The sequence below is a fragment of the Acinetobacter sp. GW821-FHT01C12 genome, from assembly GCF_059422625.1.
The window spans coordinates 423,425-654,110 of record NZ_JBWKXD010000002.1 but is presented as its reverse complement, the minus strand read 5'-3'; the positions used below and the strand labels follow the sequence as shown (position 1 = coordinate 654,110).

At 39.7% G+C, this 230,686-nt stretch carries 196 protein-coding genes and 2 pseudogenes (2 of these 198 cut by a window edge); 129 read left to right on the top strand and 69 right to left on the bottom strand.

Going from position 1 to position 230,686, the window contains the following annotated elements; translation table 11 throughout:
- Both pobA and AC07WY_RS08540 read left to right on the top strand, forming a co-directional pair.
- Positions 1-671, top strand: the 3' portion of a protein-coding gene (pobA, locus tag AC07WY_RS08545; RefSeq protein ID WP_494736152.1) for a 4-hydroxybenzoate 3-monooxygenase. Its footprint begins 562 nt before the window's first position; the window shows 671 of its 1,233 coding nt (coding positions 563-1,233); the start codon falls outside the window, past its left edge; the stop codon is at positions 669-671.
- Between the two features lie 208 nt (positions 672-879).
- On the top strand, positions 880-1,560 hold the full coding sequence (locus tag AC07WY_RS08540; RefSeq protein ID WP_494736151.1) for a GntR family transcriptional regulator: 681 nt from the start codon (positions 880-882) through the stop codon (positions 1,558-1,560).
- Between the two features lie 65 nt (positions 1,561-1,625).
- On the opposite strand, the gene AC07WY_RS08535 is transcribed toward AC07WY_RS08540, so the two are convergent.
- Positions 1,626-2,570: a PDR/VanB family oxidoreductase gene (locus AC07WY_RS08535; protein ID WP_494736150.1), complete on the bottom strand. Its 945-nt coding sequence runs from the start codon at positions 2,568-2,570 to the stop codon at positions 1,626-1,628.
- 12 nt (positions 2,571-2,582) lie between these two features.
- Positions 2,583-3,659, bottom strand: coding sequence for an aromatic ring-hydroxylating dioxygenase subunit alpha (locus AC07WY_RS08530; RefSeq protein WP_262086752.1), 1,077 nt, complete (start codon positions 3,657-3,659; stop codon positions 2,583-2,585).
- A gap of 628 nt (positions 3,660-4,287) precedes the next feature.
- On the opposite strand from AC07WY_RS08530, the gene AC07WY_RS08525 reads away from it, so the two are divergent.
- Positions 4,288-5,634 carry an MFS transporter gene (locus AC07WY_RS08525; protein WP_270385000.1) on the top strand — a complete coding sequence of 449 codons (1,347 nt, stop codon included), beginning with the start codon at positions 4,288-4,290 and terminating at the stop codon, positions 5,632-5,634.
- Positions 5,635-5,665: 31 nt separating this feature from the next.
- Entirely contained in the window at positions 5,666-6,949 is a 1,284-nt protein-coding gene (locus tag AC07WY_RS08520) for an OprD family outer membrane porin (RefSeq protein WP_494736149.1), read from the top strand.
- Positions 6,950-7,083: 134 nt separating this feature from the next.
- Here the strand turns inward: AC07WY_RS08520 and AC07WY_RS08515 are convergent, their stop codons facing one another.
- Together AC07WY_RS08515 and AC07WY_RS08510 are read right to left on the bottom strand one after the other, a co-directional pair.
- Positions 7,084-7,383, bottom strand: coding sequence for a DUF1330 domain-containing protein (locus AC07WY_RS08515; protein ID WP_262086749.1), 300 nt, complete (start codon positions 7,381-7,383; stop codon positions 7,084-7,086).
- 28 nt (positions 7,384-7,411) lie between these two features.
- Positions 7,412-8,074, bottom strand: coding sequence for a GntR family transcriptional regulator (locus tag AC07WY_RS08510; protein WP_494736148.1), 663 nt, complete (start codon positions 8,072-8,074; stop codon positions 7,412-7,414).
- A 153-nt stretch (positions 8,075-8,227) separates the two neighbouring features.
- Here AC07WY_RS08510 and AC07WY_RS08505 point away from each other — a divergent pair, with 153 nt between their 5' ends.
- From AC07WY_RS08505 to AC07WY_RS08465, 9 genes are all read left to right on the top strand, one after another.
- Complete coding sequence (locus AC07WY_RS08505; protein ID WP_096734954.1) at positions 8,228-8,830, top strand: amino acid synthesis family protein; 603 nt, start codon at positions 8,228-8,230, stop codon at positions 8,828-8,830.
- On the top strand, positions 8,799-9,590 hold the full coding sequence (locus AC07WY_RS08500) for an alpha/beta fold hydrolase (protein ID WP_419329140.1): 792 nt from the start codon (positions 8,799-8,801) through the stop codon (positions 9,588-9,590). Before AC07WY_RS08505 ends, AC07WY_RS08500 begins: the two co-directional genes overlap by 32 nt.
- Positions 9,591-9,614: 24 nt before the next feature.
- Positions 9,615-10,547, top strand: coding sequence for a flavin-dependent trigonelline monooxygenase reductase component (tgnA, locus tag AC07WY_RS08495; RefSeq protein WP_419329138.1), 933 nt, complete (start codon positions 9,615-9,617; stop codon positions 10,545-10,547).
- A gap of 2 nt (positions 10,548-10,549) precedes the next feature.
- The gene (gene tgnB, locus AC07WY_RS08490; RefSeq protein ID WP_419285300.1) at positions 10,550-11,587 is read left to right on the top strand and encodes a flavin-dependent trigonelline monooxygenase oxygenase component; all 1,038 of its coding nucleotides are present in this window, start codon (positions 10,550-10,552) and stop codon (positions 11,585-11,587) included.
- A gap of 11 nt (positions 11,588-11,598) precedes the next feature.
- Complete coding sequence (tgnC, locus tag AC07WY_RS08485; protein ID WP_494736147.1) at positions 11,599-13,068, top strand: (Z)-2-((N-methylformamido)methylene)-5-hydroxybutyrolactone dehydrogenase; 1,470 nt, start codon at positions 11,599-11,601, stop codon at positions 13,066-13,068.
- Positions 13,069-13,376: 308 nt separating this feature from the next.
- Positions 13,377-14,777: a purine-cytosine permease family protein gene (locus AC07WY_RS08480; protein ID WP_419285306.1), complete on the top strand. Its 1,401-nt coding sequence runs from the start codon at positions 13,377-13,379 to the stop codon at positions 14,775-14,777.
- A complete protein-coding gene (locus tag AC07WY_RS08475) occupies positions 14,764-15,936 on the top strand; it encodes a hypothetical protein (RefSeq protein ID WP_494736146.1) in 1,173 nt (390 codons plus the stop codon). Before AC07WY_RS08480 ends, AC07WY_RS08475 begins: the two co-directional genes overlap by 14 nt.
- 145 nt (positions 15,937-16,081) lie before the next feature.
- Positions 16,082-17,539 (top strand): NAD-dependent succinate-semialdehyde dehydrogenase, encoded by a 1,458-nt coding sequence (locus AC07WY_RS08470; protein WP_494736145.1) that lies wholly within the window; start codon positions 16,082-16,084, stop codon positions 17,537-17,539.
- Positions 17,536-17,922: a carboxymuconolactone decarboxylase family protein gene (locus tag AC07WY_RS08465; protein WP_419285314.1), complete on the top strand. Its 387-nt coding sequence runs from the start codon at positions 17,536-17,538 to the stop codon at positions 17,920-17,922. Before AC07WY_RS08470 ends, AC07WY_RS08465 begins: the two co-directional genes overlap by 4 nt.
- Positions 17,923-18,054: 132 nt before the next feature.
- Here AC07WY_RS08465 and AC07WY_RS08460 read toward each other — a convergent pair whose 3' ends face one another.
- Together AC07WY_RS08460 and AC07WY_RS08455 are read right to left on the bottom strand one after the other, a co-directional pair.
- On the bottom strand, positions 18,055-18,462 hold the full coding sequence (locus AC07WY_RS08460) for a hypothetical protein (RefSeq protein ID WP_494736144.1): 408 nt from the start codon (positions 18,460-18,462) through the stop codon (positions 18,055-18,057).
- On the bottom strand, positions 18,455-19,795 hold the full coding sequence (locus AC07WY_RS08455) for an MFS transporter (protein WP_494736143.1): 1,341 nt from the start codon (positions 19,793-19,795) through the stop codon (positions 18,455-18,457). Before AC07WY_RS08455 ends, AC07WY_RS08460 begins: the two co-directional genes overlap by 8 nt.
- A gap of 100 nt (positions 19,796-19,895) precedes the next feature.
- On the opposite strand from AC07WY_RS08455, the gene AC07WY_RS08450 reads away from it, so the two are divergent.
- From AC07WY_RS08450 to AC07WY_RS08430, 5 genes are all read left to right on the top strand, one after another.
- Positions 19,896-20,789 carry a LysR family transcriptional regulator gene (locus tag AC07WY_RS08450; protein WP_494736142.1) on the top strand — a complete coding sequence of 298 codons (894 nt, stop codon included), beginning with the start codon at positions 19,896-19,898 and terminating at the stop codon, positions 20,787-20,789.
- A gap of 241 nt (positions 20,790-21,030) precedes the next feature.
- The gene (locus AC07WY_RS08445; RefSeq protein ID WP_494736238.1) at positions 21,031-21,672 is read left to right on the top strand and encodes a paraquat-inducible protein A; all 642 of its coding nucleotides are present in this window, start codon (positions 21,031-21,033) and stop codon (positions 21,670-21,672) included.
- Complete coding sequence (locus tag AC07WY_RS08440) at positions 21,669-22,475, top strand: paraquat-inducible protein A (protein ID WP_494736141.1); 807 nt, start codon at positions 21,669-21,671, stop codon at positions 22,473-22,475. Before AC07WY_RS08445 ends, AC07WY_RS08440 begins: the two co-directional genes overlap by 4 nt.
- A gap of 11 nt (positions 22,476-22,486) precedes the next feature.
- Positions 22,487-24,154 (top strand): PqiB family protein, encoded by a 1,668-nt coding sequence (locus AC07WY_RS08435; RefSeq protein ID WP_167468956.1) that lies wholly within the window; start codon positions 22,487-22,489, stop codon positions 24,152-24,154.
- The gene (locus AC07WY_RS08430) at positions 24,144-24,887 is read left to right on the top strand and encodes a PqiC family protein (protein WP_494736140.1); all 744 of its coding nucleotides are present in this window, start codon (positions 24,144-24,146) and stop codon (positions 24,885-24,887) included. Before AC07WY_RS08435 ends, AC07WY_RS08430 begins: the two co-directional genes overlap by 11 nt.
- Positions 24,888-24,994: 107 nt before the next feature.
- Here AC07WY_RS08430 and AC07WY_RS08425 read toward each other — a convergent pair whose 3' ends face one another.
- Positions 24,995-27,223, bottom strand: a complete 2,229-nt coding sequence (locus AC07WY_RS08425) for a phosphocholine-specific phospholipase C (RefSeq protein WP_494736139.1) — start codon at positions 27,221-27,223, stop codon at positions 24,995-24,997.
- Between the two features lie 26 nt (positions 27,224-27,249).
- The gene (locus AC07WY_RS08420) at positions 27,250-27,396 is read right to left on the bottom strand and encodes a hypothetical protein (protein ID WP_262086732.1); all 147 of its coding nucleotides are present in this window, start codon (positions 27,394-27,396) and stop codon (positions 27,250-27,252) included.
- 495 nt (positions 27,397-27,891) lie between these two features.
- Between AC07WY_RS08420 and AC07WY_RS08415 the strand changes: the two genes are divergently transcribed.
- The 5 genes from AC07WY_RS08415 to AC07WY_RS08395 all read left to right on the top strand — a co-directional run bounded on the left by AC07WY_RS08415 (position 27,892) and on the right by AC07WY_RS08395 (position 31,510).
- Positions 27,892-28,758 carry a metal-dependent hydrolase gene (locus AC07WY_RS08415; RefSeq protein ID WP_262086731.1) on the top strand — a complete coding sequence of 289 codons (867 nt, stop codon included), beginning with the start codon at positions 27,892-27,894 and terminating at the stop codon, positions 28,756-28,758.
- 30 nt (positions 28,759-28,788) lie between these two features.
- Complete coding sequence (locus AC07WY_RS08410; RefSeq protein ID WP_004717695.1) at positions 28,789-29,226, top strand: PaaI family thioesterase; 438 nt, start codon at positions 28,789-28,791, stop codon at positions 29,224-29,226.
- 142 nt (positions 29,227-29,368) lie between these two features.
- Positions 29,369-30,049: a glutathione S-transferase family protein gene (locus AC07WY_RS08405; protein WP_262086729.1), complete on the top strand. Its 681-nt coding sequence runs from the start codon at positions 29,369-29,371 to the stop codon at positions 30,047-30,049.
- Positions 30,046-30,819 carry an SDR family NAD(P)-dependent oxidoreductase gene (locus AC07WY_RS08400; RefSeq protein WP_494736138.1) on the top strand — a complete coding sequence of 258 codons (774 nt, stop codon included), beginning with the start codon at positions 30,046-30,048 and terminating at the stop codon, positions 30,817-30,819. Before AC07WY_RS08405 ends, AC07WY_RS08400 begins: the two co-directional genes overlap by 4 nt.
- Before the next feature lies 1 nt (position 30,820).
- On the top strand, positions 30,821-31,510 hold the full coding sequence (locus tag AC07WY_RS08395; protein WP_262086727.1) for a Rossmann-fold NAD(P)-binding domain-containing protein: 690 nt from the start codon (positions 30,821-30,823) through the stop codon (positions 31,508-31,510).
- Positions 31,511-31,576: 66 nt separating this feature from the next.
- Here the strand turns inward: AC07WY_RS08395 and AC07WY_RS08390 are convergent, their stop codons facing one another.
- The gene (locus tag AC07WY_RS08390) at positions 31,577-32,473 is read right to left on the bottom strand and encodes a LysR family transcriptional regulator (protein ID WP_494736137.1); all 897 of its coding nucleotides are present in this window, start codon (positions 32,471-32,473) and stop codon (positions 31,577-31,579) included.
- Between the two features lie 123 nt (positions 32,474-32,596).
- On the opposite strand from AC07WY_RS08390, the gene AC07WY_RS08385 reads away from it, so the two are divergent.
- Complete coding sequence (locus tag AC07WY_RS08385; protein WP_419336372.1) at positions 32,597-33,349, top strand: SDR family oxidoreductase; 753 nt, start codon at positions 32,597-32,599, stop codon at positions 33,347-33,349.
- Between the two features lie 123 nt (positions 33,350-33,472).
- Here AC07WY_RS08385 and dsdA read toward each other — a convergent pair whose 3' ends face one another.
- A complete protein-coding gene (gene dsdA / locus AC07WY_RS08380) occupies positions 33,473-34,813 on the bottom strand; it encodes a D-serine ammonia-lyase (RefSeq protein WP_494736136.1) in 1,341 nt (446 codons plus the stop codon).
- A 17-nt stretch (positions 34,814-34,830) separates the two neighbouring features.
- On the bottom strand, positions 34,831-36,168 hold the full coding sequence (dsdX, locus tag AC07WY_RS08375; protein WP_419336376.1) for a D-serine transporter DsdX: 1,338 nt from the start codon (positions 36,166-36,168) through the stop codon (positions 34,831-34,833).
- 220 nt (positions 36,169-36,388) lie between these two features.
- On the opposite strand from dsdX, the gene dsdC reads away from it, so the two are divergent.
- The 7 genes from dsdC (at position 36,389) to AC07WY_RS08340 (ending at position 44,550) form a co-directional block, all read left to right on the top strand.
- Positions 36,389-37,321, top strand: a complete 933-nt coding sequence (gene dsdC, locus AC07WY_RS08370; RefSeq protein ID WP_494736135.1) for a DNA-binding transcriptional regulator DsdC — start codon at positions 36,389-36,391, stop codon at positions 37,319-37,321.
- A gap of 779 nt (positions 37,322-38,100) precedes the next feature.
- A complete protein-coding gene (locus tag AC07WY_RS08365; protein WP_494736134.1) occupies positions 38,101-38,907 on the top strand; it encodes a hypothetical protein in 807 nt (268 codons plus the stop codon).
- Positions 38,908-39,176: 269 nt separating this feature from the next.
- A complete protein-coding gene (locus AC07WY_RS08360; protein WP_494736133.1) occupies positions 39,177-39,662 on the top strand; it encodes a sigma-70 family RNA polymerase sigma factor in 486 nt (161 codons plus the stop codon).
- Between the two features lie 7 nt (positions 39,663-39,669).
- A complete protein-coding gene (locus AC07WY_RS08355) occupies positions 39,670-40,650 on the top strand; it encodes a FecR domain-containing protein (protein ID WP_494736132.1) in 981 nt (326 codons plus the stop codon).
- A 67-nt stretch (positions 40,651-40,717) separates the two neighbouring features.
- Positions 40,718-41,302, top strand: coding sequence for a biliverdin-producing heme oxygenase (locus AC07WY_RS08350; RefSeq protein ID WP_494736131.1), 585 nt, complete (start codon positions 40,718-40,720; stop codon positions 41,300-41,302).
- Positions 41,299-41,763, top strand: a complete 465-nt coding sequence (locus tag AC07WY_RS08345) for a YbaN family protein (RefSeq protein WP_494736130.1) — start codon at positions 41,299-41,301, stop codon at positions 41,761-41,763. Before AC07WY_RS08350 ends, AC07WY_RS08345 begins: the two co-directional genes overlap by 4 nt.
- A gap of 78 nt (positions 41,764-41,841) precedes the next feature.
- A complete protein-coding gene (locus AC07WY_RS08340) occupies positions 41,842-44,550 on the top strand; it encodes a TonB-dependent receptor (protein WP_494736129.1) in 2,709 nt (902 codons plus the stop codon).
- 220 nt (positions 44,551-44,770) lie between these two features.
- Here AC07WY_RS08340 and AC07WY_RS08335 read toward each other — a convergent pair whose 3' ends face one another.
- Genes AC07WY_RS08335 through AC07WY_RS08325 form a run of 3 tightly spaced genes read right to left on the bottom strand, consistent with a single transcriptional unit; the run spans position 44,771 to position 49,401 of the window.
- Positions 44,771-47,860 (bottom strand): MexW/MexI family multidrug efflux RND transporter permease subunit, encoded by a 3,090-nt coding sequence (locus tag AC07WY_RS08335; RefSeq protein ID WP_494736128.1) that lies wholly within the window; start codon positions 47,858-47,860, stop codon positions 44,771-44,773.
- A 12-nt stretch (positions 47,861-47,872) separates the two neighbouring features.
- Positions 47,873-48,976, bottom strand: coding sequence for an efflux RND transporter periplasmic adaptor subunit (locus tag AC07WY_RS08330; RefSeq protein ID WP_494736127.1), 1,104 nt, complete (start codon positions 48,974-48,976; stop codon positions 47,873-47,875).
- Positions 48,973-49,401, bottom strand: a complete 429-nt coding sequence (locus AC07WY_RS08325) for a DoxX family protein (RefSeq protein ID WP_419336387.1) — start codon at positions 49,399-49,401, stop codon at positions 48,973-48,975. The genes AC07WY_RS08330 and AC07WY_RS08325 overlap by 4 nt, the downstream gene beginning before the upstream one ends.
- Before the next feature lie 290 nt (positions 49,402-49,691).
- Between AC07WY_RS08325 and soxR the strand changes: the two genes are divergently transcribed.
- The 9 genes and pseudogenes from soxR to AC07WY_RS08280 all read left to right on the top strand — a co-directional run.
- On the top strand, positions 49,692-50,153 hold the full coding sequence (soxR, locus tag AC07WY_RS08320; protein ID WP_154130881.1) for a redox-sensitive transcriptional activator SoxR: 462 nt from the start codon (positions 49,692-49,694) through the stop codon (positions 50,151-50,153).
- Positions 50,154-50,381: 228 nt separating this feature from the next.
- Positions 50,382-53,540, top strand: a complete 3,159-nt coding sequence (locus tag AC07WY_RS08315) for a type VI secretion system Vgr family protein (RefSeq protein ID WP_494736126.1) — start codon at positions 50,382-50,384, stop codon at positions 53,538-53,540.
- A gap of 12 nt (positions 53,541-53,552) precedes the next feature.
- A complete protein-coding gene (locus tag AC07WY_RS08310) occupies positions 53,553-58,496 on the top strand; it encodes an RHS repeat-associated core domain-containing protein (protein WP_494736125.1) in 4,944 nt (1,647 codons plus the stop codon).
- An 8-nt stretch (positions 58,497-58,504) separates the two neighbouring features.
- The gene (locus AC07WY_RS08305) at positions 58,505-58,852 is read left to right on the top strand and encodes a hypothetical protein (protein WP_227549130.1); all 348 of its coding nucleotides are present in this window, start codon (positions 58,505-58,507) and stop codon (positions 58,850-58,852) included.
- A gap of 40 nt (positions 58,853-58,892) precedes the next feature.
- Positions 58,893-59,201, top strand: a complete 309-nt coding sequence (locus tag AC07WY_RS08300; protein ID WP_494736124.1) for a hypothetical protein — start codon at positions 58,893-58,895, stop codon at positions 59,199-59,201.
- 315 nt (positions 59,202-59,516) lie between these two features.
- Positions 59,517-60,316: pseudogene (locus AC07WY_RS08295) on the top strand (RHS repeat domain-containing protein); the annotation flags it as partial.
- A 2-nt stretch (positions 60,317-60,318) separates the two neighbouring features.
- Positions 60,319-60,591 carry a hypothetical protein gene (locus tag AC07WY_RS08290; protein WP_494736123.1) on the top strand — a complete coding sequence of 91 codons (273 nt, stop codon included), beginning with the start codon at positions 60,319-60,321 and terminating at the stop codon, positions 60,589-60,591.
- Between the two features lie 410 nt (positions 60,592-61,001).
- The gene (locus AC07WY_RS08285) at positions 61,002-61,193 is read left to right on the top strand and encodes a hypothetical protein (RefSeq protein ID WP_494736122.1); all 192 of its coding nucleotides are present in this window, start codon (positions 61,002-61,004) and stop codon (positions 61,191-61,193) included.
- Between the two features lie 21 nt (positions 61,194-61,214).
- Positions 61,215-61,677: pseudogene (locus AC07WY_RS08280) on the top strand (RHS repeat domain-containing protein); the annotation flags it as partial.
- A gap of 105 nt (positions 61,678-61,782) precedes the next feature.
- Here the strand turns inward: AC07WY_RS08280 and AC07WY_RS08275 are convergent.
- Positions 61,783-62,124 carry a winged helix-turn-helix transcriptional regulator gene (locus AC07WY_RS08275; RefSeq protein ID WP_105713494.1) on the bottom strand — a complete coding sequence of 114 codons (342 nt, stop codon included), beginning with the start codon at positions 62,122-62,124 and terminating at the stop codon, positions 61,783-61,785.
- A gap of 142 nt (positions 62,125-62,266) precedes the next feature.
- Between AC07WY_RS08275 and AC07WY_RS08270 the strand changes: the two genes are divergently transcribed.
- The 4 genes from AC07WY_RS08270 (at position 62,267) to AC07WY_RS08255 (ending at position 66,015) form a co-directional block, all read left to right on the top strand.
- Positions 62,267-62,923: a DsbA family protein gene (locus AC07WY_RS08270; protein WP_494736121.1), complete on the top strand. Its 657-nt coding sequence runs from the start codon at positions 62,267-62,269 to the stop codon at positions 62,921-62,923.
- 25 nt (positions 62,924-62,948) lie between these two features.
- A complete protein-coding gene (locus tag AC07WY_RS08265; protein WP_244013736.1) occupies positions 62,949-63,809 on the top strand; it encodes a Vmh family MBL fold metallo-hydrolase in 861 nt (286 codons plus the stop codon).
- Positions 63,810-64,278: 469 nt separating this feature from the next.
- Entirely contained in the window at positions 64,279-65,148 is an 870-nt protein-coding gene (gene hchA, locus AC07WY_RS08260; RefSeq protein WP_494736120.1) for a glyoxalase III HchA, read from the top strand.
- Between the two features lie 129 nt (positions 65,149-65,277).
- Complete coding sequence (locus tag AC07WY_RS08255) at positions 65,278-66,015, top strand: PA1136 family autoinducer-binding transcriptional regulator (protein WP_494736119.1); 738 nt, start codon at positions 65,278-65,280, stop codon at positions 66,013-66,015.
- Positions 66,016-66,247: 232 nt separating this feature from the next.
- Here the strand turns inward: AC07WY_RS08255 and AC07WY_RS08250 are convergent, their stop codons facing one another.
- Positions 66,248-67,063, bottom strand: a complete 816-nt coding sequence (locus tag AC07WY_RS08250) for an IclR family transcriptional regulator (RefSeq protein ID WP_315074445.1) — start codon at positions 67,061-67,063, stop codon at positions 66,248-66,250.
- Positions 67,064-67,321: 258 nt separating this feature from the next.
- Here AC07WY_RS08250 and AC07WY_RS08245 point away from each other — a divergent pair, with 258 nt between their 5' ends.
- The 14 genes from AC07WY_RS08245 to AC07WY_RS08180 all read left to right on the top strand — a co-directional run bounded on the left by AC07WY_RS08245 (position 67,322) and on the right by AC07WY_RS08180 (position 80,752).
- A complete protein-coding gene (locus tag AC07WY_RS08245) occupies positions 67,322-67,627 on the top strand; it encodes a non-heme iron oxygenase ferredoxin subunit (protein ID WP_419335182.1) in 306 nt (101 codons plus the stop codon).
- A 25-nt stretch (positions 67,628-67,652) separates the two neighbouring features.
- Positions 67,653-67,952: a recombinase-like helix-turn-helix domain-containing protein gene (locus AC07WY_RS08240; RefSeq protein ID WP_004823462.1), complete on the top strand. Its 300-nt coding sequence runs from the start codon at positions 67,653-67,655 to the stop codon at positions 67,950-67,952.
- Between the two features lie 17 nt (positions 67,953-67,969).
- Entirely contained in the window at positions 67,970-69,037 is a 1,068-nt protein-coding gene (locus tag AC07WY_RS08235; RefSeq protein WP_419335184.1) for a Rieske 2Fe-2S domain-containing protein, read from the top strand.
- A complete protein-coding gene (locus AC07WY_RS08230; RefSeq protein ID WP_494736118.1) occupies positions 69,030-69,794 on the top strand; it encodes an SDR family oxidoreductase in 765 nt (254 codons plus the stop codon). Before AC07WY_RS08235 ends, AC07WY_RS08230 begins: the two co-directional genes overlap by 8 nt.
- Positions 69,795-69,805: 11 nt before the next feature.
- On the top strand, positions 69,806-70,738 hold the full coding sequence (locus AC07WY_RS08225) for a VOC family protein (protein WP_419335187.1): 933 nt from the start codon (positions 69,806-69,808) through the stop codon (positions 70,736-70,738).
- Between the two features lie 25 nt (positions 70,739-70,763).
- Entirely contained in the window at positions 70,764-71,975 is a 1,212-nt protein-coding gene (locus AC07WY_RS08220; RefSeq protein ID WP_494736117.1) for an NAD(P)/FAD-dependent oxidoreductase, read from the top strand.
- Between the two features lie 40 nt (positions 71,976-72,015).
- On the top strand, positions 72,016-73,239 hold the full coding sequence (locus tag AC07WY_RS08215) for an MFS transporter (protein ID WP_004717622.1): 1,224 nt from the start codon (positions 72,016-72,018) through the stop codon (positions 73,237-73,239).
- Positions 73,240-73,263: 24 nt separating this feature from the next.
- The gene (locus tag AC07WY_RS08210; protein WP_004717620.1) at positions 73,264-73,785 is read left to right on the top strand and encodes a cupin domain-containing protein; all 522 of its coding nucleotides are present in this window, start codon (positions 73,264-73,266) and stop codon (positions 73,783-73,785) included.
- A gap of 42 nt (positions 73,786-73,827) precedes the next feature.
- Positions 73,828-74,640, top strand: a complete 813-nt coding sequence (locus AC07WY_RS08205) for an alpha/beta fold hydrolase (protein WP_494736116.1) — start codon at positions 73,828-73,830, stop codon at positions 74,638-74,640.
- Positions 74,641-74,660: 20 nt separating this feature from the next.
- Positions 74,661-75,455, top strand: coding sequence for an SDR family oxidoreductase (locus tag AC07WY_RS08200; protein ID WP_494736115.1), 795 nt, complete (start codon positions 74,661-74,663; stop codon positions 75,453-75,455).
- Positions 75,456-75,464: 9 nt separating this feature from the next.
- Positions 75,465-76,256, top strand: a complete 792-nt coding sequence (locus tag AC07WY_RS08195; RefSeq protein ID WP_004717614.1) for an aspartate dehydrogenase — start codon at positions 75,465-75,467, stop codon at positions 76,254-76,256.
- A 12-nt stretch (positions 76,257-76,268) separates the two neighbouring features.
- Positions 76,269-77,735 carry an aldehyde dehydrogenase gene (locus tag AC07WY_RS08190; RefSeq protein WP_419335194.1) on the top strand — a complete coding sequence of 489 codons (1,467 nt, stop codon included), beginning with the start codon at positions 76,269-76,271 and terminating at the stop codon, positions 77,733-77,735.
- A 38-nt stretch (positions 77,736-77,773) separates the two neighbouring features.
- The gene (locus AC07WY_RS08185; protein WP_419335195.1) at positions 77,774-79,414 is read left to right on the top strand and encodes a thiamine pyrophosphate-binding protein; all 1,641 of its coding nucleotides are present in this window, start codon (positions 77,774-77,776) and stop codon (positions 79,412-79,414) included.
- Positions 79,415-79,558: 144 nt separating this feature from the next.
- Positions 79,559-80,752 carry a hypothetical protein gene (locus AC07WY_RS08180; RefSeq protein ID WP_419335196.1) on the top strand — a complete coding sequence of 398 codons (1,194 nt, stop codon included), beginning with the start codon at positions 79,559-79,561 and terminating at the stop codon, positions 80,750-80,752.
- Between the two features lie 202 nt (positions 80,753-80,954).
- Here the strand turns inward: AC07WY_RS08180 and AC07WY_RS08175 are convergent, their stop codons facing one another.
- Together AC07WY_RS08175 and AC07WY_RS08170 are read right to left on the bottom strand one after the other, a co-directional pair.
- Positions 80,955-81,839: a dihydrodipicolinate synthase family protein gene (locus AC07WY_RS08175; protein ID WP_034615826.1), complete on the bottom strand. Its 885-nt coding sequence runs from the start codon at positions 81,837-81,839 to the stop codon at positions 80,955-80,957.
- A 5-nt stretch (positions 81,840-81,844) separates the two neighbouring features.
- Entirely contained in the window at positions 81,845-82,627 is a 783-nt protein-coding gene (locus tag AC07WY_RS08170) for an aldolase (RefSeq protein ID WP_004717605.1), read from the bottom strand.
- Positions 82,628-82,736: 109 nt separating this feature from the next.
- Between AC07WY_RS08170 and pdxR (AC07WY_RS08165) the strand changes: the two genes are divergently transcribed.
- Positions 82,737-84,167: a MocR-like pyridoxine biosynthesis transcription factor PdxR gene (gene pdxR / locus AC07WY_RS08165; RefSeq protein ID WP_494736114.1), complete on the top strand. Its 1,431-nt coding sequence runs from the start codon at positions 82,737-82,739 to the stop codon at positions 84,165-84,167.
- A gap of 101 nt (positions 84,168-84,268) precedes the next feature.
- Here the strand turns inward: pdxR (AC07WY_RS08165) and AC07WY_RS08160 are convergent, their stop codons facing one another.
- Entirely contained in the window at positions 84,269-84,724 is a 456-nt protein-coding gene (locus AC07WY_RS08160) for a GNAT family N-acetyltransferase (RefSeq protein ID WP_004717600.1), read from the bottom strand.
- A gap of 108 nt (positions 84,725-84,832) precedes the next feature.
- Between AC07WY_RS08160 and pdxR (AC07WY_RS08155) the strand changes: the two genes are divergently transcribed.
- A complete protein-coding gene (pdxR, locus tag AC07WY_RS08155) occupies positions 84,833-86,311 on the top strand; it encodes a MocR-like pyridoxine biosynthesis transcription factor PdxR (RefSeq protein WP_151956915.1) in 1,479 nt (492 codons plus the stop codon).
- Positions 86,312-86,457: 146 nt separating this feature from the next.
- The gene (locus AC07WY_RS08150) at positions 86,458-88,785 is read left to right on the top strand and encodes a TonB-dependent receptor domain-containing protein (protein ID WP_494736113.1); all 2,328 of its coding nucleotides are present in this window, start codon (positions 86,458-86,460) and stop codon (positions 88,783-88,785) included.
- 239 nt (positions 88,786-89,024) lie between these two features.
- Here AC07WY_RS08150 and AC07WY_RS08145 read toward each other — a convergent pair whose 3' ends face one another.
- The gene (locus AC07WY_RS08145) at positions 89,025-89,399 is read right to left on the bottom strand and encodes a hypothetical protein (protein WP_167321156.1); all 375 of its coding nucleotides are present in this window, start codon (positions 89,397-89,399) and stop codon (positions 89,025-89,027) included.
- 199 nt (positions 89,400-89,598) lie between these two features.
- Here AC07WY_RS08145 and AC07WY_RS08140 point away from each other — a divergent pair, with 199 nt between their 5' ends.
- The 4 genes from AC07WY_RS08140 (at position 89,599) to AC07WY_RS08125 (ending at position 93,835) form a co-directional block, all read left to right on the top strand.
- A complete protein-coding gene (locus AC07WY_RS08140; RefSeq protein WP_262086690.1) occupies positions 89,599-90,747 on the top strand; it encodes an acetyltransferase domain-containing protein in 1,149 nt (382 codons plus the stop codon).
- Positions 90,748-91,108: 361 nt separating this feature from the next.
- Positions 91,109-91,975 (top strand): metal-dependent hydrolase, encoded by an 867-nt coding sequence (locus tag AC07WY_RS08135; protein ID WP_262086689.1) that lies wholly within the window; start codon positions 91,109-91,111, stop codon positions 91,973-91,975.
- Between the two features lie 16 nt (positions 91,976-91,991).
- Entirely contained in the window at positions 91,992-92,927 is a 936-nt protein-coding gene (locus tag AC07WY_RS08130; protein WP_419300909.1) for a metal-dependent hydrolase, read from the top strand.
- A complete protein-coding gene (locus AC07WY_RS08125) occupies positions 92,924-93,835 on the top strand; it encodes an alpha/beta fold hydrolase (protein ID WP_494736112.1) in 912 nt (303 codons plus the stop codon). The genes AC07WY_RS08130 and AC07WY_RS08125 overlap by 4 nt, the downstream gene beginning before the upstream one ends.
- Before the next feature lie 98 nt (positions 93,836-93,933).
- On the opposite strand, the gene AC07WY_RS08120 is transcribed toward AC07WY_RS08125, so the two are convergent.
- The 6 genes from AC07WY_RS08120 to betI all read right to left on the bottom strand — a co-directional run bounded on the left by AC07WY_RS08120 (position 93,934) and on the right by betI (position 101,287).
- Positions 93,934-95,142, bottom strand: coding sequence for an MFS transporter (locus AC07WY_RS08120; protein WP_494736111.1), 1,209 nt, complete (start codon positions 95,140-95,142; stop codon positions 93,934-93,936).
- 193 nt (positions 95,143-95,335) lie between these two features.
- Positions 95,336-95,923 (bottom strand): TetR/AcrR family transcriptional regulator, encoded by a 588-nt coding sequence (locus AC07WY_RS08115; RefSeq protein ID WP_004823436.1) that lies wholly within the window; start codon positions 95,921-95,923, stop codon positions 95,336-95,338.
- Positions 95,924-96,551: 628 nt separating this feature from the next.
- Positions 96,552-97,346 (bottom strand): TorF family putative porin, encoded by a 795-nt coding sequence (locus AC07WY_RS08110; RefSeq protein WP_419300905.1) that lies wholly within the window; start codon positions 97,344-97,346, stop codon positions 96,552-96,554.
- A 67-nt stretch (positions 97,347-97,413) separates the two neighbouring features.
- On the bottom strand, positions 97,414-99,108 hold the full coding sequence (betA, locus tag AC07WY_RS08105; RefSeq protein WP_004717579.1) for a choline dehydrogenase: 1,695 nt from the start codon (positions 99,106-99,108) through the stop codon (positions 97,414-97,416).
- A 90-nt stretch (positions 99,109-99,198) separates the two neighbouring features.
- Positions 99,199-100,671, bottom strand: coding sequence for a betaine-aldehyde dehydrogenase (betB, locus tag AC07WY_RS08100; RefSeq protein ID WP_446083023.1), 1,473 nt, complete (start codon positions 100,669-100,671; stop codon positions 99,199-99,201).
- Complete coding sequence (gene betI, locus AC07WY_RS08095; RefSeq protein WP_004717575.1) at positions 100,664-101,287, bottom strand: transcriptional regulator BetI; 624 nt, start codon at positions 101,285-101,287, stop codon at positions 100,664-100,666. The genes betB and betI overlap by 8 nt, the downstream gene beginning before the upstream one ends.
- A gap of 263 nt (positions 101,288-101,550) precedes the next feature.
- Between betI and AC07WY_RS08090 the strand changes: the two genes are divergently transcribed.
- Positions 101,551-103,143 (top strand): BCCT family transporter, encoded by a 1,593-nt coding sequence (locus AC07WY_RS08090; RefSeq protein WP_262086684.1) that lies wholly within the window; start codon positions 101,551-101,553, stop codon positions 103,141-103,143.
- Between the two features lie 322 nt (positions 103,144-103,465).
- Here the strand turns inward: AC07WY_RS08090 and AC07WY_RS08085 are convergent, their stop codons facing one another.
- From AC07WY_RS08085 to lipA, 4 genes are all read right to left on the bottom strand, one after another.
- Positions 103,466-105,634, bottom strand: a complete 2,169-nt coding sequence (locus tag AC07WY_RS08085) for a TonB-dependent siderophore receptor (protein WP_419335212.1) — start codon at positions 105,632-105,634, stop codon at positions 103,466-103,468.
- Between the two features lie 517 nt (positions 105,635-106,151).
- Positions 106,152-107,069 (bottom strand): siderophore-interacting protein, encoded by a 918-nt coding sequence (locus AC07WY_RS08080; protein WP_494736110.1) that lies wholly within the window; start codon positions 107,067-107,069, stop codon positions 106,152-106,154.
- Positions 107,070-107,903: 834 nt separating this feature from the next.
- A complete protein-coding gene (locus AC07WY_RS08075; RefSeq protein WP_004823428.1) occupies positions 107,904-109,001 on the bottom strand; it encodes a helix-turn-helix domain-containing protein in 1,098 nt (365 codons plus the stop codon).
- Positions 109,002-109,231: 230 nt separating this feature from the next.
- Positions 109,232-110,224: a lipoyl synthase gene (lipA, locus tag AC07WY_RS08070; protein ID WP_494736109.1), complete on the bottom strand. Its 993-nt coding sequence runs from the start codon at positions 110,222-110,224 to the stop codon at positions 109,232-109,234.
- A gap of 362 nt (positions 110,225-110,586) precedes the next feature.
- Here lipA and AC07WY_RS08065 point away from each other — a divergent pair, with 362 nt between their 5' ends.
- Genes AC07WY_RS08065 through AC07WY_RS08040 form a run of 6 tightly spaced genes read left to right on the top strand, consistent with a single transcriptional unit; the run spans position 110,587 to position 117,410 of the window.
- Positions 110,587-111,549, top strand: a complete 963-nt coding sequence (locus tag AC07WY_RS08065; RefSeq protein WP_494736108.1) for a thiamine pyrophosphate-dependent dehydrogenase E1 component subunit alpha — start codon at positions 110,587-110,589, stop codon at positions 111,547-111,549.
- A 15-nt stretch (positions 111,550-111,564) separates the two neighbouring features.
- On the top strand, positions 111,565-112,584 hold the full coding sequence (locus AC07WY_RS08060; RefSeq protein ID WP_419335217.1) for an alpha-ketoacid dehydrogenase subunit beta: 1,020 nt from the start codon (positions 111,565-111,567) through the stop codon (positions 112,582-112,584).
- A gap of 1 nt (position 112,585) precedes the next feature.
- A complete protein-coding gene (locus AC07WY_RS08055; protein ID WP_262086682.1) occupies positions 112,586-114,121 on the top strand; it encodes a dihydrolipoamide acetyltransferase family protein in 1,536 nt (511 codons plus the stop codon).
- A gap of 10 nt (positions 114,122-114,131) precedes the next feature.
- Positions 114,132-115,532 carry a dihydrolipoyl dehydrogenase gene (lpdA, locus tag AC07WY_RS08050; protein ID WP_262086681.1) on the top strand — a complete coding sequence of 467 codons (1,401 nt, stop codon included), beginning with the start codon at positions 114,132-114,134 and terminating at the stop codon, positions 115,530-115,532.
- Positions 115,533-115,543: 11 nt separating this feature from the next.
- Complete coding sequence (locus AC07WY_RS08045; protein WP_494736107.1) at positions 115,544-116,329, top strand: acetoin reductase; 786 nt, start codon at positions 115,544-115,546, stop codon at positions 116,327-116,329.
- 22 nt (positions 116,330-116,351) lie between these two features.
- A complete protein-coding gene (locus tag AC07WY_RS08040; protein ID WP_494736106.1) occupies positions 116,352-117,410 on the top strand; it encodes a 2,3-butanediol dehydrogenase in 1,059 nt (352 codons plus the stop codon).
- A 120-nt stretch (positions 117,411-117,530) separates the two neighbouring features.
- On the opposite strand, the gene AC07WY_RS08035 is transcribed toward AC07WY_RS08040, so the two are convergent.
- Together AC07WY_RS08035 and pdxR (AC07WY_RS08030) are read right to left on the bottom strand one after the other, a co-directional pair.
- Positions 117,531-118,988: an amino acid permease gene (locus tag AC07WY_RS08035; protein WP_494736105.1), complete on the bottom strand. Its 1,458-nt coding sequence runs from the start codon at positions 118,986-118,988 to the stop codon at positions 117,531-117,533.
- Between the two features lie 416 nt (positions 118,989-119,404).
- Complete coding sequence (gene pdxR, locus AC07WY_RS08030; protein ID WP_419335226.1) at positions 119,405-120,910, bottom strand: MocR-like pyridoxine biosynthesis transcription factor PdxR; 1,506 nt, start codon at positions 120,908-120,910, stop codon at positions 119,405-119,407.
- A 302-nt stretch (positions 120,911-121,212) separates the two neighbouring features.
- Here pdxR (AC07WY_RS08030) and AC07WY_RS08025 point away from each other — a divergent pair, with 302 nt between their 5' ends.
- From AC07WY_RS08025 to AC07WY_RS08015, 3 genes are all read left to right on the top strand, one after another.
- The gene (locus tag AC07WY_RS08025) at positions 121,213-122,538 is read left to right on the top strand and encodes a hypothetical protein (protein ID WP_494736104.1); all 1,326 of its coding nucleotides are present in this window, start codon (positions 121,213-121,215) and stop codon (positions 122,536-122,538) included.
- A 279-nt stretch (positions 122,539-122,817) separates the two neighbouring features.
- Positions 122,818-124,080, top strand: a complete 1,263-nt coding sequence (gene gabT, locus AC07WY_RS08020) for a 4-aminobutyrate--2-oxoglutarate transaminase (protein WP_239045123.1) — start codon at positions 122,818-122,820, stop codon at positions 124,078-124,080.
- Between the two features lie 31 nt (positions 124,081-124,111).
- Positions 124,112-125,560: an NAD-dependent succinate-semialdehyde dehydrogenase gene (locus tag AC07WY_RS08015; RefSeq protein ID WP_239045124.1), complete on the top strand. Its 1,449-nt coding sequence runs from the start codon at positions 124,112-124,114 to the stop codon at positions 125,558-125,560.
- Positions 125,561-126,007: 447 nt separating this feature from the next.
- Here the strand turns inward: AC07WY_RS08015 and AC07WY_RS08010 are convergent, their stop codons facing one another.
- Entirely contained in the window at positions 126,008-126,628 is a 621-nt protein-coding gene (locus AC07WY_RS08010) for a TetR/AcrR family transcriptional regulator (protein ID WP_209827401.1), read from the bottom strand.
- A 213-nt stretch (positions 126,629-126,841) separates the two neighbouring features.
- Here AC07WY_RS08010 and AC07WY_RS08005 point away from each other — a divergent pair, with 213 nt between their 5' ends.
- The 15 genes from AC07WY_RS08005 to AC07WY_RS07935 all read left to right on the top strand — a co-directional run bounded on the left by AC07WY_RS08005 (position 126,842) and on the right by AC07WY_RS07935 (position 146,428).
- A complete protein-coding gene (locus AC07WY_RS08005) occupies positions 126,842-128,647 on the top strand; it encodes an ABC transporter ATP-binding protein (RefSeq protein ID WP_494736103.1) in 1,806 nt (601 codons plus the stop codon).
- Complete coding sequence (locus AC07WY_RS08000; RefSeq protein ID WP_494736102.1) at positions 128,641-130,410, top strand: ABC transporter ATP-binding protein; 1,770 nt, start codon at positions 128,641-128,643, stop codon at positions 130,408-130,410. Before AC07WY_RS08005 ends, AC07WY_RS08000 begins: the two co-directional genes overlap by 7 nt.
- Positions 130,410-131,354 carry an ABC transporter permease gene (locus AC07WY_RS07995; RefSeq protein WP_004717542.1) on the top strand — a complete coding sequence of 315 codons (945 nt, stop codon included), beginning with the start codon at positions 130,410-130,412 and terminating at the stop codon, positions 131,352-131,354. Before AC07WY_RS08000 ends, AC07WY_RS07995 begins: the two co-directional genes overlap by 1 nt.
- Positions 131,355-131,371: 17 nt before the next feature.
- Positions 131,372-132,298 carry an iron chelate uptake ABC transporter family permease subunit gene (locus AC07WY_RS07990; protein ID WP_419335455.1) on the top strand — a complete coding sequence of 309 codons (927 nt, stop codon included), beginning with the start codon at positions 131,372-131,374 and terminating at the stop codon, positions 132,296-132,298.
- Complete coding sequence (locus tag AC07WY_RS07985; protein WP_056513049.1) at positions 132,295-133,065, top strand: iron ABC transporter ATP-binding protein; 771 nt, start codon at positions 132,295-132,297, stop codon at positions 133,063-133,065. The genes AC07WY_RS07990 and AC07WY_RS07985 overlap by 4 nt, the downstream gene beginning before the upstream one ends.
- Before the next feature lie 6 nt (positions 133,066-133,071).
- Positions 133,072-134,046 carry a siderophore ABC transporter substrate-binding protein gene (locus tag AC07WY_RS07980; RefSeq protein WP_494736101.1) on the top strand — a complete coding sequence of 325 codons (975 nt, stop codon included), beginning with the start codon at positions 133,072-133,074 and terminating at the stop codon, positions 134,044-134,046.
- A gap of 143 nt (positions 134,047-134,189) precedes the next feature.
- Positions 134,190-136,418, top strand: coding sequence for a TonB-dependent receptor (locus AC07WY_RS07975; RefSeq protein ID WP_494736100.1), 2,229 nt, complete (start codon positions 134,190-134,192; stop codon positions 136,416-136,418).
- A 294-nt stretch (positions 136,419-136,712) separates the two neighbouring features.
- Positions 136,713-137,771 carry an ABC transporter substrate-binding protein gene (locus AC07WY_RS07970; protein ID WP_154130563.1) on the top strand — a complete coding sequence of 353 codons (1,059 nt, stop codon included), beginning with the start codon at positions 136,713-136,715 and terminating at the stop codon, positions 137,769-137,771.
- Between the two features lie 15 nt (positions 137,772-137,786).
- Complete coding sequence (locus AC07WY_RS07965; protein WP_262086670.1) at positions 137,787-138,497, top strand: class II aldolase/adducin family protein; 711 nt, start codon at positions 137,787-137,789, stop codon at positions 138,495-138,497.
- Positions 138,498-138,530: 33 nt separating this feature from the next.
- Positions 138,531-139,724, top strand: coding sequence for an LLM class flavin-dependent oxidoreductase (locus tag AC07WY_RS07960; protein ID WP_494736099.1), 1,194 nt, complete (start codon positions 138,531-138,533; stop codon positions 139,722-139,724).
- A gap of 12 nt (positions 139,725-139,736) precedes the next feature.
- A complete protein-coding gene (locus AC07WY_RS07955) occupies positions 139,737-141,314 on the top strand; it encodes an ABC transporter substrate-binding protein (protein WP_262086669.1) in 1,578 nt (525 codons plus the stop codon).
- A 2-nt stretch (positions 141,315-141,316) separates the two neighbouring features.
- Positions 141,317-142,468, top strand: a complete 1,152-nt coding sequence (locus tag AC07WY_RS07950) for an ABC transporter permease (RefSeq protein ID WP_262087513.1) — start codon at positions 141,317-141,319, stop codon at positions 142,466-142,468.
- The gene (locus AC07WY_RS07945; protein ID WP_494736098.1) at positions 142,465-143,313 is read left to right on the top strand and encodes an ABC transporter permease; all 849 of its coding nucleotides are present in this window, start codon (positions 142,465-142,467) and stop codon (positions 143,311-143,313) included. Before AC07WY_RS07950 ends, AC07WY_RS07945 begins: the two co-directional genes overlap by 4 nt.
- A gap of 2 nt (positions 143,314-143,315) precedes the next feature.
- Positions 143,316-145,133, top strand: coding sequence for a dipeptide ABC transporter ATP-binding protein (locus tag AC07WY_RS07940; protein ID WP_494736097.1), 1,818 nt, complete (start codon positions 143,316-143,318; stop codon positions 145,131-145,133).
- A 26-nt stretch (positions 145,134-145,159) separates the two neighbouring features.
- Positions 145,160-146,428, top strand: coding sequence for an acyl-CoA dehydrogenase family protein (locus AC07WY_RS07935; RefSeq protein ID WP_004823398.1), 1,269 nt, complete (start codon positions 145,160-145,162; stop codon positions 146,426-146,428).
- A 201-nt stretch (positions 146,429-146,629) separates the two neighbouring features.
- On the opposite strand, the gene AC07WY_RS07930 is transcribed toward AC07WY_RS07935, so the two are convergent.
- Positions 146,630-147,685 (bottom strand): ABC transporter substrate-binding protein, encoded by a 1,056-nt coding sequence (locus AC07WY_RS07930; RefSeq protein WP_262086665.1) that lies wholly within the window; start codon positions 147,683-147,685, stop codon positions 146,630-146,632.
- Positions 147,686-147,971: 286 nt separating this feature from the next.
- Between AC07WY_RS07930 and AC07WY_RS07925 the strand changes: the two genes are divergently transcribed.
- The 4 genes from AC07WY_RS07925 to AC07WY_RS07910 all read left to right on the top strand — a co-directional run bounded on the left by AC07WY_RS07925 (position 147,972) and on the right by AC07WY_RS07910 (position 155,598).
- Positions 147,972-149,795 (top strand): ABC transporter ATP-binding protein, encoded by a 1,824-nt coding sequence (locus AC07WY_RS07925; RefSeq protein ID WP_494736096.1) that lies wholly within the window; start codon positions 147,972-147,974, stop codon positions 149,793-149,795.
- Complete coding sequence (locus AC07WY_RS07920) at positions 149,792-151,624, top strand: ABC transporter ATP-binding protein (protein WP_262086663.1); 1,833 nt, start codon at positions 149,792-149,794, stop codon at positions 151,622-151,624. Before AC07WY_RS07925 ends, AC07WY_RS07920 begins: the two co-directional genes overlap by 4 nt.
- Before the next feature lie 165 nt (positions 151,625-151,789).
- On the top strand, positions 151,790-154,282 hold the full coding sequence (locus tag AC07WY_RS07915) for a TonB-dependent receptor plug domain-containing protein (protein WP_262086662.1): 2,493 nt from the start codon (positions 151,790-151,792) through the stop codon (positions 154,280-154,282).
- 53 nt (positions 154,283-154,335) lie between these two features.
- A complete protein-coding gene (locus AC07WY_RS07910) occupies positions 154,336-155,598 on the top strand; it encodes a lipase family protein (RefSeq protein WP_419327115.1) in 1,263 nt (420 codons plus the stop codon).
- 127 nt (positions 155,599-155,725) lie between these two features.
- Here the strand turns inward: AC07WY_RS07910 and AC07WY_RS07905 are convergent, their stop codons facing one another.
- Positions 155,726-156,817: an LLM class flavin-dependent oxidoreductase gene (locus tag AC07WY_RS07905; RefSeq protein ID WP_004717504.1), complete on the bottom strand. Its 1,092-nt coding sequence runs from the start codon at positions 156,815-156,817 to the stop codon at positions 155,726-155,728.
- Between the two features lie 317 nt (positions 156,818-157,134).
- On the opposite strand from AC07WY_RS07905, the gene AC07WY_RS07900 reads away from it, so the two are divergent.
- A complete protein-coding gene (locus AC07WY_RS07900) occupies positions 157,135-158,205 on the top strand; it encodes a sigma-54 interaction domain-containing protein (RefSeq protein ID WP_004717502.1) in 1,071 nt (356 codons plus the stop codon).
- 42 nt (positions 158,206-158,247) lie between these two features.
- On the opposite strand, the gene tatC is transcribed toward AC07WY_RS07900, so the two are convergent.
- From tatC to AC07WY_RS07865, 7 genes are all read right to left on the bottom strand, one after another.
- Positions 158,248-158,985 carry a twin-arginine translocase subunit TatC gene (gene tatC, locus AC07WY_RS07895; protein ID WP_494736095.1) on the bottom strand — a complete coding sequence of 246 codons (738 nt, stop codon included), beginning with the start codon at positions 158,983-158,985 and terminating at the stop codon, positions 158,248-158,250.
- Positions 158,982-159,398, bottom strand: a complete 417-nt coding sequence (gene tatB, locus AC07WY_RS07890; protein WP_262086660.1) for a Sec-independent protein translocase protein TatB — start codon at positions 159,396-159,398, stop codon at positions 158,982-158,984. Before tatB ends, tatC begins: the two co-directional genes overlap by 4 nt.
- 13 nt (positions 159,399-159,411) lie before the next feature.
- The gene (locus AC07WY_RS07885) at positions 159,412-159,627 is read right to left on the bottom strand and encodes a Sec-independent protein translocase subunit TatA (RefSeq protein WP_004823388.1); all 216 of its coding nucleotides are present in this window, start codon (positions 159,625-159,627) and stop codon (positions 159,412-159,414) included.
- Positions 159,628-159,723: 96 nt separating this feature from the next.
- On the bottom strand, positions 159,724-160,479 hold the full coding sequence (locus AC07WY_RS07880) for an ABC transporter ATP-binding protein (protein WP_034610681.1): 756 nt from the start codon (positions 160,477-160,479) through the stop codon (positions 159,724-159,726).
- 30 nt (positions 160,480-160,509) lie between these two features.
- The gene (locus tag AC07WY_RS07875) at positions 160,510-161,298 is read right to left on the bottom strand and encodes an ABC transporter permease (RefSeq protein WP_004717492.1); all 789 of its coding nucleotides are present in this window, start codon (positions 161,296-161,298) and stop codon (positions 160,510-160,512) included.
- Positions 161,298-162,137 carry an ABC transporter permease gene (locus AC07WY_RS07870; protein ID WP_004717490.1) on the bottom strand — a complete coding sequence of 280 codons (840 nt, stop codon included), beginning with the start codon at positions 162,135-162,137 and terminating at the stop codon, positions 161,298-161,300. Before AC07WY_RS07870 ends, AC07WY_RS07875 begins: the two co-directional genes overlap by 1 nt.
- A gap of 3 nt (positions 162,138-162,140) precedes the next feature.
- Positions 162,141-163,214 carry an ABC transporter substrate-binding protein gene (locus tag AC07WY_RS07865; protein WP_056518007.1) on the bottom strand — a complete coding sequence of 358 codons (1,074 nt, stop codon included), beginning with the start codon at positions 163,212-163,214 and terminating at the stop codon, positions 162,141-162,143.
- A gap of 315 nt (positions 163,215-163,529) precedes the next feature.
- Between AC07WY_RS07865 and AC07WY_RS07860 the strand changes: the two genes are divergently transcribed.
- The 4 genes from AC07WY_RS07860 (at position 163,530) to AC07WY_RS07845 (ending at position 166,854) form a co-directional block, all read left to right on the top strand.
- Positions 163,530-164,663 (top strand): LLM class flavin-dependent oxidoreductase, encoded by a 1,134-nt coding sequence (locus tag AC07WY_RS07860; protein WP_151956368.1) that lies wholly within the window; start codon positions 163,530-163,532, stop codon positions 164,661-164,663.
- A 191-nt stretch (positions 164,664-164,854) separates the two neighbouring features.
- A complete protein-coding gene (locus AC07WY_RS07855; protein WP_262086657.1) occupies positions 164,855-165,682 on the top strand; it encodes an energy transducer TonB in 828 nt (275 codons plus the stop codon).
- A gap of 27 nt (positions 165,683-165,709) precedes the next feature.
- A complete protein-coding gene (locus AC07WY_RS07850; RefSeq protein WP_244013656.1) occupies positions 165,710-166,450 on the top strand; it encodes a MotA/TolQ/ExbB proton channel family protein in 741 nt (246 codons plus the stop codon).
- Positions 166,450-166,854, top strand: coding sequence for an ExbD/TolR family protein (locus AC07WY_RS07845; protein ID WP_004717481.1), 405 nt, complete (start codon positions 166,450-166,452; stop codon positions 166,852-166,854). The genes AC07WY_RS07850 and AC07WY_RS07845 overlap by 1 nt, the downstream gene beginning before the upstream one ends.
- A 309-nt stretch (positions 166,855-167,163) precedes the next feature.
- Here the strand turns inward: AC07WY_RS07845 and AC07WY_RS07840 are convergent, their stop codons facing one another.
- Complete coding sequence (locus AC07WY_RS07840) at positions 167,164-168,753, bottom strand: ABC transporter substrate-binding protein (RefSeq protein ID WP_151956366.1); 1,590 nt, start codon at positions 168,751-168,753, stop codon at positions 167,164-167,166.
- Positions 168,754-169,036: 283 nt separating this feature from the next.
- Between AC07WY_RS07840 and AC07WY_RS07835 the strand changes: the two genes are divergently transcribed.
- From AC07WY_RS07835 to AC07WY_RS07815, 5 genes are all read left to right on the top strand, one after another.
- Positions 169,037-171,649, top strand: a complete 2,613-nt coding sequence (locus tag AC07WY_RS07835; protein ID WP_494736094.1) for a TonB-dependent receptor — start codon at positions 169,037-169,039, stop codon at positions 171,647-171,649.
- Positions 171,650-171,911: 262 nt separating this feature from the next.
- Positions 171,912-174,239, top strand: coding sequence for a TonB-dependent receptor (locus AC07WY_RS07830; RefSeq protein WP_494736093.1), 2,328 nt, complete (start codon positions 171,912-171,914; stop codon positions 174,237-174,239).
- A 17-nt stretch (positions 174,240-174,256) separates the two neighbouring features.
- Positions 174,257-175,450 (top strand): LLM class flavin-dependent oxidoreductase, encoded by a 1,194-nt coding sequence (locus AC07WY_RS07825; RefSeq protein ID WP_494736092.1) that lies wholly within the window; start codon positions 174,257-174,259, stop codon positions 175,448-175,450.
- A gap of 399 nt (positions 175,451-175,849) precedes the next feature.
- Positions 175,850-176,680 (top strand): alpha/beta fold hydrolase, encoded by an 831-nt coding sequence (locus tag AC07WY_RS07820; protein WP_004717468.1) that lies wholly within the window; start codon positions 175,850-175,852, stop codon positions 176,678-176,680.
- A 211-nt stretch (positions 176,681-176,891) separates the two neighbouring features.
- Complete coding sequence (locus AC07WY_RS07815; RefSeq protein WP_262086654.1) at positions 176,892-178,130, top strand: NADH:flavin oxidoreductase/NADH oxidase family protein; 1,239 nt, start codon at positions 176,892-176,894, stop codon at positions 178,128-178,130.
- A gap of 248 nt (positions 178,131-178,378) precedes the next feature.
- Here AC07WY_RS07815 and AC07WY_RS07810 read toward each other — a convergent pair whose 3' ends face one another.
- The 4 genes from AC07WY_RS07810 to folE2 form a co-directional block, all read right to left on the bottom strand.
- Entirely contained in the window at positions 178,379-178,792 is a 414-nt protein-coding gene (locus AC07WY_RS07810; RefSeq protein ID WP_244013640.1) for a MerR family transcriptional regulator, read from the bottom strand.
- Between the two features lie 261 nt (positions 178,793-179,053).
- Complete coding sequence (locus AC07WY_RS07805) at positions 179,054-180,409, bottom strand: dihydroorotase (protein WP_004823367.1); 1,356 nt, start codon at positions 180,407-180,409, stop codon at positions 179,054-179,056.
- On the bottom strand, positions 180,399-180,959 hold the full coding sequence (locus tag AC07WY_RS07800; RefSeq protein WP_096734853.1) for a gamma carbonic anhydrase family protein: 561 nt from the start codon (positions 180,957-180,959) through the stop codon (positions 180,399-180,401). The genes AC07WY_RS07805 and AC07WY_RS07800 overlap by 11 nt, the downstream gene beginning before the upstream one ends.
- 51 nt (positions 180,960-181,010) lie before the next feature.
- Positions 181,011-181,913: a GTP cyclohydrolase FolE2 gene (folE2, locus tag AC07WY_RS07795; RefSeq protein WP_494736091.1), complete on the bottom strand. Its 903-nt coding sequence runs from the start codon at positions 181,911-181,913 to the stop codon at positions 181,011-181,013.
- Positions 181,914-182,023: 110 nt separating this feature from the next.
- Here folE2 and AC07WY_RS07790 point away from each other — a divergent pair, with 110 nt between their 5' ends.
- Both AC07WY_RS07790 and zigA read left to right on the top strand, forming a co-directional pair.
- On the top strand, positions 182,024-182,782 hold the full coding sequence (locus AC07WY_RS07790; protein ID WP_494736090.1) for a D-Ala-D-Ala carboxypeptidase family metallohydrolase: 759 nt from the start codon (positions 182,024-182,026) through the stop codon (positions 182,780-182,782).
- A 305-nt stretch (positions 182,783-183,087) separates the two neighbouring features.
- Positions 183,088-184,314, top strand: coding sequence for a zinc metallochaperone GTPase ZigA (gene zigA, locus AC07WY_RS07785; protein ID WP_327857526.1), 1,227 nt, complete (start codon positions 183,088-183,090; stop codon positions 184,312-184,314).
- Between the two features lie 97 nt (positions 184,315-184,411).
- On the opposite strand, the gene AC07WY_RS07780 is transcribed toward zigA, so the two are convergent.
- The 3 genes from AC07WY_RS07780 to AC07WY_RS07770 all read right to left on the bottom strand — a co-directional run bounded on the left by AC07WY_RS07780 (position 184,412) and on the right by AC07WY_RS07770 (position 187,904).
- Positions 184,412-186,646, bottom strand: coding sequence for a TonB-dependent siderophore receptor (locus tag AC07WY_RS07780; RefSeq protein ID WP_494736237.1), 2,235 nt, complete (start codon positions 186,644-186,646; stop codon positions 184,412-184,414).
- Positions 186,647-186,940: 294 nt separating this feature from the next.
- Positions 186,941-187,129, bottom strand: a complete 189-nt coding sequence (locus AC07WY_RS07775) for a hypothetical protein (protein WP_494736089.1) — start codon at positions 187,127-187,129, stop codon at positions 186,941-186,943.
- Positions 187,130-187,325: 196 nt separating this feature from the next.
- Positions 187,326-187,904: a DJ-1/PfpI family protein gene (locus AC07WY_RS07770; RefSeq protein WP_004717451.1), complete on the bottom strand. Its 579-nt coding sequence runs from the start codon at positions 187,902-187,904 to the stop codon at positions 187,326-187,328.
- A 149-nt stretch (positions 187,905-188,053) separates the two neighbouring features.
- Between AC07WY_RS07770 and AC07WY_RS07765 the strand changes: the two genes are divergently transcribed.
- Positions 188,054-188,527 carry a hypothetical protein gene (locus tag AC07WY_RS07765; protein WP_004823358.1) on the top strand — a complete coding sequence of 158 codons (474 nt, stop codon included), beginning with the start codon at positions 188,054-188,056 and terminating at the stop codon, positions 188,525-188,527.
- Between the two features lie 159 nt (positions 188,528-188,686).
- On the opposite strand, the gene AC07WY_RS07760 is transcribed toward AC07WY_RS07765, so the two are convergent.
- Together AC07WY_RS07760 and AC07WY_RS07755 are read right to left on the bottom strand one after the other, a co-directional pair.
- Complete coding sequence (locus AC07WY_RS07760; RefSeq protein WP_004717447.1) at positions 188,687-189,205, bottom strand: chromate transporter; 519 nt, start codon at positions 189,203-189,205, stop codon at positions 188,687-188,689.
- Positions 189,206-189,211: 6 nt separating this feature from the next.
- Positions 189,212-189,793: a chromate transporter gene (locus AC07WY_RS07755; RefSeq protein ID WP_004823356.1), complete on the bottom strand. Its 582-nt coding sequence runs from the start codon at positions 189,791-189,793 to the stop codon at positions 189,212-189,214.
- Positions 189,794-189,957: 164 nt separating this feature from the next.
- Here AC07WY_RS07755 and AC07WY_RS07750 point away from each other — a divergent pair, with 164 nt between their 5' ends.
- The 3 genes from AC07WY_RS07750 to AC07WY_RS07740 all read left to right on the top strand — a co-directional run bounded on the left by AC07WY_RS07750 (position 189,958) and on the right by AC07WY_RS07740 (position 194,463).
- Positions 189,958-190,842 carry a LysR family transcriptional regulator gene (locus tag AC07WY_RS07750; protein WP_096734847.1) on the top strand — a complete coding sequence of 295 codons (885 nt, stop codon included), beginning with the start codon at positions 189,958-189,960 and terminating at the stop codon, positions 190,840-190,842.
- A gap of 248 nt (positions 190,843-191,090) precedes the next feature.
- Positions 191,091-193,163: a M13 family metallopeptidase gene (locus AC07WY_RS07745; RefSeq protein WP_262086648.1), complete on the top strand. Its 2,073-nt coding sequence runs from the start codon at positions 191,091-191,093 to the stop codon at positions 193,161-193,163.
- A gap of 268 nt (positions 193,164-193,431) precedes the next feature.
- The gene (locus AC07WY_RS07740; protein ID WP_494736088.1) at positions 193,432-194,463 is read left to right on the top strand and encodes a hypothetical protein; all 1,032 of its coding nucleotides are present in this window, start codon (positions 193,432-193,434) and stop codon (positions 194,461-194,463) included.
- A gap of 54 nt (positions 194,464-194,517) precedes the next feature.
- Here the strand turns inward: AC07WY_RS07740 and AC07WY_RS07735 are convergent, their stop codons facing one another.
- On the bottom strand, positions 194,518-195,504 hold the full coding sequence (locus AC07WY_RS07735; RefSeq protein ID WP_262087507.1) for a putative solute-binding protein: 987 nt from the start codon (positions 195,502-195,504) through the stop codon (positions 194,518-194,520).
- Between the two features lie 382 nt (positions 195,505-195,886).
- On the opposite strand from AC07WY_RS07735, the gene AC07WY_RS07730 reads away from it, so the two are divergent.
- From AC07WY_RS07730 to AC07WY_RS07720, 3 genes are all read left to right on the top strand, one after another.
- Positions 195,887-196,408, top strand: a complete 522-nt coding sequence (locus AC07WY_RS07730; protein WP_494736087.1) for a hypothetical protein — start codon at positions 195,887-195,889, stop codon at positions 196,406-196,408.
- A gap of 291 nt (positions 196,409-196,699) precedes the next feature.
- Complete coding sequence (locus tag AC07WY_RS07725) at positions 196,700-197,218, top strand: DinB family protein (protein ID WP_494736086.1); 519 nt, start codon at positions 196,700-196,702, stop codon at positions 197,216-197,218.
- 81 nt (positions 197,219-197,299) lie between these two features.
- The gene (locus tag AC07WY_RS07720; RefSeq protein WP_494736085.1) at positions 197,300-198,205 is read left to right on the top strand and encodes a hypothetical protein; all 906 of its coding nucleotides are present in this window, start codon (positions 197,300-197,302) and stop codon (positions 198,203-198,205) included.
- A gap of 106 nt (positions 198,206-198,311) precedes the next feature.
- Here AC07WY_RS07720 and AC07WY_RS07715 read toward each other — a convergent pair whose 3' ends face one another.
- The gene (locus tag AC07WY_RS07715) at positions 198,312-198,782 is read right to left on the bottom strand and encodes a hypothetical protein (RefSeq protein WP_494736084.1); all 471 of its coding nucleotides are present in this window, start codon (positions 198,780-198,782) and stop codon (positions 198,312-198,314) included.
- A gap of 242 nt (positions 198,783-199,024) precedes the next feature.
- Here AC07WY_RS07715 and AC07WY_RS07710 point away from each other — a divergent pair, with 242 nt between their 5' ends.
- Entirely contained in the window at positions 199,025-200,101 is a 1,077-nt protein-coding gene (locus tag AC07WY_RS07710) for a Shedu immune nuclease family protein (protein WP_494736083.1), read from the top strand.
- 53 nt (positions 200,102-200,154) lie between these two features.
- Here the strand turns inward: AC07WY_RS07710 and gatB are convergent, their stop codons facing one another.
- Genes gatB through gatC form a run of 3 tightly spaced genes read right to left on the bottom strand, consistent with a single transcriptional unit; the run spans position 200,155 to position 203,481 of the window.
- Positions 200,155-201,636, bottom strand: a complete 1,482-nt coding sequence (gene gatB / locus AC07WY_RS07705) for an Asp-tRNA(Asn)/Glu-tRNA(Gln) amidotransferase subunit GatB (protein WP_004717427.1) — start codon at positions 201,634-201,636, stop codon at positions 200,155-200,157.
- Positions 201,636-203,114, bottom strand: a complete 1,479-nt coding sequence (gatA, locus tag AC07WY_RS07700; RefSeq protein WP_004717425.1) for an Asp-tRNA(Asn)/Glu-tRNA(Gln) amidotransferase subunit GatA — start codon at positions 203,112-203,114, stop codon at positions 201,636-201,638. Before gatA ends, gatB begins: the two co-directional genes overlap by 1 nt.
- A 52-nt stretch (positions 203,115-203,166) precedes the next feature.
- Positions 203,167-203,481 (bottom strand): Asp-tRNA(Asn)/Glu-tRNA(Gln) amidotransferase subunit GatC, encoded by a 315-nt coding sequence (gene gatC / locus AC07WY_RS07695; protein WP_004717422.1) that lies wholly within the window; start codon positions 203,479-203,481, stop codon positions 203,167-203,169.
- Between the two features lie 134 nt (positions 203,482-203,615).
- Here gatC and AC07WY_RS07690 point away from each other — a divergent pair, with 134 nt between their 5' ends.
- The 6 genes from AC07WY_RS07690 to AC07WY_RS07665 all read left to right on the top strand — a co-directional run bounded on the left by AC07WY_RS07690 (position 203,616) and on the right by AC07WY_RS07665 (position 208,395).
- Positions 203,616-204,656, top strand: a complete 1,041-nt coding sequence (locus AC07WY_RS07690; RefSeq protein ID WP_004717418.1) for a rod shape-determining protein — start codon at positions 203,616-203,618, stop codon at positions 204,654-204,656.
- A 31-nt stretch (positions 204,657-204,687) separates the two neighbouring features.
- Positions 204,688-205,545, top strand: a complete 858-nt coding sequence (mreC, locus tag AC07WY_RS07685) for a rod shape-determining protein MreC (protein WP_004717416.1) — start codon at positions 204,688-204,690, stop codon at positions 205,543-205,545.
- Positions 205,532-206,029 (top strand): rod shape-determining protein MreD, encoded by a 498-nt coding sequence (gene mreD, locus AC07WY_RS07680; protein ID WP_004717415.1) that lies wholly within the window; start codon positions 205,532-205,534, stop codon positions 206,027-206,029. Before mreC ends, mreD begins: the two co-directional genes overlap by 14 nt.
- Positions 206,017-206,583 carry a Maf family nucleotide pyrophosphatase gene (locus AC07WY_RS07675; protein ID WP_494736082.1) on the top strand — a complete coding sequence of 189 codons (567 nt, stop codon included), beginning with the start codon at positions 206,017-206,019 and terminating at the stop codon, positions 206,581-206,583. The genes mreD and AC07WY_RS07675 overlap by 13 nt, the downstream gene beginning before the upstream one ends.
- A gap of 51 nt (positions 206,584-206,634) precedes the next feature.
- Entirely contained in the window at positions 206,635-208,089 is a 1,455-nt protein-coding gene (gene rng / locus AC07WY_RS07670) for a ribonuclease G (RefSeq protein WP_262086638.1), read from the top strand.
- A 132-nt stretch (positions 208,090-208,221) separates the two neighbouring features.
- A complete protein-coding gene (locus AC07WY_RS07665; protein ID WP_004717412.1) occupies positions 208,222-208,395 on the top strand; it encodes a PA1571 family protein in 174 nt (57 codons plus the stop codon).
- An 85-nt stretch (positions 208,396-208,480) separates the two neighbouring features.
- Here the strand turns inward: AC07WY_RS07665 and AC07WY_RS07660 are convergent, their stop codons facing one another.
- A complete protein-coding gene (locus tag AC07WY_RS07660; RefSeq protein ID WP_419335292.1) occupies positions 208,481-209,938 on the bottom strand; it encodes a WS/DGAT/MGAT family O-acyltransferase in 1,458 nt (485 codons plus the stop codon).
- 407 nt (positions 209,939-210,345) lie between these two features.
- The gene (locus tag AC07WY_RS07655) at positions 210,346-211,080 is read right to left on the bottom strand and encodes a phosphoadenylyl-sulfate reductase (protein WP_004717410.1); all 735 of its coding nucleotides are present in this window, start codon (positions 211,078-211,080) and stop codon (positions 210,346-210,348) included.
- 320 nt (positions 211,081-211,400) lie between these two features.
- Here AC07WY_RS07655 and thrH point away from each other — a divergent pair, with 320 nt between their 5' ends.
- Positions 211,401-212,018 carry a bifunctional phosphoserine phosphatase/homoserine phosphotransferase ThrH gene (gene thrH, locus AC07WY_RS07650; protein ID WP_004717409.1) on the top strand — a complete coding sequence of 206 codons (618 nt, stop codon included), beginning with the start codon at positions 211,401-211,403 and terminating at the stop codon, positions 212,016-212,018.
- 58 nt (positions 212,019-212,076) lie between these two features.
- Here the strand turns inward: thrH and AC07WY_RS07645 are convergent, their stop codons facing one another.
- Positions 212,077-213,282 carry an MFS transporter gene (locus tag AC07WY_RS07645; protein WP_494736081.1) on the bottom strand — a complete coding sequence of 402 codons (1,206 nt, stop codon included), beginning with the start codon at positions 213,280-213,282 and terminating at the stop codon, positions 212,077-212,079.
- 152 nt (positions 213,283-213,434) lie between these two features.
- Here AC07WY_RS07645 and AC07WY_RS07640 point away from each other — a divergent pair, with 152 nt between their 5' ends.
- Positions 213,435-214,031, top strand: coding sequence for a TetR/AcrR family transcriptional regulator (locus tag AC07WY_RS07640; protein ID WP_494736080.1), 597 nt, complete (start codon positions 213,435-213,437; stop codon positions 214,029-214,031).
- 33 nt (positions 214,032-214,064) lie between these two features.
- Here AC07WY_RS07640 and AC07WY_RS07635 read toward each other — a convergent pair whose 3' ends face one another.
- Positions 214,065-214,679, bottom strand: a complete 615-nt coding sequence (locus tag AC07WY_RS07635; protein WP_151027073.1) for an arylesterase — start codon at positions 214,677-214,679, stop codon at positions 214,065-214,067.
- 45 nt (positions 214,680-214,724) lie between these two features.
- Between AC07WY_RS07635 and AC07WY_RS07630 the strand changes: the two genes are divergently transcribed.
- Together AC07WY_RS07630 and AC07WY_RS07625 are read left to right on the top strand one after the other, a co-directional pair.
- The gene (locus AC07WY_RS07630) at positions 214,725-215,474 is read left to right on the top strand and encodes an ABC transporter ATP-binding protein (RefSeq protein ID WP_034610789.1); all 750 of its coding nucleotides are present in this window, start codon (positions 214,725-214,727) and stop codon (positions 215,472-215,474) included.
- On the top strand, positions 215,474-218,083 hold the full coding sequence (locus AC07WY_RS07625) for an ABC transporter permease (protein ID WP_494736079.1): 2,610 nt from the start codon (positions 215,474-215,476) through the stop codon (positions 218,081-218,083). Before AC07WY_RS07630 ends, AC07WY_RS07625 begins: the two co-directional genes overlap by 1 nt.
- A gap of 177 nt (positions 218,084-218,260) precedes the next feature.
- Here the strand turns inward: AC07WY_RS07625 and AC07WY_RS07620 are convergent, their stop codons facing one another.
- Complete coding sequence (locus tag AC07WY_RS07620) at positions 218,261-219,070, bottom strand: rhomboid family intramembrane serine protease (protein WP_494736078.1); 810 nt, start codon at positions 219,068-219,070, stop codon at positions 218,261-218,263.
- A gap of 73 nt (positions 219,071-219,143) precedes the next feature.
- On the opposite strand from AC07WY_RS07620, the gene mtgA reads away from it, so the two are divergent.
- Positions 219,144-219,818 carry a monofunctional biosynthetic peptidoglycan transglycosylase gene (mtgA, locus tag AC07WY_RS07615; RefSeq protein WP_004717400.1) on the top strand — a complete coding sequence of 225 codons (675 nt, stop codon included), beginning with the start codon at positions 219,144-219,146 and terminating at the stop codon, positions 219,816-219,818.
- A 130-nt stretch (positions 219,819-219,948) separates the two neighbouring features.
- Entirely contained in the window at positions 219,949-222,033 is a 2,085-nt protein-coding gene (gene ppk1 / locus AC07WY_RS07610) for a polyphosphate kinase 1 (RefSeq protein WP_056518076.1), read from the top strand.
- A 161-nt stretch (positions 222,034-222,194) separates the two neighbouring features.
- On the opposite strand, the gene AC07WY_RS07605 is transcribed toward ppk1, so the two are convergent.
- From AC07WY_RS07605 to rubA, 5 genes are all read right to left on the bottom strand, one after another.
- Positions 222,195-223,409, bottom strand: a complete 1,215-nt coding sequence (locus AC07WY_RS07605; protein ID WP_494736077.1) for a TCR/Tet family MFS transporter — start codon at positions 223,407-223,409, stop codon at positions 222,195-222,197.
- 347 nt (positions 223,410-223,756) lie between these two features.
- Positions 223,757-224,662, bottom strand: coding sequence for a LysR family transcriptional regulator OxyR (gene oxyR, locus AC07WY_RS07600; protein ID WP_004717396.1), 906 nt, complete (start codon positions 224,660-224,662; stop codon positions 223,757-223,759).
- A gap of 13 nt (positions 224,663-224,675) precedes the next feature.
- On the bottom strand, positions 224,676-225,614 hold the full coding sequence (gene estB / locus AC07WY_RS07595; protein WP_004823254.1) for an esterase EstB: 939 nt from the start codon (positions 225,612-225,614) through the stop codon (positions 224,676-224,678).
- Between the two features lie 58 nt (positions 225,615-225,672).
- Positions 225,673-226,863 carry an NAD(P)/FAD-dependent oxidoreductase gene (locus AC07WY_RS07590; RefSeq protein ID WP_494736076.1) on the bottom strand — a complete coding sequence of 397 codons (1,191 nt, stop codon included), beginning with the start codon at positions 226,861-226,863 and terminating at the stop codon, positions 225,673-225,675.
- A gap of 104 nt (positions 226,864-226,967) precedes the next feature.
- On the bottom strand, positions 226,968-227,132 hold the full coding sequence (gene rubA, locus AC07WY_RS07585) for a rubredoxin RubA (protein ID WP_004678010.1): 165 nt from the start codon (positions 227,130-227,132) through the stop codon (positions 226,968-226,970).
- A gap of 496 nt (positions 227,133-227,628) precedes the next feature.
- On the opposite strand from rubA, the gene AC07WY_RS07580 reads away from it, so the two are divergent.
- Complete coding sequence (locus tag AC07WY_RS07580) at positions 227,629-228,174, top strand: adenine phosphoribosyltransferase (RefSeq protein ID WP_494736075.1); 546 nt, start codon at positions 227,629-227,631, stop codon at positions 228,172-228,174.
- Positions 228,175-228,322: 148 nt separating this feature from the next.
- On the opposite strand, the gene AC07WY_RS07575 is transcribed toward AC07WY_RS07580, so the two are convergent.
- Positions 228,323-228,826, bottom strand: coding sequence for a YqiA/YcfP family alpha/beta fold hydrolase (locus AC07WY_RS07575; protein WP_494736236.1), 504 nt, complete (start codon positions 228,824-228,826; stop codon positions 228,323-228,325).
- A 321-nt stretch (positions 228,827-229,147) separates the two neighbouring features.
- Here AC07WY_RS07575 and AC07WY_RS07570 point away from each other — a divergent pair, with 321 nt between their 5' ends.
- Positions 229,148-229,591 (top strand): SRPBCC family protein, encoded by a 444-nt coding sequence (locus tag AC07WY_RS07570; protein ID WP_154129222.1) that lies wholly within the window; start codon positions 229,148-229,150, stop codon positions 229,589-229,591.
- A gap of 24 nt (positions 229,592-229,615) precedes the next feature.
- Here the strand turns inward: AC07WY_RS07570 and AC07WY_RS07565 are convergent, their stop codons facing one another.
- Positions 229,616-230,332: a hypothetical protein gene (locus tag AC07WY_RS07565; protein ID WP_004717380.1), complete on the bottom strand. Its 717-nt coding sequence runs from the start codon at positions 230,330-230,332 to the stop codon at positions 229,616-229,618.
- A 103-nt stretch (positions 230,333-230,435) separates the two neighbouring features.
- On the opposite strand from AC07WY_RS07565, the gene lysS reads away from it, so the two are divergent.
- Positions 230,436-230,686 carry the start of a lysine--tRNA ligase gene (gene lysS, locus AC07WY_RS07560; RefSeq protein ID WP_004717379.1) on the top strand. 1,276 nt of this gene lie beyond the right edge of the window, so only the first 251 of its 1,527 coding nucleotides appear in the window; its start codon is at positions 230,436-230,438; its stop codon lies off the right edge, out of view.

Genomic DNA, 230,686 nt, shown 5'->3' with positions numbered 1-230,686 from the left:
TAGGTGTACTTGCAGATGTTCCACCTGTTTCAGATGAATTAATCTATGTGCAGTCAGAACGTGGTTTTGCTTTATGTAGTATGCGTTCAAAAACCCGTAGCCGATATTATTTGCAAGTTCCTGTGACGGATCATGTCGATGAATGGTCTGACCAACGATTTTGGGATGAGTTAAAAAATCGCCTTGATGACGAAAGTCGTGAAAATTTGGTTACAGGCACTTCTATTGAAAAAAGTATTGCACCTTTACGCAGTTTTGTGACTGAACCAATGCGATTTGGGAAACTATTTTTAGCAGGAGATGCGGCACATATCGTTCCACCGACTGGGGCAAAAGGTTTAAATTTAGCTGCATCTGATATCGCTTATTTGTCAAATGCCTTAATTGAATTTTATCTCAATGGTTCAGAACAAGGCATCGAGGAATATTCTGAAAAATGCTTAAAACGTGTGTGGAAAGCAGAACGTTTTTCATGGTGGATGACGCATTTACTGCATCGTTTTGAAACGGAAAGTGAGTTTGATCATAAAATTAAGCAGGCTGAATTGAGTTATATTTTAGATTCACATGCGGGTTTAACCACATTGGCTGAAAACTATGTGGGTTTACCTTATGAAATTAAAACATTTAATGAGGTTCAGGGGAGTCGTTCTGACTTGCTTAGTCATTAATTTTTGAAAAATAGAAAGTTACCTATTTTGAGCAAGGTTTTAAATCTTAATTAAATATAGGTGGCTTTCTTTTTCTTTTTTATACAACAAAGCTGTTCAGGCTTTTTTTGAAACTTGAAACCAAATAGATTCAAATCGAAAATTTGTTTTCATTTTATAGATGAACTTGTTAGCATCAAAGGGTATTTTTGATAGCGTGTGACAGTGAATGTCTTCAGGTCAACAAGTTTTAATTAAACTTAGAAAAATGATTATTGCTGGAGAGCTAGAAGGCGGTACCAGAGTGGCAGAGATCCCAACGGCTGAGCTGCTTGGGGTGTCCAGACAGCCTGTGCGTATGGCATTTCGTTTGCTTGAGCAAGAAGGCTTGCTGATTAAAAATCCGACTCGAGGTTATACGGTTCGAGAAATTTCAGAAAAACTGATCAATGATGCACTTGAAGTGCGTGGCATCCTTGAAGGACTGGCTGCTAAAACCATTGCAGAACAAGGTTTGACGGAAGAACAGAAAAAAATACTACAAAATTGCATTGTCGAAACTGAAAAACTTTTTGATGGAAAAACTGAGTTTGGTGATCATGACCTGGAACGTTACCATCACTTTAATGTGATTTTTCACGATACCATTATTCAAGGCGCGCAAAATGTTGCATTGATCCAAGCCTTAGCCAAAAACAATCAATTGCCTATGGCCTCGGCCCAAGCCATTACCTATGACCAAACTCAAGCACTTTCAGAATATCGTCGCTTACATTATGCCCATCTACAACACTGTTCAATTTACGATGCTTTAATGCATAGACAAGCTGGGCGTGCTGAAACATTGATGCGGGAACATAGTAGTGTTGTGGTTTTGGGTGAGACCTTAAGAAATGTATTGTCTCAATAAAACCGAAAAGAAATATCAACAGACCCTAAGCAGCTCTTTTAATCGAATCAAAGGGCTGTTTTTCATTAGAATTCAATCAGCAAACTTGTAGATTTTGCTCGGGAACAGCAGGGGGTAAACTGGTTATTTAATGCATGTTCTTCATCAGTCATAAATACATCACGGTGATCTGGAATTCCTGCAAGCACACGCGTGATACAGGTTCCGCAAATACCTTGTTCACAAGAAACAGGGACATCAAAACCGTTCTCAATTAAGGCTTGGGTTGCTGTTTGATGAGGCTGTACTTCGATTCGACGGTCACTGCCTTTGATTTCGATGGTAAAAGCAGCATTGTTAGATACCTCTGACTTTTGTGCGACAAAGTGTTCTTGATGTAGCTGCTCTGTCTGCCAGCCCATGTGTTGAGCTGACTCCATCACAAATGCCATAAAACCTGCTGGTCCACAAACATATAAATATCTATCGGATGTGGTCTGCTCCAAGACAGACGACATATCACATTGAGTTTCAGGTTGATTTTGAATATGAAAATGAATCTGACCTGTAAAGTGTTCGGTTAAATTTCCATAGAAAGCAATCATTTCATGACTACGTACAAAATAATGCAGCTCAAATGGGATCCGCTGGGATTTAAGTCGATATGCCATTGAAAGAATCGGGGTAATACCGATACCACCAGCAAATAAGATTGCCTTTTGGGTATGAGGATGAATTTCAAATAAGTTACGTGGTACGCCAATACGTAATTGATCACCTTCACGGTACTCGGTATGCATGCAACGAGAACCACCTCTAGAATGCTCATCATGCAAAACACCAATCACATAACGGTGTTTTTCACTACAACAGTTTGAAAGTGAGTATTGGCGCGTTAAGCCATTTTTGAGATGTACATCAATATGCGCGCCTGCCTCAAAGCTTGGAAGGGCAGAACCATTGCTTGAAATCAATTCAAAGGCTCGAATTGATGGAGTAAGTTGATGAATTTTATTAATAACAACGTCCATGTTTATTCTCCTTTAAATCACCCGAATATTTGGAAACTTATGTTTTGTTGTTTCAGGTGTGAGCGTACTTTCTTGTGCCAGTAATCTATCAATCACTTTACGTGACTGTACGCCACCAGCATCAATATTCAGCATCAGTAACTGGCGATGGGGATTTCGTAAAATATTTTGTTGCTGTTGTTCCAGCATTTCTAAATCTTCGGTAAAGATTTTGCCTTGACCTTCGCGAATGAGATCAGTGAGGGTCGGGTTATCTTGTTGGAAATTACGTGCCATTCCCCAAAAATACCAATGCGAGGTTTCTGTTTCAGGGCTAATAAAATCAACCACGATCGATGACACTTTTTTATCTTTAGGGGCATGATATCCGCCATGACCAGCATGAGCGACACCCACTTCAATATGTACATTACTTGGAGCAACGAAGTGACAGCGTTGCCAACGATCTACAGCAACATCATCTGCTAAGTTATTACAACGAAGTGCCATTTGCCAAAATGGAGGAGCGATGACATTTTCCATATAACGTTCAGTAATGACATGATCACCATCGACCTTGGTGACAGGAAGTGCTTCATCAATTTCTTTTTGCCCAATACTGCTCGAATGGACATAGGTTTCATGGGTCAAATCCATAAGGTTGTCGACCATCAAACGATAATCACAATCAATATGGAATAAACCACCGCCATAGCTCCACTCAGGATGATCTGCCCATTCTAGTGTAGGGAGTTTGGACTCATCAGCCAAAGCTTGATCACCAGGCCAAACCCAAATAAAACCAAACTTTTCTATGGCTGCATAGGCTTTATTACAGGGGAAACCGTTTACACGTTGAGCTGGCATAGAAATGGTTTTTCCTTCGCATCCCATGACTAAACCATGATAACCACAAACTAAATTGCCATCTTCAACATAGCCTAATGATAATGGGGCGCCACGATGTGGACAAAAATCTTCAACAGCAGCAACTTGATTTTCTTTGCCGCGATAGAAAACAATTTTTTCACCACAGATGGTGCGACCAAGCGGCTTGTCTTGGATATCTTCAGGATAGCAAGCAACATACCATGCATTTTTTATAAACATTTGTGATGACTCCTTATCACTTATTGGATCCAATTTATATCAACGAAAATAAACAGTCAATCCATAAAATGATCATTAAATCCTTTTATTTAGGCTTTTTTATTTTGTTTTTATCAATATTTTGCTGTTTTCATTTAAAAAATATCTCTGCGATATTTATGTGGTTGATTGTGCTTTTATTTATTTTTGGATCCAATTGGTGTTTTTGTTGAATACCTCTCGCATTGCGAAAACTAAAATATTTAAGAATAAGGGGGCTTTTTTAATATCTCAATAAGGTCACTTACTTAGTAGAGGCTAATTGAATTTAATGGATCCATTTTCATGTAATTTTTAAATTTATACATCTGTTCTTTATTTATTTTTTTATAAATATTTAAATAAATCAATTGATTTTGCTTTTTATTTTTATTTTGTAAATATTTTTTAATAATACTATTGATTTTTTGGATCCAATTAATCAAGATGAAATAGAGCAGGACGCTCCAAAAAAATATTCTTGTTCAAAGATGAGTTTAAAAATTAAATTATTCCTCTAGGTAATTATGGATACGGATATGCATAACCACCCAACGACGCAGCTCAATAATGTCGTGTGTATATCCTATCCAGATTGGGAGATAAACAAATGGAAAGAGATGTGCTTGGAGAGATAAGTCAAAATAAGATGAGCCGCTATCAATGGTTTGTGATTTTGATTTGTGTTTTCCTCAATATTATTGATGGTTTTGATGTCATGGTTATGGCATTTACTGCACCTTCGGTTTCAGCGGATTGGTCGCTTTCTGGTGCTCAAATCGGTTTGTTATTAAGTGCTGGTCTATTTGGTATGGCTGCTGGTTCGATTTTTCTGGCACCACTTGCCGATAAAATTGGTCGCCGTTTACTGATCTTAATTTGTTTGGTGATTGCTGGAATCAGCATGCTGGCATGTGCTTTTGTCAATAGTCATAGTATGTTGGCCATGCTTCGTTTTGTCACAGGGATTGGGGTTGGCGGTATTCTTGCCAGTAGTAATGTTTTGGCCAGTGAATATGCCAATACACGCTGGAGAAGTTTTGCGGTAAGTTTGATGTCTACAGGATATGGGATTGGTGCCACACTTGGTGGGATATTGTCACTGACACTGATTGAACATTTAGGCTGGCGCTCGATTTTTCTTGCAGGTGGGATCACAACCATTGCAATGCTGTTGGTGAGTATATGGTTATTGCCTGAGTCCTTAGATTATTTGTTGGCAAAAAGACCGCAACAAGCGTTAGGGCGAATGAACTCAGTGTTACAGCGTATGGGCTTAACTCATCTAGATGCCTTACCTGATTATGCAAAAAGTGATGCAAAGGGTGGCGGAGATTTTGCTAAATTATTTGGTGGGCAACAGGGCTTTCAAACATTGTGTCTATGGGGGGCTTTCTTTCTCGTAATGTTTGGCTTTTATTTTGTGATGAGTTGGACACCGAAAATTTTAATTTCAATGGGAATGTCGCCTGAACAAGGGGTTACCACAGGTATTTTAATTAGTATTGGTGGGATCTTTGGTGCAGCAATTATTGGTTTGCTGGCATCCCGTATCAAAATCTTCTATGCCTTAAGTCTATTTCTAGGACTAACTGCCGCATGTGTGTTTTTATTCGTGGCTGTCTCGGCCCAAGTGAGTGTGGCATTGATTGTTGGCCTATTACTTGGAACGCTGATTAATGGTTGTATTGCAGGTTTATATTCTATTTCACCTACAATTTACGACGCCGATATTCGTAGCCGTGGCGTAGGCTATGCCATTGGTTTTGGACGTATTGGTGCTATTTTATCACCAACAATTGCAGGCGTTTTTTTAGATAAAGGTTTAGCGCCAGCCACACTTTATGCATATTACGGGGTGGTATTTATTTTGGCAATTGTGCTTATTTTAATGTTGGGTAATGCATTTTATCGACATAAAAATGAAGCAGCCTATACGCTTAAAACAACAACTTAATCCTCTAAAAATTAAATAGTTGAGATAAAAAATGAAAAAAACATCCTTGTGGGTGTGGGTATACTTTTGCCCATTATTTAGTGCTCTGGCGCATGCCGATTTAGTGACGGACAGTAGTGCAGAGCTAACGCTTAGAAATTTTTACTTTGACCGAGACTATAAACAAGATCCATATCCTTATACTGCTGCGCGCGATTGGGCACAAGGTATCATCTTTAATGGTCAATCGGGCTATACCGATGGAACAGTTGGTTTTGGTGTTGATGTATTGGCAATGGCTGGATTTAACTTAATTGGAGATCGAGCTGATGACTATGCACGGAGTAACTTATTACCTGTAAATGCAGATAATTCACGAGATGATTATTATGGGAAAATCGGGCTGACTGCCAAAGCAAAATTTAAAAAAAATGAGCTTTTTGTGGGAGATTTGGTTCCACGATTGCCCACGATTTTTTCTTCACCTGCGCGTTTGTTCCCTCAAACTTATCGAGGTGCTCGGTTTGTTTCCAATGAAATTCCAAAGTTGCAATTGGAAGGTTTTTACGTAGACCAAGTGCGACAGCGTGATTCAATTCATTATAGTGATGTTGGTACGGACAATATCAATCGCCGTTTTGATCAATCAGCAACAACAGATTACTTCTATAGTTTTGGTGGCGCTTATCAACTCAATGATGCATATCGAATCCGTGCTTATCAGGCTGAACTGCACGATATCTACCAACAGCAATTTTTAGGTTTTAATGGTAAACAGCCTTTAAATGAACAGTTAACTTTTTTAAGCGATGTACGATTTTTCAATAGTCAGGAGGCAGGTAAACAAAAAATCGGTCATGTAGATAATCAGCATTTAAGTGGATTATTTGGCTTAAATTATCAAAACCATACCCTGTCTTTGGGTTATATGCAGGCATTTGGTTCGACAGGGTTACCATTTTTATCGGGCACAGAAAGTCCAGTGGTGCTTGATTTTATGAGCTCGGATTATTCCAATAAAGACGAGAAAGTCTATTCACTGCGTTATGAATATGATTTTAAAAATGTAAAATTTGCTGATATCTCTCTCAATGGACTGCGTTTTATGACCCGCTATGCCAAAGGGCAAGATATTGATTTACTTAGTTATGGTGATAAGCGATTTAAAGAAGAATCAATGGAGCTGGATTTAGCTTATAAAATCCCAGAAGGGAAGTTAAAAGGCTTAGGCATGCGAGCACGTTTTTCTCATTACCGAAACGATATGCCAACCAATATGGTCTTTCACTCAGCCAATGAAACTCGTTTAAATATAGATTATAGCTTTAAGTTCTAAGGGCTCTGTATTACGAAACGGTTCTTTGATTTAAAGAACCGTTTTTAAAATTTAGTCTAATGGTGAAGAGTGTGGGTTTAAGTAAATTGTGATGAAAAGTATTTTATTAGTTCTAATACATTCATTTTTGGGCTTTATAAATCCAGCGATTTTAAGCTTTCCACAATACTAATCATGACATCGGCACAATCTTGACGAGCAAGCCTTGCTTTAGCGTATTCTTCTGAATGATAACAAGCTTGTGCTGTTTCTAAATCAGCAAATTCAATAATGACATGGCGTTCATAAGATTTTCCTTCCATGCAAATAGAATTTCCACCTCTCGCAAGAAATTTTGCATTATATTTTTCAAACGCTAAGGGGGCTAAAGCCATGTATTGTTTATATTGTTCTAAATTATGAATGGTAACGTGCGCAATCCAGTATGCAGCCATGGCTTTAATCCTTTAATTTCTTAAACCTTTATGTATTTAAAATATTTTTTGCAATTGAAGCAGCTTCAGCAATATGTGCAGCAACAGCTTGTTTGGCTTTTTCAGCATCTTGATCTAAATAGATCGCTTCACATATGTTTTTGATCCGTTGAAAACCTGAAACTTCACGTTTAGTTGAATTCATTGTCATTGCGCGAAGTCGACTAATACGACCATTTAAGCGTTGTACCACTTCCAAGGCGATATGATGTTTTGCTGTGGTAAAAATCGTTTCATAGAGTTTTGATGAGACTGAAATAATCAAATTAATGTCGTCTATAGCAAAAGCGTGTTCAAGCTCTATCACAAAAGCTTTTAAAGTTTCGGTGGTTTGATGGGTGAGATTCCGAGTGCAATCAGCAACCGCACTTTGTTCAAGCAATAGTCGAATTTCATAAATCTGTGATGCAATTTCCCAGTTCAGCAAAGAAACAATTGGCCCTTTATTTGGCAAAATCTCAACCAAGCCTTCAGCTTCTAAATAACGAATGACCTCCCGTACAACAGAGCGACTTACGCCCAGTTCTTCACATAAGCTTCTTTCAACCAGTCTTTTTCCAGAAGGAAAATAGCCAGTAATAATGGCATTGCGAACTTTGTCTAAACATAGCTCACGCAAGGTCACGGGTGGATTTTCAATTTTAAGATTCATAGAGGTTTAATCAGTCCTGATTTTGCGAATACACAATTTTGTTACAAGTTCCTTGCTTAAAAATAGCATAGCAAACTATTGCATTTTTTGCATTATGTATTATGGTATACCATAATACAGACAACAAAATTAATTAACCAGCAAGGAAGAACAATGAATCTGATACGTAAAACGGTGCTTCATGTCGAAACCACATATATCGATGGTGCTAAGGATGCACCTATACCCTTAAAAATGGTTGCAGCAGCAGCTGTGATTCAAAACCCGTGGGCAGGGCAAGGTTATGTTGAAAATCTTTCCCCAGAAATTCGCCGTATTGCACCAGTACTGAGTGAGCATTTAACCAAGCTTATTTTGGATGAAGTCGGTTCTGGTGAAGCAGTACAAGCATTTGGTAAGAGTGCAGTGGTGGGTTTAAACGGTGAGCTTGAACATGCATCAGCCCTAATTCATACCCTACATTTTGGAAATACTTACCGTAGTGCGGTCGGGGCAAAATCATATCTTGCATTTAACAACACCCGTGGCCCTGCAAATGCACCGATTTTAATTCCAATGATGGATAAAAATGATGAAGGGCGCCGTTCTCATTATTTAACCTTACAGTTTGCTATTCCAGATGCGCCAGCTGCTGATGAGTTAGTCATTGTGATTGGTGCTGCAACAGGTGGTCGTCCACATCATCGTATTGGAGATCGTTATCAAGATTTGGAAGAGTTAGGTCATGATCTCAAAAACCCTGCAGCTGTCAAATAATCGCCTTGCTCACTATTTTGAGCAGGGTCAAGGAGAACCTTTAGTTCTGATTCATGGTGTTGGAATGCAAGCCGAGGCATGGTATCCGCAAATTGAGTTCTTCTCAAAAGCTTATCGCGTGATCTCAGTGGATATGCCCGGGCATGGGAAAAGTACAAAGTTAGCCCATGATGCATCGTTACAAGCCTTTGTGGATTGGATGATTGAGTTTCTGACAAAACTGGATATTGGTGCTGTCAATTTGGCTGGGCATTCAATGGGTTCACTGATTACAACAGGTGTAAGTGCAACTTGTCCAAATCTGGTGAAACGTATGGCGGTATTGAATGGTGTTTATAAACGTTCAGAAAAAGCCAAGAATGCAGTGCTTTACCGCGCTGAAGCGATAAAAGCAGGTCAGCTTGATATAGAAACACCACTACAACGTTGGTTTGGTGACAGTGAGGCAGAGCGCCAAGCTGCATTAAAAGTGAAATCGTGGTTACAGCAAGTAGATCTGTCAGGCTATGCAACTGCTTATTCCGCCTTTGCTCGAGGTGATTCAATTTATGCCAATGACTGGTCAAAAATCACCTGTCCAGCTTTGATTCTCACGGGGACTGGTGATCCTAACTCTACAGCAGAAATGGCAATACAGATGGCCAGCCAAGCTCAAAATGCCAAGGCTATTGTGATTGAAAATGAAAGACATATGGTGAATTTAACTGCACCAGATAAAGTGAATAATGCAATGCAAGCATGGTTGGAAACCAGCGTCTAAATTGCTTGATAAAGGAATATAGCAATGAGTGAAATGGATACAATAAATAAAATACGGGAACTACGTGATGCTTTTGGGTCATTTATGACAGGCGTGACCATAGTGACCACCTGTAAGGACGATGGAACACCATTAGGTTTTACAGCGAACTCTTTTGCTTCGGTGTCTTTGGACCCAGCTTTGCTTTTGGTTAGCATTGCAAAGACATCAAGCAATTACGATTACTTTGCACAGGCAACACATTTTGCCATCAATATTTTGGCAGAAGAGCAAAAGGATATTTCCAATACCTTTGCTCGTCCAAGTGATGATCGTTTTGCAAATTTGGACTGGCGCAAAAGTGATTGCCAAAATCCGATTATTGACCAAGTGAGTGCATGGTTTGACTGTACCACTTACCAAGTTGTTGATGCAGGAGATCATGCTGTATTGATCGGTAAGGTAGAAGGTTTTACTTCAACAGGTTTTGCCGGACTGGGGTATTACCGTGGTGCTTATTTTACCCCCGCTAAATCTTCAACGGATGTGATCTCTGGCATGAAGGTTATGATGATGGCATTAATCGGTCATGAAAACCAAATCTTGCTTGAGCAAACCTCGCAGCAAAAATGGACATTGCCACATTTGCTTGTAGATAAAGACGGTGCAGAAAAAACGCTGGAGAAAATCTTTGCGGTTTACCAGCCTGAAGCTTCGCCAAGCTTTATTTATTCTGTCTACGACGATATCACCACACAACAACAATATATTGCTTTTTTATGTAATACCCCCATTCCTGAAGCCCACAAAGGTCAATTTGTGGATTTAAATGACCTTGAGCAACTCACTTTTGTCGATAGTGCTTTGGAAAGTATGTTAATGCGCTATCGCAAAGAAAATCATCTTAAAACTTATGGTGTTTATTACGGGAATCAAACCACTGGAACGGTTCGTCAAATTGTTAAAGAGGAAGTTTAACTATGCGTTTTTCATTATTTGTACACATGGAACGTGTTTCTGATCAAGAAACACATAAGCAACTTTATGATGAAATGATAGAGCTTTGCCAAATTGCTGATCGGGGCGGAATGCATGCGATTTGGATGGGTGAACATCATGCAATGAATTTTACCATTGCACCCAATCCATTTATTAATTTGGTTGATCTTGCCAACAAGACTCAAAATGTTCGCTTAGGCACAGGTACCGTAGTTGCGCCGTTTTGGCATCCGATAAAGTTGGCTGGTGAAGCTGCCATGGCAGACATCATTTGCAATGGTCGTTTAGATATTGGCATAGCGCGAGGCGCATATTCATTTGAATATGAGCGTATGGTACCGGGGATGGATGCATGGAGTGCAGGTCAGCGGTTACGCGAAATGATTCCTGCAATTAAAAACCTATGGAAAGGCGATTATGAGCATAAGGGTGAGTTTTGGCAGTTCCCGAAAACCACCGCTTCACCACAACCTTTACAACAGCCACATCCATCGATTTGGGTTGCTGCTCGTGATCCCAATAGCCATGAGTTTGCAGTACAAAATGGCTGTAATGTACAGGTTACACCTTTGCACTTAGGTGATGAGGAAGTCGAAAAGTTGATGGGGCATTTCAATACGGCTTGTGAAAAGTTTGCTGATGTAGCTCGTCCTGAAATTATGTTACTACGGCATACCTACGTTGCTGACAGTGAGCAAGATGCACAGCTTGCAGCAGATGAAATGAATACATTCTATAATTATTTTGGGGCGTGGTTTAAAAATGAGCGGGAAATTACCCAAGGGCTTATTGCACCACTGAGTCAAGAAGAAATCGCACAACATCCATTTTATACAGCTGAAGCCATGCGTAAAAATAATGTCATTGGTCAGGCGCAGGAAGTCATTGATCGTCTGAAAGTCTATGAGGCGATGGGGTATAACGAGTATTCCTTCTGGATCGATACAGGAATGAGCTTTGAACGTAAAAAGGCCTCATTAGAACGTATGATTAATGAAGTGATGCCAGCATTTGCATAGGAGAGAAGAGTATGGCTTCTCCATTTCAGTTATATATTAATGGTCAATTTGAGGATGGTGCTGCGCAATTTGACAGTATCAATCCAGCAACTGGACAAGTTTGGGCAAAAATGCCTGAAGCTCGAACAGCTGAGGTTAATCGTGCGGTTTCTGCTGCATCTCAGGCTTTGCAAAATGTGGCATGGTCAGGTTTAACCGCTTCGCAACGCGGAAAATTGCTTTATAAACTTGCGGATTTGATCGAAAAAGCTGCACCGCAACTGGCACAGTATGAAACGTATGACACTGGTAAAATCATTCGTGAAACCTCAAGCCAAATTGCTTATGTGGCTGAGTATTATCGTTATTACGCAGGTATTGCAGACAAGCTAGAAGGCCGCTATTTACCGATTGATAAGCAAGACATGCAAGCTTGGACTATTCGTGAACCTGTGGGTGTAGTCGCTGCGATTGTGCCGTGGAACAGTCAATTATTTTTATCCGCTGTCAAAGTCGGTCCTGCTTTAGCGGCAGGCTGTACGGTTGTGTTAAAAGCCTCAGAGCAAGGGCCTGCACCATTACTGGCATTTGCTCGCTTGGTTCATGACGCAGGTTTTCCAGCAGGTGTCGTGAATGTGATTACGGGTTTTGCAACTGAATGTGGAGCGGTTTTAACCCGTCATCCTGAGGTTGCGCATGTGGCATTTACTGGTGGTCCTGAAACAGCACAACATATCGTACGTAATTCCGCCGAAAACCTTGCCAAAGTATCGCTTGAACTGGGTGGAAAATCGCCATTTATTGTTTTTGCAGATGCTGATTTACAAAGTGCTTTAAATGCCCAAGTCGCTGCGATTTTTGCCGCAACGGGGCAAAGTTGTGTTGCAGGTTCACGCTTGCTCATCGAAGAAAGTATTAAAGATGAGTTTCTTCAACGTTTGGTTGAGCGGGTTCAACGGATCAAAATTGGTTTGCCGGATGATATGGCAACGGAATTTGGTCCACTGTGTACTTTAGCTCAACGCCAGAAGATTGAGCAAGTGGTGGTAAGTTCAATTCAGCAGGGTGCACAACTACTCACAGGTGGACAAGCCATTGATCGTGCAGGTTATTACTATCCACCTACGATTCTAGATTGTAGTGCTGCTCCGCAGGCCGATTGTGTCATGACTGAATTGTTTGGCCCTGTATTGTCGGTGGTTAGTTTTCGCACTGAAGCGGAAGCAATTCAAACAGCCAATCATACTGCGTATGGACTTGCCGCTGGGATATTTACCCATAACTTAAGTCGTGCTCATCGGATGACCAAAGCGATTCGGTCAGGCATTGTTTGGTTGAATACCTATCGGGCAGTTTCACCACTCGCACCCTTTGGTGGTCATGGTTTATCTGGTCATGGTCGTGAAGGTGGTTTTGAGGCGGTATTCGATTACACCACGACAAAAACCGTTTGGTTACGTACTTCAGATGAACCTATTGATGATCCTTTTGTGATGCGATAAATCTTAAAAGGTCTGATTTAGAAATTTTAACTTCAAGGATGAAAATATATGCACAACACTGAAATCCCATAAATTTTACTGCGGTTTAAAAATACCTTTTGTTGAGCTTTTAAAAAGCCTCAACTGGAGCATTTTTATCTTTTTTTAATGATTGATTAAAACTGCTGAAAATCAATGTACAGAATAAGAGCAATAAAGGTCAGGTCATCTCGCTATGGTTCTGACAAGGCAGGTTGTGAAACCTAGGTTTATGCTCACAAATAAATTGATATTGAGGAAAATGAATTCCTCAAAGAGAGATTAAGGATATGAATCAAAATGAAAAAAATGCTTTTGTGATAGAAAGCCATTCAATTGACTATGTCGATCCATCAGAACGCCATGGAAAAGTTCGGGATCTTTTTACCCTGTGGTTTTGTACCAATATCGCACCCTTAGCGGTGATTACCGGTGCAATGTCAATGTTAACGTTTAATCTAAGTTTAGTCAGCGCTTTAATTGCAATTTGTGCTGGGCATTTCTTTGGGGCCGCAATTTTGGCATTGACTTCAGCTCAAGGACCACAAGTGGGTATTCCACAAATGATCCAGAGCCGCGCACAGTTTGGGCGTTATGGTGCATTGTTGGTTGTATTATTTACCACCCTGATTTATTTGGGGTTCTTTATTTCAAATATTATTTTATCTGGCAAAACTTTACATACCGTTGTACCTGCAATACCTGTACCGATGGCCACGGTGATTGGGGCAATTGCTGCAACCACGATTGGTATAGTGGGTTATCACCTTATTCATAAGTTCAATAAGATTGGCACGTGGTTTATGGGAGGTGCATTATTAATTGGTCTGATGATTATGCTTCCACATATCAATGCAGATGTCTTGGCAAAAGGTGCTTTTAATATGAAAGGCTGGTTTGCCATGTTTGGTTTATGTGCTGTTTGGCAAATTAGTTTTTCACCCTATACCTCGGATTATTCAAGATATTTACCTAAAAGTATCGGGATTTTTAAGCCTTTTATTTTTACCTATTGGGGCGCATCTCTAGGAACGATTTTTGCCATGGTATTTGGCACAGTGGCAGTCAGTATCGGTTCTACTACAGATGCAATGGAAGCAGTCAAATCGGGAACAGGATTGTTTGGCTATGCACTGATGATTTTATTCCTCTGTAATATTATTGGTCACAATGCCATGAATTTATATGGAGCGGTCTTATCTTGTATTACATCGATTCAAACCTTTGCCGGTCAATGGATACCAAGTAAAAATATTCGTGTGGCTTTATCTATTGCGGTACTTGTTCTCGCTACATTTACTGCGCTTTGGGCATCCAGTAACTTTATTAGTTTCTTCCTCAATGTGGTTTTTGCCTTGCTATTTATCTTGGTGCCGTGGGTATCGATTAACTTGTTGGATTTCTATGTGGTGAATAAGAAATCCTATGATATTCACTCTATTTTTGCTCAAGATGGTGGCATTTACGGCAAGTTTAATGCAAAAGCTTTAACCGCCTATTTTATTGGGATTGCAATTCAAATCCCATTCCTGACCAATGCATTTTTTACAGGACCTTTCGCCAACGTTATTCCAGATGTTGATGTGTCATGGGTGATAGGTTTAGTGGTTAGTTTTGTTGTGTATTACCTATTTAATCTTGGAAAGATTAAAGGGGGATTAGAAAGGAATCTGCAAAATGAAAAAAAATAATTTACAACTGATCGTTGCTTCAATTCTCGTTGCTTTTATTTCGCCAAGCTATGCAGGAATCAGTTTTGGTGATCGTAATAATGAAACTGGTCAGCTCACGGTATCTGGTTATGTGCGAGGTAATTACCAACTTAAGCAGTATGGTGAAAATGCCGATGATCAAAAAATTCGTTTTGATGCAGCACAACTCAAACTAGATTATGCGCGTGGTGATCTGTTTGGGCATGCTGAGTATAGATGTTATCAATATGAACGGCTGTGTGACTTTTCGACCATGATTGATGCTTATGTGGGATACCGTCTCAATAAAACCGATCAGCTTGTAGTTGGGATGCAACCGATTCCATTTGGTCCAGGACGTTTCTGGGGCAATAGTCTATTTGGTAGTATCAATACCACTGCTGGGTTGGAAGATGTGCATAATGTTGGTGTGAATTATCATGCTGAATTGCCGACAGCAACCAAGTTTGATTTAGGTTATTTTGCTATAGATGGTGGTCATTATTCAGGAACATATACACCTAATTCAGGGCGTTATACTGCGAATTATGTGCGTTCAGATGATGAGTCACAAACCAATTTACAGGAAAAAAATATGTGGGTTGGGCGTATTACGCAGGATATACCTTTGGCTGTTGAGGGGCTGAATACGCAGATCGGTGCATCATACTGGATCTCAGAAATTGACAATAAAAAGACCAATCAAACAGGTCGTCGTAAAGCGTGGTCAGTATTTAGCAAACTCAATTATGGTGCTTTAGGACTAACATTAACAGGAGGTGAAAATGACATCAGCAATAAAGATCTGATTCACCCTGATACCTCGTTGATGGGATCGTATGACAGTGAATATGCTGTTGCCAATAAAGCAACTTATTATACTGCTGACCTTGGATATACCTTTAAAGATGTTCAACAGATTGGCAATATTACCCCTTATTTTATGCACAGCCGTTACAACAAAGATCTGTCAGGATCACAAGATTCTACGCGTAATATTTTAGGTGTCTCGATTGATCATAAACAGCTTTCTTTGCTTGCTGAATATATCGTGAGTAAGAATGATCCATTTATTGGTGGTAATTTTTCATCATTGGCGCAGGGTGATGATAACAAATGGAATAAGTTGTTGAATTTGACTTTATTCTATTATTTCTAAAACAAAGCAAATCACATTCGGGCAACCGAAAATTTTTTCACGATTCTTTTGGTATGCCATCATACAAGATGATGATAAATAGATCATTGATCAACTGATTTGATGATCTATTTCTCCATACCAGAGTCTAACAAGGATAATTTGTATGCAACTTAATGCAATGCCACTTTTCCATCAACAGGCTTTCGTTGCTGGTCAATGGTGTGATGCCGATAGTCATCAAAGCGCTGATATTTATAACCCAGCAACACAAGAAATAATTGGAAGCGTGCCAAATATGGGCAAGGCAGAAGCTGAACGGGCGATTAAAGCTGCTGTTACAGGTTGGGCAGCGTGGAAAAACAAGACCGCAAAAGATCGTTCAATCATTTTAAAAAAATGGTTTGACCTGATGATTGAAAAGGCGGATGAGCTGGCATTTATTTTAACCAGTGAACAAGGCAAACCTTTAGCGGAGGCGAGAGGAGAAATTTTATATGCCGCCAGTTTTGTCGAGTGGTTTGCTGAAGAAGCGAAGCGTGTGTATGGCGATGTTATTCCAAGTCCTTACACCGATGCACGTATTGTTGTACAGAAACAAGCAATTGGTGTTGTCGCAGCAATTACGCCTTGGAATTTCCCAGCTGCAATGATTACCCGTAAAGTTGCACCAGCATTGGCAGCGGGTTGTCCGTGTATCGTGAAGCCCGCACCTGAAACGCCATTTACAGCTTTAGCTTTGGTGGATTTGGCCGTTCAGGCGGGAGTGCCTGCTGATATTTTCAGTGTGATTACTGGTGATGCAGTAAGTATTGGAGGTGCAATTTTTGAAAGTCATGAGGTGCGTAAGTTTACTTTTACCGGTTCTACCCCTGTGGGAAAGCTGCTTTATCAACGTTCAGCACAGACCTTAAAGAAAGTATCTCTTGAATTAGGGGGAAATGCGCCGTTTATTGTTTTTGATGATGCCGATTTAGATGCAGCGGTTGAAGGTGCACTGATTGCAAAGTATCGCAATGCAGGTCAAACCTGTGTTTGTGTCAATCGTTTTCTGGTACAAGCTGGGATTTACCACAAATTTATTGCTGGATTAAGTGAAAAGGTGAACGCTTTAAAAATTGGTAATGGTTTAGATCAAGGGATTGAAATTGGTCCCTTAATTAATAGCAATGCTGTTAAAAAAGTCGAAGCGCATGTTGCAGATGCATTAGCCAAATCGGCGCGTTTGGTTACAGGCGGTAAACGACATCATGCAGGCGAATTGTTTTATCAACCCACTATTATTGCTGATGCCAATGCAGACATGGATGTTGCCACACAAGAAACATTTGGTCCTCTTGCCGCCGTATTTAAATTTGAAACCGAACAACAAGCCCTAGATATGGCAAATGTCACGGAATTTGGTTTAGCTGCATATTGCTATACCAAAGATTTAGGACGGGCTTGGCGCATGAGTGAACAGCTTGAATATGGCATGGTTGGAATCAATAAGGGGCTCATCTCAAATGAAGTTGCTCCTTTTGGCGGAATGAAGCAGTCAGGTTTAGGCCGTGAGGGATCTAAATATGGAATTGAAGATTATCTTGAAATTAAATACACCTTATTCGGAGGATTAAATACATGAGCAATGACAAATTTGAAAAAGGCCTCGCAATTCGTAAACAAGTGTTGGGCGAGGCCTATGTAAATCACTCCATCAATAATGCCGATGATTTTAATTTACCTTTACAAGAGCTGGTTACGGAATATTGCTGGGGTGCTGTTTGGGGACGTGACGAACTGAGTAAGCCTGAACGCAGTTTAATTAATCTTGCGATGATTTCTGCACTTAATCGCCCACATGAGTTGAAACTACATGTTAAAGGTGCATTGAGAAATGGTTTATCTAAAACTCAAATTCGTGAAGTGCTTTTACAAGTTGCCATTTACTGTGGTGTACCTGCTGCAGTCGATAGTTTTCGTATTGCAAAAGAGGCAATTTTAGAATATGAACAAGAAAATCGCTAAGTTGATTTATTGATATTCATTGAAATTTAATCTGACAGGCTCAGCCAAAAAATGGGGAACTGTCAGATCCAGTTTAAGCAAGTAACCGTACATTCAATTAGACTGTTTACATCAATAAACTCTTCACACAATTTAACTCGATGAGGCCAAATTGACCAATGTTTCATGTAGATAAACCCAATAACATTGACCTGATTCAACTTTGATACAAGCCGTCGATATGCGTAATGTATCAGGTTCATGGCTTTGTTGATGTTCTTGGTATTGAATCCAGCAGTGATTGTTTGCTTCAAATAAAGCAAGTGTATCCAAGATTTTAATTTTTAACGCAGGTTTATTACCTACATTTTGACTAAACAAGGCATTTATTTCGGGAAAACCAATGACATTGCCTTGTGTTGTAATCATTTTAAAATTTGGGTCAAAACTGGCTAAGAGTTGATTTAGGCTTTCTTTTGCATTTTGACCTGTAAATACGTTTTCAATCAAAATATGTAAATCGATGACATGTTGTAATGCATTGTCCATAGGATTAGACATGGGTTTTCTCCTTAAAAATGGAAATTAATGATAAGAGGCACAGCAATGCTGCAATCATAAAAGTTTGCTGATAACGTATTAAATCATTTGCAGCAGGCAACAGACTAAAGATTGAAATAAGGACAACTGTACCTAAACTAAAAGCGACTTGTCGATTAATGTTCCACAGCACACTGCCTTGTAATAAGTCTTGGCCGTTAAAATCGATGAGGGCACTGATTTGGGCAGTATTGGCACTTAGACCACCACCCATTCCCATCAGTAGATAAGCAACTATCAAGGTACTTAAATCATTGGCATTTGAAACCCAGAACAGCAGTGAAATTCCTAAACTATGTAGCATAATACCAATTATAAAGAGCTGCTTTTTACCGAGATGGCGATAGAGAAGTCCACCACTGGTCATCGATACCAATGCGCCTACTGCATAGAGCAGCATAAATAAGCCAGTCTGTTTTGCATTAAACCCAAGGTTACGTTGTAAATTAAAGATATTCAGTAAATTCACACCAGTAAAAATACCGGGGACTGCGTAATAAACGATAAATGCATTGCGTAAATTATAATTTTTTAACAATTGCAAATTAAGAATCGGATGAGCAGATCCTTTCGCGTATTTGAGATAAATCAGAAGCATTGTGACGGAAAGCAAAAAGCTACTGATCGCGAGTACAACACTATGGTAATCGTTAAATAATGAGAAAGAGAGTAACAAACACAACAGGCTGACATTGACCATAAACAGTCCTAAAAAGTCAGGTTTCCCGGACGTTTTAGCTTTATTTTCTTTGATCCATCGCCATGCTAAAAAAGCAGTGATCACGGTAAAGGGGATATTGGCGAAAAACACCCAACGCCAAGATAAAGCATCAATAATCATGCCGCCAATCGTTGGTGAAAAGGCTGGTGCAATTAGTGCGATTGCCATGATCATTGTGGAGATACGTTGCCGTTCATGATTTGGAAACAATGCAAATACCAATGCTTGACCGACAGGGATTAATAATCCACCAGCCACACCCTGAACAAATCTCCAAAAAATTAAACTATGGATTGATTCACTCATGCCAATCAACCAAACACTGATAGAAAAAAGCAGCATTGAATAACACAGCAATTTCCGATCACCCAATACGCTTGCTAACCATAAGCTCATGGGCATGATTAAAACCAAACCTAAAATATAAGCATTGCTTACCCATGCAACCATCGATGGGCTGACTGAGAAAGCTGTTGCTATATCGGGTAAGGCAATTGCAGACATGAAAATATTGATGCAATCAATAAAGAACCCAAGTAAAAACACTGTTGCTATTTTATAGCGATATGACATAGCGACCTCCAAGATGCAGGAGGGTACGATTCAGGCCTTTTATTGTCGATGCATGCGAAGTAAAATCATTGTTTAATAATTTCAAACAATCAGTGTGATTATGCAAAAAAACCTAAAACAGATTATAAGTTTTCTGCAAGTGGTTGATTCAGGATCATTTACCAAGGCAGCAGAGATTTTGGGTTTAAGCCGATCGATGGTGAGTATTGATATCAAGCATTTAGAACAGCATTTAAATGTCAGTTTGCTGATTCGTAATACGCGTAATATCGCACTGACTGAAATAGGCAAAAGCTTTTATGAGGATTTCAAACACATTCAATTGCAAATTGAAGAAGCTTTTGAGCGCAGTCAAAATTTAGCCACAAGTGTTACAGGGATATTGCGTTTTTCATCGACCAATGAATTTGGACGGAAATTCATCTTACCTTTGCTGGGTGAGTTTTGTCGCCAATATCCTCAATTACAACTACAATATTCATTTAATTCTTCCTTAGATGATTTAGTCACTGAAAAATTAGATTTGGTCATTCGGTTGGGAAACTTAAAAGACTCATCGATGCGGGCACGAAAAATTGCTGAATATCCGATTTATTTGGTTGCCAGCCCTGAATTTTTACAACGTTATCCAATCAATAGCATTGCTGATTTAGCACATGTTCCTTGGATTGGTCATCGCTTATTGAATTGGCAGGATGCGCAATATGTTTTACAAAATGATCAAGGTGAAAAACATACATTGCCTTTTGTTAGAAGTCAGTATGAATCTAATTCGGCAGAAGCGATACATCAGATGACACTTGCTTCATTGGGCGTTGCGATATCGCCAGCTTGGTTGGTCGATGAAGATATTCAGCAAAATCGTTTAACTCGGGTGTTAGCTGATTTTGATTTACCTGTACAAAATGTCCAATTGCTCTATCCGAATACGGGAACCTTGCCAGCAAAAACCCGTGTCTTTATCGATTTTTTGGTGCAACGACTGTGTCTTTAATCATGTCAAAATAGGCGCTTGCTATTGCAAATAGATAAAATGCATGGTCAATTGTTAGACTAGATTTCGCCAGATCAATTGTTTATATAAAACCAACAGGATATCATCAAAAAATATCACAACTCATCTGTATACATCTCAGTAAAATATAGCAAGATGAGCTTCGGTCTAAAAAGAATTTATAAAATGGTGTTGATGTTCTATGCGTGAACCGTCCTCCTGTCCGCCAGTTTCTACCCCTATGAATCAGCATGCATTGATTCAATATGGTGATATTGCACCGCAAACGCTGGTTGCCTGTGAGGAATGTGACACGCTCTATCATCGAATTCAGTTGACCCAAGGTGAGCGTGCTTATTGTCTCTGTTGTGGTGCTGAGCTTTATCGGCAAAGCAAACCATTTAGTGTCTTACTGGCAATGGTAACAACAGCACTGATCGTATTTGTGATTGCCAATAGTTTTCCGATTGTTAAGGTGGAATTGCAGGGTAATGATTCCCAGACAACATTACTGGGTGCTTCATGGGCAATGTTTCATGCAGGGCAAGGGCCCGTAGGTGTGCTGATTCTTATCACGACTTTCGTGGTACCTCTATTGGATTTATTGCTGCTGTTCTATGTCCTTTCATCAGTTCATTTTTTTAAAGTTCGGCCTCGCTATTTAGTTGCAGCATTTCGTACCCTGTTTTTATTTAGAACATGGGGAATGGTTGAAGTATTTTTGATTGGGGTATTGGTCACCTTGGTTAAACTGGTCGGGATGGTTGTGGTGATTCCGGGTGTTGCATTATGGGGATTCTCCATACTGAGTGTGTTGCTGGTTTATATTGCCTCAGTAAAAGTCAAAGATCTTTGGGATGAGATCGACAGGAGACTCTCATGAAAACTGAAGAGTCTCAGGCTAATTTTTCAAAATACTCAGCGAATACAGACAATAAAAATTCGTTGCAATACCCAAGAGCCAAAGATTTGTCTTTGGTGCTTTGTCATTGCTGTGGAACGCTCAATAAACAGCTTCCAGAGGCTGAAACAAAACACGCTTCACATTGCTTGAAATGTCATAGTGTGCTGCATCAACGTAAACCAAAGAGCTTAGACAGAACCCTTGCTTTGGTGATCGCGGCGAGTATTTTATATATTCCAGCCAATGTACTCCCGATGACCGTGACAGATTCTTTGTTAGGCAGTCAGCAAGATACGATCATGAGTGGTGTGATCTATTTTTGGCAGAATGGGGATTATTTGGTATCTGCTGTTATTTTTATGGCCAGTATCTTTATTCCCATGTTAAAACTTTTGATTCTGTGTTTTCTGTTGATTGCAGTAAAAATGCAGTCTTCTAAACGTTTGCATTTTTCACCTGAGCATTGCTCAATGCTTTATCGGATTGTTGAGTTTATCGGTCGATGGTCGATGATTGATGTTTTTGTGGTGGCTTTATTGACCGCCTTGATTCAGATTCAATCACTGGCAACTATTCTCGCTGGGCCGGGCGCGGTTGCTTTTGGTGCAGTGGTGGTTTTAACCATGTTTGCTTCACTGAGTTTTGACCCGCGTATTATTTGGGATAATTATTCTGCTGCCCAGAATACGCGCAACAAGAACGGGCTTTTCCTGCAAGGCGCAGATGTGATTCACGTGGATCATGCTCCCTTGAATCATGATTTATCTAATTCCAGTCAATAAAACAATGATGGGTGTGTATGTCTGAAAATAAAACCAATAACGAAAGCTCAGATCATCAGGATCCTCATGCTGTAGATGAAACGCAGCAGATTTTGCCTGAACCTGAGAAAAATAAAGGACGCTGGCGACCATCGTTGATCTGGCTGATTCCGTTTATTGCCTTGTTGATAGGTCTGTCGTTGGCAGTCAAAGCGGTATTAGATACTGGTCCGACCATTAATGTTGCTTTTAGAACGGCTGAAGGGCTGGTTGCAGGTAAGACGACTGTTCGTTTTAAACAAGTGGATATCGGTCTTGTTCGCCAAATTGATCTTGCTGATGATCATTCACATGTCATTGCCAAAATTGAACTGCGTAAGGATGCCAGTAATTTTGCTGCAAAAGACTCACGCTTCTGGGTGGTTCGCCCACGCATTGGTGCCAGTGGCGTCTCCGGAATTGATACCTTATTGTCGGGTGCTTATATTGAGGTTGATGGCGGTAAGGCAGAACAAAAACAGGATGAGTTCACTGGCTTAGAAGTTCCTCCAGTCATCTCATCAGATGTACCGGGTAAAATCTTTTTCCTCAAAGCCAATAACTTAGGCTCACTGGATATTGGTTCTCCTATTTATTATCGTCAGATCAATGTGGGTCAAATCACGGCTTATCAGTTGGCCAAAGATGGTAAGAGTGTTGAGTTACAGACCTTTATTCAAGCACCTTATGATAAGTTTGTGACCACAGATGCGCGTTTCTGGCAGGCCAGTGGTGTCGATGTCAGCTTAAGTGCATCAGGATTTAAACTAGATACCCAGTCTCTGGTGAGTATTATCGCTGGCGGGATTGCTTTCGGTTATCCTGAGAATTCACATGCTGCTGTTGCTTCGGATCAAAGTCGTTTTAATTTATGGGATTCTCGTACTGAAGCTTTGAAAGAGCCAGATGGAAATCCACATCGTATCATTATGTATTTTGATCAGTCTTTACGTGGCTTGTCGGCAGGTGCACCGATTGACTTTATGGGGATTGAAATTGGTAATATTCAGTCGATTAATGCGGAGTTTGATGCAAATTATACTCAGATTCGGATGCGGGCTGAGGGGGTCATTTATCCATCTCGTTTAGCCAATGGCAAAGAACTTGATCCTGATGGTGTGATTTTTAAACGCTTTATCGAAAGAGGCTGGCGTGCTCAGATGCGCACTGGAAATCTACTGACAGGGCAGAACTATATCGCTTTTGATCTATTCCCTAAAGCAAAACCAGCAAACTTAATCATCAGATCAAATGGTGTGATTGAGGTTCCAACCACACCAACCGAGTTGAAGGGATTACAAGCACAAGTATCGCAAATTGCAGATAAACTGAATAAATTCCCATTGGTGGAAATTGGGCAAGATGTACGTAAAACCCTCAATAATATGAATTCAGCGATTAGCTCTACAGATAAATTGGTGAAACAGTTGGATGGGAAAGTTGCGCCAGGGCTACAGGCGACTTTGGATGATGTACGTAAAACCATGCGCTCTACTGAAACCATTCTATCCAGTGATGCGCCAATGCAACAGGATGTACGTCGTGCTTTACAGCAAATGACACGTGCTGCCGCATCTTTACAGTTAATGGCTGACTATATTGAACAACACCCTGAATCACTCATTCGTGGGAAAACGCCTGAGGTTAAGAATGCTAAATAAAAAAAATAGCTCACATTTTTTGTCTTATTTGCCGCAGTCTAGTCGAGCAGGTTGTGCTCTGTTACTGGCCATTGTGGGTTTAGCTGGCTGTTCCAGTTCGCCTACACCAAACTACTATAGTTTGACGCCAACGGTTAAACCGTTGGTGAGTTCAAATGTACGGGTGATTGAAGTCCTGCCAGTGGGATTACCCGACCGTTTAAACAGGGCGCCTTTGGTCTTACAGGACAGCAGTGGTAAATCTAATGTATTGGATAACGAACGCTGGACGTCCACGTTGGGGGCAGAGTTGCGTGATGGTTTGTCTGCGGGTTTGCAACAGAAATTAGGTGCTGTCGATCGTTACAGCAGTGGTATGACAGGTGGTAAAGTCTCTTACCGTATTGCAACCGACTTTTCTCGCTTTGATATTATCGAACACTCCAACACACGTTCGTTAATGGGTGCGATGAATCGGGATATTGAGGTGGTAGTTGCTTGGATTATTAAACGTGATGACCCAGCCAGACCCTTAAATCAGCCAACAGGTGTACAAAATGCAGTTTTGCCGAACCGACAACTCAGTTGTCGAATGGCATTTACCGATGCAGTTGGTGCAGATGGCAATAAAATTGTTGATATTGTCAGTGTTTCAAGGCAGTCATTGAGTAAGGTGGTTGAAGCGATTGCTGCTTCTGTTGTTGCGACAGAAGCCAATAAAGCTGTGGTGATGGAAGGGGTGACCTGTTCCTAAGTAAGTACTATAAAAAAGCACCCCAGTTTTAAATAAAGCTGGGGTGCTGTTAATTTTGATTCAGTGTTAACAATCTAAAAAAATGAATATTCAAAATTCTTTAAATATTAAACCATCGCTGGATCACTGACAGAATCTGCACCTGTTTCAACGCGTCCTGCAAAGCGTCGATAAAACTTAGTGTCCTGAGTACAAGTTACGGCAAAATCATACCATTGCCATGTATCTTTCAGTTCCCAATGTCGTGTTGATGTTTGACCTGCTTTTACACTGATTTTTAACGCTGCGTCACTACGATAGACGACTGGGCTAATGACCAGTTCAACATCTTTCGTGCCTGTATTGGTCAGGTCTAAATAAACATTACCATTGGCAATATCATAACACACTCGAATTTCAGGATTGATTTGCAGGGTTTGATTACGATTTAAATCACCTTTGAAATGGCGATGAAAACCATTTGGTCCCATCACCCAAAGATCGTATAAGCCTTGATTATCCTTTTTCACATTCCAAACATCATCCAGTGTTTTACCCGCTTCTACTATGTAACGACGTGGGACACGGCTGAGATTTAATTTATCATAGACATGAAAAACTGCACCTTGAGTCCCTGTATTCGAGAACAAGAGTTTAACTGTTCCATCATTTTGACAACGTGCACTGGTATGTAATTCATAAGGCAATGCTTTAGATGGGCGAATACCACTGGCTTGAATTGGAAGTTGTAAATTGGTTGGAATTGGCACATTGGGCAACTTTTGCTGAGCTGAACGAAGTTGATCTGCTTGCTCACGGGTTTGTTTACCATTTAATTCTGGCAGTACATCTTCATTTGGGGTTTTAAAATTAAATGCTGAGGTTAAATCACCACAAATCGCACGACGATAAGGGCTGATATTTGTTTCTTTTACCCCAAAGCGTTGTTCTAGAAACATTAATACTGACGTATGATCAAACACTTGAGAGTTAACCACACCCCCACGACTCCACGGTGAAATTACAAAGAGTGGTACCCGTGGGCCCGGTCCATAAACACCATTGTCTTTTTTAGGCTGGCTGCTGCTGCCTAGTGGCGCGTCATGTAGATAATATTCATGCTGCATATCAGCTTGGCTGAGTGTGGATTTACCAGCATAAGTATTGTCTGCTTGTAAGGTTGGTGCTGATGGAGACGGAACATGGTCAAAATAACCATCATTTTCATCAAAATTGATCAAGAAAACTGTTTTACTCCAAACCTCTGGCACTGCTGTTAAAGCATCTAAGATTTCTTGAATAAACCAAGAACCTTGTACTGGGCTTGATGGACCTGGATGTTCACAATAGATAGAAGGTGCATTGATCCAAGATACTTGGGGAAGCTTGCCTGTTTTGATATCATTTTTAAAAGCATCTAAAAACTCTTCGGGTTTATTGCCGGGCAGGGTGTTTGCGATACCTTTATATAGTGGATTTTTAGCATTATCGGTTGTGGCATCATAAGCTTTATAAGGTAACGGTTGCGCTGCATTATTGTATGGACTATTTGGTGCACCACCACTTGAAACTGGATAGCCTGAAGCAATATTGGCTTTTTTGAAGGTACGGAATGCACCGAGCATGTTATCGCCCCATTCATCCGGCATGTTTTGATAGCAAATCCAGTTAACACCTGCCTCTTCTAAACGTTCAGCATAGGTTTTCCATGTGTAGCCGATATCAACGTTTTGGGGATCACCATCAATCCAGTCCCATTCATTATTCACAAACGCAGTACTGGTCGGTACTGCGCCATTGGTGCCGGTTAAATGAAATGAACGGTTGGCATCTGTACCTGTGTGCATTGAACAGTGATATGCATCGCAAATGGTAAAAGCATTGGCTAAAGCAAACTGATAAGGGATTTCCTGCTCTTTAAAATAACCCATTGCATAATCAGTTTTATGGGTAGGCCAGTTTGACATACGGCCGTTGTCCCAAGCTTTTTGGCTATCTACCCAAGTATGATTTGTACCGGGTGCACGTTGTGCATTATTACTCGATCCATCTAAATGAAAAGGCGTTAATAAGGCACCGTTACTTCGTTGTTGTTGCCATACAGTACGATCATTTTGCAAAGGAATGGTTAAGCGGTCGGCAAAACCACGAACGCCTTTTAATGTACCAAAATAATGGTCAAATGAACGGTTTTCTTGCATCAGGATAACCACATGTTCGACATCCTGAATGGTTCCTGTTTTATTATTTGCAGGAATAGCCAATGCTTTTTGAATGCTGGCTGGAAATGTAGATAAGGCAGCAGCACCAAAACTTGTTTTAAGTGTATTTGCTAAAAATTGACGACGATTAATCACAATATTTCCCTTTGGTATTTTTATGTTTATGGTGCGCAACGCATTAATGGTTTTTTAGATCCATCAGGCTGTGTGGTGGTCTTATCATCATTTGAATCATTACAAGCGGTAAGTGCCAGTAAAATGGGGAAAATATAAATGTACGATAGCCATTGTTTCGATTTTCTTAACATGTGTTTCATCCATTATAAAGATGCCCACACATTAGACAGCGCTTGTGACAGCAAGGTGTCACCTTTATGACAAATCATTGACATGGCAATAGCGCTAGAAATCGAAACAGAAATCCAGATAAAAATAGAAAATAAAACTGGAAAAGCTTAATCAGTTTTGATGGAGAGATGAGAGGGAGATGTTTAATTTTAATTTGAACTGTTGTTGAACTCTAAGATATTTATTCAGTACTTTTTATTTTAAGTTATTAATTTTATTGGTTATCTTTTTATGGGATGAATAATCATGCATCAGGTCAAAATGCGATGGATGAAAACAGCTTTTAAGTTTTTGGCTTAGATCGATTGTCTTTATAGGAATGATACTGTCATTTAAGGACAACCTGAAGCTTCAACGTATTCACATCATTGACAAGATCAACATGGATCATTATTTTAATTTCATAGGTTCTTTTTTGGAACTTGTTATTTTAAGATAAATTCTTGAGGTGAACCATGTCTATATCAGCGGTGAAAGAAAAATCAAAGCAAAAAACACCTGCATCATTTCCAGTACGTCGTATGGATTATGAATTTCAGGATATGCCCAAGTATTGGTGTAATGACGAACCAACCTTTACCCATTACTTCACAGGTTTATCGACGCTTTTTCCTGAAGGTGAATCCTACTTTGTCCGTTCAGTGCGCGCTTTACGTGGAAAAATTAAAAACAACCCACAATTAGACCGTGATATTGGAGCCTTTATTGGACAAGAAGCCATGCACTCTAAAGAACATCATGCTTTTCATGTCAGTGCACAACAATATGGTTTAGATCCTGAATCCTTAGAAAAAGCCACGGGGATCATATTAAAAGCGGTAGAACGTGCCTTTCCTAAAAAATGGAATCTCTTGGTCACAGTCGGTCTGGAGCATTACACCGCAGTGTTGGTGGTGGAGATGATGAAAAATGTCAATGAGTTAATGACCGATACCACCATTCGCAATTTATGGTTATGGCACAGTGTTGAAGAAACCGAGCACAAGGCTGTGGCTTATGACATGTATGAATATTTATATGGTAAGGGCTTAGATGCCTACATTCCTCGTGTGGCGATTTTTACATTTAGTCTTGTGCTGATCACGCTATTTTCTAATGTATATCAAGTGGTGTTAATGTCGAGAGATAAACAATTATTAAACCTTAAGTCTTGGACTAAGTTTGCTGGGTTTACAGTGCAAGCCTATCGTAAGCTGGTACCGCAATTTTTCTCTTATTATCAGTTTGATTTTCATCCGAATGATACCGATGAATCCGAAATTGTCGCACAAACTAAAGTAAAAATTGGCTTATCCCCTGAACAATCAATCCTTCTCCAATAAGCATTTTATTTATCAAAATAGGAAATAGTGATGAATCCACTCAATATGACTGGTCTGGAAATTATGCAAGCATTCCAAAAAGGACTGGTGCCAGCGCCTGGTATTGCAAAAACCATGGGGATGGAGGAAGTAGGAGACGTTGAATATGGTCGCATTGTATTTATGGCCATTGCGGATGAACGTCATAGCAACCCATTGGGTGGAGTACATGGTGGTTTTGCCGCAACGATATTGGATTCAGTGACAGGGTGTGCTACACATACCGTCTTGGCTGCAGGTGAGGGATATGGAACCACTGATCTTGCGATAAAAATGTGTCGTCCAATGCCGTTTAATAAAAAGTTAATTGCTGAAGGTAAAGTCATCAACGTAGGGAAAAACTTAGTCATTTCAGAAGGCTATCTTCGAGATGAAGAAGGAAAATTGTATGCACATGCAACAGCAACCAATATGATCATCCGTCGTTGAAAGATTCTATTTATGCATCATGGTTTTGAACCAGAATTTTTGGATCAGGGCTTTAAAAGCAGGCCTTTGAAGTATTAAGTGCTGATCCTGTGATGTAGTTTATCGAATATCAATCGACCCAACGTTAAGCTGAGAATATAAAATGAATTCAGTTGTATTACATCAATGGGAAATCTCACCTTTTTGCCAAAAAGTTGCCAGGATGTTGCAATTTAAAGGGATTGCTTATCAGACTGTGGATTATAACGGTGTACTGGGTGCAAAAGTGCCAATGCTCAGTAAAGCAGGCAAGGTTCCTGTTCTAGATATTGATGGTCAACGTATTCAGGACAGTACCCGTATTGCACGTTATCTTGATGATGCTTATCCAGACTTACCACGATTATATCCTGCTGATCCATTGCAAAAGGCCTATGTTGAACTTTGGGAAGATTGGTCAGACGAGTTGTTATATTTTTATGAGGTGCACTTTCGTGTCAGTGATGCTGATGCCTTAGATCATGCGGTTGAAATGAGTGCAAAAGGTCGCCCCAAACATGAAATATATCTGTTAAAACCCTTGCTCAAAGCAACATTAAACCTGCAACTTAAAATGCAGGGGACAGGTCGTATGGCCACGCAGGATATTGAGGCGGAATTTATTCGTCATTTAGAGCGTATCGAATTGGTGTTGGCGCAAACAGGGTGGTTGGTTGGCGAGGGTAAAACACTTGCTGATATTGCGGTTGGTTCGCAGCTTTTAGAGATTGTCCGCACCAGTAAAATTTGGGGCGCTAAAATTAAAGCTTATCCTTCTATTGCTCAATGGATCGACTTGCTATGAATACGCAGAATGCAACATCTCAAAATATAGCAACACTTCCATGTGTGGTTGTTATGGGCGTAGGTGCTGAACAAGGAATTGGAGCAGCAGTTTGTCGTCGTTTTGCTCAAGAAAAATTAAAAGTACATGTTGTGGGGCGTACTTTAGCGAAAGTGCAAGCCGTGGCTGATTCAATCAATGCGCAAGGTGGACACGCCATAGCACATGCTTTGGATGCTGAAAATGAACAACAAGTGCAGACTTTTTTTGCGGAGAGGAATGCGCAAAAGGAGCATCTCGTCGCTGTTATTCATAATGTGGGGGGCAATATTCCCTCAATTTTTTTAAAGACCTCACTTCAGTTTTTTACTCAAATGTGGCGTTCTACTTTTTTATCGGCTTTTTTAGTGTCACAACAAGCCTTAAAAATATTTGAACAACAGCAATATGGCACACTGATTTTTACCGGGGCAAGTGCATCTCTTCGTGGTAAACCTTTTTTTGCAGCATTTACCATGGGCAAATCTGCATTACGTAATTACGCACTGCATCTCGCCCAGACATATAAGCCTCAAAATATCCATGTTGCACATATTATTGTTGATGGCATGGTCGATGGTGATCGTGTCAATAAGGCGGTATTTGGTTTAGGACGCTTACTGAGACTTACACGAGGCACAGGTGGATTAAATATCGAAGCAATTGCTGAGAATTATTGGGTGCTTTATCAACAAAACCGTGATTTATGGACCCATGAGCTGGATTTACGTCCTTATCAGGAGAAATTCTAATATGTACAATTTAATTCCTCCATTGCTGAGAAAAAAATCCAAACTACAGGGCTGTATTGTTGTTATTGGCAATGAAACCCACTCGCTCAGCCAGCTTTTTGTGGATCAAGCACATAACAGGGCAATGCCTGTATATCAAGTTCAGCATGATCCTATGCAAACCAATCTAAAGATTGAGCAACAAGATTCAGGTCTAAAGCGGGTTCGTTTGAATCTGATCAATCCGACTGCTTTAAAAAATTTAGTTGGCTATATTCAACGAACAGGGCATTCAATTGAACTGTGTATTTTCCAAGCTGATTTTTCAAAATCATTGTCGAATTCTGATGCTTCAGCCCAACAGGTCGAACAGCTTTGGCAAAATACTGGTTTGGCTGCGGTAAATATTGCCCAAGCGATTATTCGACAGATGTTGATAAAGCCACAAGGAACTTTGATCTTTCTAGGAACACAGCCCAACCTGATCGCTGAAAATAATGGCTTAACTCAGAGTATGTTTGCCAGTATTCGGGCATTGGCACAATCTTTGGCAAGAGAGTTTCATCCTAAAGGCATTCATATCACTTATTGTATGTTGGAAAGTTGGGATAGTCAGAATGTTGTCTTGATGGATTCGGTTAAAAATATGTGTTGGCATCTTTATCAACAACCTGATTCAACTTGGAGTCAGGAATTGAGTGTTGGCGTATAAATGCTATGGGGATCAATGCGAGAGAGCGCTAGTTAATCATATCCATCAAGCAGCGTGATTGAAACTTCAAAGCAATGGATTATCCTGAAACAATCGTACAATCCATTCGATAAAAACTTTTTGTCGTGGTGAAACCAGTGTTTTTGATGGATAAAGTAAAGAAATAGGCAGGGATGGAACAGGATAGTCAGTTAAAATTTGACAAAGTGTGCCTTGCTTTAGCTCAGATAAATAACCATAACGCGGTGCTTGGATAATCCCCAAATGCTGTTTGGCTGCTGCTGCATAGGTATTTGCACCATTGACTTGAATCTTTAACGGCAACTCAAAAAACTGTGTTTTCTTGCCTGTCAGAAACTCAAGCGGCAGTGGCTTTTGTCGAGCAGAAGAATAAAATCCGACCATAAAATGTGATTGCAGATCGTCTAAGCGTTGTGGTGTGCCATATTTTTCTAAGTATTTTGGACTGGCTAATGTCACTTGTTGAATATCGCCCAGATGCCTGACAATTAATTCACTATTATTGAGCTGACCTATACGAATGACACAATCAATGCCTTCTTTTATCAGATCTACATAACGGTCGCTTTCGGTGAGTTGCAACTGTATCTGTGGAAACTCAGTTAAAAAATCATTTAATTTTGGCAGAATAAAATGCGCAGCAAAAATACCATGAACTGCGATTTTTAAAGGCCCTTGAGGTTTTGCATCAAGAAAATCATGATCAGACTCATTGATATAAGCCAAGATATATTTGCAGCGCTCATAATAAATATGGCCTTCATCGGTTGCTTTTACCTGACGAGTGGTACGCAACAATAAGCGCGTATTGAGTTGGAATTCTAATTGTTTAATTGCATCGGTCAGCGTTGAGCGTGGCAGATTTAAGATCTGCGCAGCTTTGGTAAAACTTTGTTGTTCAACCACATTGACGAAAGCAGACATTGCATTGAGTTTATCCATACGCCATTCCAATTGTTCGATTTATTCGGATAAAGATGTCAGGTTTAACTAGATTATCTGGTTTTATCTGAACAGTATCATAGAAGCGATTAGAGGTATATTTTATTCCATGAGGTCATCACGATGCATACAACAGGTCAAACACAGCAAGAAAAAGTGATTTTAATTACAGGCGCTTCTCGCGGGATTGGTGCATTTACTGCCAGCTTATTGGCACAGCAAGGCCATAAAATCATTATCAATTATGCCAGTAACGATAAAGAGGCGGAGCATGTCTTGAGCAGTATTCAAGCGTTAGGCGGAACAGCGAGTCTCTTTAAAGCCAACATCAGCCATTCCAATGAAGTGACTGCATTATTTGATTATGCAATTCAAACCTATGGCCGATTGGACGTGTTGATCAACAATGCAGGGATTTTGAAATTAAGTAAGATTGAACAATTAGACGATGAAAGTATTGATCAAGTTTTAGCAATTAATATTAAAGGCCCTTTATATACCATGCGTGAAGCTGCTAAGCGACTGCAAAAGGGCGGTAAAATTATTAATTTATCCAGCAGTGTGGTGGGGATGAAACTCGAAACCTATGGTGTTTATACTGCATCAAAAGCTGCTATTGAATCCTTAACAGCTATTTTAGCCAAAGAGTTAAGAGGAAAAAATATTACGGTAAATGCAATTGCACCTGGGCCTACGGCAACTGAACTTTTTCTTGAAGGCAAAAGTGATGAATTGATTGCTCAGTTGAGCAAAGCTGCACCTTTAGAGCGTTTAGGCACTGTAGAAGATATTGCCGCAGTGTTGGATTTCGCAGTAAATGAGGCGAGTAATTGGGTCAATGCCCAAGTCCTTCGGGTCAATGGTGGGATCGTTTAATTCCATAGGGAAAATCCTGACCCAAGTCTTTAATTGGGGCGATAGAGGATAATCACTTTATTTATCTGCTACCGCCCCAGATTCTGATGAGATCAAGACCTGTGCGAATCAAGGCTATACAGATTATTTTTTATAGGCTTTCGCTTGAGTTAAGTATTTTTCCATTTCTTCATCTGGAACCATTCCTCCTCCAGTCCCCCAGACAATGTGATTGGCATTTTCCAATTGCTGTTGGCTAAAGTGATGTAGCGCGGCATAGTTTTGATGTTGATTGGTCAAAATTGGTCCAAGCATACCCGCGAGCGCAGAAGGTTCTAATTTAAGCTGTTCTGTATCATTGAGCATGCCCAAGAGTACATACATGGTTTCATCCGTTAATGTATAAAAACCGTCTAATAATCTTTGCATTGCTCGACCCACAAAGCCAGATGCTCGCCCAACAGCGAGGCCATCAGCAGCGGTGATATTGTCTATACCCAGATCTTGAACTGAAATTTCATCATGTAAACCCGTTGCAACACCGAGTAACATACACGGTGAATGGGTTGGCTCGGCAAAAATACAATGTACATGGTCACCAAAGGCCATTTTTAAGCCAAATGCAACGCCACCGGGGCCTCCGCCAACACCACAAGGTAAATAAACAAATAAAGGATGTTGTTGATCAACCAAAATATTTTTTTGTTCTAATTGCTGTTTTAAACGTTGCCCAGCAACTGCATAACCTAAGAATAAGGTTTGTGAGTTTTCATCATCGATAAAAAAGCAGTTTGGATTTTCTAATGCTGCCTTTCTGCCTTGTTCTACGGCAACACCATAATCTTCAGCATATTCAACTACTGTGACATTGTGCGCACGCAACTTATCTTTCTTCCATTGACGTGCATCTGCTGACATATGCACAGTCACATCAAAGCCTAATTTTGCACTCATAATGCCAATAGAAAGGCCTAAATTTCCGGTAGAACCGACCGCAATACTGTATTGACTAAAAAACTGTTTAAACTCTGGACTATCCAGTTTTGCATAATCATCTTCAAGGTTTAAACGTTGTGCTTGAATCGCAAGCTTTTCAGCATGACAAAGTACTTCATAGATGCCACCACGGGCTTTAATTGAACCCGATATAGGAAGATGACTGTCTTTTTTAAGCCATAATTGACCATGGATCGATTGTCCAAAATACTGTTCCAACTGTTGCTGCATTTGAGGAATCGCTGCCAGTTCGGATTCTATAATACCTTGAGATGCCGCTGTTTCTGGAAAGGCTTTCATCAAATAGGGTGCAAAGCGTGTCAAACGTGCACTGGCATCATCAATATCTTTTTGGTCCAACCCGACATAGGGCAGCCCTTCTACCAGTGAGGTAAAATTGGGATTAAACCACGCCACTTCTTTGAGTGCGATAAGGTCTTTAACAATCGGATATTGGGCAATCAGCTGATCAATCTGTTGAGCGTTCATAAAATACTCCTAAAGGCTTAAATAAAATGAGAAAGCAGGAAGGTGCAGCCCAATGCTGTGAGCGAGGCAAGAAAAGTTGCAGAGGTATAATATTTAAAGGTTTCGTTTAATGTAGCACCACAGTATTGTTTGACTAACCAAAATAGAGAGTCTGTCACAATGGTAAAACCGATGGCACCTGAACCAATCGCAATCGCCATGATTTCAGGACTAATATCTGGATAGAGCGGTAACATTGGCGCTACGATTGCAGTTGCGCCCATCATTGCAACAGTGGCAGAGCCTACAGCTGCATGTAAAATCAGCGCAACCAACCAAGCGAGTAAAATTGGATGCATATGCAAGTGGGAAAGCGTGACAGCCATTGAGTCAGCTAAACCACTGGCTTTTAAAATACTGTTAAATGCACCGCCAGCCCCAATAATAAATAAGATGTTGGCAATTGAAGAAAATGAGTCTTCTGTGGCTTTTAATAAGCTTCCCATCCGCATATTACGACGTAGACCAAGGGTGTAGTAGGCAACAAATACCGCAATAAACATGGCGGTGATCGGATTGCCGATAAAGCCTAAAATGTGTGAAAGCTGAGTGGATGTATGACTATTTAATTCAGCCAAAGTTTTGATTAACATTAATCCGATTGGAAGAAATACCGTAAATAAGGTGATTTTTAAAGAAGGTAAGTTGTGTTCTTCTTTTAAGGTAAGCTTTGAAAATTCGACAGGTACTGCTTTAAACGGTAAACGTTGACCAACCAATTTTAAAAACAGTGGGCCACCAACCAGTGCGGCGGCTAAACCCACCATTAAGCCGAAAATAATCACGATACCGACATCAGCCCCTAGTTTATTGGTGACATAAAGCGCCGCTGGGTGAGGCGGTACTACACAGTGTACAGCCATTAATGCGGTGCATAATGGAATCGCCAATTTAAACAAAGAGGTTTTGGTATGCTGTGCTATAGAAAAAGCCAAGGGAATTAATAACACCACGCCAACTTCTACAAATAAAGTGATGCCACAAAATAGCCCAATCAGCACCATGACCACATCACTGGATATCCAGTGACATCGCTGTAAAGACAGGGCGATACGTTCAGCAGCGCCAGAGATTTCCATCATTTTGCCGAGAATGGTACCTAGTGCAATGACTGTGGCAAGGAAACCCAAGGTGCTTCCAATCCCATTTTCAATTGCATTGACCATATCCAGTAATGGCATTTTCATTGCCACACCGACAAAGAAGCTTGCCAGAAGCAAAGCTAAAAAGGGATGCAGTTTAAATTTTAAAATAGTGAAAATTATTAACCCGATACTGGTTAATAATATACCGACATCCACGAAATTGGTTTCCATACCATATATCTCTGTGACAAAAGTTGTTCTTTGTCTATTGAAGTTAAACCAGAGAAATCCGTCAAACGATCATATTTGATCTACGGGTTAAAATAATTCACTTGAAAAATAAATCCTAAATAAATTTTGATTTTTAAATGATTTATACGTTATTTATATGGGCATAGGACAGCAAGAAGCATGTGATCAATCATTTTGTTTCAGCAAAAAGGAAAAAGGCATGACCAACGCACATAAAAATCTAACCGGTTTTCAGCTCTCAAAACTGTATACATTTGAAGTTGCGGCTAGACATGAGTCTTTTGTACTCGCCGCTGAAGAACTGTCTTTAACCCCAAGTGCGGTAAGTCACCAAATTAATTTGTTAGAAAAAGAACTTAATATCAAACTGTTTTTACGTTTGCATCGTAAAGTAAAGTTAACCACTGAGGGACAGCGGATTTTAGCTGCTTTACAATTTTCATTAGACTCGTTAAACGTTGAAATTAAGGCATTGCAAAATCAGCAACTTGTCGGCTCACTCACGATTTATGCAAGACCATCGATTGCTCAGTGTTGGTTAGTGCCTCAATTACCTGATTTCATTCAACGCTATCCATTGATCCAACTCTCAGTTTTAACGGGTAATGAGGATGTAAATTTTCAACGTAGCGGAATTGATATTGCGCTTTATTTTGACAATCAACCGTCTTTTCAATTGAATTATCAGCATTTAATGGACGAATATATTATCCCTGTATGTAGTCCTACATATGCAGAAAAATTTAACCTCTACGATCATCTAGACAACTTAAAAAACTGCACATTGCTGCATGACTGCCAAGCATGGAGTAACGGCACAGGCGCAGATGAATGGAACAGTTGGACGCAGCATTTTAATGTAAATATGGATCATTCTTCAGAGATGAGTTTTGACCGATCTGATCTGGCTTTGATTGCTGCTAAAAATCACTTGGGTATTACCATGGGACGTAAAAAACTAGTAGAAAAAGACTTAGAAAGTGGTGAGCTAGTAATGCCATTTAAAAACATGTATTTAAAATGTGATCAGCATTACTATATTACATCATTGAAAAATAACGAATTACCTAAAGTTAAAGCATTTAGTGACTGGATAAAAGCACGAGCAAACTCAGAAATAGGGCATCAATGAAAAATCCTCAACCCTAGAAAAAGCCGAGCAAGCCTTGAATAAAAAATCACGAAATCAATTTTATGCTAAAACCTAAAAATTAATATTTTTTGCTTTTAGAGCTTTTATAATACTTGATTATTATGATTAATATTTGAGTGTTTATATTTTAATAACGCCAATCAAAATAAAAAATAAACAAACCTAAATATAATGAGAAATTAAATAGAAATAAAAAGAAAGATGTAATAAGTTTTTATATTAACAATAGGATGATTGAGATGGAAAAGCTAAACTGAAAATGACATTGTAAAATATAAACAACAACAAAATATACGAATTTTAAGTCAGTAAGATCATCCAAAAATACAGATTCTCCCTCAAAAGTCATGTTCAAATTTTTATACAAAAGTGAAGTTTAATTATAAATATTTATTATTTTTCAATACTTTGGTGGATTTTATTGAAGGTTGAAAAGCAGATCTAGCCACATTGTTATTGTAAATAAAATTGTAATTGATTATTATTCTCATTTGTTGATTGTGTGTGTATATTTGTAATCCATATTTTTGCTTCTAATTTGAAGATACTGGATGACCTGAAATATACACATTTAATGATGATTAATATCATTGAATAAGGTTTCTCCCTCATCAATTTAAACCCTGTTGAGCTATATGAATAGGGGTATGATGAGGGTAATCGATATAACAAGTATCGAATTTAAATATTGATTTTTTAAATAGCAAAATGGAAAGAATTTTTTAATTCAACAAATATTCACCTCCAAGGAAACGAACATGAAAAAATTGGCGCTATGGATGACCAGTTTAACTGCAATGGCAACTGCTGGATCAGCGATTGCTGCTACAGTCGATCAATCCAATGCTTATCAACAGGCATATGCATTATATGTGCTTTACCATCCTAATAATAAAGAGCAGAACAGTAGCACTTTAATTAAGCAATATACTCAGGACTATGCCGAATTGTTTAAGGCAAATAAAAAAGTCAATCAAGTGCAGTTTGTTCAATACGAGCAAGCACGTTTAGAGCCATTACTTAAACAGCGCCGTGAAATGTCAGAAAAACAGGTGCATGTACGTTATGGCATTCTCGATAATAATAAAGACCAGAAACTGACCCTAAAGGAATTTCAGGAGACAGGTTTAAAAACCTTTAATGAGTTTGATAAAAACTTGGATGGTTTAGTAAATGCAGAAGATGCCAAATTAGCGGGCAATAGTAATGCAACGCATGATGGATTCCGCGTGAAACTACCAATTTCAATGCCCATGCCAAGTAACATCAACGAATTTATTAGCCAATATGGTCAAGGGAAAAACTATGTAACGCTTGGAGATTACCTCATAGCGCGTGACAAACAATATTTTGCAACCGATGCGAATGGTGATCATATTGTTACTGAGAAGGAATATGTGGATGAGTTTATGCAACGTTTTGATGCCAATATCGCAACAGGTAAAGTCAAAATGCAGGAAACGGCAGCACAACAATTTCAAGTGATTGGCAAAGGTAAAACAACAATTCAAGCCAGTGATATTCAACAATTTGCTAAAAATATGGATCAAGCGATCAGTCAATAAATTATCGCCAAAACGTGATAAACAGTTTCTCGGTCATCTTGAGGATGATCGAGAAATTTTTTATTTAAAAGCGATAAGATTTTGATAAAATTATAATAATTTTTAATTAAATTTTGTTTAAGATTTACCATATATCCCATTTGGGTGTGTTGTGTAGTCTTATAAATGAGTTGGATACATTAAAAAATTCAATTAAAAGGGCAAACTGAGCTCTCATTTTCTTTATTTTTTTGCTAAGATATTGTTAATAATTCTCATTCTCTTTAAGTATGTCTGATCCTATTAGCACACTATATCGTCATCACCATTCTTGGTTATATCAATGGTTAAAACGTCGCCTCAATCATAGTGAAGATGCCGCTGATTTAGCCCATGATACTTTTCTACGTATCTTAAAGCGTAAAGATGAATTGTATTTTGATCAGCCGCGTGCAATTTTGACCACAGTTGCCAAGGGAATTTTGATTAATTGGTATCAACGTAAATCGATTGAAAAAGCCTATTTAGAGGTGCTTTCAAGCAGACCTGAATATGATGAAATTACACCTGAGCAAAAAATATCAGCAATTGAATCTTTATGTTTGATTAATCAATTACTCAATCAATTGCCTGAGCGCCAGCAACAGGTCTTTATTTGGTCACAATTAGAAGGGGTGACCCAACAGGAAATTGCAACACGCTTAAATATTTCTACCCGAACCGTGATGCGTGATCTGGTCTCAGTGTTGAGTCAATGTTTAGCTGTTATGGATTAATGCCTGCATGTTGCATGATCAAATTTATCGAGAAACAGCGCAATGGATCATTAAAATCCAACACGCACCATTGAATGAAACTGAACAGCTTGAATTTGAACAATGGAAACAGCAAAGTTCCCAACACCAAGCTGCATGGTCTAAAGCCGAACGCTTATTGTATAGCCTTGAAGAATTTCCCGAAGATGGGCAACAGCTGATTCAGCAAGGCAAGAAAAATACCCAATTTAATTTAAACAAACAATTGTTGTTTGCCTGTTTTCTGTGTTTTGGCAGTGTCATGCTATGGAACTCGGATTATCGCTATAGATGGTTATCGGATTATCGTACTGCGGTGGGTCAGCAGAAACAGCTTGAGCTGGAAGATGGGACACAACTTCAATTAAATACCCATACGGCTTTGGACGTGCGTTATACAGCACAACAACGTATTGTAAAATTACATTATGGTGAAATACAAATACGTACGGCCAAAGAAAAAAATCATGCTTATCGCCCATTCTTGGTCGAAACTGAATCGGCAAATCTTCAAGCGCTTGGTACTGTATTTAATGTTCAGTATTTCAACAAGAGTGAAAAGCAAACCTGTCTAGGAGTCATAGAAAGCGCAGTGAAAGTCAGTTTGAACCAGTCCAAACACACTAAAATTGTCCATGCTGGTGAGCAGCTCTGCTTTGATGATCGCAATTTTAAAGCATTACAAAGTTTAGATCCAAATATATTGGCGTGGAAAAACCATATGGTCATGGCTTTTGAAATGCCGTTGGAAAAATTGCTTCAAGAGGTTGGGCGCTATCAACACCAATATATCGACATTGACCCTCAATTGAAGTCGTTAAAAGTTTCAGGTTCATATCCAGTCAATGACTTTGGCACCTTACAAACAGCATTGCAATTCAGCTATCCAATCAAAGTAGAACGTTATTTTGGGGATCGTGTGTTGAGCATTCAGCCGAAAGCTGGAAATCAGAAAAGTAAAAATAATTAAGAAATGATGTCAGTTTTTACAGACAAGGCGGGTAATACAGTTAAACCAAACAAACTGGAGAAAATTGATGAGTACCTCATTCACACTCAACCGCCTTGCATCTCGTTTAAAAACAGAGACAGCCAGTCAACATGAATATATGCATCAATTAATGGAAAAAGCCCAAGTATTTAAAGATGTCGCACATTATGCAAAATTTACTTTGTCACAATATTATTTTCAAAAAAATGTCGAATATTTATTTCAACATCCCAAGGTTGCAGACTTGATTTCAGATTTAGATATTCGTGGGCGTTCACAAGCGGCTTACTTAGACCTACAAGACCTTCAGATCGAACCAGAATCGTTGGGCTTGGTTACTGAAACGATCGGCTTTCCTGAAGCGCTGGGTTGGATCTATGTATCAGAAGGTTCTACGCTGGGTGCAGCATTCTTATTTAAACAAGCGCAACAAAGTTTGGGGTTTTCCGCAGATTTTGCTGCGAGAAATTTAGCTGCCTATCCAGAAGGGCGGGCCAAAGTCTGGAAACACTTTATTGAGGAACTTGATCAGGCTGACTTTACTCAAGACGAGCAAGATCGCATCATTTACGCTGCTCAACAAGCCTTTGATTATTTTGGCGCATTATTAAAAGACATTCATTCAACATGAAGAAAGTGTCTTCTGTTAGCAATCACACACAAGGCAAAGACTTAACGCTGTTAGCGTCTTTGCCAGTAACGCCATCCGCAAATTTACATTCATCCTCAGTGGTGCGTGTGATCTGCATCATCTTGGCAATTTTGTGTCTTGTTCTCGCTGTGGTGGGCATTGTATTGCCAGGGATTCCAACTTTTGATTTTCTCTTTTTGGCAACAATTTTTGCCTCAAAAGGTTCAGCACGCTTGCATCGTTGGTTACATCAAAATCGTTATTTTGCAATGTTGCTCGCACAGTATCGTGGCGGTTTTAAACAGATTTCGCGTTCACGTAAATGGATGATGACATTGAGTGTTTTATTCGGTACGACAATGTTAATGGTGTCTTCACTGCATCTGCACTTAAAACTTAGCCTGTTGGTCATTTTGCTGATTGGGTTGATCTGGATTTGGACCAGACCAGAAAAAATATAAATTTTCATGTCATGTTTTAACAATTCACTGGGTAATGATTATTGAAAATGAAAATCATTCACAAGTGTGGGCGTTCCTATGAAGTTTAAAAAACAAACTCTGGCCATGTTAATACAGTGCTTTTGTATCAGTGGTGTTTATGCACAAATTACTCCCAATGTTTCAATGGCAGCGAAAAAAGCGCCAGAAAAATATTATCAAATTTCAGAGAACCAATTGGGCTATGTGTTATCAAGTTTTGCAGCACAGTCGGGTATTGCCTTAAGTTATGATGCAAATATTTTAAAAGGGCTGAAAAGTAAAGGAATTACCGGGCATTATAGTGTAAAGCAAGGCTTCGATTATTTGCTTACAGATCACCCTTTTCGGGTAGAGCAGCAAGGTTCAACTTATGTCTTAATTGCTAAATCTGGCTCAGCTAAACCGAATACAGAGAAAAACACTGCGATTGGAAATAAAAGCACTCCGTTAAATAACCCTTCGCTTTTCAATAATACGGACAGTGATGTTGTTACGCTTCCTCAGATTAAAGTCAATGCTGTACAACAAAAACAAAAGGTCAATACAACACAGCTGAATCGTGAACACATTAGCCGATTTAGAGGCACGGGGAATGGTGATGTGTTTTCTGATATCGCTGGTGTACAAGTCAATAGCCTGCGTAACGAAGCGGGTGCAATTGATATTGGTATCCGTGGAGTACAAGGTGAGGGCCGTGTTCCTGTAATTATTGATGGTAGCCTACAATCCAGCCATACCTTTCGAGGCTATCAAGGAGAGAGTGACCGAACTTATATCGATATGGATTTGATTAGTCAGATTGAAGTCGAAAAAGGCGCATCGCGAGCGAAATTTAGTGTGGGCGGTATTGGCGGAATCGTGAAAATGCGTACACTCAGTGCAAACGATATTTTGCTGCCTAATCGTCAATCAGGTGTCATGCTAAAAGGCAGTTTTTATAACAATAACAAAGCACCACAGACCTCAGATAATGAGCGTGAACAGATGTCTTATCTGCTTCGTAATAAACTGTCCTCGAATAATTTTCAAAATGGCGCTGGGACAATCGCTGCTGCTTATCGGAATGATGTATTCGATCTGGTCGCTGCTTATAGTAAACGTGAAGTCGGTAATTACTATGCTGGAAAACATGGCATTGATTATTATGAAGCGCGAGATATTGTTGATGTTGGACCTGGTCAAGAGGTGGTAAATACCAGTTATAAAAGTGATTCAGGCATCATCAAAGCAGGCATGAATATCACAGATGAACATCGTGTTGAAGTGAATATGCGCCGCCATATGCAAAAAGCGGGTGAGGTCATGGCTTTTTATTGGAATAGATCGCAAGTGATTGATCCCAACTCTCCACCTTGGGGATACATCGATGGTGATTATGTTCTACCCAAATATATAGAGGGCGCATATACCATGCCACAATGGTCCCTTGGAACCGCAGCGATTAATGCATTCAGTGCTAACTATACCTATAAGCCCAAGAATAATCAGTGGTTTGATTTAGAGTTCGGGGTTTGGCATACCAATGCCAAATATCGCCAGCACAATGGCATGCTTGGCATCGCCAATTCTCATTATGGCGACCAATACTGGGGAAGTTTTCAGGACTATCGTAGTGGGATTAATTTAGAAAACACCAGTAAAATTGATGCTTTAACCTTGAATTATGGTCTGACATATGACGAGCAACGGATGAAGCCACAAAATCTTATTGATACTGAAATCGCACGTGATGGATTACGTCAAGAGTCCTCTCTATTTCTCAATGGCGATTATATCTTTAAAGATTTTACCCTGAGTTTAGGCAGTAAATGGCATAAGGCAAAAGTTAAGGATTATGGAGACCAGTATGTCGCAATGAGACCGGTCGCCAATTCCGATTTAAATGACAAAGGCTATGCGCTTCGAGATTATGATGGAAAGATCGACTGGATGGCGCAGCTGAATTATCAGTTGCTGAATGGTATTGATGTCTATGCAAAACTTTCCAATATGTACCGCAGTCCAAGTTTGTTTGAATCGACAGTTTCCAAACAAACCTTTAGTTATGATCCAGATTTGCCGATTAAATCAGAGAATTCTCGTCTTGTAGAGTTTGGCTTTATTGGGCACAACGATAACGTATTCACTGAAGCAGATCAGTTAAAATTCAATATCAATTATTTCCGTAATCAAACCCAAAATTTCCTTACCCAAGGAGTACAACGTAAAGAGATTGTTAATGAGATTACGCCTGATTTTATTTTGCCTTATACCACCTCATATACTTTTCTAAATTATGAGCAAGTTGTATTGAAAGGTTTAGAGTTTAATCTTGCTTACCAGCATCCAAGTTTCTTTGTAAACATGAACGGAACTTTATATCAAGCACCGAAAGTATGCCCAGCAACGAAAGATGATTGTAATGAGGTCGGAGATTCTTGGAGTCTGATTTCAACACGCTTGCCACCACGTAAACTTTTTAATATTAGCTTAGGCAAGAGTTTGTTTGAAAATAAACTCAATGTGGGGGTACGTGCCAGATATCATTCTGAAAAGAAAAATCCTAAAGGTTGGTTACAGGGTACAGGGGTGAGTGGGCGTGCGGTGACCGAAATTTCTTCGGAAACCTTAGTTGATATTTTTGCGAGCTATAAACTGAATCCAAATCTAAATCTCTCGTTTAATGTTGATAACTTAACCAATCGTTATAACTTTGACCCTGGTACAGTGATCGGTATGCCGATTCCCGGCCGTACCATCAAAGCAGGGTTCGAAATGAGATTCTAGAATCATAAAACAATCAAATCGGCAAAACCCAACTGTAAAAATATGAGTGAACAAAGTAGTGAAAAATCAGTCGCTCTAAATCAGTGATTAGAATCACGCACTAAAAAGTTGATAAAGTTCTATAGATATAGAACTTTATCATCAAAAAAATATATTCAAGCGATCTGATCATACACAGAAGCTTAGACAGCAGCATGCTGGTTGTTCAGCCTACTCAACGTCATGATTTTTGCGCCTGTTGGTCAATCTGTTGTAGCTCTCGTAAACGGCTAGAGTGAAGGTCTTGATTGTGTTGACGAGCCAACAGACTATAAATGGTAGGTAAGACAAAAAGCGTAAAGAAGGTCCCGATCAACATACCGCAGACAATCACAAGCCCTAGACCAAAGCGACTATGTGCACCAGCGCCTGTGGCAAAAAGGAGTGGAATCAGCCCAAACACCATTGCCGCTGTGGTCATCAGAATTGGACGTAAACGAATTTGAGCAGCTTTTAGAATGGCCGCTCGCCGATCTAAACCTTCATGAACTTGCAATTCATTGGCAAACTCAACCATTAAAATACCATGCTTACTAATCAGTCCAATCAGTGTGACTAAACCAATCTGAGTATAGATATTGACTGTGGCAAGTCCAAAAGCCAAGGGGATTAATGCGCCACAGATCGACAGTGGAACCGTAATTAAAATAATAAATGGATCCATTAGGCTTTCATATTGAGCGGCTAAAACCAGATAAATCACAATCAGCGCGGCTAAAAATGCAAACATCAAAGCGTTACCTTCCTGTACATACTGACGTGCATCGGCTTGCCAGTCATAACTAAATCCAGCCGGTAATTCAGATGCAGCCTGTTTCAGAAAACTTAAAGCTTGACCTAAGGAAACCCCAGCGGCAGGGATTGCTTGAAAAGTTGCAGCATTTTGTTGATTAAATTGAGTGAGTTTATTGGGTTCTACCTGTTCACTTAGACTGACCACAGTCGATAAGGGAATTAGTGTGTCTTGGTCGGTACGAATAAACTGTCGTGTCAGTGCTTGAGCTGTCAAACGTTGTGTATTGATGCTTTGAGGAATCACATCATAGGCACGACCTTGCATACTAAAACGATTGATATAATTCTCACCAACCAATGTCGCTAAGGCTTCACCGATATCTTGCATACGAATACCCAGACTATTGGCTTTGGCCTGATCAACCTCGACTCGAATCACGGGGTTATTAAAGTCAAGATCACTGTCGACCACCACAAAAAGTCCACTTTCACGGGCTTTTTGTTTGATGTTCTGCATCGCCGGATAAATGGTTGAATAGTCTTGTGCACTACGCAACACCATTTGTACGGGTAATCCACCTGTTGAACCGGGAAGCGCAGGATTTTGGAATACAAAAATACTGCTGCCTTCTACATCACCAACTTTGGCTTGAAGTTGCTGTTGAATTTCATCCGCAGAATGCACTCGCTCAGACCATGTCGAAAGGGTTGTTCCACCAAAACTTGATGCAGGCCCATCTGTACCATTAATAATCCACGTGGTACTGGTTTCGGGGAAAGTCCAGAAGATTTCATCGAGTTTTTGATTAAAGTGCTCAGCATAATTGAGATTGGCATGTTGTGGTGCTTTGATGGCTGCCAATACACTGGCTTGATCTTCATTGGGCGCCAATTCTTTTTGAGGGAGTTGGTAAAGCAATGGAAGGCTAATAAAAATAGCGATCGCAAAAACCACTGTGATCCAACGATGATGCAGGGAAAAATTGAGCAATTTCCTGTAAAGCTGGGTCAAATGTTCAAAGAACCATTCGGCTGCTTTTGCCATTTTACCTTCTTGCTGTTTGGATTGAAGTAGAAATGAACTCATAACAGGAGACAGGGTTAAGGCAATAATCCCTGAAACCAAAACTGCGCCGGCTAAAGTAAAAGCAAATTCTTTGAATAAGGAACCAGTTAATCCACCCATTAAACCAATCGGAGCATACACTGCGGCCAGTGTAATGGTCATTGCAATTACAGGGCCTGCGACTTCTCGTGCCCCGATCAGAGCTGCTGCAACTGGGGATGCTCCTTCTTCAATATGCCGATGGACATTTTCAACCACCACGATTGCATCATCTACAACCAAGCCGATGGCGAGTACCATGGCTAAAAGCGTGAGTAAATTGATGCTAAAGCCACATAACAGCATTAAACCCAAGGCACCTAACATTGACAATGGAATTGTCACTACAGGAATCAAGACACTACGTAAAGAACCTAAACACAAATAGATCACCGCAATAACAATAATCAGCGCTTCGATAAAAGTATGTAAAACTTCATCAATAGAGGCATCAATAAAACGGGCTGTTTCATAGGCAAGATTGACTGTAACCCCCGGCGGTAAGGTTTTTTGGATCTCAGGCAATTTATCTTTAATTCCCTGTACGATCACCAAGGGGTTGCCTGTAGGCGTCGCTTGTAGACCGACAAAAATTGCAGGTTTACCATCCATAGAGGCACTTGTTTCTGTCGAAGCAGCGCCAAGTTCAACTGTTGCCACATCTTGTAGACGAATTAGATTTTGAGCATCATTGCGTATCACCAGATTTTTAAAGTCCTGAATACTGGTGAGATCTGTGGAAACATTGACATTTGAAACCACCAATTCGCCTTTGACCTGCCCCGGTGCGGCTTGGTAGTTATTTTGACGGATCGCATTGGCGACATCGGCGGCAGTTACCCCACGACTGGCCAAACGATCGGCATCCAACCAAATCCGCATAGCCAAACGCTGACTACCATAGGTCTGTACCTTGGCAACCCCATCAATTGTAGACAGCATGGGCTCTACCACCCTAGACAAATAATCGGTTAATTCAGCCAAGGACAGTTGTTCGCTGGAAAATCCAATATAGGCAACATCGGTAGATTCACCTGAAGAACGTTCAATGACTGGATCAAATGCCTGTTCTGGTAGTTTGTAACGGACTTGATTAACCTTTGCCATCACCTCTGTTAACGCTTGGGTTGAGTCTCGATTTAATTGCATGCGTAACGTTACAGCACTGCGACCTTGTACAGTAGAAGAACTGAGATAGTCGATGCCTTCTACCGAAGACACTGCTTGAGCAATGGGTTGGGTGACAAAACCTTGCATAAGTTCAGCAGATGCACCGGGATATTCTGTATTGATACTTATCGTTGAGGTTTCAAGTAAAGGATACTGTCGGATAGGCAGTTTATTCAGGGAAAACAAGCCCGCCAGCAAGATCAAGGTGCTGACGACCAAGGCCAATACTGGGCGTTTTACAAAAAGGTCAGTAAATTTCATTCGCTTATCTCCCTAGACTTTGGGCTTGATCGAGGAAGATTGGGGATGCTCAAGTGTATTTACGGTCGGCTCAACTTGCATACCATCACTTAATTTAAGTTGTCCTGATACAACAACTTGATCACCTGCTTTGAGCCCAGATTTGACTACAACTTTGGCTTGATAGCGCTCACCGAGCACTACCGCCACACGTTGCACAATCAGCTTGTTATGGTCTTGTTTTGCAAGGAAGACAGTATTGCCATAAGCCGTATAGGTAATTGCAGTTTCAGGAACGACTAAGCTTGGGCGTTCAGATTCTTGGATGTCTAATTTGGCATACATGCCCGGTTTTAACTGTTGATCATGGTTATTTAAAATTGCTTGCCCCTGCACAGTTCGCGATGTTGTGATCAGCGGTTCGATTGCACTTACCACAGCTGTAAAGGACTTTTCAGGAAATGCATCAATTTTGAGTTGTACAGATTGTCCGATTTTTAATCTTGATGCCAATTGTTCATCCAATGTGAAATTAGCAAGAATTTGTCGAAAGTCGACCAGATTAGCAATACCAGTGCCTGCCTCTAAATATTGCCCTTGATGTACTTGGCGTATTCCCATGACACCAGAAAAGGGGGCACGAATCGCTTTCTGTTTTATGCTGGCTTGTAGCTGTTGGATTTCTGCACGCGTCATATCTCGATCAGCCAATGCGGTATCCATTTCTGCCCGTGAAATTGCATGACTATCAATCAGAAGTTTGCTGCGGTGATAGGCCATTTCGGCTTGTTTCAATTTGGCTTGCAAGAGACCTAATTGAGCTTGTTCAACATCGGTATTGAGTTGAACCAGTATTTGACCTTGTTGAACCGCTTGTCCAGATTGGAAATAAATCTGTTTGATCATACCTGTTGTTTCTGTTGACACTTTGACTTGTCGGATTGCTTCCAACTCACCAATACTGGAAAGCACTTGTGGAATATTTTGTTCGACCACTGTACTCAAGGCCACTTTGACTGGAGGGTAAGCGCCAGATTGATGCGTTTCACTTGAACGAGAATTTAAATAAAAATAGATTGCGACACCCACGAGAATTAAAGTGATCGCGATTAGAAAAAGCCATTTGTTGTTTTTCATGCGACAACTCCAAGGTTGCGGAGTTGTTGTCGCAAATGACTGGCAATGGTCAGCGCTAAAAGACCACCAATCACTGAAATATGTTCAAGTGCAAAGTAAAAGGCGATATTGGCTTGAATACCAGTCATGTTCCAAAAGTGATGCACAATCGCAATTGTCAGTGCTAAAAATACGGAAAGAATCAGTGTGCCGAACCACATATGCCGCTCAAATAAAATACAATAGGCACCCACAAGCAGAATCAACGCAGAAGCATAATTAAATAACCAGGCAGGCTCTAGACCAGCAGCCTGCATTTCCAAAAATCCTGTTTCAACAGCAAGAATTTTACTAAGTCCTGAACTTAGAAATAGAAGCGCAAGACAACATCTGCTGATGGCCCACAGCCATTGGCTTTCTAAACTTAATTTAATGAAATATGGCATGAGAATATTTCCTGAAGAAATAAGACTGGATAATTAAAACCTTTAAAATGAATAGCTTGTTGTTATTCATAACAGCTGTGGCAAGCAGTCTAAAACCTCAAGTTATATTTAGGTCAATGGGCTTTGATCAGAAAATTTGTGGAGAGATAAGATTTTTACAATGGCTTAAATTGGCGATAGCTTTTTTTGTATTTTGAGTTGTAATGATGAAAAGCCATGGCAGCTAAGATCAATTGACAAATGTGCTTTGCTGAATTATAAAACCTCAAGTAATGTTGAGAAATATCAAAATGCAGGCAGAAGAAAAAATTGATTTTAATCGAATGATGACGGTAGGAGAGGTGGCTAAACGGAGTGGTGTAGCCGTTTCAACCTTGCATTTTTATGAGTCGAAAGGGCTAATTAAAAGTATTAGAACAAATGGAAATCAGCGTCGTTTTCCATCAATTGTCTTACGTTATATTGGAATTATTAAGGTTGCACAAAAAGTCGGAATTTCTCTGGAGGAAATTAAAAATGCATTAAGTGTTTATCCTATGGGAAGCAAATTAACCGCAGAACAATGGTCAGTGTTATCATCGCATTGGCGTAAGGATTTAGATGAGCGTATTCAAAAACTAACACGTTTAAGAGATGAAATGGATTGGTGTATCGGTTGTGGTTGTTTATCTCTAAAACAATGTCCTTTACGTAATCCAGAAGATGTATTGAGACACCAAGGATCTGGTCCCCGTATTTTAGAGCGTGAATAAGAATCCAATATTAATATTATATACGTTTGATATTTTAGCTTTTTATCTTGAGCTGTTGATCACTTATGTTTGATGAAAAACTCTAAGCACACTTTCAAGTTTTTAATCAGCGCAAATGATCATTATCAATGTTGTGTAAATAACCAGTAATAAATAGACAGGTCTGTATAGACAGTCCGCCTAACTTTTTAGTAGAATACATCACAATTTAAAATTAAATAATAATGCATGTCTAACAATATTTACACTGCTTTGGAGCAGCTTGGCTTATCAGCACAAAAACGTGCGATTCACGTACAATTTTCTAATTCGGCGTTGAGCCAACAGGTGTTCCTACAACGTATCGATGGAACACATCAAATCAATGAGGGTGTTCGGCTCCAACTCATCTGTCTTGCAACGTCAGCAACTATCCCTTTAAAAAGCTTTATTGGAACGCAAGCTGCAATTGATATTGTCACAGATAAATCTGAATTAACCCGTATTTCAGGGATTGTGACCCAAGCCGATATTGGCGCATCTGATGGTTCTCTTACTATCTATCGTTTGACTGTAGAAGACCCAACAGCACTTTGGAAACATCGTAGAAACTCTCGAGTATTTATGAATAAGTCGGTTGTGGATGTGATCCAGACCGTGTTCCAAGAATGGCAACGCAGCCCGCTGTTTGCCTCAAGTCTGAGTTTAGATAAGAGTGGACTGAGCAAAGACTATGATGTACGTCCATTCATTATGCAGGCTTCTGAAAGTGATTTTGACTTCCTGACCCGTTTGATGAGAAGTGAAGGGATTAACTGGCTGATCGATGAAGCACAACTTAAAGTGTCGAGTTCAACAGAACAAATCCAAGCACAAAAGCTTCGTTTAATTGATGATAATTCGCAATTTAGTGCCTTAGAACGCCGCAATATTCGCTTCCATAGAAGCAGCGCCGTAGAAAAAACTGATTCAATTACCAATTTTATTGGTCAGCGTTCCATTCAACCGACTTCAGTGTATATCCAACGTTGGCAAGCTGATGTATTGGATATTGATGAAGGCGCTGGCAGTGTCCAAAGTAAACACAGCCATAGTGAAAATTATGACAATGCCAGTCTAGCTTTAGAACAAGCATGGCACTTTAGCCCTGCATGGATTCAAGACTTGAATGGCGAAGATGGTGCAACGCCATCGGGCAACAGTCAGATTGAAAAATTTAATCAAAACCTCAGTAACTATTACGATTCACAAGCCAAACAATTTACTGCAACGTCAACTGTGCGCGATGCACATGTTGGTTATTGGTTTGAATTGAATGAACATCCAGAGATAGATCAACACTCAGGTGCAGACAAAGAATTTTTAATCATAGCTAAAAGCTTTTATAACCAAAACAATTTACCCAAAGATCTTACCGATCAAGTCACCGCTTTAGTTCAACAAAGCAATTGGCAAACAAGTCAAATCACCAGCAACACGAGTGATGAACGTCAAGCCAGTAACTTAACCATTCAACGTCGTAACATCAGCACGGTTCCAGCCTATAACCCATTACAACACCGACCGCTTGCATCACCACAACGGGCCAAAGTAGTGGGGCCAAGTGGAGAAGAAATCCATGTTGATGAATGGGGACGTATTAAAGTCCGCTTCCTGTTTAGCCGTAATGAAGACAATACCCATGATGGCGGTGCGGGTTCTAATGACAATGACACAGATTCAGCTTGGGTGGATGTCCTGACCCCATGGGCAGGTGAAGGCTATGGGGCGCGATTCTTACCGAGAATCGGTGAAATTGTTGTGATTGATTTCTTTGATGGCAACATTGACCGTCCATTTGTGGTTGGGCGCATCCATGAAGCGCAACGCCATCCAAGCAAGTTTGATGACAAAGGCAAACTGCCTGACACCAAGAAACTGGCAGGAATAAAAAGTCGAGAGTATCAAGGCAGTGGCTACAATCAACTGAGGTTTGACGATACTACTGGCCAAATCAGCAGCCAGTTACAAAGTAGTCATGCCGCCAGCCAACTCAACTTGGGCAAACTGAGTCATCCTAAAGACAAAGCAGAAAGTGATGATCGTGGTGAAGGTTTTGAACTTCGTACTGACCAATGGGGGGCCGTTCGCGCAGGGCAAGGTTTACTGCTTTCGACCTATAAACAAGACCAAGCCAAAGGTGATCACCTTGATTCAGAGCTTGCCAAAAAGCAACTTGAAGGTAGCCAGACCAACAGTAAAGCCTTAAGTGATATTGCCAAGAATCAAAAGACGGATGAAATAGAATCGATTGAGCAACTAAAAGAATTTACAGAACAGCTCGAGCAAAAAATTGCTAAATTTAATAAAGCCTTGCTTTTATTAAGCTCACAAGATGGGATTGCCTTAAGTACCCCTGAAGATATTCATTTATCAGCAGATTCGCAGATCAATCAAATTGCAGGCGATAGCATCAACTTGAGTACGCAAAAGAATTTGATTGCACACGCGCAAAACAAACTCAGTTTATTTGCTGCTCAAGGTGGCATTAAAGCCATTGCAGCACAAAGTAAAGTTGAAATTCAAGCACAGTCCGATGCTTTAGATGTATTTGCCAAGCTGGGTATTACCATTTCATCTATCGATGACAAAGTTGTGATTAGTAGTCCTAAAGAGGTTGTGATTACAGGTGGTTCATCGCAAATTGCACTGAATAATTCAGGAATTTTCCCAAAAACAGGTGGGAAGTTTGAGGTGAATGCTGGGCAGCATGTGTTTCAGGGCGGGGCAAGTGTTAGTGCTAAATCTAATCTACCACCACCACCGAAACGTGCTTCAGGTATTTTGGAGTTATTACATGATTATTCGCATGGTGAATTTGTTAAAGGGGCTGGTTATACAGTCACAGACACTTTGGGTAAAGTTGTCAATGGGAAGTTGGATGATAAAGGTTTTGCGCGTGTTTCAGGTTTAGCGACTGGTTCAGTCAAAGTTTTATTTGAGCCTGATCCTCGTGATCCATGGGATGAATCGAGTGATTTTAAACGTAAAGTAGATTGGCCAAATAAAAATGATGAAGAAGGTAATATTGGTATTCAATCTGGTACTAAAGGTTTAACGGATACTTTGAAAAATGGTTTTAAGCAATTGAGCCAGCTTGCGAGTAATGTTAAATCGGTACAACAAAAAATTGAATCTGTTAAAAAGTTGAAAGACCAAGGTGCGAAAGCTTTATTACCAATGGTGATGCAACAGGTGGCAGGCTCAAGTGAGATTACAAATTTAAGTCAGTCGTTTGGTAGTAGCACAGGTTTTGTAGCATCGAATCAGCAAAGTAATCCATTAAGAACATTAACACAGTCTTCTCAGCCGAATATAAGCAACAACATTACATCTAATATTCAATCACCATTTAAAACATTTTTATAATTAGAGAAGAACATGGCACAAAGTACTCCTGAAGTTGTCGCACCCTTAAATACATTAACAATTGCTGATGTCCAAAATTCTAAAGCAAAGATCGATAAATGGTTAAAAGCTAAAACAAATAATAATGTTACTTTGGATCGAGTTGAAACGGTGGCAAGAAATATACCATTTTTAGGGAGTATATTTGCTGCTGTTGATGTGGTCTCTGATGTGATGCAAATTTATGATAAGGGATTTAGCAACGCTGATATTATAGATTGGGCAAATTTAGGAATTGATGCAATTGCAATTATCCCAGGTCCAGCAACAGCGACTGCCCGCACAATGGCGCGTCCTGCATTATTTTTAGTTAGAGAAGAAATAAGACGAATTACCAAAAATGGTGTAAAAAAATTCACTAAAGAGCAACTTGGTCCCGCGATTAGCGCAACTATTGTTAGTGTTATAGCTGAGCATTTAAGCTCGGCATTGGCGGGCGATGTCGAAAAGTTTGCGACTGAAGCTCAGAAGAGATTAAATTCAACACTGACTGACACGGGTGCATGGGTTGAAAAGGGTGCAACAACAATCAATACAGGAATACGTGAAATTGTTGAGAAAGGGACAATTGCAAAACCTGATGCCAATTATAAAAGAGCAGAAGAACAAAGAGCTGCCATTATTCCTCGCTTAATGAATGGCGAGATTCTAAGAGCAGGAAAAAATATAGTTTACACTGTTGAGAATACTTGGAAAGGAGATGCAAAGAGTGGTGCTAATTTACTGACCAAAGGTGCAATGTGGGTAATTAAAAATGAAGATAAAGCTGCTGTTTTAAAACTCGGTAGCAATATTAATCAACTCGGAATAACAGCAAACACAAAAATAAAAAGTTTAGGGGGTGCTGAAACAGCTTTCACCATAGGATGGCTGTTATCTGTTTTACTATTGGCAGTAAAAAAACATAAAAAAGATGCCGCGAAAGCAGCACAAATCAAAGCACAACAAACAGCTGAAGCTAAAAAACAACATAATGATGCTCGATTAGAAAAATCAACGTCTCAAGCCCCAGCAAATAAAAATGCAAGCCAATGTAAAAATTGTATGGGGAGTACGAGTGGTGCAATTACCTTTGCCATGGGGACGGAATTCTTCTCCCATTTTGATGCTCAAATTGGCGGTATGATTCAAGACAGTATCAATCGTACCTATGCGTCAAATTTGTATCAGATGGATGACTCCATTTTTGGCGCACGTTGGATTACACCTTTCACCACTAAAATTTCACGTAAATTCAAATACGATCCTAAAAACAAAGAGCAAAAAGAGTATCAAAAAGGCTTGGAATATATCGGTTTGGATGGACGACCAATTGATCTGCCTGAGTTAAAGAAAGGTCAAAGTATTTATGATCCAGTCGAACAGCATACTTATACGGTACTGTCAGATCAATTACATCTCATCGCTTATGGTGATGATGAAAAGCGATTCTATGAAAAATATGGTGAAGACTATCGCCTGTCTTATATAGAACGTAAACATGGATTTAAAGTTGCACTACGCTATGACCATGTCAATGCAGAGAAGAAATCTATTCTTTCGGACATTCTATTCAAACAGGACGACCGTGAACTGGCACATCTCGCTCTACAGCTCACTCCAAAAGGCTTAGTTTCTGATATTTGGACAGTCAAAAAAGGTCAGTTAGATCGTGTATTAGCCAGCTACGATTATGATGAGCACGGTGACTTAATCAAAGCCACCAACGAATTTGCTGCATCCTACCATTACCAATATAAGCACCACCTTATCACTCGATATACTGATTTGACCCAACGCGGTATGAATCTGAAATGGGATGGTATTTTACCGACATCTAAAGCCATTGAAGAATGGGCAGACAATGCCAGTCGTGCTGCAAAAATTGACTGGGATCAAAACATTCGTAAAACCTATGTGATGGATGTTGAAGGTAATACCACTGAACATTTTTACGATATCGATGGCTATACCTACCGTATTGTCTATCCCGATAATTTTCAGGAATGGTTCTTTAGAGACAATGCCAAAAACATCACTTTGCATATCGCTAAAGATGGCTCAAAAACCTCTTATACTTACGATGAGTGTGGTAATGTCTTAACCAATACCCAAGACAATGGTGCAACCAGTTATTTTGAATATGATGACAAAGATAATCTGATTGGGATGGTTGATGCAGAACAAGGTCGTTGGTTTAAGCAATACGATAGTTCAGGCAATCTGATCAAAGAGATTGATCCACTGAAACATGAAACTGCTTATGCTTACAATGGCATGGGTTTAGTGACTTCAATCACCGATGCCAAAGGTGGCTCTAAAGCCCTGAAATACGATGATCAAGGTAACTTACTTAGCTATACCGATTGTTCAGGCAAAGAAACAAAATGGCAATACGATGAACGTGGCCGTGTTAAAAATATTGAAAATGCTCTAAAACAAAAAGTTGAATATTTCTATACTGAGCTGACCACTGAAAAAAGAGAACCAATCATCAAAGGCTTACCTTTAAATGCCTTTGGTCAACTGGAAAAAATCCAACATGCTGATGGCGCAGTAGAACACTTTGTTCATGATGCTGAAGGACGCTTACTGGTTCATATTGATCCAAAACAACATCAAACACGCTATGAATACGACGAAGCAGGTTTAATCCTGTCACGTACCGATGCACTCAACCATAAACTGAAATACAAGTGGGATCGCCTTGGACGTTTGACCCGATTGATTAATGAGAACGGTGCAAGTTACCAATTCTTCTACGATCTTGGTGGACGCTTAATCAAAGAAATTGACTTTGATGATAAAGAAACCATTTACCACTACGATGAAGGCACAGGACAGCTTGCGACCAGTATCGAAGTTGCTTCAGCACATGGGCAAGACCTCAAAGACCGTGCTGCCCCGAAAGATCGAATTCAACAATTCATCTTTGACAGTATGGGGCGTTTGGAACAACGTACCGCAGGCTATGGTCACTACGGCTTAGAACTTGAAGCCAAACAGACTGAAGAATTTGCCTACGATTACATGGGGCGTATTTTGCATGCCAAGAATGCAGAGACTAACCTACAATGGTTCTACGATGCTGCGGGCAATGTGATCAAAGAACACCAACAGGATTACAAGAGTAACAAAACAGCAGTATGGAAACACAGCTACGATGAAATCAATGATCGAATCAAAACCATACGTCCTGATGGACAAAACATTGATTGGCTAACTTATGGTACAGGGCATGTACAAAGCCTGATTGTCAATGGACAAGACCTTGTCAGTTTTGAACGAGATGACCTACACCGTGAAATTGTACGTCACTACGCCAATGGCATCAGCCAAGAACAACAGTTCGACCTTGCTGGACGCTTACACAGCCAAATCATGCTGAATGAACATGACAATGGCTACCAAAACCAATACTCAGCGCAAAATCAAGCAAAACAGAACAATGCCTTACAGCAAACTAGTCAATTGGTACAACGACTGTATCAATACGACAAAACAGGTGAATTGACTGCCATCAAAGATTCTCGTCGTGGCAACATTGCCTACAAATACGATCCTGTAGGACGCTTACTTGAAGCAAGCAGTAAATTGGGTAAAGAAACCTTTAAATTTGACCCTGCCAGTAACATCATAGATCGCTACAATGATGACAAAGCCCAACATCAAGATCAAAACTATGTACAACGAGCAGAAGAAAAAGGCTATGGCTACAATCGTCTAGTCAATAACGTGGTCAAAGAATACCTAGACCAACAATACCAATATGATGCATACGGACAATTGGTTCGACAAAAATCAACGCAAGGTGATTTAAATCTTGAGTGGGATGTTTATGGTCGAATGATCAAAAGCCGTAACAGCCAATACACAGCAGAATATCGCTATGACGCTTTAGGACGAAGAATACAAAAACGTAGTAAGCACCACCATACAGGTGATGAGCACAACATCATCTATGGATGGGATGGTGACACATTGGCTTATGAGTCAACAGAACAAGCCACTAAACACTATATCTACGAAAAAGATAGTTTTGTGCCGATGCTGCAAGCCGTCTATCAAAGCCCTATAGAACTACACCAAACACCTCATTGGTCAGACAAGCCGTATAGTGTACATCGTGACCCATTGTGGAAAACTACCAAACAAAGCAAAGGCTTTGATGATGTATGGTTCTATCATTGTGACCACTTAGGTACGCCACAGGAAATGACAGACCACTCAGGGGCAATCATTTGGAAAGCACAATATAAGGCTTGGGGTGAATGTCAAACAGAGAAAGCGAAGTCTAATTTCTTTGAAAATTCAGAAATCATCAGCAATAATATTCGTTTCCAAGGTCAGTATTTCGATTTAGAGACGGGTTTACACTATAACCGGTATCGTTATTACTCGCCCTATGTGGGACGGTTTGTAAGTAAAGATCCAATTGGGTTGTTGGGGGGAAGTAATAATTATGCTTATACCCCAAGTCCTACAGAATGGGTTGATCCACTAGGATTAAGCTGTCAAAAAATACCAAAAGGCTTTAAAAGCTTTGGTCAATTAAAGCAGTTTGGACAAGCGATGCAGGCAGGGTTTTCTAAATTAGGATTTAAAGGTGCGACGATGTATATGCAAGGAAGTGCACATAGTGGTAGAAGTTTTGAGACGGGTAAAGCTTTTGATGATGGAAGAGTAAGTGATTTTGACATAGCTGTGATTCAACCAGAATTATTTGAAAAAGCAAAAAAAATGGGTTTAGCAAAAGGTAATCGTACATTACCTATTGAGATAAACTCAGTCGAAGCAAATAAATTAGGTATTAATGGTGTACTTCAAAAGATGTCAAAACTCGCGGGAGGACGGGATGTAAATGTTATGATATTTGATAGTCCAGAAAATGCCAAAGCTAAAGCGGAAGGTACAAGAATTCCAGCAAACTGTATGTAAGGTGTAAAATGAAAAAGAGTTTTTTTTTAGCATATACGACAAACTTAAACCCAATTGATTTAGTTCGAATTTTTGAAAAAAAATTTGATATTTCTTTTATTGAACATAGCAGCGATTATTTGGGAAATTATTACTCTTATGAGGGATTATTTTGTGATAATTTTAAAATATTGCAAAATAAGTTACCTGATGGTGATTTGCAAATAAATGACGGTGGAATAGAAACTATTTTGAAATTGGGTTTTTTTAATGGAAAAAATAAAGAAAAACAAAGTAAGTATGAATTTATGAAAAAACAATTAGCGAGTTTGGATAATATAAATTTACATTCATTTGATATTTTTGAAGAGGAATGAAGGCACTAATACGATAAGAGACCATGTGAAAGGAACATAAATGAAGACTTGGGATCAAGTAGTAGAAAGTGCAGCTGAATTTATATCTTTTTTGGAAAAAGGTAATTTTTATAATACTAAGTTTAGTACTGAAAAAGATTACAAGATTATTTTTGATGCTAATTTAGGGATAGATTATGCGACTAATGATAGTTTTGATGATTTTGATGAATGGGAAACTGTGACTGATCCCCCCGATATTTTTCTAGAAAGCTTTGAATGGAACGATCGGATTAAATATAAATTAAAACAAAAAATTATTTTGGATTTGAAAATCAAGACTTTAACGGAGCTAAAGAAAAATGGATAACGGGTGAAGCTTGTCTGATAGTAGAGTTAATGTAATGTATAGAGATATAGGTATAATATTTCAATGTTATGCAAATGACTATTTTCCTACAATCTGGAAAGAAATTTTAGAAATATATTTAAATGGTGGTTTTCCGTGTGGATGGGATGGTCATCTACCTGAATGGAAAATTGTAGTTTTTTCTAATCAATAAAATTTAAAATCAGATAAGTTATTTCAAATTATACAAAGCTCAATGATAGCTTCATTGAGCTTATTTTTATTTTAATGATTCATATAACGTACGCCAAAATTTGCTATCGAAAACCACCAAGCAAAGGCTTCGATGATGTATGGTTCTACCACTGTGACCACTTAGGTACACCACAAGAAATGAGTGATCAGTCTGGTGCTGTCATTTGGAAGGCGGAGTATAAGGCGTGGGGTGAGTGTAAGACTGAGAAGGCTAAATCAAATTTCTTTGAAAATTCAGAAATTATTTCAAATAATATTCGTTTCCAAGATGCATGAGCAAAGACAGAGCATTGCTCTGTCTGAAGCGCAAGGATCAAGAAACAGGACTACATTATAACCGTTATCGTTATTACTCGCCTTATGTAGGGAGGTTTGTTAGTAAAGATCCAGTGGGTTTATTTGGTGGTGTTAATTTTTATCAGTACGCACATAACCCTCTAGAATGTGTTGACCCTCTAGGTTTGAAACAAAGAAGTTTAGATGAAATAAAAGTAGATAGACGACATAGGGAAAATTCTAAATCAGGAGTGTATTTAAAACATACGCAAGCAAAATGTAAAGACACTGCTATAAAATATTCTAGCTATGGGAAACCAGCTCAATATTGGAGTGATAGTTTAGGGTGTAGTGCGACAACACCACAAGTTACTGCTTTCAGAAATAGAATTGAGAAAGAAAGTTTATCAAAAGGTATAGAACATGAAAATGATGGTAAAGGATCACATTATTATATTTATGATGCGGGGAGAGTGATTGGTTACAACGAAGGAAAACCAACACAGTATATGCGCATTGAGGTTTCTTCAAGTACTAATGAGTTTCATGGACATCCGATATCTGAAGCACGTTATAATGGCTATTATCGTAAAAGGATTAAATAAGTATGAGTTATGAAGCTTTTTTAAATGAAAATTTTTTGCTTCCATTAAAAGTGACTAGAAATTGGATGATTGTAAAAAATTATCTATATAACGTAGATTTACAATGGTTAAATTCGTTAAATGAAGATGAAAGGTTTGATGTAATAGATGCCTATTTTTATACAAACATTTTTTATGCATCAAATTCAATTGAATTAAAATCAATAACATATAGGTTAATATTGGACGTGTATATTATTCCTATAATTGAGAATGATATATATGTGAATTTTTAATATGAGCTTACAGTAAATTTAATTAATTTAAATAAAAAAAGTGAAAGTTTAGATTTTGTTGAGTTTGAATTAAAAAAAATAAGTGATTTATTGAAATTGATTGATAAAACTATGTCTTATGTATCCTTAGACTTAATTAATAACATTGAAAGTAATGATTTTAAAATTGGTCTAGTTCTAGAGAATATTGTTAATTCACTAAACCTAGGAAGAAAGATAATAAGGGATCAGTAATGGCTTTGTTTACACAAACCTATTATTAAAGGCATCTTTAGCAATAAATTGATATTAAATTTAGATCAAAACCATATTTAAAAGGGATGAGATGTGAAAGTTTCGGTTTTAGAATATTTAAAAACCATGAACTTGATGATTTAAGCCCAAAAGCGATATACAAAAGAAATTATCAAATGAAGTATAGAAGATTAACATTTACATTAAATTCTAAATTTTATATCAAAGAGAATGTAAGTTTATTTGATAAAGCATTTCAAATTAAGCTAGAAGAAACAGATAAATTTGAAGAAAAATTAGGATTTATTGCGCAAAATGAATTTTTTTCATTGGCATTAATGGAATCGAGAGTTTGGCGTGCTAAATGATGAGTCTGAGTCTGCAGAAGATTATACCAAACACCTGATTGGACAGATAAACCGTATAATATTTACCGTGATCCGATATGGAAAACCAACAAGAAAAGCAAAGGCTTTGATGATGTATGGTTCTACCATTGTGACCATTTGGGTACACCACAGGAAATGACAGACCACTCAGGTTTGATCATTTGGAAACCGCAATACAAGGTGTGGGGTGAGTGCAAAGCTGAAAAGGCTAATTCCAATTTCTTTGAAAACTCAGAAATTATTTCAAACAATATCCGTTTCCAAGGTGCATGAGCAAAGACAGAGCATTGCTCTGTCTGAAGCGCAAGGATCAAGAAATAGGGCTTCACTATACCGTTATCGTTACTATTCGTATAATGTTGGGCGATATATAATTAAAGATCCAATTGGATTGTTTGGTGGATTGAACAAATATCAATATGCTCCAAGCTCTACACAATGGGTTGATGTACTTGGTTTAAATAAGTATTTCATTGGCAGTATGGACCAAATGCCTTTTAAAGCTTCTGCGTTAAAACCATTAGTGCCGTACTCTAAAGAATGGATGGAAACTTATAACAATTCCAAGTTAATTTTCATTTTGTTCAATCCATTGAACCAAGTCATAAATTTTTTCAGCGACTTCAACTCCTTTATTTTCAGATAAAGAATATTCTACATGTGGCGGAATAACTGGATATTCCTTACGAATCACAAAACCATCATTTTCCAAATCACGTAAAGTTTGAGTCAACATTTTTTCACTGATGCCATCAATTCTACGTCTTAACTCACTAAAACGGTGTGTTCCTCGTCTTAAACAGAACATGACCAGAACGCCCCAACGATTGGTTAAATGCATAAGCTTAACCCGAGACGGGCAATTCTTTGACAACACATTTGCGGCTAAACAAGATTCATCAGTATTCATAAACTTTCCATGACTAAAAAACACTTACTTTTTAGTAAGTACTTACAAAAAGTAAGTTTATTATTTACTATAACAAATATCAGCAAAACTGTGTGGCTTTTCACATATTTTGAATCATATATTTATAGATGAGAGTTAATTTATGGCTTCTCCAATTCTACACTGGATTATCGACCCAATCTGCGGCTGGAGTTATGGGGCACTGCCTTTAATTAATGCAGTCGAAGAAAAATTTCCAAATCTACAACGTCTACATTTTGGTGGACTTTATAGTGAAGATCATCAACCACAAATGACAGCAGCAATGCGAACACAGATCATTCACTATGATGAACAAATCCATCAACTCACAGGTGTTGATTTTGGTGATGAATATAAAAATGGTTTGCTTAAAGACAGCACACTGATCATGAACTCTATCCCTGCAACTCATGCTTTACTGAGTATTCAGCAGGGGGTAGGGCATAGCGCGATGATATCGTTATTAAATTTAATACAACAGGGCTACTATCAAAAAGGTCTAAATGTCACACAGTATAGTGTACTGGCGCAATTTGCTGTCGAGTTAGGACTGAATAATGACCAATGGTCTAAATATTTAGATGCGATCGATCAAGATCAACAAGATGAATATATTCAGTATGCACGCCAATTATTATCCCATGTTCGAGGACAAGGTTTTCCAACATTGGTGTATGAAAATCAACATGGTGAAATGGGCAAAATACCGCTTCATGGTTTTTATAATAAATCAGAGGATTTTGTACGTTTTTTAGATCAACAACTACTTAAATCTTAATTTAATTCTAAAGAGAGCCAACAATATGAAATTATTCTTAAAAACACTTCTTGCAAGTTCAGTGATGTTGAGTGCTTCTGCATTTGCAGCAGAGTTAAGCTATAAAGTTTATAACCCTCAAGCACAAGGCATTTTTCCAGTTACATCTACACTTATTTCGGGTGAAAAAGATGCAGTGCTGGTGGATGCGCAATTCAGTGTTAACGATGCAAAGAACTTGGTTAAAATCATTCAAGACAGCGGTAAAAACCTTAAATATATTGTGATTACTGCGGGTGATCCAGATTTTTATTTTGGTTTAGAGCCACTGGTACAAGCGTTTCCAGATGCAAAAGTGATTGCAACCCCAGAAGTTGTTAAACATATTGAAGCAACCAAAGAAGGTAAGTTTGCTTATTGGGGGCCTATCTTAAAAAATGGTGCGCCATCTCAAGTGATTGTACCGAGTGCCAGTGAAGATAAAACCATTGTGCTAGAAGGTGAAAAAATTGAGATCAAATCACCGGGTAAATACGCATCTTATCTTTGGGTTCCAAGCAATCGTACAATTCTAGGTGGTGTAGGGCTATCTTCAGGGATCCATGTGTGGACAGCAGATGCACAAACTGAAAAAGAACGTAACGAGTGGCGAAAAACGCTAAAACAAATGAATCGTTTAAATCCACGTGCAGTGATTCCTGGACATTATATTGGTGATATTCCAACAGGAACTCAAGCAATCGACTTTACTTATCAATACCTTGTGGATGTTGATCAAGTTTTAAAAGATCATAAAGATTCAGCATCAGTGATTGCTGCTTTAAAAGAAAAATACCCGAACTTGGCCGAAGAAAGTTCTTTGGAGTTAAGCTCTAAAGTGTTGACGGGTGAGATGGAATGGAAATAATTTAACGATGACCCATTGTTTTAAATTCATGAACTTCGTCATTGTTGGTGAACGAAGATAATGGGTTAAGCTAATCAGGTGAAACTTAATCTAAGATCATGGTTAAGTTTCATCATTGAAGCCATTGATTTTTTCTAAGCGGAATTTTGAGTTTCAAAGTCTAATACACAATCAACATTTAAAAAATCTCTCACAGTATTTCATTTCATCTCTACGTTGTATTTCTGTATCGAGCGTGAGTATGGATCGTAGAAAATATAAAACTTTCTTGAAATCTAATTAAATAAAAATCAGATACTTAATGTTAATAAAACAGGGTTTATTGGCAGCGATAGCGTGATTAAAATTGAATTCAGCATATGTTTTAAAAATGTAGGAATAGGGGTTTTCCCTCATTCAAAAATCTTTTTAGGGCAGAATATACTGTGCATGTTGAATATATCCTCTATAAGAACGCTTGGAGTAAAAAATGACTGAACTAAGTAAAATACCTACACCAGATACTGCTGAAGATAATGCATTTTTTCCATCCCCTTATTCTTTAAGCCAATATACCGCATCGAAAACAGATTATGACGGTACGACTTATCCCAAGCCATATCGTGGCGACAAAAAAATTCTGATGATAGCAACGGATGAGCGCTATATCCTGATGCAGAACGGCAAATTCTTTTCTACAGGAAATCATCCAGTTGAAATGTTACTTCCGGTATTTCATTTAGACAATGCAGGCTTTGAGTTTGATATTGCAACGCTCTCAGGCAATCCTGCCAAGTTGGAAATGTGGGCAATGCCGAATGAAGATCAAGTGGTTTTAGATACCTATGCAAAGTATGCTGAAAAACTTAAAAACCCGTTAAAGCTTGATGATATTTTGGACCAGATCATTGCAGGAAACTCGCCATATGCAGGGGTTTTCATTCCCGGTGGTCATGGTGTACTCGCGAAAATTCCTGAAAGTAAAAGTGTTAAAAAAGTTTTAGAATGGGTGATAAACAACGATAAATATGTGATTACACTGTGTCATGGACCCGCAGCTTTACTTGCCGCAGCCGTCGATGAAAAACCAGAAAACTATATATTTAAAGATTATGAAATTTGTGTATTTCCTGACTTTTTAGATAAAGGCGCAAATATTGAAATTGGTTATATGCCTGGGCCATTACAATGGTTGGTGGGTGAAAATCTCGATAAATTAGGCGTTAAAATCCTAAATAAAGGTATTACAGGGCAGGTCCATAAAGACCGAAAACTTCTGACTGGAGATAGTCCTTTGGCATCGCATAATTTAGGTAAGTTAGCCGCTGAAACCTTATTGGCTGATCCTGAATTGGTATAAGCATCAATCAAGAGGTTGTTTCTATTTAGACGCAACTTTTTATCTCAATATTGGAGATCTAGAGGCGATTTGCTGCTGATCTTCAATATTTTTAGTTTTAAGCGTTCAGTTTAGTGAGAAGACGGCTTTATGAGACTTGCAAGCAATCAACTGGCCGATTTATTGTTTCAGACCGTTCACCAATTGAGACAAGCGCGTGACCTCGAAAGTCTATTTAAAATTTTGGTGGGATTTGCTGCTCAGCTAAATTTTGATCGGATTATTGTATGTAGTGTTTCACCTCAAAACCAACATGAATGGATTGATGAAGTTTTCTTTGTGCATGGCAATTGGGTTGATCGCAGCAATATCGAAGAGCGTGAAGTATATTTACGCCGCTGCCCAATCACCAAGCATATTTTTGAATACGATGAAGCCTTTTTTTGGGCAAAGAGCTCGCAGAAAAAAACTGCAAAAGAAACCTATCGGATTATCAAAAGCCCTCTACATCTTGGTGAGGTCAATGGAATACAAGTGCCCGTATTTGGTCGAACAGGTTTAGAAGGTGCAATTTCATTTGCGGGTGAAATTTCGGATATGGGTGCTGATTTTAAACTCACAGTACAGATGGTTTGTAATATTGCCTTTGGTGAAATTCTACATAAACAAAAGCATAGAATTGCGCATAAAAAAATACTGACCAAACGTGAAAAAGAAGTTTTAAAATGGGCAGCAGTGGGTCAAAAGCATTTTGAGATTGCCGACATTTTAAAAATTTCAGAGAGAACTGTTGAAAATCATTTACGCAGTATAAGAAAGCGCTTAGGAGTAAAATCTACTGCTCAAGCAATTGCTTCTGCCATCATCAGTAGAGAAATTGAATTATAAAGCAGCCCAATGTTTGCGACTTTTAAACATTCAGGTTTAGTCAAAAGCGCAGCGGTTCTTTTAAGAAACATAGCGTGAGCATTGAGGTTTTAAGCCCCACTCCCAAAAAAGAAATAAAATAATAATGATCGCCAAATAAAAACCAGGAAGATTTTTAATTTGGCGTGTATATCTAGAAAGTTTGGTTTGTATTCACGATGCCGAAATTGAAGCGATGAGATTTTATCAATGCTTAAAAATAAATAAATTTTGAAATTTTATCAGCATACTCAACCACATTTTGAGAAATCTCACCTCTAAATAAATCTTCTGTATAGGTGCTGAGTGGGCAACTTACAGATAATACAGCAGCAATTTCTTGAGTTGCCTGACTATAAATCGGTGCAGCACTGGCAGCCATATCAGTATTAAAATGCCCCCAACTGATCATAAAATCCTGACTGCGGACATAGTTTAAACGTTCTAATAAGCTTGCCAGATCACGTGGCGTACGATCAGAATAGACTTTCCAATCGGTAAAATGTTCATAGCGTTTAATTACTTCAGCCTCAGAAAGGCGAGATAAAATTAATTGTCCAATTACGGTGGCATGGGCATGCCAACGTGTACCAATATGCACATTACTGGTAAATGAACCAATAGATTGGGCATTGCTGATAAAGACAATATCGGTGCCTTCTAAAATCGAAAGATGCACAGCGATTTTAATTTTATCGCGTAATTCACGCATGATGGGGCTAGCCAGATCAGTCAGCGATGATTTCGATAAGCTGTTAAAACCAAGTTCCATCACGTTGCTGTTCAGCGCATAAGTCTTTTGCGACATTTTTCTTAAATAACCACAAAACTCTAAAGTGTGGATTAAACGAAAAGCACTCGAACGGTTTACATCTAATTTTTCTGCGATTTCAGAAATGGTCATTTCCTGATGCTGTTGATCAAATAATTTTAAAATAGCTAAGCCACGCACCAAACCCGGTACTAAATAACGCTCATCATTATTGGGTTCAGCATTTTGCTCCAAGAGAGCATCATTTATTAAGTTCATTGCCAAGTTGCCCTGTGTTTATTTTGCAATTCCTGCACATGGAATACCACTATAGTAATCATCAATTTTTCTAATCTCAATGTTTATATATAAAACATTTTTTTGATTAAGAAACATCTAAAATTATAACTTTTTATTAATTCATTGAAAAACATAAAAATATAGTATTTGACAAGCAAAATGATCAAAGCTTATGCTATTCATTATGTTTTAAATGCTAAATTAAGTTTTATATATAAAACAAATAAGGATGCAAAAATGAGTTGGATCTCAGTTTGTCAGCAAGATGACATTACCGAAGACGAGCCGAAAGCCATAGAAGTCGAGGGTAAGAAAATTGGTGTTTTTTTTATCGATGACAATTATTTTGCGATCGAGAATGTTTGCCCACATGCCTTTGCGTTGCTAACAGAAGGTTTTATTGAAGATCAAACCGTGGAATGCCCATTACATGAGGCAATTTTTGATATTCAAACAGGTGAGCTAAAAAGTGGACCGGGATGTCGTAATTTGTGTACTTATCCCGTACGTGTTGAAGGGCAGGACGTTCAAATTCAACTATAAGTCTTATTTATAAGGATGGAATCTCATGAAAACATTTAATGAGAAGCTAGCGAACTGGATTCATGCCACGCCAGCGACCGAAGCAGGGATTAACAATATTCAAATACCAGGACAGCCAGAGCTTTTGGTTTGGCAAACACGTTATAAAGTGCCAACAGTCTATGAGCAGGATTTTGTTCAACATTTAATTCAAGCCTTTTCTTCAGGCGTAACAGAACTTACTGATTTGGTTCAATCTTTAAATCAACAAGGTTTTCGTTGCGAGTCTGGTGAACTTTGGACTTCTGAAACATTTTCTGAAGAAATGCAACGTTTAGGTTATTGATTCAAGGAAGAACAGTGATGAATGCAGCAGTAACAGTGACTCCGAGTGTTGAGGAGTATTTAGATTTAGGTTTGCGTGATCAATGGCATCCTGTACTGGCAAGTTGGGAAGTCGCAGCCAATCCTGTGGGTATAACCCGTTTAGGTGAAAATATCGTGGTTTGGCGTGATGACCAAGGTCAGGTGCATGCTTTAGAAGATCGTTGTCCCCACCGTGGTGCGCGTCTTTCTTTAGGCTGGAACTTAGGTAATCGCGTGGCATGTTGGTATCACGGCGTTGAAGTTCGCCATGATGGCAAGGTTGAAGATGTACCCGCAGTACATGAATGCCCAATGAAAGGCACAACCTGTGTGAAAAGCTACCCAGTGATTGAACAACATGGTGCAATTTTCCTGTGGTTTGGCATTGATCCAAATGAAGTCGCTCAGCCGCTTGATTTTCCTGAGCAATTGGCGAGTGGGGAGTGGAGTTCATTCCTATGCCAAGCGGATTGGAAGGTCAATCATCAATATGCGATTGATAATGTGATGGATCCAATGCATGGCACCTATTTGCATTGTACTTCGCACTCAATGGCGGACGGTGAACGTACCGCAGAAATGAAACACCGCTCAACAGAAAATGGTTTTGTCTTTGAAAAAGAAGGGCAAACAGGGGTCAATTTTGACTGGGTTGAATATGCCAATACCGGTGCAAGTTGGTTGCGTCTTTCGATTCCTTATCGTAAAGATTTTGGTCCAGGTGGTGAGTTTTGGATTGTGGGTTATGCCACACCGATTGATGCTCAAAATACCCGTGTTTTCTTCTGGCGTTGTCGTAAAGTCAGTGGTTGGCAACGTAATGTCTGGCGTTTTCTTTATCGCAATCATTTAGAAAAACTGCATTGGGATGTCTTGGAACAAGATCGAATTATTTTAGAAAATCTTGCGCCAAATGCACGTCGACATGAATTCCTCTATCAACATGATGTCGGTTTATCGCGCTTACGCCGTTTAATGAAAAAAGAAGCGGAAAAGCAGTTAAAGAAAATTGCGAGCTTGAATAGCTCAAACCGTATTGAAATGCAGGAACAAGTTCATGGTTAATGTCGCATTGCTGCAGGGCAAAAAAGTCTTCGTTACAGGCGCAGCAAGAGGCTTGGGACGAGACTTTGCACAGGCCATTGCCGAAGCAGGTGCTCAAGTGGTCATGGCGGATATCTTGACAGATCTTGTGCAACAAGAAGCAGTAGTATTGCAGGCACAGGGTTTACTGGTGACTGCGGTCACGATTGACTTGGCTGATGCTGATTCGATTCAACAGGCTGTTCAGCAAGCAGCTGAACATTTAGCTGGAATAGATGGTTTGGTGAATTGCGCTGCACTTGCGACCAATGTGGGTGGTAAAAGCTTGATGGATTATGACGCCGATCTATGGGATCGCGTCATGAACATCAATGTCAAAGGGACGTGGTTGGTCACCAAAGCATGTGTGCCATATCTCAAGCAGTCTGATGCAGGCAAGGTAATTAATGTGGCATCGGATACGGCTTTATGGGGCGCACCTAACTTGATGGCTTATGTTGCAAGTAAAGGTGCTTTGCTGGCAATGACCCGTTCGATGGCCAGAGAGTTAGGGCCATTTAATATCTGTATCAATACGCTTTCTCCAGGATTGACACTGGTTGAAGCAACAGAATATGTACCGCAAGAACGTCATGATTTATATGTAAATGGTCGTGCGATTCAACGTCAGCAGTTACCACAGGATCTGAACGGAACAGCACTTTATTTACTTTCGGATTTGTCCTCATTTGTGACTGGACAGAATATTCCCGTAAATGGTGGTTTTGTCTTTAATTAAGGAATTGTTTCATGATTACAGGGATCGAGATTTTAAAGTTTGGCGTTGAGGATCGGGCTGCTTCAAATAAATTTTTGGCAGATTTTGGTTTAAAGCCAAGCCAATCAGATATTGAGGGTACAGATCTTTATCAAACCCAGAACGGCAGTAAAATTTATTTATTTGATTGTGATGACCCGCGTCTACCACAGGCCATCGAGTCAGGTTCAACTTTACGTGAAGTGACTTGGGGCTTGGATGATGCAGCACAGGATTTGGCTGATTTAGCGACTCGCCTGAAAGATGTAGATGGTTATCAAGCTACGGCTGACATGCTGCAATGCTTAGACCCAAATGGGATGACCATTCGCTTTCAAGCCAGCTTTACCCAAGAGTTACCTGCGTTAAAAACTGAAGGGATTAATCAATACGGCAGTATCACTCGTGTCAATGCAGCCAGTCCAGTGTATGAAAAAGGGCAACCTATTGCGATTGGACATGTGGTGTTCTTTACCCCAGATTTAGAAAAAACAGAATCGTTCTATATCGAAAAGCTCGGTTTCTTCTTATCGGATGCTTATCGTAATCGTGGTGCTTTTTTACGTTGTCGTGGCAAAGGCTATCATCATGATTTGTTCTTGCTTTCAGTACCCAATAAACCTGCTGGACTCAATCATGTTGCCTTTGTGGTGCGTGATATTCATGAAGTGATTGGCGGTGGCTTAAACATGAACCGTTCTGAATGGTCTACTTTTATTGGTCCGGGTCGTCATCCAATTTCTTCGGCTTACTTTTGGTATGTCAACTCACCTTTGGGTGGTGCATTTGAATACTACACCAATGATGATTATTTGACGGAAGAATGGCAACCACGTGTTGAAGAACATTGTTTAGAACTCTTTACTGAGTGGGCGGTTGAAGGTGGTTTAGATGACCACACTCGTCGCCAAGTCAAACCTGTATAAGCAGTTGGAACAGGGAGATTAAGCTATGCAAAGAATTGTCATTGTTGGCGCAGGACAAGCTGCGGGTTGGGCAGTAAGCACACTCCGTCAACATGGATTTCTAGGTGAAATTCATGTGGTATCCAATGAGGAACGGGTATTTTACGAACGCCCACCGCTGTCAAAACAAGTCCTCTCCAAAGAAGCCAGTTATGACAGTTTGCATCTGTTCTCTGCTGAACAGATGCAAGATTTTAATATCGAGTGGCACAAGCCTGCTGTGGCAACACAAGTGGATCGCCAACAAAAACATGTGGTTTTAGAAAGTGGTCAAGTTTTGCCTTATGACAAATTATTGATTGCGACTGGAAGTCGAGCACGTGTACCAGTCAATACATGGCAGTTTATTCCCAATGTGGTGACTTTACGGAATGTACAAGACTGTGAACGTTTAGCCGAAATCTTACAACATACGCAAAAGTTAGCAGTAATTGGTGGTGGTTGGATCGGCTTGGAAATTGCAGCAACGGCACGGAAACAAGGCAAACAAGTGCATGTTTTTGAATACGGTGATCGACTTTGTGCACGTAGTGTTAGCCCTGATGTGTCTGAATTTTTGCAAAATATGCATCAACAACAAGGTACTCAGATCCATTTAAATAGTAAAAATGTGCATTTGATTGAAGCAGGTCAACAGCAAGTTGAAGTGGTGAATCATCCAAATACCAGTGAACTGTTTGATTGTGTGGTGGTGGGTGCGGGTGCAGATATTGCCAAAGAGCTGGGTGTGAGTGCGGGTTTAGACGTTAAGGATGGCATTGTCGTCAATGGTTTTGGACAAACTTCAGACCAAGACATTTATGCCGCAGGTGATGTGGCGATACATCCAAGTTTGGGCTATTGCATTCAGTCTTGGGCCAATGCGCAAAATCAAGCCATTGCCGCTGCAAAGTCGATGTTAGGTATGGATACGCAATATCTGGATATTCCTTGGTTATGGTCAGACCAGTATCACTACAATATTCAGATTTTAGGGACTTACCAACCTGAAAAAACCAAGCAGATTGTGCTACGTCAAAACGCAGCAGATCAGTGCAGTTATCTTTATCTGGATGAGCAAAACTGTTTGATCAACATGATTGCGATCAATGACTCAAAACTGGTCAAACTGGCAAAGCGCTGGATGCAATCCAATACCGTGTTAGACCCCAAATTATTAGCAGACCCTGAATTTAATGTAATGAAATTAAAACCGTAAACATTAAATCCGGTTCATGACTCAATCGAAGGAATGAAATATGAGTAATGAAGAGAAAAGTGGATTGAAGCATTGGGTTCCTGCTTTTGTCCTGATGATCTGTGTCGTTCTGGCATTTTTCGACAAAATTAGTATCGCAGTCTTGTTTGCGGATCCGCACTTTCAGGGCGCGATGGGGATTGCCCAAGACAAAGCAAAGCTTGGATGGTTAATGACCAGCTTTTTATTGGCTTATGGCTTTTCCTCTGTGTTTTTAAGCTTCTTAGGCGATATTTTTAGCCCTAAAAAAATGCTGTTTTGGAGCGTCTTATCTTGGGGGATACTCATGTTCTGTATGGGTTTTACCACCAACTATACAGGGATGTTGATTCTCCGCGTTCTGCTTGGATTAGCTGAAGGCCCATTATTTGCCTTGGCTTATACCATCGTGAAACAAACCTATACAGATCGTCAGCAAGCACGTGCTTCCACCATGTTTTTGTTGGGTACACCGATCGGTGCCTTCTTGGGTTTTCCAATTACAGCGGCTGTTCTCGCAAACCATGATTGGCATACCACCTTCTTTGTGATGGCTGGTTTAACTGTAATTGCACTGATTGCGATTGTGTTTGGCTTACGTAATTTACAACTCAAGAAAACCATTGAGCTGGAATCGACCAGTAAACGTGTCAATTTTAAAGGGCATATCCATAACACCAAAGTGCTATTACAGAACGGTTCATTTTGGTTGGTGTGTATTTTTAATATTGCACTGATGACTTATCTGTGGGGATTAAACAGTTGGGTTCCATCCTACCTGATTCAAGACAAGGGCTTTAACCTTAAAGAGTTTGGTATTTATTCAAGTTTCCCATTTATCGCCATGTTGATTGGTGAAGTGATTGGTGCATTTCTTTCTGACAAGTTAGGTCGTCGTGCCATTCAGGTATTCAGTGGCTTACTGGTGGCCGGCATCTTTATGTATGTCATGGTCATTATGACAGATCCAATTTTAGTGATTGTTGCAATGTCTCTCAGCGCAATGGCTTGGGGCTTTGGTGTCGCAGCAATATTTGCACTACTTGCTCGTGTGACCACTGCTGATGTGGGCGCGACTGCGGGTGGGATTTTTAATGGACTGGGTAATTTTGCCAGTGCAATTGCACCCGTTCTGATCGGTTACATCGTGATGCAAACCCACAGTTTTAATTTAGGAATTACCTTCTTAGCAGCAGTTGCTGTGATTGGATCGTTCTTCTTGGTTCCTTTACTAAAACGTTATTAATTCAAGATATCTAGGAGTTAAAACATGACTACTCAACAATTCGAATCATGGTCACAGCCTGAAGGTACAAGCTTACAAGATTGGTTAAATACACGTATCGCACGTTTTGAAACACGTAAATATGATTTTGATGCCTTGAAGTTCCAAGCGGACTATGACCCAAAATATCGCCGTGCCCAAATGCGCTATATGGGTACGGGTGCAACAGGTGTAGTCAATGATGGCAACACTGTTCCAGCAGAAAACTTCACTTTTTCAACCATGGTTTTACCTCCGCAGTGCGAAGGGCCTTTGCATATTCATCATGATGTTGAGGAAGTGTTTTTTATGTTGCGTGGTGAGATTGACCTGTTTATCGAACATAACGGCGAAAAATTTCAAACCAAACTTAAAGAGCGTGATCTGATTTCAATTCCACCTGGAATTTACCGTGGCTTGTTTAATCCGGGTCAGGAAGATGCCTTGATGTGTGTGATGTTAGGTGCGGGTAAACCGACTATTCCGAACTATCCACCAGAACATCCATTGTCGCAAATCAAACGTTGATTGAATCGACAAAACCCAGCCCTACAGCAAAGGAATCCAGCCATGACATTGCTTGATCGATTAGCCAAATATCCAGTCAAAACCATTGTAGTGGATGGTCAAGTACACGCCTATCGTGAGGCAGGTCAAGGCCAGCCTTTGATTTTGCTACACGGGATTAGTTCGGGTTCTGCTTCATGGATCAACCAACTTGATGTACTGAGTCAGTCTTTTCGTGTGATTGCTTGGGATGCACCGGGTTATGGCTTATCAGAAGGTTTAAATACAGCGCAACCGAATGCAGAAGATTATGCACAACGTTTGTTGGGTTTAATCGACGCTTTGGCAATTCCGCAAGCCATTCTGGTTGGTCATTCCCTCGGGGCTTTACAAGCCAGTGCTTTTGCTCATCTTTATCCTGAACGTGTACAGACTTTGCTGATTGCCAATGTGGCACAAGGTTATCAACGTTCAGATGAGAAAAGCAAAACACAGGTTTATCAAAAACGACCAATGCTGTTGAAAAGCTTAGGTCATGCAGGCATGGCGGCAAGTCGTGGACCGCATTTAATTTATAAACAAGATGCTCAAGCTTTGGCTTTGGTCACAGCGGTGATGCAGGATTTGACCTTAGACGGTTTTACCCATGCATCGTATTTGCTGGCCTATGACGAAATTAGAAATTATTTAACAGATATTCGTGTTCCTTGCGTCGTGATTGCAGGCGATCAGGATCAAATTACACCTGCACAAGGTATCCAAGACCTTGCCGCAGAAATGCAATTGAGCCGATGTCATCTGATTACAGATGCAGGTCATCTGAGTTATGTCGATCAACCACAACAGTTTAACGACATCATTTTATCGGCGTGTTAAGACTCAAACGAGAGAAAAATATGAGCTTCCAAGTTGAAGGAAAAGTAGCAGTAGTAACAGGTGGCTCGTCAGGCATTGGTTTGGCTGCTGTCGAAATTTTAGTTGCAGAAGGTGCCAAAGTGGCATGGTGTGGTCGGGATGAACAGCGTCTAGCAGAATCAAAAAATTATATTTTGGAAAAGTATCCGCAAGCCCATATTTTTACTCAAGCCTGTAATGTTTTAGACAAACAAGATGTAAAACGCTTTGCACAACAGGTCAATCAAAATTTAGGCAATGTAGACATGTTGATCAATAACGCAGGTCAAGGGCGTGTATCCAATTTTGAAGACACTCAAGATGAAGATTGGATGAAAGAAATTGAATTGAAGTATTTCAGTGTCTTGCATCCTGTCCGTGCATTTTTAGATGATTTAAAACAGTCGGCCTGTGGATCAATCACCAATGTCAATTCCTTACTGGCCTTGCAACCTGAACCACACATGATCGCGACTTCATCGGCACGCGCCGCTTTGCTGAATTTAACTCATTCCTTAGCGCATGAATTCAGCCAATATGGGATTCGGGTGAATTCAATTTTATTGGGCATGGTGGAGTCAGCACAGTGGAAACGCCGTTTTGAAACACGTTCAGATAGCCAAGTGCCATGGGAACAGTGGACAGGCAATATTGCAAAAAACCGTGGTATTCCAATGCAACGTCTAGGTAAACCTGAAGAACCAGCACGCGCTTTAGTGTTCTTGGCTTCACCATTGGCATCCTATACCACTGGTTCAGCCTTGGATGTCTCTGGTGGATTTAACAAACATTTATAAGGTGTGCCCATGAAACAGTTGATGATGATTGGTTTCGGTGCAATGGCAGCAGAAGTGTACGCACATATGCCACAAGATTTACAGCTTAAATGGATTGTGGTGCCTGCACGCAGTGTTGAAAAAGTACAGGCACAAGTATCCGCTCAGGTACAGGTGATTAGTTCGATTGATCAATGCCTTGGCACACCTGATTATGTGATCGAAGTGGCAGGCCAAGCGGCGGTAAAAGAACATGCCCAAAAGGTGTTAGAGAAAGGATGGACTATTGGTCTGATTTCAGTGGGAACCTTAGCCGATAGCGAATTTTTCTCTCAACTGAAACAGACTGCGGAACAACACGATGCCCATCTACATCTTTTAGCGGGTGCGATTGCGGGGATCGATGGTATCTCTGCGGCAAAAGAAGGTGGTTTGGAAAAGGTCACCTATAAAGGCTGTAAAAGTCCGAAGAGTTGGCGTGGCAGTTATGCTGAACAATTGGTTGATCTCGATCAGGTCAGTGAAGCTATGGTTTTTTTTCGTGGTACAGCCAGAGAAGCAGCACTGAAGTTTCCAGCCAATGCCAATGTTGCAGCAACCATTGCACTCGCAGGTTTAGGCATGGATGAAACCATGGTTGAGCTTACGGTTGATCCAAAAACCAATAAAAACAAGCACACCATTGTGGCAGAAGGCGTGTTTGGTGAAATGACCATTGAATTGGTGGGTGTGCCTTTGGCAAGCAATCCCAAAACCTCAACTTTGGCTGCGCTTAGCGTGATTCGTGCATGTCGCAATAGCGTTGAAGCAATTCAGATTTAAAAGGATTTGATCATGGTAAAGGAAATTTATATCGCAGGTGAATGGCGATTAGGTAAAGGCGATACGATTCAAAGTCTGTTTCCAGCAGATCAATCTGTAAATGCTGAAATTTCTACAGCGAGTTTAGATGATGTCAATGAAGCAATTGAAAAAGCAGATTTGGCATGGCGACAAGCAGGCTGGCGCAATAGCATGCCACATGAACGTGCGCGTATTTTGTATAAAGTGGCAGAGATTATTGAAGCGCGTGTAGATGAGCTTGCAAAATTACAAACCCGTGATAATGGTAAGCCACTGGCTGAAACACGTGGTTTAGTGATGAGTGCAGCCGCTACAGCACGCTATGTTGCCGCAGCATGTGAAACGCTGAATGATGAACTCACCACACAACGTGCGGCTGACTTTATGACCATGAGTGTGCATGAACCTGTCGGTGTGGTGGCCGCGATTACACCGTGGAATTCACCGATTGCCAGTGAAGTTCAAAAACTTGCCCCTGCGATTGCTGCTGGAAATGCGGTGATCCTTAAACCGGCAGAGGCAACGTCTTTAATTGCCTTGGAACTCGCCAAAATCTTTGAACAAGCAGGACTGCCAAAAGGCTTACTCAGTGTTTTAGTGGGGCGTGGTTCTGTAATTGGTGATGCCATCGTAAAGCATCCTTTGGTCCGCAAAATTTCATTTACTGGCGGAACCACTACAGGGCGTCATTTGGCTCATCTTGCCGCAGATAAATTGATTACCACCTCATTAGAGCTTGGTGGAAAATCCCCTACGATTGTTATGCCTGATGCAGATATTGAATTGGCTGCTAAAGGTGTGGCTTATGGGATCTTTAGTTCCGCAGGACAAGCCTGTATTGCAGGTTCACGACTCTTCGTGCATCACAGTATTTACGATCAGTTCCTTAAGCGTTTGGTTGAAATTACCAAAGCTTTACGAGTGGGACATCCAGAAACAGCGGGTGTACATTTGGGCTCTTTAATTAATCCAAAGCATTTGGCTTCTGTCGATGCCTATGTGCAATTGGCCAAGCAAGAAGGTGGTCAAGTTGTAGTGGGTGGTCAAGCGCTGACGGATGGTGATTTGGCGAAAGGAAGTTATTACTTACCGACCATCATCACGGGCTTAAATAATACTGCACAAACCTGTCAGGAAGAGATTTTTGGTCCAGTCTTGGTGGTGATGAAGTATCACGATGAAGCCGATTTAATCATCCAAGCCAACGACAGTTGTTTTGGGCTTGCAGCAGGAATCTGGACTGAAAACTACCGTAAAGCTTGGCAAATTGCGCGGGCTTTGGAAGTCGGTACAGTCTGGATTAATACCTATAAAAAATTCTCTATTTCGGCACCGTTTGGTGGCTTTAAGGAAAGTGGTATCGGGCGTGAAAAAGGGCGTTTAGGTATTTTGTCTTATATGCAGCAAAAAAGTATTTATATGGGATTAAGCGAACAGCCAAATCCTTGGTGTGAATAATAAATTCATGGAATGAAAAAGTTTTTGAGGAATAAACAATGACAGAACGTGTAAATGTAGGCGAAGCAATCGCGCGTGTTTTAGAAGCACACCAAGTGGAAAGTATCTATGGGGTGATTTCGATTCATAACCTACCAATTGCAGATGCCGTAGGGCGTCGTGAAAAAATTCGTTTTGTGGCAGCGCGTGGCGAAGCAGGTGCAGTCACGATGGCAGATGGTCACTCACGCTTTAAAGGTTTAGGGGTTGCTTTGACCAGTACAGGTGCAGGTGCAGGCAATGCAGTAGGCTCATTGATTGAAGCGATGAATGCTGGGAGTCCTGTGTTGCATTTAACTGGGCAAGTTGAACGTGAATATCTTGATCGTGATGCCAGCTTTATCCATGAAACCAAAGATCAACTGACCTTCTTACGTGCTTCAAGCAAAGCTGCATTTCGTATTACCAGTCCAGACAATGCAGTGGGTGTAATTCGTGAAGCAATTCGTGTTGCAACCACAGTACCGATGGGGCCTGTAAGCGTTGAGCTCCCGATTGATGTGCAAGCTGCAGAAATTGACTTGCCATTGAATTTAGGCCCTGTCAAAGCGCTTGAATTACCGCAGGCTGAGCAAGTTGAAATTGATTTAATTGTTGAAGAAGTTAAAAAAGCCAAACGCCCCATCTTGTGGATTGGTGGCGGCACGTTAAATAGTGTTGATGAAGTGAAAGCCATTGCAGATCTTGGGATTCCTGTTGTTTCTTCGACTCATGCCCGTGGTGTGTTAGCGGATGAGCATCCACGCAGTTTAGGTGCATTCCATAACTCAGCAGGGGTTGAGCAACTGTTAAAACAGGCTGACTTATTGGTGGTGGTGGGCTCGCGTTTACGCAGCAATGAAACCAAAACCTATTCTGTGCAGTTCCCTGATAATCTGATTCAGATTGATGCCAATCCAGTGGCGCAGCAACGTAATTATAAAGTTCGTAACTTCATTTGTGCTGATGCCAAAGATGTATTACAACGTGTGCTCACAGGGCTAAGCGGTATCTCAAAAGTTGATGCAGATTATGATGCAGCGGTTGTTGCAGCAAAACAGTCCGCTATTGAGGCACTGCGTACTCAGCTGGATCAATATGCACTGATCTGTGATCACTTACGTGCGGCACTGCCACAAGACGGTATCTTTGTACGTGACATTACCATGTCAGGCAGTACTTGGGGCAGCCGACTATTTCCAGTACAAGCACCGAATCAAAATATTCACTCACTTGCTGGGGCAATTGGTCTAGGTTTAGCCACGGCAATTGGCGCTTCTATTGCCAATCCAGATAAAAAAGTGATTGGTCTCGTGGGCGATGGTGGTTTGATGCTCGGTATCGGTGAGATTGCCACCATGGCACAAGAAAATACCAACATGGTGCTGATGATCATGAACGATGGCGGTTATGGCGTAATGCGTGGTATTCAAAAGAATTACTTTGGTGGGCGTCAATATTTCAACGAATTGCATACCCCAGATTATAAAGTCTTAGGGGAAGCAATGGGAGTGAAAAGCTGGAAAGTGGGCAGTGCAGATGAGTTTAAAAGCGTGATTCAACAAGCAGTCGATTTTCAAGGGCCAAGTGTGATCGAATTGGATATGAATTCGATTGGACCACTGAACTTTGCAGGACCGCCGCAGAAAAAACTCTATTAAACCCAGTTGAACATTCGATGTTGGCATCGGATGTTCAGTAAATTCACCAGCAAATTTTTTTGCTCAAAATACAATAAAAACTATGTTTTATAGGTAAAACAAAAGTCCAACAGGATCGTTGGAACACAAGGGAAGGAAGCAATTATGAAAAAGACAGCTATCGCGATGCTACTTGCAGCAATGTATTTGGGTAGCACATCCAATGTTTTGGCGCAAAGCTCAGCATTAGAATGGAAAAGTGAAGATGAGACGGACTCTATAAAATTGGGTGGTGTGGTGCGATTAAACCAACGCTATGAAAATTGGGAAGGACCTAATGATGGCTTTGGCAAACTCTATTTTGATATTTTTAGAGTCGATGTCAAAGGTAAATTTGATGATGCCTATTTTAATGCAAGCTACTTGTTTCAAGACCAAGAGAAACGCTCGATCGAAAAAGCCTACGTGGGCTACAATTTAGATCAACAGAATAGTCTAGAAGCCGGCTTTGTATATAAACCTTTTGCGATTTATCCTTATCCGCAAAATGGTTGGACTTACCATATCCCATTCTTTTTGGGCTATGGCAATAACATTGCACCAGGTTTGAACTGGAATTTTCATAATCAGGACTGGGATGTAAAACTGGGCTATTACCCTGAAATGCTGGCAACCAATCTGCGCTATTCGCCCGAAAGTGCCACTTATGATGACCTAGCCGACAATGCATTTCCAAGTCAAAAAGCCTATCAAAATGAAAAGCGCCATCAATTCAATACGCGGATTGTGCGCAAGTTAGACACCAAAGTGGGTAAGCAGGAAGTCGGGGTATCGGGGGCAATTGCGCAATTGCATAATAAAACCACCGATAAAAATGGCCAATATTATGCAGTAGGGGTGCATAGCGATAACAATTACAAACGCTTTAATTTTCAAAGCTCTGTGATTCATTATCAATATGATGCAAAGAATCCTGATGGGGTCAATAATGATATGACTTTAATGGGGAATAACGGATTTACCCCTGCTTATTTTATTGCCTCTGAAGCGACAGTTGCCAGTTTAAATCTTGCCTATACCTTACCTATGCAAAATATGGGCAAACTCAAAGCGATCCGATTCTACAATGATTATAGTTATATGGATAAGAAACGTGATGATTGGTCAGATTCTCAAATGAATACCACTGGGATGATGTTTATTGCGTCACCCTTTTTGGTGTGGGCCGATTATACTTGGGGGAAAAATGCCAATATTATTGGTGGCGCAATGAATTCAACCGGTTTTAGCTCGACCGTTTCACCCTATAGTGACCAATGGTTGTATCGTATCAATTTAAACCTTGGATTTAGTTTTTAGAAAGCTGATTTGGGAATTGATTTGTTTGTTATGCCGATATTTGCTATGGCAATAACCGCTTTGTTGCACTTAGATTTAAACACCGCTGGATGACATTTACTTATCATTTGAGTATCTGTCAAAGCAGCGGATGGCTGTGTATGCAACAAAGCATGTTTATCGGATCAATTTTATAACTTCACAAGCACATACGACGATCCGTTTACGCTTGTTTTGCTAAGGCCATTAACGACTTTAATTGCTGAACTTCTAGTGGAGTGGCATGTTGTAACGGTTTTCTTGGTTCACCTACAGAAAAACCTAATTCATTTAAACCTGCTTTGACTGTTTTCGGTAGGCCGCCTTGTACAATAAAGCGCAACAAAGGCAATTGACGATAAAACAAGGCTTTGGCATGGTCTAAATCACCATCTTTGACTGCCTGATATAACTGACTTGGTAGTTGACCAAGTAAATTTGGCGCCACAGTACACCAGCCACTTGCACCTGCACAAAATGCCTCAAGCGCCAAAGGATTACAGCCATTATAAAAGGGCAACTGTCCTTGAGATAATTCATGAAATTTATGCATGCGCTGAATATCACCCGTACTGTCTTTAACCATGCAAATATTCTCAATTTCTTGAAACATTTTCACGATCAATTCTGGTGACATATCTACGCCACTGGTTGCAGGGTTGTTATAGACCATGATCGGCAGTTTGGTCGATGCAGCAATTTGCTGATAATAATCATAAATTTCTTGATCATTGAGTTTCCAGTAAGACACTGGGATCACCATAATTAGATCAGCGCCAAGCTCCTCGGCTTTTTGTGCTTTTTGAATCGCCATCGCCGTTGTGAGTTCAGAAATTCCCAACATGACCGGGACACGTTGATTAACGACTTCGATACTTTTTTGTGCGACTTGTTGCCATTCTTGCCAAGATAAATAAGCACTTTCACCAGCACTGCCCAATGGCACAATCGCATTACATTGTTGTTCCAGCAAAGCATTTAATGTGATGGTCAGTGCATCAACATCGACAGCTTGTGTGTCTGGGTGAAATGGTGTGATTGGGTATGCAATAATGCCTTCTAATTTCATTTTCATTACTCCTCGATACAGTCCGCATGATTTTTTAAAGCTTTACGCGCATAGTAGGCAAAATTGACATTATTACGCTTGTTGGTAGAGACCCAGTCGTGGGCTTCTTTTGCCAGTTCATGTGGGATAGGCTGAATTTGTCCAGCAGCCATTGCCAAAAGCTGAAGTCGGGCAGCGCGTTCAATTAAAATGGCTAAGTTGCAAGCCTCTTCAATGGTTTTACCTGCTACTAACTGACCATGATGTGATAGCAGTACTGCGCGGTTTTTACCTAAGGCTTCTGAGATAAAAATACCTTCTTCATTGCCGACAGGGACTCCCGGCCATTCTTCCACAAAAGAACAATCTTCATATAAAGCGCAGGTATCCATTTGTGCGATCGCTAAGGGCACACGGAGCATCGACAACGCTGCAATATGTGTTGGATGGGTATGGATAATGCAATTCACTTCAGGATGTTGTTTATAAATCCATGTATGAAAGCGATTTGCAGGATTTGCCATGCCTTGTTGATCAAGTGGCTTTAGATCTTCATCAACTTCCAATAAGTTTTGCGCGGTAATTTCATCAAAGCCGAGACCAAAACGCTGGGTGATAAAGCTATTGCCTTGCGTGGTACGACAAGTGATTTGTCCAGCTAAGCCAGCATCATGGCCGTGGTCAAATAAAATACGGCAGGTTAATGCCAACTTTTGTCGATCTGTGTAGTTTGAATCTTGAATAAATTGCTGCATATTTTGCTGTGCATTTTGCATCAATTGCTGTTTATCGAGTTGTGCCGTTTGCATAAATAAAACCTCTCGCTGAGTTGATTTTCACATCGCCTAAGTACAGAATAAAAATTCTGTGGATGGATTAAAATATCCAGTTTCTAAAACTTATATGGGCCAGAGAGTTATGCGTCAGCCTTGGAAAATTCGGCTACATTTAGAAGATCGTGAAGAAAAGACCCTTTTTTTAAAGTTGGCAAATCAGATTATTCAAGAGATTTTATCTGGCAGAATTACTCAGGCAACACGCTTGCCAGGTTCACGTACACTGGCGGATGAACTCGGGATTAACCGAAAAACCGTACAATCGGTATATGAAGATTTGGAGGCACAGGGTTGGCTGGTTTCAAAAGCTAGGCAAGGCACCTTTGTCTCTGAGAATTTACCTGACTTAAAAGCGCAGTCATCGCCTACACTCGAACAGGTCGATACCACAGCAGTTTTGCCAACTCCGGTGCTGATCAAAAATGATGGTGTGCCAGATAATCGGCTGATCCCGTATGAATTGTTTTCACGGGCTTATCGGCATGCATTGATTCAAGTAACACGTCATCAAACCATGGGATATGGAGATCCGCAGGGCAGTTTAGAACTTCGTCAAGCCTTATTAAAGATGTTGTCTATGGAGCGTTTTATACAGACCTCTATGGAAAACATTTGTGTGGTTCGTGGCAGTCAAATGGGGATTTTTCTAGCTGCGCGGGTTCTGGCTCAACATCAGTCTCAGCGTCATATTATTGTGGTAGAGCAATGGGCTTACCCACCTGCAGTGGAAACATTTCTGTCTAATCATTATCAAATTATTCGCGTGCGTTTGGATAAGCATGGTCTAGATACCAATCATTTAACTGAAATTTTGTCCAGCCATGCTGTTGCTGCGGTTTACACCACACCTCATCATCAATATCCAACGACAGTGACGATGTCTATGGATCGAAGATTAAAGCTGTTAGAGCTGTCTAAAGCCTTTGATTTTTATATTATTGAAGATGATTATGACCATGAGTTTCATTATGACAGCCGCCCCATTCCGCCGTTAATCAGCTTACCGGCAGCAGACAAAGTGATTCATATCGGGTCTTTGTCTAAAGTGTTTGCGCCCAGTTTAAGAATCGGTTATGTGGTGACCAATGTACAGATTATTCAGGCGATGAAACAAGACATTTTGCTGATCGATAAACAGGGCAATGCGATTACTGAATTGGCAATGGCTGAACTGATGCAGCAGGGTGAAATTAAGCGGCATATCCGTAAAATGCGTAAGATTTATCAGCAACGTAGAGATTTTGCTGTGAGGGCTTTTCAGCAGACTTTTGAGGAGTGGGTTGAAATAGCCCCACCCGCAGGCGGCATGGCGTTGTGGGTAAAGTTTAAGTTACCTTTTCAACAGCAGTTTTTAACGGTTTTAAAACAATTACATATTGATTCTGAATATGATTTTGGTTCGGAATGGCATCATTCTGATCACAGTTTCTATATTCGTTTTGGTTTTGCAGCACTGACCGAATTGGAAATCCGTCAAACTGTTGAAAAGTTGTATCAGGTTTTTGTGAGCTGATGATGCTCAAGAAACTTAGAAAGTATTTTGAATCTTGTTGAACTGACTTTAGATGGGTTTAAGCAAAAACCAGAAGCATTGTGTTTCTGGTTTTTTATGGATTAATTTAACGCCATACGATATTCAATGACCCCTGGTTTTTCAGCGATCCAGTCATAGAGTTTTTGCGCAGTTTGATTGCTTTGTTGAGTATGCCAATACAAGCGCGCGCAGGGTTGAACAATCGCTTGCTGTTGTACATATTCAATCAGGCGCTTGCCTACATGTTGACCTCTTGCCTGTGGAGAAACATATAAGTCTTCTAGATAGCAAAAGTTGGTCTCGGCCCATGTCGAGCGATGGATCACGTAATGTACAAAGCCGAGAACATGCTCAGCTTGTTTAGCAACAGCACAATAGATCGGTTCTTGATCATCAAAAAAACGTTGCCAAGTGGTTTGCGTAACAGTATTGGATAAAACCACTTTGTAAAAGTCTTGATAAGCCAGCCAATACTCCACCCATTGTTTATAGTCTTGTTGTGCAACAGGCACAATTTGAACCACTAAATTTTCCACAGGTATTCTCCAGTCATCGGGAAAGAAAGAGGAGAAATGAGTTTAAGTGTGATTGTGGTATTGAAATAAGATACACTTTGAGTATTTTTAACAGTACCAGTTTTACTTATGGCGACAGCAGCATCGGCTTATTTCCCCCATTTGATCTTGCCTAAAGGGGTGATTAAAGAGGGGTTATATAGCGTTTTACGTGATGCAATTTTGGATGGTCGCCTGGCTTCTGGAACCAAACTGCCCTCTAGTCGTGTCTTGGCGGAAATGATGTCGATTTCTAGAAATTCAGTCTTGGCTGCAATGGATCGTTTACTGGATGAAGGCTATGTTGTGACTAAGCCGAGCTCTGGTACTTATGTCGCAGAGCTCATTCCTGACCAATTAATTTCTATACAAGAGATAGCGACAGAATCTGCATCTGACATCTGTCACAAGCTAAATATTAATCCGCATATCGCGAATTTATTACCTGCTTGGCAGAAACAAAATGTATCTGGGCAGGGTGAAAAAATATTTCATGTCGGCGTTGGTTGTACCGATTTATTTCCCCATTCACTTTGGGGTAAATTATTGGGACGTGCTTGGCGGCAGTCTCATCAGCAATTGGGTCAGTTTCATGATTGTCGTGGCTATTTGCCTTTACGTCAGGCTATTTGTGATTATGTTCGTTCTACGCGGGGGCTAAAATGCGATGTACAACAAATTTTGATTGTAAATGGTACCCAACAAGCGATTCACCTTGCAGCTTATGCATTATTACAACCTTTGGATCAGATCTGTTTAGATGAGCCTGGCTATGATGCCGCTTTAAATATTTTTCGGAGTTTTGGCATCCAAGTTCATCCTGTATCAAGTGATCACGAAGGGATGAAAATTGCTGAGATTATTCAGCATTATTCCAAAAGTAAATTCATCTATACCGCACCCTCTCATCAGTTCCCTTTAGGTGGAACACTCAGTTTAAGTCGACGATTGGCCCTATTGGAATGGGCAGCGAGTCAGCAAAAATGGATTTTTGAAGATGATTATAACAGTGAGTTTAGATATGGAACGCACCCAATTCAAGCCTTACAGGGCTTAGACCAACAGCAAAGAGTGATCTATTCGGGTACTTTTTCTAAAATGATGTTTCCTGAGTTTCGACTTGGATTTATGGTGGTTCCAGAATCGCTGATAGAAACATTGAGTCTGGCAAAATATTATACCGATACGCGGAGTGCTTATTTAGAACAAGCGGCTTTGGCTTTGTTTATCAAAGAGGGGCATTATGCACGCCATGTACGTAAAGTGCGTAAAGCTTGCCAAGAACGTCAACAGGCATTAATTGCTGCGATTCAACAGTTTCTTGCAGATGTATTGACTGTTCAGCCAACCGACTCAGGGATTCATGTGATTTGTTGGCTAAAAGCCCCATGGACTGAGCAAAGCTTTATTGATCAGTGTCTTGCTATTAATCTGGCTGTTCAGCCTTTATCTCGCTACTGTCAACAGCCTTATGAAAAAGCTGCGGTATTGTTTGGCTATGCAGCGCATACTCCAGATGAGATTAGCATGAATATTCAGAAGCTGGCGCAACAGATCAAGCAGACCTAATACGGCTTCCTGTTTCATTTTCTATATTTCTTCATTTCCTATATAAAGCGCTAGCTGGTCTAGCTGTATAAGCATTGATGATAATTGTTGTATATCTGTTTATGTAATGTTATAACATAACAATAAATTACAATTCGGAATCCATGATGCGTCACCATACTTTAGCAATCGCTATTTCTTTACCGGTCTTTCCTGCATATGCGATTGAAAATAAACAGCTGACTGTACTTCCAGTGATTCGAGTCAATGCCGAAAATGATCCATTTATCAATCAAAGTATCATTGTAGAAAATAGAAATGCAGACAATAAAACTTTAGGTGATGCTTTAAAGCATCTTTCAGGGGTACAAAGCAGCGCTTTTGGTCCCAATTCAGGTGCGCCTGTGATTCGCAGTTTAAGTGGAAACCGGGTGCAGATTTTGGAAAATGGTCAGTCTATTTATGGAATGAATAGTATCAGCGGCAATATTAATATCCCTTTTGATCCTTTATTCACTCAATCTGTAACTGTCAATAAATCTTCAGACAGTGTGCGTTATGGTGGTAATGCCATTGGCGGAAGTGTGAATATTGATTCTGGTCTAATCGATACAGCGATGCCGAATAAAAGTTCTCAATTAGAGCTTGTAGCGAAAAAGGGCTGGAATGATTTTGATGCCAAAGGTTTTAAACTCAATCTTAATAACCAAAGTAATTTTTCTACCAATGTATTGTTTTCTAGCCAAGATATGTCAGCTTATAAAATTCCGGGAGAGGGTAAAGCGAGCGTATGTAATACTGGTGTATTTCCAGCGACGGGTGGGGTAAATACAGCATTGGCAGATGCTTGCCAAAAAGAAGCACGCATTCAAAAAAATTATAATACGGCATCACAGCCTTATATTGACCAATTTATGACGGAAAATCCTGATTGGGCAGATGGTTCATTTTCCTTCTATACAGATAAACCTACCTCAGTTTGGAGCGGAAAAACCTATACCAATCCAGTAAACCCTAAATATGTACCCAATACCCAGCAATATACTGAAAACAAAATTAATAAAGATGTCACACCCAACTATAAAAATAAGCTGGGCAATAGCTATTTAGACAATCAACACTTTGCGATTGGAAGCACTTATTTTCTCGACAATGGACGTATTGGGCTCAGTGCTGATTCAAAAAAAAGTGAATATGGGGTACCCGGATTTTCTCTTGAAAATAAATCTTTTCAATCTACCAGTGACAGCATACCAGTCGGGGTAAAAACAGATCAGCGAATATATGCCTTAGACAGCGAGTTTAATTTTAGCCCGTTGTTATTGAAACAAATACAATTTGATGTGAGCAAGAGTATCAATACATCAGGGGAATATTTAGGATCAAAAATGGCCAATAACTATAAATTTGATACTCAACAGGCTGAATTATTACTGAAGCATAGACCTGTTGAATTTTGGAATGGTTTTATTGGCTTTAATCAGATTGATCGTAAAGTGGTAGGGCATGGAAATTTACGTTATTTACCGAATATCAATACGCAAACACAAGCCATGTTTATCAAGGAAAAATTAGACTTTGATTGGCTAGAACTCGATGCAGGTTATCGTAACGAAAAGGTTGAGCATAAAATTCAAAAAAGTGATTTTGAGACATCCAGAAATTCACCAAATACAAAACTCACCGATACAAAATTTAATCTTGAAAGCTACAGTTTCGGTTCATACCTAAAATATAATGATCTATTGGGTTTAAAGTTGCGTTATTCAGTGTCAGATAGAGCGCCTGAAATTAATGAACTTTATGCCAGCAATCCACATTATTCAATTATGTTACAAGAAGAAGGCAATCAAAAACTCAAAGAAGAAAAATCCAAAAATCTTGAGTTAACAGGTCTGTTCAATTATAAAAATTTTAATTTTGAAGCAACTGTATATAAGATGAAATATGACAAGTATTTGTATTTGACCCATTCAGGGGCACAAATGCGTAATCGCTTGCCACTTAAATATTGGACCCAGACAGATGCTGAAATTACTGGATTTGAAATTGATTTAAAACAACAGTTTGAACTCAATCAGTATGGCAATCTTTTGATCTCTGCTTTTGCTGACTTGGTGAAAAATAAAAACCTTAATCCAAACAAAACCAGTTTGGCAAATGATGGAAATTACTTACCCAACATGCCAACGAACCGTTATGGGCTAAACCTTGAATGGAATAAAAATGATTGGTCAGCACGCTTATCCAATATTTACTATGATCAAGCTCAGTATTTAGGCAAAAATGTGTCTAAAGAAATTCCATTGCCATCTTATAACTTGCTGGATCTACAAATTCAGAAACACTTCAAATTACAAAATGCCAATTTTGATGTTTTTCTCAATGGATCTAATTTGTTAAATGAAGATGCACGACCACAGAACTCGCCATTAAAATACATTGCACCACTTCCTGGGCGTGGGGTACAGCTGGGTATAAGTATGAAAATTTAATCGCTTAACTTTTGTTGGTTAAGCTTTTATATGTTAGGTCTTAACTTAAGATTTATTATCGGGGTCAACAAGTTGCTGTTGTCGAGAAGACTTCAAGCAACATGTTGGCCCCTTTATTTCGATACATTGAGAGTAACAAATTGATGTCAACAGACCCTAAAATTAATTTAAAAAATAGCTTTTAAAAATAGTCTATTCGATTTAATCATTACAGCTTGATTTATTGCAGCAGCAATTGTTTAACATGCGATGGCTGCTTCACGTTCAAAAATAGATTCAACACTTTCAAATGCCAAATGACAAGCTTGGTTTTGATATTGTCGAGCATAACTGTTTACTGCACTTTCAAGCACTTGTAAAAAATCATTATAATTCTGTTCAAAGTCTAATAAGTCGAGTAAGTCTGATTTTTTACTGTTATGGCAGTTATATTTTTGAATAAAATCAAGCATTAATTTTTGAATAGGGGCATGGGTAAAATAAATTAAATAAGTTGCTGCCGAACCACAATGCAGACAACCTTGTTCAAGATAAATTTCTTCACTGTTTAACCAGCAGCATTGTAAGGTAAAAAATGCTCGAATCGCTTCAGTCGCTAGAGTAGGCTGTTCCAAAGTGTTCACCAATTTTCAGATAATGAAATTGATAATCATTATCAGTTAAATTTTAAAAAAAGTCTATGTGATAATCGGTAAATTTTTTTAGTGTTGCCGTGAATTAACGGTACAAATTGATGTTTTTTAATGAGATGGTTTTAAAATAATGAAATTAATTGTTATATTATATCATAACGTTTAATTTGTTGTTTTTTCTATGTCTATTCCTTCGCAACGCTTACAAGAGATTGATGCATTACGAGGCTTGGTGATTTTGATTATGATGGTTGATCATGTCAGAGAAACTTTTTACCTCCATCATCAAGTTCCAGATCCAATGCTGATTCCAGGCACAGAAACGTCACTTTTCTTTAGCCGAATATTGGCCCATTTATGCGCTCCAGTATTTATTGTTTTGACAGGCTTATCCGCCTATCTCTATCAAGCTAAAAATAATAGTCTAGCGATGACACGTGAGTTTTTGATTAAACGCGGGTTATTTCTGATCTTTCTTGAGTTGGTGGTGATCAATTTTGCATGGACTGGCAAGTTCCCACCTGATGTGATTTATCTACAAGTGATTTGGGCGATTGGTTTAAGTATGCTGGCGTTGGCAGCTTTAATTGGATTGCCACAAAAATTATTATGGATAATCAGCATTGTGATTATTTTTGGGCACAATGTGCTTGATCAAGTGTCTTTTGAAAATGTACCTTTCATACAGAATTTATGGTTCATTTTGCATGAACGGGGCTGGATTGAGTTTGGCAATCTGATTCGTATTCGAACCTCTTATCCTGTTTTACCTTGGATTGGTGTGATTACTTTAGGATATTGTATTGGTTCAAGTGTTTTTGCTTCATCTCAACAAAACCAATCTAGAAATACAAAATTACTCATTTTTGGTTTTTTCAGCATCGCTTTATTTTTGCTTTTAAGAGCGATCAATATATATGGAGATCATGCTTGGACGGTCATGCCGACATGGACTGAAACATTCATGAGTTTTATGAATCTAACCAAATATCCACCATCTTTATTTTTCATTTTATGGAACGTTGGTATTGGACTGGTTCTTTTGGTCTGTCTGCAAAAAATCGAAACAAAACCTTGGATCAAACCCTTGATCATATTTGGTTCTGTACCAATGTTTTTTTATATTGTTCACTTATATGTTTTAAAGGCTTTATATTTGCTCGTGGTTGCCTTTTTGGGGAAAAATCATGGAGATTATTTTGGGGTCGATTCGGTGTCTACATTGTGGTGGATTGCGATTATTCTCAGCATAATTTTATATCCTTTAATGGTTAAATTTTCTGATTACAAACATAAAAACAAACATATCGCTATTCTTAAATACTTATAAGATAAGTTAAGTATTGTTTTAATTTAAAAGTATATCTAGCAGCTAAAATAGTGATGTCCAATAATGATGGATATCACTATTTTTTTAATATTTTTGAATGCTTAACCTAGTGCTGAACAGCCTAAAGACGACTTGGGCTGTATTAAAGCTATTTCATCTTCAATATTTTAATTTATTTTTCACCTTATATTTATAGCCTGTCTTTATCGAGATGTCTTTATAGGAATGATACTGTCATTTAAGGACAACCTTGAGCCAAAGCATATTCACTTGATTGACAAGATCAGCATGGATCATTATTTTGATTTTATTAGTTCCTTTTTGGAACTTGTTATTTTGAGATAAATTCTTGAGGTGAACCATGTCTATATCAGCGGTGAAAGAAAAATCAAAGCAAAAAACACCTGCATCATTTCCAGTACGTCGTATGGATTATGAGTTTCAGGATATGCCCAAGTATTGGTGTAATGACGAACCAACCTTTACTCATTACTTCACAGGTCTATCAACACTTTTTCCAGAAGGTGAGTCGTACTTTGTCCGTTCAGTGCGAGCCTTACGTAAAAAAATTAAAAATAATCCACAATTAGACCGTGATATTGGAGCCTTTATTGGACAAGAAGCCATGCACTCTAAAGAACATCATGCTTTTCATGTCAGTGCACAACAATATGGCTTAGATCCGGAATCTTTGGAAAAAGTCACAGGGATCATATTAAAAGCAATTGAAAGTACTTTTCCTAAAAAGTGGAATCTCTTGGTGACTGTGGGTCTGGAACATTACACCGCCGTGTTGGTGGTGGAGATGATGAAAGATGTCAATGAATTGATGACGGATGAAAGCATTCGTAATTTATGGTTATGGCACAGTGTTGAAGAAACCGAACATAAGGCTGTGGCTTATGACATGTATGAATACTTATATGGAAAGGGCTTAGCTGCTTATATTCCTCGCGTGGCGATTTTCACATTTAGTCTGGTTTTGATTACTGCATTGTCGAGTGTTTATCAAGTTGTGCTGTTAAAACGCGATCGCCAATTATTAAATCTAAAATCATGGCGCAAATTTGCTCAGCATGGTGTGGAAAAATATAAAGTTTTTATTCCTAAATTTATAGATTACTACCGTTTTAATTTCCATCCCAATGATACGGATGAGTCTGAAATCGTGGCAAAAACCAAAGTAAAAATAGGCCTATCTGAAACGCCTCATCATTTACCATCATAGCTCTGAGGAAAGAATTATGCGATCTGAAGCATCAAAAGCAAGTTGGGCAATGATTCCTCGACAGGTTAAATTTGAATGGGAGCACTCGCCTTTACACTGGATACCACAAGACCCATTGGCAAGTCATGGTGTCAATCATTTTAGTTTTACCTTGGTTCGAGGAGAGTATTTTTTCTGTCGAATGTTCAATAAAGCTTTACCTTTTATTCATGATGAAAAACTTAAGCAAGATGCCAAAATTTTCATTCGACAAGAAGCCATTCATTCACAAGCGCACAAGGATTCAATCGAAGAATATTTGCTACGTTATGGGGTGGATGTGGAGAGCCAATATAAACGAGTTGTTGGCTTATTTGATCGGTTACTCGCGGACAAACCTTTGGGTTTTAACTTACCTAAAGTCTGGCAGCGACCTTGGTTAAATGCGCGAGTTGGGTTAGTGGCCGCGGCTGAACATTTTACTGCAGCAATTGGTCAATATGTATTAACCCGTTCAGATTGGCAGGCACGTGGTGGAGATCCAGTGGTAAGTGACTTATTTACTTGGCATAGTGCTGAGGAAGTTGAGCATCGTACAGTTGCTTATGATGTTTATCAGCATATTTCAGGGAGTTATTTATTACGTGTTGCGGTGATGGCTGTGACCGCTCCTATTTTTACCTATCTCATGGCAGCAGGTACTGTACAACTGGCTCAAGATGATCCCGCTATTCCACAAAACCAAAAAAGCTTATGGCAACCCGCTTTTTGGAAAGCTTGGCATCGTTCTGATTTAAATGGTTATATACCAGGACCAGTGTGGTTTTTTAAGACCAGTTTACGGTTTTTTAAGCCCAACTATCATCCCTATTACGAAGCTTCAACTGAACTTGCTCAAGCCTACTTGGCACAGTCAGCAGGGGTACTTGCATATCAGCAAAAAACTGAAACTGTTCCGCGGGTGATTTCATGAAGCATTTTGATAAGACCAAGCTATATGTTCATTCAGGAAATATCTGTTTGGCTGCTTACCATTGGGGCAGCTTAGATGTTGAACAAGATACTATTGTATTGATACATGGTTATCCAGATTCTGCTGAAGTCTGGCACGCGGTGGCACAATATTTAGCCCCTCATTTTAATGTGGTTGCTTATGATGTACGTGGTACAGGATTATCTGATATTCCACAAACAACAGCAGATTATGCTTTTGAATATTTGATCGAAGATTTATCCCAAGTGATTAAAGCAGTGAGCCCACATCAATCGGTCCATTTGGTTGGACATGATTGGGGCGCTTTACAAGGTTGGGAAGCGGTATTGGCTGACCGTTTAAAGTCTCAAATTGCGTCTTATACTGCATTGGCGCCAAGTACAGATCATGTAGGGTGGTGGTTTCATCGCCAGTTGGCCCAAGGTAACTTACAAGGCTATTTCAACGTGATTAAGCGAGTGTCAGCATCAAGTTATATGGCAATGTTACAAATCCCTGTACTTCCTGAACTGACTTGGCGTTTAGGTCTTGGCAAAGTATGGCCAAAACTGGTGGGGTATTTAGAAAAAACCTCAGTTGAAAAGAGCCCGACCCAACTTCGCAATGCCATCAGTGGTTTAGGTCTATATCGTCAAAATTTAACCAAAGCATTATTCAAGCCGACAGGTCGAACCACAACCATTCCTGTGCAAATGTTATTGATGAATCAAGACCCATTTGTACCGCTTGCTTTAAGCCGTGGGATGGAAGAGTGGGGGGATGATATTCGCTATAGCGAAGTTTCGGCAGGGCATTGGGGGATTTTAAGTCAACCACAGGCAGTGGCGGATAAGATTCAGCAATTTGTGCAACTGTTTTTAGTCAATAAAGCCATACCTATCGTTTAAGAGACGGATCAAATAGCCCAATCAACGATGATGGCGCTGTTTGATCCAATCCAATAGATGTTGTCATCGAAGCATGGTGTTAAATGACAGCTTTAAATTTATTTGCTGTCCAAACGATGTCCTGATTTAAAACCATTTTCATGCGCAAAAAATACAATAGATAACCCCAATAATGATAATGCGATGATACAAACAAAGAATGAGTCTATGCCTACATTTTGCAGTAGGATGCCACCTAAAATACCGCCCCCTGCAACCGCAAGATTAAACACCGTCACCAGCATGGATTGGGCAATATCCACATTTTCACCTGCGACATCTGCCAGCGCAGTTTGTAGTAGGGTTGGTGCACCGCCAAAAGTCATTCCCCAAAGTACGATACCTAGCATCACAAGCCAGATGTGATGACTACTCAAGCCCATGAAAAGGGCAGCGATGGCAAAGCCTGTTAAACTGATCAGGGTTAATCTGCGTAATGATCTATCGATCCAAATCCCTGTAATCCAAATGCCGAATATTGAAGAAAGACCAAAAATAAGAAGAATAAGATCAATATGCTCACTCAGCTGTACAGCAGACAAATAAGGCGAAATAAAGGTATAAAGTATGTTGTGTGCCAAAATCCAAACAAAAATAACCGCTAAAATTGCACCTATACCGGGGTGTACCAAGATGTTGAGAATGGATCGTTGTTTGCTTGCTGGTTGTCCTGCCAAATGAGGAAGGCTTATTTTTATCCAGATGATCAAGATTAAAGCAAGTCCTGAAATCATCCAGAAAACCCCACGCCAGCCAAACAGATTACCCAACCCAATAGCTAAAGGCACACCCAGACATAATGCGATGGGTTGACCCACTCCAACGATTGCCATCGCTCTGCCTTGCAGATGGGCAGGAACCAGACTTCGAGCATAACCCGCCAAGATACCCCAGATAATTCCAGCAGACATTCCTGCAATAAATCGTGAAATCAGGATGATGATATAGCTGGAAGATAGCGCAGTTAGACTATTGAAGACAAACAAGCCTGTGATTGCCAATAACAATAAAGGTTTTCTTGACCAACTCCTTGTTGTAGCAACCACAGGGATCGCCGCAATGACCGATCCTAGAGCATAAACTGAAATCATTTGCCCTGCTAAAGCTTCAGACACCTCTAAGTCATGACTGATCAATGCCAATAAGCCCGCAGGTATGATTTCCGTCATAATTGTAATAAAACCTGCAACTGTAAATGCCAATAATTTCCATATCGGTAAGCTGGGCGCAGATTGGTTTTGCCCTGATCTATTGTTGAACTGATTCATGCGCTATACCTCTGTGTATGATTGACAGAAAGGTCATCTCGTTTAACGAATATAGGCATCCCAAAATTTTCAAGATCAATATTCATTGTGGACTCCATGTTGTATTTATACTGGAATGATCGTTCCATTTTAAGGTAAATAAAACCCTCAGCATTGCAAACTACCCAGTCGGCTAAGGGGGGGAAACTAAAAATTAATACAAGGTATTCAGTGCGACTTCAGCAACATTCTCTAGATATTGCTGACGATTTTCTGCGCTACAGCCTTTGCTTAAAACGCGAATGCCTTGAATGGTATTCACGAAAAAAAGTGCTAAGGCTTGTGGAGAACTGTGTAGGGTGATTTCACCAGATTGCTTTCCTCTGATCATGAGCTGTTCCAGTGCGAGCTGTAATCGTTCAAAGTTGTACGTGACAGATTCTGCGGTCTTTTGATCGTGTCCTGCTAACTCCAAACAGGCATTGGCCATTAGGCAACCCCGATGTTGTGGATCATTTAATTCATCTTCAATGATACGAGATAGTAATTGTTGGATGATACTTTTGACTGATCCATCACTGGATAATAAATCAATATTTGATTTACTGATCAGGCGTTGATAGCGCGATAAGGCCTGTTGATAGAGCTGCTCTTTATTTTTAAAGGAACTATATAAACTGCTGCGTGAGAGTCCAGTTTCCTCAACCAAATCTTGAATTGATGTCGCTGCAAATCCTTTACGCCAGAAAACTTGCATAACCGCATTTTCAACTTCTTCAGGATCAAACTCTTTAGTACGCATAATGTTAATTTATATTGGAACAATCGTTCCTAATACTTTATACAAACAATCAATGGCTGTCTAATGATAATTCAAACAGTATGGGGGGATTTGAATTTGCTTTATTGAAATAAGCCAAGATATAAGTCAACCTGTCAAAAAAGCTCAGACACAAGAATATAATTTCTTTTAATGAATATTTTTAATTAAATCAATTGCATGAGAAAATAAATTATTTAATTATAAAAAGCTTGCAATGCCACACCTTACATTCAAAGTTTAAATAGCTTTGTGTAGGCGATGCCTCACTTTTCGTAGGGATTGCCAAACCTTGCGCTGCAAACAAAGCAGTGCTCTGTTTTTGCTCATGTTGGGCGAGGGGTACGTCCTGTACCCCCGCCCAACGGCGACATCCATGTCGCCTCACGGTAGAATCACCATCTATAATTCAAAAGTAAAAAAAATGAATTGATAACCAACAGTTTCTAAAAGCACATACAAAAACATAAGTTCATTTCTGATCAATGACTTGATAGAAATCACTTGTATGAATAATTAGGGGGGTGACTATAGACATTAAAAAACCACGCTCATGAAGGGCATGGTTTTTGGTTGATCTATAACAGACCCTAAATATTTAAACTTTAGCTTAAAACTTTTTAGTGAGTGAAAAAGTGAGGGTGGAATCAATTGGATTTGAAACTTTGGCATTGGGATTGCCATTGCTGTATTTTTGATAATATCCGTCTTTGTCCCATGCTTTGCTATAACTTAAACTGGAAGATAAGCCATAAGGCAGCGCTTTGTTAATGGCAAAACTGGCATCTTGAAAGCTTGCGGCAGAAAAGTTTTTTATACGTTGATTGCCATAATGCATATTTACTGACCAACCTTGAGCGATGGGCTGTAACCAATTCACATCTAAATAGCCTGAACCACGAGAGTGCTTATTGGAACCAATTGCTAAAGTGTCAGAATTATTGCCAAAATAATCTTGGGTATAAGTGATTGCATATTTAACACTCAGCGGACCATAGCTGATTTCTGGAATAATTTCACCATAATCAAAACGGGTATGACCTGTTTCAGCAGTGGTTTTTGCCCCAGGATAGTAGTAATAAGCGACTTTAGTACCTAGATTTAACTGACCGAAACTACGGCTATAACCAGTATAGACATCCCATTCAACATTGGCATCACGGATGAAGTCATCACTCACAGTAGAAGCCCAAGTTCCTGCATAAAAACCATTGGGATGTGCATAATCAAATCCGCCTTGTACAGCAGGGTTACCCCAGGTCTGTTGAAAACCACGTGAGATATATTGGCTGGCCACTGTCAAATTTGCACTATACGGAGACGGCGTTTCTGTACCTGATTCATTGGCATGTAGGGTTTGAAAAAATAAACTCAAAGGGATGGTCAATAATAATTTTTTTCTCATTTTATTCGTCCTTGAAAGATGCGACACACTCAGTCAAAACTGAGGTGTCGCTAAAATATGAATACTTTTACACGATCGGACGTAAAGGCGCTTTGCGCACAGGTGCTGTGCCAGCTTTGTAATAACCCGCTTCAGAACGTGGCAATTTTTTGCCACGAATTTGATCTGCGATTTTTTCCGCGATCATAATCGTTGTGGCATTTAAATTTCCAGTAATGATCAGCGGCATAATCGAAGCATCAACAACGCGCAAGCCTTGTAGACCGTGTACACGACCTTGACCGTCAACCACTGCCATTTCGTCTTCACCCATCTTGCAACTACATGAAGGATGGTAAGCAGTTTCAGCATGGTTGCGCACGAAATCATCCAGTTCAGCATCAGTTTGCACCTGTTTTCCAGGACTGATTTCATCGCCACGATATGCATCTAATGCAGGCTGTTGCATGATTTCACGGGTGATACGAATGGCATCACGGAACTCACGCCAGTCTTGCTCGGTCGACATATAGTTGAACAGAATACTTGGATGTTCAAATGGATCTTTAGATTTCAGCTTAATTCGACCACGAGCTGGTGAGCGCATAGAACCAACATGCGCTTGGAAGCCATGTTCTTTCACTGCATTACTGCCGTTATAGTTAATCGCAACGGGTAAGAAGTGATATTGAATATTCGGCCAGTCAAATTCATCTGAGCTGCGGATAAAACCACCTGCTTCAAACTGGTTGCTTGCGCCAATACCAGTCCCATTAAATAACCATTCAGCGCCAATTGCAGGCTGGTTAAACCATTTTAAAGCGGGGTAGAGTGAAACAGGCTGCTTACATTTGTATTGTAAGTACATTTCCAAATGGTCTTGTAAGTTTTCACCGACACCCGGTAAATCATGTACAACATCAATATCCATTGATTTAAGGAAACTACTTTCACCAACACCTGAACGTTGCAAAATTTGTGGTGATGCGATAGCACCCGCACAAAGCAAGACTTCACGGTTTGCACGTGCTTGGGTGAGATTGGTTTTATCCGCACCGATGATATATTCCACACCAATCGCTTGTTTTTGATTAAATAAAATTTTATTGGTGGTGGCATGCGTCACGATCGTTAAATTAGGACGACCTTTTGCCATGTCTAAATAACCACGTGCGGTACTAGAGCGACGGCCTTTTGGTGTCACGGTACGATCCATTGGACCGAAACCTTCTTGTTGATAACCATTTAAGTCATCTGTACGTGGATAGCCTGCTTGTACACCTGCTTCAACCATGGCATGGAACAAGACATTGTTGCCATTTTTAGGGGTTGCCACAGATACAGGGCCATTGGCGCCATGGTAGTCATTGCCACCAATATCACGGGTTTCAGCTTTTTTATAATATGGTAAGCAGTCTGCATAGCTCCAGTCTTCTAGCCCTTTGAGCGTCGACCAGTTATCTAAGTCCATTGCATTACCACGGATATAACACATCCCGTTAATCAATGAGGAACCACCTAAACCTTTACCGCGACCGCATTCCATACGGCGATTATTCATATGTGGTTCAGGGTCAGTGAGATATGCCCAGTTGTAACGGCGTCCTTGTAGTGGGTAGGCCAATGCTGCTGGCATTTGAGTACGGAAATCTAAACGGTAGTCTGGGCCACCTGCTTCCAAGAGTAAAACAGTAACGTCTTTGTCTTCAGTTAAACGTGTTGCGAGCACATTTCCGGCAGATCCTGCGCCGATGATAATGTAGTCATATGCTTGAGTAGTCATAATTATCCTTTTTGTATTTTTTAAAAGTGCCAATGCAATCAGGTGATGACATGGCACATAGGATTGATATACGGAGAAAGTGTGAGTGCATTAAAAAATGCTTTGATACTCACCTAACTCAACTTGAACTGATTTGATACGGGTGTAATGCCCAAGTGTGGTTAAACCATTTTCACGGCCGACACCTGATTGCTTATAGCCACCCACTGGCATTTCAGCAGGGGATTCGCCCCATGTGTTAATCCAGCAAATACCAGCTTCGATTTGATGAATAATGCGATGTGCTTTGGTGATGTCCTGTGTCACAACACCTGCTGCTAAACCAAAAGTGGTGTCATTGGCACGACGAATGACTTCTTCTTCAGTTTCATAACTGAGAATGCTCATGACAGGGCCAAAGATTTCTTCTTCAACAATGCGCATATCATCTTGGCAGTCACTGAAAACTGTCGGTAACACATAAGCACCTTGCGCCAATTCAGCTTCTGTCGCACGGCCACCGCCAATGAGCAGTTTGGCACCTTGTTGTTTGCCTGACTCAATGAAAGACAAGACTTTTTCCATATGCGGGAAGCTGGTGAGTGGACCAAAGTTGGTTTGCTCCGCCATTGGATCGCCGATACGGATTCGTTTTACCCGTTCTACAATAGCGGCTTCAAAATCTGCCAACAGGGCTTTTGGAACAAAGACACGTGTACCATTGGTACAGACTTGACCTGAACTAAAGAAGTTTGCCATCACTGCAATGTCTGCTGCACGATTGAGGTCAGCATCATCACAAATAATTAAAGGGGATTTACCGCCGAGTTCCATGGTCACTTCTTTGAGTGTAGAACCTGCGGCACTTGCCATAACTTTCTTGCCTGTTTCAACACCACCAGTGAAAGAAATTTTTTCAATAATTGGATGTTCAGTTAACCATTGTCCAATCTCACGGCCTGCACCTTGTACTACGTTAAATACGCCATCTGGTAGTCCAGCTTCAGTATAGATTTCAGCAAGTTTAAATACGCTTAGTGGTGTGGTTTCACTTGGTTTAAAGATCATGGCATTCCCAGCAGCTAGCGCAGGGGCAGATTTCCATAATGCGATTTGAATTGGATAGTTCCAAGCACCGATTCCCGCGACAACACCAAGTGGTTCACGACGGGTATAGAAAAAGCTTGATTCACGAAGCGGAACTTGCTCTCCCTGAATTGCAGTCGCGAGACCTGCGTAATATTCAAGTACATCGGCACCTGTGACAATATCAACGGTCGATGTTTCGCTATAGGCTTTACCTGTATCGAGGGTTTCTAAGCGAGCGAGTTCATCATTACGCTCACGTAAGATGTCGACAGCGCGACGTAAAATACGAGAACGCTCCATCGCTGTCATTGCGGCCCAAATTTTTTGACCTTGTTGAGCGCTTTGAACAGCCGTTTCTATGTCTTGTTGTGATGCTTGTTGAAGGGTTGCGATCACTTCACCGTTGGCAGGGTTAATACTGGTAAAGGTCTTACCACTGGTCGCTGCTACATAGCGACCATGGATGTACAATTGATGAACTTGTGAATCACTCATTCTGTCTCTCCTGCAAAGGTTTTTTCGCAAATTGCAATTGCGTTTTTACATAATCGTAAGCAATGGAACGTGCCAGCTGGCTGTCAAATTCATCATGACTGCTTAAACTGCCACGTAACCATAATCCGTCAATCAATGCCGCTAAACCACGAGCGGCAATGCTTGCCTGTTCTTTATCTAATAACTTGAGAAAGTGAAACTTCAAGTTTGAATACAGGCGTTGATCATTAATTTGTTGCAAGCGCCCAAGTTCGGGTAGGTGCATGCTTGCAGACCAAAAGTCTAACCAGATGCGCATGGCTTGTTTATTGACCTGACTAATATCAAAGTTAGAGTCAATAATCGCTTTAAGTTGGCTTTCTGGATGCTCGTCTGCTTCAGTTTTATTTTGGTCGGTTTTGCGACGTAAAACATTCAGCATTTCTTGCATGCAGGTATTTATTAATCCCTGTTTATCACCAAAATAGTGACTCACAATACCTGTGGATAGCTCGGCTTTCTTTGCGATTTGTGCAATGGTCATATTGGATAAGCCCACTTCATAAATCACATCAAATGCGGCGTTAATAATTTCTTCACGTCGCACATGCTCTGGTTTGACTCTACGTTTTGTCATGTATATCCACTTAAAGTGCTGAAAAGGCACTTTTTATTTAACATTACTCAATGTAGAACATCTTAGCATTTTTTTATAATACTTTTTATTGATTGAACGTTCAATCAATAAAAAGTATAATCTGCAAAAATCAATAATTTTTTGATGAGTAATAAGAAGTGTAAGTGTATACATCAACATTCTGATCCATCAGGATGTTCAGTAAAAATAGTACATATCCTATTATTTTTTAAGAAGATACACCGATTGCAAGGAGCAATAGCATGGTGTCAAATAGCCATAAAGGATATTCATCCGAACGGATTCGATTAAATTTATTTGTGTTTGGAAGTTCTGCAATCAGTATCGGTATTTTTGGCCTATTGTTTGTTTTATTTCCAGAAAGAAGTCAGTTTTGGCTGACCTATGTGCAAGAGCAGGCCAATCAACTCTTTGGTTGGTATTACATGCTGGTGATTGTGGCATGTCTGGGTTTTGTCGGATGGTTGGCTTTTTCACGTGCTGGACAACTTCCACTTGGAAAAGATGGCGATAAACCTGAGTTTGGTTACTTGGCTTGGGTGTCTATGCTGTTTTCAGCAGGTATCGGTATTGCCTTACTGTATTATGGTGTTGCTGAACCTGTCGATCATTTCTTAAGACCACCTGAAGGCGAGGGCGGCACAATCCAAGCTGCCAGAGATGCCATGATGTATAGCTTTTTACATTGGGGTATACATGGCTGGGTACTCTATGCCTTATTGGGTGTGACCTTGGGCTATTTTGCCTTTCGCTTAGATTTACCTCTGGCTTTACGTTCTGCGCTTTATCCAATTTTTGGCGATCGGATCTATGGTTTGATCGGCGACTTTGTGGATGGCTTTGGGATTTTAGCCACGGTGATTTCTTTGGTCACCAATCTAGGCATTGGTGCACTGGTGTTGGTTTCGGGCATTAGTTATTTAGTCCCAGCCATTCCAGACAACAATGTTACCCTGATTGCAGTGGTATTGGTGATGATGTCTGTTGCGACCATCACCACGGTGGTGGGGATTGAAAAAGGACTGGCTTGGCTTTCACGGATTAACTTACGTTTACTCTATGCGTTATTGTTATTTGTGTTCTTAACAGGACCAACCAATCATTTACTGAATGGTTTGGTACAGAACGTGGGTGACTATCTCAACCATTTTGTCGCGAAAAGTTTTGATGTGTATTTATACAATCCACAAGCGAAAGGCTGGCTCGGTTCTTGGACGGTGTTTTATTGGGCTTGGTGGATAGCTTGGGCACCTTTCGTTGGGATGTTTATTGCGCGTATTTCAAAAGGGCGCACCATTCGTGAAGTGGTCTTGGGTGTGTGTCTGATCCCTTTAGGCTTTACTTTGGCTTGGATTTCCATTTTCGGAAATACCGCAATTGATTTAATTTTGAATCAAAAACAAAAAGTTTTGGGCGATATGGTTCTCACCGATCCAGCTTTGTCTTTGTTTAAATTGCTGGAATATTTACCTTTTAATCCTTATGTGGCTGGGATTGTTGTGGTGATTTGTTTTGTACTGTTCTTGACCCCAGTGGGTTCGGGTACGCTGATGATTGCAAATCTATCTACAAAAGGCGGAAGCAATGAAAGTGATTCACCGATTTGGTTGCGAATTTTCTGGTCTGTAGTAATTACCATTGTCAGTATTGGTTTACTGTTAGCAGGTAGTTTCCATTCGATGCAAAGTGCCGTGGTGCTATGTGGTTTACCATTCTCAGTGATTATTTTGCTGTATATGTTTGGTTTAACCAAAGCAATTAATCAGGACTTAGCCAGCCCGCAACCTCCACAAACTGTCAATAAAACGACTGATTCTTCTGAACCCGTCAAATAAAAGTCAGAAATACTATAGTTTTATGATTTTCCTTTGCACTTGATTTAGATATGCCTTTTCCTGTACTCGACAGTGAAAAGGCATTGATAAAGATAGGGTTTGAGTTTAAAAGTTCAATGCTTAAAACATGATCAAAATAAATAATAAAATCTGTAGATCGGCATAATGATTGAATAAAAAGTATGTCGATGCTAGCGCAGGATGAAATGAGATCAGTGATTTTGGCGCAATAGCAAAAGTTGATTGCGCCTGTTAAATAGAAGAAATTCCTCTAGGCAGTATGGAGTTTGCTTATTGCCTAGAGGAAGTCAGTTAAACCTGATTAAAACTTATATTTAAGTCCTAAATTATAGTTACGGCCTTCGCCCCATGTATACGTGCTATACCAGCTAAAAATCGTATAATATTTTTCATCTAAAAGATTGTTTACATTAAAAGAAACAGATAGTTGATCATTGACTTCATAGTTTGCCATTGCATCAAATAGCCAATAATCAGACACCACATGTTTAACAGGATCTTTATACAGTGGATTGGTGACATCGCCCCAAGTCTTATCTTGCCAACGTGCACCACCACCAATAGTTAAACCCTCCACCCATTGATTGAGCTTATAACTGGTATAAAGGCTAAATTCATTTTCAGGGGTCAAAGTGCTCTGTTTTATCCCATCTTGTTTAGAGATTTTATGATTAAAGCCAGCATGTAAATTCCAACCCGGGCGAATTTCACCAGTAACTTCGAGTTCAGCCCCTTTGGTTTTGACACCTTGTAGCGCTTCAGATGCGACACCACCAGATGGTGTAAGGACGTTTGGAATCTCTTTGGCAAAATTGTCTTGTTTGAGTTGATAATATGCCAAACTTGCATTTAAGCGACCATCAAAAAATTCACCTTTGATTCCAGCTTCGTAGTTTTCTCCCTCAAGCGGATCAAGTGTTTTACCGTTTGGATCTTGTGCAGATTGAGGTTTAAATATGGTGCTGTAGCTTGCATAAACTGAGTATTGGTCATTTAAATCATAAACTGCGCCAACATAAGGTATAAAGATACCTGACTCTTTCGTCTCTTCTGACTTATAGTTTGCAATACGTCCACCCAAAATGACTTTTAAATCATCATGTAAATTCAAACGTGAGGTGAGATAAAATCCATTCTGCTTGGTGGTTTCATTGTTTGACCAATGATTACCTTTTTGCCAATCAGGCTCTGCAACATTCCCGTTCCATTGATAATATTGATCTACACTGGTTTTATAATCAGTTGGTGTACCATAACCATTATTTTTCCAAGTGCTTTCAGAAATGCTTGCACCGACAACCAGCTCGTGTTCACGGCCAAAAAGTTGAAATGGACCTGTTGCATAGATGTCTGCAGCATCACTTTTGGTTTCGCCTTTATAGTTTCCAGCCCACATTGAAACACCAGTGCCAGTCGATGGATTTGGATGACCACCAGCCGCTGCGCCTAATTGTGCATCATAGCCATTGATTTGATGATTTAACTGGATTTTTGCGACCCAATCATTATCAAACTTATGCTCTAAGGTTGAGAAAATGGTTCGGGTATATTGCTCCCAATTACTCCAATTTGCACCATTGTTAAAGCCACGCGGCATTTTATTGAATTGGCCCGCCGAATTATAAATCGGGATACCGCCCCATGTTGATCCCTTAGGTTTATTGTCTTGATAATCTGCGCCTACAGTCAGTAGGGTATTGTCGCTTAAATCTGCTTCTAATATGCCGTAGAACACAGGGGTTTTGCGTTCATAGCGATCTAATTGAGATTCTTTGTCTTGATACGCAGCAACTCCACGCGCACGAATACTGCCCGTTTCGTTAAGTGGACCACTTAAATCAATTTGGCCGCGGTAGTTATTCCATGAGCCTAGACCAAGAGAAACATTTCCTTGGAAATCTTTGGTTGGTTTTTTACGAATGAGATTAATGGTTGCACCAGGATCACCCACCCCAGTTAAAAGCCCCGTTGCTCCTTTTAAAACTTCGATACGATCATAAATCGCCATATCACTCAGGGTATTTCCTGCTGAGTAGGCCGAATCACGATGCATCGGGATCCCATCATACTGGAAGTTTTGTATTGCAAAACCACGGGAATAATATTCTGTCCGTTCACTGTCATAGGTTACCACACTAACACCCGGGGTATGCCGCATAACATCATCGATAGAGTTGAGATTAAAATCATCCATTTCTTGGCGAGTAATCACACTAATCGTTTGTGGGGTTTCTTTGGGTTTTAAAACCAAACGCGTTGCTGTGGCAATTGAACCCGGAGTATAGACACCACTGTTTTCTGTAATTTCACCCAATTGGTTTGCTGTAAACTTGAGTGTTGGCAATGCGAGAGGTTCTGCATTATTTTGAGTCGTCTCTTCAGCAGCATGTAAAAGGGTAGTAGCAGCTACAGAAGTGAGACCTAACATGATCATTTGAATCATTTTTGACAGGTATTTTTTGTCTGTCATTTGCATTCTTGTTGATGACATCGAAAGCGGCCTTATAAGATGTGAGGAGTACGCTTATAATGTCGTTTGAGATTTAAAAAAGGATCACACTAATTTATCCCTGTCATTTTGAGATAACATTGGCTCATCTGTTAAGGTGGGTAGATTGGTTTTAAGTTTTGCACTTGGCTAGAGAAAAACAACCTTGGTAATCTTATTTTCAGCAATTACATCACCATGTTTTCGCGGTAGTTATAATTAGTCATCATGAAAAAATGTTGTAGTGGATTCGCTTTGGATCTTTAAGCAGACCATGATGTATAGCTATGCAACACAGCCTGAGCAATGAATAATAAAAAAGACTCGGATCGCGAGATCCGAGTCGGCTGCTGTCAATTGTGTTCAATCATCATTGAGTTAGGCCATAATAAAGCCAGAGCATCAACCTCAAGGATTGATTTCCATTCCAAATACTTCCCCTAAATAACCGTCTTAAGAACAGTGAGAGGGAGTGATTTAAATCAGGCAATGGCTTGATTTAAACAGGCATATCTAGATCATCAAATGTTTCTAGTGTTTTACCTTGTTCTAGATGTTTTTGATAATATGCGACTCGGCTCAGATCTAATGTTGAGCTGGACATGCCGACATTCCAATAGCCCGCAACACGAATATCATCTTTATTCAAATGACTGTGTTGGGTAAACAGCTTACGTATCGCTCTTGCTTCATTACGTTCACAGGCTGCCCAAACGCTTATATCTTCACGATCTTTAAACTGCTCGGCAACTTTAAGTAGCATGCCCAATTTACCCGCTTGCTGTGGTTTTTCCCGATGGAGTAAATGAATATTTACTCCATGATGTTTTGGCAAATCATCAATAATATTGGCTTCACAACTTTCAATATAAATCTCTCCCTGAATTCCCGTTTGCCAATGCTGTAAAATTGAATAAACGGCAGGAATGGCGGTTTCGTCAGCAAACATCACAACACGTTTGCCTGGGGTAAAATTGGGGATGAAGTGCGGTCTTGGGCCCGTAAGTTGAATTTTAGTGCCAATTTTTGCTGAATCTAGCCAAAGCATTGCTGGACTTGGGTCAGCATGTAGAACAAAGTCAATTTCAATTTGGCGGGTACTTGGATCAAAGCAACGCACGGTATATACACGTGATATAGGTAAGCTGTCTGCTTGTTGACGCAGTTCTAAACGAATGGCAAGGTTGGGTGTTGTCCATAAGTCTTGCTGTGTTGTATTGATTTTCCCCTGAATACGTACAATTGACGGAAAAGGATGAGAAATCGCCGTTATCGTCATCTCAATGACTTCCAGATTCCGCATATGATCATCTTGTTTCAGTATCGCTTTTTGGTCTGGTACTGTTTTTTTGTCTGGCACTATTTTTTGATCTAAAGTTGTTTTTTGATTTGATGTCGTTTGTTGTTGGCTATTCATTATTAAGTCTACCTATATTTATTGAGCAATAAACCACAATTGCCTTTCTTTCAGTGCTGAGCGGATCGAGAAGATCTGTATGGTGTTAAATGTAAAATATAATCATTATCATTATCATTTAAAGAGCATTTATGTTTAAATTACTTGTATTTTAATTTTAGCAATTGATTTATTGCGGAGAGAGGTAAGATTATGAGGCCTTGTACTATTGATCAGGCTCATGGTTTATTTTAATTGCATGAAAAATATATTAATTTTAATCTTATAATTTTCTATATAGTTAAATCACCTAATTATTTCATACAAGTGATTTGCATCAAGTCATTGAGCATAAATGAAGCTTATGTTTTTGTATGAACTTTTAAAAATTGTTGGTTATCAATTCATTTTTGTACTTTTGAATCATAGCTGGTGATCCTACCGTGAGGCGACATGGATGTCGCCGTTGGGCGGGGGTACAGGACGTACCCCTCGCCCAATAGAAGATTTTTGTCACTTTTCATCTCTGAAAAGTGAGGCATCGCCTACGCAAAGGGATTTAAACTTTGAATGTAAGATGTGGCAGTGTAAGCTTTTATATAATTAAACAATATTATTTCATCATATGTTTGATTTAATTAAAAATATTAATTAAGAGAAATTATATTATTGTGTCTGATTTTTTTTGACAGGTTGACTATATTTACCGTGCATTTTCTGTCGTTGGCCTTAAAAATTAGTCTTATATCGATTCACTTATTATTTTTTATACAGAGCAACTTTATAGCCTTAAACATCGGAGCAAAACGGCACTGTACTACAAGTTGTGCAATAAAATATCTAAGTTCATTGAGCCTAAAGTAATTTTAAAAAATACGCGCGATGCTGACTTTGTTCAGGCAATAACTCCAGTACCCGTTGTATTGCATCATTACGTTCAGGAAGACGACTAATAATTTTTAAAAGTGGGTCAATATCCTGAATTTGATAAATCAGATGACTTAAACGCGCATCGAAACAATCACGCCATGTGGTCAAGAATGGGCTTTCTGATTTTGCCAAAAAACTTCCTTTGTAGAGGGAAAATGTACTGGCGAGAAAACCTGCATTGAGGGATTGCTCAGCTCTGGTAAAGTCGGTTTGAATCTCACAAACTAACTTATAAGGGCGCGATAAAATACAGTTGGGGAGCAAAGTGCGTAATTGTGACATTTCTGCTTTTAAAGTCTTTTCACTAATATCCCGATCACCGTATAAGGCATAGTGCAGTTCATCTAGGTTAATACCCTCTGGGTGTAACACAAGAATGCATAGAATTTCAATTTGTCGATGGGTCAAAGTTAAAAGCTGTTGGTTAAATTGAACTTTGGGTGTACCAAAAACTTTGAGGTAAAGCATGTTTTTTTGTTCAAATTGAATCGCACGTTGAACCAACTCTGCACAGCGTTCTACAGCCAATACACCCAGTGAAGTATGCTTTTTGTACTTGGTCGATAAATTAATCACACCATGAAATTGTCCAGATACAGGGTCAACAATCGGCGCGGCATAACAAACCCAATCCTGTACACTATTCATCTGATTTTCATGTGAATAAACACAGCTAGAGAGATGATTATTTAAGGCCAAACCAATCGCATTTGTACCGACAGCCTGTGTTGACCAGTGTCCACCTTCGACAAAATGCACTTGCTCAGCAGAGGAGAGCATAGCACGGCTGCTCCATGTCCAAAGTAATGTGCCATGATGATCTGTGATTCCAATTGCCATTTCAGAATCATCTGCAATTTTTAGTAAATCCGCATAATTATGCTGAAGAGAACGACGAAACAGTGACGGTTCTGGTTCGGGAGGTAAAGCGAGAAGTGGCGCAGCAGTGACGGATTCGATATTGACAAAATGTGTGGTCTGTAAACGAAGCGCTTGTGGCTGTAATTGATTCAATAGCTTCATATCATATTCCTTTATGATGAATGGTTATGCCATTAATACCTTGTATTCTTTTTTATTAATTCATTTGTCTCACTTTAGAAGCTAATGTTTCACTTTGAAATGAGTTTTCTGCTCACAAATGTTAAATAAAGTTACCAATAAAAAGACAGCGTATTCTTTTGAGTACTTATTTTTTAGTACTCATTGTTTAATGTTTAGGCATCCATATTCACTTTTAACACTGAATCATCCTAAATTTCTGTTGCAATCTTTTCCCGTGTAAACGGCTTGGGTACAGGCTCGCCCTTGTATTGACGATCAGCAAAATAGCTGGAACGAACCATTGGCGCACTCCATATATTTTTAAACCCTAATAACTCACCATGCGCTTGATAATGTTCAAACTCTTTCAATGAAACAAAACGATGTATTGGGGCATGAGATTTAGACGGCTGTAAGTATTGACCAATGGTGACATAGTCCACCTGATAGTCACTGAGATCATTCAGCAACACAATAACTTCTGCTTCGACTTCACCCAATCCCACCATCAAGCCGCATTTCGTTGCGATGTCTGGACGTAGATGCTTAAACCGTTTTAACAGTTCCAAGGAATGTTGATAATCTGAACCTGGACGCATTGCACGGTACAAACGAGGGACCGTTTCAATATTATGATTAAAAACATCTGGCGGGGTTTCACTCAGAATGTTGAGGGCAACTTCTAATCTGCCTCGAAAATCAGGGACTAAAATCTCAATCAGCGTATCTGGACTACTTTTACGGATTTCTCGAATACATGCAGCAAAGTGTTGTGCTCCACCGTCAATAAGATCATCACGGTCTACTGAGGTAATCACCACATAGTTTAAATTTAGATTTTTAACAGTTTCTGCTAAATGTTTCGGTTCATCAGCATCTAAAATATTGGGACGTCCGTGGGCCACATCACAAAATGGGCATCGACGGGTACAAATATCTCCCATAATCATAAAGGTCGCTGTTCCACCACCAAAGCATTGTGGCAAATTGGGGCACGCGGCTTCTTCACATACGGTATATAGTTTTTGTTGACGTAATAAATTTTTAATACGTTGCACTTCTTCAGGCTGGCTGATATTGGCGCGAATCCATTCAGGCTTTTGTGGGATCTGCTCAGTACTGATAATTTTTACTGGAATACGTGCCAATTTATCTGCACCACGTAGTTTTTGTCCCGTGGTAACTGAAACTTTTAAATCCATTTTAAATAGTCCATTAAATAAAATAATTTAATATAAAATGACATTTTTATCTATTTTGTCAAATATATTTAAAATATTTATCAATATAATAAAAGAGTGCAAAATATTAATATTATAAAATAAAGGTTGGTTAAAGGTTTGGTTTTTTAAGTTTTTGAAAATTATAAAAATTTACAAATATTTTTTGCTTTATAAAGTACTGTTTTTAATATTTTTATTGTGTTTTATAAATAAATATTTTTTTAGTCTAATATTAATTTTAAATGAAATAATTTTATATAAATATACGAGTTTTAAATGCCAGTGTTTGTTTTTAAATATATGATTTTTACTTTTAACTGTGAACATGAAGGAATAAATATATGCAATTAACGGAAGAGCAATTGCTAGCAGCATACAGACGGATGCGAGATATTCGTGAGTTTGAGGATCGACTTCACGATGAAAATAATACAGGTGATATTCCCGGATTTATCCATCTTTACAGTGGTGAAGAAGCGGTAGCCGTTGGAATTTGTGAAAATTTGACCGACAAGGATTTTATTACCTCAACCCATCGTGGTCACGGTCACTGCATTGCCAAAGGATGTGATATTCACGGCATGATGTTGGAAATTTTTGGTAAAGACGATGGTTTGTGCCGCGGCAAAGGCGGTTCAATGCACATTGCTGATCTAGACAAAGGTATGTTGGGAGCCAACGGTATTGTTGGTGGTGGGCCGCCTTTGGCAATTGGTGCTGCGTTAACCGCAAAAACCTTAAAGACGGGTGGAATTGGTCTGTCATTTACTGGGGATGGTGGTTCTAACCAAGGTTTGACCTTTGAAGCCATGAATATGGCTGTGGTTTTAAAACTCCCAGTGATTTTTGTTTTTGAAAATAATGGTTTTGGTGAAGGTACTGCACATGATTATGCAGTCGGAAGCAAAGACATTGCTGGTCGTGCTGCGGCTTTTGGTATGCCTGCTGAAAAAGTAGATGGGACAGATTTCTTTGCTGTGTATGAGGTCGCCCAAAAAGCCATTGAACGTGCACGTCGTGGTGAAGGCCCAAGTGTGATTGAAACCATTACCAATCGTTTTTATGGACACTTTGAAGGTGATCCAGGACTGATTCGTTCAAAAGAAGAGCTCGATTATGTCAAAGAGCATAAAGATCCGTTGAAAATTTTCCGTGAAAAAGTCAAAGGCAAGATTGCTGACGCCACACTGGATGCAATTGATGTTGAATCAAAAGCCAATGTCGATGCTGCTGTCGCAAAAGCACGTGCTGCCAATTATCCAGAACTTTCTCAACTTCTTACCGACGTTTATGTCTCTTACTAAAGGAATAGTAAAGCAATGCCAAATAAAAGTTATAGAAACGCGATTAAAGAAGCGATTGAATCAGAAATGCGCCGTGACCCAAGCGTGATTGTTGTCGGTGAAGATGTCCGTGGCGGGCATGGCGGTAAAAATACAGATGACAATAAACTCGAAGGCTTTGGCGGCGTACTTGGTGTCACCAAAGGGCTATGGACAGAGTTTGGCTCTGAGCGTGTGATCGATACCCCAATTACTGAATCTGCAATTATTGGAATGGCGGCAGGGGCTGCTGCAACAGGTTTACGACCTGTGGCTGACCTAATGTTTATGGACTTCTATGGCGTATGTCATGACATGTTGTATAACCAAGCGGCCAAATTTCGTTATATGTTTGGTGGAAAAGCCAAAGCGCCTTTGGTGGTTCGAGGCATGATCGGCGCAGGCTTTTCTGCTGCCGCACAACATTCACAATCCCCGTATAACGTGTTTGCTGCTGTACCCGGTTTAAAAGTCGTGGTGCCATCCAGTGCGTATGATGTAAAAGGCTTATTGATTCAAGCCATCCGTGATGATGATCCCGTGGTTTTTTGTGAACATAAATTGCTTTATGACATCAAAGGTGAAGTTCCAGATGAACCATATACCATCCCTTTTGGTGTAGCAAACTACACCCGTGAAGGAACCGATGTCACGATTATTGCACTAAGTTTAATGGTGCATCGTGCCAATGAAGTCGCGGATAAGCTTGCCAATGAGGGGATTTCCGTCGAAGTTGTCGATCCAAGAACGATTTCTCCATTGGATGAAGAAGGTATTTTAGAATCTGTCGCGTCAACAGGGCGTGTGGTGATTGTTGATGAGTCTGCTGCCCGTTGTGGTTTTGGGCATGATGTGGCTGCATTGATTGCACAAAAAGGCTTTCATTATCTCAAAGCACCCATTGAACTGGTGACACCACCGCATTCACCTGTACCATTTTCACCCGTATTAGAAAAACAATGGCTACCAAGTGTAGAACGTATCGAACAGGCTGTACGTAAAACGTTGGAGGCTTAGGATGAGCGAAATTAAAACTTTAGAAATCCCAAAATGGGGTTTGTCGATGGAAGAGGGCACCATTGCCCAATGGTTGATTCAAGCAGGCGAGCAGTTTAGTAAAGGACAAGAAATTTGTGAAATTGAAACCACAAAAATCGTCAATGTCCTTGAAGCACCGTTTGATAGTACCTTGCGTAAAATCATTGCCAATAATGGCGATACTTTAGTGGTTGGCGGGATCATTGCAATTTGTGCAGATGCGCAAGTTTCTGATGCTGAAATTGATGCCTTTGCTCAATCTTTGGCTGGTGCACCTATTGTCAATGAAAGCAAAGCTGTTGAAGAGGTTGGTGAAAAGCTGACAGCGACTCAGCCTGAAACCAAGACGCAAGCTGTGCCTAAACAGAATCGTACTGAGCAGGTATCAAAAGCTGTTGCCCAAAATGGCTATGTAATTCCTGCGGCATTACAAGGTTACCAACCTGTTGAGGATGTTTTTGCAACACCGCATGCCTTGAAATTGGCTGAAAAGCATCAAGTGAATTTGGCGCTGGTTTCAGGCTCAGGGCGTGGAGGTCGTATCAGTGTGCAAGACATTCAAACCGCAGTTCAAGCTGCGGGTGGATCATGGCCCGATATTCGACAGCAACCGAGTGGTAAAGTGGCGAAATCTAAAGCAGATGATAGCCAAGTGTTGGCAACACCAGTTGCACGTCGTTTAGCCAAACAATGGGGCATAAATTTACATGACTGCCGTGCCTCAGGCTCCAGAGGACGTATTTGTAAGGAAGATGTTGAAGCAGTTTATCAGCGTGAAAACCCTGCACCTGCCTCAAATAGCGCTGATGTAACGTTGACTGAAACTGCCAAGGTGACCACCGTTGCGATGAATGGTATGCGTAAAGCCATTGCTTCACGCTTACAGACAGCAAAACGCAATGCACCACACTTCCGTTTAACCGTAAATTTAAATGTGGATGCTATTCAGGGGTTACGTCAGCAGATTAATGCCACTGTGCCGCAAGTGAAATTGTCAATCAATGACATGCTGATTAAAGCGGCAGCAGCTGCATTGATCAAAGTGCCACAGGTCAATGTTCAGTTTGATGAAGAGAATCAGCAGATTTTGCAGTTTGATCAGGCAGATATCTCTGTTGCCGTAGCGATTGAGAATGGCCTTATCACTCCAATCATTAAAGCTGCCAATACCAAGTCTTTGGCACAAATTTCCAATGATATGCGTGATCTTGCAACACGTGCCAAAACCGGCAAATTGGCCCCTGATGAATTTCAGGGCGGCAGTTTCAGTATTTCGAATTTAGGTATGCTCGGTGTTCAACAGTTTGACGCGATTATTAACCCACCTCAAGGTGCGATTTTAGCTTTAGGTGCAGCAGAAAAACGGGCAATTGTTGAAAATGAGAGCATCGTGATTCGACAGATGGTGACCGCGACTTTGTCGTGTGATCATCGGGTGATTGATGGTGCGTTAGGCGCACAGTTCTTGGCAGCATTTAAGCAGTTTGTTGAAAATCCTGCATTGATTTTGGTGTAGGAGCATGAGCATGTCAGACACACAATTTGATCTTATTGTGATAGGCGCTGGTCCAGGGGGCTATGTGGCTGCGATTCGTGCAGCCCAACTGGGCTTAAAAACAGCCATTGTTGAAGAACAGCATTTGGGTGGCATTTGCCTAAATTGGGGCTGTATTCCAACCAAAGCTTTATTGAGTGGCGCGGCACTTGCACAGCAATTTAAACATTCACAACAGTTTGGTTTTTCTTTGGGTGCGATTGATTTTGATATCCAACAACTGGTACGTCATAGCCGTCAGGTGTCAGAACAGTTGGTACAAGGGATTGGGCAATTACTAAAAAAGAATCAAGTTACTGTTTTTAATGCAAGCGCTCAATTTATCGAGAAAGAACGCTTAGAACTGACTGATACAAAGGGTCAAAAACAACAGATTTCTGCACCGCATATTATCGTGGCAACGGGTGCCAGAGCCGCCAATTTAGCGCATGTTCCTGTCGATGGACAGCATGTCTGGAGTTATAAAGAGGCTTTAGTCCCAGAACAATTGCCGAAATCACTTCTGGTGATTGGTTCAGGGGCCATTGGCAGTGAGTTTGCCAGTTTATATCAGGACTTAGGCTGCCAAGTCACCTTGGTTGATATTGCCAAACAGATCCTACCCAGTGAAGACCTTGAAGTTGCCAAATATGTGCAAAAGCAATTTGAACAGCATGGCATGACGGTTTTAACTGAAGCGGCTGTACAAAACATCGAAATCGTCAAGGACCAGGTGCATTGTCATGTTGAAACCGCAACAGGTGTACAAATCATCACTGTTGAAAAAGTCCTTTCCGCAATCGGTGTGCAACCCAATACTCAAAATCTGGGTTTAGAAAGATTGGGTATTGAGTTTGAGCATAGTTTTATCAAAGTTGATCCATGGTGTAAGACCAATGTGGTTGGAGTGTATGCCATTGGTGATGTCGCAGGTGCACCATGCTTGGCACATAAAGCCAGTCATGAAGCAATTTTATGCGTGGAGAAAATTGCAGGGCTGGCACATGTACATGCTTTAGATCGTAGCCAAATTCCAGGGTGTATTTTTACCCATCCGCAGGTGGCAAGTATTGGGCTAAGCGAGCAAAAAGCCAAAGCAGCAGGTTTTACAATCAATGTGGGTAAGTTCCCTTTACAAGCCAATGGTAAAGCTTTGGCTTTGGGCGAGACCACAGGATTTGTAAAAACCATTTTTAATCAAGAAACAGGGGAATTGTTGGGAGCACACATGGTGGGGCATGAGGTCACTGAACATATTCAGGGCTTTGCCATCGCTAAATATTTAGAAGCCACTGATGAAAGCCTAGCACAGGTGATTTTCCCACATCCTACGTTATCTGAGGCGATGCATGAGTCGGTTTTATCGGCAATGCAACGTGCAATCCATATTTAAGGAGTCGCAACATGCCTAGAGGTCTAAACAATAAAGTCGCATTAATTACTGGCGCCGCACAGGGCATAGGACGCGGTATTGCTTTACGCTTGGCACAAGAGGGCGTGCATATTGCCTTGGTTGATCTTCACCAAGAAAAGTTAATTGCTGTTCAGCAAGAGATTCAAGCATTTGGGGTAAAAGCCACCACATTTATTGCAGATGTTGCTGATCCTGTACAAATCAGCAGTGCGATTGATCATGCAGAATCGACATTAAATGGCTTTGATATCATTATTAATAATGCAGGGATTGCCCAAGTTCAAGCCTTGGCGGAGGTGAGTCCAGATGAATTTAATCGGATTATGAATATCAATGTAGGCGGTGTGCTGTGGGGGATTCAGGCCGCTGCCGATAAATTTAAACAGCGCCAACATGCTGGCAAAATCATCAATGCATGTTCGATTGCTGGGCATGAAGGTTTTGCCTTGCTTGGTGTCTATTCAGCCACTAAATTTGCCGTTCGTGCCTTAACTCAAACCGCAGCAAAAGAATATGCCAGTGCTGGTATCACGGTAAATAGTTACTGTCCCGGTGTAGTCGGTACAGATATGTGGGTAGAGATAGATCAACGTTTTGCTGATATCACTGGTGCACCCGTTGGGGAAACTTATCAGAAATATGTGGATGGAATTGCTTTAGGACGTGCCGAAACCCCAAATGATGTTGCCGCATTGGTTGCTTTTCTAGCCAGTGAGGATGCTGACTATATTACTGGGCAGTCAATTTTGACCGATGGCGGAATGGTTTATCGTTAATACTTGAATGAGGAATGCATCAATGAAAGCAGCTCGTTTTTATGATAAAGGGGATATCCGTATTGAGGATATTCCAGAACCACTGGTACAACCAGGAACCGTTGGAATCCAAGTCGCATGGTGTGGTATTTGTGGCACAGATTTACATGAATTTATCGATGGTCCAATTTTTATTCCTCCGTGTGGTCATCCGCACCCGATTTCAGGTGAAGCTGCACCTGTGACCATGGGGCATGAGTTTTCAGGTGTGGTGTACGCTGTCGGGGATGGCGTGGATGATATTCAGGTGGGGCAACATGTTGTGGTTGAGCCTTATATCATTGCAGATGATGTTCCGACTGGACCACATGACAATTATCACTTGTCAAAAAATATGAATTTTATTGGTCTAGGTGGTCGCGGTGGTGGGCTATCTGAAAAAATTGCGGTACAACGCCGTTGGGTACATCCCATTTCTGACCAAATTCCCTTGGATCAAGCCGCATTGATTGAACCTTTATCTGTCGGACATCATGCATTTGTAAGAAGTGGAGCACAGTCAGGTGATATTGCCCTGGTTGGTGGGGCGGGCCCGATTGGATTGTTATTGTCTGCAATTTTAAAGGCCAAAGGCTTAACTGTCATCATTACCGAGCTCAGTGCAAAACGTAAAGAAAAAGCCTTAGAAGCAGGTGTTGCCGACTATGTGCTAGATCCGTCTCAAGTGGATGTTGTGGCTGAAGTAATGAAAATCACCCAAGACCGTGGAGTGGATGTGGCTTTTGAATGCAGTAGTGTCAATAAGGTCATGGATACACTGGTGGCAGCCATGAAACCGACGGGAGTGGTGGTGATCGTTTCAATCTGGAGTCATCCTGCAACAATTAATGTGCATAGTGTGGTGATGAAAGAGCTGGATATTCGCGGCACGATTGCCTATGTCAATGACCATCAAGAAACCATTCGCTTGGTTGAGCAAGGTAAAATTAATTTAGAACCTTTTATTACCCAAAGAATTGCTTTAGATGATTTGGTTTCACAAGGCTTTGAAACCTTGATTCATAACAACGAATCTGCGGTCAAGATTATTGTGCATCCTTAGTAGATCGAATGCGCCTTTATTCAATGCCAATATTGAGTCAGTAAGCAAACAATGAAAATGATCTGTGAACAAATATGAATGTTGTTCACAGATCGATTTAAGCTGATTTCTGCTGATGTATTAAGAGTTATTGTCACTGAGCTTAACCTTGCTTTGTGAAGCCTTATTCTCCGATGCTTGATGAGCACCCCAATTAAACTTTTGTGCACAAATCCCAAGACCTACGATAAGTAAGGCCAGTACACTGGTATATGCAACTTCTTTAAAATAAGTTCCTTCAATAACCATTGTAATTAATGCACCAATAATAAAGACAATCACCAGATAGGTCAGCCAAGGAAATAACCACATTTTAAATGGAATATGTTCACCTTCGGCTTCGAGTTTTTTACGTAACTTTAATTGTGAAAACGCAATTGCGAGATATACATAGAGGGATACTGTACCTGTTGTCAGCATGAGTACATCATAAATATTCATACTTTCAGTCGCGGTAAAATAAACGGCAACGAATGAAAACAGACTCGAAAAAATGACGCCAATCCATGGGCTGTTATTACGATTGGTCAATGCAAAGCTCTTCGGTGCATCTCCTCGTTTAGAAAGTGAATATACCATGCGAGAGCAGGTGTAAAGCGCCGAGTTAAAGCAACTACATACTGATGTTAACACCACAAAATTGACAATATGACGTGCTTCAGGAATACCCAGTGCTGTTAGGGTTACACTGTATGTCCCCCAAGTTGGATCTTTTAATAAAGGGTTGTTATGTGGAATTAAGCAAACAGTAATCAACATTGAGCCGACATAAAATAAAATGATCCGCCATACGATTGAATTGGATGCTTTGCGGATTTCTTTGGCTGGATTTTTGGTTTCAGCGGCTGCAACAGTCACAATTTCTGCGCCCATGTAGGCAAACATTACACCGAGCAAGGCAGTAATGACTGAAGAAAAGCCATTCGGCATAAACCCTTCAGCTGTTAAATATGTAACACCACCGACCATAGCGGCATCACCCCAAGGCCATATATGCAAGATGGCTAAACTTCCGATCACCAAGAATAGAATAATGGCAATGACTTTGATTAGGGCAAACCAAAACTCAAATTCGCCATAGTTTTTTACATCGCGTAAATTAATCCAAACTAAACTTACAATAACAAGGAGCATATAGCCCCAAATGGGAATAAATGGAAACCAGTTATTGAGAATTTTGCCTGCAACAAAGGCTTCCCATCCCATCAGTAAAGTCCAAAAGGACCAATACAGCCAGCCAATCGAAAATCCAGCCCAACGACCAATGGCACGGTCTGCATAAGTTGAAAATGAACCACTGTCAGGATTCAGTACAGCCATTTCACCCAGCATACGCATGATCAGTAGAACCAATAATCCGCCGAAAGTGTAGGCAAGGATTGCAGCTGGTCCTGCATCGTAGATTACATTTCCCGAGCCAACAAATAATGCACCGCCAATAACACCAGCAATCGAAATCATAGTGAGATGGCGGGATTTAAGTCCATTTTTTAAGCCTTGTGACGAATCTAGCTTGGAAGCAGATTGATTTGCAGTCATATTATTTCCCTTAATATCAAGCATATAATTGCAGTTGAGCGCTATGCTATTTTTTAATGATCTATCCTTTGAAATGCAGCTAAATGATTAAGCACTGAATGAAGATGAGGTTAACTTTGCTCAATCGTATATTTTGTAAACAGGGGGAAGGATTACCCTTTGGCGACTAAACTGTTTACATACTTTTTATGTATTCGATTAATTTGGCTTTTTTGTTATCAGGTGACGAGAGCCACTTTTTATCTATTCAAAGGAGCCAATTATTTTAAAAATGTGAAAAGGGCAAGGAAAAAAAATGTACAGAAAAATGAAGTTGCTCAATAAAATGAGCAATATTTTATGGTTGTGTTGAGGGTTTAAAGCGGGTAAAAATGAAGTTAAACTTCAAAATTAAATTTTAAAGGATCTCTGATTTTTTAATGATTGAGTGTTGGAATACCAGCGTCACGTAAGCATTTCAGTAAAATACCGAAAGCGACAAAAATGGCTTGTTCATTAACACAGGCGAAACCGAGTAATAGACCTTTCTGTTGAGTAGAATATTGTTTTGTATAGTATTGTGACAGTGCTCTGACTTTTACCCCTTGATCAAGCGCGTTCGAGGCAATCAAAACATCATCACTGTGACTTGGTAATTTTAAAATTAGGTGTAAACCTGCTGCTGTATTGTATTCGTGTAGGAAATCTTGTCCCAAATGACGGTAAATTAAATCAATTAAAAATGCATGGCGTTTGCTATAAAGTAAACGCATACGTCGAATATGTGCGCCATAATGCCCCTCACGAATAAACTCAGCCAATACTTTTTGATCGATTAGATGTCCACCTCGATAGAGTTCTGCTGAGACAATGCGTAATGGTGAAAACAATTTTTTGGGCACGACCAAATAACCAATACGTAGCGCTGGATAAATGGTTTTACTGAATGTTCCCATGTAGATGACGGGTGAATCTGGTTCTAAGCCTTGTAAAGAGGGGTAGGGTTGTCCTGAAAATCTGAACTCACTGTCATAATCATCTTCGACAATCCAGCATTGATGTTGACGTGCAAGCGCGATCAATTGTTTTCTGCGTTCAAGACTTAGATGTGAACCCAATGGATACTGGTGAGAAGGCGTAACAAAGATCAGCTTAGGTGGGCATTGAGGATGAAGGTCTGGAATAATCCCATCTTGGTCAACTGGCAGTGAACGTAAATTAACCCCATTAATGCGTAGAATATTGCGGGCTCCCCAATAAGCCGGGTCTTCGATCCAAACTTCATCACCGATATCAGTCAAGGTTCGCGAAACTAAATCAATAGCTTGGTGGGTACCTTCAGTAATGATGATTTGGTCTGCATCGCATTGAACTGAACGTGCAATTTTGAGGTATTCTGCGAGTTCCTGACGTAGCTCCAAACTGCCACCAGCATTGCTATAAATTAATTGATTAATTTCTGGTTCACGGCTTAAACGGGTCTGAATTCGGCTAAAAATATGATGCGGAAATTCCGTTACATCAGGTTCGCCTGGTACAAATGCTCCCCACTGGTAGGGTGATGCAGCAGAATAGCCGATTAAGTAAGAACCACGTTGAGATAAGCTGTAACTTTGCTGAGATTTTTTTTCTTGAATGGGTTGATGGGGATTTTCTGCTTTGACTAAAAAAGATTCAGGTAATTCGTCTGCGACCCAAGTCCCTTGCCCAGTACGGGCATTTACATAACCTTGTGCTTGTAATTGTTCATACGCGCTTAACACGGTATTGCGAGAAACTTTAATTTCTTTTGCCAAGTCACGCGATGCTGGTAAACGAGTTTTAGGTGCTAACACACCATCAATTATGGCATTGCGTAAGCAGCGAAATAGCCGTAACTGCAAGGTTCCATCGATATCTTGCTGCAATCGTTGTAGTAAATAATCTCCAAGCAAGCTACGCAATTGGCTCTCTCCTACAAATTGAAAATGGCTCTCGTGGGCACAATGTCAACACGTGCAAAATGATCTAGTCAGACCATGATTGTAAAATTTTACTTCATCTCTGGCTAAAAACACGAACCAGTAAATGGCAGAAAAAAATATACACAGATCTGACTAAAAGCCCAAGCAAAAAAAACAAGCTTATTTTTAGATTAGATCGCGCTGCTGAAATATATGGAATCGTAAATATCAACAACACTACATCAGTTTTAGTTTTTGCAGTCGCGAGGAAATGCGTCTACATACAGAAAAAGGATCATATAATGAACAGGATAGTGAACGATCTTACACATACGCAACAAGGGGCAATTGCTTGGAATAATGATCTTCAGTCATCTGCATATTTTGATGCACTTAGCGATGATGAACTTAGCGAAAGGGAAGCTATGCTGAACTGCCACAAGTGGAGTCTAAGGCCTGATATTCCAGTAAAATTGATTTTGCTTGTTACGCTGCTCAGCGTAATGACGGTATCTACGGCTATTTATGCTGAGGATCTTTCTTGGGGAAATGCTGATACGGCATTGGGGAAACTAACGGTGTCAGGGTGGGTACGTGCGAATTACCAAGATAAAGATTATTCGGACAGTGACCATAAATTAAAGTTTAATGCTGCGAAACTCGACTTAAAATATGATGCCAAGACCTTGTTTGGTGGCGTGGAATATCGCTGCTATCAAAATGATACCTTGTGTGATTTCTCAACTTTGGTCAATGCCAATTTTGGTTATAAGTTAAGTGATACGAGCAGGATTAGGCTTGGACTGCAGGATATGCCTTTTGGTATAGGTCGTTTCTGGACCAATAGTTGGTATGGGAGTTTATTGGACAATGCCGGTTTAGAAGATGTGCATAATTTAGGGATCAATTGGCAGCAGCAACTCAGCACCAATACTGTTTTGGACTTGGCTTATTTTGCTCGTGATGGCGGAAGTTTTGCAGGGGGCGGTGGAGATTCAGCGCGTTATGCTGCCAATTATGTTGAGCCTGAAGATACAACGACAGAGAATATCGAAGAAAAAAATATGTGGGTTGCACGGATTAATCAGAAAATTCACTTCGATGATTATCCTGTTCAATTCAATGTAGGGGGATCGTATTGGTATTCGGATTTGGAAAATAATAGTAATGGGCAAACGGGTCATCGTCATGCATGGAATGTTTTTGGTCGCTTAAATTACCAAAAGGCGAATTTAACCTTGACCGCTGGGCAGAATCGTAGTGATACCAAGTCATTAAACGCTACAGATTATACAACGGTTGGTTCATTTGAATCTAAATATTTTGTTGCCAACAAAAGCAACTACTATGTAGCGAATATTGATTATCATATCAATGATTTTTATAGAGATTATGATATTACCCCTTATTATAGCTATACCGTGTTTGATAAAAATAAGTCAGGTTTTGCCACATCAACCCGACAAATCCTCGGTGCATATATGAGCATGAAGCAATTTTCGTTAGCAGCAGAATATATCGTGGGGAAAAATGATGTATTTATTGGTGGTGATGCCAATTCTCTAGCAAAGGGCGATGCATCAGGGCAGAGCAAACTCCTTAATTTACTGTTTATTTATAGTTTTTAGTTTTTTCGGATAACTCAAGCAATGGCACCCTTTTAAAAGGTGCCATTTTTTTATCAGCTAATTTTAAGGCTAAGATTTATCAGTATTTATTGAATTTTAAATTTTAAAAAAATAGAGCAACTGTATACATTGGCTCTCTCGCACTTAATTAAAGTGGCTCTCGTTTCATATCCATAAAAGCGCACAATAAGACAAATCAACATGTCATTTGCATATCATCAATTGGGTGATATGGATGCTGAAATTTTATCATGTATGAATCAAGATTGAGGATATAAAATGGACAGTAAACATTCTGCTTTGAATACGCGTAAACAGCAGGCAACACCTCGAGGAGTTGGTGTCATGTGTCAATGGTATGCGGAGAAAGCAGAAAATGCGACAATTTGGGATCTTGAAGGCAATCAATTTATCGATTTTGCTGGTGGAATTGCGGTACTCAACACAGGTCATCGTCATCCTAAAATTATTGCTGCTGTTACTGAACAATTAACAAAATTTACCCATACAGCATATCAAGTTGTACCTTACGAAAGCTATGTATCTCTTGCCGAGCGTATTAATCAACGCGCCCCGATAGATGGTCCTGCAAAAACTTCATTCTTTTCTACGGGCGCAGAAGCTGTAGAAAATGCAGTAAAAATTGCCCGTTCATATACACGTCGCCACGGTATTGTAACTTTTGGAAATGGATTCCATGGTCGCTCATTTATGACCATGGCAATGACAGGTAAAACAGCACCTTATAAACGTGATTTCGGTGTGATGCCTGGAGGCGTTTTCCATGCGCGTTATCCAGTGGCGTCGAAAGGCATTACGATTGATGACGCAATTCAAAGCATTGAAGATATTTTTGCTGAAGATATTGCTGCACATGATGTGGCTGCAATTGTACTTGAACCTGTGCAAGGGGAAGGTGGCTTCAATGTGGCCCCAGCGGAATTCTTAACGCGTTTACGTGCACTATGTGACTTGCATGGTATTTTGCTGATCGCAGATGAGGTTCAGTCTGGTTTTGCACGCACAGGCAAATTATTTGCTATGAATTACTATGAAACTAAAGCTGACCTCATCACTATGGCAAAAAGCTTAGGTGGTGGTTTCCCTATCTCAGGTGTAGTTGGTCGTGCTGATGTGATGGATGCACCGAATCCTGGCGGGTTAGGCGGTACTTATGCGGGCAGTCCAATTGCGGTTGCTGCAGCACATGCAGTTATTGATGTTATTGAAAGTGAAAATCTATGTGATCGCGCCAATGTATTGGGTGCTGAGTTGGTTTCAGTATTAAATACAATTAAGGCCACCACCAGCATTGTTACCGATATTCGCGCTTTGGGTTCAATGGTTGCAATTGAACTAGAAACAGCTGAACAAGCAAAAGCTATACAGACGCATGCAATGGAAAATGGCTTACTGATTTTAACTTGTGGCCGCAATGGTAATGTCATTCGTTTCTTATACCCATTAACAATTCCAACAGCGCAATTCAAAGATGGTCTCGCTATTTTAAAACAAGGGTTTGCAACGCTGGTTGCAGCATAACTGGTTGCATCATAAGAAATGGGAGATTGAAATGCTTCAAGATCATTTGAAATATTTATTACAGCATGCAGATATTCACTTTGAACAACCGTTAAATGGTGGTTACATCGAAGTGAGTGATGCTGCAACTCATGTGCCATTAGCATGGGTGAAAGCATATGATCGTCAGGCGGTCGAACAAGCAATTATCCGTTCACAAGCTGCACAAAGAATGTGGAAAGCAAAAACAGCCTTGCAGCGTGCGGATGTGTTGTGGGCATGGTACAACTTGATTTTGCAAAATCAGGAGCAACTCGCACAAATTTTGACCGCAGAGCAAGGTAAGCCTTTGTTGGAAGCACGTGGTGAAATTACTTATGCGGCATCATTTATTCGCTGGTTTGCCGAACAGGCGCGTCGTATTGATGGTGAGGTACTGACCCCAACACAGCCAAATCAGCGTTTGCTGGTTATTAAGCAAGCGATTGGGGTAACAGCTGCGATTACGCCATGGAATTTCCCTGCGGCGATGATTACCCGTAAAGCTGCGCCTGCCATTGCTGCGGGTTGTTCGATGCTGGTTAAGCCTGCGGAGCAAACGCCATTAACGGCGTATGCTTTAGAAGTCTTGGCAGTGCAAGCGGGTTTGCCACAAGATGTATTGCTTCATATCAGTGGTGATGCAATTGAAGTTGGTAAAACACTGTGTGAAAGTGATACTGTTAAAAAGTTGAGTTTTACGGGTTCAACTCAAGTGGGCCGTATTTTAATGCAACAGTGTGCGCCAACAATCAAAAAATTATCACTGGAGCTTGGTGGCAACGCACCAGTACTGGTTTTTGATGATGCCAATCTGGAACAAGCCGTACAAGGCATTATGCTGAGTAAATTCCGCAATAGTGGTCAGACCTGTGTTTGCGCGAATCGTATCTATGTACAAGATGGTATTTACGATGCATTGGCTGAAAAATTGACGGCTGCTGTGGCGAACTTACAAGTTGGCGATGGTCGTCAAGAAGGCTCAACTCAAGGCCCTTTAATTGATGAAGATGCTGTTGCTAAAGTGCAATCACATATTGCAGATGCAATCAGCAAAGGGGCACAGATTAAAATTGGCGGAAAACGTTCAAGTTTAGGCGGAACTTTCTTTGAGCCGACGGTGTTAACTGAGGTGACTCAAGACATGCACGTTGCAAAGCAAGAAACCTTTGGTCCTTTGGCTGCATTATTCCGTTTCAGCAATGAAGAACAAGCTGTGGCAATGGCAAATGATACTGAGTTTGGACTGGCGACTTATGTGTTTACACAGAGTTCAGCACGTCAATGGCGTGTAGGTGAAGCATTGGAATATGGCATGGTTGGTATTAATACTGGTGCTATTTCAAATGAAGTTGCGCCATTTGGTGGAATCAAACAATCAGGTCTGGGACGTGAAGGTTCTAAATTTGGTATTGATGAATATCTCGAAATGAAATATCTATGTGTGGATTTATCTGCATAAATACGTTCTTTTCATCATGCTTTATACTTTTTAATAGGGTCTGTAGGCATTTCATAAATGGCTTGCGTTGTAGGTTAAAATTGAGCAGGCAAGGCATGAAACGAAGAGAATAGCGAGACTATTTTCGAGTTTCATAACGAAGGCTGAGATAATTTTAGCCACAACCCTTCGGGACTAGCGTGTTTTTTGCCGCTACGTGTTACCTTGCGAAACGATGTTTCTCATCATTTAGAATGACTAAATTTCGTATTTCGCGCCTAGTATCGCCTAAAAAACACACGTAGTCGCAAACGTAGACGAATTGTCTACAGACCCTAATCAGTCTTGTCCATTCAAGACTGATTTTTTTAATTTAGGGAAAATTTAATTTGTAGCTTAGCCATTGCACAATGATCTTAGCGAATCAGCTGTTAAAGACAGCCTGAATCTATAAAGTCTTATATCTGGTTATTTTAAATCATCTCTTTCATTGATCATGGTTAGTGCCCCAATGATTAATGCTTCCATACTCTGGATAAATTCCGCCTCCATTTCTGCTTCTTCAGCGGCACGTTGGGTGTCTTTAATCGGTTCTTTACCCGCTACAGAATAAATCGTATCTGCAACCGCGATACAGTGAAATGCAATGGTTGCATTTAACCAGCCCGCCTGCTTTTCAGAAAGAGAATAAGCCGCCGCAACTTGATGATGATGTTTTTCAATTTTGGCAATCATTGAAGGTGTAGATGCCATGCGACGAATTAAATAGGGGGTAAAACCAGGGTTGGACTTCACCAGTTCCCGAATTGAATGCATAAATTCAAACAGGTATTGTTTTAATGGAATCGGATTTTTTTCTAAAGGCTGCGGTATTTCCCAACGAATAAAAATTTCTTCTGCAATCAAATATTTAAGATCTTCTAAACTGGCAATATGTTTGTATAACGCCATATGACTGACCCCAAGTGCAGCTGCAACGCCAACAAATGTAAGGTTCAATAAACCGATCTCAATCCCAGCATTCATGATGCGTTCATGGGTGATGGTACGTGGGCGACCGCGAGAAGACGGTTTGCTCAGAGAAGACATATTTATTCCGTAAAAATTAATTTTTTAATGTTGCCATGTGAATGGATGAGGGTCAAATCGTTTACTTTGCTTAATTAGTTTACTACAATGCAACTAAATCTATTGATATTAATTCTCATTATTGTTTGATGGCATATCTAGCGGAGTTTTAGTCAGAATCAACTGACCAAAAGCAGATGGATATGAACGATCAGACACAGGATTTTTACTGTTATGTGTGCAAGTCATGTAAAAGAAGTTCAGACTCAGTATTCAAATCCATTGAATTTTATATTGCATCCAATTCGGCTCAAGTTAATTCTGGCTTCGGTCACAGCAGCGGTTGGTTCAATGCTCACCTTGGTGCCTTTGATTGCGATTACATGGGTGATCAGTACTATATTTACCGAAGTAACTACACTTGGTGGAGCACAACAGGGTGATGATAAAATCCTATGGATGATGTTACTCAGTATCGGGTGTTTGTTGCTCGGCATGTTTTTGTTGACTGTCAGTGAGTTAATCGCGCATTTGGCTGATCATGAAATTACTGGGCAATTGCAAAGCAATATAACCCAGCATCTGACTCAAGTTCCTCTGGGTTGGTTTACAGGCAGAAGTTCGGGAGAAGTTAAACAAATCATGCAGGATGACATTGGTCTGTTGCATAGTTTAACTGCACATTTTTATCCCGCTGTTGGACGTGCATTCGGCACAATTAGTGTTGCTGTAATTTTTCTATTGATGATGGATTGGCGCATGGCAATTTTAGCATTGTTGCCATTTTTAGGCTTTGTCATATTTTTACGTAAGGCCATGCGTGCTAGTGAAAATAATATTCAGCAATTTGCCACTCAGCTGGGTCAGATCAATAGTGCCGCTGTTGAATTTATTCATGCGATACCCGTCGTCAAAACCTTTGGCAAAACTGGTCAGGCTTCACAGGGCTATCAGCAGGCCGTTCATTCCTTTGCAGATGCTTTTCGAATATTTACTCGTCCCTTAGTCAAATCTATGGCGCATGCCCATGCGATGATTTCACCGATCACCATATTAGGTGTTGTACTGCTGAGTGGAACACTATTGATTTCTTTGGGTTGGCTTAAACCCATAAATTTACTGCCTTTTATGTTGATTACACCAACCATCTGTGCCCCTGTTTTATTGTTGCATACCTTATTACATGATCTACAGGCCAGTCAGGCTGCCGCGCAGCGAATTTTGGCATTATTGGATACACCAGTATTGCCAATGGCTAAAGGGAATCCACAATTACAGATTAAAGACAGCAGTATTGATTTTCATCAAGTCAGCTATGGCTATACAGCGCAGCATCAAGTGCTATCGGATCTGAATTTTTCACTTAAGTCTGGAACCATCACTGCAATTGTCGGTCCATCGGGTGCAGGGAAGTCAACCATTGCTCAGCTGTTGCTACGCTTTTTTGATCCTGTTGCAGGAAAGATCATCCTTGGTGGCGTAGATCTACGTGATATTCAAACCACCACACTTTATCAACAGATCGGATTTGTTTTGCAGGATACCCGTCTCATTCATGCCAGTGTACGTGACAATATTGCACTCGGACGTCTAAATGCTAGCCAACAAGAAATAGAACACGCAGCAAAGGCGGCAAATATTCATGATCGAATTATGGCGTTGCCGCAGGGCTATCAATCTATTGTGGGGAAAGATGCCCAGTTGTCAGGAGGGGAACGACAAAGGATCAGTATTGCCAGAGCAATTTTACTGGACCCCCCGATATTGGTGCTGGACGAGGCCACAGCTGCCGCTGATATTGAAAATGAAATTGCAATTCAGGATGCACTTTCAAAATTTGCTCAAGGTCGAACCCTTTTAGTTATTGCACATCGTTTAGATACCATTATGAATGCTGATCAAATTCTTGTCCTTGATCAAGGACAAATTGTTGAACAGGGGACCCATGAAGCGTTGTTCGCTCAGCAAGGTTTATATCACCAATTATGGTCCTATACCGAAAAGCATGTTCACACGCAAATGGGAGAAGCATCATGCTAAAAACCTTTTCTCAATTGCTGGGTGATGATGTCACTATTCTTCACCGTTATCTGGCGATGGCAGTTGTATATGCTGTGTTTTGTGGCCTGAGCTTGATCATGTTGGCGTTGATTTTGTCTCAATTGATGCTTGCTAATCTTGATCAAATGGCGCTTTGGCTGATCTTATTATTTTTTGCAATCATCCTGTGTTGGTGTCTTCGCCGCGTAGTGGAGCAAATGGGAATTGCGGTTGGTATTGCTGTTTTAGAAAATGCCCGTCTGCGTTTGGGGCATCATGCCGCAAGTCTACCAGTCGGTTGGTTTACCCAACAAAATACCACTCAATTCAATCATCTTGTCACTCAAGGCATGATGTCGGTTGCGCAATTACCAGCGCACGTTTTTACCCCTGTGATTAGCAGTGTGATCACGCCTTTGGTCATTGTCATCGCATTGTTATGTATACATGGTGTGTTCGGCTTGATTGCATTGGTTGCGCTTCCGCTGATTGTGCTGATATTTAGATTGACCAGTAAAATTGCCCGTTTTACAGATGAGCGATACCAACAGAGTTTTGCTGAAACAAGCCAACGTATGGTGGAGTTCGCGCAAGCTCAATCCGTTTTACGTGCTTTTAATGGTGAAGGTCGTAGCACCCGATTTATTCATCAAGCTGTAGACCAGCAACGACATTTCGGTTTAAAGCTTATTTTAATGTCGTCCTTATCTGCGGTATTGAATAGCTGGGCCATTCAAATTGTGTTTGCGGTATTTTTGATTGTTACGGTGTTTTGGCTAAACATCCACAGCGCAAATCAGCTCTTATTGGCAGACATTGTTAACATTACCGTTTCACTGCTCCTCGTTTGTCGATTTATTGACACCTTGCTTGAGGTTGCAAGCTATAGCGAAGTATTGCGTAGTGCAGGCAGTCAACTTGAAGCCATACAACAGATTTTTAACGCCAAAGCATTAGCACAAGTTGAGATTTCTAAAAGCCCCAATGATGCATCGATTGAATTTAAAAATGTTCAATTCCGTTATGCAGAGGATGAGCCTGATGTCTTAAAGGGTGTGGATTTATATATCCCTTCAGGCAGTATGATGGCGCTGATAGGTGCTTCTGGTTCTGGAAAAACCACTTTAGCCAAGCTCGTTGCTCGTTTTTTTGATGTCAATCACGGGCAAGTGCTGTTAGGTGGGGTGGATGTCAAGCAATTACGTTATGAACAACTGACTACACAGATCAGTCAAATCTTCCAAGACAACTATTTGTTTTCGGGCTCGATTGCTCAGAATATTCGTATGGGTAAAGCCAATGCAACCGATGAACAGGTGATGCAGGCAGTCCAGCAAGCGGGCATCACAGAAATGCTGGCGCGCCTTCCTGATGGTCTTGAAAGCATGGTGGGAGAGGGTGGTGTACGACTATCAGGCGGTGAACGACAACGGATTACCATTGCACGCGCATTGATTAAAGACGCACCTATTCTTTTGGTGGATGAAGCAACTGCTGCTTTAGATGCAGAAAATCAGGCGATTATTTGTGAATTGCTGAATCGCTTACGGGGTCAAAAAACAATATTGGTGATCGCACATCAACTCTCGACAATTGCTGCTGCAGATCACATCGCGGTATTGGAAAAAGGCCGAGTGATTGAGCAGGGAACACCCGCACAATTACGCTTGTTGCATGGACATTATGCCCGTTATTTAGCGCAGGGGCAGGCGGTTAAAGGATGGCGACTAGGCAAAAATGTACAGGTCGGAGAGCATGCCTAATGCCTGTCGTTTTATTGTTGCTGTTTGGTATGTTGTGCATCGCATCCTTACTGCTGGGTGCTCAGCAAATCGCATGGTCAGATTTATTTTCTGCATCGAGTGATGCATGGCTCACCCTTAGTGCAAGTCGGATTCCACGTTTGATCACGATTGTATTAACGGGTGTGGGCTTGTCAGTGTGTGGTGTGATCTTACAGCATATTGTCCGAAATCGTTTTGTTGAACCGGGTACAACTGGGAGTTTGGATGCCGCCAAGCTTGGAATTTTAGTGTCATTAACCCTTATTCCAGCCGCAAGTGTACTCAGTAAAATGCTGTTTGCGATGCTTTTTTGTTTCCTTGCCAGTCTGATTTATATCGCCATCATTCGCCGTATCCAATTTAGGAATACCGTTTTAGTGCCTGTGATTGGTTTGATGTATGGCGGCATATTGAGTGCATTGGCAGAGTTCTATGCTTATCGCAATAATATTTTGCAGAGCATGCAAGGCTGGCTGATGGGGGACTTTTCAAGAGTCATTCAAGGCCACTATGAAATGATTTATATCATTTTGCCCATCGTGGTACTGAGCTATATTTTTGCTCATCGCTTTACGGTACTGGGGATGGGCGAGGAAATGGCCTCAAGTCTGGGGCTAGGCTATGCAAGGATGGCTGCAATTGGCTTGTTGCTGGTTGCAATCACTGTTGCAGCAACGGTGATTACCGTTGGCGCTATTCCTTTTGTAGGATTGGTGGTTCCCAATCTGGTTGCCTTGATGTATGGCGAAAACTTGGCAAAAACTTTACCTATTGTGGCTTTGGCAGGTGCTTCTTTACTGCTGGTCTGTGACCTTATCGGACGTTCTGTACTTTATCCCTTTGAAGTGCCGATTGGTTTAACTGCAGGTGGTGTCGGTGGGGTTTTATTCCTGATGTTGATTCTGAGGGGGCTTCGATCGTGACAAAGTTGAAGCTATCGATGCTGGTATTCGGCGTAATGGTACTGGCGGTATTGTTTGTCTTTCTAAATGCAGGATTTGATTTTGATTATGTCATTCCGCAACGGCTGGTTCGGCTCGCCACCATCGTGCTTGGCGGAATATGTGTTGCATTTTCTTCGATTATCTTTCAGACCATCGTCGGCAATCGTATTTTAACCCCATCCATCATGGGCTATGAAGCCGTCTATTTGTTATGGCAGGTCATGTTGCTGTTTTTTCTTGGCACTTCTGGATTGTCATGGCTGGGTTTAAATGGAAATTTCTTTGTTTCAATCTTGCTGATGCTGTTTTATTCGTGGGCAATGCACCGTTGGTTGCTGACCCGAGTGCGCAATGATGTCTTTCAACTGCTGTTATTTGGCTTAGTACTCACTATGGTGATTAGTACCGTCACTCAGTTTATCCAGCTCAAAATAAGCCCCGGTGAGTTTTCAGTATTTCAAGGACTCAGCTATGCCTCATTTAATCGTTCTCAACCTGAAACATTAATTTATGCAGTGGTGACTGTTGTTATGGTTCTTGGGTTACTGAGAAAAAAATATGCTGTTTTGGATGTGATGGTGCTCGGTCGTGAACAGGCAATTTCATTGGGGATTGATCATCATCAATACGTCAAATTTTATCTTGCCTTGATTGCGATCTTGGTTGCAATTTCAACCAGCTTGATTGGCCCTACCGCATTTATGGGGGTGTTTATTGCCAATATTGCTTATGCACTCGCAGGAACACATCAACATAAATTTACCTTAGCTATCGGCTGTGTTGTAGCGATTGCCATATTTATTCTCGCTCAGATTTTAGTTGAGCATGTTTTTAATTATAAAACGACAGTCAGTATTTTAGTCAATTTGGTATGTGGTGTGTACTTTCTTGTACTGACAGTTCGTGCCAGAGGTGTTTCATGATTAGGGTGCGTAATATCCATAAATCCTATGGGGGAAAAAGTGTGCTTTCGGATGTCAATATTGAATTTCCTGAAAAGCAGGTGACTTCACTCATTGGTCCAAATGGGGCGGGTAAATCAACATTATTGATGATGCTGGCGAATTTATCCAGCCCTGATCAAGGTCAAATTTTATTTCAGCAGAAAGATATTACCCAGATCCGAACGGCTGAATATGCCAAATATGTTGCAACCTTACGACAGTCTCCAAGCTTTAACTTACGCATGAGCGTAGAAGAACTGGTGTCTTTTGGGCGGTTCCCTTATAGCGGTGGTGCTTTGACCGCAAACGATCATCAGGTGATTGATGAGGCAATTCAATTTCTAAATTTAGAAGCATTACGTAAAGCCTATATCGATGAATTGAGTGGAGGCCAACGGCAGATGGCTTTTCTGGCGATGACCATTGCTCAGCAGACTGAGGTGCTTTTATTGGACGAGCCTTTAAATAACCTTGATATGAAACATGCTGTTCAGATCATGCATGCATTACGTCGTTTATGTGATGAACAGGGGCGTACCGTGATTCTGGTGATTCATGACATCAATTTTGCAGCGAATTATTCTGACCATATTGTTGCATTGAAGAATGGCAAACTGCGTTTTAGTGGTCCAGTCAAACAGGTGATTACTGCGCAACAATTAGATGATTTGTATGAACTTGATTTTGAAATTACCTACAGTGAACAAGGCTGTATGTGCAACTACTTCAACTCAACAGGAGCTTGAATACACATGAAATGGAAAAATAACGACTGGACACTGGCACTGACCCTGATAGCCGCAATCAGCTTATCAGGATGTGACAAAAAACCTGCTGCTGATGCGAACCAAGGCGCTCAAAAGTTAGCAACCCCGATCGTGGTTAAACATGAACTAGGAACCACCAGCATTGCCTATCATCCACAACGTGCTGCGGTATTGGATATGAATGAAGCTGATTTTCTTGATCAACTGAGTATTCCTATTGCGGGTATGCCCAAAGATTATGTACCGCATTTTTTGCAAAAGTATAAAGATGATCAACAGGTTCAAGATCTAGGTGCGATTGTTCAACCCAATATGGAACGGATTTACACACTCAAACCAGACATCATCTTAATGACGCCACTGCAAGCAAATCAGTATCAAGCGTTGAGTAAAATTGCTCCGACTGTGCACTATGACATCAATTTCAATAACAGTCAGCAGCATCACATTGAGGCGATTAAAGTGCATTTGATCACTTTAGGCCAGATCTTTAATCAACAGCAATTGGCAACGCAAAAAGTAGATGCATTGGATGCCAAATTAGCAGAAGTACGCAAAATAACTGCAAATCGTCCTGAAAAAGCTTTGGTGGTCTTACATAACAATGGTGCCTTTAGCAACTTTGGGGTTCAGTCACGTTATGGCTTTGTATTTAATGCATTTGGAGTAAAACCAGCCAGTACAGTGGTAGATACAAGTTTGCATGGTCAACCGATTTCTAGTGAATTTATCAAACAGGCTGATCCCGATATTTTGTATATCGTCGATCGTACAGCCGTCATGGAACATCGTCCGACGATTGATGCTGAGCGGATGAGTAATCCTTTATTACGCCAAACCAAAGCATGGAAAAATGGCAAAGTAGTTTTTGTTGATGCAGATGCTTGGTACATCACTGCGGCAAGCCCAACCTCCATGCATATTTTAATTGATGATGTCATCAAGGGGTATCAGCTATGAATTAGGTCTTTACACGATAAATTTATAGCCAGATAAGCTCTAGCCAAAACACCCATACCGTGAACAAGTAACTACAGCATACTTTTCAATAAAAAAAGTGTGATAGGGAAACTTGTGCTTAAAAAATGAAAGGAAATTTGTATATGAAATATGGTCGTCGACTTTTTCAGCACGCTTTGAAACCACAGTGCCGAGATTTAAGCCCGCAATTTAAACTGAAAAACTTGATTTCTGCTCAACTGTTGTTAAGTTTCGGATTAACTTTGGTGATTCCGATCTCAACAATTCATGCGCAAACACCTGATCTGCCATCATCAGATCGCGAGGCATTGCAAAATTTACCCACCATCCATGTACAAGCTGTGAATGAAAAAAATAGTGTTTTAGCGGGGCAGATTTCTTCGCAGAATAAATTGGGTTTTTTAGGTGAAAAAGGCTTCTTAGAAACGCCATTTAATAGCATTGGCTATACAGACCAATATATTGAAAATCAACAGGCAAAAGATATTACAGATGTCATTGCTAAAACCGACCCATCGGTATTTACCAATGGTGCCAGTGGCGGCTGGAGTGAAAACTACTATATTCGTGGCTTTGCTTCGAGTACAAGTGATATGTCAATGAACGGCATGTTTGGCATCACACCTTTTTATCGAAGCTCTCCTGAAATGTTTGAACGAATCGAGGTACTCAAAGGACCTACAGCATTACTCAATGGGATGCCGCCAGCAGGATCTGTGGGAGGCATGGTCAATTTAGTCAGCAAGCGTGCAGGCGATGATCCATTGCAACGTTTTAGCGCGACCTATATGTCTGATTCACAGTTTGGTGGTCATCTCGATATCGGCAGACGTTTCGGTCAAAATAAAGATTTTGGTGTACGTTTAAATACAGTATATCGTGATGGAATAGGGGCAATTAAGGACCAAGATAAAAAAACAGCCTTAGTTTCTGTAGGTCTGGATTGGCGTGGTGAACGTGCACGTATTTCAGCAGACCTCTATACAGCTGAGGATCGAGTAGATGGTGTCAACCGTGGGATTAATTTACTCTCAGGGGTTGCGATTCCTAAACCACCAAAACCAGACACACTATTAAATCCAGACTGGTCTTTTGTTGAAACCAAAGATAAGGGCGCTATGCTTCGTGGCGAATATGACTTAAGTGATCGAGTTATGGCATATGCCGCTTATGGACAAAGTAAAACCGATTATAAATATAATGGTGCCATGTCAGCGACCGTGCTCGACAGTCAAGGCAGGCTCGAAACCAAGATTGGTCAGTTGGCTTTTGATCTTGAAAAGAAATCAGCTGATCTGGGCATAAAAGGAAAATTTGATACAGGATCTATTGGTCACCAATGGGTTGTCAATGCAACGTATTACCAACATGATCAAAATGACTATGGGGTAAGAAACGTGGCTGGGGCTGAATGGATCACCAATCTTTATCATCCAGTTTGGGGAAATCCAGTTCGCTTTAATGCGCCACATATTTCTAAAACAGCATCTCGTTTAAACAGTTATGGGATTGCGGACACCTTATCTTTTGCTCAAGATCAAGTCCAATTGACCTTGGGTGTACGACAACAGAATGTGCTGAGTGAAGCTTTTAATATTGTTACAGGCAGTCGAACATCTCGTTATGATGAAAGTGCCACCACACCTGGGGCTGCGATATTGTTTAAAGCCACAGAACATATTTCCTTATATGCAAACTATATTGAAGGCTTAAGCCAAGGCTCAACTGCACCGTATACTGCAGCAAATGCGGGTGAAGTTTTTGCACCTTTTAAAACAAAACAAAAAGAGCTTGGGATTAAAATGGATTTAGGGAAATTCTCAAATACTTTGAGTCTGTTTGAAATTGAAAAACCAAGTAGCTATACCGATCCTATCAGCAATATTTTTACTGCTGATGGCGAGCAGCGCAATAGAGGAATTGAATGGAGCTTCTTTGGAGCACCTATTGCGAATCTTCGTGTAATCGGTGGTGTTGCCTATATTGATCCTGAATTAACCAAAACTGCAGGTGGTAAAAACCAAGGCAATACTGCGACTGGGGTTGCCAAGCAACAGGCGAAATTAGGCATGGAGTGGGATATTTCGATGTTGCAGGGTTTAACCTTGACTGGAAATGCCACAGCAGTTTCAAAGCAATATATCAATCAGGAAAATACATTACATGCTTCTGGACGGACACTGTTTGATGTTGGGGCGAGATACAAGACCAATGTTTCAAGTTTTCCACTGAACTTAGCAGCGAGTATCAATAACGTGACCAATAAGGCCTATTGGGGCATGCCACAATTGTCCAGTTTAGCCTTGGGCGCACCTCGAACTTATATGCTGTCGGCTTCTATCGATTTTTAATTTAAGCGATACAGCACTATATTTTTATATGGTGCTGTATGTTGATTCAATGAAGGGCTTTAAATCATTTAAATCTGTTCAATCAAAAATAAAGCGGATGGGGTTTTTGTCTCAGGGCAGGCTTGCTTAAAGTGCTGTTGATAAAACAACACTAAATCTAAAACAAGTGATGAAATCTAAACATTTATTAAAATTGGATTTTACATAAAACATTGAAAATTATAAAAATAAATATTGGCATAAAAGCTGCTCAATACAAGTGATATGAAATTGGAAGTATCTTAAGGAATACCTATGTCACTTGTCGTCGATAAAAAAGAAAATTCTAAAGAATTTGTAAAAAGTACTTTATCTGAAATTTGGGTCACACGATGTCCAGTACCCACTGCAACAGGAATCTCATTAAAACGCGGCACCTTGGTCGAAAAATTTGAGCGACATGGTATTGATGTTGCGGTATTGCAAGATGCACGTAAAGGCTTGTCTGTGCATCATTTTGATCATCAGCTTCCGGCTTTATTCCGTGAGGGTGGCAATGTACCTGCTTTGGCTGCACGTTCAGAAGGTGCCCCAAGTCGTCTGATTGGATTAACTTGGATTGATGAATGGCAAGTGATTATTGTTCGACCTGATTCAGCAATTCGTCAACCTGAAGACTTAAAAAATGCCAAAGTGGCTTTACCTGAATATGCCGATAAACGTGCAGGCAGTATTTTTAGAGCCATGTCATTACAAGGTATTCGAGGGGCTTTACAACTTGCAAATTTAAGTTTTCGTGATGTTGATTTTATTGAAGTTCCTGAGCGAGCTGAATCGAAACAAGATCGTGATGCCAGTGCCTATTGGTCAGGCCTTGATGCCTTGATTACAGGTGAGGTGGATGCCGTGTATGTCAAAGGGGCATCGGCTGTTGAGGCTGCCACCAAACGTGGTTTAAAAGTCGGTATCGATTTAGATCAATTTGCAGATGTGACTTCACGTGTGAACAACGGGACACCTCGTCCTATCACGGTACATGAAGATTTATTGGAACATCACTTTGATGTCGTCGTGGATTTTCTGGAAGAGCTTTTTGATACAGCAGACTGGGCAGAAGATCATTTAGATGAAGTGCTGGTTATTCTACAAGATGAAACCATTGCGGGTGCTGAAAGTGTGGCTACAGCGTATCGTAATAATTTTCATAAATCTTTACACCCTTCATTAAGTGAAGAACGCCTTGAGCTTTTAAAACAACAAAAAGATTTTCTTTGGTTACATGGCTTCCTTGAAAAAGACGTCGACCTTAATACATGGGTCGATCATCGCCCATTACTCGAAGTTTTAAAGCGTCGCCAAAATAAACAACGTTAAAACAGGATATTTATCATGACTACACTGATTCAATCGCCACTTTCACCTGAACTCAATGATTTTATTGAACGTAACCGTGAAAAAGCTGAATTTGCATTTGAGGTGTTCCGTGAGACGGGCACAATCACTGCCAATGGCACAGTCAATTTTGTTGAACGCGCCCCTGAGAATACCTTGGTGACCTTTAACTATGCAGGTCCTTGGTCACGAGATAAAAAAAGCAAAGTACTGGTAGAGAAACTTGATGGTGAAGTTTTATTGGGGCGAAAAGGTGCTGGTGGCCGTTATAACAAACTGTTTCGTGAACATGCAGATGTCACCACAATCTCTCATGTACATGCACCGAATTTAGGTGCTTGGGCCCAAACACACCGAACCCTACCGATTCGATATGTGCCTGTTCAGCGTTTTCATTTATTTAATGAATTACCGATTTATATCGATCGCCGTCAGGCAGAAGTCGATTTCATTTTAGATCAACTCAAGATTGATATTGAGCATCGGGCTATTTTGGAAGCCAATGGCGGTGCCACAGTTTGGGGGCGTCAAGGTCTACAGGAAACTGCTGAATTTATTTTATTGCTTGAAGAAGGTGCTCAAATTCAACTGTTAGCAGAACTGGTTGGAGGAAGTCGTGCATATGGGCAAGGGGTGTTACAGCAACAGTGGAAAATGAGCGGATTGACTGAAAAAGCAAAATCACTGGGATTACTTCCACTCCATTAGAAACATGATTTAAAAACAAATATAGAGAATATTATGGCTGTAAAACTTTTATGGTATCTCACCTCGCCTGATGGTCCCTATCCTTGGTTGGAGTCGGGACGCTGGGATACCGATTATGAACATTTGCAACAAATTGCAATTACCGCAGATCGTCTGGGGTTTTACGGTTCGCTCATGGGTACAAGTGAGTATGAAACACTGGCGGTTGCTGCGAGTTTAATTCCTTTTACTGAACGCCTGAAGTTTTTGGTTGCGCAGCATCCAGGTGAAGTTCAACCCGCAGTTTTAGCCAAATATGCACAAACTTTTGATGCATTTTCTCAGGGACGTTTGTTGTTTAATGTGGTCAATGGCAATGATCAGGGACTTGCCGCATTGGGTATTCATTATTCACATGATGAACGCTATGACTTTAGTAAAGAATATTGGAGCACATTTCAACAGAATTATTTAGGCGATAAATCTGGTTTTCAGGGTGAGTTTATTCAAGTGGCTCCACGCCAAGAGGGTGCTTCACCGATGTCAAAATGGCATGGGGCAACCCAAAAACAAGGCGTACCACTGTGGGGCGCTGGCACATCAGCGAAAGGGGTACAACATTCAGTGGAATTGCTGGATGTGTATTTAAGCTTTGCCAACACACCGCCGCTACTGGGAGAAAAATTCAGTAAAGTTGCAAAAGAAGCCGCTAAAGTTGGGCGAACTTTGCAGTATGGAACTCGCTTACAAATTATCATTCGTGAAACCGAAGAAGAAGCGTGGCAATACGCGCAGTCTCTACTCGATAAAATTGATGTGAATTATGCGATTGAAGCAGTAAAACGTCAGCTTCCACCCAATGAAACTTTTGAAAGCTATCAAAGTAATAACCCGATTGTTCAAAAAAATTTAGAACGCTTACGTCAGGGGATATTACCTCAAGCTAAAGATTTTGAAATTTATCCAAATATTTGGACAGGGCCATCACTGTTTGGCTTTGATATCTTAAATCCCGCTGCGGGGACCGCATTGGTCGGAAGCGCTGAAAATATTGCTCAACGTATCCAAGAATATGAAAGCTACGGTACATCTGCATTTATTTTGTCGGGTTTTCCTTTAATCACTGAAGTTTACCGTGTTGCAGACTTGTTGTTTCCTTTACTTGAGCTCGATCATGGTTTTGAGTTACCGAAGTTAAAAAAACGCTCCTCTGTAGATTCTCTGTTGAATCAAGAAACTGTGGTTTAAAAGGAGAATCCTATGAGTAAAATTACGCGTAGAGCATTAATTAAAAATACTGGTTTAGGTCTAGGTACGATTGCAGCAGCAAGCCTGATCGGGTGTTCTCGTTCCGATTCCTCAGCAGCAAATGAAGCTGCTGCACATACAAGCCAGCATGCCACACCGCAAAAAGGTGGAGTGATCAAAATTGGGGTGATTAATGGTAATCAAGCTGGAAATTTAGATGCCCATAAGCCGATTGGAATGTCGAGTGCCTTTAGAGGTTGGCCGTTATATGCCAAATTATGGGAGTGGGGGCGAGATATTCAACCTAAATTGGCGCTTGCTGAATTTGCAGAACCTAATGAGGATGGGACTAAATGGACGATTCGGTTAAAGAAAGGGCTTGAATTTCATCATGGTAAAACCATTACAGCCGATGATGTCATTTTCTCTTTACGTCGTTTGACCGATCCTAAACTGGCGTCTCCCTTTGCGGCTTATTTGTATTCACTACAGCGCGATGCGATTAAAAAGCGTGATGATTACACCGTTGAAATTCCATTTGCTCAAGGCAAAGGCTTAGTAGCCTTACCTGAAGCATGGATGAGTTGGGGTGGTATTGTTCCAACAGATTATGACCCAATCAAGAATGTCGTCGGGGCAGGCCCGTTTAAACTGGAAAGTTTTACCCCAGGTCAACGTTCCCGTTTCGTACGTTTTGAAAATTATTGGAAAGACAATCAGCCTTATGCAGATGCCATTGAAATTATAGATTTTAAAGACCAAACCGGGCGTCTTGCTGCTTTGCAATCAGGGCAAATTGATATTGCATCGGGTATTAGTGCCGAGCATTTATCTTTGATTCAAGCCAATAAACGGCTGAGTGTTGTTTCATCTGAAACAGATGCTTGGCAATCCTTTGACATGAATACCACTAAAGCACCGTTTAATGATCCTCGTGTCAGACAAGCATTTCGTTTGATTGCCAATCGGGATGATTTAGTGAAACGGGCATTGGCGGGACAAGGGCGAATTGCCAACGATCTGTATTCATTTAGTGATCCTGTTTATAACCATGAAATTCCACAACGTAAGCAAGATTTAGCCAAAGCTAAAACACTATTAAAAGCCGCTGGTTTTGATCAAAACTTAAAAGTTGATTTATATACGGGACCTGATAGCAATGCCGCCTTGGTGTTTGCGCAACATGCAGCGCAAGCTGGTGTGATTGTAAACGTTAAACAAGTTGAAGCTGCAACATTTGCAGATGCAGTCAAACAAGATTGGGCATTGAGTACAGGTTCAAATGTTTCTCGTCCATTTTTATTGACGGTATTGCAGATTGATGGACCCGGTGCAGCCAATAACAAAACCCGTTTTAATCAAGCCCGTTTTACTGAGCTGGTGCATCACGCATTGCAACAGCCTGATCTGGAAAAACGCAAAGTTCTGGTGCATGAGGCACAGCAAATTCAGCATGAACAAGGTGGCTTACTGATTTGGGGTTTTAACAATGTTTTAGATGCACATTCTCATCAGATTGGTGGTGTAACACCTGATCGAACCGGTTTTGCAGCATGGCGAACTGATGAGTTTTGGCGTAAAGGGGAGTGATGATGACGACTCAAGCCAGCAAAATTGAAACCTCGATTCAACATTCAGCTATCGCCAAGTCGTTTGAATTTCCTGCATGGTTACCTTGGTTTTTGACCCGTATCGTGTCAGGAGTTTTGGTGATTTTTGTGATTAGTTTAATTGTATTTATCGCGACTCAAGCACTTCCATCTGACCCTGCGCGGGTCATTTTAGGGCCAGAAGCACCAGAAGCTACGGTTCAAATACTGCGTGAACAATTGGGGCTGACTCAACCGATATTGGTGCAATACTGGAATTGGCTGACTCAATTATTACAAGGTAATTTTGGACGCTCAATTGATTCCAATGTACCTGTGTTACAGATTATTCAAAACTATTTTGGTAATACGCTTGCTTTGAGTAGCTTGGTGGTGGCAATCACTGTACCGATTTCAGTTTTACTTGGGGTTTGGTTATCGCTACGTCGTGATAGCAAACTAGACCGAATCATTGTATCTAGCTCGATTATTTTTAAAGCAGTGCCCGGATTTGTCATTGCCATTTGGCTGATGATGTTGTTTTCAACTTCGATCTTGCATGTATTACCCGCTGCATCATTGCTGATTCCTGGGCAGTCTCCGTTTAGCCAGTTAGAGTTTTTAATTTTACCCATTTTAACGTTAGCTTTATCGCTTATTCCTTATCTCATGCGTCTTGTGCGAGGCTCAATGATCGATGCCTTAGAGTCTGATTATGTCACTTCAGCACGATTACGCGGTATTCCAGAGCATCGCATTATCTGGAAGCATGTTTTACCTAATGCTTTAGTGCCCGTAGTACAAGGCACGGCATTGACCATACGGGTTTTACTCAGTGGGGCTTTAATTATCGAGGTTGTATTTAGTTATCCCGGAATTGGCAATGCATTGAATGCAGCAATTGAAATGCGGGATATTCCTACCATTCAAGCGATTGTGTTATTGCTGACCATCTGTGTGGTGGTGGTCAATTTAATTGCAGACTTAATGACCACTTTACTCACACCGAAAATACGCACTGCAAAAAAACATAAAGCCCGCTCACCTGGTTTACGTCAGGCATTACGTTTATGGAAATCTGGCCGACCGATTACGGTAAAGCCTGTCGATCGCCGTAATGCCTTGAAGAATATCAATTCAGGAGAGGGGAAATGAGTACACTTCATTGGTATCAACGTAAGTTTTTTAAAGCCTTGATTTCTGAGCGACAAGTCCGTTTTGGCTTTGTGGTGACAAGCTTAGTTTTGATATTTGCGCTTATTGGCCCAGTGCTGGTTCCTTTTGAACCAACGGCCTTAGTGGGCATGACCTATGGTGCGCCTGAAGCACAGGCTTTTCTTGGCTATGACTATATTGGGCATGATGTTTGGTCTCGTGTATTAGCTGGAGGTGCTTCAATTATTTGGATGACCCTCGCTGCCAGTCTGGTGGCTTTAATGATTGGTTCCAGTTTAGGCATATTGGCTGCTTTTGCACGACATAAAGTTGACCAGTTTGTGACTTGGCTTACCGATGTTTTTATGGCATTTCCTGATCTGATTTTAGTGTTATTAATCGTTTCGATGTTAGGGCGTGAGCCATGGCTGATTGTGCTCACTGTTTCGATTGCTTTTATTCCTGGGGTAGTACGTCTTGCACGAAGTGTTGCGCTAAATTTGGTTGAGCAAGAGTATGTAGAGGCCGCAAAAATTTTAGGTTATTCGAAAAGCTATATTTTATTCCGTGAAATCCTACCCAATATGCTGACACCCTTATTAATTCATCTTGGGGTAATGTTGACGTGGGCTGTTGGCATGTTATCTGGTCTGGCTTTTCTTGGTTATGGTATCGCACCTCCTGCAGCCGATTGGGGCCTGATGATTAATGAAAATCGTGCTGGGTTATTGGTTCAACCGTGGGCAGTATTTGCACCAGTGATTTTAATTGCTTTGTTTGCGCTGGGAACCAATGTGTTGGCTGAAGGTGTAGGGCGTGCCGCGGCGCGGATTGAGGAAAAGTAACCATGACAGAGATTTTAAAGAATACGGTACTACAGGTAAAAGACTTAACGGTGGCATTGGTCAACACAGGCAAGCATGTGGTTTCGAATATTTCTTTTCATTTAAACGAGGGCGAAGTCCTTGGGTTGGTGGGAGAAAGTGGTTCAGGAAAAACCACATTGTCGAGTGCGTTATTGGGCTATGCACGACATGGTGCCAAAATTATTCAAGGCACAATTGCGCTGGATGGACAAGATATCCTCAGTCTTGACGATCACGCCTTGCGTCAAATTCGAGGTTATAAAATCAGTCACGTTGCCCAAGATCCGGGAACGGCACTAAATCCAGCATTAACAATTGGACAGCATCTACTTGAGTTATTAGAAGTTCATCAATCACGCTTATCCAGTAGTGAAAGAAATCATAAAGTTGCTAAAATTTTAGATGAAGTGGGATTGCCTCAGGATGATGTGTTTTTAAAACGCTATCCTCATCAGCTTTCCGGCGGGCAACAACAACGGATTTTATTAGCATTGGCATTTTTGTTACAGCCTCGCTTAATTGTCTTGGATGAACCGACAACAGCATTGGATGTTACGACCCAAACTTTAGTGCTGAATATTATTCGTAAATTATGTCGGGAATATAATGTCGCAGCAATTTATGTATCACATGATTTGACTGTGGTGAAAGATATTGCAGATCGCGTAATCGTCCTGTATTCAGGCCAGATTGCAGAAGATGCTGCATTAAGCCAGTTATTTGAAACGCCAAAACATCCTTATACTCAAGGTTTACTCAATGCCATCCCCGATGTGTCGATTCGTAAATATTTATCCCCCATCGAAGGACATGCACCCGCACCGAATGACCGTCCAACAGGATGTGCCTTTGCCGCAAGATGTACTTTCGCTAGCGAAATATGTCATCAACAGCAACCGAAATTAACCCTGTTATCTCAAGCATTTGATCCACATTTTGTTGCTTGTCATCATTGGGATGAAGTGGGCGTGATCAATTTTCAAGAGCTTGATTCGCATCTGATGGAAGTAAAAACAGATCAACAGGCACTGCTTAAAGTAGAACATATCAATGCTTGGTATGGCCAGCAACAAGCACTTTTCGATGTTTCTTTTCAAATACAGCGTGGAGAATGTTTGGCCTTAGTCGGGGAGTCTGGTTCAGGTAAAACTACACTGTCTAGAGTGATTGCAGGACTGAATGAAAATGCAGAAGGTCAGGTGATTTTAGCAGATGAAGTATTGTCCTTGCAGGGACAAAAACGTCAGTTAACACAACGACATAAACTGCAATATATCTTTCAAAATCCATATAAAGCCTTGAATCCAGCACATACCATAGGACAGACACTCACTAAAGTGGTTCAACACTTTTTTGCTACATCTCAGCAAGAAACTCAACAAAAGGTCGTTCAGGTACTTCAACAAGTCTCGCTTTCTTCACAGATTCAAGAACTCTACCCAAGAGATTTATCTGGCGGAGAACGGCAACGTGTAGCGATTGCACGAGCGCTGTTATGCCAGCCTGATGTTTTGATTTGCGACGAAATTACTTCTGCTTTAGATGTGTCAGTACAAGCATCTATTTTAAAACTGTTGCAACAACTGCAAAAGCAAGGCGTAACTTTACTTTTTGTGACCCATAACCTTGGGGTAGTTAGAGCAATTGCTGATCGAGTTGCCGTTTTAAAAAATGGCCATCTGGTGGAATACGGTGAAACCGATCAAGTACTGAGTCATCCGCAACATGCGTATACCAAAACTTTGCTCACACATGCACCCAGCTTATTTAAGACTACAGCACAGCGTATCTGTGCATAAAAAACAAGAGATTTTCCGGAGTTAAAATGAACGATATTCAGCAACACAATTTTTTAGAATTGGGCAGTATAAGACATATTCAAAGTGAACAAGAAGCATTGGATATTGCCAAGGCAGTAGCAAAACAACTGACTGAATTTGCTCAAGATCCTCAATATAACAAAAGTGTTCCTTATGAACAGGCCCGCTTAATTTCGGAAGCAGGTCTGACAGCGATTATTGTTCCTCAACAATTTGGTGGTTTAGGCGCGAGTATTACCACATTGGTCAATGTGGTAAAGATCATTTCATCTGCAGATGGTGGTGTGGGGCAACTTCTACAAATTCATTTCACCATGTTTCGAGGAATTTTAACGGGTTATGAGGATGATATTCGCGATCAATTATTGCGTGATGTATTGAGTGGTAAACGTTTAGGCAATGCACTCGCAGAAGTGGGCGGAAAAGATAAATTTCAGCATAAGACCCGTGTAGAAAGAAATTCACAAGGGCAGTTAATCTTAAATGGCAGTAAATTTTATTCCACAGGCTCTTTATTGGCCGAGTGGATCTCTTTATTTGCAGGCAGTGATGATGGACCTGTTTCGATCTTGATTCATCGTGATACGCATGGGGTAGAGCTGCTCGATGATTGGGATGCAATGGGGCAAAACAATAGTGTCAGTGGCACAGTCAATTTTAAAGATGTTGTTGTCGATGAACGCTATGTTGCCAAGCGCAATACTGGTGGTTTAGGGACAGTGCTACGCACAGGTTTAACTTGGCCTCAGATTTTGCATGCAGCTATGGATACAGGTATTGCTAAAGGTGCACTTGAAGGGGGGATTGATTATTTGCAACAGAATGCTCGTCCTTGGGTGGAAAGTGGCGTTGACTCCCCGACACAGGAACCGCATATCATTAAGCAAATTGGTGAGTTTGCAGTTTTGGTCCGTTCAGCAGAAGCACTTTTAGATCGCTCAGCAGCGATTTTTGAGCAGCATTTAACCAATCTGGAAGATGAAGCCTTACAAACTGAATTGATTTTATCTGTGGCTGCCACACGGAGTCAGTCAGACCATGCATCTTTGAAAATTTCCAGTGAAATCTTTGGCTTACTTGGAGCAAGCTCTACTTTGTCAAAATGGAATTTAGATCGTTTCTGGCGTAATGCTCGTACACATACCACACATGATCCGATTCGTTGGCGTTTATATCATGTTGGAAATTATTATTTAAATAATATTCCACCTGGTGAGTATAATTCTGTACTTTTAAAGAAACAGGCTGAAAATGTGACCAAATTTAAGTCATAATTTGAGTTCGACAAAAATATGCGACTCGGAAACCTCATCCACAACTGTTTGAGGCAGTACTTAATCGCATATTTTTTTCGGTGAGAAGCAGCGCTTTATGCGTTGAGAATAGTCAGAAGCTTTTGTATAGGCGATGCCTTAAATTTGAAAGCTGAAAAATAAAAGGTTGTCATCACGACAACCTTTTATTTTTTCGTATTGTTAAGCCACTTGTGCATGAATAGCAATGTCTTGTGCTAGCCATTCACGAACATTGATTTGAGCTGGAATAAACTTCCAGCGATAGAGAAAGTCACTGAGGTCTTGTAAGGCAATAATCGATGTTTCATCAAAATTGGTATTCAGCTTGAGATGTGCATCTGCGCCATAAGCTGCATGGACCCATTGTTCACTGCTATTACATTCTTTAGCCAGATAGCGGTGAGTTTCATCTGCATGCACATGCGCCCATTGTTCAGCTTGTAAAACCGCATCGACAATGGATTGAGCTTGTCGTGGATATTGCGATAGAAAATCTTCATCCACAGTTAGTGTTCGAGGGGTACCATTATTTGAACGTAGGATAGGGTCGGGATGTGAACCAATATCAATAATGGTATGCAGGGCAAAATCATGGGCAATTTGTGCTGCATGTGCGCCTTTTAAAAAGATGGCATCGACATCCCCTTTGATTAAAGCCACAATCTCTGCACTTGCGCTCAGTTTATTACGATTGCTAAAGAAACTCGCATCATTTTCTTCGGTATGATTTTGCTGTTGCGCCACTAATATATCAGCACGCAGACAATCCACCAGTTCCAGATCACTGACCTTAAGATTTACTGTTTTTAATGCATTTTCTAAACCGCGAATGGCTTGAGCACGAGAGAAATCGATGATGGCATCTTGATTCAGTGGGAGCCCAAAGCGTTTACCTTTTAGATCCTCAACCGTCTTAATTTGGGAATCATATCGAGTCAGCAGTAATTGGACTTCATCTGCCCAAGATAAACCGATGACTTTGGTTTTTTGTCCAGAAGCATATGCCCAAATTGCAGGAATACTGCCACCATGCCGAACTGAATTGGCAAGGGTATGGTTAAAATGTGAGTTACGAACCTCTTTTGAGTTCGATTCACGAATTGATTTAATTTCAATTTGTTGCTCAATAAATTTTTCTTTTAGCCAGCCTTTTTGAATCGAGATTCCGAGCCCTGTAGGAACTGGACAGCGTGTATACCAAAGTGTATTTAATGGTTGCGTTTGAAGTGTTGTCATTGTGACATCCTGTTGTGATTTGAATGCTTTAAAGCAATATTGATGCCATTGTTTAACTTATTGATATTTAAAATATATTTTTAATATCTATTTTTATGATGTTGATATATCAAATATTGTTGCAATAACAACAGATAACAAGTGCGGATGTTTTAAATCAAACATCTCATCAAACACTTTTTTTAAAAAAACAATATAAAACAGTGGATTAAAATATTTGTGCCTTTGAAAAATTTGGCATAGATCTCGCAGTGAGCTATAGATCTTTAGTTGTTGTTTTATTTTTATGTTTAAAAATTATCCACTGCTGCGAAGTTTGGCCTTATATCGTTTTATGCCATTTCGCTTTGTATTGACGGCAACATTATTTGTCCTTGCTAATTTTGGCTTAGCACTACAGCAATATTCAATCGGACATGCGATTGATACGCTAAAACACAGCCAACCTGAAAGTTTATTTCAGCATGCTTTTACAGATCCGTTAAATCCGTGGTTTTGGTTTATTCTACTGACGAGTATCGCTTTACTTCGTGCCATTATTCAATATTTAGCGGGTTTAAGTGCCTTGACGATTGGACAGCAATTGTTAAGTATTTTAAGAGAAAGAATCTTTAGCCAGGTCCAGCATTTAGATGTTTCATGGCACTGGAAACACGGATTAGGTGAAGTTTTATCAAGAACCACCCGAGATTCAGATAAATTAAAAGAAGCTTTAATTAATTTTTGGCGACAAGTGTTTGAATCCAGTCTAGTGGTCGCCGCAACAGTCGGATTGTTGTGTTGGTATCATCCTTGGTTGGGGATCGTCCCGCTTATTTTTATTTTTCTAGGCCTAGCTGTGCTGTTTAAACTGACCAATCAGTTGGTGGTGCTGGATCATCAAGTTGCCTATGCCTATGAAAAAGTCAGTGATACTTTGGCTGAAAGCGTCAATGGCATTCGAGTGGTCAAAGCCTTTCAACTTGAGGAAAAGCTCTTACAACGTTTTAATGCTGCGGTTGATAGCTTTATTCGTCATTCCATTCAAACCATTCGCACCAGTGCACAACGCTTACCGATTCCTCAAATGATTATTGCCTGTTCCTACTTATGGGTGATTGGGTTTGGTGGTTACTTAATTGGACAAAATCAATTACAGATTGGGCAATTTGTGGCTGCTGTACTTATGGCAAATTTATTGGTGTTTCGTATTGAAAGTATTGGACAGGTCTTACATATTTTTGCAGATGCACGTTCATCGGCAACTCGAATATGGCAAATGCTAGATGAGAAATCGGCAATTGTAGATGCTGCACATGCTTTGCCACTACAAGGGGATGCTGATGGGGATGAAGGTTTAAATATTCGACTGGAAAATGTCAGTTTTCAGGATCGAAGCACAGAAAAGTATATTTTAAAACAGTGTAATGTTGAATTCCGAGCAGGTGAAATCGTCACCATTGTGGGGAAAACTGGAGCGGGTAAAACCACACTGATGAACTTGCTCAATCGTTTTATCGATCCAACCGCAGGGCAGGTCTGGATTGGTTCAGATCAACGCGGTTGGCTCAATCTTAAAGATCTTAGTTTGGTTAACTTACGTCATATGGTTCAGATTATTCCGCAAGATAATTTCTTTTTCTCAGGAACTTTGGCGGATAACTTAAAAATAGCCAAACAGGATGCGACTGAACAGGAGATGCGAGACGCATTGCATTTGGCTTCAGCATCTGAACTGTTACAGCGACTCGATGCTGGTCTGGAGACACGAATAGGGGACAAGGGAGTCACCTTATCTGGAGGGCAAAAACAACGGATTGCACTGGCACGGTCAATTTTAAAAAACTCGCCAATCTTGGCGCTTGATGATTCAACCAGTGCTTTAGATTCCACTACAGAAAAACAGGTGTTACAGCGTTTATCAGGCTTGGCTGACAATAAAAATCAGCTCAAAAGAACCATTCTGATCAATTCAAATAAACAGACCACGATTTCTTTATCAGATCGCATTATCGTATTAGATCAGGGACAAATTCTTGCTCAAGGGAGCCACACAGAATTGCTCCAGCATTGCGAATTTTATCGGGAGTTGATGGGATTTCAGAAGGCGCAACAGGAGATTCAAGCATGAATACCACGGTTAAAAATTTCCGACCGCTGACGAAAATCTCTGATCTGCAGATCGAAGAAAACTTAGCAAAAACCGCGCTACATCGCGGAATGTTAAAAAAACTCATTCCTTTGCTTTATCCGATTCGTTATTTAATTCTAGCCATGATCTCAGTAGAGATCTTACAAGTGCTGAGCATCTTTGTACGCCCATGGGCAGTCAAGTACATTTTAGATTCTGGATTTCAGCAAGTGGCTGGGAAACTGGTGTTGTCTCAGCCTGTACTTTTTATGGCAATTGCTATTTTGGCATTCAGCTGGGTGTGTCGTTTTGGATTAGCAGGTGTATCAAAATACTTGTCTGGAAAAGCGGCCTTAAGCGTTATTAATGATCTAAGACGTTCATTATTTCAACATATTCAAGCTTTAAATATTGGTTATTTTGATCGAACTAAAGCGGGCCGAATTATTTCACGAGCGGATCGTGATGTCGATACTTTAGAACCAGTATTGATACAAGGACCACCTGAACTACTTTCTGCGATTTTACGTTGTGGATTAGCATCTGTGCTTTTGTGGCATATCTATCCCCCATTTTTCTGGTGTTTATTTGCTACTTTGCCGATTTTATTGACAATGACTGCAATATTTAAAAAGTCATCACAACGGCATTGGGGACGGGTTGCCGAAGAACGCAGTCGATTTACTGCACATTTGGTTGAAACGGTAAATGGCGCCAAAATTATTCAGCAATTAAATTATAGTGAAACCAATCAACAGCGCTATCAGCAGCTCTTAAAAGATTTTAATGATTCTATTATTTATGGAAGTAAGCGGACCAGCTGGTTTGCCCCATTTACTGGATTGCTTTCGACAGTGGCAACCGCGGTTTTTATTGTGATTGGAAGTTATGCTTATAGTGAAGGTGTCATCAGTATTGGACAGTTTGCCGAAAGTATTTTTTACGTGTTTTTATTCTTGGCACCTTTACAGGAATTGACCGATTTATTTGAGCGTTATGCCAATGGTGCAGCGTGTGCACAACGGATATTTCTACTTTTAGATACCCAATCTAGCATTCAAGATTCACAGCATGCTTTGAAATTAGGGCAACTTAACGGGCATATTCGTTTTCAGTCTGTAGATTTTGCTTATACCACCAAAGCTGTTTTACAAAATTTTGATTTAGAGATCGACGCTGGAACGGTGGTTGCGATCGTGGGGCCGACAGGTCATGGTAAAAGCACGATCGTTCAGTTACTGACACGGTTTTATGAGCCTCAGCAGGGTGGGATTTTCTTAGACCGTTATCCGATACAGGATATCCATCTGGACAGTTTAAGACAAAATGTCAGTATTGTTTTACAGGACAATGTCTTGTTTAGCGGCACAATTTTAGACAATTTACGTTTAATTCAACCCGAAGCTACAGATCAACAACTGATTCAGGCGATTGAAGAACTTGGTGCAGATGATATTCTAGGACAGCTTCCTCATGGTTATTTTACTGAAGTTGGAACACTCGGAAAAAATTTAAGTCATGGGCAACGCCAACTTGTTTGTCTCGCACGTGCATATTTGGCTGATCCTAAAATTTTAATTTTAGATGAAGCGACCTCTGCGATTGATATTTATACGGAACAGAAAATCCAATATGCCCTTCGACGCTTATGTAAAAATAGAACCTGTATTGTGATCGCACATCGCTTAAGTACCATTCAAGAAGCAGACAAAATTGTGGTGATTGAGAATGGGGCTGTAGTGGAACAAGGTTCTCATGAACAACTGATTCAACAGCAACAATCTTACTATCAGTTGTATCAATCTTATTTACACAATCAACTTGTATAAGCTTATGCGCCACTAGCAAATCTGTGGTTTTATAAACATTTTTTCGAATCATTGTTTAAATATAAACAATGATTTTTTATTTTTAATGACAAGTTTTTGATATTCAATAATAAAAATTTTGGCATTGGCTTTGCTATATCGGTGCAGATCGTTAAGGAAGCTTATATGCGTACATATTTTTCTCAATTCATTCTTCATTCTTCTGTTTTTGCGTTCAGTACACTTACCGCCTCAATCACTTTGGCAAATGAACAAAGGCCTGTATCAGAAAAAGAGGATGTCGTGACATTGCAATCAGTTGTTGTAACGGGTTCTCGGCGAGCTATCAATAGTGCTTTAGAGGCTCCTGCTCCAGTAGACATTGTGACAGCCAAAGAACTACAAGAAACAGGGGCAGGTGATCTTGCCGCTGCATTAACACGCTTATCGCCGTCAGTGAGTTTACCAACATCACCTGCGGGTGGTTTCGGTGCATCGGTGCCGCCGAGTATTGCATTGCGAGGTTTATCTGCAGATCAAACCTTAATTTTGATCAATGGTAAACGTCGCCATACAGCGGCTTACTTCACTCGACAAGCGTATGCTGGGGGGAGAGGTGCTGCGGTAACAGATTTAAGCCTAATCCCGATTAGTGCCATTGAACGTATAGAGATTTTACGAGATGGTGCCGCAGCTCAATATGGTTCTGACGCGATCGCGGGCGTGGTTAACATTATATTGAAATCACGTGATCATGGTGGTGGCGTGAGTTATCAAACTGGAGGCTATACACAAGGGGATGGTGAACAGCATAAAATCAATCTTTGGAAAGGCTTTGAATTACCCAATGATGGTGCTTTAACTGTTGCCGTAGATTTAGGAAAGCGTGAAGCTGCAAGTAATACTGCACCAGATACGCGAACATTTTATGATGGTTCAACCCAAGCCCAATATACCGAGCAGAACACACCATTTAGAACTTGGAAATTTGGTTCTCCTGAACAAAAAGACCAAATCAATATCACTGCGAATTTAGATTTACCTTTAACTGATGAAATTGCCTTGTATGGTTTTAGTAGTTATGGGCATCGTAAGACCATCGGGGAAAATTTTTATGAACCTCCAACCACCAAAACAGTACTGAATCAATCCAGTTATTTTAAGCAACGTTATCCTGATGGACGCTCACCTTTGAGTTTAGTCAGTGTGGATGATTTTGCGACCACGTTTGGGGTTAAACAAGGCAACCAGACTTTAGGGAAATATGACCTGTATGCCACTTATGGACAAAACAAAGTCAGCACTGAACAAGGCAATGGTATTAACCCAAGTTATGGTGCAGATTCACCCTCTCATTATGATTTAGGGGAAAACATTTTTGCCCAACTCAATACAGGACTGGACTATAGTCGTGATTTTGCAATTGATGGTTTAGCCAGTCCATTGACTGTTTCGACGGGAGCGCTATACCGTTGGGAACAATATAAACAAAATGCAGGCGACCCGATTGCCTATACCCGTGGACCCTATTTTAATCCAAGTACGGCTTTAGGTACGGGTATCCCAGGTATATACGCGGGTATTACAGATCAAGACCAACGCAAAATTAGTCGAGATGTGTACGGCATTTATTTGGATCTCGAAGCCGATATTGTAAAAGATTTAAATGTTGGTGCTGCCATTCGAACAGAAAAATATTCAGACTTTGGCTCGACAACCAACGGCAAACTCTTTGCCAAATATGATATCTCTCCGCAGTTGACCCTTCGTGGATCTGTCAATACAGGTTATCGCGCACCGTCATTAGCCCAGCAAGGATACTCCGCTTATAGTGTACAAACGGTGCAAACTCCGACAGGTTGGCAAGATGTACAGCAAAGGACTTTAGTTGCGGGAAGTGAAGCGGCTTTACTGATTGGTGGAACTTCACTTAAGCCTGAGAAATCCACCAATTATTCTTTAGGTTTGGTACTCAAACCATTTATCAATACCTCTGCAACTTTAGACCTTTATCAAATCGATATTCGAAATCGTATTTTACTTTCTGACAATATTACTGGCAGCGTGATCAATAATGCTTTTGCAAATACGCCGTATGCAAATATTGCCAATGTGGCGTTTTTTAATAATTTATTAGATACGCAAACGCGTGGTTTGGAGTTCGCGTTAAAACATGATCTTGATCTTGAACAATATGGCAAGTTAAAGCTGAATTTAGGCTTGGCTTATCATAAAAATAAAATCACTGACAGCCGAGACTCAATCACTGCAAAAGGTGAGCGAATTCCAGTCTCTAGTATTGCTGGTCGAAATACCCAAAGCCTAATTGAATCTACAGCGCCAAAAACCAAATTAGCATTGGGTGCACTTTGGTCAAATCAAGCGTGGAGTATCAATGCCGCAGTCCGTCGTTATGATAAATGGACCACCTTAAATAATACCAATACTTCATTGGATCAGACCTTTGATCCGCAATGGATTGCTGATTTGGACTTTGGCTACAAAGCAGATGCGTGGGTAAAAGGGCTAAAATTCAATCTGGGCGCAAATAATTTATTTAACAGTTACCCAGACAAAGCCAAAGACTCATCTGTAGGGAACATCGTCAAATACAGTTTTAATGCGCCAGAAGGTGCCTTTGGAACGTATTTATATGGCCGTGTAAGTTACGACTTTTAAATTAAAAAATAAATTTTTAAAACAGTTTTTAAATAGGTTTCAAGGTCATGAAAATGCAAAATACTTTTATATCTAATGTGGTTAAATCCGTTTTTGTCGCAAGCATACTAACGTCTGCTGGAATGGCAAATGCCCAGCAAGCCCCACAGCCTGAAGATCGTTATGGGGATGGACGTGTTTCAGCATTTTATACATGGAAAGCTGCGATTCCAGAACAAGCTGGAAAACTGTTAAAGACAGAGGACATCAGCAACCCTTATATCCGTTTGGACAATGATAGTACGGCCATTCGTATTTTATATAGTTCAACAAGTGGAAGGGATAGTAAGACCCCCATTGTGGTTTCTGGGACAGTACATCTTCCTAAAGGTACGCCACCGAAAGAAGGTTGGCCTGTTGTGTTATGGGCACATGGTACGGTTGGTCTAGCAGATGCCTGCGCACCTTCTTGGAATGGACGATCTTATCGAGATGTACAATATTTAAACCGATGGTTAAAAGAAGGATTCGCTGTAGTAGCAACTGACTATGAAGGACTTGGTGTGGCTGGCCCGCACTTGCTGATCAATAATCCAATGCTTGCTTATAGTATTTTAGACAGCGGTCGAGCTGCGCTTAAAACGAAATTACCTCTAGCAAATCGTTTTGTTATTGTGGGGCAATCTCAAGGTGGGGCAGGGGCTGTTTCAGCTTCAGCTTATTCAGCAACCTATGCACCAGAGTTAAATATTAAAGGATCTATTGGCACAGGGGTGATTTATCAGGACCCCGAGGCAACAGCTGAAAAGAATCAGTTAAAGTTAAATCCTTATGAAGTCAGTCCATCCTTAGCATATGGTATTTATAGTTTTCTAGTGACGCAAAGCTTATTTCCTGAAATCAAAACTGAAGATATTTTTACCGCTGAAGCAGTACCTTTGGTGGAACAAGCAAGAAATGCCTGTTTGACCAGTTTTATGGGAGATATTCAAACAGCAGGACTTTCACCTGCGCAAGCCTATAAGGTGAATCCACCATCGATCTATAAAAAATTACAGGAAAAACAATCCAATGATTATGGCTATTACCCGACCTTAAAAATCAATCATCCATTATTTATTGGCACTGGGGCAAATGATCGTACACCAGATGCACGTAATCAAATGAAGTTGGTGGCGGATGCATGTAAGGCAGGTACAGTCGTTGAAGGGCATTTGTATCATGGATTGGGACATAGTGAGACAGTGAATGCTTCCCTACAAGATTCTATTCCATTTGCCAAAAAGGTGATTGCAGGGGAGAAGATTCAGTCCATTTGCAAACCAGATTTACAATAGAAAATCAGAAGAAAATAACCATCCCTCATAATGATGCTCATGGTTATGACAAGACCTTAAATTAGCAAGCAATAAAAACCGCTCATTCAATCCGATTAAATGAGCGGTTTTTATTTAGCTTGAGGACTTAGGCAATCTGTTTGTTTCGCTTGGCCGCCTCAGCTCGTACCGCAGGAATAATATAACGACCATAGTCCACAGTATCGTAAATTGGATCATAACCACGATTTAAAAAGGTGGTGACGCCCAGATCTACATAATCAAGTAATGCGGCAATAATCGTATCAGGCGTTCCGACAAGGGCGGTGGTATCACCATAGGCCCCAACTGCGCTTGCAGTTGGCATCCATAAGGCTCGGTCATGGCGATCACCTTGTTGTGCTGCTGCCAGTAACCGTTGTGAACCTACGCCTTTAATTTTATGTCCCGAAAGTGAGCCATTATTTTGGAACGTTGGATTTTGCTGAATATCAGCTAAAATTTGTTGTGCTCGTTGCCATGCGAGTTGTTCTGTTGGCCCAATAATAAGACGTACTGATAAACTGACCTGAGGCTGGGGTTTATTGGCAGCTTCTGCTGCCTTTTTAAGTTTATTTATCTGCTCTTTCACGCCCGCTAAGGGCTCACCCCAAAGCGAATAAAGATCTGCATGACGCACTGCGATATCGTAGGCAATATCCGAAGAACCACCGAATGAAATCGGAATAGAAGTTCCATTGACCGGTTTTAAAGGGCAGAAAGCATTTTCCAGTTTAAAGTATTTGCCTTCATAGTGAATCGGTTGCTCACTTTTCCAAAGCTTTTGGATGATATCTAGATATTCCCCCGTGCGTTCATAACGTTGAATTTTATCAACAATATAATCACCTTCTTGCGGTTCAGCGGTAATTCCCGTAATGGCATGTAAACGAATGCGTCCTCCGCCAGTGGTATGGTCCAGTGTGGCAAAGGAACGTGCAGCCAGATTAGGCGTCATCAGCGCAGGGCGATGTGCAATCATAAATCCAAGTCGTTCAGTCTGTTGTGCCAGATAAGCTGCGATTTGGGTACTATCAGGGCTACTTGGTCCATTGGCGATTAAAACTTTATCAAAGCCTGCATATTCATGTGCACGAGCATGATAACGTAAATATTCGAGATCAATTTTATGACCAATTCGGGTTCCTTTGGTTTCAGACCATTGATTTGGAAAAACCATACCCACAAACTCTATGCTCATCATTTAACCTATGCTGTAAATTTTAAATAAAAGAGCAAAATAGATGCCAAATAGTGAGGGGAGATAAAATATATAATTTTTTCAAAAATATTATTGTAAGCTGTTTATATATGATCAATTGATAGACATATTGTTTAAAAAGCAACATTGCATAAAAATAGAAATATATTGATTATAAATGCATAAGCAAAAACGCCTATTAAATCATTCAATATATAAATTTAGGATTAAATATCTGTAATTATTATTTATCAGCTTTGTAATAGAATTGTACTATTCTATTTTAATATCCTCCTCAGCTATTTAAAGGGTTAATTATGAAATCCTATTTGGATAATGATTATAAAGTAATTACCTTGCCTGATAATGGTGTGCCAATTAAGCCAATAAGAGCAAAAGCGATTATATTTTCTGATCAAAACTCTCGTAAGCTATTAAGCCAAGTTGAAACCATTGCACCAAGTTCTGCCAGTGTGATCATCCAAGGTGAATCAGGTACAGGTAAAGAATTAATCGCACGTGAAATTCATTTGAAAAGTGATCGCCAAAATAAGCCGTTTCTTGCTGTCAATTGTGGTGCTTTAGTTGAAACACTTGCAGAATCTGAATTGTTTGGTTATGAAGCAGGCGCATTTACGGGTGCGCATAAGACACGCCCTGGTATTTTTGAAACAGCCGACGGCGGAACTTTGTTCTTGGATGAAGTGGGTGAGTTGCCGTTGTCTTTGCAAGTAAAACTGTTACGTGTATTGCAAGAAAAGGAAGTTGTTCGGGTCGGTGGACGTAAACCGATCCCGATTAATGTACGCATCTTGTCTGGTACACATGTTGATTTGCGTAAAGCTGTCGCGGAAAATAAATTCCGTTTAGATTTATACTATCGCCTAAATGTGGTTGTGCTAAATATTTTACCATTGCGAGAGCGTAAGGGTGACATTTTGCCTTTGGTGGATTTTTTCTTAAACTCCTATTCGCAAAAGATGATTACGCCGAAACCCAACATCAGTGATCGCGCCAGAAATGCGCTGCTCAACTATAGTTGGCCGGGAAATATCCGTGAGCTTGAAAATAATATCCATTATGCACTGCTCATCAGTGGTGGCAAAACCATTGATATTGAACATTTAAGGTTTTCAGAGGAGGGTGGCTCAAGCGTTTTACCAGATAATGATTTGATTCAAGAGTTTGAGGATGTACTCAAGCGTTTATTTCAAGAATATGATGGTGAAGCATGGCACATCATTGAAGATAAAATCGTCAATACCGCTTTTTCAAGTTGCTGGAATAATCAGGTTAAGACTGCAAAAATGTTAGGACTGTCGCGCAATGTTTTACGTAATTTGTTATCAAGATATAATTTATTACCAAATAAAAATGAAATTGTTTAATTGGGCTGTGCAATAGAAACATCCATTTTACCCATGGATGTTTTATTTTGGGCTGGTCATTTTTGTGATCCATAAACCAAGTTCAAACAAAAGACACATTGGTACTGCCAGTGCAAGCATGCTAAAAATATCAGGAGGTGTAATAAACATTGCGATAAAGAAAAACAAAACAATGATGTGTTTACGGTAATGTTCCAATTGTTGAATAGAAAGAATACCAATAAAAATAAGAATGTAGGTGAGTACAGGGATTTGAAAGGCGATACCAAAAGCCAGAAAAAGCTTGAGACAGAAATCAAGATAACTGTTGATATCAGTCATCGGTAAAACATTATCTGGTGAAGCTAAGACAAAGAAGTTTAACGCCAAAGGCAGAATCAAATAATAGGCAAATAAGATGCCAAGATAAAATAAACTGATGCTGGAGAGCACAAGCGCCATGCCAAATTTTCTTTCACTTTGATATAGAGCAGGTGCAATAAAGCGCCAGAATTGATAAAGAATAAAGGGAATCGCCAATAAAATTGCAAAATAAATATTGAGTTTAAAGGGCGCTAAAAATGTACTCATCACATCTGTAGCTATCATGGTTGAATTTTTAGGCAATCGGGATATTAAGGGTTGAGCCAAAAAATGATAATTGTGTTGTGCAAGGGGCAATAATAGTAAAAAAATAGTTAAGACTGTAGCAATGCTATAGATCAAACGCTTTCTAAGCTCTTTTAAATGTTCGCTATATTTCATTTCAGTGAGTGTTTCACTGAGTATTTGTTCGGTCATGCAGCTTGATCCTCACGCAAGATATTGGATGATGTTGTGTAAATTAAAAAGGGTACTTTTAATTCACGCGCAGAGATTTGATAAACATAATCATGTGTGGGATAAGGGGGCGCTTGATGTGCTATAGCAACAGCGCTATGTACACTTTGGATTTCGTGTTGCATTTGTGCAAGCTGCTGTTTGAGCAGCTCTTCGTTTTGTTTTATTTTGAGCAGCTCTTCTTGCATGATCCTTTTTAGTTCAAGCAATTCCAGTTCATTTTCTAACTCTAGCTGGATTTTGTTAAGATTATTTTTAAGGGCTCTATATTTAAGTAATCCCATCCTTAATGTTTGAGGGAGCTTTTCAGGTCCCAATATAATCAGTGCAATAACAGCAAAAGCCAAGAGTTCACCAAAACTGATATTGAACATAATGATTTAGTACTCACCGGTTAGTGTTTTTTTCTTTATTTAAATCGAGATGATGGATTTCTTTAGGCTGATTTGTTTCAGACAGTTTTTGATCATCAGAATGAACCGAGTCTTTAAAATCTTTAATTGCACCACCTAAATCCTTACCTAAGTTTTTAAGTTTTGATGTACCAAATAATAAAATAACGATCACGGCAAATAATAATATATGCCAAATTGATAAACCCATTTCATATTTCCTTAATAATTTAAAACGTGTTGATATAAATATCATGCTTGAATATATTTTCTAAATAATATTTATATCGATGAATATTCGATTTCATTATGCGCTATGGTCCAGCATATTGAGTGCTTGATTACGATAGTTAAATAATAATTCGCTGTCTTTATGTCTTGGATGGGTCAAAGGAACTTGAATGATTTGTTTAATTTTTCCTGGTCGAGCAGACATTACGATCACACGATCACCCAGATAAACCGCTTCTTCTATATCATGTGTAACTAGAATCATGGTGATCTTTTGATCTTGCCAAATACGTTGTAATTCAGTTTGCAGATGGCTACGTGTAATTGCATCTAAAGCACCAAAGGGTTCATCTAAAAGTAAAATATCAGGCTGATTAACCAAGCCTCGTGCAATCGCTACCCGCTGCGCCATACCACCCGATAGCTCATGTGGATAAGCATTTTCAAAACCTTTTAAACCCACCATTGTAAGATGTTCTGCCACACGGGCATTTTTTTCGGCACGGCTTAAGTCGGTTTCTTCGAGCGCTAAATGAATATTTTCGGAAACACTGAGCCAAGGCAATAGACGGTGCTCCTGAAAAATTAAACCTCGTTTTAAATCTGTCCCTTGTATTGGTGTTTGATTCAGTAAAATCTCACCTTGATAGTCTTTATCTAATCCTGCAATTAAGCGCAACAAGGTCGATTTACCACAGCCACTGCTTCCGACAATAGAAATAAATTCTCCTTGCTGAATATCGAGATGAATACCATCTAATACTGTGAAAGTTTGTTGATCTCGATAAAATGATTTATTGAGTTTTTTAATCGAGAGTAAGGAAAAGCTCATATCAATATCCTGATGAGATGGGTGATTCAGTTAAACACGCCATTGCAGTAGTCGTTTAGAAATCAAGTGAATGCAAAGCGTCATGCCAATACCGCTGAGGGTGACCGTGATTGCACACACCAACAAAATATCCATTTCGGCATTGATTTCAGCTTTCATCATTAAATTGCCTAAGCCTGCACCAGCATTGAATAACAGCTCACTGGCAGTTGTGGTAATCCATGTAAAAGGCACCGCTAAATTCAACCCCGTTAAAATATATGGGAGAGCTTGAGGGAAACGGATTTTTTTAAATTCCTGCCAAAAAGATAATTTGTAAATACGAGCGACTTCACTGTATTTCTGGTCATAATGACTTAGCCCTTGAAAGCTGTTAATCACCATCGGGAAAAAAGAAGCAAGCGCAATAATAAAGATTTTTGCCTGCTCACCATTGCCAAACCACAGTGCAATCAATGGGGTTAAACCAAGTAAGGGTACTTGGCGAATGCTATTAAATAATGGTGAAACCAAGGCATTTAAAATTTTTGAATAGGCAAGTAAGGCACCGAGTAGTAGCCCTGTTGTCGAGCCAAGTAAAAATCCCAGTCCAGCTTTTTTAAGACTTCCCCATGTGTTTAACCATAATTCACCTGTTTCAAGCAGCTGAATAAAAGCAAAATACACCTTCTGTAAAGGCACAAATGCATAGGCATGACTGGCGCCTAAACTTGAATTGTATTGCCATAAAGCCAGTAAAAGGAGCGGGAGCAGCAGACCTTTGATCAAGATCAGTGGTTGCGCAAAAGCACTTTTTAAGTTCAGTGGATGCTGTGACATTATTTCCCCCTTGAACTCAATGCAGGTGATACAAGATATTGTTCGAGCTGACGTAAAGTTTTATCTAAAGCAAAACCAATGATTCCTGTAATAAAAACTCCGACCATGACAACGTCTAAACGTAACATTTGTCGTCCGAGCTCCATCATTTGACCAATGCCAGTGCCTGCAGCAAGTAATTCAACGGCCACCAAAATCAACCAAGCACGACCTAGAGCAATCCGCAGTCCACCGATTAATGGTGGGAGGATGCAAGGGATGATGATGTATCTCAACCATGCTGGAGTTTTTAGTTTGTAGATCTGGCCCAATTCAATATATTTTTTAGGAATATTTCTAACAGCATCAGCTGTTGTGAGTGCGATTGGAAAAAAACAGGCTTTAATAATCAGTAAAATTTTAAATAGTTCACCAATTCCAAAAACCAAAATAAAAATAGGAATAAGCACAAAGATTGGAATTTGATAAAGGATATTGAACAAAATATAAGTGTAATTTCGGAAAGAGGTGAGAGATGCATAGGCAATGCCAAACAAAATCGCACAGGTGGCCGCAATTGAAAAACCCATCAGCAGTCGAGAAAGGCTATCTTTTAAATGCAGTTGTAGTTCACCACTTTGCAACAAGGCAAGAAATGTCTGCCATACCGTTATAGGTGGCACTAAAATTTGGGTTGGAAAAATCTGTAAATAGCTAATCAATTGCCAAACCAGTAACGCCAAGATGGGTGAAAGGAATGAGAGCAAGCGATAGACCTGCTCAGAAGACAATCGCCTCCATAATGGTGCTTTGATCGCCACGATTTTTTTTTCGATAAGCGGATTTACGAGGATTTTCATGACCTAGTTTCCTTGCTTATGTTGAATATCAAGTGTTTGTAAATTTTGAATGGCTTGACTGGTAAACTGAGCATTGAGCAACTCTTCAGCTTTGATTGGCGTTTGAATCAATTGGTTTTTTACAGCATGGTCGATGACTTTTGCATAATGCTGTTTAAGAAAATCCACTTGGTACTCAGGTGACCAATCTTGTTGCCAGTTACTGCTGGTATTTTGACTTTCGCGTTGAATCACACTTAGAGGCTGACCAAATTTGGTTTGGCTTTGTTGGAATTCATCTTGATGCTGTGAAATCCACTGCATTGCCCGTACTGTCGCATCAGCAAGTAGTTGGGTTGTGTCTGGATGTTGATCCAGATAAGTCTTGCGTCCCCATAGTTCAGCACGCATTTTCCAGTCAGCGGGTAGACTTTGCGATGACCAAATAATTTTGCCAAGATGGCGATCTTGTAAAGTGAGCGCATCACTTAAGGTAAAAAATGCATCGACGCTTTTAGCGGATAAAGCAGCAGCTCCCGCCTGTGGATTGAGATTGATGATTTGAAAATCTTTAAGCTTTAAACCTTTGCTCTGTATCAATTGAGCAAAATTAATTTCCCAAGGACGACCACGATGTAAGGCAATCTTTTTACCTTTGAGGTCCTCAATGGTTTTGATGGGTGAATCCGCTGGAACCACCAAATAAACATTATTACCGACTCCGCCAGGGACGACAATTTGTGTTCTAACACCAGTGGCATTGAGTACTACCGCAGGAAGATTGCCATAAAAAGCAAAATCAATTTTATTGTTGATAAAGCTTTCATTGACTAAGGTGGCCACAGCCGCAGTGGTTACAGGTTCCCACTTTAATTCAATATTTTTCTGCTTTAATGCTTTTAGAAAAATGGGGTCCTGTGCAATAAGTTGTGGTACACCAATAAAGTCCAGACCGCCAGAAGTTCCATTGGCCACAACCGCAATACGAAGCTGTTGTTGACTGGTTTTACTTTGGTTTGGATCTTCGGTTTTGTGTACGCCACAAGCAACCAATCCTAAAAGACTAAAACTTAAAAAAAGACCAGAAAAAATACGCATATCATCATAAAAATCTAGAAATATAAGGGGATAGAGCAAGAACCAAGCCAAAATAATTATTTTATATAAATCAGTTTGTTATGTTTTTATGATTGGTGTTATTTGAATGGATCAAACAGGTTATGTTGTGAAACCGACAGTATTGGATGGATAAGTGTTGAAATTTCAACACCATGTTTAGCTGGGTTTTTATAATATTTAGATAAAACAACAATATAGATGAATTCAATATTGAATAAAAAACGGCATGGTTTCTGCTCATGAGTTGTATCACTCACGATAGCGTGTAAAACCTTTAAATTATTGAGAAGTATTATGTCTGTTGAATTTTTATGGAGAATCCCTGTGCATGGGGATGGTCGTCGAGCACATCAGTTACATACACGAGGTGAATGGAACCAGCTGAGCCCAGCAGTACAATCCCCTCAACGTGTGGCACCTCAACATCAAGATGAATTGTTTGCCTACTATGATTATGTACAACAGGTAGCAAAAGCCGCAGATATCGTGGGTTTTCACGGCGCATTGATTCCTGCTTTTCCACATACTGAAGAACCGTGGGTGCTGGCATCGGCATTGGCAAGAGAAACCAAAAGACTCCGATTATTGATTGCGATTCAACCTTGGTTTATCCATCCTGCATACGCAAGCCAAATGGCAGCAAGTTTGCAGCGTCTCAGTCAGGGACGGGTTGAATGGAACGTGATCTCAGGTGGCGGTGGGGCACAGCAACGCGCCTATGGTGATTTTATTGAACATGATCAGCGCTATGCGCGAACCAATGAATTTTTAGAGTTTGTAAAAGGGTATTCGCATCAGGCACCTTTTGACTATGATGGAAAGTTTTTCCATGTTGAACAAGGTGGTTTGAAATATCCAATGAATCAATATGACGTTCCTCGTTTGTGGTTAGCGGGAGCAAGTCCAGCGGCACTGCAAGTTGCAGGTCGGCATGCCGATATCCACTTAACCTGGGGGGAACCTGTTGAACAGCAGAAAAAAGTGATTGAACAGGCGCGATCCTTCCTTGCACAAAATACCCCAGACCATAAGGTAAAGTTTGGTATGCGTATTGATATTTTGGCACGCCCCACACAGGAACAAGCGTTTCAAGAACTTAAACAGATGTATGAAACCATCGCTGTTGATGGCAATGCATTTGAACGTAAAGATACTGAGTCGGTTGGTGCAAAACGTCAGCAGGCCTTAGCACAAGGCAATCGTTTTGAAGACTTATTTGTCAGTCCAAATGTTTGGGCTGGTATGTCAAATGTAAGGGGTGGGCCAAACTGTATTTTAGTGGGGAGCTATGAACAAGTGGCACAGCGCTTACAAGAATATATCGACATTGGTGTTGGGCATTTTATTCTCGCCAGTAACCCACATTTGGAAGAAGCATATCGGGTTGCTGAAGAAGTCTTACCCTTGGTTGGATATAAATTAAAATAATAAGTTTAGATCCCTTTGAGATATCAGAGGGATCTTGTTGTTTCAACAGCATAGAACTGTCTTAAAACCAACAGCTTTGCTGACAAATCGAAGAGTGTTTTTAATTAAATTTATAAAAATTAGTGGCTTATATTGTTGGCATGACTTGTGCAATTTTCAATACAGTATTTTATTTTTTAGTTTAAATTGCCATGAGTGAACGAATATTTAATCCCCATCAGCGGGCGTTGCTATTTGGGCAATATGCATCTGCTTCAACTGCAACTGGCATATCAGACCCATTTACACGACATCATTTGGATGTGAGTCAATCACCTCCAGCAAAATTGAATAAATTGTGGATCGCGATCATTGCGGTTGCTGTAGCACATTTGGGTATTTGGTATATCGCAAAACAATTACCGACACCAGCTTTGGACATTGCAAAGCCAGAACCCGTGGTGATTGAAATTGTCAAACCAGTGGAACCACCTAAAGTCATTGAACCTAAAATTCCACCAGTGACGCAAAAAACCAAAATTCCGCCTGTGGTCGAAAAACCAAAACCGATTGCGAAACCTATCGAACAGCCGAAACCTGTTCAAAAAACTGTGGAGCAAGCCAAACCGATTGTAAAACCCATTGCGCAAGACACAGTTCAAAAAACTGAGGAACCTGTTGTAAGCAAAAAACTGAGCACTGAACCTGCTCCAAAAACAGCAGAACCAGTGAAGCCTGTTGATGACAATTTACCTGTGACAGAAGCCAAGGGTTATGCAGGTTATCTAAGCAACCCCGCAGCAGAGTACCCAGAACAGGCCTTAGAACGTGGTTGGGAAGGCTCGGTGATTTTAAGGGTCAAAGTATTGCCAAACGGTAGCCCAGATAGCGTAACGGTCAAACAAAGTAGCGGCAAAAAACTTTTAGACAGTGCGGCTGTAAGAACAGTAAAGCAATGGAAATTTTCACCGGCCTTAAAAGGTAAAACACCTGTTGAAGGTTGGGTTGATGTTCCAATTCATTATCAATTACCGAAATAAACTATTTTAAATTAAGAGGATATCTACATGACAGACATAAATTCATTGATCCATGACGGCACAATTTGGTTATTGGTTGCTTTCTCCATCGTCACATGGGTGTTGATCGTGGTTAAAGTGGTACAGACACAAAAAGCCAGCAAGCAAAGTAAGGTCTTTGTTGAAGCATTTTGGAAAGCCAAAAATTTGCCTGAGGCAGTGACTCAATCACAACAAGGTGAAGGCCCTACAGCCCGTGTTGCAAATGCAGGTTTTCAAACCTTGATTGAGGCAGATGAAAAGACTCATCAAGATTTGCAAAACAGTTGGAGTCGTCAGGATTTATTAGAGCGTCATTTACGTAAGCAAATTTTAACTGAACGTCGTCAATTGGAAAAAGGTTCTGCATTATTGGCTTCGATTGGTAATAACGCACCGTTCATTGGACTATTTGGAACCGTGTTTGGGATTATTCATGCTTTACAGGCCATTGCACATTCAGGTAATGCAAGTATGGATGTGGTTGCTGGTCCAATTGGTGAGGCCTTGATTGCTACAGGTATTGGTATTGCTGTGGCGGTACCCGCTGTGTTGGCTTACAACTATTTCATACGTAAAGTTAAAACCATCGGTGCAGACCTAGATGATTTTGCTACTGATTTTGTCAGTTTAAATCAAAAAGCGGGCTTTCAGTTACCTGTCGCTAAGCCAAAAAATACCACTGGAAATACTGTAGTCAATCATGATGCATCCACTAAAGAAGTCAAAGAAAAAGGAGTGTTTGCATAATGGCCGTTTCAACCTCCCAAGAAGATGATGTGGTGAGTGAAATTAACATTACGCCATTGGTTGATGTGATGCTGGTTTTACTCATCGTGTTTATCGTTACAGCACCCCTGTTAACCAATACCGTGAAAGTAAATTTACCCAAGGCTGCACCGACGCAGTCAACGGATCAGAATAAAGCGGTTGTCATTAGTGTTAATCCGCAAGGAGAAATCTTCCTTGACAAGGATAAAGTAACTTTGGCAAGTTTTGAAAAAGAGATCCAGTCACGTAAAAACAGTAACCCTAAATTGGCTTTGAATTTAAATGCCGATGAGACCATTCCTTATGGGACAGTTGCAAAATTACTTGCCAGTATTGAGCGAGTAGGGGTAGAAAAATTATCCGTGATTACCGTACCCAAGTAGTCTTTGGATGCTGAATGAAATAGCTGCTACGGCAGCTTTTTTAGTGTCTAAAAATATGGGTAGTTAAAATTAAAACAGTGTTCAAATTTTATTGCTTTGTATAAGCATGATTTATATAAGCCTGATTTTTATAAACTGAATGTGTTATTCACGATTTTGATCAGCAACATTAAGGTCGTTGTGTTGGGCAGCAATAGACGGGATGTACCATCAGAGCCCTATACTGAATTGACTTTTCGTCCTTGAAAAGTCAGAAGATCGCTGACTACAGTAGCCGCTTGATGGTTTTAAGGCTCTGTAAATTTTATTTTAGGCTTGATTGTTCCATAATTTCTCAAAACGCCACGTTGGGAAAATAGTGTGTTCTGCCGCTAATCCTCCGATCTGTTTCGATGCAGCATCTATGCTATGGCTAAAACCCCAAATCAGCATTCCACCGCGTTCATGTTGAATTTTTTGTGCCTGAGCCAAATACACTTTACGCTTGGCTAAATCGGGTTCAGCCAGTGCTTTATAAAACAGCTCACTATATTCTGGGTCTTTAAAGTTGACACGATTGGTTGTTGAAATTGGCGCATCATTCACTACAGCAGTGGATAAATACGGTGTACCCACGTTGGTTGCATTACTGGAGAATTGCCATTTACTCCGATCAGGTCCATTAAAGGTAGCTAAATCAACTTGTTTGACCCGAATACTGACATTGGCTTTCTTTGCTTGTTCTGCAAATATCAGGGCAGGTTGGGCGTTGCCAACGGGGGTAATCAGTTCAACGCTTAAGCCATCTTTAAAGCCCGCTTGAGCCAATAAATTCTTGGCTTCCGTAATGTCTTGTTGACGTTGTGGCAAATTTAGAAATGCTGGATCCTGTGGAGAATATAGATCATTGGCGATGCGTCCCTGACCGTTTAAACCCCGTTGTATCAGCTCTTGACGATCGGCGATTAAACGAAATGCTTGGCGGACTTTGGGATCATTAAATGGTGCCTGTTGAGTATTAAAGTCAAAACTATTGTGGGTATTGGTTTGAGAACGAACCGTTTGAATATGTTTTGCTTGCTCTAAAATTTTAATGTATTCAGGTGAAATCGCATTTGCAAGATCAATTTGTCCTGCCAATAATGCATTTAGTCGAGAAACTTGATCTTTAAAGTCAATGACTTCAAAACGATCTGCATAAGGCCGATCTGCTTTAAAATAGTTTTCAAACCGAGTAAAGACTGACCGTTGACCGGGGATAAATTCTTTGACTTTATAAGGACCTGCGCCCACAGGGTTATGAATGGGATCAAAATCAGTGGGGACAATACCGCCAAAATTGACCCAAGTTTCAGGCAGCGCCACAAAGCCAGCAATTGAACTAATAAAAGGAATGCGTACTGTATATTGATCTAATTTTTGGATACGATCACGATCAATCCATTGCACAAGATTTCGAAAAGGTGAGGCAAGCTTTGGATCTGTTAATCGTTGCAATGAAAAAATGACATCATCTGCGCTGACGGTTTTACCATGATGAAACTCTAAACCTTTACGCAGTCGTATGGTCCATTCGCTGGCATTATGATTAGGTTCTGCAAATTCAGCCAAAGCAAGACGAGGAAGCATGTTTTCGTCCCATTCCCAGAGCTTATTATAAATCGCAAAGCCACGGGTAATCCCACTTCCTGATGCTGAAAGGTGAGGGTCAAGGCTACCTGATTGTTGTCCACCAATCAGCCCTAATCGAATTGTTCCACCATGCTTAGGGGTACTGGAAAGTGAACTTTGGGAGTCAGCGCTAGGTTGTGGAGATTGTCCACAAGCAGATAAACCACTGATTAAAGAAACGCCACCGAGCGCAGTAAGACTCTGGGTTAAAAATTTTCGACGTGAGAGTAACAAGGTTTCATGTGTCATTAAAAATACTCAGTTAGAACATATCCAGAGGAGATTGCACAATGAATGCCAATTTTTTTTTATATTTTTCTAATATTTATCAATTAATTATAAGCGTTGTGTTTTTTGTCACTGTTGCTTTTTCAGCATTTCTGTTGAAAAAATAAACATGAATAAAAGTTGTATATCAATGAAGGTTATTTAAAAGTAATAAAAATCAATGTTTTATATTTGAACTTTGCCTATTTAAAGATTGGCATAGGCTTTGCGTAACGCAGTGTAAATTTATTTTACTGAGTGTGATATGAAACAGAACTTTCAATTAAAGCCACTGTTGATTGTGCTAGGGCTATTTGGGGCAATTTTTCCATGTGCTATTTTTGCTGAAGAAACCTCAGAGCAAGCCAAGGATTCTGATGGTGATGTAATTACCTTAGCTGATGTTGTGGTGACAGGAGCAAATAAAAAAACCACCATTCTCCCCAAGCGTAAAGTCACTTCGATTTATGGGACGGATAGTTCTGTATTAGATACCCCACGTGTCGTTTCACAAGTATCAGAACAACAGTTTCGTGAAGATGTTATTCGTAGTGCAGATGATTTGGTTAAGTATGCTCCAAGTATCACCAGAGGAGGTGGGCAAAATGCCAATTTCGCGCCACAGATACGTGGGCAAAATTCCGAAGTTTTTCAAGATAGCCAACGAATATACAGTACCCGACATCCGACCAATTTAAATGCCTATGAAGCTGCTGATATTGTTGCAGGACCAACGGGGGTAATTTTTGCACCAACCTCAGGTTCAGGGGGATATATTAATTATCTCACCAAAAAACCGAATTTTAATAAAGCAGAAACCACGATTTCGGGATCAGTGGGTTCAATTTATGCAGGGCAAGGTGCGGAGCCTAATTTCTCAGTCAGTATTGATCATACTGCACCTATTTCTAAAGAATTGGCATTTCGTGTCAGTGCAACAGCACAACGAACAGATGACTATTATGACAATGTAAAAAATAATTTTAATGCATTTTATGGTGCTTTGGCTTGGCGTCCAGATGACAGTCTACGGGTTGACTGGAATATCAGTTATGACGATTATTCAGATTTTAATGTGACGCATGGTTGGAACAGAGCGACACAACAATCCGTTGATCAAGGACTTTACTATAAAGGCAGAGCGACCCCGATTATTCAAAACGGTTCAAACTTTTGGTCTCCAGTCTTTGAGTCTGGTGCAGCTCACTCTAAAGTGATTGGTTGGCAAACTCGGCAGAAGAATGACAAAAATCAATATATTGCTGTAGGTCCAGTACAGACTTCTCCTTTGCCAAGTTCTACTGCTGATCAAGCGGGTACAATTCGAGGCTGGGTCTATGATCCATCAATCGCAGGCAATGGCTTAGTCAAATTAGATGATGATGTTTCTGGTCGGAGCGAAGATAAAAACAGTGCAAAGCGCTTTAGTACACAATTTAAACTGGTCAAAGATATCAATGAAAATTGGTCTGTGGCCAATAGTACGCTATATCAAAAGAGTCGTGATTTGGGTGATTCTCTTGGGAGTTTCTTTACCGATTTGGACCATGAGTTATTGGATAACCGCTTAGAGTTTTTAGGCGATCATGACTTTGAGCTATTGGGTGTCAAAATCAACAATAAAAGCAGTACAGGTGGCGCTTATCGGCATGAGAAATTTAGTTCTCTCGCAGCAAACAATAGTTTTAATATCAATCCTTATGATTTAACCAATGATCCATCACAGAAAAACCCGGGGGATTTATTGGGGTTGGTCAATCATGGCGGTTCGACTGGAAGCTGGATTGGGCAGGCTGGTGTTCCACAGTATTCGCAGTATTTTGGCTATTTAAATCTACCTCGAATGTACCCTGTGGGTCATGGCTTATATGCTGAAAAAGGCGGTTTTCCTCCCAATGGAGGTGGTGCAGTTTATACAGGAACAGGCTTTTGGGACACTTACAGCGTATTTACACAGCAAAATTTTACCTTTAATGATGTTTTTGGGATTAATCTGGGAATTAACCACAGTTCTATAAAAGCAAAATTAGAGAATCCACTGGTTTTAGTCCCTACAGATGTCCGCTCAGATTCCAATAAATATAGTTTGCTCAGCTATCAAGCCAGTACCTTTATTAAACCTACTGAAAAAAGTACCCTATATTTTACTTATGATAAAAGTACAGCTTTGAATACGGGTGTATTTGGTCCATTTTTAATTTGGGGCGCTGGAAATCAGCTAAATCCTTTGGCTTTTGACAGCCAAAGTGAATTAAAAGAAGTGGGAGTGAAATACGAGCCGATCACTGATCAACTTCTGTTAACGCTCAGTGGTTTTGAACAGAAGCGCGATTTATCACCTGATACCAATGGCAATATGGCGCGTTTTGAAATCAAAGGCCTTGAATCATCATTACGTTGGCAGCTACAAAAAAATATCGCGATCGGGGCAAACTTAACCTATCTCAATGCTGAATATTCTTCCATTATTCCGGCTGGTTTTTCACCTTTTGGTTTCCATGCAGACAATGCGACGGTATGGGGCGATAGCAATGCTTTAAACCAACGCAAAGCTGGACGTTATGATGCAGCAGGCATTCCTAAATATTCTGCAAGTGCTTATGTGGACTATCAGCACCAGTCAGGTTTTGGGCTAAACTTATCGGGCTGGTGGACAAGTAACTGGTATACCAATTTAAGTCAGACCGTAAAGGTACCCAATAATTATAATTTAGATTTGGGACTTTATTATCGTCAACCGCAGTGGACAGTGGGCTTAAATATTCTTAATTTGACCAATGAGCGTAATTTCGTAAATGGTTTAGCTGGTGCAAATAGCGAGTTTTTACAGCCAATGCGTCCATTGACGGTACAAGGACAATTTAGCTATAAATTCTAAATTAAACAGATTTTTATTTTTGATTACATTAGCCATACTTTTGTATGGCTTTTTATAAATTTATTCTTAGTAGATATCATTAAAAATAAAAAACAGCAAAATGTTGAAATAACAACAATACGACAATTAAAAATGTCTATCTATCAGCAAAAATAAATAATTTTTTTATAATTTTTTATATAACACTTTGAAAATATTTAAATAAATGGAATGGCACAAAAGTTGCCAATAACAAGAATAGATTTATTTAAATGGAGTCAGCATGTTTAAGGTTACAAAAATTAGGCAGAGTATTTTAACTGCTATGTGGGGCGTAACGGCGAGTGTTTCAACACTGGCTATTGCAAATGAAGAGATCGAGACTACACCAGCACAACAAGCACAGGTTGAAAAAGCCAAAGATGTCAAAAAATTAAGTGATGTGATCGTCACTGCACAATATCGGGCGCAAAATATTCAAAAAGTTCCAACTGCAATTACTGCTGTTTCGGGTAAGGACTTGGCTGCGAAAGGCTCTACTTTTATTGGGGATGTTTTAACCTATACACCAAATGCTGCAGCTGAAAACCCAGATGGGGATAGTCGTCCACGTTGGTATATTCGTGGTCTAGGTACGGGAGATGTGGCTGCATCGACAGTATTTCCTGTTGGCGTGTATGCAGATGGGGTTTATTTAAATGCGCCAGTTGCAGGTGCAGGTGACTTGTTTGATTTAGAGCGTATAGAAGTTTTACGTGGTCCACAAGGTACGCTCTATGGGAAAAACACCACTGCGGGTGCAGTCAATTATATTTCTAAAAAGCCTAATTTTTCAGATAAACCCAATGGATATGCAACCATTGGTTTAGGGGATCATAACCTGCGAACATTTGAAGGTGCTGCAAACGGCAAAATTTCGGAAAATGTTGCGGTGCGCGGGGCTTTTTACTCTGAAGACCGTGACGGATATGCAAAGAATATTGCCAATGGTGAAGATTATGGCAACGTGGATAAAAAATCTTTTCGTTTCCAAGTGCTAGGCAAAATCAATGATGAATGGGATGCCTTGGTCAATCTACACAGCCAAACTTATAATGGTTTAGGCAGTAATGGTTCCTTAAGTGTGGGTAAATACTGGGGTATTTATGAAAGACCTAAAGGACGAGACACCAATTTAGATTTAGATGAAAACAATAAGATTCAGCATGATGGTGCGTCATTAACCTTAACTGGAGATTTGGGGAGCGGATATAGCTTTACTTCGATTACTGCCTTTGATAAGACCACACAAAAGTCGATTTCAGATGGTGATTACACCCCTTATGATGTCGCACGAAGCTATAGTGATAATGAATGGCGTCAATATAGCCAAGAGTTCCGTATCGCTTCTGATGCTGAAAAACGCTTAAGCTGGATCGCAGGATTTCATTATTTTAATGAGGATTTAGATTCCACTGGAGTCAGTGCACGTGTCAATAAAACATTGCCAAATGGCGCTGCTTCTCAAACTGCATCTACGCCAGCATTTAGAGATATAACCTATAACCAAGCCACTCAAAGCTTTGCACTTTTTGGTAACAGTACCTATAAATTTACAGATAAATTTAAAGTGACAGGTGGTTTACGTTGGACCAGTGAAGAAAAAGATATTGATCTCAATCTGACTCAGATCACAACGGGAGACTATACAAAAGGCAGTTGGTGGAAAAAAGATGGTTATAGCAATGCTGTTTATAACCCAACCCCAAATGCAAATGGGTCAACAAGTCGCAATAAAACTTGGAATGAGTTGACCTATGACATCACCCCAGAATATGAAATTAATCCTAATTTAAATACTTATTTTAGATTCGCACGCGGTTTCCGCTCAGGTGGATTTAACACTGGTTTATCCAGCAGTTTAACCCAACTTGCCGACGTGAATCCTGAATACTTAAATAGTTATGAACTCGGTTTAAAATCTACGTTATTGGACGGAGATTTAATCGCAAATGCCAATATTTTTTATTATGACTATAAAGATATTCAAACCAATTTACTGGTTGCAACAGAGGGACAAGGTGGTGGGGTGACCTCGGTTCTCGCCAATGGACCAAAAGCTGAAGTTAAAGGCGCTGAATTAGAATTAGATTATTCAGTGACTGAAAATCTACGTTTACGTTTTGCTGGTGCTTATCTTGACAGCGAATATACCGATTTCGTCGATAAAAACCCAATAACCAATGTGGTTAATGCAGATAATACAGGCAACAGTCTAGTCCGTTCGCCAAAATACACCGTCGGTCTGGGTGGAGAATATACCTTTAATCTCAATGATGGTGCTCGTGTTGTTGTAGGCACAGATGCCAGCTACCGTGACCGTGAGTTTTTCCTCGTAAACCGTCAAGATTATTCGGTAGATCCAATCTTAAGCCAAAAAGCATATACCTTATGGAATGCCAATGTTGGCTACCATAGCGCAAATAACAAATACCAAGTCAATGCTTACGTTAAAAACCTATTGAATGAAGAATATCAAGTACATGGCCGTCCAAATGGTCCCGCTGGACAATATGTTTTAACTTATGGAAACCCACGTCAAGTTGGTGTTTCTCTTACTGCTAAATTCTAAGTTATACGGAGAACATCATGGGAATTGAATTTTTTACCCGTCTACCACTGCATGGTGAAGCAGAGTACTTAGCAGGTGATCCACGCAATCGTGGTGATTGGTCACGTGTCGCAGGTGTAGAAAATACTGGTGCAACATCGAATTACCAAGTTGGTGATGACTTTACCTATATCGACTATCTTAGCCAAGTGGCTCGTGCGGCTGAAATCAATGGTTTTGCAGGTGCGCTGATGGTGAATGCACCTACAGGTGAAGAACCGTGGACAGTGTGTTCCTTATTGGCAAGAGAAACCAAGCGTTTAAACTTTGTGACTGCATTCCAGCCTTATCATTTTAGTCCTTATAATGTAGTACAAAGTGCAGCAACGTATCAGCGTGCCACTGGGAATCGATTAGTCTGGAATATTATCAACGGCGGCTCTGAGGTTATTCAGCGCCAAGTTGGGGATGCTACTCCGCACGATGACCGTTATATCCGTGCGACTGAATTTTTAGATGTGGTGAAAGGGTATTGGTATAATGAATCATTCCATTACCAAGGCAAATATTATTCTGCTGAAGGCGGTGGTTTAAAATATCCTCTGAATAAAGCTGAACTACCGATCATTTGTACGGCAGGATCGTCTGAGGCTGCCCGTGAGTTTGGTGCGAAGCATGCTGATTATTATTTAATGCGTGCTGAAAAACCCAGTGAAATTGCTGAATTGATTGCAGATGTGCGCAAACGTGCTGCGAGATATGGGCGGGATAATATTAAATTCGGCTTATCCATTGATACGATTGCACGCCGTAGTGAACAAGAAGCGTTGGCAGAGGCACAACGTTATTTGGATGAAGCTGCTGAAAAACAACGCTTACATGCGTCTGCTGCACATGCAGGTTTGAGATCGGCACGTGTATTGAGTTTTGAAAAAGAATATAGTGAAAAAGCAGGCAGTAAAAACGTCGATGATTTCTTTATTCATCCCAATGTTTGGTCAGGCTTTGGCTATATTGGTATTCCACCAGGTGTTGCTTTAGTGGGAAGTTATTCGCAGATTATCGAGCGAATTCAAGAATATAACAGTATTGGAATTGATCTGTTTTTCTTGGCGGGCTATCCACATTTAGAAGAAGCCTATCGCCTTGGCGAACATGTTTTACCTTATTTTAAAAAACAGCGTCAGGCATTACAGCGTATTCCTGAAGAGGCAAAATATCGTATTGCCTAATTCCCATTGTAACTGGTTAAAGCCAAGATTTTTAAACCAGTCTTGGCTTTTTATATCCATTTTTATCTTAATAAAAATACTGTGGGTTGTCGTTGAAGCCTTAAACAGAAAACTTGTAATGGTTTAAATCATGTAACGACATAAAGCCTCAACAATCCTATATAAAAAATAAAGCTGTTTTCTTTCAATAATAAATCCTGATATTTGCGTATTTTTATTTTTTATAGATTTACATTTCTGCTATCAGAAAATCACCAAAAGCATTGACCTTAAAGTTAACTTTAACCTTAGTATAGAATGACGGTCCATACGAATCGTATCAAACATTGTAATTTACTGACATAAATGAGAACAGCAATAAGTTATTCAAAGTGTAAATCATACACAGGAGAAATTAACATGGCATATGTTACGACAAAAGATGGTGTTGATATTTTTTATAAAGATTGGGGACCGAAAGATGCCCCAGTATTATTTTTTCATCATGGATGGCCATTAAGCTCGGATGACTGGGATTCTCAGTTATTGTTCTTTTTAAATGAAGGTTTTCGTGTGGTTGCACATGATCGTCGCGGACATGGACGTTCAAGTCAGGTCTGGGATGGTCATGATATGGACCACTATGCCGATGATGTTGCAGAAGTGGTCAAACACTTGGGCATTAAAAACGCAGTACATATTGGTCACTCCACTGGTGGTGGTGAGGTTGTTCACTACATTGCACGTCATGGTGAGGAAAATGTATCCAAGGCCGTCTTGGTCAGTGCTGTACCTCCAATTATGCTGAAAACTGAAAAAAATCCGCAAGGCTTAGCCAAAGAAGTCTTTGATGACTTACAGAATCAGCTTTTTAAAAATCGTGCTCAGTTTTATCATGATCTACCTGCGGGGCCATTCTATGGCTTTAACCGACCAGATGCTCAACCTTCAGAACCTGTGGTATTGAATTGGTGGCGACAGGGCATGATGGGTGGAGCAAAAGCGCATTATGATGGAATTGTTGCATTTTCACAGACTGACTTTACCGAAGATTTGAAAAAAATCTCAGTGCCAGTTTTAGTCATGCATGGGGATGATGATCAAATTGTACCTTATGAAAACTCAGGGGTACTTTCTGCCAAACTGGTTCAAAATGGCCGATTAAAAACCTATAAAGGTTATTCACACGGTATGTTAACCGTCAATGCCGATGTAATTAATCCAGATTTATTGGCTTTTATTCGCGAGTGAACAGTTGTCGTTTGATCTAAAGCAGAATAAAAGTAGAGGCCTTGCGGCCTCTATTTTTTTATTAAAGTATCAGGTCGTTATTCTCTTATTATGATGTAAGTCTTTGAATAAAAATAGTTCTTAAAATAATAAAAATTAAATGTGAAAAAAGGCTTGACATTAAAGTGAGCTTTAATCTTAAAGTAAGTCCATACTCTATGAGGCTATAAAAATGAACGTCTTTGAAAAATTAGTTTTACCCAATGGTACTCAGATTCCAAATCGTATTGCAAAAGCTGCGATGGAAGAGAATATGGCAGATCTCAATCATGCACCATCAGAAGAGCTCATGCGTTTGTATCAAGCATGGGCAGATGGTGGTGTTGGTTTAATCATTACAGGTAATGTGATGGTGGATCGTCGTGCGATGACAGGACCGGGTGGGGTGGTCTTGGAAGATGAACAGCATTTAGCGCACTTCAAACGTTGGGCGAAAATCGCACGTTCTCAAGGCGCGCAAGCATGGTTGCAGATCAACCATCCGGGTCGCCAAATGCAGTCAAATTTAGGTCAGCCAACGTGGGCACCCTCTGCTGTGGCTTTAGATTTAGGTAAAATGTCAGATCGTTTTAATACTCCAATTGAAATGACTCAAGCCATGATTGACGAAGTGATTCAACGTTTTGCCAATACCGCACGTTTGGGTGAAAAGGCTGGATTTACCGGTGTAGAAATTCATGCAGCTCATGGCTATCTACTCAGTCAGTTCCTTTCACCTTTAAGCAACCAACGTCAAGATCAATGGGGCGGTTCATTGGAAAATCGTGCACGTATTTTGATTGAGATTGTCAAAGCAGTACGTGCAGTGGTGTCATCAACATTTACAGTTGCTGTTAAACTGAATTCTGCCGATTTCCAACGTGGTGGTTTTAGTGCTGAGGATGCGCAGCAAGTAGTTAAAATGTTAAATGATCTGTCAGTTGATTTGGTTGAATTGTCAGGTGGCAGTTATGAAGCACCAGCTATGCAAGGCCAAGCCAGAGATGGACGGACTTTGGCGCGTGAAGCTTATTTCTTAGAATTTGCTCAAGAGATTGGCAAGGTTGCCCATATGCCGATTATGGTGACTGGTGGTATTCGTCGCAAACCCGTTGCAGAACAAGTCATTGACAGTGGGATCGATATGGTGGGGATTGCAACAGCCTTAGCAATCGACCCTAACTTACCCAATGCATGGAAACAAGGTCAGAATATCGCACCTGAATTGAAACCAATTCACTGGGAAAATAAAACCTTAGCTTCACTTGCCAATATGGCAACAGTCAAATTCCAGTTACAGAAGCTTAGTCATGGGAAAACACCCAATCCTAAGGTTTCACCTTTATGGGCCTTGATAGTACAACAGACAGAAACGACATGCCGCACACGTCAGTATAAAAAACGTATGCGTGAGTATTCACATTCAGCTTAAGTACAGTGCGTTGTTCAGATGTTGGATTTGATGTGATCCGACAGACTGTACTGCGGCTCGAAGACGCTATACTTGATGCTTAGGTATGATCACCCATTAAAGTAATGATGAGAATACTGATCAATCTTTTTGTAGACTCCAAGGTTTGAACATCATAGATAATTTATCAATGACTTATGCACAATCATGAGCTTAAAGTAAGATTTAAGCTCAATCGCTTTTAGGATTAAGCGATAAGCTAAAGATGTTTAAATTTTATCATTGGCATAATAAAGATTCAGTAAACGGTTGGCGTTTTCTTCACAGGTGATTTCATCAGGCTTACTATTGATTGCAGTGATCATGCTGCGTAAGTTTTGCTTACTGATCAACAACTTTTGTTCTAGATCTTCAATATCTTTGATTTTACTTTCAAGTCGCCCAATCAGAATATTATGATCCCACTTGCCTACATTTGAAGGCAGGAAAGCTTTGATTTCAGCCAATGAAAATCCAACTTGTTGCGCTTGCTGAATTAAAAATAATTGTTTGAGGTCATTGTCGCTATATTCACGATAACCATTAGATTTACGTTTTGCCTTGGGAAGTAGTTTAATTTGTTCATAATAACGAATCGTTGGGGTACTCAAACCACTTTGTTTGGATAACTCGCTAATGTTCATTTTACTGACTTTCACTTGACATTAAAGTTAACTTTAGACTTATACTCAGGCAAAAGCAAGTTAAAAAATAACGTTAAAGCTGAGGTCAATCAGGTTTAAAAGAATATTAAATATTGGGAGTCCTTTCGATGGAAATTCTCTTATTGAATCAAAATCATAAGAACATTTTTCCATGATGAATGATATTTAAACTTAAAAAATATAAATTTAAATATCAAAAGTTTGCAATAAATTCATGCCATTTATTCGTTACTTGCTATGTTAACGATTAATTTCAAGTTGTTGCCCCTGACAATTCAAAAACAGCTGTTGTTGATGCCAAGCAAGTTGCCCCGAAACAATTGTGGTGCTGACCTCATAAGCAAATGTTTTATGCATAAATGGTGTCCAATTGCATTTCATATAGTTTTTTTGATCTTTCACTGCAATGTGCTGTTGATTTTCTCGAAGGATCACTAAATCAGCCCAGTAACCTTCTCGAATATAACCACGGTCTTTGATCCTAAATAAGTCTGCCACTTGATGTGCAGTTTTTTGAACCAGTGTTTCAATACTCAGTTTACCTGCTGCAACCAGCTCCATCAGTGCAGGTAACGCATGTTGTACTAAAGGCAGACCAGAAGGGGCATAAAAATATGACTGGTGTTTTTCATCCCAAGTATGTGGGGCGTGGTCAGTACCAATAATATCCAAGCGATTACTATTCGCAAGGGCATTAATCAAAGCATCTTTATCTTGCTGGGTTTTAATCGCGGGATTACATTTAATTAAGTGGCCCAAAGTAGCATAATCAGCATCATCAAAACTGAGATGATGGATACACACTTCTGCTGTGATATGTTTTCGATTTAAAGGCAGATTTTTAAACAAACACAGTTCTTTCGCGGTGGTGATATGTAAAACATGCAACTGTGTGGCATATTTCTCGGCCAAAGATACAGCTAATTTTGAGCTATCAAAGCAGACATGTTTATTTCTAATCTGCGCATGAATTTCTGCTGGAATATTTTCCCCATATTTTTGAAAATAGAAATTTTCTTCCGCTTTAATGGCAGGGGTAAACTCGCAATGGGTCAATAAAACCGTTGGAACATTTGCAAATAAACGTTCCAAAACTTTAGGGTCATCGACGAGCATATCACCCGTAGAAGCACCCATAAAAACTTTAACACCACTGATTGATTTAGGATCAAGTTGTTCAATAATATCTAAATTATGCGCACTGACTCCAAAATGGAAAGCATAATTGGCCCGACTATGTTGTTTTGCAATCTGCTTTTTCTGGGTCAAAGCGTCTAGGGTTAAGGTGGCTGGATTGGTGTTTGGCATATCCATATAGCTGGTGATTCCACCAATTGTTGCTGCCATTGATTCCGAAGCAATATTGCCTTTATGCGCTGCGCCGGGATCTCTAAAATGAACTTGGTCATCAATCATGCCAGGAATTAACCACGAACCTTCAGCGTCTATATTTTTCGCATGATAAGCCCCTGTAATATTGGGATGAATCTTTTCAATCCGTCCATGTCGAATCAGTACATCGGAATAATACTGCTTGCCTTCATTGACAATATTGGCATTACGAATAATAAGATTGGGCGGATTTTTAAAACTCATTGTGCAATGCCTTATAGCCTTGAACCAGTTTGATATTGGTGCTGACAACGCTTTCTGAAAACTCACTGATTGAAATATCAATGGGTGGAAATTGCTTTAAATCGGTTTTGGGATTGATATAACTCATTGCAGGTACATAAAAATGATCGGGTAAATCACGACCATCAACCACTGCATTGTGACGAATCGCGCTGTGATGACCCACTTTGCAATTAAATAACACACTGTTAAAGCCAACAAAAACATGATGTCCAATTTCACAGGGACCATGAATAATAGAGCGATGTGCGATTGAAGAATTTTCTCCAATGATCACTGCTGCCCCCGCTTTGGAATGAATCACCACTCCATCTTGAATATTGGAATTTGCACCAATGATGATGGGTTCCATATCACCCGCGTCATTGGTTTCATCTGCTCTGATCACTGCATAAGGCCCAATAAATACATTGGCATGGACAATGACTTTTCCGCAAATAATCGCTGTTTGGTCAACATAGGCTGATTGATCGATAACAGGGAGATCACCAGATGGGTTTTTTCTAAGCATGACTAGACCATTTTAAATAAGTTAAACAATGAGGGTGGTTGAGATAAGGCATTACCATTGCCAAGCGCCCTGAGCAACTGCGTCATGAGCATGTAAACTTTCCGCATGAATCACTTTAAAGTTAAAGCCTAGAATGCTGGGATGATGGATAAATGTGGCATACAAGCGTCTTAATGCATCTTCACAAAACATCAGGTTTTGACCATTCGCAACAGCAAAGGCTTGTTCATCAATACGTTTTACCGCCGTTTGTACGGGTGTCATCAAGGCTTGCTCAGCCTGATTAATAAATAAAATCAGTGGAATATATTGAATGTTTTGATCTAATTTGAAATTTAACTGAGCAAAACTTCTTTGACTGTGAGGCGTTGCTGCAATTGCGTCTGTGCTATTTAGCCAACTGAGGATTTCTTGTGGGTCTAACTGAATCTCATGATTTTCCAATGCGGATGCAAATCTTTGTTGAATGATGTTTCTGGCAAGTGCTGCGGAACAAGGACAAGTAGATGAATAGGGAATTTCGATTTTTAATTCAGCATAAAAATCATCTTTTAAAAGCTGACAGGACAACACAAAAGGATAGCTTTTCCAGCCAGACAATTGGCTGACTAAGGCTGGGCGCTCGAGATAAAGCTCACTATGAATTTCGATTTTGGCATGCGCTGATAAATCTTTATGGCTGGCTAAGAAATCCAATAAAGCGTTTTTAATATCAAGTAGCGCTAAATTTTTGATCGTGCTCAATTTCAAAAGTCGGGTATACAAGCGCGACATATGAATACCTTTGGCAAACACATCATCCAAACTGACATAAGCATTTACTTGGCTTTGGCAAAGGCTATTTTCGAGATAAAGCGGAAGCGCGATTTTTTCCATACCGACCCAATCGAGTGGGTAGTAATAGTTTCTTGTGAGTGAGGATTCAGCCGAAACATCTGGAAGAACAAGATTCATAGGGGGAATAGCTTAAGTTGAAATACATATTGTTATGTTATAACATAACAATATTAATCAACACTACTCATCTGAGTTAAATTTACGCTATGAGATCATTGCAAATTGAGATGAACAAAAAATATTTGATCGGATTCATACTCTGCTTTTCTGCATGTAGTCATAACAACTCAAATACAATTCATGCTATGCGTACAGTTCAGCAAACGTCACCACAAGTGCCATTAAAAGCAGGCTTTCCTCAGCAGCAAGGTATTTTAAAACAAGGAAAAAATCTGCCGCCTGCTTATTTAAAATGGCTTAGTGAACCGAAAAATGCTGAAAGCGTTCAGGCTTATCAGCGCTTTTTAAAGCAACAAGGTATTTCTGCTTATATTCCTACTTTTGAATTTTTACAAACAGCCAGAGATTGGCAACAATGTGATGCATCTGAATTTGAAGTTCCACCACAAGAGCTGTGGGGCAATATTGTGCCAACATTAAAAATTTTAAATCGTCTTGTGGATGAAAAAATTTTAACCCAGTTTAGCGTGACTTCTGTCTATCGAAATTTCAAGCTTAATCAGTGTGCAAAAGGCGCTGCTTCATCCAAACATATTTTTAATGCTGCATTAGATTTTCGTATTGGTGATGAAAATCCGGACTTAAACCAACAGCTGATGATTCAAGAGCGCAAAGCAAAGTTATGTCAATTTTGGCTGGATTCTGGTGAGGAACTTCACATGGGCTTAGGCGTCTATGCATCAGGACAGATTCATATTGATAGTGCAGGTTTTCGTACTTGGGGTGCAGACCATCGCTATAGCTCATCACCATGTATCAATAACGCTTTAATTAGCAACAATAAAAAAGTGAGTGAATCGCCATGAAGTCAAATTTCATCCGTGACATCAGACAACTTTTAATACGAGAAATTCAAGCGACACATGTTTATCTGCCACTAAACAATCTAAATTCTGATGTTTTTTAATCCTCAGCTTAGATTTATAGGATCTTGAAAAACGCTGTAATCATCACCGAATGATTAAAACCGAATCATCAAATTGCAGTGTTGAAAATGTATGTGCAAGCACAGCTAAAATTTAACTCTAAAGCGATCTGTTTGGAGTTATTCAGTCAGTATTTTTATGTCGATCTCGATATGAAAACACAAAAATATAAAGTGAGAATGCCAATGAATACTCTTTTAGCCACTCCGCAAAAACTTCCAGTCACCGTACTTTCTGGATTCTTAGGGGCAGGAAAAACCACTTTACTCAATCATATCTTAAACAATCGCGAAGGCCGAAAAATTGCAGTGATTGTGAATGATATGTCGGAGGTCAATATTGATGCCGCTTTAGTTCGAGAGGGTGGTGCTGAGCTTTCAAGAACGGATGAAAAGCTAGTTGAAATGAGTAATGGTTGTATCTGCTGTACCTTAAGAGAAGACCTACTGGTTGAAGTACGTCGTTTAGCACAGGATCAACGCTTTGATCAATTGGTGATTGAATCTACAGGGATCTCTGAACCACTCCCTGTTGCAGAAACGTTTACCTTTGAAGATGAAAATGGGATTTCTCTCAATGAGTTTGCCCGCTTAGATACAATGGTGACTGTGGTCGATGCTTATAACTTTTTAAAAGATTATAGTTCGCTGGATAGCTTACAAGCGCGTGGTGAATCATTAGGTGAACAAGATGAGCGAAATGTTGTTGATCTACTGATTGATCAAATTGAGTTTTGTGACGTGATTGTATTGAATAAAACAGATTTGATTGATCAAGACGAGCTGGAAAAATTATTTGGAATTTTGCAGTCTTTAAACCCAAGAGCAAAAATTGAAGTTTCTGCGTTTGGCAAGGTGAATCTTGATCGGGTGTTAAATACCCAGCTATTTGATTTTAACGAAGCGGCACAAGCTCCGGGTTGGTTAAAGGAATTAAGGGGTGAGCATACGCCTGAAACAGAGCAATATGGAATCAATAATTTTGTTTATCGAGCGCGCAGACCTTTTCACCCACAACGGTTTTTTGATTTTATCAACTCCGAATGGAAAGGCGTAATCCGTTCCAAAGGCTTTTTTTGGTTAGCCTCAAATCCCGAGTTTGCTGGATCTTGGTCTCAAGCAGGGGCGATGGCACGCCATGGTGTTGCTGGATATTGGTGGGCAGCAGTGCCAGATGAACATTGGCCTACAGATCAACAAAGTCGAGACGCAATTCAACAAAGCTGGGATGCTCAAACAGGTGATGCACGACAAGAAATCGTGTTGATTGGGATGCAGATGGATCAATCTGAACTTATTCGTCAATTTGATGCTTGTTTATTAAACGATGATGAAATGGCGCTAGGAGCAGAAAAATGGCAAGAGTTTGAAAATCCTTTTAGTGGGTGGACTGATTCTATCATTAGCCATTAATTCATTATGATTCGTTCAATTCAGCCAAAGCATTGCTGAGAATACTTGCAAGCATGAGCGCTTTTAATTATACGCTCATGCTTGGCTTTATATTTTATTAAAATTTAGCTCTTAAGGTGAAAGTCACATTACGTGGTTCCCCCCAATAAACACCATTATAGAAACCTACATTTAAATAGTATTTTTCATCAAATAAGTTATTGATATTCACACTTGCAGTCAGTTCATCACTTAACTTATAACTGGCAAAAGCATTGGCCAATACATAGGCCTTTTGTGTGACTACACCATCGTTATAGGCATTTGCAGGAGCTCGCCCCCATTTTTGTGAAATTTCACTTTGCCAATTCAATCCACCACCGAAAGTTAGTTTTTCTGAACCTGTCCAAAGATTAGCTGGAAGGGTATAACTACTAAATAACTTTAACTGATTTTGTGGAGTAATTGTTAAAGCATTAGAAATTGCAGAACTCACGCTATTTACATAGGTATAGCCGAAGCTAAGATTCCAATTTTCCTGTAACTTTCCAATGGCTTCTAACTCAATACCATTGACTTTAAGTCCTTTGCCTGATGACATATAAGCGGTTTCCATACCATTGACTTTGGGAATAGTGCCGTTTTGTACGTCATCGGGATATTCTGCATCTACAACGGCAAGATCTTTAACACTTGACCAAAATAAAGCAGCACTGGTCAATAACTTACCATCTAATAGATCCGCTTTAATTCCTAGCTCAGTGGTGCTTCCCATTTCAGGATCTAAATAGTCACCGTAACGATCTTGTTTGGATGAAGGGTTAAATACATTGGTATAGCTGGTATAAGCGGTATAAGTGTCATTGATGTCATACAAAATCCCTGCATAAGGAATCAGTTGGTCAAAACTACGTGGTTTTGTAGGGAGAGTATTGCGATTCCACTCATCGACTTTATAATCATATGAGCTATAACGTGCACCTAAAATAAGTTTAAGTGGATCTGCCAAATTTAACCGCAAAGTCGAATATAAACCATATAGTTCAGTTGTTGTTTTCTTTCCAGCCCCATTCTTTTCATAAGTGGGCTTTGGAATATTACCTGTCCAATTACGATAATCTGGTATGACTGCTGGATAATTAATACTTGGAGTCACATCTAATTCAGTACTTTCACCTTTAAAACCACTATAGCCAATAATTAAATCATGTTGGCGATTTAACAATTGAAATGGTCCTGTTGCATAAAGATCTAAATTGAGTTTTTTATTTTCAGCATAAGGGCTGACCATACTCCATAGACTTAAGCCTTTCCCCGTGTTTGGGTCTGGAAAGCCACTACCACCATAAGCCACCATCCAACTATTATCCGAGGTGCTGTGGGCAATCGCTGCTTTAACCAGCCAGTCATTGGCAAAAGTATGTTCAATATCAGCAAAAACGGTTTTATCGGTATTGGCAATTGAACTCCAGTCCGCAGATAAACTAAAGTTTCGCGGAAAATTTGCTTTGCTTCCATCAGCATTGAAATATGGCACTGTTCCCCACGTTGAGCCTTTAGGATCGTTGTCTTGATATTGAAATCCGACTGAGGCTGTTGTTGTTGGGGTTAAATCTGCACTGATAATCCCCATTGCGGCTGTTGACTTGAGCTTATAACGATCCATATAGGACTCTTTATCGGTATACGCTGCCATGAATCGACTTCGAACACTGCCATCTTGAGTCAGTGGAATGGATACATCTGCTTCTACACGGGTATTGTCCCATGAGCCATAAGTTGAGCTGACATTGCCCTTAAACTCTTTTTCAGGACGCTTACGCACCATATTGATGGTTGCAGAAGGGCTGCCTGTTGAACCAGTTAAGCCAGAAGCACCTTTGATCACTTCAACTCGGTCAAAGAAAAAACTATCAAAGCGGGGAGCATTGTCTCCTACAGGCATACCATCAATTTGCCTATTGGTAATTTGAAAACCACGGGAATAGTAGTTAGAACGTTCACTGTCATTTTTAGTGGCAGTAACGCCTGGTGTTGCGGCAAGAACATCATCCAGAATGGTCAGCCCGCGTTGTTCAATTTGTTCACGGGTGACGACGCTTACAGATTGTGGTGTTTCTTTTAAAGATAATTTTAATTTTGATGAGCTTCTTGAGGATTTTGCTTTAAAACTCCCGCTTCCCTCAGTTTTTTCATCCTGAGCATCTGCTTTAACTGTAATGGTTGGGAGTACTGAAGTATTCGCGTCATTACTTTTTTGCTCTTGTGCAAAAGCACTATGGGAAATAGCACTGCAAATAAGTATTGATTTTATTGCAATGTTTAATGCCGTTTGTTTACGTAGATTGTCCATAAGAATAGAAATTAGTAAATAAGAATCATTATTATTATCAATTAACATACAAAAAGATACAAATAAAACATAATTTTTAAACTTTTTTATGAATGATATAAATATGAGGTTTGGGCAGTGTTTTTAATTTAAGTATATGATTTTTAAGTTTAAGTTTAAGTTTAAGTTGTGAAGTGTGGGTGTTGTATTTGAGTGTAAATTTACATTAATAATCTGTAAAATTAGAAGATTATATTTTATTTATCACAATGATTAATTATTGACTGAGCCTTATCCTGATTCCGAATTGAAAGCTTATATCTTTTTCCATTGTCGGTTTTCTTCTGAGAAATTAACCAGAAACGAAACACCTGATTCATCACCAACAAGATATGAGGATGGATTCATCATCAGTACCTTTAATAAAGTTCCTGTTTCAATAGTAATTGGTTTTAAATTATCTTTATTTAAGGTAACGGGTTGGAGTAATTCAATGATTTCCACTTTTATACTAACCTATTGTTTGAATATAAAATTCTATAAATAATTATTGCACAGCGCAAAGCACTCTGCTGAGATACAGCGTTAAAAAACGCAACATTGATGGGGCTTTATGTAGCCTAAACATTTATAAAACTTCATTGTTGTATAAGGCTAAGTTTTCTCTCAGCGGAAAACTTAGCTTAGACAGTTTTAAATTTTATAAAGTAATCGTTGCACCAAGCGCTTTAACAAATTGGGCTAACCAAGCAGGATGTGCTGGCCATGCTGGCGCTGTTACCAGGTGTCCATCTGTGACTGCTTCAGTGACTGCAATATCTGCATATTGCCCGCCTGCAAGTTTAACTTCTGCGGCACATGCAGGATAAGCGGAACATAAGCGTCCTTTTAATACATCGGCTGCGGCAAGCAGTTGTGCGCCATGGCAAACAGCGGCAATTGGTTTTTTAATCGCATCAAACTCGCGAACAATTTCGATCACTCGATCATTCATACGTAAATATTCAGGTGCACGGCCACCCGGAATCACTAAACCGACATAGTTTTCGCTGTTGACTTGGTTAAAGTCATAGTTAATTGCAAAGTTGTGACCACGCTTTTCACTATAGGTTTGCTCACCTTCAAAATCATGAATCGCTGTTGCGATTGTATCACCAGCTTTTTTATCAGGGCAGACTGCATGAACACTATAGCCCAATCCAGTGAGGAACTGAAAAGGAACCATGGTTTCATAATCTTCAACATAATCACCCACTAACATTAGAATTTGTTTAGACATTTTTACACCTTTTGTTTAAATTTTATGATTTATTTCATGTAAAATAGCATGCTCTAGTTGCAGTTTTAAGTTGAATTTATACGGCTTTAGTCTTAATTTAACAGACTTAACTGTAATAAAAATTGTATTCAGTGATGAATGAGAAAAATATGAAAAAGTATCTATTGGGTTTAGTGATTGCGGCGGCTGCCATGAGTAGCCATGCTGCGGTAGAAGAAACAGTGTATAGAGGAATGGGCGAGGCATCTGCACAGTTTCCAAGCTTTAAAAAGATGCAAAAGCAGGGGCTAATCAATAAAAAACCGGATATTTCAAGAAATGACTATAATGATGTATATAAATTAAAAAAACCGCTTCAATTTATGGGACAAACGGTTGCACTGCTATCAGACGAATATATGACACAGTATGCTGGATGTTGTGTCAGCGAGGGCTGGGGAGCGGTTTTAGCTAAAAAGAGTGATATGAAACTCTTGACTCAATTTGCCAAAACCAACCAGTGTTCATTAAGCAAAGTAGAGGCAGATGCCAGTAATTATTATGGTTTTAAACTGAAAGCATTGCCAACAGCAGAATATTATGAGCTTTCTTGCCGAGAACGTGATTTAGAAAACCAGCAGTAAAATAGATAAATTAAGCTATATAGAGCAGTCGTGATTTAAATCTCTTATGCATTATAAATTTTCTCCCTCTTTGCTTTGTGTGATACATGGTTTAGAGGGAGGCTGATGTCTTGACTGAATTTTTATGAATGAACCTGCGTAGGCGATCTTAATCAATATCTACAGAATTAAAGCGCCTGTACCAGCACCAATCACCATTAACCAAACTGGATGAACGTTTTTAAACAGACTTAGACAAATGGTGATGGCGACGATTACGATCAGTAAAATATTTTGAGCAGAGGCTTGGGCAATAATCCAAGCACTGACTAAAACCAAACCGACTGTAATAGGTTTTAACGCCTTTTCAAATTTCGCCCGAAGTGGATGACTTTTAAAATTATTCCAAAATTTAAGTGCATAAATGGTGATGATTGAAGACGGACCAAACTTTGCAAAAGACGTCACGATCAATCCCATAGGCCCTGCGACATGCCATCCCACCAAGGGAACAATCATCATATTTGGACCTGGTGCAGCTTGTGCCATTGCAAACATAGAACTGAATTGCTCAGCAGTCATCCATTGGTGAATCACAACCACCTGATGTTGCATTTCAGGTAAGATCGCATTCCCTCCACCAAAGGCTAATAAAGACAGTTGAGTAAACACTAAAGTCAGTGCGATGAGAACATACATCTTATTTTACTCCTGAGTTACTTTAGTTTGATTAAATGCTAAAACTGCCATATTCACGGTGACTAAAATCAACAATGTCAGTGCCAAGGGCAATTTAATCAACAGCATAAAAATAATGGTCAAGATAATGGTGAAATAGGTCAGCTTACTTTTCATAATTGGTTTTAACATCTTAAAACCTGTAGCAAACAGTAGACCCGCAGCAGCGGCAGCTAAACCTTGAATCATGTGTTGCACCATTGGGATATCTTGAAAGCTGCTATATAGCTGGTACAACGAGATCACAATAATGGTCGGAGCCAGCATAAGACCAAATACCGCACTAATCGCACCTTTTACTCCAGCAAAGTCATAACCAATCGCGACTGCCATATTTACAATATTCCCACCGGGTAAGATTTGGCAGACACCCAACAAGTCGGTAAATTTTTCAGATGTTAACCATTTCTGATCTTCTACAATTAAACGATGTGCGAGAGGAAGTACCCCACCAAATCCCATGAGACCAAGTTTCATAAAGCCTAAAAATAATGCTTTGCAATTCGGTGTGGTCATGGATTGTTCCATTGGGATTGCTTCAGTATTCATTTAGACCTCTTCAATTTGCTGTAATGTACTTGGCTTGAATGTGATTATCTGCTTGTTGAGTCATGAAGAAAAATGCTATTTTTGCTGTTATTCATACCTAAAAAGTATGCTTTAAACGTGAATTAGCACGATAAAAATGAAAAGATCGATATTGAGGCTAAAAGATGATTGATATTCATAAGCTTAATGCGTTTGTGGCTGTGGTTGAGGAAAGTAATATTTCTCGGGCAGCGGTACGTCTGAATATGCAGCAACCGCCTTTAACACGGATTATCAAAAACTTAGAAGATGAATTAGACACAGATTTATTGAAGCGTTTACCGCGTGGCGTAGAAGCAACTGAAGCGGGTAAGGCCTTATACCAAGAGGCACTTACCATACTTGCGCATGCACAGGCTATTCCCAAACGCGTGCAAAATATTTCTAAAGGTTTGGAAGGGCAAATCAATATTGGCTTTACCAACTCAGTTGGTTTACATTCTTTTTTACCTGCTTTACTGCGTAATTTTCGTGAAGTATTTTCTGCGGTGTCTATTCATTTGGAAGAAGATGGCAGTAGCTCATTGATTGATTCGATTATCAATGAAAAGAATGACATCGTTTTTTTGCGTAAGCCTGCGCCGATTGGTTTGGGACTCACCAGTTTGCATGTACTTGATGAGCCTTTAATTGTGGCACTGCCCAATAATCATCCCTTAGCCGAACATCCTGATGCCATCCAATTACTTGATTTAGAACCTTATGATTTTGTACTGTATCGCCGTTTAGCAGGACAAGACTTGTTTGATAATATTTTGGCTAGCTGTTATCAGGCTGGATTTAGTCCAAAGATTGTTCAAGAAGCCCCACGTTTAACGTCGAGTTTAAATTTGATTGCAGCAGGGATTGGTTTGTCGATAGTTCCAGAGGCCATTCGAGATTTTTGGAACAAGCAAATTATTTACAAAGCGCTTAAAGCGGATACGCCGTGTATTGCACCAATTTATGCAGTCTATAAGCAGGATGCTGAAAATATCCGTTTAAAACATATTTTAAATTTGCTCGCTTAATTTATAGGTTGACTTGCTAAAGCTCTAGCTAAATAAGTGGATTTATATATTTTGGATGTTGGTGTTGCTCACTGGGACTAAAGATCTAGGTTTAGATTGAGCTATTTTGGAATAATTTATGCTTTGAAATTCTATCTTGAAAATAAAATCAGTGAATCATTGCATTTTTGCTACACATAAAGCCTGAGCTCAAGATTACTATTATTGTTTTAAATTCAAACCTTAGAAATAGAATTGAGGATATCGCTTTGAAACTTGGATTTGTAAAAAGTGTTTTAGCATCTGCAATCATGTTGTCATCTGCACCAGTATGGGCTGAAACAACAGGGCAAATCACTCAAACCACTTCAGCTATTGTGAAAGATCAAAAAAAATCGGGGATTGATCATCAATATTTTGATCAAAATGTAAAAGGGAATGATGATTTTTATCAACATGTAAATGGAGGATGGTTGAAAAATACCGAAATTCCTGCAGATAAATCACGTTGGGGAACTTTTGATATTTTGCATGAAGAATCATTAAAACAATTGCATGATATTGTCGATGAGCTTTCAAAACAACAATTGGTGGAAGGAAGTTCAGAGCAAAAAGTGGCAAGTCTATATGCCAATTTTATGGATGAAAAAAGTATTGAAGCATTGGGTATTCAGCCGATTCAAGCGGAAATTACCAATGTTGATGCATTGAAAAGTAAAAAAGATATTGCGCAATTGGCCGCACATTTTTCACGTATTGGTGTAACCAGCCCTTTTGATGTGGGTATTGACCAAGACATGAAAAACTCAACTGAAATGGTGGCAATGCTTGGGCAAAGTGGTTTAGGGTTACCTGATCGTGATTATTATTTAAAAAATGATGCCAAATTTAAGAAAATCCGTTCGCAATATTTAAAGTATATTGAAAAAACTTTAAGCCTAGCTGGAGACAAGCAAGCAGCACAGCATGCGCAAGGGATTTTAAAATTAGAAACGCAAATCGCCAAGATACAATGGAGTAATGTTCAAAACCGTGATGTAACAAAGCTCTATAATATTTATAAAACACAAGACTTAGCCAAACTTAGTCCAAAAATTGATTGGCAAACTTATCTAGAAAAACAAGAATTGTCCGATAAGATTAAAACCATACAAGTTATTCAACCAAGTTACTTCAAAGGTTTAAGCCCAATTGTTGACAATACCTCACTAGAGGTTTGGAAAGCTTATTTTAAATTTCATTTAGTTAGTGATTTTTCATCATTGCTTAGTCAAGCTTTTGTCGATAACAGCTTTGATTTTTATAGCAAACAGCTCAGAGAAATCAAGGAACAGAAACCACGTTGGAAGCGTGGCGTGCAATTGGTTGAGGGAACTTTAGGTGAAAGTTTGGGCCAGATTTATGTGAAAAAGTATTTTTCTGCTGAGAAAAAACAACGCATGGAAGTCTTGGTGCAAAACTTAATGAAAGCTTATTCTCAAAGCATAGACAAACTGGATTGGATGAGCCCAACCACGAAAGTTCAGGCGCAGAAAAAGTTAGCAAGTTTTGCGGTGAAAATTGGTTATCCAAACAAATGGCGTGATTATTCTGCTTTAGAAATCAAAAATAATGACTTGATTGGAAATGTGATCCGTTCACGCGAATTTGAACATCAATATGCCTTGAATAAATTGGGCAAGCCTGTTGATCGTGATGAATGGGGCATGACACCGCAAACCATCAATGCGTATTACAACGCTTCTTTAAATGAAATTGTCTTTCCAGCAGCAATTTTACAACCACCTTTCTTTGATATGGATGCCGATGACGCGGTGAACTATGGTGCGATTGGGGCAATTATCGGTCATGAGATCAGTCATGGCTTTGATGACCAAGGCAGCCAGTTTGATGAATTGGGCAATATGAAAAATTGGTGGACGGCAGAAGACCATCGAAAATTTAAAGAAAAAACCAATACATTGGTTGCTCAATACAACGCTTATGAGCCAATCAAAGGCTATCATGTCAATGGTGAGTTAACTTTAGGCGAAAATATTGCTGATAACTCTGGATTGGCGATTGCTTATAAAGCTTATCAACTGTCTTTAAATGGCAAGGCAGCACCAGTGTTGGATAATTTAACAGGTGAACAACGCTTTTATATTGGTTGGGCACAAGCATGGCGTTCTAAAATTACTGATGCAATGCAAGTTGAATTCTTAAAAAGAGATCCGCATTCACCTGATAAAGTTCGTGGCAATGCCACCTTGCTAAATCAAGCGCCATTTTATGATGCTTTTCATATTCAGCAGGGCGATAAAATGTATTTGCCTACCAATAAACGCGTGACCATTTGGTAATAATCTGACCTAAAAGCCTACCAAGCTGTATCAAGACTTGGCAGGCTTTTTTATATTTTTTTCACATGTTGTATAAATAAATGGCAGTGGAATAGATGTCTAGATAGAGCTTTTTAAGTTTTAACTTAATTGATTATCTCTAATCATTTTTTCTGTGATTTTCTTATCACTTTATTTCGATAAATAGTCAATAAATTCAATGTAATAAGTTTGTTGTTTTGAGCATTTTAAGATATTTTTATGCATAAATATAATTGAGAAATGTCAGGTGAATTTAAAAACATTCTTATTGTTGGGTGGGGTCGCTTTTGTATTGCAGGGTTGTACAACCATGAATACATCAACATCAGACGCTTTTAAACAATATGCTTCTGCTCAAGAACTCATTGATAAGCACAATATTAATGAAAATAATAGCCCATTTAAAGAATATGTTTATGATTGGGGATCAAAACAAAGCGATCAGCAGGTGCAGTCTTTAACACCGAAAAGTTACTTAAGCCGTTATTGTAGCGCTAAAGGTGGTCATTTTACTCAAGTGCAAAAAAGCACAATGAGTTCGGTTAAAGATATTTGGGCAAAAAAATTATTAAATACTTATAGCAGTGTTAAACAGGGGATCGGTGCATACCAATGTACTGAAAGTAATGGTCAGCAATGGTATGTATCCATCGAACCTTTATCTGAACGTAAACTTGATCAAACTGGAACTCGAGTTGTAAATTTGCAAACCAAAGTTTTATCTTTGGATGAGCTTAATAAATTCTATAACAACAAAAGCAATATGGAGGCAGTTGTCCAAGAAAAGAAATCTAAAAATAGTCATTCAAAAAGCAGTGATGCAAAAAGCACTGATATAAAAACGAATAATTCAAAAAATGTTGCTATTAACAATGTAGTAAAAACTCCCCCTGTTAAAGTCATGGAAGAAAAAAAGCCAGTCGCCGCAGTTGCAGAAGAAGTGAAAGAAAAGCCTCAGCCTGAAAAAACAATAACGACACCGCAGTCACAACAGATGCAATTATATATTTCTGCACGCAAAGAGTTAGGGCGTGGGCAAAATCAGATCAATGCCTGTAACAATGCTGAACGTGCTTATAATTATGGGCGCTTGCATGGAACAAGTGGAATTAATGTCTATGCTGAATCAGGTGTATTGGTAGCAAGATGTTTAAACAATGTGCCAAGTTATAGTCAGCGCTTTTCTAATCCGCAAGATCGAGCCAAACGAATTTTGCAGAATTTGGCGAGTAATCAAAATCATGCAGTTGCCAAACATATGCTAAAGCAGATTAAATAATGGAATAAGGTGTTTCACTTCAACGGAGTGAAACACCCGAATAAATGAAAAGCGTTATTCATCATTCAATGAACATTCAAAACTACTCGGATTTTCTTTACAGCGAACTTTTTTGAGGAAATTCATCATTTGTGGATCATAAATACCTGATTTAGTCAGTGCAATACGAGATTCACGCATCATTTTGATATAGTTCAGTTGTTCATTGGCAGGGATATTCATCCAATATTTTGCAGGAATTTCTTTTTCATATTTGGCTACGATGTTAAATGTTCTGCCCAATTGACTCGCAACCCAAGTTCGAGATTTTTGTCCAAAGCCTTGAGGGAATTTGTCTTTGCGAATAATAAAATTGGCCGAAATTTGAGTCAGTGGAAATTTTACGATGCCGCCTTTTTCTCCTAAGCCCTTATAGAGCTCAAAGGGTTTAAATGCAACAACAGGTGCAGGAAGGATATCAATTTCATGATTATTAAATTTAGCGCCTGCACTGGTGACATCAACAGAAACAGCTTGTGCACCTACTTGTTGAACCAATTTTGGTTGCGCTTCATCATAACGGAACACACCAATTTTTTTACCAGCAGCTTTGGCTAATGTGTTGATATTTTTGTCATTTACAAAAAGATATGCTGGGCCAATTGTACCCAATCCTGCAATTTCATAAGGGCCATTGATCATCTTTTCCGCTGCTCGGGGTAAAGATAATAATTTATAGGCTGAAATGGCTGTTTTCATATCCGTTAATGCACCGATCGCATCTAAGGAGCCAATATATTTATTAAATTGGCGACCACGTAAACCACTGATAATGGCACCATCACATTTACCCACTTTTAAGTCTTCTGCAGCGAGCCTTTCGTCAGTAACGGCTCTTAAATCTATATCAGCACCCCAATTTTTTGCTTCAAGTGCATAATCTTTAGCTAGGGCATATGCATCACCTGCTTTACCAACCGGATCAAAAACACATACAACTTGCTTTGCTAAAGCAGGCATCGAAAGTGCGAATAAAGTAGTTATTGTGAGAGCTTGAACCATTTTCATATATATTTCCCTATAAACAGTTATGGCATATCTTATTAAAACGTATGTGCTATTGATGAACTAATGACCATGAGGATTGTTTTTTGTGTCAATAAATCCAACAAATGTAGGTTTTTGAGTGTGAGTTATTGATTGAGATTTGATTCATGTGATATTGGTCTTTTTAGATCTTTATTAGTTTAAGCTAGATGACAGATTAAGAAAGTATTTTAGTTTTAATCTATAAAGCTATCTATTTTAAATACAACATAAATATTGAATCCAGTTTAGCTCAGCAAATAAGATTATTTTCAGTATAGGTTGTTTACAGAGTCATAACAGGCGAATAGGTAGCGCTTGTGATACAAAGGATTTAATTTCGAATTGGACTTTGTTTATGTCACGCCAAATTTTCTCCTCAATGCATTCTAAATTTTCCCATATGGGTCGTTCTGTGTTTATGGCGACGGCATTAATGGGAACAGCACAATTTGCTGTCGCAGGGCCAACCGTTGATCAACTTAGCGATTGTTTGGTAAAAGCAACCACAGCAACAGATAAAACTACAGTATTACAGTGGACCTTTGCTGCACTATCTACACACCCTGATCTAAAAGCATTGAGTAATGTCAGTGATGTACAAAGAACACAACTCGATCAAAAGTTTGCTCAGGTTTTGCAACGGGTGATTGTAGAGCAGTGTTCCGCACAGACCAAAGCAGTGATTGCAGCTGAAGGTGTGCAAGCAGTAGGTGACAGTTTCCAAGAATTAGGTCGTACGACAGGTGAAGATATTATTAAAAACCCTGAAGTGAAAAAACAGTTACAGGGTGTATTGCGATATGTAGACTTAAATAAATTGGTGATGACTTTTTTAACCCCTGATATTTGGAATAAGTTGGGTGTGATTCGCCCATAAATCACTTAACCTTTACGGAGCAAGACTTCTTATCTGTTTAAAGGGGATGAAATATTCATGATGCAATTGAAATCATTATAGAAATCTCAACGAAGCTCCTCTTACTATTGAAAGGGTTTGGGGAGTGGAATGAATACATCAAGAAAGCTTGTTTAAAGTGGCATTGTTAAAATTAGATTGAGTTTTGGTCTGTAAAAAATTGGTGATTGAGGGTATTTAAAAGATCGGGTTTTTTCAGTGATTGCATGTTATCTTGATGATTTGATTCAAAGAAAGCTTTAGGTCAATTTAATGAATTTTGAAAAACTCTTTTTATATAAACAATGGTCAGATCAGCGTTTATTTAAAGCCATAGATCAAATTGATCAAGTGCAATATTTAGAAGATTATAATTTTGCCAAGCAACAATTTAATCATATGATCATTGTCGAAGAGTTATTTAGATCTCGGCTAGAAAACAAAAAAGCGTTGCACAGTCAAACCAATACAGAATTTTTACCCGCCTTAGATGAACTTAAACATCGAATTGCTGAATCACATTTATGGTTTATTGAATTTGCACAAAATATTCAATTGGATCAACTTGCAGAAATTATTCATTTTCAATTTATAGATAAAAAAACGGGTAGCCTATCAATAGAAGAGATCCTCTTTCATATCATCAATCATGGAACATACCATAGAGGCAATATCGCGCATGCTTTGCATCATGCTCAGGTGGTTCATCCTGCTGATACATATACGGTCTTTATTCATCAGTATGAACCTGAGCGTAGAGTAGATAAAATTACTCAGATATATTATGACTAGAAATATTTGGGATTATAAGCTTGTTGTGTTTACTTAATTATTCTACATTTGTAGGTAGTTAAAATAATTGGAATTCATGTAGTGAACAAAAAAACTGAATTAGAAAATGATGAAGAAATTACTAGTAAAAAAGAGCTAGAAAAAAAAGTAAGACTTACATGTGGAATTATTATGCCAATTGCTACAATGTCATCAGAGTACACGAGTGATCATTGGTCTGATATTCGACATATATTACATAAAGCAATTGAAAAAGCAGGTTTTATTCCTCGTATTGTAAGTGATTCTGAAGAAAGTACTGTAATTCATGGTTCAATTATCAATAATATTTATAATGATGCAATTATCGTTTGTGATGTAAGTAATAAGAATGCAAATGTGATGTTTGAACTAGGAATGAGATTAGCATTCAATAAGCCAGTTGTAATTGTTAAGGATGACAAAACGGATTATTCGTTTGATACAGGCAATATTCAACATGAACCTTACCGTAAAGATTTGAGACATAGTACAGTTGAAAAATTTATTGAAGATCTGAGTAGGAAGATTATCAAAACTTATGAAGCATCGCAGAAGGAAGAATACCAATCTTTTTTAAGTTATTTTGGTAAATTCGAAGTCGCTAAAATAGAAAATAAATCGATTGGCGAAGAAGAAGCATTAGAAAAGTTATTGAATAAAATGAATTCCATTGAATCTCAATTAAAGGCCGTTACCCCCAAAGAAGAAAATGTTAGATACGTATCTGATAATAGGATAGCAAATCCTAAAAAGCTATCTGTTCGTTATACTGTATCCAACGAAGACAATATTCCTCTTATTTTAAAAGGCGTTAGTGAGAATTTAAGTAATATTGAGAATTTATATTATGACCATAATATGGAAAGGATAATTATTGAATTTATTAGTCCTTTGACTATGGATGATAGAAAGCGTTTAGTTCAGATAGTAAAACAAGTAGCTAATGATAATGATTTACCATTTTAGAAATCCATAATTATGTAAAAAATACCTGCTCTAATGATCTGACTTCAATTAAGTTAGACGGATTAATTAAGCGGTTTAAATGACTGAGCCCTGTATTCTATAGGGCTTAGTTTAATGAGCAGGCTTTACCCTGATACTCATAGCGATTTAGCTCATAACTTTTACCATCCCAACGATACACCGCAAAACATAAACCTGGACCTCCATTTTCAATATCAGGCCAACCATCTTTGCCTGTGCTTTTTAGAAAAGTCGGTATACCTGCGTTTTCAAAAATAGTTTTCCATTTCCCATTTTTCTGTTGTGCAACAAGGTGGTATCCCACGCCTGTATTGCCATAACACATACTGCTGTAGTCTGAAATAACAGCATCATTTAGCCCATCTTTATTTAAATCCCGATATACAGTAATTTCACCTGTTTCGCATTTTCCTTCCCAACCATGTTTGGTTTTTGCAAAACCTGCTGCTTTAAAAATCAAGCTGGCTTCTTTTGAAGGAATATTAATTTTCGTTTCTGCAAAAGTTGTAGTTGTAAAAAGGACAAGTGTTGAGAGAGTTAGGATAGATATTTTCATTTTTTCCAAGTTTTGATTGATGTAATATAGTTTTATCTATTTCGATTGTATTGATATATTGAGTGCTTGAGCAAGCTATGTTTGATGTTTTGTTGCAATATTGAGTAAAAGTAGATATTTTTAAATTTTTTCTAAAACTTTTAAGTGACTTGAATTTTAGCGACAATATATGTCGTATGTAGATTGTTTTTTAGGTTGATTGACGTTATATTTTTGAAAAATTAAGAAAATATGAGGTACTTATGAAAATATCTGATTTTGTATTGAATTTTAACAAAAATAGTAATTATTCTAGTTTAGCATTTTGTAGAGTTAGGTATTATTTAATAAAAGATCAACATGTTGTCATAATAACTGACTTAGATGATTTGAATTTTGGTCAAAGTATAACTAATGCTATTGAAGTAATAATAGAAGATTTATATGAATATGGATATTTAAGTGAAAAGAATATTACATTCATTGAACATTATGAGAAAAATGATTTTAGAAGTGATACTTTTGATATAGTTGAGTTGTTCCCGAGGACAAATTGGAGGAAAATTTCATCAGAAGATGTATGTAAGTTAATTAGTGAGGATTTATTTAAAGATTTAATTATTAAGTCATCAAATAGTTATAAAATAGTTGATCAAGTAAAAAAAATATGTTTGAAAAATAATCCTTTCTTTGATTCTTGTTATCAACCTTCAAATAGTTTTATTCAACGTAAACTTGAAATTAAAGATTCAATGGTTTCGAGAGATAAATTAATGGATATAATTGTAAGTGATGGTACAGAAATGGAAATTCAGAAATTAATAAAAAAAGATTTATCGATTTTAGCAGAAGCCTATACTGATAATGAAGAATATATTTGTTTTTCAGAGTTTCCTTTAGATAATGGATTTATTGATTTTGTTATTTTTACTGGTAGATCAAGGATGGATGTCATATTGATTGAAATTAAAGGTGCAAATTTTAATCTTGTTAATTCAAATCATTATAATAATTTTAACTCTAATATAAGTAAGGCTTCTTCACAAATAGAGTTAAGAGTTGGGAATATATTTAAAAAGTTAGAGTCTTTTAGATTATTTTGCCATGAAATTCGTAAAAGAGTTGAGAATAACGAAAAATTATATAATTCATTTATTGGCCCATCTGGAGAACTTCTAGTGGATCCAAATAAAGATATTAATATCAGAACAATTATTATTGGCGGGAGAACAAAGGATGATTTATTAGAAAGTTCTATTAGGCAGAACTATGAAAGAAATAGAATTCCACCAATAAGATTAGAATCATGGGATACATTTATCCGAAGATTGAAACGTTAAAACGATATCTCCCTCACATTAAGTAAGGGAGATAATATAAAAATTAAATCAGCTTAACCAATCAATTTCTTCATCAATTCATTGACTTGAGCAGGGTTGGCTTTACCACGAGAGGCTTTCATCACTTGACCAACTAGACCATTGAATGCTTTCTCTTTACCAGATTTATACTCTTCAACCATCTTCTCATTGGCAGCAAGCACTTCTTTGATGATGGCTTCAATGGCACCTGTATCAGTTTCCTGTTTCAAGCCTTTTTCAGCAATGATGTCATCTGCAGTTTTGCCTTCTTCCCACATAAAGCCAAACACTTGCTTAGCAATCTTACCGCTAATGGTATTGTCAACAATACGTGCGATCATCCCGCCAAGTTGTTCTGCTGAAACAGGAGAGTCTTGAAGTTCAAGGCTGGCTTTATTTAAAGCACCTGAGAATTCACCCATCACCCAGTTTGCAGCAACTTTACCTTGAGCTGCGCCGCCAGAAGCCGTAACAACCGCTTCATAGAAGTCAGCCAATTCACGAGATAGCGTCAGTACATGTGCATCATATTCAGTCACTGCAAAGTCTGCGATAAAACGCGCACGACGTGCTTTAGGTAACTCAGGAAGTGCAGCACGTGCAGCTTCAATTTGCTCATTTGCAATGATCACTGGAAGCAAGTCAGGGTCAGGGAAGTAACGGTAATCGTTGGCTTCTTCCTTAGAACGCATTGAACGTGTTTCCATTTTGTTCGGATCGAACAAACGGGTTTCTTGATCAATACGACCGCCATCTTCCAAGATGTCCATTTGACGTTGAATTTCAACATTGATGGCTTGTTCGATAAAACGGAATGAGTTGAGATTTTTTAACTCACAACGGGTACCAAATGGTTGCCCTGGACGACGTAACGATACGTTACAGTCAGCACGGAATGAACCTTCAGCCATGTTACCGTCAGAAATCCCTAACCAACGCACCAAAGTGTGAATCGATTTGATATAAGCAACAGCTTCTTCAACTGAACGCATATCAGGTTCAGACACGATTTCAAGTAAAGGTGTGCCAGCACGGTTTAAGTCGATGCCAGACATGCCTTCGAATTGATCGTGAATCGATTTACCTGCATCTTCTTCCAAATGCGCACGAGTCACGCCTATACGCTTCACTGTGCCATCTTCAAGCTGGATATCGATATGACCTAGCCCAACGATAGGATTGTCCATCTGGCTGATCTGGTAGCCTTTTGGCGAGTCTGGGTAAAAGTAGTTCTTACGCGCGAACACAGAGGCTTGGTCGATATAGGCATCAATCCCCAAACCAAAACGAATTGCAAGATCAACCACTTCTTGGTTTAACACAGGAAGTACACCCGGCATTGCCAAATCAACAAGGCTGGCTTGAGTATTCGGATCTTGACCAAATTCAGTTGATGAACCTGAAAAGATTTTAGACTGAGTTGCAAGCTGTGTGTGAATCTCAATACCAATAACGACTTCCCAACCGTCAATCAGCTTTGACACGGATGGTGCTAACTTTTGAGCTTCAGTCATTATGCATTCTCCTCAGCAATAGCCGCACGTTTAGTATGCCAATCTGTATTTTGTTGATATTGATGCACAATTGAAAGTAATTGTGATTCTGACCAATAGTTACCAATTAACTGTAAACCTACTGGGAGATTATTCGTATCAAAACCAACAGGTGCGTTAATGGCTGGTAAGCCTGCCAAGTTCACCGCAAGTGTATAGATATCGCCTAAATACATTTCGGTTGGGCTTAGGTTTGCACCGATTTTGTATGCTGTCGTTGGTGCAGATGGTGCTGCAATCACATCGACATTTTCAAAAGCTTTTAAGAAATCCTGTTGGATTAAACGACGAACTTTTTGTGCTTTCACATAATACGCATCGTAATAACCAGCAGAAAGCGCATAAGTACCAATCAAGATACGACGTTGTACTTCTGCACCAAACGCTTCTGAACGAGAGCGTTTATAGAGATCTAAAATATCTGTTGGGTTTTCACAACGGTAACCATAGCGAACACCGTCATAACGAGACAAGTTAGAAGACGCTTCCGCAGGCGCAATCAAATAATAAGTTGGTACATAGGCTTCAGTCATGTTGAGGTCAATCTCAACCAATGTCGCGCCCATGTCTTGTAATTTTTTCAAAGATTCTTCAACACGTGCCTTAACTTCTGCATCGAGACCTTGAACATTGAAGTATTGTTTTGGAATACCAATACGTAAACCTTTCACTGCTGTTGCATTTAAGTTTGCAACATAGTCATCCACTTCTTTGTTGATTGAGGTTGAATCTTTGAGGTCATGTCCAGCAATAGTGTTCATCAAAAAGGCACAGTCTTCAGCAGAACGTGCCATTGGGCCACCTTGATCAAGTGATGACGCAAATGCAATCATCCCGAAACGAGAGACACGGCCATAGGTCGGTTTAAGACCGGTTAAGCCACAGAAAGAAGCAGGCTGGCGAATTGAACCACCTGTGTCGGTACCTGTTGCAAGCGGTGCAAGATCAGCCGCAACAACAGCCGCAGAACCACCAGAAGAGCCACCTGGAACATGTTCTAAGTTCCATGGGTTTTTAGTCGCGCCATAGAATGAACTTTCAGAGGTTGAACCCATTGCGAATTCATCCATGTTCACTTTACCTAAAGTCACTAGGCCAGCTGCTTTGGCTTTCGCCACCACAGTTGCATCATAAGGTGAAATGAAGTTGTCCAGCATTTTTGAACCCGCAGTGGTTTTAATCCCTTGGGTACAGAAAATATCTTTATGCGCCAGTGGAACACCAGTCAATACGCCAGCAGTTCCAGATTTTAGTAAGTTGTCAGCAGCATCAGCTTGAGCCAATGCTTGTTCGGGAGTGACCGTTACATACGATTTGACACGATCATCAATTTTCGCAATACGGTCCAAATAATGCTGAGTCAATTCACGAGATGAAAATTGGGCAGATTTTAAGCCTTCTGTCATTTCACGAATCGATAAACGGTGTAAATCAGTCATGAGTACAATTCTTTACGATTAATTTTTTAAAATAAGTTCATTTGATCAAATATTATTCAATCACTCTCGGAACGAGGTACAAACCATCCTGAGTTGCAGGAGCAATGGCTTGATATTCTTCACGATGGTTCGCTTCAGTCACGACATCTGGACGAAGTGGTTGCGGATTATCAAATGGGCTCTTAAGTGGCTCAACACCATCGGTATTGATCGCTTTTAAGGTCTCCATCATCCCTAAGATTTTATTTAAACTTTGAGCATATTCAGCAGATTGCGTATCATTCAGCGACAATCGAGCAAGATTGGCGATTTGTGATACAGTTTGTGCATTTAATTCTGCAGAATGCTGAACATCTGAACTTGACATGATGTCTCACCTAATCAGTTTTAAAAAAATTCAAAATATCGTGCGTTATAATAAGCGATTGACTTGTTCAAATCATCACATTTAGTTAAAGTTGCCATCTTGCGTCCATATAAAGTTTAAACTGAGAACGACCCGTGATTCTAAAACGACTAATTGGCTTGTTTTCGCCAGATCTCGCCATTGATTTAGGTACTGCAAATACACTTATTTATGCACCAGGAAGGGGCATTATATTAAACGAACCGACAGTTGTGGCGATTCGTCACAGTGGTTCGCAGAAAATTGTTGCAGCTGTGGGTTTAGATGCTAAGCAAATGCTTGGTCGTACCCCAGCCAATATTTCTGCAATCCGTCCGATGAAAGATGGTGTTATTGCAGATTTCGAAGTTACTGAAACCATGTTAAATCAATTTATTGGTAAAGTGCATGAAAAACGTTTATTTCCACCTGCACCTCGTGTAGTGGTATGCGTACCATGTAAATCAACATTGGTAGAACGCCGTGCGATTCGTGAAGCTGTGTTTAACGCAGGCGCACGTGATGTACGTTTGATTGAAGAGCCTATGGCTGCTGCGATTGGGGCGGGTATGCCTGTTGAGCAAGCATGTGGTTCTATGGTCGTAGATGTGGGTGGTGGTACAACTGAAATTGCCATCATTTCCTTACAAGGTTGTGTGTACGCAGATTCTTTACGTATTGGCGGCGATGTTTTTGATGAACAAATTATTAACTATGTACGTAAAGCACATGGTTGTGTAATTGGTGAAACAACAGCTGAAACTATCAAAAAAGAAGTGGGTATGGCTGTTGCTGACGGCACAACTTTAGAAATTGAAGTTCGTGGTCGTAACCTTGCTGAAGGTGTACCGCGTGCCATTACGGTAACTTCAGATGAAATTACCCAAGCGATTTCTGATCCATTACAAAGTATTGTTTCTGCTGTGAAATCAGCACTTGAGCAAACTCCACCTGAGTTATCTTCTGATATCGCAGAGCGTGGTATTGTGTTGACAGGTGGTGGTGCATTACTGCGTAACCTCGATAAGTTGCTTGCTCAAGAAACAGGTTTACCTGTTGTTGTAGCAGAAGATCCTTTAACTTGTGTAACGCGTGGTGGCGGTAAAGTCTTAGAATTCTTTGACAATCCAAACCATGATATGCTTTTTGTAGGCTAAACTATACTCGATTAAGTTTAAGGATGAGGCGGTGCAACCGAATCTCTTTTCAAGACAACCGCCATCTTTTCGCTCGTTCATCATTGCGGTCATCACTTGTTTGGTAGTGCTGTTTTTTAACTGGCGCATGCCACAAGTGATTCAACCTGCAAGAGATGTCTTGTATGCGGCATATAATCCAATTTATGCCTTAGCAAGCTATCCTGTATTGTCGAAAGAATGGCTAAATCAACAAACTAAATCTGAGGCTCAGTTACGTCGTGAAAATACCGCGATGCAAGCTGAACTGCTTCAGGCTCAAGTACGTCTGCAAAAACTCTCTGAACTTTCTGCTGAAAATACCCGTTTACGTGGTTTGCTCGATACGCCATTAATTATCGATGGGCGTATGGAAATTGCAGAAGTGATTGGAACTGATGCCGATCCATTGCGTCATATCATTATCATTAACCGTGGTGAAGCCAATCATTTAAAAGTCGGGCAAACCGTTTTAGATGATAAAGGTATCATGGGGCAAATCATCAACGTCTATCCACATAGTAGCCGCGTCATGTTGCTTTCCGATAAAGAACATTCTTTATCTGTACGTTTAGAAAGCTCAGGTATGCGCGCCATCGTGACGGGTACTGGTGATTTAGGACATTTGAAAATGGAATATGTTCCAACAAGTGCCAATATCAAAGTGGGTGATAAAGTTTATAGTTCAGGTTTGGGGCAACATTTCCCAGCAGGCTATTTGGTTGGTTCAGTATCTAAAGTCATGCGTCATAACACGGGTGAGTTTGCGCAAATTGATGTGGTTCCCGCTGCACAATTAGCAGGTGGTCATCATGTTGTGGTACTTTTCTCTGATTCTTTAGCGATGGAGCAGCCAAATGTTGATCGCTAAGAAATTACCTTCTGAAAAGCAACGTAAAGATCCATTATGGATCATTGTTGTATCAATTATTATTGGTTCAATTTTAGTGGTTTATCCGATGTCCTATGCATTAGCAGGATGGCGACCACTGTATATGTTTTTAATCATGCTGTTTTGGGTGCTGTGTCAGCCTACATGGTGTGGAATTTGGTTTGCATTTACCATGGGGCTATTTACTGACTTATTGTTAGATGCACCTTTGGGGATGAATGCATTGAGCTATGTGCTGATTGCATTTTTAACTCGCTATTTTATTCGAGAAAGACGTGTACTGACATTTAGTAATCTTTGGATTATTAGTATGTTTGCAATTCTTGCGCATTTGGTCTTTACCTTTATGGCACAAGTGATGGCAGGTACGCATTTTTCGATTACCCGTCATTGGCAAACATTGGTTTCGAGTATTTTTTGCTGGCCAGTTCTTTATTATTTATTAAGAAGATGGCGCATTTAATTCTGGCCTCAGGCTCACCAAGGCGTAAAGAGCTGCTTTTACAAGTGGGCTTGGATTTTAGCATCCACAGCCCAGACATTGATGAATCTGTGTTGGAACATGAACAGATTGAGCAGTATGTACAACGTTTGGCTGAAAGCAAAGCCAAAGTGGTACTGAATTTGTACCCGCAAAGCACTGTTATTGCAGCAGATACAAGCTTAGTTTTTGCCAATCAAATTATTGGTAAGCCAACATCTAAGCAGCATGCTTTTGAAATATGGACATTATTGTCAGGTCAAAAACATGAAGTATTGACAGGTGTTTGCGTTGCAAATGCACATCAATTATTGAGTGTCGTGGTTCGTACGGAAGTTGAGTTCCAACAATTCAGTCTGAATGATATGGAAGAATATTGGGCTACAGGCGAACCTTTGGGGAAAGCTGGCGCATATGCAATTCAAGGTATTGCGGCAAAGTATGTGACAGGTATAAAGGGTAGTTATAGCAATGTGGTTGGGCTACCTTTGCATGAAACGATACAGTTACTTGATCGTATAGATCAGCGCAGTTGAGGCACTAAATTAACTGCTGAAAAGAATTTTTATAATGTTTTGAGTTTAGTTATGTCTGACGAGTTATTGATTAACGTCACACCTATGGAATGTCGTGTGGCGCTAATTCAAAATGGTACGGTCAACGAACTGTTTGTTGAACGAACTGTTAAACGCGGGTTAGTCGGGAATATTTATAAAGGAAAAGTTGTCCGTGTACTTCCAGGGATGCAAGCAGCCTTTGTCGATATCGGGTTATCTCGTACTGCATTCTTACACATCAATGATATGATTTGGCCGCGTAATCAACCTACGCCAAATGTCTTTGAGTTATTACAACCCGGTCAAATTCTGACGGTTCAAGTGATGAAAGACATGTTGGGGACCAAAGGTGCACGACTGAGTACCGATCTTTCTATCCCATCTCGTTATCTTGTCTTGATGCCATATGGCAGTCATATTGGTGTATCGCAACGGATTGAGTCTGAAGAAGAACGTGACCGTTTACGCTCGATGATTGAAAGAATTCAAAGCGAGCATAAGTTGCCGGGTTCAGTGATTGTACGTACAGCTGCTGAAGGAATTGAAGAGGCTTCAATTGCTCAAGATATGGCATATTTAGCCAAGCTTTGGGAATTTATTCAGAAAAAACAAAAAATTATTGCAGTTCCTTCGTTGATTTTTGAAGAGCTTCCTTTACCACAACGTGTTATTCGTGATTTAGCCAATGATGATACGGCAACGATTTATGTAGATTCACGAGAAGTACATGCCAAGTTGCAAGAGTTCGTTTGTGAATTTGTACCGAGTATGGAAAGCCGCTTGCAGCATTATCCTGGTGAGCGTCCACTTTTTGATTTGTACAATGTCGAAGAAGATATCCAAAAAGCATTACAAACCCGTGTAGCTTTAAAGTCAGGTGGCTATCTGATGATAGACCAGACTGAAGCGATGACCACAATTGATGTCAATACAGGTTCGTATGTTGGTGGGCGCACGCTTGAAGACACGGTGTTTAAAACCAACATGGAAGCGACGCAGGTGATCGCGCGCCAATTACGCTTACGTAATTTGGGTGGCATTATCATTATTGACTTCATTGATATGCAGGAAGCTGTACATCGGGAAGAGGTCATGAACCAGTTTGATAAAATGCTGGAACGTGACCATGCAAAAACCAAGATTACCCAAGTCTCTGAACTTGGCTTAGTTGAAATGACACGTAAACGTACCCGTGAATCATTAGAGCATTTGTTGTGTGAATCATGTCCGACCTGTCAAGGGCGCGGATTTGTGAAAACAGCAGAGACAGTATGTTACGAAATTTTTCGAGAAATCTTAAGATATACCCGTGCTTATGAGTCTAAGAGTGGCTTTACTGTTATCGGTCATCCATCGGTGATTGATCGCCTATTAACGGCGGAAGCCCCAGCTGTCGCGGATTTAGAGCATTTTATTAATCGCGTGATTAAATTCCAAGTCGAAAATTTATACACGCAAGAGCAATACGATATCATTTTGAGTTGAAATTGTAACAGGATGTCGTTAAACAGTTGTTACATCTGAAATTTTACTTTTTCAACTGATTTCACAATACTAGATTACAAAGGTAGCCAAAGACTTTCTCCCTTTCACAGTCTTAGCAAGTGAGGTCATAAAATGAGTGTAAGTGAACAATTAATCAGTCGTAGTATCAAGCATGTGTTGGAAAGCCAGCCTAAAAATACATGTGTTATGTTAGATGACAATGGTCAAGAAGTGAAAATCACCAAAGACATGGTAGTTAATGTCTGTCATCAACTGTTAAATAAGTGTCGTAATGTTAAAGATTAAGGGGCATATATTAGCCCCTTAATTTTTGAATCAATTTATGTTTTTATCTCTCAAGCAACACTAAAATCAAATCAATTATAAAATCCTATACTAACTTTCGTGCAGCAACAGATTCCTTCGTTACATCTTGAGTATCCGTTTTTGCCTTGGCTTGAGCGTTTGGCTTTTTATCGGCGAGTTCTAGTGCATTTTTTTCTGCAATAATTTGCTCAAACTTTTGGATTTCATTTTCCAAATGCGTGAGAAGATTCTGCAATTTAGGCAGAGATTTACGGCAACCGGTTAAACCGACTTCTAATTTATCTAAATAACTGGTCATGGTGATATTTAGTGCCTGACCATCCAAAACAATAGAAACAGGGTAGAGAGCATCTAATTTAGCGCCATTCCAATACAAAGGTTCACGTGGTCCAGGTACATTGGAAATGATTACGTTAAACGCCTGACGTTTTGGCATAAGTCCTGATGCAATATTGACGCCTGCTGCACCAAAAACGAAAGCACTATAATTTAAGATTTGATCAGAACTCATACGTTTAAAACGATTTTTTGCATTTTGTACACTGCGTTTAATGATGTCTAATCGCTCTAAAGGACTTTCTTTATGTGTACCTAAATTTGCCAAAATCATGGTGATACGATTACTCATATCTGAGTCATCATCACGTAATGAGGCAGGAACCATCGCAATCAACGGTTTTTTCGGTAAAGCTTCTTGTGTGATCAAATAATCACGTAATGCACCTGCACACACTGCAAGTACCACATCATTAATCGTAACACCAAGGGCTTTGGAAATATCTCTAAAACGATCAAGTTCAAAAGACTGAGCGGCGAAACGACGTGATGAACTTACCCGTTGGTTAAATAAACTGCTTGGTGCTTGGAAGCTTGAAACATAATCGGGGTTTTTCCCCATTTCTTTAAATACTGTTTGGAACAGCTCTTGAGTCACTTTAGGTGCTGCTTCAACTTGTCCTTTTAAAGCAGAGAATATTTTTTTAGCTTTATCCAGTTTAGTTTCTTTTAAACGTTTTGCCCGTTTACCTTCGACACACCAAGGTGGAATAATGGTTTTGGAGTCAGCATCTTTTGAAAATGATTTTTCTACCAGACGCATACCTGCCACACCATCAATCATGGCATGGTGGATTTTAAAATACATGGCAAAGCGATTACCTTCAATCCCTTCAATAATATGACAGGTCCAAAGTGGCTTTGCTCGGTCAATCAGCGAACTATGTTCCTGTGAAATATAAACCAATAATTCACGGATACGTCCCGGATGAGGTAATGCGATATGACGGAAATGATGGTCAATATCAAATTCTTCATCTTCATCCCAAAACATGCCGCTTAAGCGGTTGTTAAAGGGTGGAACAGGAATAGATTTTGAATTACGAATATCCGCAACGAGATCTTGAATGAAGGTAGAAGGTGCATGTTCTGGTATTTCAAATAAGAATAGCCCACCAACATGCATGGGTTGTTGACGTTTTTCTAAATTTAAAAAAATAAAATCAATAGGGTGTAATGGGCGCATAGTCTTGGATTGCCTCACTGCAATTTCTACAACAACTCATTTATGAGCTGGTGAATTGTTAGAATTATAGAACCGTGTAACTTGGGTCTGTTGATCATTCGTCCATGTTTACAATAATGTGATGTTAGAAAACATCAGGTACATCGTTACATTTTGTGTTGCCAACAATGCAGCGCTTTGTTGGCACTCAGGGTATAGCTAAAATTATCTCAGTTTGAGTGATGAAACTTGAAAATAGTCTCACTATTTTTTTTCATGCCTTTGCTTACTAAACTTTAGCTCACAACACAAACTATAGATGAAATATCAACAAACCTAGTATAAAACTTTTCTAAGCGTAAAATCCAAGCATTTCGATGAACGTTAAGTTAATAAAAAATCATGAGATTTAATGACTTTTTCTACTATCATTTTTTTAAATTGCCTGCGTGTAAGCCACATTCTTTATGTGTTGCTTCCTCCCACCACCAACGGCCTTCACGTTCATGTTGATTTGGCAATACTGGACGGGTACATGGCTCGCAGCCAATTGAGATAAAGCCTTTTTCATGTAATGGATTATAAGGAATCTCCATCATACGAATATAGTTCCATACATCCGCACTTGACCAATTGGCTAATGGATTATATTTAATCAGTTGTTTTCCTTCACCAGAAAAACCACTATCCGCTTGAATGACTGGAATTTCCGTACGTGTGCCCGGACTTTGATCTTTGCGTTGTCCAGTAATCCAACCATCTAAAGTGGCTAATTTTTTACGTAGTGGCTGAACTTTTCGGATACCACAGCATTCTTTATGGTCATCTTGATAGAAGCTAAATAAACCTTTTTCATTGACCAACTGTTGAACGGCATCGGCTTCTGGAAAGCAAATCTCAATTTTAATCCCATAGTGTTTACGTACGGTTTCAAGAAATTGATAGGTTTCAGGGTGTAAACGACCTGTATCTAAACTAAAAACACGAAATGGTTTACCTAAATTATGTGCCATATCGATAAGTACAACATCTTCTGCGCCAGAAAATGAAATTGCGATTTCACCTTGCTGAGAAAGTGCAAGTTCTAAAATTTCAGAAGGTGATTTGTCGGCATACTCAGTCGCAAGTGCGTCCACAAGATCTATGGTTGGAATGGCGGTCATATCTGCTCCTGGCAGTTAGCTTGAAGCTACAATTTTCGTAAACATGTTCAAAAGATATTTGAATTTAAGCATTTTGGCAAAAATTAGCACAATTCAACTTCTGTGAATTGCTCTTTTGACGATCAAGATATTTTAAAGTAAATGAAATATGCCACTTAGCAGATTAATTAAAATGCTTATGAATAAAACAGATTTGTAAACATTCACAAGTCTTATGCATAACCAAATGAAATGGATTTGCTGTAAAAACTTTCAGCATTCTTTTTAAACTTTAGTGCTATGATAAGCCCAAAATTTTTAACTGACATTTGGGAGAACCCATGGAAATCGTATGTCTTGATCTTGAGGGTGTATTGGTACCAGAAATCTGGATCAATTTTGCTAAAAAAACAGGAATCAAAGAATTAGAAGCAACAACTCGTGATATCCCTGACTACGATGTGTTGATGACTCAACGTTTAAATATTCTTAAACAGCATGGTTTAGGCTTAAATGACATTCAAGCTGTGATTGCAGACATGGGGCCATTTCCGGGTGCAAAAGAGTTTGTAGAATGGTTACGTACCCATTTTCAGTTGATTATTCTTTCAGATACATTTTATGAGTTTGCACATCCGTTGATGCAACAGTTGGGTTGGCCAACAATTTTCTGTCATAAATTAGAAACTGATGAAAATGGTATGATCACTGCGTATAAATTGCGCCAACCTGATCAAAAACGTGAAGCTGTAAAAGCCTTACATGGTCTAAATTACCGTGTAATCGCAGCAGGCGATTCGTATAACGATACAACCATGTTGGGTGAAGCTGATCATGGTTTCTTATTTGATGCGCCTGAAAATGTGATTCGTGAATTTCCACAGTTCCCGCCAATTCATGGTTATGACGCGCTTAAAGAAGCAATTCGTAAAGCATCTATTCGTGATATTCCAGCTTAATCTAAGATTTAAATCCAAAGGCGCTCAATGCGCCTTTTGTTTTGCTTTTTAACACGCTTTAATGAATGTTCTGTTTATTTTTAAGCGCAAAAACAAACGCCAAGCTGGCTAACAAGATAATCATACAAATATAGACATCTGCAGTAAAAATTAAGCCCACTTTATTGACAAAGTATCCAGCAATAATCGCAGGTATACTAAAGGCCAAATAACTTTCAACAAAAAATGCGGCCATTAAACCTGCACGTTGTTCAGGTAAAGCTAAGGGCATAACAGCACGAATTGCACCCATAAAACCTGTACCAAAGCCAACCCCTGTTACTACAGCACCAATAAACAATAAGATTGGTTGCACCAGATGAATGCCAAGCAAAATAACACTTGAGCCCGAGACAATCGTAATTGCAGCAGTGACTAAAATTTTAAATGTTGGCGCATTGCGCAGGGTTAAAATCCCAACAGCCCCTGAAACTGATAGAGTAATAAACATCATGCCATTCAGCCATGCCGATTGCACATGGAAAGCTTGAGCCAGCAATGAAGGCATTAACGAGAGGAAGAACCCACTGACCATCCATAACGAGATATTAATTGGACTTACGATCAAGAGTGCTTTTCGGGTTTGTACTGGAACAGTCAGTTGCGGTTTTAATGATGCCAAAGCACCCACACGTTTAGTTGCGGTTTCAGGGCTAAAAATTGCAATAAATGTGGTAGATACAAAAAGAAAGATGAGTATTTCAAAAATAAGTGTCAATGGAACAGCCGAAAACTCTAAAACAATGCAGGTCATCAGCATACCCGCAGCCATACCAAGCATTGGAGAAATACTATTAATTAAAGAACCCTGTGTTTTACTCAGATCAAGCAAAGCTGCTCCAAACGTAGATGCAGCTAAAGCCGTGGCAATACCTTGCAAACCTCGTGCGATAAACAGCATTTCGATATTGGATGCAAACAAGAAAAAGCCCATGGACAGAATTTCTAAAATCAAAGCCACAAAAATAACCGGCTTACGTCCAATATAATCAGACAATGATCCTGCCACCAATAAGGTTAATAGCAATGCAAACGCATAGGTGGCAAAGATAAGCGTTAATAAAACAGGAGAAAAATGGAAGTGTTGTTGATACAAACGATATAACGGTGTTGGTGCGCTTGAGGCTGCCAAAAAGGCCATCAAGGTAAAAGTATGTGTGTACAGTGCAGCATTATGGCTTAATTTATAGGAAGTCACTTGACGATTAAAATTAGAGTTGCGCATAATCAACATGTACATAAAAGCTATTAATTAGCTTTTATACCGTATTTTGGATTAAACACAAAGGTTTAGCTAAGATGATTTTTGATTAAAGCTGTTCTTTAATCATTAACCCATTGATCGATTTTCATTTATAGATTTGTAGTGATTTGCTGATGACGAAAGTGATTACAGGTTTGCGTCCCGGTGGACGCAGTGCACGAATACAAGCCGCAGTTCATAATGCAGTGCAAACATTACAGCAGAATGTTGCTGTGGCAGATTTGACGATTCCGATGATTGCTGAATATGCAGGAGTCACGCCCTCTACGATCTATCGACGGTGGGGAGATTTATCTCAACTGCTTGCAGATGTTGCCTTTAATATTTTACATCCAGACAGTGTACCTGCGGATCTTGGTAGTTTTAAGCAAGACTTATATGCATGGATGGAGCAATATTTTGAGGAATATGCCTCACCCGTTGGGCGTACAATCTTAAGCGATATTGTGGCGGAAAATGATTCGCCAACCTCTGGTAAGTGTTATGACTTTTTGATTCAACAGTTAGACAATATTCAGCAACGTGCCCAGCAAAGAAATGAAACAAGCATCGACAATCAACTGATTATTGAAATTGTGATTGCACCCATGTTGCATCGGATTCTATTTACCGAACAAGAATCGAATTTGGACTATATTCACCATTTATTAGCACGTTTATTTAATTTTGCGGATGTCTTAAAAAACACGACATCCGATTTTGAGAAGTAAACAGGTGCAATCATTTCGGGTTTTGAGAAAAACTTAAAGCGCGCCTCGAATCAACGGATAGACATTATCGAGTAGAATTTTCTGTGCCGTTGCATTGGGATGGATTAAGTCTTTTTGCATCAAACTTTTATTGCCTGCAATTCCATTCATAAAAAACGGATGCATTTTAACTTTGTATTGTTGGCTTAGGGTTTGGTAGTTTTTCTCAAAAGCTTGGCTATAAGCTGCACCATAATTCGGTGGAATTTTCATTCCCAATAAAATGACCGTGGCTTGGCTTTTCTGGCTTTGTTGAATTAATTGGGCAAGATTTTTCTGAATCATTTGTGGCGGTTGACCACGTAAACCATCATTGCCACCCAACTCAATCACCACGATATCAGGTTTATGGCTTTGTAATAGTTTTGGAAAACGCGCTAACGCGCCACTGGTGGTTTCACCACTTACACTGGCATTCACCACATTATGTTGTTTAGGAAATTGTTGGTTTAAGCGTTGCTGTAGCAAGAAAACCCAGCCTTGTTGTGGGTTGATACCATAACCCGCACTTAAGCTATCACCTAAAATCATGATCGTTTTTGCAAAACTACTAACGGGCAACAGACAGATTATGCTAAAAAATAAACAATGAATTAGATTTTTCATCATTTTCAAATTTAACAATTTTTTGATTTGCATATAAGGTACTTTATGATGTCTAAGGTTCAGGATGATTCAACTTCTCCCATCATGCCACAAGTGATAATTTCTGCACAGCAACTTACACAAAAGATAGAATTACCTCATCAAACGCTTACAATTTTTGAAAATCTAAATCTTAATATTTATACAGGTGAACAGGTCGCGATTACTGGACGTTCTGGTTCCGGAAAATCAACTTTATTGGGCATCCTTGCTACTCTCGATCAAGCCAGTGCAGGACAACTCAGTGTTTGTGGTGAAGCGATTGAACATTTAAACGAAGAACAACGTGCGTTGATTCGGCTTCAATATATTGGTTTTGTATTTCAATCTTTCCAGTTGCTCCCACATCTTTCTGCCTTAGAAAATGTGATGTTACCATTACGTTTACAGAAGAATTTTAATTATGCACACGCAGAACAAAAATCTTTAAGTTTATTGGCCAAAGTTGGTTTAGAACGACAAAGCCAACAAACACCGAAAGTATTGTCTGGTGGGGAGCAACAACGGGTTGCCATTGCACGAGCTTTAATTTCTGACCCCAAAATTATTTTTGCTGACGAACCTACAGGCAATTTAGATGAACATACTGCATTTGAAATTGAACAACTCTTATTTGATTTAAATAAAGAACTCGGTACAACTTTAGTGCTTGTCACTCACGATTCGCAATTGGCCGCACAGTGCCAACGTCATTATGAATTAAAAGATGGTCAATTGATTGAACATGTGCAGACTCCTCAATCGAATGAGGTGGTGTAATGTTAACCTTGTTTAAACCCTTATTTAGGCAAAGTTTTGCCAGTTCAGGTATATATCTGCTGATTATTGCCTTGAGTTTAGCCATTAGTGCAACTACTGCATTAAAGTTTAGCAATGATCAAGTCAAACAAGCAGTGACCTTACAAGCTGCTAAAATGCAAGCTGCAGATTTACAACTTAGTGATACAGATCCAATTGACCAACAATGGATCAAACAGGCTGATGATTTAAAATTAAAACAGTCACATGTCACTATTTTTGGTTCAATGGCCTCTACGCAGGATCAGTTTGTTATGGTCAATGTGAAAGCCATTGACACAGCATTTCCCTTACGTGGTGAATTAAGGATTGCGCCAAAACAAGCCTTACAAAGTGGCGGGGTTTGGCTAAGCAAACGCGCACAAGAATTATTAAAATTAAACCTAGGCGATAGCGTTCAAATTGCCAATGGTCAGTTTAAAGTTACTGGTATCATTGAACATGATTCAAATCAAGAATTAGGCTTTTCTGCCTTTTCGCCAACCGTGATTATCTCTCAAGCAGATGTTGCAAAAACGGGTGCAATTCAAGTTGGAAGTCGAATTGAATATCGTTTGTTGATGGCAGGGGATGCGGAGTCGATTGCAACATATCAGCAATTTTTTAAGACATTTAAAGCGCAAGAAAAGCAGAATGTGAATCCAAAGATTGCACGAAATTCGGATGCAGATTCAGCTTTAAGTGCATCAAGTGCCAATGCATTGACTGAAAACACATTGACTGAAAATCAGCCAGCAACACACTCACAAACAGATCAATCCATACAAGATCAACAAACTGCGAATAATGAATTAGATGCACAAAGTAATTTAAGACTACGTAATGCAGATGAGGGCAATTCACGCTTACTTAAACCGATTGAAAACCTCGATACTTTCTTACAATTGGCCAATATTCTGACGATTCTTTTATGCGGTTTAGCCATCGCTTTAACCAGTCAGCGTTATGTACAGCAGAACCAAGATCATATTGCACTGATGCGTTGTATGGGTGCAACGAAACGGCAGATTTTCCAAACTTATCTTGGGTTGCTGAGCGTCGTTATTTTAATCGCCATTGTCATTGGCAGTATTTTAGGACTGATTTTAGGTTATTCATTATTGCAATTGATGTTGCAGATGATTCCGAACCTAGAGTTGCAATTTTCAATGTTGCAGATGTTGGTTGGTCCTTTGCCTATTGCAATTTTTACCAGTGCAATTGTATTGATTGGATTTATTTTACCGAGCTTGTGGCAACTGTTAAATACACCGCCTATTCGGGTGATACGCCAACAAGAAAAGTCGGCACGTTCAATGTTGTGGATGATGGCTACAGGTTTAGTTAGTCTGATTATTTTTAGTTTGGTCTTGACCGAAAATCTGATACTTACTGCATTGGTAATGGGTGCAGTCATTGTGTTAACAGGTTTGTTATATGCAGTGGTTTGGATGATTTTAAAGACTTTAAAATCAATGAAAAATAGGCTCTCAGCCTATATCCGAACCCCTTCGCAAACCGCTTTACAAATTACCGCTTTGGCATTGGGTTTAAGTCTGATCACGGTACTTGCTGTATTGAGAACTGATTTATTAGAGCGTTGGCAGCAACAATTGCCTGAGGGGACGCCTAACCAGTTTATTTATGGTCTACCACCATTTGAACTGGAGGCTTTTAAACAACAATTGGTACAGCAACACTGGAAAAGCACACCGTTATATCCCAATGTAAAAGGGCGCTTATTGGCAAAAAATGGTCAAGCTTTTCCTGCTCAATTGGTAAAAACCAATAATTCTTTACGTCGTGAGTTAAATCTCACCCAAGCAGATCATTATCCACAAGACAATATCATTATTGCTGGAGATGCTCAATTGACTCAAATTGGACAGGTATCTGTAGAGGCCAAACTGGCTGAAGAGTTGGGCATCAAAATTGGCGATCGTTTAACCTTTAGTTTGCCTGAAGGAAATTTGGACGCGCAAGTTGTGAATTTGCGTACAGTAGAATGGCAAAGCTTTAGTCCAAACTTTTTCTTTATTTTTACTCCAAAGACGTTGGATGAAAACGCAGGCAGCTACTTAGGGAGTTTTTATGTACCGCCGAGTGAAAAAATCAAGATGGTTAATCTGATTCAACAATTTTCCAATACGGTCTTTATTGATGTCTCTTTAATTTTTGATGAAATTAAAAACTTGGTTTCTGTGTTGGTCAAAATCATTACAGTTTTGGCAGTATTGGTGAGTTTATCTGGCTTTTTGGTACTGATTGCCTGTATCAATTTGCTGATGGATGAGCGTAAAAAAGAAGTGGCATTGTTACGTTCTTTTGGTAGTTCAAAGCGTCAGTTAAAAAATATGATGAGTTTTGAAATCGGTTTTATTGGATTATTGGCGGGAATCGTTTCCTGTTTCTTTGCGGAGGTGATTAGTGCCGTTGCCAGTTATCGTATGGAAATGGTGATGCAATTGCATTGGGAAATTTGGTTGATTTTACCAATTTCGATGGCAGTGTTGTGTGCATTGATTGGGCGTTACCGATTGAGCTATTTATCTGAAATTCCACCATTGCAAAGTCTACGAGAGTTGAATTAAATCGCTTTGTTTAAGTGGTTTTATCTGGCTGTTTAATTTCAGTTGAGTCTTTAAAAGACTGCCCAGTGAAGACAGTAAATTAAAAAATGGCGACCTATAGGCCGCCATTTTTTATGCTTCTTGAATTGAGTGTACTCTGCAATGTTTTATTACGGCATAGACAAGCTATTTTAGAGATTAAAAGTTTAATTGCTCACGCATTTGTGCAATAGCTTGTTGCCAAAGTGGGCTAAGTGGTCCAACGAGATGCTGGCAATAGAGATAAACGCCATAGGTTGCTGCAATCCCTAAAATCACAATGATAATATTGGCAGCTTTACCCATTTTGGCACGTTGTGTTGCATACCAAGCCAAAGCCATGACCGCACCCATTAACATCCCACCGATATGGGCAGCATTGTTAATTCCAGAGGCTAAAAAGCCAAAAGCTAAGTTGATCGCAAGTACCGTTAAAAGTGATCTTTTATCTAAAATGAATCTTTGATTCGGGGTAGGTGGGAACAACGATAGTAGTGTCAGTGCACCACCAAGTCCCATTACAGCACCCGATGCACCTGCAGATACATGCGGAAAGAGTTTTTGATCAAAGTTTTGCAGCATTTCGTAGCTATTTCGAATATCCAAATAACCACTTAATAAGCTTCCCATGAGTCCAGCAAGGATATAAAGTCCAAGAAAATAAAACTTTCCTAAAGTTTTTTCAGCAACATCACCAAAAATATACAGTGCCCACATGTTCATCATTAGATGCAGGATACCGAAGTGAAAAAACATACTGCTGAATAAGCGATATGGTTCCTCTAAGAAGGTTAAAGGTGCATAATCAGCACCCCAACGCAACGCGTCCAACGTTGTCGGGTCAGTAATGTTGACACCTGATAAGACTTGGATGGCAAATAAACCGACATTGATGGCAATCAGCAATAAGGTTATTTTACCAATAGAATTGGGTTGGCTATAAGTTGAAAGATCTTGATATTTAGACATGCTATTGCTTAGCTTTTTATAGATAGATTCAGCTTAACATGAAACGTCAGAATTTTCGGAGTAAGCAGCTGACATGAAAGCTTTTATTGTTCGTGCTTTGTTAATTGTGGTCAGTATTTTGATCATGATTCAGCTATGGATTTTCTCAAGTTTAATTTATTGGCGTACTCATGATGTAGAAACCACCATGTTTATGCGTTGGACATATCTGTCTGATTTTGAGCCGATTCAACATCAATGGCGCGACTATGACAAGATCAGTGATAACTTTAAACATGCAATTGTCGCAGCCGAAGATGCCAAATTTCTCGATCATCATGGTTTCGACTGGGATGGTATTGAAAATGCACTACAACGTAATCTTAAAAAAGACAAAGTAGTCGCCGGTGGTTCAACGATCTCTCAACAATTGGCTAAAAATTTATTCTTCTATAATCGTCGCTCATTTATCCGCAAAGGTCAGGAAGCGATTGCCACCACCATGATGGAGCGGATGTGGACTAAACAGCGCATTTTAGAAGTCTATATGAACTCTGTTGAATTTGGTGATCATATCTATGGTGTTGAAGCTGCATCACAACATTACTTTTCTAAGAGCGCGGCAAGTTTAAGTCGTGAACAGGCCGCATTTTTAGCAGTGATTTTAACCAATCCGAAGTATTATCAAAAAAATCGTGATGATTCTAAGCTTCAATACCGTAAGCGTTTGGTTTTGAAGTATATGCGTTATACCCGTATTCCAGATTGACGCTAAATAAATGAATTTAAAAAAGCACAAATTGATGTGCTTTTTTTATGAAGCGATGCTTTTTTTATGAAATTGTCACAAATTTGAAGCATACTAGAATTAAGACATTTTTTTGATGCAGGTTTATTGCATGAATACCGCAGTGACGACAACAACGCCTACAGAATATTCTTATAATGAACGATATATAAATCGTGAGCTTTCAATTTTAGATTTCCATTTACGTGTTTTAGAGCAAGCCGTTGATCCTTTACACCCCTTGCTTGAACGTATGAATTTCTTGTTGATCTTTTCTCGTAATATGGATGAATTTTTTGAAATCCGTGTTGCAGGAATGATGGAGCAATTAACTTTAGGGAATGAAAGTCGTTCACCAGATGGTTTGACGCCAAAACAAGTTTTAGACCAAATCTCTAAAACGGCACATGAAGCGATTGAGCGTCAGTACCGTATTCTTAATGAAGAAATTTTTCCTAAGTTACGTGAAGAAGACATTTGTTTTTTACGTCGTGGCGAGTTAACGCCTGCACAATCTGTGTGGATTAAAAAATATTTCCAAGAACAAGTTGCACCAGTACTTACCCCAATTAGCCTTGATCCTGCACATCCATTCCCACGATTGGTTAATAAAAGCTTGAACTTTATTGTGACTCTAGAAGGAAAGGACGCATTTGGTCGACAAATTGATTTAGCAGTTGTACCAGCACCACGTTCGCTCCCTCGTGTAGTGCGTTTACCTGATGAGCTTACAGGCGGTAAAGAACATTTTGTGATGTTGTCTGCGATTATTCATGAGCATGTATCGGATTTGTTCCCTGGGATGACAGCTACAGGTTGTTATCAGTTCCGTGTCACACGTAATGCGGATTTGGCGCTGAATGAAGATGTAGAAGACTTAGCCAAAGCATTGAAAGGCGAATTGAGTTCACGTCGTTTTGGCCGTGCAGTACGTTTAGAAGTGACAGAAAACTGTCCAAAGCATATTTATGAATATTTGCTTGAAGAATTTGATCTAGAACAAGAACAACTTTATAAAGTGGATGGGCCGGTAAATCTGGCACGTCTTGTGTCAAATTTTAAACGTCCACATATGCGTTATGACTCGCATGTGCCGGCGATTCCAAAAGTATTGAAAAAGTCTGAAAATATTTTTTCAGCAATGCAAAAACAAGACATTCTTTTACACCATCCATTTGAATCATTTGCACCAGTTATTAACTTGTTGCGTGAAGCTGCACGTGATCCCCAAGTGCTAGCGATCAAACAAACCTTATATCGTAGTGGTGCTGACTCTGAAATTGTTCAGGTACTTGCAGAAGCGGCACGTAATGGTAAAGAAGTCACTGCTGTGATTGAGTTAAGGGCGCGTTTTGATGAAGAATCGAATATCGCCGTTGCCAATGTATTACAAGAGGCGGGTGCTGTTGTAGTTTATGGCATCGTGGGCTATAAAACGCATGCCAAAATGATCTTGGTGGTACGCCGTGAAAATAATAAGCTAGTACGTTATGTGCATTTGGGTACGGGTAACTACCATGCAACAAATGCTCGTATCTATACTGATTATGGTTTGCTCACTACAGATAAAGAGCTCTGCGAAGATGTACATCGTATTTTCCAAGAATTGACTGGTATGGGGAAAATGGCAAAGTTGAAAAAACTGTTACATGCGCCGTTTACTCTACATGCTCAGTTAATTGCTTTTATTGATGATGAAATTGCCAATGCCAAAGCGGGCAAGCCTGCACAAATTATTGTTAAAGTTAACGCGTTAACTGAAGTTCAATTGATCAATAAATTATATGAAGCTTCGCAAGCAGGGGTACAAATTGATCTGATTATTCGCTCAATTTGCTGTTTACGTCCTGGGTTACCAAATCTGTCTGAAAATATTCGAGTTCGTTCAATTGTCGGGCGTTTCTTAGAACATACCCGTGTTTATTATTTCGGAAATAATGGCAATCCACGTATTTACTGTTCGAGTGCAGACTGGATGGATCGTAATTTATTTAATCGTGTAGAAGTGTGTTTCCCGATCGAAGATCCAGCATTAAAAAAACGCATTTATCAGCAAGGTTTAGTCAATTACTTAAAAGATAATATCCGCGCTTGGCTGTTGCAAGGCGATGGGACTTGGACTCGTGTGAAACCTAAAGAAGGCGAGGCAATTTACAATGCTCAACAAAATTTGCTTGAGCACTTTGTAAATGGTTAAGCCAAGATAATTTGATTGTCTTAAGCCCGATTAAAATTAATCGGGCTTTTTTGTATCAATCAATCGGATTTTAATGAAATTGAATGACTTGGTTATTTTAGATTTAAGCTTTTTTAAATCAGCAATCAACGCTTTTAATAAAGCATTGAAGTTCTTAAATACTAGGATGACTTAAGCTGTTGTGGTTTTAAACTCGATAAAATTGCAGGTAATGCAATTAAATAAATCATCGCGACAGCCAACCATATAGCGCCAGTCCATCGTGTTTGGAAATGAAAGTAAAGTGTAGAAAACAACAATGGGGCAATAATCGAGGCCAGACTTATGGTTGATGCGATAACACCTTGAAACTGTCCTTGCTGCGCAGCTGGGGTTTTTTGTGAAACAACAGCTTGTAGTGCAGGAGTGCCGATACTTCCTAGGGCAAAGATCGGCATGATTGCAAAAATGATCCAAGCGTGTTGGGTAAAAGCCATGATGATTAATGCCATACATATACATGCCAGACCGATCAGCACGGTATTTCTTTCACCAAAATATCGGACGGCATGTTGCGGTATAAATGACTGAACCAGTACTTGGCATAAACCAAAAGTGCCTAAAGAAAGACCAACCCAAAATGTATTCCATTTAAAGGTATCGTGTCCCCAAAGTGCCCAGCAGACACCATAAGCTTCACCGCAGGCGCTAAACAGAAAAAATATCAGCAAAATCGGTAATATACCTTTTTGAGCAAGGATAAAACCAAAACTTTTCAAGGGATTTATTTTTAAACTCGAACGTTGTGAAATAGAAGCTTGAGGGGGGGCTAGGAGTGGATTGTTGCTTCGGGATTCAGGGAGTAGCCAGAATGCGATAAGCAAGTTGACGGTTGTTAAAATTGCCGCAACGAAAAAAGGTAGCCGTAACCAATACCCGCCCAATAATCCACCGAGTATAGGACCGATAATAAATCCAATACCAAACATGGCACTCATTAAACCGAAGTATTTTGCTCGATTTTCTTCTGACGTGGTATCAACGATATAGGCTGAAGCCACAGGCATATTGGCACTACTTATTCCAGCAATGATCCGTCCAATGAACAGCAAGATAAGAGAGGATGAGCAAGCAAGAAACAAATAGTTGATTGCAGAACCCGCAAGGGAAATCAGCAGAACAGGTCTTCGACCGATACGGTCACTCAAAGCACCTAAGATCGGGGAGAAAATAAATTGCATAAGCGCATACAGGCTTAGGAAAACCCCCATTAACAAGGCAACATTATGCTGATGGCTCAGGTCTTTCAGTAGTGAGGGAATCAGAGGGAATACGATGCCAATGCCAATTGCATCTAAGACAATCGTTGAAAAAATAATATATAAAGGTCGGTTCATACGCGTCCTATCGAAAATTCAGGCACAGAAAACTGTGGAAACCTGTTAACGATGCTTGAAAGATTCAAGCCCTGTGGAACGCTGACCAATGCGAAGAATTGGATATGTGTCGACGAGATGGATGCATGCTTTTAAAAAACAAGCTGAGGATAGGTCGATTTTTCGCGATTTTTATCGTAACAATACATACAAAAATAAGCGAGTATTTTGTACTGCTCAAATATTATCATGCTTGATCTAGTAAAAACAAGATCGTTGTAATTTTGCTTATGCTGATGTGATCTATAGACTTTTTAGATATTCAATAAAAAAGGAGTCAATCATGACTCCTTTTTAGTATCGGAAAATTAACGTAAATTTGGCGTGATTTTTTGAAGAATTTGTACCAACACATCAAATTCACTTTGTAGTGGTGTACTTTTACGTGTAACCAAAGCCAAAGTGCGTGATGGTGCATTCTCAATAGGTTTAACCACAATCTGATCATTGTTTTTCAGCATATGTGCATGAATTGCAATCTCAGGAAGCAGTGTATAGCCTAAGTTTGAACTGACCATTTCCACTAAAGTTGGCAATGAGCTCGCTTTTAAACGGTGATCATTTTTACGCTCACCGATTGGGCAAACACTTAAGGTATGATCACGTAGGCAATGACCTTCTTCAAGGAGCATAAGATGAGAAAGATCTAAATCATCTAAGCTTCTTGCATTCATCGCATTTTGATCTGCTTTATTGCAGACTAAGAATAAATCTTCTTTCGCAATTTCAGCAACTTTCAAACCACGTGTGTCGAATGGTAAAGCCAGCATGATCACATCTAAATTGCCATGCTCAAGTTTTTCAACAATTTTTTCACTTTGTGCTTCATGCAGATGCAACTGAATTTTTGGAAGTTGTTTATGCACTTCTTCCAAAAGCTGCGACAAAATGAAAGGGGCGATGGTTGGAATAATCCCTAAATGCAAATCACCAGTTAACGGTTCACTCATTTCTCGACTTAACCGCATCAAGTCCTGAGCATCGGCGAGTAGAACACGGGCTCGGGCAACAACTTGCTCACCTAGAGGAGTTAAACGTACGTTTTGGCGATCACGTTCTACGAGTACGCCACCCAATAAACGTTCTAACTCCATGATTCCACCAGATAAAGTAGATTGAGTTACAAACGAACGGCGCGCTGCTTCAGTGAAGTGCAGCGTCTCAGACAGTGTCACTAAATATGACAACTGTCTTAGGGATGGTAATGCAGCCATAGTGTCCTAATGCTTATGATTTAAAATGATGTGCAAATAACCCGCTAAGTTGAGGAACAAAATGCGGTGGGATATCATGCCCCATTCCCTCAATTAATTCAAATTTAGCGCCTGAAATTGCTTTAGCAACTGCCTTACCATGACTTGGAGGTAGTAACCGATCTTTAGAGCCATGTAACACTAAAGTTGGCTTTTTGATCTGCTTATCCAATTTAAGTAAGGAACCTGTACATAATATTGCTAAAAACTGTTGAAGTACACCCGCTGGGTGATAACTACGACGATATAATTTACGTGCAGTTTGAATTGCTTCAACTTGGTTGATATAACCAGGTGAACCAATCATATGAAAAACCTTCAAGGAATGATTCACAATTCCTTCTTCATCACGTGATTCAGGTTTACCAATGAGACTAAAGAGTTGTTTTGGAAATGGTGGAGGTAGCAAAGGTTGATTATTACTGGTAAAGAGTAAGCCGACTTTATCAATTTTCTCAGGATATTTTGCAGCTAAAATTTGAGAAATCATACCACCCATTGAAGCACCCAAAATATGTGGTTTTTCAATACCTAAACGATCAATCAATAATGCAACATCATCCGCCATATCAAATAAGTTATAAGGCGCGCCGTCATTTGGTAAGCCCAAAGCAAAGCGACCCATCAACTTATAAGAGTTTAAACGTGGACCTTGGTGGCGAATTTTTGAAGATAAGCCAATATCACGATTATCAAAGCGAATCACATGAAAGCCTTGATCAATCAGCGATTTGCAAAAAAAATCAGGCCAAAATAACATTTGCGCACCCAAACCCATAATCAACAGAATGGTCGGGTGTTGTGGATTTCCACCAGTTTCAACATGAAGTTGAATACCATTACCTAAATCGACTTTGGTTTCATTCATGAACGATGCATAAGGTGAAACTTGAAATTGAAGTGCGCTATTCATTGTTATTTTCCTAAGCAAGGATATTCTTTGATTAAAAAATATCCTTACTATTAAAACCTTAAACCGATACAGGAATCAAGTCTGGAACCAGTTTTGTTAATGTTAAACGCTGTTTTCCAGCAGTTGCACCTAACAATACAAAACCACGTAAGGTACCTTCAGCATCTGTTGCTTTAGATAACATCCCATCTTCAAACTCTTCATTCTCCCATGTAACATCTACATCAATTGGAGCAGGAAGTACAGTCAAAGGTGCAGCTGGGGTTTTCACCGCGACTGGCATTGCAGGGTAGTGTACAGTGGTGGTTTGTCCACTCAAGGTCTTGGCTAATGCACGCGCTTGTTGCATGATTGGCATGACAAATGGCAAGAGTGTTCCATTCACTTCGGCACAGTCACCGATGGCAAAAATATCTGCTTGACTGGTTTCGAGCAAGGTATTGGTAATCACACCACGACTGGTGTTGATTTCTGTAGCTTTGGCCAAGGCAATATTAGGTTGTAAGCCAATTGCAGAAAGCACAACATCAGCGAGCAAGGACTGACCACTGGCCAATGAAACGATATAACCACGCTCAGACTTAGAAACTTTTTCTACAGTGGTGCCCAAGGCAAATTTGATTCCTGATTGTTCAAGATTGTCTTTAAACGCTTGTGCAACATGATTAGGCAGTAAACGCCCTAACGGCTGTGGCGCTAAGTCGATCACCGTAACCTGATGCCCAGTATTTTGTAAGTCATTGGCAAATTCACAACCAATTAAGCCTGCACCTAAAATCACCACACGTTTGTTACCACATTCACCCGTGCTGCAATTGTCTAAAGTTTCACGGAATGCACGATAGTCAATCAGTGAGTTAACCACATGAATATCATCACTTCCATCCCCAGCAATCGCTAATCGAATCGGATTTGCGCCCACGGCAAGAATAAGTTTTGAGTAGCCTTGAGTTGAAGGTTGTCCATCTTTTTCAAGGGTTAATTCATGTTTCTCTGCATCAATACTTTTAACCCATGTTTCTTTTTCAATCCGCATGTTCAGTTGGGTACTCATCTTTTCAGCATCGCCTAAACCAATTTGTTCAGGCGCTTTTTTCCCAACCAATGCATTAGATAGGGTAGGTTTTGCATAATTCACCGCATCATCTGCGCAAATCATCACCAATTCCTGTTCGGTGTTTAACTTACGAAATTCTCTTGCAAGGGTATAACCCGCCATGCCAGAACCTATGATGATGATCGGTTGCATATCTTTCTCCATACCTGTTTCAAATTTAGAGGTGAATTGAATAATTTTATATTGTTGAAAATAAATGTAAAAAGACCATGTAAACATGGTCTTTACGCAATATCTTAGATTTCTACCATTTCAAAGTCTGCTTTAGAAACACCGCAGTCTGGGCATGTCCAGTCATCAGGAATGTCTTCCCACTTGGTACCTGCTGCGATGCCATCTTGTGGCCAACCTTCTGCTTCGTCATAAATCCAACCACAAACGATGCATTGATATTTCTTCATCTGATTCTCCGATATCTGACAGATGCATTGTTTTTTCTGTCAGTAAAATTCCTTCTGCTGCTTGACTCAAATAATATGCAAATAAAATGTGTACATATTCCTCTAAATTCTTACGCAGTTCTGTATCTAAAGTAAAGTAAATATCGGAGTTTATCTAACTAATCTCAAAGCTGAATGGCAGCTCAGGACAAAAGCGATGTTTATTATGCCAACTTTGTCAGACAATTTTAATTACAATCCTGTCATAACAAGGGATGAGTGCTGATATAAAAGTTTAAAAATATTTGAATTTAGACAAAGGTCTAGATGAATATTTTAGCCAAAAAGATTAAGCTAGAATTAGCTTATTCTATAGCCATTATTTTGTGTAAAAATGGACTTAATAAATTCAATAACTTAGCGTGACTTTAATATCGGACAGATAGTGAGTTGCTGTCAATTTTGGCTAAGAAGCGTTAAAATTCACGTATTATTTATCTTTTTTAAATCTCCCCCCATGATGAACATGTCTACTGCTTTGTGGTCAAGTATTCGTACTGTCCAAAACTTTCCAAAACCAGGTATTTGTTTTTATGATTTAACCCCATTGTTTATGAACAATCTTGTGGAGTTAACCGATGCATTGATTGCAAGTATTCCTGTAGAGCAATTGGATGCAGTGGATAGTTTTGTTGCAGTTGAGGCACGAGGTTTTGTTTTAGCCAGCTTATTGGCACAACGTACCGGCAAAGGCTTATTGTTGGTTCGTAAAGCAGGGAAGTTACCACCTCCAGTGATTGGTGTGGGCTATAGCTTAGAATATGGTTTAGATCGCTTGGAAATGTCAGCGGATATCGCAGCACAAAAAGTGATTATTGTAGATGATGTCTTGGCTACAGGCGGTACTTTAAAAGCAGTCCATCAATTGATGCATAAATGCCAACATACGGTATTGGGTGCAAGTATTTTTCTTGACCTACCTGATTTACATCAAGATATTGGTTTAAAGGTTTGGTCAGTGCTCGATGAGCATTCCAAGCCAGTTGAAAAAGCGGTTGCTTAAAGACAAAATAACAAGTTAAGTTTTCGGGCTACATTCTTGTGATTGAATACTTAAATCATTTGTTTGTCTGTCTCGACGTGAAAAAAGCCTTGTAAATACAAGGCTTTTTTAGTTGGAGAGCAACGAACTGTACTTTGATGATTTTATTTCAAGCAATAAAGGTTTGTTCCATATATTCAATTAAATGATTTAAATTTTCAGGTTGGACTAAACGATGGTGTCCACCTTCAATAGCTTCAATCTGCATATATGACTCTAGTTGTTCAAGCACTTTATACATATCTAAAACCTCATCACCCAGTTCCAGATAAGCAATTTGTGGAATGTCGTGGTCTAAATCATGTTCATTAATCGCTGCATAGTCTTCACGAAAATCTGGATTTAAGCTTGGATTGGCAAGGATTGCAGGAATTCGATGTTGCTGTGACATTTTTAATGCCCAATACCCACCTAAACTATGACCTACCAGTAAATCGGGTTTAATCTTTTCGATAATATCGTGATAAAAACACTCAACCGTTTTGTAGTTAAGGTTACGATAATCCACATTAATACAATATTTTTTTTCAGCATTTATGGCATGGAATTTTGTTGATTCTTTAGATGAATCTAGTCCATGTAAAAATAAAATTTTAGAATGAATACTCTTCATTGTTATCGTTTTCATATGGTCTTTCTTTATTGAGCAAAGGTAGAAATTGAACAAAGCTAGAAAAAGTTATCAATGGATTTAAAATTTTCCATTTAACTATTTTTATATTCAAATATTCTACTTAGCTGCACTTTTTTAAAAACTTAGATTTTGGTCTAAGAGTGTTGTGTAACAGATCAATATGCTTGTTATTTATTGTTTAACATATTGAATGTTTAGGTTTAAATTTTTTAGGTCATGGATTTTTATTAACAAAAATTAATCATTCTGGGTTTTTATTGTACTAAGCTATAGATTGGATCAATAAAATAAGAGAAAGAAATGATGACTTTAAGCTATGACATTGTCATTCAAGCGAATGCACAAACAGTATGGAATATCCTGTGGGATACCCATACTTATTCCAAATGGACCCAACCGTTTTCGGAAACTTCGCAGATGCAGTCTGACTGGAAAATTGGCGGGGAAACCTTATTTCAAGATGCCAGCGGCAATGGTATGGTCGCCACCATTGTAGAGTTGGAGCAGTTTAAAAAAGTGGTATTTAAACATTTGGGTGTTTTGAAAAATGGTGTTTTAGATTCAACAAGTGCAGATGTTCAAAGTTGGAGTGGCTCTTTAGAAAAATATTTCTTAAATGAACAGGGTGAAACAACCACATTATCTGCTGAAATAGAAACCTCTGAGGAATATAAGGACATGATGGATCGTGCTTTCCAGCAAGGGTTTGCCATAGTCAAATCATTGGCTGAACAAGACCATTGAGAAACTTAGCACTTTCATTATTGTTTAATGGCATTGAATAATCAGTGGTTGTTCAATAGAAAATGATTTTGCCACACCATTTTCATTACGCGGTTGGAAGCGAATTTTTTCTAGTAAAGGTTGCAGTATCGATTTCATTTGTTCGTGAATTAAAGGGGTGTAACGGATATTTAGGATTTGCCCTTGTGCATCTACCAAAAATTTTGCTGAGAGCGAGATATTACCTTGTTGATCAAATTTAATTTTATTCTGAGAGGGTGTCTTACTTTGGTCACAAAAGGGTTCTAAAGCGCTTTGTACTTGTGAAAAGTTGGGTTTTATGGCGTATTGGACGCGGGCTGGAAATTTAATAAACAGAATGTATTTCCCATAATAATATTTTATTTTTGCGATGTTTTGTTCATCAAAATTGAGGGTTTTATTTTTAAAATCATTACTGACTTGCGGTAATTGATCTAGAGTAAGTTTTTTTGCCAGTTCTAAAGCCCTTAAATTGAGTGCTTTTTGAGTAGGGTGTGGATTCATTAATTTGACTAGGCTTTGTAAACTAGTTCGATTTGGAACGATTTCTAATTGCCAAATATAATCTTGATTATTGAGATTGGTGCTTTCAATTTTTATAGGAAGATCTTTTTGAGTATTGCTCATAACAACGATTTGCTCGGCATCAACCACAGTTGAAAACCACAAAACATTGAAAAGAATGATACTTTGGGCGAATCCTTGCCAGTATTTATTCATGATTTTTAATTTTTACATGGTTCGTAGAGTTATATTCATACGCATTATGTTGTAAATCTGCTATGCTATGCAACTTCCGTTTTTTAATATAATCGAGGCAGAGATGACGCAACATAACGCTCAATCGACTTCTGAACAACACATTTCCGAAAACGATTTAATTGCACAGCGTCATGCCAAGTTAAAGCAAATTCAAGATCACGCCAAGGAAACCGGTGTTAGCCCATGGCCAAACACATTTAAGCGTGAGCATTATGCGCAAGATCTACAAGAACAATTTGCAGATCAATCTAAAGAACAAATTGAAGCAGGCGAGCAAGTTCACGTATCTGTAGCGGGTCGTGTGATGTTGAA

What these genes read in the sequence shown, in the direction of transcription:
- AC07WY_RS07565 (WP_004717380.1), bottom strand. Translation starts at nt 230,332, where the DNA reads ATGAATAAATACTGGCAAGGATTCGCCCAAAGTATCATTCTTTTCAAT.
- mreD (WP_004717415.1), top strand. Translation starts at nt 205,532, where the DNA reads ATGTTGATCGCTAAGAAATTACCTTCTGAAAAGCAACGTAAAGATCCA.
- AC07WY_RS08475 (WP_494736146.1), top strand. Translation starts at nt 14,764, where the DNA reads ATGAAAAAAAATAATTTACAACTGATCGTTGCTTCAATTCTCGTTGCT.
- AC07WY_RS08390 (WP_494736137.1), bottom strand. Translation starts at nt 32,473, where the DNA reads ATGGATAAACTCAATGCAATGTCTGCTTTCGTCAATGTGGTTGAACAA.
- AC07WY_RS08235 (WP_419335184.1), top strand. Translation starts at nt 67,970, where the DNA reads ATGAATGCAGCAGTAACAGTGACTCCGAGTGTTGAGGAGTATTTAGAT.
- AC07WY_RS07640 (WP_494736080.1), top strand. Translation starts at nt 213,435, where the DNA reads ATGACGAAAGTGATTACAGGTTTGCGTCCCGGTGGACGCAGTGCACGA.
- AC07WY_RS07975 (WP_494736100.1), top strand. Translation starts at nt 134,190, where the DNA reads ATGAAATATGGTCGTCGACTTTTTCAGCACGCTTTGAAACCACAGTGC.
- folE2 (WP_494736091.1), bottom strand. Translation starts at nt 181,913, where the DNA reads ATGAATCTTGTTCTTCCAGATGTTTCGGCTGAATCCTCACTCACAAGA.
- AC07WY_RS07770 (WP_004717451.1), bottom strand. Translation starts at nt 187,904, where the DNA reads ATGTCTAAACAAATTCTAATGTTAGTGGGTGATTATGTTGAAGATTAT.
- AC07WY_RS08510 (WP_494736148.1), bottom strand. Translation starts at nt 8,074, where the DNA reads ATGAATCTTAAAATTGAAAATCCACCCGTGACCTTGCGTGAGCTATGT.
- AC07WY_RS07790 (WP_494736090.1), top strand. Translation starts at nt 182,024, where the DNA reads ATGAACAAAAAATATTTGATCGGATTCATACTCTGCTTTTCTGCATGT.
- AC07WY_RS08250 (WP_315074445.1), bottom strand. Translation starts at nt 67,063, where the DNA reads ATGAACTTAATAAATGATGCTCTCTTGGAGCAAAATGCTGAACCCAAT.
- AC07WY_RS07715 (WP_494736084.1), bottom strand. Translation starts at nt 198,782, where the DNA reads ATGAAAATATCTATCCTAACTCTCTCAACACTTGTCCTTTTTACAACT.
- mtgA (WP_004717400.1), top strand. Translation starts at nt 219,144, where the DNA reads ATGAAAGCTTTTATTGTTCGTGCTTTGTTAATTGTGGTCAGTATTTTG.
- AC07WY_RS08255 (WP_494736119.1), top strand. Translation starts at nt 65,278, where the DNA reads ATGAGACTTGCAAGCAATCAACTGGCCGATTTATTGTTTCAGACCGTT.
- AC07WY_RS08300 (WP_494736124.1), top strand. Translation starts at nt 58,893, where the DNA reads ATGAAGACTTGGGATCAAGTAGTAGAAAGTGCAGCTGAATTTATATCT.
- AC07WY_RS08285 (WP_494736122.1), top strand. Translation starts at nt 61,002, where the DNA reads ATGAAGTATAGAAGATTAACATTTACATTAAATTCTAAATTTTATATC.
- AC07WY_RS08215 (WP_004717622.1), top strand. Translation starts at nt 72,016, where the DNA reads ATGAGTAATGAAGAGAAAAGTGGATTGAAGCATTGGGTTCCTGCTTTT.
- AC07WY_RS08170 (WP_004717605.1), bottom strand. Translation starts at nt 82,627, where the DNA reads ATGCAAACGGCACAACTCGATAAACAGCAATTGATGCAAAATGCACAG.
- AC07WY_RS07645 (WP_494736081.1), bottom strand. Translation starts at nt 213,282, where the DNA reads ATGCGCAACTCTAATTTTAATCGTCAAGTGACTTCCTATAAATTAAGC.
- pdxR (WP_151956915.1), top strand. Translation starts at nt 84,833, where the DNA reads ATGGCGACAGCAGCATCGGCTTATTTCCCCCATTTGATCTTGCCTAAA.
- AC07WY_RS07590 (WP_494736076.1), bottom strand. Translation starts at nt 226,863, where the DNA reads ATGCAACCGATCATCATCATAGGTTCTGGCATGGCGGGTTATACCCTT.
- AC07WY_RS08345 (WP_494736130.1), top strand. Translation starts at nt 41,299, where the DNA reads ATGAAGAAAGTGTCTTCTGTTAGCAATCACACACAAGGCAAAGACTTA.
- AC07WY_RS08000 (WP_494736102.1), top strand. Translation starts at nt 128,641, where the DNA reads ATGCTAAAAACCTTTTCTCAATTGCTGGGTGATGATGTCACTATTCTT.
- AC07WY_RS08305 (WP_227549130.1), top strand. Translation starts at nt 58,505, where the DNA reads ATGAAAAAGAGTTTTTTTTTAGCATATACGACAAACTTAAACCCAATT.
- AC07WY_RS07850 (WP_244013656.1), top strand. Translation starts at nt 165,710, where the DNA reads ATGACAGACATAAATTCATTGATCCATGACGGCACAATTTGGTTATTG.
- AC07WY_RS07755 (WP_004823356.1), bottom strand. Translation starts at nt 189,793, where the DNA reads ATGAATACTGAAGCAATCCCAATGGAACAATCCATGACCACACCGAAT.
- gatB (WP_004717427.1), bottom strand. Translation starts at nt 201,636, where the DNA reads ATGACTGAAGCTCAAAAGTTAGCACCATCCGTGTCAAAGCTGATTGAC.
- AC07WY_RS07920 (WP_262086663.1), top strand. Translation starts at nt 149,792, where the DNA reads ATGAATACCACGGTTAAAAATTTCCGACCGCTGACGAAAATCTCTGAT.
- lpdA (WP_262086681.1), top strand. Translation starts at nt 114,132, where the DNA reads ATGTCAGACACACAATTTGATCTTATTGTGATAGGCGCTGGTCCAGGG.
- gatC (WP_004717422.1), bottom strand. Translation starts at nt 203,481, where the DNA reads ATGTCAAGTTCAGATGTTCAGCATTCTGCAGAATTAAATGCACAAACT.
- AC07WY_RS08090 (WP_262086684.1), top strand. Translation starts at nt 101,551, where the DNA reads ATGGTGTCAAATAGCCATAAAGGATATTCATCCGAACGGATTCGATTA.
- AC07WY_RS08200 (WP_494736115.1), top strand. Translation starts at nt 74,661, where the DNA reads ATGAGCTTCCAAGTTGAAGGAAAAGTAGCAGTAGTAACAGGTGGCTCG.
- AC07WY_RS07605 (WP_494736077.1), bottom strand. Translation starts at nt 223,409, where the DNA reads ATGAACCGACCTTTATATATTATTTTTTCAACGATTGTCTTAGATGCA.
- dsdC (WP_494736135.1), top strand. Translation starts at nt 36,389, where the DNA reads ATGACCAACGCACATAAAAATCTAACCGGTTTTCAGCTCTCAAAACTG.
- AC07WY_RS07870 (WP_004717490.1), bottom strand. Translation starts at nt 162,137, where the DNA reads ATGAAAATCCTCGTAAATCCGCTTATCGAAAAAAAAATCGTGGCGATC.
- ppk1 (WP_056518076.1), top strand. Translation starts at nt 219,949, where the DNA reads ATGAATACCGCAGTGACGACAACAACGCCTACAGAATATTCTTATAAT.
- betB (WP_446083023.1), bottom strand. Translation starts at nt 100,671, where the DNA reads ATGAGTGATTCACAAGTTCATCAATTGTACATCCATGGTCGCTATGTA.
- AC07WY_RS07900 (WP_004717502.1), top strand. Translation starts at nt 157,135, where the DNA reads ATGAAATCCTATTTGGATAATGATTATAAAGTAATTACCTTGCCTGAT.
- AC07WY_RS07970 (WP_154130563.1), top strand. Translation starts at nt 136,713, where the DNA reads ATGTCACTTGTCGTCGATAAAAAAGAAAATTCTAAAGAATTTGTAAAA.
- AC07WY_RS07915 (WP_262086662.1), top strand. Translation starts at nt 151,790, where the DNA reads ATGCGTACATATTTTTCTCAATTCATTCTTCATTCTTCTGTTTTTGCG.
- soxR (WP_154130881.1), top strand. Translation starts at nt 49,692, where the DNA reads ATGCAGGCAGAAGAAAAAATTGATTTTAATCGAATGATGACGGTAGGA.
- AC07WY_RS08515 (WP_262086749.1), bottom strand. Translation starts at nt 7,383, where the DNA reads ATGGCTGCATACTGGATTGCGCACGTTACCATTCATAATTTAGAACAA.
- AC07WY_RS07570 (WP_154129222.1), top strand. Translation starts at nt 229,148, where the DNA reads ATGATGACTTTAAGCTATGACATTGTCATTCAAGCGAATGCACAAACA.
- AC07WY_RS08270 (WP_494736121.1), top strand. Translation starts at nt 62,267, where the DNA reads ATGGCTTCTCCAATTCTACACTGGATTATCGACCCAATCTGCGGCTGG.
- dsdX (WP_419336376.1), bottom strand. Translation starts at nt 36,168, where the DNA reads ATGGAAACCAATTTCGTGGATGTCGGTATATTATTAACCAGTATCGGG.
- AC07WY_RS08150 (WP_494736113.1), top strand. Translation starts at nt 86,458, where the DNA reads ATGCGTCACCATACTTTAGCAATCGCTATTTCTTTACCGGTCTTTCCT.
- AC07WY_RS08395 (WP_262086727.1), top strand. Translation starts at nt 30,821, where the DNA reads ATGTACAATTTAATTCCTCCATTGCTGAGAAAAAAATCCAAACTACAG.
- AC07WY_RS07815 (WP_262086654.1), top strand. Translation starts at nt 176,892, where the DNA reads ATGAACGTCTTTGAAAAATTAGTTTTACCCAATGGTACTCAGATTCCA.
- AC07WY_RS07805 (WP_004823367.1), bottom strand. Translation starts at nt 180,409, where the DNA reads ATGAGTTTTAAAAATCCGCCCAATCTTATTATTCGTAATGCCAATATT.
- AC07WY_RS08265 (WP_244013736.1), top strand. Translation starts at nt 62,949, where the DNA reads ATGAAATTATTCTTAAAAACACTTCTTGCAAGTTCAGTGATGTTGAGT.
- AC07WY_RS07840 (WP_151956366.1), bottom strand. Translation starts at nt 168,753, where the DNA reads ATGACACATGAAACCTTGTTACTCTCACGTCGAAAATTTTTAACCCAG.
- estB (WP_004823254.1), bottom strand. Translation starts at nt 225,614, where the DNA reads ATGAATAGCGCACTTCAATTTCAAGTTTCACCTTATGCATCGTTCATG.
- AC07WY_RS08535 (WP_494736150.1), bottom strand. Translation starts at nt 2,570, where the DNA reads ATGGACGTTGTTATTAATAAAATTCATCAACTTACTCCATCAATTCGA.
- gatA (WP_004717425.1), bottom strand. Translation starts at nt 203,114, where the DNA reads ATGACTGATTTACACCGTTTATCGATTCGTGAAATGACAGAAGGCTTA.
- AC07WY_RS07830 (WP_494736093.1), top strand. Translation starts at nt 171,912, where the DNA reads ATGTTTAAGGTTACAAAAATTAGGCAGAGTATTTTAACTGCTATGTGG.
- AC07WY_RS08125 (WP_494736112.1), top strand. Translation starts at nt 92,924, where the DNA reads ATGAAGCATTTTGATAAGACCAAGCTATATGTTCATTCAGGAAATATC.
- lipA (WP_494736109.1), bottom strand. Translation starts at nt 110,224, where the DNA reads ATGGATTTAAAAGTTTCAGTTACCACGGGACAAAAACTACGTGGTGCA.
- AC07WY_RS07935 (WP_004823398.1), top strand. Translation starts at nt 145,160, where the DNA reads ATGAACGATATTCAGCAACACAATTTTTTAGAATTGGGCAGTATAAGA.
- AC07WY_RS08290 (WP_494736123.1), top strand. Translation starts at nt 60,319, where the DNA reads ATGAGTTATGAAGCTTTTTTAAATGAAAATTTTTTGCTTCCATTAAAA.
- AC07WY_RS08405 (WP_262086729.1), top strand. Translation starts at nt 29,369, where the DNA reads ATGAATTCAGTTGTATTACATCAATGGGAAATCTCACCTTTTTGCCAA.
- betA (WP_004717579.1), bottom strand. Translation starts at nt 99,108, where the DNA reads ATGACTACTCAAGCATATGACTACATTATCATCGGCGCAGGATCTGCC.
- AC07WY_RS07655 (WP_004717410.1), bottom strand. Translation starts at nt 211,080, where the DNA reads ATGACCGCCATTCCAACCATAGATCTTGTGGACGCACTTGCGACTGAG.
- AC07WY_RS07925 (WP_494736096.1), top strand. Translation starts at nt 147,972, where the DNA reads ATGTTTAAAAATTATCCACTGCTGCGAAGTTTGGCCTTATATCGTTTT.
- AC07WY_RS08540 (WP_494736151.1), top strand. Translation starts at nt 880, where the DNA reads ATGTCTTCAGGTCAACAAGTTTTAATTAAACTTAGAAAAATGATTATT.
- AC07WY_RS08220 (WP_494736117.1), top strand. Translation starts at nt 70,764, where the DNA reads ATGCAAAGAATTGTCATTGTTGGCGCAGGACAAGCTGCGGGTTGGGCA.
- AC07WY_RS08005 (WP_494736103.1), top strand. Translation starts at nt 126,842, where the DNA reads ATGTGTGCAAGTCATGTAAAAGAAGTTCAGACTCAGTATTCAAATCCA.
- AC07WY_RS08480 (WP_419285306.1), top strand. Translation starts at nt 13,377, where the DNA reads ATGAATCAAAATGAAAAAAATGCTTTTGTGATAGAAAGCCATTCAATT.
- AC07WY_RS08365 (WP_494736134.1), top strand. Translation starts at nt 38,101, where the DNA reads ATGAAAAAATTGGCGCTATGGATGACCAGTTTAACTGCAATGGCAACT.
- AC07WY_RS08525 (WP_270385000.1), top strand. Translation starts at nt 4,288, where the DNA reads ATGGAAAGAGATGTGCTTGGAGAGATAAGTCAAAATAAGATGAGCCGC.
- AC07WY_RS08085 (WP_419335212.1), bottom strand. Translation starts at nt 105,634, where the DNA reads ATGACAGACAAAAAATACCTGTCAAAAATGATTCAAATGATCATGTTA.
- zigA (WP_327857526.1), top strand. Translation starts at nt 183,088, where the DNA reads ATGAATACTCTTTTAGCCACTCCGCAAAAACTTCCAGTCACCGTACTT.
- AC07WY_RS07710 (WP_494736083.1), top strand. Translation starts at nt 199,025, where the DNA reads ATGAAAATATCTGATTTTGTATTGAATTTTAACAAAAATAGTAATTAT.
- AC07WY_RS07880 (WP_034610681.1), bottom strand. Translation starts at nt 160,479, where the DNA reads ATGAGCTTTTCCTTACTCTCGATTAAAAAACTCAATAAATCATTTTAT.
- AC07WY_RS07620 (WP_494736078.1), bottom strand. Translation starts at nt 219,070, where the DNA reads ATGTCTAAATATCAAGATCTTTCAACTTATAGCCAACCCAATTCTATT.
- AC07WY_RS07725 (WP_494736086.1), top strand. Translation starts at nt 196,700, where the DNA reads ATGAATTTTGAAAAACTCTTTTTATATAAACAATGGTCAGATCAGCGT.
- thrH (WP_004717409.1), top strand. Translation starts at nt 211,401, where the DNA reads ATGGAAATCGTATGTCTTGATCTTGAGGGTGTATTGGTACCAGAAATC.
- tgnB (WP_419285300.1), top strand. Translation starts at nt 10,550, where the DNA reads ATGCGTTTTTCATTATTTGTACACATGGAACGTGTTTCTGATCAAGAA.
- AC07WY_RS08310 (WP_494736125.1), top strand. Translation starts at nt 53,553, where the DNA reads ATGGCACAAAGTACTCCTGAAGTTGTCGCACCCTTAAATACATTAACA.
- AC07WY_RS07905 (WP_004717504.1), bottom strand. Translation starts at nt 156,817, where the DNA reads ATGAGCATAGAGTTTGTGGGTATGGTTTTTCCAAATCAATGGTCTGAA.
- AC07WY_RS08350 (WP_494736131.1), top strand. Translation starts at nt 40,718, where the DNA reads ATGAGTACCTCATTCACACTCAACCGCCTTGCATCTCGTTTAAAAACA.
- AC07WY_RS07995 (WP_004717542.1), top strand. Translation starts at nt 130,410, where the DNA reads ATGCCTGTCGTTTTATTGTTGCTGTTTGGTATGTTGTGCATCGCATCC.
- AC07WY_RS08040 (WP_494736106.1), top strand. Translation starts at nt 116,352, where the DNA reads ATGAAAGCAGCTCGTTTTTATGATAAAGGGGATATCCGTATTGAGGAT.
- AC07WY_RS08420 (WP_262086732.1), bottom strand. Translation starts at nt 27,396, where the DNA reads ATGTTAAGAAAATCGAAACAATGGCTATCGTACATTTATATTTTCCCC.
- AC07WY_RS08115 (WP_004823436.1), bottom strand. Translation starts at nt 95,923, where the DNA reads ATGCGTACTAAAGAGTTTGATCCTGAAGAAGTTGAAAATGCGGTTATG.
- AC07WY_RS07750 (WP_096734847.1), top strand. Translation starts at nt 189,958, where the DNA reads ATGATTGATATTCATAAGCTTAATGCGTTTGTGGCTGTGGTTGAGGAA.
- AC07WY_RS07875 (WP_004717492.1), bottom strand. Translation starts at nt 161,298, where the DNA reads ATGTCACAGCATCCACTGAACTTAAAAAGTGCTTTTGCGCAACCACTG.
- AC07WY_RS07665 (WP_004717412.1), top strand. Translation starts at nt 208,222, where the DNA reads ATGAGTGTAAGTGAACAATTAATCAGTCGTAGTATCAAGCATGTGTTG.
- AC07WY_RS07985 (WP_056513049.1), top strand. Translation starts at nt 132,295, where the DNA reads ATGATTAGGGTGCGTAATATCCATAAATCCTATGGGGGAAAAAGTGTG.
- AC07WY_RS08410 (WP_004717695.1), top strand. Translation starts at nt 28,789, where the DNA reads ATGAATCCACTCAATATGACTGGTCTGGAAATTATGCAAGCATTCCAA.
- AC07WY_RS08505 (WP_096734954.1), top strand. Translation starts at nt 8,228, where the DNA reads ATGAATCTGATACGTAAAACGGTGCTTCATGTCGAAACCACATATATC.
- AC07WY_RS07660 (WP_419335292.1), bottom strand. Translation starts at nt 209,938, where the DNA reads ATGCGCCCATTACACCCTATTGATTTTATTTTTTTAAATTTAGAAAAA.
- AC07WY_RS08450 (WP_494736142.1), top strand. Translation starts at nt 19,896, where the DNA reads ATGCAAAAAAACCTAAAACAGATTATAAGTTTTCTGCAAGTGGTTGAT.
- dsdA (WP_494736136.1), bottom strand. Translation starts at nt 34,813, where the DNA reads ATGAACGCTCAACAGATTGATCAGCTGATTGCCCAATATCCGATTGTT.
- AC07WY_RS08315 (WP_494736126.1), top strand. Translation starts at nt 50,382, where the DNA reads ATGTCTAACAATATTTACACTGCTTTGGAGCAGCTTGGCTTATCAGCA.
- tatB (WP_262086660.1), bottom strand. Translation starts at nt 159,398, where the DNA reads ATGTTCAATATCAGTTTTGGTGAACTCTTGGCTTTTGCTGTTATTGCA.
- AC07WY_RS08065 (WP_494736108.1), top strand. Translation starts at nt 110,587, where the DNA reads ATGCAATTAACGGAAGAGCAATTGCTAGCAGCATACAGACGGATGCGA.
- AC07WY_RS08230 (WP_494736118.1), top strand. Translation starts at nt 69,030, where the DNA reads ATGGTTAATGTCGCATTGCTGCAGGGCAAAAAAGTCTTCGTTACAGGC.
- AC07WY_RS07820 (WP_004717468.1), top strand. Translation starts at nt 175,850, where the DNA reads ATGGCATATGTTACGACAAAAGATGGTGTTGATATTTTTTATAAAGAT.
- AC07WY_RS08140 (WP_262086690.1), top strand. Translation starts at nt 89,599, where the DNA reads ATGTCTATTCCTTCGCAACGCTTACAAGAGATTGATGCATTACGAGGC.
- AC07WY_RS08530 (WP_262086752.1), bottom strand. Translation starts at nt 3,659, where the DNA reads ATGTTTATAAAAAATGCATGGTATGTTGCTTGCTATCCTGAAGATATC.
- AC07WY_RS08340 (WP_494736129.1), top strand. Translation starts at nt 41,842, where the DNA reads ATGAAGTTTAAAAAACAAACTCTGGCCATGTTAATACAGTGCTTTTGT.
- AC07WY_RS07955 (WP_262086669.1), top strand. Translation starts at nt 139,737, where the DNA reads ATGAGTAAAATTACGCGTAGAGCATTAATTAAAAATACTGGTTTAGGT.
- tgnA (WP_419329138.1), top strand. Translation starts at nt 9,615, where the DNA reads ATGAGTGAAATGGATACAATAAATAAAATACGGGAACTACGTGATGCT.
- AC07WY_RS07825 (WP_494736092.1), top strand. Translation starts at nt 174,257, where the DNA reads ATGGGAATTGAATTTTTTACCCGTCTACCACTGCATGGTGAAGCAGAG.
- AC07WY_RS07835 (WP_494736094.1), top strand. Translation starts at nt 169,037, where the DNA reads ATGAAACAGAACTTTCAATTAAAGCCACTGTTGATTGTGCTAGGGCTA.
- AC07WY_RS07940 (WP_494736097.1), top strand. Translation starts at nt 143,316, where the DNA reads ATGACAGAGATTTTAAAGAATACGGTACTACAGGTAAAAGACTTAACG.
- AC07WY_RS07945 (WP_494736098.1), top strand. Translation starts at nt 142,465, where the DNA reads ATGAGTACACTTCATTGGTATCAACGTAAGTTTTTTAAAGCCTTGATT.
- AC07WY_RS08035 (WP_494736105.1), bottom strand. Translation starts at nt 118,988, where the DNA reads ATGACTGCAAATCAATCTGCTTCCAAGCTAGATTCGTCACAAGGCTTA.
- AC07WY_RS07950 (WP_262087513.1), top strand. Translation starts at nt 141,317, where the DNA reads ATGACGACTCAAGCCAGCAAAATTGAAACCTCGATTCAACATTCAGCT.
- AC07WY_RS08045 (WP_494736107.1), top strand. Translation starts at nt 115,544, where the DNA reads ATGCCTAGAGGTCTAAACAATAAAGTCGCATTAATTACTGGCGCCGCA.
- AC07WY_RS08190 (WP_419335194.1), top strand. Translation starts at nt 76,269, where the DNA reads ATGGTAAAGGAAATTTATATCGCAGGTGAATGGCGATTAGGTAAAGGC.
- AC07WY_RS08455 (WP_494736143.1), bottom strand. Translation starts at nt 19,795, where the DNA reads ATGTCATATCGCTATAAAATAGCAACAGTGTTTTTACTTGGGTTCTTT.
- AC07WY_RS08205 (WP_494736116.1), top strand. Translation starts at nt 73,828, where the DNA reads ATGACATTGCTTGATCGATTAGCCAAATATCCAGTCAAAACCATTGTA.
- AC07WY_RS07760 (WP_004717447.1), bottom strand. Translation starts at nt 189,205, where the DNA reads ATGTATGTTCTCATCGCACTGACTTTAGTGTTTACTCAACTGTCTTTA.
- AC07WY_RS08470 (WP_494736145.1), top strand. Translation starts at nt 16,082, where the DNA reads ATGCAACTTAATGCAATGCCACTTTTCCATCAACAGGCTTTCGTTGCT.
- tatC (WP_494736095.1), bottom strand. Translation starts at nt 158,985, where the DNA reads ATGACCGAACAAATACTCAGTGAAACACTCACTGAAATGAAATATAGC.
- AC07WY_RS08275 (WP_105713494.1), bottom strand. Translation starts at nt 62,124, where the DNA reads ATGAATACTGATGAATCTTGTTTAGCCGCAAATGTGTTGTCAAAGAAT.
- AC07WY_RS07855 (WP_262086657.1), top strand. Translation starts at nt 164,855, where the DNA reads ATGAGTGAACGAATATTTAATCCCCATCAGCGGGCGTTGCTATTTGGG.
- AC07WY_RS07635 (WP_151027073.1), bottom strand. Translation starts at nt 214,679, where the DNA reads ATGATGAAAAATCTAATTCATTGTTTATTTTTTAGCATAATCTGTCTG.
- AC07WY_RS08335 (WP_494736128.1), bottom strand. Translation starts at nt 47,860, where the DNA reads ATGAAATTTACTGACCTTTTTGTAAAACGCCCAGTATTGGCCTTGGTC.
- AC07WY_RS08400 (WP_494736138.1), top strand. Translation starts at nt 30,046, where the DNA reads ATGAATACGCAGAATGCAACATCTCAAAATATAGCAACACTTCCATGT.
- AC07WY_RS07860 (WP_151956368.1), top strand. Translation starts at nt 163,530, where the DNA reads ATGTCTGTTGAATTTTTATGGAGAATCCCTGTGCATGGGGATGGTCGT.
- AC07WY_RS07980 (WP_494736101.1), top strand. Translation starts at nt 133,072, where the DNA reads ATGAAATGGAAAAATAACGACTGGACACTGGCACTGACCCTGATAGCC.
- AC07WY_RS07990 (WP_419335455.1), top strand. Translation starts at nt 131,372, where the DNA reads ATGCTGGTATTCGGCGTAATGGTACTGGCGGTATTGTTTGTCTTTCTA.
- oxyR (WP_004717396.1), bottom strand. Translation starts at nt 224,662, where the DNA reads ATGGCTGCATTACCATCCCTAAGACAGTTGTCATATTTAGTGACACTG.
- AC07WY_RS08245 (WP_419335182.1), top strand. Translation starts at nt 67,322, where the DNA reads ATGAGTTGGATCTCAGTTTGTCAGCAAGATGACATTACCGAAGACGAG.
- AC07WY_RS07625 (WP_494736079.1), top strand. Translation starts at nt 215,474, where the DNA reads ATGTTAACCTTGTTTAAACCCTTATTTAGGCAAAGTTTTGCCAGTTCA.
- AC07WY_RS07930 (WP_262086665.1), bottom strand. Translation starts at nt 147,685, where the DNA reads ATGACAACACTTCAAACGCAACCATTAAATACACTTTGGTATACACGC.
- AC07WY_RS07780 (WP_494736237.1), bottom strand. Translation starts at nt 186,646, where the DNA reads ATGGACAATCTACGTAAACAAACGGCATTAAACATTGCAATAAAATCA.
- AC07WY_RS07630 (WP_034610789.1), top strand. Translation starts at nt 214,725, where the DNA reads ATGTCTAAGGTTCAGGATGATTCAACTTCTCCCATCATGCCACAAGTG.
- AC07WY_RS07800 (WP_096734853.1), bottom strand. Translation starts at nt 180,959, where the DNA reads ATGCTTAGAAAAAACCCATCTGGTGATCTCCCTGTTATCGATCAATCA.
- AC07WY_RS07960 (WP_494736099.1), top strand. Translation starts at nt 138,531, where the DNA reads ATGGCTGTAAAACTTTTATGGTATCTCACCTCGCCTGATGGTCCCTAT.
- AC07WY_RS08520 (WP_494736149.1), top strand. Translation starts at nt 5,666, where the DNA reads ATGAAAAAAACATCCTTGTGGGTGTGGGTATACTTTTGCCCATTATTT.
- AC07WY_RS08015 (WP_239045124.1), top strand. Translation starts at nt 124,112, where the DNA reads ATGCTTCAAGATCATTTGAAATATTTATTACAGCATGCAGATATTCAC.
- AC07WY_RS07765 (WP_004823358.1), top strand. Translation starts at nt 188,054, where the DNA reads ATGAAAAAGTATCTATTGGGTTTAGTGATTGCGGCGGCTGCCATGAGT.
- AC07WY_RS08210 (WP_004717620.1), top strand. Translation starts at nt 73,264, where the DNA reads ATGACTACTCAACAATTCGAATCATGGTCACAGCCTGAAGGTACAAGC.
- AC07WY_RS07965 (WP_262086670.1), top strand. Translation starts at nt 137,787, where the DNA reads ATGACTACACTGATTCAATCGCCACTTTCACCTGAACTCAATGATTTT.
- AC07WY_RS07845 (WP_004717481.1), top strand. Translation starts at nt 166,450, where the DNA reads ATGGCCGTTTCAACCTCCCAAGAAGATGATGTGGTGAGTGAAATTAAC.
- AC07WY_RS08055 (WP_262086682.1), top strand. Translation starts at nt 112,586, where the DNA reads ATGAGCGAAATTAAAACTTTAGAAATCCCAAAATGGGGTTTGTCGATG.
- AC07WY_RS08130 (WP_419300909.1), top strand. Translation starts at nt 91,992, where the DNA reads ATGCGATCTGAAGCATCAAAAGCAAGTTGGGCAATGATTCCTCGACAG.
- AC07WY_RS08110 (WP_419300905.1), bottom strand. Translation starts at nt 97,346, where the DNA reads ATGAGAAAAAAATTATTATTGACCATCCCTTTGAGTTTATTTTTTCAA.
- AC07WY_RS07575 (WP_494736236.1), bottom strand. Translation starts at nt 228,826, where the DNA reads ATGAAGAGTATTCATTCTAAAATTTTATTTTTACATGGACTAGATTCA.
- AC07WY_RS08445 (WP_494736238.1), top strand. Translation starts at nt 21,031, where the DNA reads ATGAATCAGCATGCATTGATTCAATATGGTGATATTGCACCGCAAACG.
- rubA (WP_004678010.1), bottom strand. Translation starts at nt 227,132, where the DNA reads ATGAAGAAATATCAATGCATCGTTTGTGGTTGGATTTATGACGAAGCA.
- AC07WY_RS08240 (WP_004823462.1), top strand. Translation starts at nt 67,653, where the DNA reads ATGAAAACATTTAATGAGAAGCTAGCGAACTGGATTCATGCCACGCCA.
- gabT (WP_239045123.1), top strand. Translation starts at nt 122,818, where the DNA reads ATGGACAGTAAACATTCTGCTTTGAATACGCGTAAACAGCAGGCAACA.
- betI (WP_004717575.1), bottom strand. Translation starts at nt 101,287, where the DNA reads ATGACAAAACGTAGAGTCAAACCAGAGCATGTGCGACGTGAAGAAATT.
- AC07WY_RS08060 (WP_419335217.1), top strand. Translation starts at nt 111,565, where the DNA reads ATGCCAAATAAAAGTTATAGAAACGCGATTAAAGAAGCGATTGAATCA.
- AC07WY_RS08175 (WP_034615826.1), bottom strand. Translation starts at nt 81,839, where the DNA reads ATGAAATTAGAAGGCATTATTGCATACCCAATCACACCATTTCACCCA.
- tgnC (WP_494736147.1), top strand. Translation starts at nt 11,599, where the DNA reads ATGGCTTCTCCATTTCAGTTATATATTAATGGTCAATTTGAGGATGGT.
- AC07WY_RS07735 (WP_262087507.1), bottom strand. Translation starts at nt 195,504, where the DNA reads ATGGTTCAAGCTCTCACAATAACTACTTTATTCGCACTTTCGATGCCT.
- AC07WY_RS08440 (WP_494736141.1), top strand. Translation starts at nt 21,669, where the DNA reads ATGAAAACTGAAGAGTCTCAGGCTAATTTTTCAAAATACTCAGCGAAT.
- AC07WY_RS08430 (WP_494736140.1), top strand. Translation starts at nt 24,144, where the DNA reads ATGCTAAATAAAAAAAATAGCTCACATTTTTTGTCTTATTTGCCGCAG.
- AC07WY_RS07810 (WP_244013640.1), bottom strand. Translation starts at nt 178,792, where the DNA reads ATGAACATTAGCGAGTTATCCAAACAAAGTGGTTTGAGTACCCCAACG.
- AC07WY_RS08500 (WP_419329140.1), top strand. Translation starts at nt 8,799, where the DNA reads ATGATCTCAAAAACCCTGCAGCTGTCAAATAATCGCCTTGCTCACTAT.
- AC07WY_RS08360 (WP_494736133.1), top strand. Translation starts at nt 39,177, where the DNA reads ATGTCTGATCCTATTAGCACACTATATCGTCATCACCATTCTTGGTTA.
- AC07WY_RS08135 (WP_262086689.1), top strand. Translation starts at nt 91,109, where the DNA reads ATGTCTATATCAGCGGTGAAAGAAAAATCAAAGCAAAAAACACCTGCA.
- AC07WY_RS08355 (WP_494736132.1), top strand. Translation starts at nt 39,670, where the DNA reads ATGTTGCATGATCAAATTTATCGAGAAACAGCGCAATGGATCATTAAA.
- AC07WY_RS08330 (WP_494736127.1), bottom strand. Translation starts at nt 48,976, where the DNA reads ATGAAAAACAACAAATGGCTTTTTCTAATCGCGATCACTTTAATTCTC.
- AC07WY_RS08415 (WP_262086731.1), top strand. Translation starts at nt 27,892, where the DNA reads ATGTCTATATCAGCGGTGAAAGAAAAATCAAAGCAAAAAACACCTGCA.
- AC07WY_RS08120 (WP_494736111.1), bottom strand. Translation starts at nt 95,142, where the DNA reads ATGAATCAGTTCAACAATAGATCAGGGCAAAACCAATCTGCGCCCAGC.
- AC07WY_RS07885 (WP_004823388.1), bottom strand. Translation starts at nt 159,627, where the DNA reads ATGGGTTTATCAATTTGGCATATATTATTATTTGCCGTGATCGTTATT.
- AC07WY_RS08080 (WP_494736110.1), bottom strand. Translation starts at nt 107,069, where the DNA reads ATGAATAGCCAACAACAAACGACATCAAATCAAAAAACAACTTTAGAT.
- hchA (WP_494736120.1), top strand. Translation starts at nt 64,279, where the DNA reads ATGACTGAACTAAGTAAAATACCTACACCAGATACTGCTGAAGATAAT.
- AC07WY_RS08180 (WP_419335196.1), top strand. Translation starts at nt 79,559, where the DNA reads ATGAAAAAGACAGCTATCGCGATGCTACTTGCAGCAATGTATTTGGGT.
- AC07WY_RS08010 (WP_209827401.1), bottom strand. Translation starts at nt 126,628, where the DNA reads ATGTCTTCTCTGAGCAAACCGTCTTCTCGCGGTCGCCCACGTACCATC.
- pdxR (WP_494736114.1), top strand. Translation starts at nt 82,737, where the DNA reads ATGCGTCAGCCTTGGAAAATTCGGCTACATTTAGAAGATCGTGAAGAA.
- AC07WY_RS08225 (WP_419335187.1), top strand. Translation starts at nt 69,806, where the DNA reads ATGATTACAGGGATCGAGATTTTAAAGTTTGGCGTTGAGGATCGGGCT.
- AC07WY_RS08460 (WP_494736144.1), bottom strand. Translation starts at nt 18,462, where the DNA reads ATGTCTAATCCTATGGACAATGCATTACAACATGTCATCGATTTACAT.
- AC07WY_RS08325 (WP_419336387.1), bottom strand. Translation starts at nt 49,401, where the DNA reads ATGCCATATTTCATTAAATTAAGTTTAGAAAGCCAATGGCTGTGGGCC.
- AC07WY_RS07910 (WP_419327115.1), top strand. Translation starts at nt 154,336, where the DNA reads ATGCAAAATACTTTTATATCTAATGTGGTTAAATCCGTTTTTGTCGCA.
- AC07WY_RS08465 (WP_419285314.1), top strand. Translation starts at nt 17,536, where the DNA reads ATGAGCAATGACAAATTTGAAAAAGGCCTCGCAATTCGTAAACAAGTG.
- AC07WY_RS08025 (WP_494736104.1), top strand. Translation starts at nt 121,213, where the DNA reads ATGAACAGGATAGTGAACGATCTTACACATACGCAACAAGGGGCAATT.
- AC07WY_RS08185 (WP_419335195.1), top strand. Translation starts at nt 77,774, where the DNA reads ATGACAGAACGTGTAAATGTAGGCGAAGCAATCGCGCGTGTTTTAGAA.
- AC07WY_RS07865 (WP_056518007.1), bottom strand. Translation starts at nt 163,214, where the DNA reads ATGCGTATTTTTTCTGGTCTTTTTTTAAGTTTTAGTCTTTTAGGATTG.
- AC07WY_RS08075 (WP_004823428.1), bottom strand. Translation starts at nt 109,001, where the DNA reads ATGAAGCTATTGAATCAATTACAGCCACAAGCGCTTCGTTTACAGACC.
- AC07WY_RS07580 (WP_494736075.1), top strand. Translation starts at nt 227,629, where the DNA reads ATGATGAACATGTCTACTGCTTTGTGGTCAAGTATTCGTACTGTCCAA.
- rng (WP_262086638.1), top strand. Translation starts at nt 206,635, where the DNA reads ATGTCTGACGAGTTATTGATTAACGTCACACCTATGGAATGTCGTGTG.
- AC07WY_RS07675 (WP_494736082.1), top strand. Translation starts at nt 206,017, where the DNA reads ATGGCGCATTTAATTCTGGCCTCAGGCTCACCAAGGCGTAAAGAGCTG.
- AC07WY_RS07730 (WP_494736087.1), top strand. Translation starts at nt 195,887, where the DNA reads ATGTCACGCCAAATTTTCTCCTCAATGCATTCTAAATTTTCCCATATG.
- AC07WY_RS08385 (WP_419336372.1), top strand. Translation starts at nt 32,597, where the DNA reads ATGCATACAACAGGTCAAACACAGCAAGAAAAAGTGATTTTAATTACA.
- AC07WY_RS08195 (WP_004717614.1), top strand. Translation starts at nt 75,465, where the DNA reads ATGAAACAGTTGATGATGATTGGTTTCGGTGCAATGGCAGCAGAAGTG.